The 175335-nt window shown below is 71.1% G+C and carries 164 protein-coding genes and 5 pseudogenes; 74 read left to right on the forward strand and 95 right to left on the reverse strand.

What is annotated here, in order from left to right:
* The first annotated feature begins 88 nt into the window (after window positions 1-88).
* A complete protein-coding gene (locus ACFYOB_RS23735) occupies window positions 89-844 on the forward strand; it encodes a CHRD domain-containing protein (RefSeq protein WP_388562477.1) in 756 nt (251 codons plus the stop codon).
* Window positions 845-924: 80 nt separating this feature from the next.
* Here the strand turns inward: ACFYOB_RS23735 and ACFYOB_RS23740 are convergent, their stop codons facing one another.
* Window positions 925-1926 (reverse strand): MASE1 domain-containing protein, encoded by a 1002-nt coding sequence (locus ACFYOB_RS23740; RefSeq protein ID WP_388562863.1) that lies wholly within the window; start codon window positions 1924-1926, stop codon window positions 925-927.
* A 62-nt stretch (window positions 1927-1988) separates the two neighbouring features.
* Window positions 1989-2822, reverse strand: a complete 834-nt coding sequence (locus ACFYOB_RS23745) for a PP2C family protein-serine/threonine phosphatase (protein WP_388562479.1) — start codon at window positions 2820-2822, stop codon at window positions 1989-1991.
* A gap of 264 nt (window positions 2823-3086) precedes the next feature.
* On the opposite strand from ACFYOB_RS23745, the gene ACFYOB_RS23750 reads away from it, so the two are divergent.
* Entirely contained in the window at window positions 3087-3614 is a 528-nt protein-coding gene (locus ACFYOB_RS23750) for an RICIN domain-containing protein (protein WP_388562481.1), read from the forward strand.
* Window positions 3615-3715: 101 nt separating this feature from the next.
* Complete coding sequence (locus tag ACFYOB_RS23755; protein ID WP_388562483.1) at window positions 3716-3874, forward strand: DUF6126 family protein; 159 nt, start codon at window positions 3716-3718, stop codon at window positions 3872-3874.
* A gap of 160 nt (window positions 3875-4034) precedes the next feature.
* Here the strand turns inward: ACFYOB_RS23755 and ACFYOB_RS23760 are convergent, their stop codons facing one another.
* Window positions 4035-4343, reverse strand: a complete 309-nt coding sequence (locus tag ACFYOB_RS23760) for a hypothetical protein (protein WP_388562485.1) — start codon at window positions 4341-4343, stop codon at window positions 4035-4037.
* A 234-nt stretch (window positions 4344-4577) separates the two neighbouring features.
* Between ACFYOB_RS23760 and ACFYOB_RS23765 the strand changes: the two genes are divergently transcribed.
* Window positions 4578-5531, forward strand: a complete 954-nt coding sequence (locus ACFYOB_RS23765) for a helix-turn-helix domain-containing protein (RefSeq protein WP_388562487.1) — start codon at window positions 4578-4580, stop codon at window positions 5529-5531.
* 3 nt (window positions 5532-5534) lie between these two features.
* Here the strand turns inward: ACFYOB_RS23765 and ACFYOB_RS23770 are convergent, their stop codons facing one another.
* Window positions 5535-6776 (reverse strand): MFS transporter, encoded by a 1242-nt coding sequence (locus tag ACFYOB_RS23770; RefSeq protein WP_388562489.1) that lies wholly within the window; start codon window positions 6774-6776, stop codon window positions 5535-5537.
* A gap of 100 nt (window positions 6777-6876) precedes the next feature.
* On the opposite strand from ACFYOB_RS23770, the gene ACFYOB_RS23775 reads away from it, so the two are divergent.
* Together ACFYOB_RS23775 and ACFYOB_RS23780 are read left to right on the forward strand one after the other, a co-directional pair.
* A complete protein-coding gene (locus tag ACFYOB_RS23775; protein ID WP_388562491.1) occupies window positions 6877-7074 on the forward strand; it encodes a hypothetical protein in 198 nt (65 codons plus the stop codon).
* 166 nt (window positions 7075-7240) lie between these two features.
* Window positions 7241-8470, forward strand: a complete 1230-nt coding sequence (locus ACFYOB_RS23780) for a monooxygenase (RefSeq protein ID WP_388562493.1) — start codon at window positions 7241-7243, stop codon at window positions 8468-8470.
* Between the two features lie 7 nt (window positions 8471-8477).
* Here the strand turns inward: ACFYOB_RS23780 and ACFYOB_RS23785 are convergent, their stop codons facing one another.
* Both ACFYOB_RS23785 and ACFYOB_RS23790 read right to left on the reverse strand, forming a co-directional pair.
* Window positions 8478-9728, reverse strand: coding sequence for a hypothetical protein (locus tag ACFYOB_RS23785; RefSeq protein WP_388562495.1), 1251 nt, complete (start codon window positions 9726-9728; stop codon window positions 8478-8480).
* Window positions 9729-9788: 60 nt separating this feature from the next.
* On the reverse strand, window positions 9789-10649 hold the full coding sequence (locus ACFYOB_RS23790; RefSeq protein WP_388562865.1) for a RimK family alpha-L-glutamate ligase: 861 nt from the start codon (window positions 10647-10649) through the stop codon (window positions 9789-9791).
* A 168-nt stretch (window positions 10650-10817) separates the two neighbouring features.
* On the opposite strand from ACFYOB_RS23790, the gene ACFYOB_RS23795 reads away from it, so the two are divergent.
* The gene (locus ACFYOB_RS23795; RefSeq protein WP_388562497.1) at window positions 10818-11441 is read left to right on the forward strand and encodes a class I SAM-dependent methyltransferase; all 624 of its coding nucleotides are present in this window, start codon (window positions 10818-10820) and stop codon (window positions 11439-11441) included.
* A 1-nt stretch (window position 11442) separates the two neighbouring features.
* Here ACFYOB_RS23795 and ACFYOB_RS23800 read toward each other — a convergent pair whose 3' ends face one another.
* Window positions 11443-12291 carry an SDR family NAD(P)-dependent oxidoreductase gene (locus ACFYOB_RS23800; RefSeq protein ID WP_388562499.1) on the reverse strand — a complete coding sequence of 283 codons (849 nt, stop codon included), beginning with the start codon at window positions 12289-12291 and terminating at the stop codon, window positions 11443-11445.
* 92 nt (window positions 12292-12383) lie between these two features.
* Here ACFYOB_RS23800 and ACFYOB_RS23805 point away from each other — a divergent pair, with 92 nt between their 5' ends.
* The 6 genes from ACFYOB_RS23805 to ACFYOB_RS23830 all read left to right on the forward strand — a co-directional run bounded on the left by ACFYOB_RS23805 (window position 12384) and on the right by ACFYOB_RS23830 (window position 15832).
* Window positions 12384-12860 (forward strand): MarR family winged helix-turn-helix transcriptional regulator, encoded by a 477-nt coding sequence (locus tag ACFYOB_RS23805; RefSeq protein WP_388562501.1) that lies wholly within the window; start codon window positions 12384-12386, stop codon window positions 12858-12860.
* A gap of 86 nt (window positions 12861-12946) precedes the next feature.
* Entirely contained in the window at window positions 12947-13459 is a 513-nt protein-coding gene (locus ACFYOB_RS23810; protein WP_388562503.1) for a pyridoxamine 5'-phosphate oxidase family protein, read from the forward strand.
* 236 nt (window positions 13460-13695) lie between these two features.
* Entirely contained in the window at window positions 13696-14127 is a 432-nt protein-coding gene (locus ACFYOB_RS23815; RefSeq protein WP_388562505.1) for a VOC family protein, read from the forward strand.
* A 162-nt stretch (window positions 14128-14289) separates the two neighbouring features.
* Window positions 14290-14520, forward strand: a complete 231-nt coding sequence (locus tag ACFYOB_RS23820) for a DUF6296 family protein (RefSeq protein ID WP_388562507.1) — start codon at window positions 14290-14292, stop codon at window positions 14518-14520.
* A gap of 94 nt (window positions 14521-14614) precedes the next feature.
* A complete protein-coding gene (locus ACFYOB_RS23825) occupies window positions 14615-15235 on the forward strand; it encodes an L-threonylcarbamoyladenylate synthase (RefSeq protein WP_328923969.1) in 621 nt (206 codons plus the stop codon).
* A 78-nt stretch (window positions 15236-15313) separates the two neighbouring features.
* Window positions 15314-15832 carry a MepB family protein gene (locus tag ACFYOB_RS23830; RefSeq protein ID WP_388562510.1) on the forward strand — a complete coding sequence of 173 codons (519 nt, stop codon included), beginning with the start codon at window positions 15314-15316 and terminating at the stop codon, window positions 15830-15832.
* 55 nt (window positions 15833-15887) lie between these two features.
* Here the strand turns inward: ACFYOB_RS23830 and ACFYOB_RS23835 are convergent, their stop codons facing one another.
* The 8 genes from ACFYOB_RS23835 to ACFYOB_RS23870 form a co-directional block, all read right to left on the reverse strand.
* Complete coding sequence (locus ACFYOB_RS23835; RefSeq protein ID WP_388562512.1) at window positions 15888-17057, reverse strand: hypothetical protein; 1170 nt, start codon at window positions 17055-17057, stop codon at window positions 15888-15890.
* Between the two features lie 134 nt (window positions 17058-17191).
* Complete coding sequence (locus ACFYOB_RS23840; protein ID WP_388562514.1) at window positions 17192-17476, reverse strand: hypothetical protein; 285 nt, start codon at window positions 17474-17476, stop codon at window positions 17192-17194.
* Window positions 17477-17591: 115 nt separating this feature from the next.
* Window positions 17592-19505 carry a helix-turn-helix domain-containing protein gene (locus ACFYOB_RS23845; RefSeq protein ID WP_388562516.1) on the reverse strand — a complete coding sequence of 638 codons (1914 nt, stop codon included), beginning with the start codon at window positions 19503-19505 and terminating at the stop codon, window positions 17592-17594.
* Between the two features lie 43 nt (window positions 19506-19548).
* On the reverse strand, window positions 19549-20943 hold the full coding sequence (locus ACFYOB_RS23850) for an MFS transporter (RefSeq protein ID WP_388562518.1): 1395 nt from the start codon (window positions 20941-20943) through the stop codon (window positions 19549-19551).
* A 413-nt stretch (window positions 20944-21356) separates the two neighbouring features.
* Window positions 21357-22109: a tyrosine-type recombinase/integrase gene (locus tag ACFYOB_RS23855; protein ID WP_388562520.1), complete on the reverse strand. Its 753-nt coding sequence runs from the start codon at window positions 22107-22109 to the stop codon at window positions 21357-21359.
* Window positions 22110-22413: 304 nt separating this feature from the next.
* Window positions 22414-23850 carry a restriction endonuclease gene (locus tag ACFYOB_RS23860; RefSeq protein WP_388562522.1) on the reverse strand — a complete coding sequence of 479 codons (1437 nt, stop codon included), beginning with the start codon at window positions 23848-23850 and terminating at the stop codon, window positions 22414-22416.
* 105 nt (window positions 23851-23955) lie between these two features.
* Window positions 23956-24222: a hypothetical protein gene (locus ACFYOB_RS23865; protein WP_388562524.1), complete on the reverse strand. Its 267-nt coding sequence runs from the start codon at window positions 24220-24222 to the stop codon at window positions 23956-23958.
* Entirely contained in the window at window positions 24223-24399 is a 177-nt protein-coding gene (locus ACFYOB_RS23870; protein WP_388562526.1) for a hypothetical protein, read from the reverse strand. It abuts the gene before it with no gap.
* 2 nt (window positions 24400-24401) lie between these two features.
* Here ACFYOB_RS23870 and ACFYOB_RS23875 point away from each other — a divergent pair.
* The 5 genes and pseudogenes from ACFYOB_RS23875 to ACFYOB_RS23895 all read left to right on the forward strand — a co-directional run.
* A pseudogene (locus ACFYOB_RS23875) lies at window positions 24402-24557 on the forward strand (SUMF1/EgtB/PvdO family nonheme iron enzyme); the annotation flags it as partial.
* 68 nt (window positions 24558-24625) lie between these two features.
* On the forward strand, window positions 24626-24952 hold the full coding sequence (locus ACFYOB_RS23880) for a hypothetical protein (RefSeq protein ID WP_388562528.1): 327 nt from the start codon (window positions 24626-24628) through the stop codon (window positions 24950-24952).
* Window positions 24949-26787, forward strand: a pseudogene (locus ACFYOB_RS23885) (uracil-xanthine permease family protein). The gene ACFYOB_RS23880 and the pseudogene ACFYOB_RS23885 overlap by 4 nt, the downstream one beginning before the upstream one ends.
* A gap of 342 nt (window positions 26788-27129) precedes the next feature.
* Window positions 27130-27756: a lasso peptide biosynthesis B2 protein gene (locus ACFYOB_RS23890; protein WP_388562530.1), complete on the forward strand. Its 627-nt coding sequence runs from the start codon at window positions 27130-27132 to the stop codon at window positions 27754-27756.
* A 79-nt stretch (window positions 27757-27835) separates the two neighbouring features.
* A complete protein-coding gene (locus ACFYOB_RS23895) occupies window positions 27836-29575 on the forward strand; it encodes an asparagine synthase-related protein (RefSeq protein WP_388562533.1) in 1740 nt (579 codons plus the stop codon).
* Here the strand turns inward: ACFYOB_RS23895 and ACFYOB_RS23900 are convergent.
* Both ACFYOB_RS23900 and ACFYOB_RS23905 read right to left on the reverse strand, forming a co-directional pair.
* On the reverse strand, window positions 29559-30767 hold the full coding sequence (locus ACFYOB_RS23900) for a hypothetical protein (protein ID WP_388562535.1): 1209 nt from the start codon (window positions 30765-30767) through the stop codon (window positions 29559-29561). The genes ACFYOB_RS23895 and ACFYOB_RS23900 overlap by 17 nt on opposite strands.
* A 971-nt stretch (window positions 30768-31738) precedes the next feature.
* Entirely contained in the window at window positions 31739-32050 is a 312-nt protein-coding gene (locus tag ACFYOB_RS23905; RefSeq protein WP_388562537.1) for a hypothetical protein, read from the reverse strand.
* Window positions 32051-32143: 93 nt separating this feature from the next.
* Here ACFYOB_RS23905 and ACFYOB_RS23910 point away from each other — a divergent pair, with 93 nt between their 5' ends.
* Window positions 32144-32350 carry a hypothetical protein gene (locus ACFYOB_RS23910; RefSeq protein ID WP_388562539.1) on the forward strand — a complete coding sequence of 69 codons (207 nt, stop codon included), beginning with the start codon at window positions 32144-32146 and terminating at the stop codon, window positions 32348-32350.
* A 335-nt stretch (window positions 32351-32685) separates the two neighbouring features.
* Window positions 32686-33051, forward strand: a complete 366-nt coding sequence (locus ACFYOB_RS23915) for a PRC-barrel domain containing protein (RefSeq protein WP_388562541.1) — start codon at window positions 32686-32688, stop codon at window positions 33049-33051.
* Window positions 33052-33162: 111 nt separating this feature from the next.
* Here ACFYOB_RS23915 and ACFYOB_RS23920 read toward each other — a convergent pair.
* The 5 genes and pseudogenes from ACFYOB_RS23920 to ACFYOB_RS23940 all read right to left on the reverse strand — a co-directional run.
* Window positions 33163-34293: pseudogene (locus ACFYOB_RS23920) on the reverse strand (phytoene desaturase family protein); the annotation flags it as partial.
* 251 nt (window positions 34294-34544) lie between these two features.
* The gene (locus ACFYOB_RS23925) at window positions 34545-34811 is read right to left on the reverse strand and encodes a DUF4235 domain-containing protein (RefSeq protein WP_388562543.1); all 267 of its coding nucleotides are present in this window, start codon (window positions 34809-34811) and stop codon (window positions 34545-34547) included.
* Window positions 34808-35182 carry a DUF3618 domain-containing protein gene (locus ACFYOB_RS23930; protein ID WP_388562545.1) on the reverse strand — a complete coding sequence of 125 codons (375 nt, stop codon included), beginning with the start codon at window positions 35180-35182 and terminating at the stop codon, window positions 34808-34810. Before ACFYOB_RS23930 ends, ACFYOB_RS23925 begins: the two co-directional genes overlap by 4 nt.
* Window positions 35179-35592: a phage holin family protein gene (locus tag ACFYOB_RS23935; RefSeq protein ID WP_388562547.1), complete on the reverse strand. Its 414-nt coding sequence runs from the start codon at window positions 35590-35592 to the stop codon at window positions 35179-35181. The genes ACFYOB_RS23930 and ACFYOB_RS23935 overlap by 4 nt, the downstream gene beginning before the upstream one ends.
* Before the next feature lie 141 nt (window positions 35593-35733).
* A complete protein-coding gene (locus ACFYOB_RS23940; protein WP_388562549.1) occupies window positions 35734-36729 on the reverse strand; it encodes a magnesium and cobalt transport protein CorA in 996 nt (331 codons plus the stop codon).
* Between the two features lie 478 nt (window positions 36730-37207).
* On the opposite strand from ACFYOB_RS23940, the gene ACFYOB_RS23945 reads away from it, so the two are divergent.
* Window positions 37208-37369 (forward strand): hydrophobic protein, encoded by a 162-nt coding sequence (locus ACFYOB_RS23945; protein WP_388562551.1) that lies wholly within the window; start codon window positions 37208-37210, stop codon window positions 37367-37369.
* A gap of 249 nt (window positions 37370-37618) precedes the next feature.
* Complete coding sequence (locus ACFYOB_RS23950; RefSeq protein ID WP_388562553.1) at window positions 37619-37963, forward strand: peptidase inhibitor family I36 protein; 345 nt, start codon at window positions 37619-37621, stop codon at window positions 37961-37963.
* 66 nt (window positions 37964-38029) lie between these two features.
* Here the strand turns inward: ACFYOB_RS23950 and ACFYOB_RS23955 are convergent, their stop codons facing one another.
* Together ACFYOB_RS23955 and ACFYOB_RS23960 are read right to left on the reverse strand one after the other, a co-directional pair.
* On the reverse strand, window positions 38030-38329 hold the full coding sequence (locus tag ACFYOB_RS23955; RefSeq protein WP_388562555.1) for a transglycosylase family protein: 300 nt from the start codon (window positions 38327-38329) through the stop codon (window positions 38030-38032).
* 800 nt (window positions 38330-39129) lie between these two features.
* A complete protein-coding gene (locus ACFYOB_RS23960) occupies window positions 39130-39582 on the reverse strand; it encodes a YbhB/YbcL family Raf kinase inhibitor-like protein (RefSeq protein ID WP_388562556.1) in 453 nt (150 codons plus the stop codon).
* 216 nt (window positions 39583-39798) lie between these two features.
* Between ACFYOB_RS23960 and ACFYOB_RS23965 the strand changes: the two genes are divergently transcribed.
* Window positions 39799-40530, forward strand: a complete 732-nt coding sequence (locus tag ACFYOB_RS23965; RefSeq protein ID WP_388562558.1) for a hypothetical protein — start codon at window positions 39799-39801, stop codon at window positions 40528-40530.
* Window positions 40531-40582: 52 nt separating this feature from the next.
* On the opposite strand, the gene ACFYOB_RS23970 is transcribed toward ACFYOB_RS23965, so the two are convergent.
* From ACFYOB_RS23970 to ACFYOB_RS23990, 5 genes are read right to left on the reverse strand one after another with little or no spacing between them, the layout of a single operon-like run.
* Complete coding sequence (locus ACFYOB_RS23970) at window positions 40583-41263, reverse strand: hypothetical protein (protein ID WP_388562560.1); 681 nt, start codon at window positions 41261-41263, stop codon at window positions 40583-40585.
* A 35-nt stretch (window positions 41264-41298) separates the two neighbouring features.
* Window positions 41299-41925 carry an ATP/GTP-binding protein gene (locus ACFYOB_RS23975; protein ID WP_388562561.1) on the reverse strand — a complete coding sequence of 209 codons (627 nt, stop codon included), beginning with the start codon at window positions 41923-41925 and terminating at the stop codon, window positions 41299-41301.
* Entirely contained in the window at window positions 41912-42283 is a 372-nt protein-coding gene (locus ACFYOB_RS23980) for a DUF742 domain-containing protein (RefSeq protein ID WP_388562563.1), read from the reverse strand. Before ACFYOB_RS23980 ends, ACFYOB_RS23975 begins: the two co-directional genes overlap by 14 nt.
* Window positions 42283-42687, reverse strand: a complete 405-nt coding sequence (locus tag ACFYOB_RS23985; protein ID WP_388562565.1) for a roadblock/LC7 domain-containing protein — start codon at window positions 42685-42687, stop codon at window positions 42283-42285. The genes ACFYOB_RS23980 and ACFYOB_RS23985 overlap by 1 nt, the downstream gene beginning before the upstream one ends.
* Window positions 42684-45035 (reverse strand): nitrate- and nitrite sensing domain-containing protein, encoded by a 2352-nt coding sequence (locus tag ACFYOB_RS23990; protein ID WP_388562567.1) that lies wholly within the window; start codon window positions 45033-45035, stop codon window positions 42684-42686. Before ACFYOB_RS23990 ends, ACFYOB_RS23985 begins: the two co-directional genes overlap by 4 nt.
* A gap of 255 nt (window positions 45036-45290) precedes the next feature.
* Here ACFYOB_RS23990 and ACFYOB_RS23995 point away from each other — a divergent pair, with 255 nt between their 5' ends.
* Window positions 45291-46340 (forward strand): sulfotransferase, encoded by a 1050-nt coding sequence (locus ACFYOB_RS23995; RefSeq protein WP_388562569.1) that lies wholly within the window; start codon window positions 45291-45293, stop codon window positions 46338-46340.
* A gap of 8 nt (window positions 46341-46348) precedes the next feature.
* Here the strand turns inward: ACFYOB_RS23995 and ACFYOB_RS24000 are convergent, their stop codons facing one another.
* Entirely contained in the window at window positions 46349-46858 is a 510-nt protein-coding gene (locus ACFYOB_RS24000) for a metallophosphoesterase family protein (RefSeq protein ID WP_388562571.1), read from the reverse strand.
* A 188-nt stretch (window positions 46859-47046) separates the two neighbouring features.
* Window positions 47047-47493 (reverse strand): hypothetical protein, encoded by a 447-nt coding sequence (locus tag ACFYOB_RS24005; RefSeq protein ID WP_388562573.1) that lies wholly within the window; start codon window positions 47491-47493, stop codon window positions 47047-47049.
* Window positions 47494-47923: 430 nt separating this feature from the next.
* On the opposite strand from ACFYOB_RS24005, the gene ACFYOB_RS24010 reads away from it, so the two are divergent.
* Window positions 47924-49243: a hypothetical protein gene (locus ACFYOB_RS24010; protein WP_388562575.1), complete on the forward strand. Its 1320-nt coding sequence runs from the start codon at window positions 47924-47926 to the stop codon at window positions 49241-49243.
* A 36-nt stretch (window positions 49244-49279) separates the two neighbouring features.
* Here the strand turns inward: ACFYOB_RS24010 and ACFYOB_RS24015 are convergent, their stop codons facing one another.
* Window positions 49280-51415, reverse strand: coding sequence for a transglycosylase domain-containing protein (locus ACFYOB_RS24015; RefSeq protein ID WP_388562867.1), 2136 nt, complete (start codon window positions 51413-51415; stop codon window positions 49280-49282).
* Between the two features lie 271 nt (window positions 51416-51686).
* On the opposite strand from ACFYOB_RS24015, the gene ACFYOB_RS24020 reads away from it, so the two are divergent.
* Window positions 51687-52826: an amidase domain-containing protein gene (locus ACFYOB_RS24020; protein WP_388562577.1), complete on the forward strand. Its 1140-nt coding sequence runs from the start codon at window positions 51687-51689 to the stop codon at window positions 52824-52826.
* Window positions 52827-52888: 62 nt separating this feature from the next.
* Here the strand turns inward: ACFYOB_RS24020 and ACFYOB_RS24025 are convergent, their stop codons facing one another.
* The 3 genes from ACFYOB_RS24025 to ACFYOB_RS24035 all read right to left on the reverse strand — a co-directional run bounded on the left by ACFYOB_RS24025 (window position 52889) and on the right by ACFYOB_RS24035 (window position 58672).
* Window positions 52889-55708 carry a hypothetical protein gene (locus ACFYOB_RS24025; protein ID WP_388562579.1) on the reverse strand — a complete coding sequence of 940 codons (2820 nt, stop codon included), beginning with the start codon at window positions 55706-55708 and terminating at the stop codon, window positions 52889-52891.
* A gap of 148 nt (window positions 55709-55856) precedes the next feature.
* The gene (locus ACFYOB_RS24030) at window positions 55857-56411 is read right to left on the reverse strand and encodes a hypothetical protein (protein ID WP_388562581.1); all 555 of its coding nucleotides are present in this window, start codon (window positions 56409-56411) and stop codon (window positions 55857-55859) included.
* A 50-nt stretch (window positions 56412-56461) separates the two neighbouring features.
* Entirely contained in the window at window positions 56462-58672 is a 2211-nt protein-coding gene (locus ACFYOB_RS24035; protein ID WP_388562583.1) for a hypothetical protein, read from the reverse strand.
* A gap of 472 nt (window positions 58673-59144) precedes the next feature.
* On the opposite strand from ACFYOB_RS24035, the gene ACFYOB_RS24040 reads away from it, so the two are divergent.
* A complete protein-coding gene (locus ACFYOB_RS24040; protein ID WP_388562585.1) occupies window positions 59145-59882 on the forward strand; it encodes a hypothetical protein in 738 nt (245 codons plus the stop codon).
* A 527-nt stretch (window positions 59883-60409) separates the two neighbouring features.
* On the opposite strand, the gene ACFYOB_RS24045 is transcribed toward ACFYOB_RS24040, so the two are convergent.
* The 4 genes from ACFYOB_RS24045 to ACFYOB_RS24060 all read right to left on the reverse strand — a co-directional run bounded on the left by ACFYOB_RS24045 (window position 60410) and on the right by ACFYOB_RS24060 (window position 64764).
* Window positions 60410-61231 carry an ABC transporter permease subunit gene (locus tag ACFYOB_RS24045; RefSeq protein ID WP_388562587.1) on the reverse strand — a complete coding sequence of 274 codons (822 nt, stop codon included), beginning with the start codon at window positions 61229-61231 and terminating at the stop codon, window positions 60410-60412.
* Window positions 61228-62145: an ABC transporter ATP-binding protein gene (locus ACFYOB_RS24050; protein ID WP_388562589.1), complete on the reverse strand. Its 918-nt coding sequence runs from the start codon at window positions 62143-62145 to the stop codon at window positions 61228-61230. Before ACFYOB_RS24050 ends, ACFYOB_RS24045 begins: the two co-directional genes overlap by 4 nt.
* Before the next feature lie 63 nt (window positions 62146-62208).
* Complete coding sequence (locus ACFYOB_RS24055) at window positions 62209-62496, reverse strand: hypothetical protein (protein ID WP_388562869.1); 288 nt, start codon at window positions 62494-62496, stop codon at window positions 62209-62211.
* Between the two features lie 330 nt (window positions 62497-62826).
* Window positions 62827-64764 carry an amino acid transporter gene (locus ACFYOB_RS24060; RefSeq protein ID WP_388562590.1) on the reverse strand — a complete coding sequence of 646 codons (1938 nt, stop codon included), beginning with the start codon at window positions 64762-64764 and terminating at the stop codon, window positions 62827-62829.
* Window positions 64765-65189: 425 nt separating this feature from the next.
* Between ACFYOB_RS24060 and ACFYOB_RS24065 the strand changes: the two genes are divergently transcribed.
* Window positions 65190-66179, forward strand: a complete 990-nt coding sequence (locus ACFYOB_RS24065) for a hypothetical protein (protein ID WP_388562592.1) — start codon at window positions 65190-65192, stop codon at window positions 66177-66179.
* Window positions 66176-67465: a hypothetical protein gene (locus ACFYOB_RS24070; RefSeq protein WP_388562594.1), complete on the forward strand. Its 1290-nt coding sequence runs from the start codon at window positions 66176-66178 to the stop codon at window positions 67463-67465. Before ACFYOB_RS24065 ends, ACFYOB_RS24070 begins: the two co-directional genes overlap by 4 nt.
* Window positions 67466-67471: 6 nt before the next feature.
* Here ACFYOB_RS24070 and ACFYOB_RS24075 read toward each other — a convergent pair whose 3' ends face one another.
* Together ACFYOB_RS24075 and ppk2 are read right to left on the reverse strand one after the other, a co-directional pair.
* Window positions 67472-69172 carry a SulP family inorganic anion transporter gene (locus ACFYOB_RS24075; RefSeq protein ID WP_388562596.1) on the reverse strand — a complete coding sequence of 567 codons (1701 nt, stop codon included), beginning with the start codon at window positions 69170-69172 and terminating at the stop codon, window positions 67472-67474.
* A 54-nt stretch (window positions 69173-69226) separates the two neighbouring features.
* Window positions 69227-70021 (reverse strand): polyphosphate kinase 2, encoded by a 795-nt coding sequence (ppk2, locus tag ACFYOB_RS24080; RefSeq protein ID WP_388562871.1) that lies wholly within the window; start codon window positions 70019-70021, stop codon window positions 69227-69229.
* A 145-nt stretch (window positions 70022-70166) separates the two neighbouring features.
* Here ppk2 and ACFYOB_RS24085 point away from each other — a divergent pair, with 145 nt between their 5' ends.
* Window positions 70167-71885, forward strand: a complete 1719-nt coding sequence (locus ACFYOB_RS24085) for a GAF domain-containing protein (RefSeq protein WP_388562598.1) — start codon at window positions 70167-70169, stop codon at window positions 71883-71885.
* 32 nt (window positions 71886-71917) lie between these two features.
* On the opposite strand, the gene ACFYOB_RS24090 is transcribed toward ACFYOB_RS24085, so the two are convergent.
* Together ACFYOB_RS24090 and ACFYOB_RS24095 are read right to left on the reverse strand one after the other, a co-directional pair.
* On the reverse strand, window positions 71918-72412 hold the full coding sequence (locus tag ACFYOB_RS24090; protein ID WP_388562600.1) for a pyridoxamine 5'-phosphate oxidase family protein: 495 nt from the start codon (window positions 72410-72412) through the stop codon (window positions 71918-71920).
* Window positions 72413-72539: 127 nt separating this feature from the next.
* Window positions 72540-72866 (reverse strand): STAS domain-containing protein, encoded by a 327-nt coding sequence (locus ACFYOB_RS24095; protein WP_388562602.1) that lies wholly within the window; start codon window positions 72864-72866, stop codon window positions 72540-72542.
* Window positions 72867-73132: 266 nt separating this feature from the next.
* Between ACFYOB_RS24095 and ACFYOB_RS24100 the strand changes: the two genes are divergently transcribed.
* Window positions 73133-73840 carry a response regulator gene (locus ACFYOB_RS24100; RefSeq protein ID WP_388562604.1) on the forward strand — a complete coding sequence of 236 codons (708 nt, stop codon included), beginning with the start codon at window positions 73133-73135 and terminating at the stop codon, window positions 73838-73840.
* A gap of 88 nt (window positions 73841-73928) precedes the next feature.
* Here ACFYOB_RS24100 and ACFYOB_RS24105 read toward each other — a convergent pair whose 3' ends face one another.
* A complete protein-coding gene (locus ACFYOB_RS24105) occupies window positions 73929-74804 on the reverse strand; it encodes a universal stress protein (RefSeq protein ID WP_388562606.1) in 876 nt (291 codons plus the stop codon).
* A gap of 238 nt (window positions 74805-75042) precedes the next feature.
* Here ACFYOB_RS24105 and ACFYOB_RS24110 point away from each other — a divergent pair, with 238 nt between their 5' ends.
* Entirely contained in the window at window positions 75043-77403 is a 2361-nt protein-coding gene (locus ACFYOB_RS24110) for a phosphoketolase (protein WP_388562607.1), read from the forward strand.
* Here ACFYOB_RS24110 and ACFYOB_RS24115 read toward each other — a convergent pair.
* The gene (locus ACFYOB_RS24115; protein ID WP_388562609.1) at window positions 77397-78293 is read right to left on the reverse strand and encodes a potassium channel family protein; all 897 of its coding nucleotides are present in this window, start codon (window positions 78291-78293) and stop codon (window positions 77397-77399) included. The genes ACFYOB_RS24110 and ACFYOB_RS24115 overlap by 7 nt on opposite strands.
* A 203-nt stretch (window positions 78294-78496) precedes the next feature.
* Here ACFYOB_RS24115 and ACFYOB_RS24120 point away from each other — a divergent pair, with 203 nt between their 5' ends.
* The 3 genes from ACFYOB_RS24120 (at window position 78497) to ACFYOB_RS24130 (ending at window position 80487) form a co-directional block, all read left to right on the forward strand.
* Entirely contained in the window at window positions 78497-78961 is a 465-nt protein-coding gene (locus ACFYOB_RS24120) for a Crp/Fnr family transcriptional regulator (RefSeq protein ID WP_388562611.1), read from the forward strand.
* A 58-nt stretch (window positions 78962-79019) separates the two neighbouring features.
* Window positions 79020-79664, forward strand: coding sequence for a CBS domain-containing protein (locus ACFYOB_RS24125; RefSeq protein ID WP_388562613.1), 645 nt, complete (start codon window positions 79020-79022; stop codon window positions 79662-79664).
* Window positions 79665-79776: 112 nt separating this feature from the next.
* On the forward strand, window positions 79777-80487 hold the full coding sequence (locus ACFYOB_RS24130) for a response regulator (RefSeq protein ID WP_388562615.1): 711 nt from the start codon (window positions 79777-79779) through the stop codon (window positions 80485-80487).
* On the opposite strand, the gene ACFYOB_RS24135 is transcribed toward ACFYOB_RS24130, so the two are convergent.
* The 3 genes from ACFYOB_RS24135 to ACFYOB_RS24145 form a co-directional block, all read right to left on the reverse strand.
* Entirely contained in the window at window positions 80478-82226 is a 1749-nt protein-coding gene (locus ACFYOB_RS24135; RefSeq protein ID WP_388562873.1) for a GAF domain-containing protein, read from the reverse strand. The two genes, ACFYOB_RS24130 and ACFYOB_RS24135, sit on opposite strands and share 10 nt — an antisense overlap.
* A 75-nt stretch (window positions 82227-82301) precedes the next feature.
* Window positions 82302-83186 carry a universal stress protein gene (locus tag ACFYOB_RS24140; protein ID WP_388562617.1) on the reverse strand — a complete coding sequence of 295 codons (885 nt, stop codon included), beginning with the start codon at window positions 83184-83186 and terminating at the stop codon, window positions 82302-82304.
* Window positions 83186-84088 carry a universal stress protein gene (locus ACFYOB_RS24145; RefSeq protein WP_388562619.1) on the reverse strand — a complete coding sequence of 301 codons (903 nt, stop codon included), beginning with the start codon at window positions 84086-84088 and terminating at the stop codon, window positions 83186-83188. Before ACFYOB_RS24145 ends, ACFYOB_RS24140 begins: the two co-directional genes overlap by 1 nt.
* A 269-nt stretch (window positions 84089-84357) precedes the next feature.
* Between ACFYOB_RS24145 and ACFYOB_RS24150 the strand changes: the two genes are divergently transcribed.
* From ACFYOB_RS24150 to ACFYOB_RS24165, 4 genes are all read left to right on the forward strand, one after another.
* On the forward strand, window positions 84358-85038 hold the full coding sequence (locus ACFYOB_RS24150) for a CBS domain-containing protein (RefSeq protein ID WP_388562621.1): 681 nt from the start codon (window positions 84358-84360) through the stop codon (window positions 85036-85038).
* A 76-nt stretch (window positions 85039-85114) separates the two neighbouring features.
* Window positions 85115-85981, forward strand: a complete 867-nt coding sequence (locus ACFYOB_RS24155; RefSeq protein ID WP_388562623.1) for a universal stress protein — start codon at window positions 85115-85117, stop codon at window positions 85979-85981.
* An 11-nt stretch (window positions 85982-85992) separates the two neighbouring features.
* Window positions 85993-86628, forward strand: coding sequence for a CBS domain-containing protein (locus ACFYOB_RS24160; RefSeq protein ID WP_388562625.1), 636 nt, complete (start codon window positions 85993-85995; stop codon window positions 86626-86628).
* Window positions 86600-87463 carry a universal stress protein gene (locus ACFYOB_RS24165; RefSeq protein WP_388562627.1) on the forward strand — a complete coding sequence of 288 codons (864 nt, stop codon included), beginning with the start codon at window positions 86600-86602 and terminating at the stop codon, window positions 87461-87463. The genes ACFYOB_RS24160 and ACFYOB_RS24165 overlap by 29 nt, the downstream gene beginning before the upstream one ends.
* On the opposite strand, the gene ACFYOB_RS24170 is transcribed toward ACFYOB_RS24165, so the two are convergent.
* The 4 genes from ACFYOB_RS24170 to ACFYOB_RS24185 are packed head-to-tail and all read right to left on the reverse strand — an operon-like array spanning window position 87405 to window position 92404.
* Window positions 87405-89873: a glycoside hydrolase family 65 protein gene (locus ACFYOB_RS24170; RefSeq protein ID WP_388562629.1), complete on the reverse strand. Its 2469-nt coding sequence runs from the start codon at window positions 89871-89873 to the stop codon at window positions 87405-87407. The genes ACFYOB_RS24165 and ACFYOB_RS24170 overlap by 59 nt on opposite strands.
* Window positions 89870-90628, reverse strand: a complete 759-nt coding sequence (locus ACFYOB_RS24175; protein ID WP_388562631.1) for an HAD family hydrolase — start codon at window positions 90626-90628, stop codon at window positions 89870-89872. Before ACFYOB_RS24175 ends, ACFYOB_RS24170 begins: the two co-directional genes overlap by 4 nt.
* Window positions 90625-91305, reverse strand: a complete 681-nt coding sequence (locus tag ACFYOB_RS24180; protein WP_388562633.1) for a helix-turn-helix domain-containing protein — start codon at window positions 91303-91305, stop codon at window positions 90625-90627. The genes ACFYOB_RS24175 and ACFYOB_RS24180 overlap by 4 nt, the downstream gene beginning before the upstream one ends.
* Before the next feature lie 22 nt (window positions 91306-91327).
* Window positions 91328-92404, reverse strand: coding sequence for a zinc-dependent alcohol dehydrogenase family protein (locus ACFYOB_RS24185; RefSeq protein ID WP_388562635.1), 1077 nt, complete (start codon window positions 92402-92404; stop codon window positions 91328-91330).
* Between the two features lie 346 nt (window positions 92405-92750).
* On the opposite strand from ACFYOB_RS24185, the gene ACFYOB_RS24190 reads away from it, so the two are divergent.
* The 3 genes from ACFYOB_RS24190 (at window position 92751) to ACFYOB_RS24200 (ending at window position 97087) form a co-directional block, all read left to right on the forward strand.
* Window positions 92751-93404, forward strand: coding sequence for a CBS domain-containing protein (locus ACFYOB_RS24190; protein ID WP_388562637.1), 654 nt, complete (start codon window positions 92751-92753; stop codon window positions 93402-93404).
* A 199-nt stretch (window positions 93405-93603) separates the two neighbouring features.
* Window positions 93604-95604 (forward strand): hypothetical protein, encoded by a 2001-nt coding sequence (locus ACFYOB_RS24195; protein ID WP_388562639.1) that lies wholly within the window; start codon window positions 93604-93606, stop codon window positions 95602-95604.
* A gap of 4 nt (window positions 95605-95608) precedes the next feature.
* The gene (locus ACFYOB_RS24200; protein WP_388562641.1) at window positions 95609-97087 is read left to right on the forward strand and encodes a branched-chain amino acid ABC transporter substrate-binding protein; all 1479 of its coding nucleotides are present in this window, start codon (window positions 95609-95611) and stop codon (window positions 97085-97087) included.
* A gap of 76 nt (window positions 97088-97163) precedes the next feature.
* Here ACFYOB_RS24200 and ACFYOB_RS24205 read toward each other — a convergent pair whose 3' ends face one another.
* The 3 genes from ACFYOB_RS24205 to ACFYOB_RS24215 all read right to left on the reverse strand — a co-directional run bounded on the left by ACFYOB_RS24205 (window position 97164) and on the right by ACFYOB_RS24215 (window position 100345).
* On the reverse strand, window positions 97164-98102 hold the full coding sequence (locus ACFYOB_RS24205) for a hypothetical protein (protein ID WP_388562643.1): 939 nt from the start codon (window positions 98100-98102) through the stop codon (window positions 97164-97166).
* A 14-nt stretch (window positions 98103-98116) separates the two neighbouring features.
* Complete coding sequence (locus ACFYOB_RS24210) at window positions 98117-98983, reverse strand: papain-like cysteine protease family protein (protein ID WP_388562645.1); 867 nt, start codon at window positions 98981-98983, stop codon at window positions 98117-98119.
* A gap of 531 nt (window positions 98984-99514) precedes the next feature.
* Complete coding sequence (locus ACFYOB_RS24215; RefSeq protein WP_388562647.1) at window positions 99515-100345, reverse strand: aldehyde dehydrogenase family protein; 831 nt, start codon at window positions 100343-100345, stop codon at window positions 99515-99517.
* Between the two features lie 176 nt (window positions 100346-100521).
* Between ACFYOB_RS24215 and ACFYOB_RS24220 the strand changes: the two genes are divergently transcribed.
* A complete protein-coding gene (locus ACFYOB_RS24220; protein ID WP_388562648.1) occupies window positions 100522-101133 on the forward strand; it encodes a TetR/AcrR family transcriptional regulator in 612 nt (203 codons plus the stop codon).
* A gap of 31 nt (window positions 101134-101164) precedes the next feature.
* Here ACFYOB_RS24220 and ACFYOB_RS24225 read toward each other — a convergent pair whose 3' ends face one another.
* From ACFYOB_RS24225 to ACFYOB_RS24260, 8 genes are all read right to left on the reverse strand, one after another.
* Window positions 101165-102568, reverse strand: a complete 1404-nt coding sequence (locus ACFYOB_RS24225) for an ATP-binding protein (protein WP_388562650.1) — start codon at window positions 102566-102568, stop codon at window positions 101165-101167.
* The gene (locus ACFYOB_RS24230) at window positions 102565-103296 is read right to left on the reverse strand and encodes a response regulator transcription factor (RefSeq protein ID WP_388562652.1); all 732 of its coding nucleotides are present in this window, start codon (window positions 103294-103296) and stop codon (window positions 102565-102567) included. The genes ACFYOB_RS24225 and ACFYOB_RS24230 overlap by 4 nt, the downstream gene beginning before the upstream one ends.
* A gap of 27 nt (window positions 103297-103323) precedes the next feature.
* Complete coding sequence (locus ACFYOB_RS24235) at window positions 103324-103887, reverse strand: hypothetical protein (protein ID WP_388562654.1); 564 nt, start codon at window positions 103885-103887, stop codon at window positions 103324-103326.
* A 36-nt stretch (window positions 103888-103923) separates the two neighbouring features.
* Complete coding sequence (locus ACFYOB_RS24240; protein WP_388562656.1) at window positions 103924-104706, reverse strand: cytochrome c biogenesis CcdA family protein; 783 nt, start codon at window positions 104704-104706, stop codon at window positions 103924-103926.
* Window positions 104703-105332 carry a TlpA family protein disulfide reductase gene (locus ACFYOB_RS24245; RefSeq protein ID WP_388562658.1) on the reverse strand — a complete coding sequence of 210 codons (630 nt, stop codon included), beginning with the start codon at window positions 105330-105332 and terminating at the stop codon, window positions 104703-104705. The genes ACFYOB_RS24240 and ACFYOB_RS24245 overlap by 4 nt, the downstream gene beginning before the upstream one ends.
* On the reverse strand, window positions 105329-106102 hold the full coding sequence (locus ACFYOB_RS24250; protein ID WP_388562660.1) for a thioredoxin family protein: 774 nt from the start codon (window positions 106100-106102) through the stop codon (window positions 105329-105331). The genes ACFYOB_RS24245 and ACFYOB_RS24250 overlap by 4 nt, the downstream gene beginning before the upstream one ends.
* A gap of 305 nt (window positions 106103-106407) precedes the next feature.
* On the reverse strand, window positions 106408-106971 hold the full coding sequence (locus tag ACFYOB_RS24255) for a hypothetical protein (RefSeq protein WP_388562662.1): 564 nt from the start codon (window positions 106969-106971) through the stop codon (window positions 106408-106410).
* A 164-nt stretch (window positions 106972-107135) separates the two neighbouring features.
* A complete protein-coding gene (locus ACFYOB_RS24260; RefSeq protein WP_388562664.1) occupies window positions 107136-107924 on the reverse strand; it encodes a CAP domain-containing protein in 789 nt (262 codons plus the stop codon).
* A gap of 438 nt (window positions 107925-108362) precedes the next feature.
* Here ACFYOB_RS24260 and ACFYOB_RS24265 point away from each other — a divergent pair, with 438 nt between their 5' ends.
* Together ACFYOB_RS24265 and ACFYOB_RS24270 are read left to right on the forward strand one after the other, a co-directional pair.
* Window positions 108363-109427, forward strand: a complete 1065-nt coding sequence (locus tag ACFYOB_RS24265) for a NucA/NucB deoxyribonuclease domain-containing protein (protein ID WP_388562666.1) — start codon at window positions 108363-108365, stop codon at window positions 109425-109427.
* A gap of 106 nt (window positions 109428-109533) precedes the next feature.
* The gene (locus ACFYOB_RS24270; protein WP_388562668.1) at window positions 109534-110040 is read left to right on the forward strand and encodes a hypothetical protein; all 507 of its coding nucleotides are present in this window, start codon (window positions 109534-109536) and stop codon (window positions 110038-110040) included.
* A gap of 24 nt (window positions 110041-110064) precedes the next feature.
* On the opposite strand, the gene ACFYOB_RS24275 is transcribed toward ACFYOB_RS24270, so the two are convergent.
* A complete protein-coding gene (locus ACFYOB_RS24275; RefSeq protein WP_388562670.1) occupies window positions 110065-110850 on the reverse strand; it encodes a 3-hydroxybutyrate dehydrogenase in 786 nt (261 codons plus the stop codon).
* 188 nt (window positions 110851-111038) lie between these two features.
* Between ACFYOB_RS24275 and ACFYOB_RS24280 the strand changes: the two genes are divergently transcribed.
* A complete protein-coding gene (locus ACFYOB_RS24280) occupies window positions 111039-111776 on the forward strand; it encodes a class I SAM-dependent methyltransferase (RefSeq protein WP_388562672.1) in 738 nt (245 codons plus the stop codon).
* Between the two features lie 180 nt (window positions 111777-111956).
* Here ACFYOB_RS24280 and ACFYOB_RS24285 read toward each other — a convergent pair whose 3' ends face one another.
* Window positions 111957-112370, reverse strand: a complete 414-nt coding sequence (locus tag ACFYOB_RS24285; protein ID WP_388562674.1) for a hypothetical protein — start codon at window positions 112368-112370, stop codon at window positions 111957-111959.
* 273 nt (window positions 112371-112643) lie between these two features.
* Between ACFYOB_RS24285 and ACFYOB_RS24290 the strand changes: the two genes are divergently transcribed.
* Window positions 112644-114200: an alpha/beta hydrolase gene (locus ACFYOB_RS24290; RefSeq protein ID WP_388562676.1), complete on the forward strand. Its 1557-nt coding sequence runs from the start codon at window positions 112644-112646 to the stop codon at window positions 114198-114200.
* 53 nt (window positions 114201-114253) lie between these two features.
* Here the strand turns inward: ACFYOB_RS24290 and ACFYOB_RS24295 are convergent, their stop codons facing one another.
* On the reverse strand, window positions 114254-118897 hold the full coding sequence (locus ACFYOB_RS24295; RefSeq protein WP_388562678.1) for a hypothetical protein: 4644 nt from the start codon (window positions 118895-118897) through the stop codon (window positions 114254-114256).
* A gap of 341 nt (window positions 118898-119238) precedes the next feature.
* Here ACFYOB_RS24295 and ACFYOB_RS24300 point away from each other — a divergent pair, with 341 nt between their 5' ends.
* Window positions 119239-119439 carry a hypothetical protein gene (locus tag ACFYOB_RS24300; RefSeq protein WP_388562680.1) on the forward strand — a complete coding sequence of 67 codons (201 nt, stop codon included), beginning with the start codon at window positions 119239-119241 and terminating at the stop codon, window positions 119437-119439.
* 160 nt (window positions 119440-119599) lie between these two features.
* Here the strand turns inward: ACFYOB_RS24300 and ACFYOB_RS24305 are convergent, their stop codons facing one another.
* Window positions 119600-120025: a nuclear transport factor 2 family protein gene (locus ACFYOB_RS24305; protein WP_388562682.1), complete on the reverse strand. Its 426-nt coding sequence runs from the start codon at window positions 120023-120025 to the stop codon at window positions 119600-119602.
* An 85-nt stretch (window positions 120026-120110) separates the two neighbouring features.
* On the opposite strand from ACFYOB_RS24305, the gene ACFYOB_RS24310 reads away from it, so the two are divergent.
* The 4 genes from ACFYOB_RS24310 (at window position 120111) to ACFYOB_RS24325 (ending at window position 123798) form a co-directional block, all read left to right on the forward strand.
* Complete coding sequence (locus ACFYOB_RS24310; RefSeq protein WP_388562684.1) at window positions 120111-120680, forward strand: PadR family transcriptional regulator; 570 nt, start codon at window positions 120111-120113, stop codon at window positions 120678-120680.
* Window positions 120667-121440: an SGNH/GDSL hydrolase family protein gene (locus ACFYOB_RS24315; protein WP_388562686.1), complete on the forward strand. Its 774-nt coding sequence runs from the start codon at window positions 120667-120669 to the stop codon at window positions 121438-121440. Before ACFYOB_RS24310 ends, ACFYOB_RS24315 begins: the two co-directional genes overlap by 14 nt.
* Window positions 121441-121521: 81 nt before the next feature.
* Window positions 121522-122415 carry a sigma-70 family RNA polymerase sigma factor gene (locus tag ACFYOB_RS24320; protein ID WP_388562688.1) on the forward strand — a complete coding sequence of 298 codons (894 nt, stop codon included), beginning with the start codon at window positions 121522-121524 and terminating at the stop codon, window positions 122413-122415.
* A gap of 105 nt (window positions 122416-122520) precedes the next feature.
* Window positions 122521-123798 (forward strand): SGNH/GDSL hydrolase family protein, encoded by a 1278-nt coding sequence (locus ACFYOB_RS24325; protein WP_388562690.1) that lies wholly within the window; start codon window positions 122521-122523, stop codon window positions 123796-123798.
* Between the two features lie 9 nt (window positions 123799-123807).
* On the opposite strand, the gene ACFYOB_RS24330 is transcribed toward ACFYOB_RS24325, so the two are convergent.
* The gene (locus ACFYOB_RS24330) at window positions 123808-124278 is read right to left on the reverse strand and encodes a MazG-like family protein (protein WP_388562692.1); all 471 of its coding nucleotides are present in this window, start codon (window positions 124276-124278) and stop codon (window positions 123808-123810) included.
* On the opposite strand from ACFYOB_RS24330, the gene ACFYOB_RS24335 reads away from it, so the two are divergent.
* The 4 genes from ACFYOB_RS24335 to ACFYOB_RS24350 all read left to right on the forward strand — a co-directional run bounded on the left by ACFYOB_RS24335 (window position 124277) and on the right by ACFYOB_RS24350 (window position 126309).
* Window positions 124277-124897, forward strand: a complete 621-nt coding sequence (locus ACFYOB_RS24335; protein ID WP_388562694.1) for an MBL fold metallo-hydrolase — start codon at window positions 124277-124279, stop codon at window positions 124895-124897. The genes ACFYOB_RS24330 and ACFYOB_RS24335 overlap by 2 nt on opposite strands.
* 112 nt (window positions 124898-125009) lie before the next feature.
* Window positions 125010-125510, forward strand: a complete 501-nt coding sequence (locus ACFYOB_RS24340) for a GNAT family N-acetyltransferase (RefSeq protein WP_388562696.1) — start codon at window positions 125010-125012, stop codon at window positions 125508-125510.
* A gap of 309 nt (window positions 125511-125819) precedes the next feature.
* The gene (locus ACFYOB_RS24345; protein WP_388562698.1) at window positions 125820-125990 is read left to right on the forward strand and encodes a hypothetical protein; all 171 of its coding nucleotides are present in this window, start codon (window positions 125820-125822) and stop codon (window positions 125988-125990) included.
* A 55-nt stretch (window positions 125991-126045) separates the two neighbouring features.
* Entirely contained in the window at window positions 126046-126309 is a 264-nt protein-coding gene (locus ACFYOB_RS24350) for a GlsB/YeaQ/YmgE family stress response membrane protein (protein WP_388562700.1), read from the forward strand.
* A gap of 163 nt (window positions 126310-126472) precedes the next feature.
* Here the strand turns inward: ACFYOB_RS24350 and ACFYOB_RS24355 are convergent, their stop codons facing one another.
* The 8 genes from ACFYOB_RS24355 to ACFYOB_RS24390 are packed head-to-tail and all read right to left on the reverse strand — an operon-like array spanning window position 126473 to window position 130274.
* Window positions 126473-126871, reverse strand: coding sequence for a gas vesicle protein K (locus ACFYOB_RS24355; RefSeq protein WP_388562702.1), 399 nt, complete (start codon window positions 126869-126871; stop codon window positions 126473-126475).
* Window positions 126868-127080 carry a gas vesicle protein gene (locus tag ACFYOB_RS24360; protein WP_388562704.1) on the reverse strand — a complete coding sequence of 71 codons (213 nt, stop codon included), beginning with the start codon at window positions 127078-127080 and terminating at the stop codon, window positions 126868-126870. Before ACFYOB_RS24360 ends, ACFYOB_RS24355 begins: the two co-directional genes overlap by 4 nt.
* Window positions 127077-127931, reverse strand: a complete 855-nt coding sequence (locus tag ACFYOB_RS24365) for a GvpL/GvpF family gas vesicle protein (RefSeq protein ID WP_388562706.1) — start codon at window positions 127929-127931, stop codon at window positions 127077-127079. The genes ACFYOB_RS24360 and ACFYOB_RS24365 overlap by 4 nt, the downstream gene beginning before the upstream one ends.
* Window positions 127928-128338, reverse strand: a complete 411-nt coding sequence (locus ACFYOB_RS24370; RefSeq protein ID WP_388562875.1) for a gas vesicle protein — start codon at window positions 128336-128338, stop codon at window positions 127928-127930. Before ACFYOB_RS24370 ends, ACFYOB_RS24365 begins: the two co-directional genes overlap by 4 nt.
* A 42-nt stretch (window positions 128339-128380) precedes the next feature.
* The gene (locus ACFYOB_RS24375; protein ID WP_388562708.1) at window positions 128381-128629 is read right to left on the reverse strand and encodes a gas vesicle protein GvpG; all 249 of its coding nucleotides are present in this window, start codon (window positions 128627-128629) and stop codon (window positions 128381-128383) included.
* A 58-nt stretch (window positions 128630-128687) separates the two neighbouring features.
* On the reverse strand, window positions 128688-129398 hold the full coding sequence (locus tag ACFYOB_RS24380; protein WP_388562710.1) for a GvpL/GvpF family gas vesicle protein: 711 nt from the start codon (window positions 129396-129398) through the stop codon (window positions 128688-128690).
* A 3-nt stretch (window positions 129399-129401) separates the two neighbouring features.
* Window positions 129402-129866 (reverse strand): gas vesicle protein GvpJ, encoded by a 465-nt coding sequence (gene gvpJ / locus ACFYOB_RS24385; protein WP_388562712.1) that lies wholly within the window; start codon window positions 129864-129866, stop codon window positions 129402-129404.
* 27 nt (window positions 129867-129893) lie between these two features.
* Complete coding sequence (locus ACFYOB_RS24390) at window positions 129894-130274, reverse strand: gas vesicle protein (RefSeq protein ID WP_388562714.1); 381 nt, start codon at window positions 130272-130274, stop codon at window positions 129894-129896.
* Between the two features lie 155 nt (window positions 130275-130429).
* On the opposite strand from ACFYOB_RS24390, the gene ACFYOB_RS24395 reads away from it, so the two are divergent.
* Window positions 130430-131689, forward strand: a complete 1260-nt coding sequence (locus tag ACFYOB_RS24395; RefSeq protein ID WP_388562718.1) for a histone protein — start codon at window positions 130430-130432, stop codon at window positions 131687-131689.
* A 3-nt stretch (window positions 131690-131692) separates the two neighbouring features.
* Window positions 131693-132760: an SRPBCC family protein gene (locus tag ACFYOB_RS24400; RefSeq protein WP_388562720.1), complete on the forward strand. Its 1068-nt coding sequence runs from the start codon at window positions 131693-131695 to the stop codon at window positions 132758-132760.
* A 178-nt stretch (window positions 132761-132938) separates the two neighbouring features.
* Here the strand turns inward: ACFYOB_RS24400 and ACFYOB_RS24405 are convergent, their stop codons facing one another.
* On the reverse strand, window positions 132939-133112 hold the full coding sequence (locus ACFYOB_RS24405; protein ID WP_388562722.1) for a CsbD family protein: 174 nt from the start codon (window positions 133110-133112) through the stop codon (window positions 132939-132941).
* A 331-nt stretch (window positions 133113-133443) separates the two neighbouring features.
* On the opposite strand from ACFYOB_RS24405, the gene ACFYOB_RS24410 reads away from it, so the two are divergent.
* Window positions 133444-133860 carry a hypothetical protein gene (locus ACFYOB_RS24410; protein ID WP_388562724.1) on the forward strand — a complete coding sequence of 139 codons (417 nt, stop codon included), beginning with the start codon at window positions 133444-133446 and terminating at the stop codon, window positions 133858-133860.
* Window positions 133861-134358: 498 nt separating this feature from the next.
* Here ACFYOB_RS24410 and ACFYOB_RS24415 read toward each other — a convergent pair whose 3' ends face one another.
* Window positions 134359-135639, reverse strand: coding sequence for a geranylgeranyl reductase family protein (locus tag ACFYOB_RS24415; protein ID WP_388562877.1), 1281 nt, complete (start codon window positions 135637-135639; stop codon window positions 134359-134361).
* 109 nt (window positions 135640-135748) lie between these two features.
* Window positions 135749-136600 carry a universal stress protein gene (locus ACFYOB_RS24420; RefSeq protein WP_388562726.1) on the reverse strand — a complete coding sequence of 284 codons (852 nt, stop codon included), beginning with the start codon at window positions 136598-136600 and terminating at the stop codon, window positions 135749-135751.
* A 564-nt stretch (window positions 136601-137164) separates the two neighbouring features.
* Here ACFYOB_RS24420 and ACFYOB_RS24425 point away from each other — a divergent pair.
* Window positions 137165-137467, forward strand: a complete 303-nt coding sequence (locus tag ACFYOB_RS24425; RefSeq protein ID WP_388562728.1) for a hypothetical protein — start codon at window positions 137165-137167, stop codon at window positions 137465-137467.
* A gap of 112 nt (window positions 137468-137579) precedes the next feature.
* Here ACFYOB_RS24425 and ACFYOB_RS24430 read toward each other — a convergent pair whose 3' ends face one another.
* Together ACFYOB_RS24430 and ACFYOB_RS24435 are read right to left on the reverse strand one after the other, a co-directional pair.
* Window positions 137580-137795 (reverse strand): hypothetical protein, encoded by a 216-nt coding sequence (locus tag ACFYOB_RS24430; protein WP_388562730.1) that lies wholly within the window; start codon window positions 137793-137795, stop codon window positions 137580-137582.
* A 65-nt stretch (window positions 137796-137860) separates the two neighbouring features.
* A pseudogene (locus ACFYOB_RS24435) lies at window positions 137861-137968 on the reverse strand (hypothetical protein); the annotation flags it as partial.
* Window positions 137969-138736: 768 nt separating this feature from the next.
* Between ACFYOB_RS24435 and ACFYOB_RS24440 the strand changes: the two are divergent.
* The 4 genes from ACFYOB_RS24440 to ACFYOB_RS24455 all read left to right on the forward strand — a co-directional run bounded on the left by ACFYOB_RS24440 (window position 138737) and on the right by ACFYOB_RS24455 (window position 143753).
* A complete protein-coding gene (locus ACFYOB_RS24440) occupies window positions 138737-140746 on the forward strand; it encodes an RICIN domain-containing protein (RefSeq protein WP_388562732.1) in 2010 nt (669 codons plus the stop codon).
* 120 nt (window positions 140747-140866) lie between these two features.
* On the forward strand, window positions 140867-141538 hold the full coding sequence (locus tag ACFYOB_RS24445; protein WP_388562734.1) for a hypothetical protein: 672 nt from the start codon (window positions 140867-140869) through the stop codon (window positions 141536-141538).
* Window positions 141539-141554: 16 nt separating this feature from the next.
* Complete coding sequence (locus ACFYOB_RS24450) at window positions 141555-142703, forward strand: winged helix DNA-binding domain-containing protein (protein WP_388562736.1); 1149 nt, start codon at window positions 141555-141557, stop codon at window positions 142701-142703.
* 63 nt (window positions 142704-142766) lie between these two features.
* The gene (locus ACFYOB_RS24455) at window positions 142767-143753 is read left to right on the forward strand and encodes an endonuclease/exonuclease/phosphatase family protein (protein WP_388562738.1); all 987 of its coding nucleotides are present in this window, start codon (window positions 142767-142769) and stop codon (window positions 143751-143753) included.
* Between the two features lie 66 nt (window positions 143754-143819).
* On the opposite strand, the gene ACFYOB_RS24460 is transcribed toward ACFYOB_RS24455, so the two are convergent.
* From ACFYOB_RS24460 to ACFYOB_RS24490, 7 genes are all read right to left on the reverse strand, one after another.
* A complete protein-coding gene (locus ACFYOB_RS24460) occupies window positions 143820-144725 on the reverse strand; it encodes a hypothetical protein (protein WP_388562740.1) in 906 nt (301 codons plus the stop codon).
* A 202-nt stretch (window positions 144726-144927) separates the two neighbouring features.
* Window positions 144928-145794, reverse strand: a complete 867-nt coding sequence (locus ACFYOB_RS24465; RefSeq protein WP_388562742.1) for an ABC transporter ATP-binding protein — start codon at window positions 145792-145794, stop codon at window positions 144928-144930.
* Entirely contained in the window at window positions 145791-146795 is a 1005-nt protein-coding gene (locus tag ACFYOB_RS24470; protein ID WP_388562744.1) for an ABC transporter ATP-binding protein, read from the reverse strand. The genes ACFYOB_RS24465 and ACFYOB_RS24470 overlap by 4 nt, the downstream gene beginning before the upstream one ends.
* On the reverse strand, window positions 146795-147712 hold the full coding sequence (locus ACFYOB_RS24475) for an ABC transporter permease (RefSeq protein WP_388562746.1): 918 nt from the start codon (window positions 147710-147712) through the stop codon (window positions 146795-146797). Before ACFYOB_RS24475 ends, ACFYOB_RS24470 begins: the two co-directional genes overlap by 1 nt.
* Window positions 147709-148677, reverse strand: a complete 969-nt coding sequence (locus tag ACFYOB_RS24480) for an ABC transporter permease (RefSeq protein ID WP_388562748.1) — start codon at window positions 148675-148677, stop codon at window positions 147709-147711. The genes ACFYOB_RS24475 and ACFYOB_RS24480 overlap by 4 nt, the downstream gene beginning before the upstream one ends.
* Window positions 148674-150362, reverse strand: coding sequence for an ABC transporter substrate-binding protein (locus tag ACFYOB_RS24485; protein WP_388562750.1), 1689 nt, complete (start codon window positions 150360-150362; stop codon window positions 148674-148676). The genes ACFYOB_RS24480 and ACFYOB_RS24485 overlap by 4 nt, the downstream gene beginning before the upstream one ends.
* A 67-nt stretch (window positions 150363-150429) precedes the next feature.
* Window positions 150430-152124: an amidohydrolase gene (locus tag ACFYOB_RS24490; protein WP_388562752.1), complete on the reverse strand. Its 1695-nt coding sequence runs from the start codon at window positions 152122-152124 to the stop codon at window positions 150430-150432.
* Between the two features lie 127 nt (window positions 152125-152251).
* On the opposite strand from ACFYOB_RS24490, the gene ACFYOB_RS24495 reads away from it, so the two are divergent.
* Complete coding sequence (locus ACFYOB_RS24495; protein WP_388562754.1) at window positions 152252-152947, forward strand: TetR/AcrR family transcriptional regulator; 696 nt, start codon at window positions 152252-152254, stop codon at window positions 152945-152947.
* 157 nt (window positions 152948-153104) lie between these two features.
* Here ACFYOB_RS24495 and ACFYOB_RS24500 read toward each other — a convergent pair whose 3' ends face one another.
* The gene (locus ACFYOB_RS24500; RefSeq protein WP_388562756.1) at window positions 153105-155135 is read right to left on the reverse strand and encodes a prolyl oligopeptidase family protein; all 2031 of its coding nucleotides are present in this window, start codon (window positions 155133-155135) and stop codon (window positions 153105-153107) included.
* 40 nt (window positions 155136-155175) lie between these two features.
* Complete coding sequence (locus tag ACFYOB_RS24505) at window positions 155176-156231, reverse strand: AI-2E family transporter (RefSeq protein ID WP_388562758.1); 1056 nt, start codon at window positions 156229-156231, stop codon at window positions 155176-155178.
* A 115-nt stretch (window positions 156232-156346) separates the two neighbouring features.
* Between ACFYOB_RS24505 and ACFYOB_RS24510 the strand changes: the two genes are divergently transcribed.
* Complete coding sequence (locus tag ACFYOB_RS24510; protein ID WP_388562760.1) at window positions 156347-157645, forward strand: MFS transporter; 1299 nt, start codon at window positions 156347-156349, stop codon at window positions 157643-157645.
* Window positions 157646-157663: 18 nt separating this feature from the next.
* Here ACFYOB_RS24510 and ACFYOB_RS24515 read toward each other — a convergent pair whose 3' ends face one another.
* Window positions 157664-158770, reverse strand: coding sequence for a glycoside hydrolase family 20 zincin-like fold domain-containing protein (locus ACFYOB_RS24515; RefSeq protein WP_388562762.1), 1107 nt, complete (start codon window positions 158768-158770; stop codon window positions 157664-157666).
* Window positions 158771-158937: 167 nt separating this feature from the next.
* Between ACFYOB_RS24515 and ACFYOB_RS24520 the strand changes: the two genes are divergently transcribed.
* Window positions 158938-159747, forward strand: coding sequence for an endonuclease/exonuclease/phosphatase family protein (locus tag ACFYOB_RS24520; protein ID WP_388562764.1), 810 nt, complete (start codon window positions 158938-158940; stop codon window positions 159745-159747).
* A gap of 28 nt (window positions 159748-159775) precedes the next feature.
* On the opposite strand, the gene ACFYOB_RS24525 is transcribed toward ACFYOB_RS24520, so the two are convergent.
* The gene (locus ACFYOB_RS24525; RefSeq protein WP_388562766.1) at window positions 159776-160738 is read right to left on the reverse strand and encodes an aldo/keto reductase family oxidoreductase; all 963 of its coding nucleotides are present in this window, start codon (window positions 160736-160738) and stop codon (window positions 159776-159778) included.
* Between the two features lie 100 nt (window positions 160739-160838).
* Between ACFYOB_RS24525 and ACFYOB_RS24530 the strand changes: the two genes are divergently transcribed.
* Window positions 160839-161777: an endonuclease/exonuclease/phosphatase family protein gene (locus ACFYOB_RS24530; protein ID WP_388562768.1), complete on the forward strand. Its 939-nt coding sequence runs from the start codon at window positions 160839-160841 to the stop codon at window positions 161775-161777.
* On the opposite strand, the gene ACFYOB_RS24535 is transcribed toward ACFYOB_RS24530, so the two are convergent.
* The 3 genes from ACFYOB_RS24535 to ACFYOB_RS24545 all read right to left on the reverse strand — a co-directional run bounded on the left by ACFYOB_RS24535 (window position 161761) and on the right by ACFYOB_RS24545 (window position 168550).
* Entirely contained in the window at window positions 161761-163299 is a 1539-nt protein-coding gene (locus ACFYOB_RS24535; protein ID WP_388562770.1) for a hypothetical protein, read from the reverse strand. The genes ACFYOB_RS24530 and ACFYOB_RS24535 overlap by 17 nt on opposite strands.
* Complete coding sequence (locus ACFYOB_RS24540; protein WP_388562879.1) at window positions 163292-167041, reverse strand: CDP-glycerol glycerophosphotransferase family protein; 3750 nt, start codon at window positions 167039-167041, stop codon at window positions 163292-163294. Before ACFYOB_RS24540 ends, ACFYOB_RS24535 begins: the two co-directional genes overlap by 8 nt.
* Before the next feature lie 357 nt (window positions 167042-167398).
* Window positions 167399-168550, reverse strand: coding sequence for a hypothetical protein (locus tag ACFYOB_RS24545; protein WP_388562772.1), 1152 nt, complete (start codon window positions 168548-168550; stop codon window positions 167399-167401).
* A 302-nt stretch (window positions 168551-168852) separates the two neighbouring features.
* On the opposite strand from ACFYOB_RS24545, the gene ACFYOB_RS24550 reads away from it, so the two are divergent.
* The 6 genes and pseudogenes from ACFYOB_RS24550 to ACFYOB_RS24575 form a co-directional block, all read left to right on the forward strand.
* Window positions 168853-170058 (forward strand): sensor histidine kinase, encoded by a 1206-nt coding sequence (locus ACFYOB_RS24550; protein WP_388562774.1) that lies wholly within the window; start codon window positions 168853-168855, stop codon window positions 170056-170058.
* Complete coding sequence (locus ACFYOB_RS24555) at window positions 170055-170720, forward strand: response regulator (protein ID WP_388562776.1); 666 nt, start codon at window positions 170055-170057, stop codon at window positions 170718-170720. Before ACFYOB_RS24550 ends, ACFYOB_RS24555 begins: the two co-directional genes overlap by 4 nt.
* Before the next feature lie 198 nt (window positions 170721-170918).
* The gene (locus tag ACFYOB_RS24560) at window positions 170919-171209 is read left to right on the forward strand and encodes an SHOCT domain-containing protein (protein ID WP_328924084.1); all 291 of its coding nucleotides are present in this window, start codon (window positions 170919-170921) and stop codon (window positions 171207-171209) included.
* Complete coding sequence (locus tag ACFYOB_RS24565) at window positions 171206-172012, forward strand: ABC transporter ATP-binding protein (protein WP_388562778.1); 807 nt, start codon at window positions 171206-171208, stop codon at window positions 172010-172012. The genes ACFYOB_RS24560 and ACFYOB_RS24565 overlap by 4 nt, the downstream gene beginning before the upstream one ends.
* A complete protein-coding gene (locus ACFYOB_RS24570; protein WP_388562780.1) occupies window positions 172009-174579 on the forward strand; it encodes an ABC transporter permease in 2571 nt (856 codons plus the stop codon). Before ACFYOB_RS24565 ends, ACFYOB_RS24570 begins: the two co-directional genes overlap by 4 nt.
* 511 nt (window positions 174580-175090) lie before the next feature.
* Window positions 175091-175335, forward strand: a pseudogene (locus ACFYOB_RS24575) (hypothetical protein); the annotation flags it as partial.

Consider the following 175335-nt stretch of genomic DNA (forward strand, 5'->3'; position numbering starts at 1 on the left):
CCGGTGGCGGGGGGGGCCGCCCCCCGCTCCCCCCCCCCGGTCGGCGGCCCCCGCCCTCCCCCACCGCCCGCGCCGCGGGGGCGGCCGGGTGGCCGGGGGGGGGGGGGGCCCCCCCCCCCACGACCCGGACGGCGAGTCGGTCGCGCTGGTGCAGGTCAAGGGCGACCGGGTGACGTTCTCGCTGACGTGGAAGGGACTCGTGCCCAGCCTCGGGCACATCCACGAGGGGGCCGCGGGGCAGAACGGCGCGGTGAAGGTGCCGCTGTTCGGCAGCGCCATGCCCTCCAGCGTCCACTCCGCCGCCGGCCAGGTGGCCGTCAGCGACGCGGCGCTCGCGGAGCGCCTGCGGACCGCCCCCGCCGGTTTCTACGTCAACCTGCACAGTGCCGAATTCCCCGGCGGTGCGGTGCGCGGCCAGCTGGAGCCGCTGGGCCGCCCCGTCAACCCGTTCTCGATACTCAAGGGCGGCAAGCTCCGCGCCCTGTCCAACGGCGCCCAGGAGATTCCGAAGACCGACACCTCCAAGGTGGGTGACCCCGACGGCTTCGCCGCCACCTTCCTCCAGCCGTCGGGTACGGACGTCGACTACTCGCTCGCGTGGGTCGACATCAAGAGCCCGACGCTGGGGCACATCCACCGCGGACCGTTCGGCAAGAACGGCGACGTCGTCTTCAACCTGCTCGACAGGCCGGTGCCCGACGGCATCTTCGCCGTTTCGGGCCGGCTGGCCGGGCAGAAGGCCGAGGACGTCCGCGGACTGCAGGAGAACCCCCGCGACTACTACTCCAACATCCACACCTCGGAGTTCCCCGACGGCGCGGTCCGCGGCCAGCTGTTCCGCTGACCCCGCACCACGTCGCACCGCGCCACGTCACACCGCACCACGTCACGACACCGCCGAGGGCGGCGGCGGGCCGGATGAAGCTATCCGCCGCCGCCCCCGCGCGGACCGTCCTCTTCCTCCGGCGGCCAGCGGGGGGTCGCCCTCCCCGGCGCCAGCCGTGCCACCACTTCCGTCAGCTCCTGGCACGCCCGTTCGATCCCGAGGCGGATGGCGTTCTGCTCGGTGACGAGCGCCGACAGCAGCAACGAGGTCAGTGCCGCGCTGCCGTTCAGTGCCTGGAGGTTGGCCATGGCTTCGACCAGCGTGTGGTGGGCGAAGGGACCGCGCTGGTCGATCGCCGCCGCGTTCGCCATCACGGACACGATCAGCATGCAGGGCGCGCTCCCCTCCAGCTGGAAGCGCAGGGCGGCCCAGATGAGGAGCGGGAAGACGAGGAAGAGCAGCGCCAGGTGGCTCCTGGTCGCCAGGTAGGTGACGGCGAGGGCCGAGACCAGCAGGGCGGCCGCTTCGGCCCACCGGTACGCGCCCATGGGCAGGCTCGCCTCGCGCAGGACCAGGAGCAGCGGCGTGATCACGAGCACGCCCATGGCGTCGCCCGCCCACCACGTCCACCACACGGTCCAGAATCCGCCCTGCGGCAGGCTGTCGGCGAGGACCAGCGCCCAGGCTCCGACGGTGGCGCTGATCAGCATCGGAATCAGGCCGCCCAGGAAGACCAGGGCCACACCGTCGCGGAACCGGTCGAGCGCGACGTGGAAGCCGACCCGTCGGAGCATCAGCCAGGCGCAAATGGGGGCGAGGGTGTTGCCCGCCGCGATCGCGAGGCCGACGAGGTCGATCGGGCTGATCGACTGGATGACGAGGCAGGCCCCGAGTGCGATGCCCGGCCAGACGCGGATTCCCATCCAGAGCAGGCAGGCGAGGGCGATTCCCGTGGGCGGCCACAGGGGCGTGACGGTCGCGCCCTCGACCACCACCTCCTGCAGCAGACCGACGCGTCCGCCCGCGAAGTAGGCGGCGGCGACGGCAAGGATCCGGAGCACCGCCAGGCACAGACGTCGGAAGGCCTCGGTGCGCATCACTTCATCAGACAACAGCACGGGCCCGTCGGCGGAGCGTGACACGCGCTACGGCGCCGCCCGCGTCATCCGGTCCGGGTCCGAACGGCCTCATGGCGCAGCACGAGCACCGCCGCGTCGTCCTGGTGGCCGGTGGAATCGGCGACCTTCATCACCTCGGTGGCGAGCTCGCCCGGATCCGCGCCGGCCCCCGCCCTGACCGCTTCTGCCACCCGCTCCAGACCCGCTTCGATCGGGAACGACGGCCCCTCGACCACTCCGTCGGTGACCAGGACGAACGAACCTTCCGTCTCCAGCCTGCGCCGGGTCACGGCGTACTCCGAGCCGGGCAGCATGCCCAGCGGCAGGCCGCCCTCGTCCTCCACGATGCCGTACTCGCCGTCGACCGTGGCCCAGATCCCGGGCACGTGGCCGGCGCGGGCACTCTGGATCTCCCGGGTGGCGGGGTCGAAGCGCAGGAATGTGCAGGTGGCGAAGAGATCGCGGTCCACGGAGAGGAGCAGATCATTGGCCCGGCTGAGCACCTCACCCGGGTCGGCGGCGGCAGCGGCCACCGCACGCACGGCGATGCGTACCTGCCCCATGAAGGCGGCCGCCTCGACGTCGTGGCCTTCCACGTCACCTATGGAGAACCCCAGAGCGCCGCCGGGCAGCTCGAAGCCGTCGTACCAGTCGCCGCCTATGCTCAGGCCGTGCCGGGCGGGCGCGTACCGGGCCGCCGTGCGCAGCCCCGGCGCGCCGGGGAGCGCCGCCGGAAGGATCTCCCGCTGCAGCGCTTCGGCCAGCTCCACCCGAGCCTGGTGGAACTCGGCCCCTGCCCGCGCCTGGGCCGTGAGCCGCCCGAGTCTGGTCAGCAAGTCGTCCGCGGTCACCGACCGCGTGGACTTATGGGAGGTCATGGACCGCTCCGGGGTACGCCCACATCAGGGCCTGGCACAAAAATCCACGTTCATCATATTTCGAAGAGCCGATGACCACATCACGAGCGCGCCCGCCGGGTCCTCACCGCCCCCGGTCGCCCCCGCCGGTCACGGGAGTCGTTTTCCAACACCGCCACGCCCACCGACTCTCCGGGCCCCACGAAGTCCGGCCCCTCCCCCGCGGGCCCGACCTCGCCGTCCCCCTCCCCGTCCCCCTCCCCGGCCCCCTCCGCGGACACCCGGGTGACGGGTTCCGGCGGCGGGCCGACGACGCCGTCCACCTCCGGCTCGGCACCCGCCCCCACGGCCACGGACCCTGCGGAAGCGCCGAACGGCCTGTTCCGGATGGCGAACGTCAGCACCAACGGGTGTCTGGCCATTCCGCTCGGAAGCACCACCGCCTCGGACGGCCTGGTCCAGGCCGGCTGCGACATGATCGCGGAGCAGCAGTGGTACCTCACCCGGGAGTCGAGCGGCCCGGACGGCCCGGTCTACTCGGTCCGCAACCGGTACAGCGGCCTGTGCCTGTCCGTCGACTCGGGCAAAACCGCCGACGACGCCCGCGTCACCCACTTCTTGTGCGGCGACCGAGCGGGGCTCTACCGCGACCAGTTCTGGAAGCTGTCCTACCGTGGCACCTCCCGGGCCTGGCAGCTGATCAACGTCAACAGCGGCAAGTGCATCGCGTCACGAGCGGGCGGCAAGGACGACGAACCGATGGTCCAGCAGGACTGCCGCGACGGCGCCTGGCTCATGTGGACGACCGTCTGATTCCGACGAGGAGCTGGACGAGGCTGCCGCCGAACCCGCACCCGCATCCCGCTAGACTTGCAGAATTCTGCAATTCATGAGTTATGGAGGGAGCAGCAGTCATGACGGACGGCCGGCCCGAGAAGGACGCGACGGCGGAGCACGAGAACTGGAAGGCGAAGGGCGTCGCACTGCGCGCCTTCTTCTACATCTGTGGAACCCACGTGTTCGCCGCGTTCATCTGGCTGCTCTTCTACCTGGGCGAGCACGCCCAGAAATGAGGAACGGCCGCCTCCCGGTGTCCGGCCGGCCCGCTCCGGCACCGGTCCCGCGCCCCCGTACGTGTAGGTGTACGTGCACATGTACGTGCGCGTGCGCGACACCGCCGGATCCGGAAGGGACGCCCCGTGCCGTCCCTTCCGGGTCACCGGGTGCCCGGGGTCAGCGGGTCTGGACGGACATGCTGGTCGCTCCGATGCCCCTGGGGCACTCGGCCTTGTTGTAGCCCCAACGCCAGGCCGCGCTGCCGTACGTACGGCCGTTCGCGCACTTCACGTAGACCTTGACGTCCACTCCGGAACAGCTGGCATGGGCTCGGCCGCGATCGGTGTAGTCGATCCACTTGGAGCAGGCGGCGGCCTGCGAGCCACTGCCGGCACCTGTGGGGGCCGCGGTGGCCACCACAGGGAGCACGAGCCCGGACAGGGCCAGTCCGGCTGTCGCCGCGGTCACGGCGAGGATCTTCTTCATCTGTGTCTCCGCTCTGCCGTCGAGGCCGGGTCGCCTCGGACGGCGGCAACTCTCGCCAGGCGCCGAGGCCGCGGCAAGGCCGTCCCGGCGTTCCCCCTGCGTCCCGGACGGCGGGACGCTGTCCGGCCTGGTCGGACGACCGTCCCGGACATCGGCGCGATCTGGTCTTGGAGGCCGTGGGGCGGTCCGGCAAGAGTTACCCACGACGTCGCCGGAGCCGGTCGGGAGGGACGCGTGGACATCATTACCCCGGAGCACCAACCACCACGGCCGCCGGCCGACCCGGTCACGGCGGCCGGGTACGTCGCCGCGCTGCGCGCGCTGAAGGAGCACAGCGGCCTGAGCCTGCGGCAGTTGGAGGCGGAGGCGGCACGGCTCGGGCTGCAGCTGTCACGGAGCACGGTGGCCGGTGTGCTGGCACGCGACACGGCGCCGCGGGAGGACGTGGTGGTCGCGTTGCTCCGGGTGTGTCTGGCCGACCGGGACGAGGCGGTCGGCGAATGGCTCGCCGCGTACCGCGCGTTGGAGGACACGCCCCCTGCGACCGACCGGCCGGGCCCCCTGCCGGGATGGTGGCGCCGCCACCTGCGCCTGGTCTGGGGCGCCGCGGTTCTGCTGCTCGTGGCGGCCGCCCTGCTGCTCACCGGCGCGCTGGTACGAGGGCAGGCCGGTGCGGATGCGGCCGGGACCCGGAGGGACGGCCCCGGGCGCGCCCCGGGAACCCCGGGTGTCACGGACGCGGCGGTCGCGGCAGGACCGGTACGGATCCGGGCGAGCCGCTCGGGGCTGTGCCTGTCCGAACTCGCCGACGGGGACGGCTCCCTGTACCTCGATATGTGCGCGGCGGCGTTCCCGCCGATGTCCCTGGTACCGGGAGCCTCCGGCACGTACCGCATCCAGACCGATCACCCGGTCGCGGGCATCGGCTGCATGGGAATCGTCAACGCGTCCAAGGAAGCCGGTGCGCGGGCCGGGGACGACTACTGCACCCCGCACGACTGGATCGAGTTCCGCATCGAGGCGGTGCCCGAGGCCGCGGGCCGGCAGTTCCGGATCCTGCCGACGCACACCGGCATGTGCCTGACCGTGGCACAGGACGCCGTGCGGCTGCGCACACCGGTCCAGCAGTCGCCGTGTACGGCGCGGGACGCGGAGGGGCAGCGCTTCCTCATCGAGCCGGTCACCTGAGGACTACCCGGCCCCGGCTCCGGCGGGTGCCGGCCGCCGGAGCAGGTAGACACCGGCGGTCGAGACCAGTACGGCCATGCAGGCGATGAACACCAGCCCCGCTCCCTCCAGGCCCATCGGACCCACCAGTACCCCCACGCCGATCACCGGCACCGAGATGCCCGCGTACGCCACCACGAACAGCGTCGAGATCACCGCGGCACGCTGGTCCGCCGGGGACGCCCCGGCCACCGCGGACAGCGCCCCGCGAAACGCCAACCCCTGCCCGGCCCCCCCGACGACCGCGCTCAGCACCACCAGGGCCAGCAGGTCCCACCGCAGCGCGCCCGCGAGCAGCGCCAGCCCGGCGAAGAGCCCGGCGCAGCCGAGCGGTAGCGACCGCCCCACGCCGACCCGGCCGACCATCAGCTGCCCGGCGGTCGACGCGAAGAAGGCCAGCGCGACGACCAGCCCGGTCACGGCGTGGTTGTCGACGCCCAGGGACTGCGAGAGGAACGCCGGGCTGACCGACGTGAACACCCCGAACAGCGCGAAGCCCACGAACGAGGCGATCGCCGCGGGTACGAACACCGCCCGCACCTGAGCGGGCAGCCCGGGCCGCTGGGGCCGTACGGTGCTCACCGGCCGCCGCTCCCGTACGGTCTCCGGAAGCCGCAGCAGAACGGCGGCCGACCCCGCCACCAGTGCGAGGTGCAGGGCGAAGGGCAGGTACAGCGGCCAGGGCGCGTACTGGGCGAGCACCCCGGCGATCAGCGGACCACAGCCCAGCCCGCCCATGTTGGCGGCGGTCGCCACGAACGTGGCCCGGGCGGCGCCGCCGGACGGCGCCAGCTCCATCACGTAAGCCGTGGCGGCCCCGGTGAACAGGCCGGCGGAGAGTCCCGACAGCAGCCGCCCCGCGTACAGCCAGCCCAGCCCGGTGGCACACAGGAAGCAGGCGGCGCTCGCCGCCGCGCATCCCAGCCCGGCCAGCAGCACCGGCCGCCTGCCCACGGCGTCCGAGGCGTTGCCCGCCAGCAGGAGTACGCCGATGACCCCGAAGGCGTACACGGCGTACACGACGGTCACCGTCAGCTCGGAGAACCCGAACTTCTCCTGGTAGAGCCCGTAGAGCGGGGTCGGCAGCGTGGTGCCGGCCATGCACACGGCGAACACCGCACCGGCGAGCACGCACCGGCTCCACCCGCGGCGAACCACTTCGGCCGGAGGGGGCGTCGACGACACCGGCCCAGGACCCTCGCTCATCAGCGCTCACTTCCTCACAGAACGCCGACCATAACCCCCGGCAGGTGACGAAACGGTCACGCACCGCCACACTCAGGGCAGCAGAATCGTTGAGCCACGTATGCACGAGTCGACGTTCGCCGCGAAGGACAGAGCCAGGATCCCCCGACCGCCCGGGCCGGCCCCGGCCGAGTCCGGATCACCGATCTACGACCGGCTGGTACGCGAATGGCGGCGCGCCGGCCGTACGGTACCCAGGCCGACGGGCCCGGCCGGGTGGAAATGGGCCGACGACCAGGACTGGTTCGGGCGGGCCTGACCACGAAGCCGACTCGGTCACGAGGACGGCTCCGGTGCCTGGCTTGAACTCCACCCCCAGGAATGAGACGCCCGCCACCCCGCGCCGGTTTGGGCTCCGGCGCCGCCCCGGATTCAGTAGCGTGTGGGGCCCCTGAGCAGCGGATCACGGGTAGCAGGAGGCGGTCATGCTGGGTGGAACGGTCGCCGTGGTCGGTGGAAGCATCGCGGGCTGCGCACTGGCCACGGCGGCGGCGCGGGCAGGCGCCGGTGAGGTCGTGGTCCTGGAGCGCACGCGCGGGCGGCTCGCGGACCGGGGCGTGGGGCTGTGCATCAACAACGAGCGGGCCGGTGAGCTCGGCGCGAGCGGGGCGCTGCCCGAGGGGATCGCGGCGCACCGGCTGGAGCGGCGGCGCTGGGTGGTCCGGGACCCCGCGCAGGCGGGTGGGCGGGTGATCTGGGAGCAGCCGTTCCCGTTCCACTCCTACCACTGGGGCCTGCTCTGGCGCGGGTTGCGGGACTCGGTGCCGGATGCGGTGGTCTACCGGCAGGGCGAGACGGTCACGGGCGTGACCGGGACCGGGACCGGTCATGCCGAGGTGCGGCTCGCGGGCGGCCGCGTCGAGTCGTACGACCTCGTCGTCGGCGCGGACGGGTACCGCTCCGTGGTCCGCGAGGCGGTCTGTCCCGAATCCCGGCCGCACTACGCCGGGTACGTGTGCTGGCGGGGGAACTTCGACGCCGCGCGGCTGGCGGAGACCGGCGGCGGTGCGGACTCGGCGCCGGACGCGGTCACCACCGTCTGCTTCCCCGGCGGTACGTGCGTCATCTACCGCATCCCCGGGCCGGACGGGCCACGCGTGAACTGGGTGCTCTACGCCCCGCCGCCGCCGGACGGACAGCTGCGCTTCGACGACCCCACGAGCTTCCCGCCGGGCGCCCTGACCCCCGGACTGGCCGGGCAGCTCCATGCGTTGCTCGACCGGGAGTTCCCGCCGTACTGGGGGCGCGCGCTCGCGCTGACGGACCCGGCGGACACCTTCGTCCAGCCCATCTACGACCTGGAGACCGCGCGTACCACCGCGGGCCGGCTGCTGCTCGTAGGGGACGCGGCCAGCGTCGTACGCCCGCACAACACGAGCGGCGCCGCCAAGGCCCTGCAGGACGCCACCGCCGTCGCCGGTATCTGGCGCCGCTGCGACTCCTTCGAGGAACTTCTGCGCGGCTATCAGGACGCCCGCGGTGCGGCCGGACGGGAACTGGTCGCGCTGGCCCGCCGGCTCGGCCGCGCCCAGGTCGAACGGACCCCGGCCTGGGCGGCCATGCATCCGCGCGACATGCAGACCTGGTGGCAGGGGCAGCTCGGCGGCGCCCCCGGCATCGGCGGCCAGGCCATGACCCCTCCCGGCAGCTCCTGACCCGCCGTCAGCGGTCGCTCGGTGCGCGGTGCAGGAGTTCCAGCCGCTGCTGCGCCATGTGCAGGTACTTGGGGTCGACCGACGGCAGCGAGCGCAGCAGGTCCATCAGTTCGGTGCCGGCTTCGCGGACCTCCGCCCCGTCCTTCAGCTGCGTCCAGCAGTACAGGGCGCCGGCGGCCGCCGCGTGGACTTCGGCCGCGTCCGGGGGCTGGTAGGCCAACCGGGTCCGGCCGACGCCGGTCCACAGCCGGGTCGCCAGCCGGAAGTCACCCGCCATACGGGCGAGATCGGCGCGGATCTCCACCCACTGGACCGACTCGGGCGAGGTGAACCCGTACGCCCGCGAGGCGTGCTGCTCCCACGCCTGCGCGAGTGTGGCGGCTTCCGCGTGGCGGCCCGATGTGGCCAGGGCGTGGATGTGCGGCCGCGGGTCCTGGACGGCCTCGGGCGGCGGCGCGGCCGACGGCGGACCGGGTACTGCTTCCTGCTGCCCGACCGGAACGGTGTGGTGGGGCGCACCGTCAGCGGTGCGGTCCGGGGCCGGACCCGGATGCCGCGCCGGAACCGGGTCCTGGGCCGGCACTCCGAGCTCGCGCGCGGTGGGCAGGACGAGGGCCCCCGGCGGCAGCGCGGCGGCGCCCACCGCGAGGACGTGCAACTGGAGGTTGGCCGGCCGGGAGGGGCTGCAGCGGAGCTGGTCGATCCAGTGCCGCGTATAGCTGCTGACGACGTTCCCGCCGCCGGCGAAGCCGGGCGGTGAGACCACTCCGTACACCTCGGTGGAGGGGGCGGCGGGCAGACTCCCGTACTCCTGCAACAGCGGCCACGCATCCTTGTCCGCCGCGAGGTCGAGCAGCACGGTGGTCAGCCCGGGAGGCCGGCCGCCCAGCTCCGCGCCCAGCCAGTCCCAGGGCAGCGCCGTGTAGCGGACCGAGGCGGCCGTCGTCCCCGCAAGGGCGAGGTGGAGCCGGCGGCTTCGGCGGTCGACCGTGAGCCGGCCCGACAGATAGACCAGCAGCGGTCCCTGTGTGGCGGCGGCCGTACGCAGTCTCGTCAGCGCTGTGTTCGGGTCCCGGACCCCGTCCAGATACGTCGTGTCGCTGGGGATCCCGCTGTTCAGGAGAGCGGAGACGGGCACCACCCCGAGCGCCGCCAAGTTCGCACTGGGCGCCACCTGAACACTGCGGCGACGCACGGCGACGTCCCCCGCGACGAGAAGTACATGCCCCCGCTGCTGCGTCGGCCCGATGATGTGCATGAACAGACCGTACTCACATCCTCCGGTTCCCGGAGCCGCACCCCGGACCGTCGCCCGCGTTCACAGCCGGGCGACGGCCTCCACGAAGCGCTCGACGCCGCCCTCGGCCTCCGTCAGGAAGAGATTGGGCTCGATCAGCTCCAGCTCCATCACCACCGGGGACCCGTCACCGGCCAGTGCGAGGTCGACCCGCGCGTACAACAGCGGGCCGCCCGCCGGGACGGCCACCGTGGCGAGCGCCGCGGCGGCGACTGCCAGTTCGGCCGTGTCGGGGGTGTGCCCGGCCACGCCGGGGTGGGGTACGCGCGCGTTGTCGACGCGGCCGGTGTCCGTGAGTACCGGTCCCTTGCGCATCGCGTGGCTGAACCGGCCTCCGAGGAAGACCAGCGCCCGTTCGCCGTCGACGATCCGCTCCATGTACGGCTGGACCATCGCCGTCTCCCCGCCCTCGTGCAGCAGCCGTACGTGTGCCTCGGCCGCGTCCCGCTGCGCGACCGTGTACCGGGCGCTGTTCCGGGCGCCGGCCGACACCGACGGCTTCACGACGATCTCGCCGTCCTCCGGCAGCCGGACGGCTTCGCCGGGTGCGATGAAACGGGTCGGCACCGTCGGGACCCCGGCGGCCGCGAGCTCCGCGAGGTACGTCTTGTCACTGTTCCAGCGCACCACCTCGGCGGGGCTGTGCAACGAGGTCACCGCGCCGACGCGGTCGGCCCACGCCAGGAACTGCGCCAGCCGGTCCGTGTACTCCCAGGTGGACCGGATGACCACGGCGTCCTGCGCGGCCCAGTCGAATCCGGGGTCGTCCCAGCCGACCGCCACCGCGTCGATCCCCCGCGCGCGCAGCGCCGCCACGAGCACCGGCAGCTCCGCGTCCATCTCCCTGCCGACCTCGTCGGTGGCCAGTGCCACCCTCTTCACGGCCGAGCGGCCCGCTGCCGGATCCGCAGCCGGACCTGTACCTGTACGCGTCACACGTCACCCCTCCCGAACGGTCTGAGCCGCCACCCTACGGAACCCCGCCCGGGGCGCCTGCAGGGCCGGTGCCCCGCTCCGGTGCCATGCTGGGATGGAGACACGGAGGCAGCCATGGGGTTCTACGCCGACCAGGTCCTGCCGCGGTTCATCGACGCCGTCTGCGGGCTCAAGATGGCCCGGCCGCTGAGGCGCCGGGTCTGCGTGGGCCTGACGGGTGACGTCGTGGAGATCGGCTTCGGTTCGGGCCACAACGTCCCCTTCTACCCGCAGGCCGTGACCCGCGTGTCCGCGGTCGAGCCGTCCGACGTCGGGTGGAAGCTCGCCGCCCGCCGCGTCGGGGCTGCGCGGGTACTGGTGCGGCGGGCCGGACTGGACGGCCAGTCCCTGCCCTTCGAGGACGACAGCTTCGACACCGCCCTGTCCACCTGGACGCTGTGCACCATCCCCGACGCCGACGCGGCCCTGCGTGAGCTGCGGCGCGTCCTCAAGCCGGGCGGAACCCTGCATTTCCTCGAACACGGGCTCGCCCCGGCACAGGACGAGAACGTACGCAGCTGGCAGCGACGGATCGAACCGGTGTACAAGCACGTCTTCGGGGGATGTCACCTCACCCGCCCGGTCGTCGACATGCTGACCGGCGCGGGGTTCCGGATCGAGGAACTCGACGTCTTCTACGAGGAAGGCGCTCCCAAGGTGCTGGCCGCGGACTCCCTGGGCGTCGCCCTGTCTCCCTGAGTCAGCTGACCCAGGCACCCGTCTGGGTCTGGACGGCCGAGCCGTCCAGGTCGGCGAGCTTGGCGGAGACGAACTCGCGGGCCCAGTCGGAGGTCTGCACGCGGAAGGCGGGCTTCTCGGCGGTCAGCGCTTCGATGATCGGGGCGGCCGCCTCGGCGGAAGTCTGGGCCTGGGTGAAGGTCTTCATGGTGCGGTCGATGTACGAGCCGAGGGCCGGGGCGTACGGGCCGGCGGCGGCGAGCATCGCCGGTACGTCCACACCCACGCTGGCGACGAACTCGCTGGCCACCGCGCCGGGTTCGATCACGGTGACGTCGACGCCGACGGTCGCGGCGACCGGGGCGAGCGACTCCATGAAGCCCTCGACCGCGAACTTGGCCGCGCAGTAGGCCTCGTTGAACGGCTGGCCGATCACACCGCCGACGCTGGTGACGGTGATCACGCGGCCCTTCGAGGCGCGCAGGTGCGGCATGGCGGCGCGGGTGACCTCCACGACGCCGAAGAAGTTCACCTCCATGGTCGCGCGGACGTCGTCCATCGTGCCCTGCTCGATCGTGCCGACCCGGCCGGCACCCGCGTTGTTGACCACCGCGTCGAGACGGCCGTACTCGGAGAGCACCTCCTCCAGGCAGTCGGTGACGGAGCCGGCGTCGACCACGTCCAGGCGCTTGACCGCGACGCGGTCGGCGACGCCCGCCTCGGCGGCCGCGCGGCGGAGCGGGTCGGCCTTGCCGGTGTCTCGCATGGTCGCGATGACCTGCCAGCCGGCCTGCGCGGCCGCGACCGCGGCGGCGAGGCCGATCCCGGAGGACGTGCCGGTGATCAGGACGGTCTTGGGGGTCGTGCTCATGAGGGTCTCCAGACAGCAGGGCGAGAATTTATGTGCGTGCACACACACCATAGAGATATGTGCGCGCACACGCAAACGGGTACCCTTCACCCATGGCCCGTACCGACCTCACCATGGGTGACCTCACCTCCCGCGATCATGCCTTCTACGGTCTGATCTGGGCGGGCACCACGCTCTCCGCCCGGATCGACCAGGCCCTGTCACGGGCCCACGGCCTGCCGCTGTCCTGGTTCGAGGTGATGCTCTGGCTGAACGGTCAGAGCGAGCCGGTCGCCGCCTCCGACCTGGGGGCCAAGACCCTGCTCAGCCGCAGCCAGGTCTCGCGCGTGATCGACCAGCTCCAGGCCCGCGGCCTGGTGGAGCGGCTCCCCTCCCCCACCGACGCCCGTTCCGTGTGCGTCGCGCTCACCGCCGACGGCCGCGAAACCTTCGCCCGGGCCGACGCCACCCGGCGCGAGGCCCTGCGGGAGGTCTTCGACGACCGGCTGGACGACGCGGACATCCAGGCGCTGGAAACCGTATGGGCCAAGCTCAAGGGCCGTGCGGTACCACCCGCCACGGGTCGGTGACGCACCGGGCCCGCGCCCGCTCCCGCGGTGGACGGCCGGGCCACCAGGGCACAGGCTGGAGGCCGACTGCGTCAGGAGGAGACCCCATGCCCGACGAAGAACCCCGCACCGAACTGGACGAGCGCTACAGCGACGAGCGGGCGAAGGCCGTGCCGTGGTCGCAGGCCGTCACCCGGCTGTCCGAGGCGGAGCTGTACTGGCTGACGACCGTACGCCCGGACGCGCGGCCGCACGTCACCCCGCTGATCGGCGTCTGGGCGGACGGCGCGCTGCACTTCTGCACGGGCCCGGAGGAACGCAAGGCCAAGAACCTCCGGGGCAACGCGCACGTCGTCCTGACCACCGGATGCAACGCCCTCCACGAGGGCTTCGACCTGGTCGTCGAAGGCGAGGCGGCCCGCGTGACCGACTCCGGCCGGCTGCGCGAGCTCGCCGCCGCCTGGGAGGCGAAGTACGGCGCCGAATGGCATTTCGAGGTGGGTGACGGCGTGTTCGTCATTCCCGAAGCGGGCGAGGCCCTGGTCTTCTCGGTTCCCCCGCGCACGGCTTTCGGCTTCGGCAAGGGCGGCTACAGCCAGACGCGCTGGCTCTTCTCCTGACCCACGGCCCCTGGGGCCGCGCCCGGAAAAGATCTTGCTCCGGCCCCGTGAGACGTATTACGGTCGCTCACGTGACTGCCGGGTCGGCCATGGGCCATACACGAGTGGGACTCCCGGCCTCCGCGTGAGCGCGAGGCGGGCACGAGCCCCGCCACTTCTCCACGTCTTCGCTTCCCGCGCCCCGCGTGGGGCGCCCCGTTCCAGACGGATTCCAAAGACCCGGAGAAACCTCACCGATGTCGTACGACCAGCAGTACTCGCACCAATTCGAGCCCACGGCGGTGACCGCCGTCCAGCTGAACCACGTCGCCGTGTACGCCGCCGACCGGCACCTGTCGGCCGAGTTCATCGCCGCGATCCTGGGGCTGGAGGTCGGCCGCCCCTTCGGGCCGTTCCTGCCCGTCGACCTCGGAAACGGCGTGACGATCGACTACTACGAGATGCGCGACGAGCCGATCCAGTCGCAGCACTACGCGTTCCTCGTGCCCGACGCGCAGTTCGACTCCATGATCGCCAGGCTGGAGGCGGTCGGCGTCACCTACTACGCCGATCCGAGCCACACCGAACCCGGACGGACCAACCACCTGTTCGGCGGTCGTGGCGCGTACTTCGCCGACCCGGACGGCCACAACATGGAGATCATGACGCGGCCGTACGTGCGCCCGTAGGGCCGCGGACACCCACGCGGGCTCCCCCGGCGGCCGGCCTGCTGGCGGGAGCTGCCGGCGGCCTGCCGGGGGCCTGCTCACTCCCTGTGATCGCACGGCGATGCGGTCTCGGCGTCCGGCCCTCATGATGAAGCTGTGGGGCGGCCTGCCGAAGGGAGCGAAATGCACGCGGAGAGGTACCAGCTGGTGATCCCCGATGGCGACGCGGACGGCCAGGACGTGGTGGTCGTGACCCGTACGGACCGCAGTGGCCCCGGCGGGCATCCCGTCTACTCCGACGAGACCGGCATCGTCCAGGCGGAGATCAGCGACCAGGGCGAAGTCCGCATGCTCCCGTCGAGCAGTCAGCAAGTACCCGCCCACGGGGTCCAGGCCCACCCGCTGCCGGACTGACGGCCAGGGCCGTCGGTCCGGGCCCGGCCCCCGGCGTTCTCGCAGGGCCGGGCCGCGGCTCGGGGCCGCCGTCGGCTCCCTGTACGCTCGGTGGATGGCGAAGTACTTCGACGTGCACCCCGAAAATCCCCAGCCGCGCACCATCGGCAATGTCGCGGACAGCATCCGCTCCGGCGCACTCGTCGCCTACCCCACGGACTCGTGCTTCGCGCTGGGCTGCCAGGTGGGCAACCGCGACGGCATGGCCCGGATCCGGTCGATCCGGAATCTCGACGACCGGCACCACTTCACCCTCGTGTGCCAGAACTTCGCGCAGCTGGGCCAGTTCGTGTACCTCGACAACGACGTGTTCCGCGCGATCAAGGCGGCGACACCGGGCCCGTACACCTTCATCCTCCGCGCGACTGGCGAGGTACCCCGCCAGCTGCTCCACCCGAAGAAGAAGACGGTCGGAGTCCGGATTCCCGACCACGTCGTCACTCAGGCCCTGCTCGCCGAACTCGGTGAGCCCCTGCTCTCCAGCACCCTGCTGCTGCCCGACGAGGACGAGCCCATGACGCAGGGCTGGGAGATCAAGGAACGGCTCGAGCACCTGGTGGACGCCGTGCTCGACTCGGGTGACTGCGGGACCAAGCCCACCACCGTCATCGACTTCTCCAGCGGCGAGGCCGAGATCGTGCGCCCGGGGGCGGGCGACACCTCGCGCTTCGAGTAGGCGACCCCGGCGTCCCGGCGGCCTCGTTCCTGGTCGGCGGGTCGGCCGGTCGATCGGGATCATGGCAGAGTGGGCCGGATGACGACGACGCACACTCCGGCCCACAGCGATTTCCTTGCGGCGAAGGCGCTCGTCTACGACCCGTGCGGGTTCAGCTGCTCGCCGCCGGTCCCCGAACCCGAGAGCGCCGCGTACGCCGCCTGCGAGTTCACCCTTGACGGCCGCTCCGTACGGTTCCGCGCGGCCAGGACGACACCGACCAAGGTCGGCCAGTTCGTCACCGTGTGGAAGAGGTCCCCGGGCGGCCCGATCCAGCCCTTCGACGCGGCGGATCCCATCGACCTCTTCGTCATCGCCACCCGCGACCAGGATCATTCCGGCCAGTTCGTCTTCCCGTCGGAGGTGCTCCGCCGACGGGGCGTCGTCTCCACGGACGGCTCCGGCGGTAAGCGGGCCTTCCGTGTCTACCCGCCCTGGGTGACCACTGCCAACCGCCAGGCCGACGCCGCGCAGGCATGGCAGGTGGAGCACTTCCTGAGCCTCGACGGGCCCGTGGACACGGCCCGCGCCCGGGAGCTCTACCGGGCCCGCGACTGACCTCCGGCCCTGCCGGCCCGGCGAACCGGCCCGGCGAACCGGTCCGGCCTCGCGGTCAGTGCTCGTAGTTCGTGAGGACGCAGCCCTCGACCTGGGACTTCTCCAGCCGGTAGCCGGCCGGGGCACTGAAGCCGGGCTCACAGTTCAAGTAGAGGAACTGCAACTGGTAGAGGCCGTGCCGGATTGCCCGGCTGTTGGTCTCCACGGCGATGTTCTCGCCGACCAGGAGCCTGCTGGCGGTCGCCTTGAGACGGCCGTCGTCCTTCAGATCGGCCTGCTGGGCGGCCTTCGCCTTGAGCTGCAGGGTCTTCATGTCACGGACGACATCAAGCCAGTTCAGGTTGTGGGCGCGCCGCTCCCCCGCCGCCTCACCGCACACGGCGCGTTCCTTGACGCCCCATCCGAGCGGGTCACCGTCCACGACCGGAAGGTAGTCGATCGACTTGACGGCGACGGCATCGGGAGCGGTGGACATGTTCGTGCAGTCGACGGTGTGCGGGTGGACCAGTTTCTTCAGCTCGTCGAGGCTGCCGGCCCGGGGCAGGCCGAGGCTGCCCTGCGCCGGCTGGCCCGGCTTCTCGGACCCCGCGGCCGCCGGGTCCTCCTGCGGGGTCTCGAAGTTCGGGCTGCCGCTGCCGTCCGCACTCCCGACGAAGTCGCTGAGCACGCAGCCGTCGACCAGTGCCTTCTCCTTCTTGTACCCCTTGGGCACGCCGAAGGTCGGGTTGCAGGTGAGGATGCGCAGGTCCGACCGGGCGAGGGCGAGGGCCGTCTTGGTCCCGGTCGGGGTGACGGCGTAGTTCTTGCCGACGAACACCCGGCTGTTCAGGCCGTACGTCGCCTTGCCGGCCGCGATCTGCTCCATGACGCGCTGCTTGTAGCCCGCCTGGAACTCCTTCATGTCCGAGGCCATGTAGAAGATGATCTCGCCGTGCTCGACGCGGTCGCTGCACACTCCCCGCTCGGTCACGGACCATTTCCCGACCGTCGTGAGGTCGGTCAGCGGCAGTCGGCTGTCGTCCGCCTGCGTGCCCATGTTCTCGCACGACGCGTACCGCTGGACGTACTTCTGCGCTTCGGCCAGGGACGTCGGCGCTGCTTCCGGGGCGCCGGCGATTGCTGTCGGTACCGCGTCCGCGGCGGCGGGCTTGGCATCCTCGCAGGCGGTGAGTGCGGGGAGGGAAGCGAAGAGGGCGGTCACGGCGAGGGTCCGCTTGATGCGCATGTGCTGCTTTCGTCGACGACGGGCACCAGAAAGGGCTCTGGCGTGCACATGCTAGGCCGCAGCGCTGAATTCGATCAAAGCCGGCGGACCCCTCGACGGCCTCATGTCCCCCGGAGACGAACGGTGTTCACCGCTCAGCGGCGGAACGCCGCCTCCGCTCCCGCGATGACGGTGCCGACCGAGCAGGTGAGCATGACGGCTCGCAACTTGCCGGCGTAGGCGCAGGTGAGAGCGGACTGGAGCCGCTCCAGCAGCCCCTCCCGCCCGTGCTCCGGCACGGTGTCGGGGGCGCCGGCGCCGAGTGGACGCGCGCAGCGGGCGCAGTGGGCGAGGTCACCGTCGGTGCCGGTGTCCGTGCCGGTGTCGTCGAGCCAGTAGGCGCCGTCGAGCACCGCATACGTCTCGTGGATGGCTTCCATGCCTCTGCAACTGCTGCGGGAACCAGTCGGGTACGAGCCGGCGGACGGTCGCAACCGAATCGGTATCAGCCACGTCTCAGGCGGCGGCTGTGGCGATCTTGCCCGAAGGCGGAGGCTAGCCGGTGCGGGCCGCCGACACCTGGTCGATGCGCAGGGCCAGTTGGAGTTCCAGGGCCCGCTCCGGGCGCTGCCAGTCCCGTCCGAGCAGGCGGCCTATGCGGTCAAGGCGCTGGACCACCGTGTTGATGTGGACGTGGAGTTCCACGCTGGTCTTGGCCTGGCTCATGCCGAGCGCGAAATAGGTGCGCAGGGTGCGGGTGAGGTCGGTGCCGCGCTTCGCGTCGTAGTCGAGCAGCGGGCCCAGGGTCTGGTGTACGTAGCCGCCCAGGTCCGTCCGGTCGCCGAGCAGCAGGCCGACGAAGCCCAGGTCGGCCAGGGCGGCCCCGGTCCCCCGGTGGCCGAGGGCGTGCAGGGCGGCCAGGCAGTGGCGCGCTTCCGCGTGCGCATCGGCGAAGTCGGGCGGGCCGGTCACCGGGCGGCCCGCCGCCCCCACGGTGACCGGGACGGCCACGGCCTGGCGCAGCTCGGCGGCGAGCGCGGCCGCGCTCGTACTGGGGTCCTCCGAGGGGCAGATGAGGACCACGTCGTCCTGGTGCTGGCCGGCCAGCCCCTTGCGCGCCTGCGCGGTACGGGCGGCAGCGGCCAGCAGCCGCGGGCGGGGGACGGCGTCCGCGTGGAGGACGAACACCGCGTGCGGTCGGCCGAGGTCCACGCCGAGCCGGCGGGCGCGGGCCGACAGCCCGGCGGGGTCGGCGGCGCGGCCCAGCAGGTCGCCCAGCAGTTCGCCGCGTACGCGGTCCTCGGTTTCGGCGACCGAACGGCGCAGGAGCAGGAGCAGGGCGGTGACGACGCTGGCCCGTTCGAAGAGCCGTCGGTCCGCGTCGCTGAGGTCGGGGCGGCCGGTGAGGGCGATGCTGCCGAGGAGTTCGGGTCCGGCGAGGACCGCGCACACCCAGGTGCCCTGGACGGGAACGGCGCGGCCACCCGCCCGGGAGGTCGCCACGGCCTGGGGCGGCGGGGGTTGCGGGTCCGCGCCCGCCCGGGCGAGTTCGGTTCCGTCCGCGTCGTGGATGAGCATGCCGCCCTGCAGGACGGTGCCGATGGCGGTGGCCACTTCGGTGATGCCCGCTCCGCGCAGTACCAGGTCGGTCAGCCGGTCGTGGGCGTCCTCGGCCCGCCTCATGGCCTGGTTGTGGGCCTCGATCGTCTGGGAGGCCGCGTTGAGGTCGACCAGCGCGGTACGCGTTTCCTCCAGGAGCCGGGCGCTGTCGATGGCGATGGCGGCGTGGTCGGCGAGGGAGGCGAGCAGGGCGACCTCGTCCGGAGTGAAGGCACGGGCCGTCCGGTCGGCCGCGTAGAGGACGCCGATCACCCGGGTGCCCAGGCGCAGCGGGACACCGAGGATGGCCCGTAGTCCCTCTTCGGCGACGGCGCTGTCGATGGTGGCGGTGTGCTTGAAGCGCGGGTCGTCGCGGTAGTCGCCGGTGGTGTACGGGCGGGCCGTCTCGGCGACCAGCCCGCCCAGGCCTTCCCCCATGCCCAGTCGTACCTGCTGGAAGGCGGCGGAGACCGAGCCGTCGGTCACCCGCATGTAGGTGTCGCCGGCCTCGTCGTCGTTGAGGGACAGGTAGGTGACGTCCGTGCCGAGGAGGAGTTTGGCCCGGTGGACGATGGCCCGCAGGACGGCGTCCAGGTCGCGCAGCGCCGCGAGGTCGCCGGCGGTGTCGAAGAGGGCCGCCAGTTCGGCTTCGCGCCGGCGGTGCTGGCTGAGGGTGCGGCGGATGGCGAGCGCCACCTGGGTGGCCTCCGTGATCGCCCGCGTCTGCGACGCGGAGAGGTCCGCCTGCCGGGCCGCTTCGGCGGGCTGCGCGAAGTCCTCGGCCGGCGCGCCCTGCGCCAGCAGGTCCAGCAGCTGCCGCAGGGCGCTCCATGCCGCGTCGTCGCCGGGGCTCTTCACGGTGGTCGGCATCTCGGGCTTCTCCGTGCTGCTGGACGCGGGGCGTACGACGGGCCTAAGTCCGCTCGGCGGACATCGATTCGGCCCCGGCCTGACGGCGGCCGGGTACCGGAACGGGGGTCGGACTGTACGACCGGGCCAGATTACGCCCGCGTGTCTCCTTGGCGGCAAGGACGGTCCCGCTCGTGATCACCGCCGCCGCGGCCAGGTAGACCGAGATCGGCAGGGAGGAGCCGTAGTCCTCCAGCAGGGCCACCGCGATGATCGGGGCGAGGGCGCCGCCGATGATCGAGGCGAGCTGGGAGCCCATCGAGGCGCCGGAGTAGCGGACCTTGGTGTCGAACATCTCGGAGATGAAGGCCGCCTGCGGTCCGTACATCGCGCCGTGGAAGAGCAACCCGACGGTGACGGCGGCGGCGATGACCGGGAACGACCTGGAGTCGAGCATCGCGAAGAACGCGAACGCCCAGCCGGTCATCCCGACGGAGCCGATGAGCGTGACCGGACGGCGGCCGATCCGGTCCGACAGCGCTCCCCACGCCGGGATGGTGACGAAGTGGACGGCGGAACCGATCAGCACGGCGTTCAGGCCGTTGCTCTTGGACAGCCCCAGGTGGGTGGTGACGTAGACGAGCAGGAACGCGGTGAGGACGTAGTAGGAGATGTTCTCGCCGAGACGGGTTCCGACCGCGGTGAGCACTCCTCGCCAGTTCGTACGGAACACCTCCACCACGGGCGCCTTCTCCCCGGCGCCTGCAGCGGCCTGTTCCGCGGCTTTGGCCTGCGCTTCGAGGAAGAGCGGGGATTCGGACACCGACACCCGGATCCACAGGCCGATCACCACGAGCACGCCGGAGAGCAGGAACGGGACCCGCCAGCCCCATGCGAGGAAGGCCTCGTCGGACTGGACGGCGGCCAGCAGGGCGAGGACGCCGGTGGCGAGCAGGTTGCCGCCGGGAGCGCCGGCCTGGGGCCAAGAGGCCCAGAAGCCGCGGTTCTTGTCGTCGCCGTGCTCGGAGACCAACAGCACCGCCCCGCCCCACTCGCCACCGAGGGCGAAGCCCTGGACCAGGCGCAGCAGGGTGAGCAGGACCGGCGCACCGACGCCGATGCTCGCGTGGGTGGGGAGCAGGCCCATGGCGAAGGTGGCGCCGCCCATCATGAGCAGGCTGAGCACGAGCAGTTTCTTGCGGCCGACCTTGTCTCCGTAGTGGCCGAAGACCACGCCGCCGAGCGGGCGGGCCGCGAAGCCGATCGCGTAGGTGAGGAAGGCCAGGAGCGTGCCCACCAGCGGCTCGCTGCTGGGGAAGAACAGCTTGTTGAAGACGAGCGCGGCGGCGGAGCCGTAGAGGAAGAAGTCGTACCACTCGATGGTGGTGCCGATCAGGCTGGCGGCGACGATGCGCGCGAGCGATCTGGGCGGCGTAGGAGCGTGTGTTGCGGCGGCCATGGTCACCACTTCCGAGTGGGTCAGGGGACGTCGTCGTGTCGCCACACCATAGGAACCCGCAGGTCACGAGCGTATGTGGCGGGCCACCATAATTGGCCCCTCATGTATCGGTACGACCACCACACCGACGCCCTGAGGTCCACGCAGGGCCGGCCGGCATCACTGACCGAGGGGTGTCAGTTATGCCCGATGCGCCACGCTTTAACGGCACGCTGCTGACTCCCGTGCTGGTTTGGTGCTGACCTGAAAGCACCTTGTTAGCACCCCTCTCGACCTCTCCCGTGCTGGTTCGGTGCTGACTACGGAGCGTTGAACTCGGTCATTCCTGGATGCATCGGAGCCCGGAGTGCCGCACGCAGTGATGCCGCCAGCCTCACTCCGGGCTGGCGGCATCACAGTCTCGCGTCTATTGGTCAGGCCGCCTCGATCAGCACATCGAACTCCAGGGGAAGCCTCAGTTCGGTCTCCCTGGTGAGGACGGAGTCCATGAGGGTCCTCAGCCGCTCCGGGGCGTCGGGCATGATGTGCGCGTACGTCTCGTGGGTAATCCGCGGGTCCCGGTGGCCCAGCCACTCGGCCATGTCGGTGACCGGCACTCCCTTCGACAGGCCGGCCGAGGCGAAGAAGTGCCGCAGCCAGTGCGGGGTGATCTTCCTCGCGATTCCGGCAGCCTGCTTGGCCGTGCGCCAAAGACGGTCGACGAGGGAGTACATCAGGATGTTCGTGCGCCCGATGTTGGAGAACAGGTAGTCGCCGTGCAGACGGTTAACGCCCTGCTCGACACGGAACGTCCCGTACGACTGAACGTGGTCCCGGACCTTGGCTGCGAGCGTGGGGGGCAGAGGGGCCACTCTGCCCTCGTCCAGGTCACGCCACTTGAGGTGCCGGATGCAATGGGCCCGCCCCCGTCCCTTCGTGATCGCCTTCTGAACGGCGGTTCTGGGCTCTTCGTTCTCTCCGTCCTGCGTGATCTGGCGGTCCACGAAGATGAGCCCCGCATCGAAGTCGAACTGCTGGAGCGTCACGGCGCAGGCCTCGCCGATACGCAGCCCACAGCCAGCCATGAGCCACACCAGGAGCTCGTACGGCCCTGGCAGGTGGCGCTCGATCGCCTCTATCTCCTCCAGCGTCGGTAGACGGATGGTCTTCTTCGTCCTTCGTTTCACGCGCCGCCGACTGGTCCGCACGTGCTGGCAGGGTTCGACGCGACCAGCCGGTTTCCGCGATCGCGGCGGCCAGCTTCACGTTCCGCTCGTGCGCCATCGTCTACCTCGTTCAACAAAACGATCTTTGACGGGTTTGACGGCCCCGGCGGCCGTTCGGAGATACCGCTGCGATCTGATTCGCGGTTCGCTCGTGGTCAACGAAACCACCAACTGCCCGGGCCTCGGGAGGAAACAGGTGAAGACCAGCCACACCACCGGCGCCGGTGCCCCCGCATGCTCGTTCCGCAGCCTGCCGCTTGATCCTCTACCAGTCCGCCACGGGGCGGAATACCTTGGCGTCCGAGGTCCTCGCCAGTTCCCAAGAGACCAGCGAGTAGCCCTCGGGCCTCTTTTCCAGTGGATGGTGGTTCCGCAAGGCGCAGATGATGAACTCGCTGGACTCGACTGCCATCGGCCAGCCCTCCGGCGTCGTTCCCCGCTCAGCCCTGTAGTAGGGGTTTCTGGCCACGATGCCGGTGACCCACTTATCCGGAATGCTCGCTTCCTCCGAGGGGCTCTCGGGGCGCTCGGCCCAGGAGATCGAGGGGACGTCCTCACAGGAGACGAGGTACCCGACGGCTTCCAGCGGCTCGTGCTCCTCCAGGTGTTCCCGGGTTACGGCGCGGCCTGTAAGTGGACGGAGGAAGCCCGAGGCCATCGCGTCGTATCGCTCGAAAAGGTGCCGGAGCGGAGCCATGTCGACCGGAATGCCCACCAGTTGGAAGGAGATATTGCAGCGCAGTACGACGCGGGAAGGGTCGCTGGAGACATCGGCTGTCAGCGTGTAGAAGCCTCCGCCGAGGCAGGTGTCGAAGTACGCGACCTGCTCGGTGTGGTGGATGTCCTCCAGTCCGCCGTAGCGCTTCTTCCTGCCAGTCAGCGCGTTGACGAACTCCCGAGCGCCGGTTCCGTGCCACGCCGTGGCTGCCTGCCGAATGCTCCAGGATGGTTCGGATGTCGTCCAACCCATGGAGTTCAGCGTGTGGACGAGATCAATGAGACCGCCTTCGTCTAGGCGGCGGACGGGGAGGTCCAGGGTGACCCCGTTGCCGCTGGCGATCACCCAGTCGACGTCGGGTAGTTCGTGTACGAAGATGAGTTCGGCGAAGCTGTCGTCGGCGGTAATGTACGGCAGCGGCTCCAGGGTGTCCCCGAGCAGGGAGACGCTGGCTGCCGGCAGATCATTGATCGGTCGGCGCTTGGTCTTCCTCATGGTGTCCAGACCAAGGTGGACACGACCGTGGGCGACAAGTTCGTCCTGTTTCGCCTTCAACAGGTTGGCAAGCGATTCTGGCGAGCGGAGGAGCTGCAGCAGTTCCTTCTCACCGATGAGCAGTACGGGCTGCCGCCCTCGAAACTCGACGACCTGCTGGATGACGGATTCCGTGAAGCCAGCAATGCTGATGATCACACCGATAGTGGCGGGCCCGGCACGCTCCACGCGGGCCCGCACGCTGTCGAAGGTGTTGACGTCAACGGGCGCCTGTTCCCATTTGGCCTCGATTACGTACCAGGCGTCGCCGTAGCCCGCGACAAGGTCGGTTTGCCTTGGTCGCGCAGCGCCGGCATTGCGCTGAACGCGGAAGTGCGCGTTCTGGAAGAGCCGCTCCAGCAACTCCTCGAGCTTCCGGCCACGTCGATGCGCGTCAGAAGTGGACTGGAGTCGCTTGAACTCCGATACCAGCAAGGACTCCCACCCCATTGGGGCACCTCCCCATCGCCTTGGCCAGCCCACCCCAAGGAACCGTGTGCCGGCCGCAACGACGCGGCATCAGTCTGGATGGTACGTCCAGGCACTGACACACGTTCAGGTCAGCGATTCCAGCAAGTCCGTGGCCGCCGTCCGGGCCAGAACAGTCAGCGGGGAGGTCTTCCCGGTACGGCGATGCACACGCTCGACGTTGGCACACAGCATCAGACGGGCGAGGCGACCGGCCTGGGTGCCGAGGACATCGGCGAACACTGCCAGCACCCGACTCGCCAAGGCCGGCACGGGCAGGGGTGCCGTCCACAGGCAGGCCGCGTCGTACCCGACCGGCGCCATGCCCCAGCTCTCCCAGTCCAGCACGGTCAACTACGGACCGGTCAGGTTGGCCCATCCAACGTCCCCGTGGGCGCATGCCCACTCAGTGACGGTCGTGTCGACCTGGTCGCCGTATACCTCGCGGATCCGGCCGGCCAGGTGGTCCTGGCGCAGACATACTCGCTGCGTGGAGTGCCCGACCAGCGCGACCAGGGCATCACGGAACACCGGACACCAGCCGCGTGATGAGCGGCGGCTCCTCCCTCTGCCACGCCTCGTACTGCAACCGCTACCGGGTCGCGGCCCGCAGCTCCAACACTCCCGACAGCTCCACGGGCAACATCGGCTTCCGCCTGGCCGCGGACAGTACCAAGCCCGGCCCGTAGGCCAACGGAGGGCATTTGAGCAGGACATCATCGCGGCGGCGCAGCGCGCTGGACAGTCCGGCACATACGTGGCGGCCCGAGAAACGGCACTCACCACCCTGCTGCGCGGACTGGGCGAACCGGAGCGGCGGCTCTCCTCCGCGCAGCACGTGCTTGGTTGTGGACTGGACGAGCCGCGTGCCGCGTTCCGTCGCCGTCGTGAAGGCGACCCGGAGCTGATGACGGGTCTGACGGCGGAGGGCTATCTGTGCTGGGAGTACGTGGTCCCGTACTTCGGCGCCTACCGTGAGTCCGAGGTACGGGAGCTCTTCCCGGCCGAGCCGAACGCCGTCTTCCGTTCGTATCGTTACGGCCCCGAGCAGCTGCCGTGGCTGGGTGCCGGGGTACGGCCATGAGAACGTCCGCCGGGACGCCCGTGGCTCCGGGAGCACGTGCCGCCGTCCCTCCCGTCGACGAGCGACTGCCCTTGCGGCGGCTCGCGCCGCGCTCCACCCAACACGTACTCGCCGTGATCTCGGCTCCGGTCTCCACCGCGTTCCTGACCGCCGACGCGCTGGGGCTCTCCGGCGAGCGCACCGCGTCGCTGCTCAGCGCCCCCCTGGTCCTGTGCGGCATCGGCGCACTGCTGCAGTCCTTCGGGACGTTCCGGGTCGGTGCCCGGCTGCCGTTCGTCATGCTGCCGGGCGGAGCCGCGACCGCGATCTTCCTGCAGGTCACGGCCGAGCACGGAGCGGCGACTGCGAGCAGGGCGGTGCTGCTCGCGGCGGCCCTGCTGCTGGCCGTCCTACCGCTCTACGCCGGGATCGTACGGCTCTTCCCGCCGCTGATCACGGGCGTCACCGTGCTGCTGATCGTGGTCGCCATGGTGCGCGTCGCCGCGTAGCTGATCGTCGGGCTGGGTGGCGGCCGGCCCGCCGCACCGTCGGCGGTCGCCCTCGCCGCGCTGACCGTCGGCTGCACGCTCGTCGCGTACGTGCTGTTGCGCGGCGTGTGGCGGCAGATGGCGGTGCTGATCGGGATGGCCGCAGGGACGGCGTTCGCGGCCGTCTCCGGGCTTGGTGCGTTCACCCTGGCTCAGGGGTCCGGGCTCGCGCTCCCGCACCTCTTTCCGTACGGGACCCCGCACTTCGACGTCCTCGCCGCACTGCCTCTGCTGATCTTCAGTCTGGCCTCATTCGCCGAGGCGACCGGCCAGACGGTCCTCAACCGCGAGACCGTGGGCCGTACTCCGGAACCCGGACGTGACGTGCCGCGGGTCGTCCACGCGGACGCGGTGGTCTCCCTGCTGGGCGGCATGTTCGGCGCGTCCCTCCTCGTGACCAGCTCGGAGAACATCGGCATCGGCAAGCTCACCGGGGTGCGCAGCCGGTTCGTCACGGCGGGCGCAGGCGCGCTGCTCCGCCGGGCTGCTGGCGCCGGTCTCCCGGCTGCTGGCGGGCATCCCCGCGCCCGTCGTCGCGGATTCCGCGCTGGTGGTGTACGCGATGATCGCGGTGATGGCGTGGAGATGCTGCGCCGGGTAGACCTCACAGACCGTACGAACTCCATGGTCGTGGCCATCGCGCTCGCCGCGGGGCTGCTGCCGGTCGTCTCGCCGGGGCTGTACGACGGCTTCCCCGGCTGGGTGCGTATGGTCCTGGGCAGTAATCGCGGGCACCCTCACCGCGGTGGTGCTGAACACGGCCTCGCACCCGGCGTATCGACCTGGCCGGAACGAGGGGCAGACCCCGAAGCCGTCGTGCTGACCTTGACCGGGAACCTCCCCGAGGCGATGCGCAGCCCGGCGTCCGTCCTCGCGTACCGGCTCGAGGCACTGCTCCCGCCGCGCCTGCCGGCGGCCCCGGCTGCGAGGCCGGTCAGACGGCCGGACCCGTTCCAGACCTGCGACAGCTGCGACCGCGCCTCCGCGCCCCGCACCCGGGCGGCCGCTGCCGCGACTGCCCGCCGCCGTCCGAAGCGCGCGCGGCCGCCTGAGCCGGGCCCTCTCGGGGTGGGCGTGCTGCGCCGTCCGGCCGCTCCGACGGGATGTCGTCGCGGCTGCGGCCTCGGGGCGTGGTCGGCTGGCCAGCGTCCCCACCCACCGACATCGAAAGGTGGTGCTCGGTGTACCGAGCCCGCTTCCTCACTGCGACGGCCTCGGGACCGTCGTCGAGGACAACTACTTCCCAGCGGTCAACTTCGCGTGCACGGGTGCGACGCCCTTCACGTCGTCCCCCGCCCTGCCCAGTGACCGGGTGATGTCCTGATCAACCTGTCTGCACCAAGGTGGGTCCTGCTGGTCAGACCGCCGCGGGAACTGCTTCGTGGTGTGCACAGTCCGGTTGCGGGGCATTCGACGCAGAGTAGCCTGGACTTGACCGACACTGCCTGATCCTGGAGGTAGGCGATGTTTGTCCGAAGGCTGCGGCGCCGTAAACCGCATCGGCTTGTTCTTCTCGGCAACGGCCGTTTGATTAGAGGGTTCAGCGGGGGGCTTTACGACGGCCACGGATATCAGTCCTGATACAGCTCACCGTGTCGAACTCGGCTTGCCGCAGAGTCCGTGCGGCAGACCGAGTTTGGAGTATGTGCGGTGGCGGAGGAGACCGACACCTTGGTGGCCATTACGCGGATTCTGTCACCGCATTGCTCTGTCACCAGGACATCCAGCGGTGCCCTGATCGCCGACTGGAGGCGGCGGACCCGTTTTCTCGGCATGACGATGACGGATGTTCAGAAATTCGCTGAGGGAAGCTCCGAGGAACGCGCTGAACTCGTCACCGATCTCATCCGCGCCGGGTGCGCGACGGATCGCCGGAAGACATACTCGGACGTTGAGGTCGGGCTCTGGCTACGCGGAGTGCACCTGTCGATCCGGACCATGGGATTCGGGCGCGTCCTTCGGCTCCTGTCCTTGGCGGCACCGGTGTACGCGCGTGCAGACGCCCCCTCAGTGGAGGAGGTGGCACGGCTGAAACGAGCAGTACGATCACACAGTCACAGAAGCTGGTTCGTGAACGACGATTGCAAGGCCGAGGCCGTGACGGCCTTCGTCCTTCTGCGGCGATGTGGCTTGAATGCCGTGCTTCACGTCGGTGTGCGCGAGCACCCGTTCGCCTTGCATGCCTGGAGCTCTTCGGCGGGCGTGTGCATCCCTGATGCCGATCCGCGGGGGCACGTGTACACGCCGGTTCTCTCGATCAGTTGCGGCGGGCAGTGACGTGCAAGCACTCCGCCTTGATTGGGCCGGGGGTGCACCGAGGCTCCGGGCGGCCGAGGCCATGGCTCGGCAGGGACTCGTGACGACGGTCTCCTCACGGGCCGGCACTGCCGTGGTCGTCGGCTGGGTCGGCTCGGTCCGTGACCGTGTGGCGGGCGCGCGCGGGCTCCTGGACGCCGTCGGCCGGACGGGAGCCACACCACGTCTGCCGATCGGCGACTATGCGGCTGTCCTGGTGTGCCGCGACCGCATTGTGCTGATGCGCGACGACCGTGCGCGCATCCCTCTGTTCTTCACGGAGTCCGGCGGGCGCGTGAGCGCGGTGAGTACGTCGGCGCGCTGTCTGGGCGACTTCGAAGCGCTGGAACGCAGCTACTTCTGCCGGTTTCTGACGGGGAACATGGCACAACCGCACTCAGAACTCACCCCGTTCTCCGGTGTGCACCGGGTCCTCGGCGGCGAGGTGGTGGAGCTTTCGATCACTGGGCAGATGCGCGGTCGGGTGCGCAGACACATCGGTGAGGCTGATGACCTGCGGGACTCGACAGCAGACGGGCGCCGTCTCAGCGGGGCCGCGAAAGACCTGCGCCTCGCGCTGGAGCATGCCGTCGCGCGCCGAGTGGGCCGGATGACGGCATGCCACGTCTCCGGCGGCACCGACTCCACCAGCATCGCGTTGCTCGCAGCCCGTCTGCTAGGCGCGGGACAGGGCCGCCGTGGGGACCTCGTCCTGCTCGCCGGGCGCTTCGACAGAGGAGAGCTGGCCGGGGAGCAGCCGTACCTGGAAGAGGCCATGAAAGAGGTCTGCCGTCATGCACCGGCAGCCCGCCCGGTGATTGCGGATGTCGGCGACGTGGCCGACTTCGACGACTTCGAACACCACGCGGGAGACGCGGATGAGCCCCATGCGCACGCCTTTCGCGCCCCGTTCTGGAGCAGGCTCCACGGCGAAGCTTCGGAACTCGGCTGTGACACTCTCATGACCGGTTGCGGGGCCGATCCGATCGCGGACGCCAACCCTCTTCACCTGCATAGACTGGCCCGCACAGGGCAGCTCCGGCAGATGACGAAGCAGGCACGTGCCTGGGCCGCAGGTACCGAGCGCGGCGTGCGTGACGTCGTCTACGACTACGTCATGCGGCCGACCCTTCCACTGGCAGCCGAACGGATCACTGCGCTCGACCGCCGCGGGACCGTGCTGGGCGGCCTTGGCCGCTTCGCCCGCCCCCGTTGGCTACGATACGGATTTGCGCGGGCCCACGGCTACCGTGAGGCGAGCATCACGGAGAGCCGCTTCGTGTTCGGACGTAGGCCGGAAGAGTCGTTCTTCGAAGCGGCCAATTACCTCGCCGCTCCCGACCCGCTGTCCTGGCAGCGGGCACGGCAGGACGGATTCTTCCTCTCGCACCCCTTTCTCGACCGCGAGGTCATCGCCACGATGCGCCGCCTCCCTGCTGAAGCCACGTTCCATCCGGGCCGTCCGAAGGCGGTTCTGCGCGAGGCCATGGCAGATCTGCTCCCCTCCCGGATCCGCGGCCGAGCAGTCAAGATCCCCTTCGACCAGCTCTACGCCCGCGGCTTGCGGGCACACGGCGACGAACTCATCAACCTCTGCCGCTCCGCGAGGCATCCGCTGGTCGCGGAGATGTTCGACATCGAGGTGCTGTGCCGGGCAGTGAGGGAGGCACAGCTCGGCGTTGGGAACGCAGAATCCTGGGATCGGATGAACAGCTCTCTTGCCCTCGTGGCGTGGCTGGAGCGACTGGACCCGCGATCCCGCGCGCTCGGTGCGGCAACGGCGGTCATCGACGGCTCTTGATGTCCCACAGCGATTTCTGGATCGGGCCCGTCACGACATCGACGAGGCCGTACCTGTTTTGCACCGCGCGGATTTCCGCGTCAGACGGGACGCGATCTTCCTCGCCTTTTCGCGTGATGGATGAATACACGACTGCACCCTGTGTGCCGAACTTCCAATAAACGGCGACGAAACGGGGGTCCATTGTATGTTCGTCGATCGAATTGTTTTCGCGAACCCTGCCGCTGTAGATGATGGAGTCGAATTTCTTATCTTTCTTCACCCACTGAGGCACTTTGCCGCCGCTCCAGGAATCCCTGGCAAATTTAACCGAATCCAGTCCGAGTCGGTCCTTGCGTGCGAGGCTCACGGTGGCATAGAAGGCCACTTGGTCGTACCGCGTGTCGATGGGTAGCTGCACGACCGTTCGCATGGCGAACGTGTCACTTGCCTCGATCCAGCCTCCGGGGACCATCCATGGCTGCGCCGCCAGCAGTTCGCCGTCCTGGTGGACCTCCCTGCGGGAGAGCGGGCTTTTCTCCTGGGTTTTTCTCCACTTTTCGGCGTCGTCACGCCATTCCTGCCGGAGCCGGTCGTGATCGATCACCGGCACCTTTTGCCCCATGGCATGGAACTCGGCACCCATGACGTAGAAACCCACTTCGCTGTCGTTGGCGAGCGTGATGTCGACCGGCACGGCGAACGATTTTCCGTCCATGCTCAATTCATGCTTCCCCACAGCCAGCTTGATGACCGGCCTGGCCCCGTGCTGGTATGGCTGATAGAGGTTTTGGTAGCCAAAATTGCCGATCGCGATTACAGAGGAGACGACGAACGCCGTGGCCAACTTCTTCGGGGCGGGGATCACGACCGATGTCCGCCACACCGCGAAAACGGCCCATGCGGAACCCGCCGTGAGTAGGCACGACAGCGCCGTGTAGGGCGGAGAGTCGCCCTTCAATACCTCGAGCAGGAGCATGGAATTGGTCAACAATGCTGTGACCGTGCCGACCAGTGCGACCGGCCCGGAATAGGGAAAGCTTCTCCAGAACCAGTGGTCCATGACAGCAGCGCCGCCCAACAGTGTGGTGGCCGAGGCCACGACGAGGCCGGCGCCGGTGACGCGTCCCATGAAGCTCAGGGCCTCGCTGAGGTCCTTGATGCCGAACCGGCCCAGGTAGCCCGCCGTCACGAGGAGGACCAGCAGGATCAATACCGGGGTCGTCCGTGACCGTTGGGTTTTCGTCGGTACCCGTAGCGCCCGCAGGGGGGAGCCGGATCCGGACGTGGGTGGAATCCACATGTGATCGCCTCCTGAGACTGCAAGCCGTGCGCTGTGTTCCGGATGCGCCGATGGCGGCCGCGACCGGCACGGTGTCGCCTTCCCGCACCGTTCCGGGCGGTTGCGCTGCGCCGAGGGCTCGAGCACCATCGTCCGTGCCGATCTGTGGGATCACCATCTGGATGCCTCTGGACGGCCTAACCGAACGGGTCCGGGCTGCCCGGCGCGGGCGACGGCGAGGGATTTCGCCGTCGCCTGCGCCGGCCTGCTGGCGCGTCGAAGCGCCCGCCAGCGCTGCACCCACGGTCAGCCGCACGGCACAAACCACGACTGCGCTCGGTGAGGGCGCGGCGGCCGGTCCAGCGCGTCCGGGGGCGCTCCTGAAGTGGTCCGCTTTCCTCTTGGCCAGCACCGCTCTGCGACGGTGCTGGTTTCGTGCTGACTTTTGCCGTCCGATTGCCGGGAAAGCGCAGGTCCTAGTGCCGGTCGGATGAGTTGTCGTACCACTCGATGGTGGTGCCGATCAGGCTCGCGGCGATGATTCTCTTGATGCTGCCGGCGGCTGGGGAGGGTGTGGCAGAGGCGGCCATGAGTACCACTTCCGAACGGTGGGCGGGGACGATTCCGTGTCGCCACACCGTAGGAATCCCCATCTCAGCCGCACATGGGTGGTGTCACCACAGTTGATGGCCGGAGTGTGTGTGCGTGCTCCATGGCACGGAGTTTGCGGTGTCCGCATCGCCGGACGGGGCGTTGCGCTGGCCCCCTTCCACCCGCGTTGTTGCGCTTGGACTTCCACGTGATACCCGGACCGTTGAAAGACCGCAAACCTCGCCAGACACACCGGCCGACGGCCGAGCGCCCACCGTGCGCCTTCCGGCCGACGACGGTTCGGACCGCGCCTATCCGCAGTCGCCCAGGACCGACCCCGACCCGTCGGGGGTGCGCACGGCCCACAGCATGAACAGTTCCACCAGGATCGCCGGGACATTGCCCCACACGCCGGCAAGGGCCACGAGCCCGGGCCGGGTGTCTCGGAGCCGGAGGCCCCAGCGCCGGCGCATCCGCAGGGCGAGCAGTACGCAGTTGCACAGCGAAGGTCTGCCCCGGCCCGAATTCGGCAGCCGCGGCGACTCCGGCCGTATCTGCATCGCGAGGAACGCCTCGAAGGACCGCGATGAGCACAGGGCATCCACCGCCGATCCGGAGCTCATCGGCGACCTGGTCCGTGAGTACGTCCGCGGTCAGCCTGCCCGGGACCTCCATCTCGTGGAGACGGCGTCCTGGAACAAGGCGCTGCAACGGGCATGTGCGGAGCTCCGGCTCGTCCCGGGGAGGAGGCGCTCGCGGTCTGGACGGTGAAGTCGTCCTGGTTCAAACCGCCGAACAGTCTGGCCATCACTACTGCCGGCCTGCGCATCACCGAGGCGGGCAGCCAGCTGTTCGTTCCCTACGAGGACTTCGGGCTGTACCGGTTCTCGCCCCTCACCGTTCGGGGCGACCGCCACTCCTGAGGCAACGGAGTCCGCCTCGTCCCATTGGCTTCACATCACGGGTCCTCAGTTCTGGGAGCGCCGGCCGCGTGATGGCGGGGGGATGCCACCACGCGGCTCGGGCCCGCTCGGAACCCGCGCCGCTCACCGCCGCGGACTCCCATGACCACGCTTATGGCCAGCCTCCGTCGGCCCAAACGGTGAAGCGCACTCTTTCTCAGAGCAAGCCGACGGTCCCGCACGCCGGGGAGTGCAGCCGCGGGTCCCTGGGCAGGCGCGCCGTCGACGGAGATTCCTCCGCAACCGGAGTCACGGCGGCGGAGGGGCCACAGTTCCGATCGAAGGAGTTGTTTCGCATGACGGAGAACGTGTGGGCCTACCGCGTCGGCGTCGACTACCTGGCGGCCGATCTCACCGGCTACGGGGTCGAGGCGCTCGACGGCAGCATCGGAAAGGTCGACAAGCACTCCGACGAAGTCACCGACGCCTATCTGGTCGTCGACACCGGCGTGTGGATTCTCGGCAAGGAGGTCCTGCTTCCGGCCGGCCTGGTGACCCGGATCGACCACGCGGCGGAGAAGGTCTACGTGGATCGGACGAAGGAACAGGTCAAGGCTGCTCCGGAGTTCCGTCGGGACGAACACCTCGGGAACGCGGACCATCACGAGGCCGTGGGCACGCACTACCTCTCCGGCATGCCGTTCGGCATTCCGCCCGCCTGACCGGATGCAAGGCGGCGTGTGCCTCGGTCCCGGATCCGACGGGAATTCGGGACCGAGGCAGGTCCGTACGCCCCACCGGCATCGACCGGCACCGGTGGGAGGTGGGGCGGTTCAGATGTGTTGGGCAGCGTTCGCGCCTGGGGCGCCGTGGACGCCCGCGCCGGGGTGGGTGGGCCGCGGAGGCGAGGTAGAGGCTCTTGACGGGCGTCTCGGGTCTTCCGGTGCCAGGGGTCGGGCGGAAGGCCGCCTGTTGATGCAGGGCGGCGGTGCCGTTGTTGATGGCGCCGTTGCGGAGGTTCTCGTTCATGGCCTGGAGGGTGGTGGGGGCCAGGATGCGGCGGACGCCGATCAGCGCGCGCAAGCCGGGTGCGAACCGTTCCACCTGGGCTTCGATGCGGTCGGCCATTGCTTCCTGTTCGCGGGCGTCCCAGCGGCCGGTGATGCGGTCGGGGCCGGCGTCGGAGGTGACGTGCTGCGGGAGGTGGGTGTAGGCCCACGCCGATTCCGTGCCGGCCGGTGAGCGCGTGGGGTCCGCCGTTGTCATCTGGCCGAACAGGGTGAAGGGCTGGTCGGGAACCTGTCCCATGGCGATCTGGAGGCGAAGCGGGTCAGGCCGTCGACGCCGTCCGCCACGTGGACCGTCCCCGCCCCAGCAGCCTGTGGCGCCGTCCAGGGCACCGGGCGGGTCAGAGCCCAGTCGACCTTGAAGGTCGCGAAGTCCTACTGGAAACGTTCCAGATCCCGCAGCAGTCGGGACGGAAGGTGTTCCTGGCCCACGAGGTCCCGGTACAGGGCCGGGGCCGACGTGCAGCCAGTACGGCCCGGCGCGCGTCGACCGTCTCCCCGCCCTCGGTCCTGACCCCGACCGCCGTGCCACCACGTACGACGACGGACATGACGCGCTCCCCGCAGCGCAGGGCCTCCGCGGCGCCGGAGGTGGCTCACGAGCGCCGCGGTCAGGGCACCGGCCCCGCCGACGGGGACCGGAAAGCCGTGGCTCTGTCCGAGCATCGACATCAGCCAGCCGAAGCCGCCGCTGCCGACGGCCTCGGGGGCCAGGTCGGCGTGCAGGGCGTTACCGGCCAGCAGGAGCCGGCCGCCTTCTCCGGCGAACTCCTCCTCGGCGAGGCGCCGCACCGGGTACATGTCCCGCCAGGCGTCCCCGTCGGGCGCCGCGAACCCTGCCAGGCCGGCCGAGGCCACTTCCACGCGACGCTCCAGTACGGCGCACCTGCCGTCCGACGGCCATGGGAGGAGTCCTTCTGCCGGAACGGACAGTGCGCCAGGAGGGCGCGCACCGAACGGTGCACCCGACCGCCAGCGCGCTTTTGCCCATGTGCCCATACCGGCGCTCGTGCTCAGAACCACCAGGCACCGGCATTCGCACTGTGGTGTCACGGTCGTGGTGCGCGGTACCGAATGACCTCCCATCTCACCCGCGCCGCGTGAAACCGGCGAACCGGGCCGCCCGGACCCGAAGGCTCGGTGGCGCGTCAGTCCGGCCAGGTGCCTGTCATGCGCCGGGTCGCCACGGCGCCCGAGCGATCAACAGCGGCCTTGACCACTGCAAAGATTGCGCCCTGGATGGCGGCGGCGATCAGAATCTGCCGCCAGGAGCGGTCTTCGTCCGTGGCGTCGGGGGCATCGTCTTCGCCTGCGACGATTTTCCAAGCCTGCTTGAACGCGGCACTCGCGATCATGCCGCTGGCGGCGCCCAGGGCCAGCCCGACCGGCTTGTAGGCGATCTTGGACGCTTTCATCGGCATCCGCGGCTGCGCCGCACCAGCAGGAAGACGAGCAGGGCGACGCCGGCCACGAGCAGCGGCTTGCGGTTGGCGCGTGCCACCCTCGCGGCCTGGCCGGCCTTGTCGAGAACCGGCTCGGGTGTCGTGTCCTTCACCAGCTGCGCGGCATGGTGGGTCTTCCCGCGGATCTGGTCGGCGACCAGGGCGGTCTTCTCGGCGGCCTGTTCCCTGACAGCGGCCGCCTTCTCCTTCGCCTGTGCCCTGACGTCGGCCTTGCCCGCCAGCGCCTCGACGGTCTGCCCGAGTTCGTCACGAGTGCGCTCGACCTGCTCGCGCAGCTCGTCGGGGGTGGGCGTGCCGATATTGTTTCCGGGTTCACTGGTCATCGCTGCGATTTCTCCTTTATCTCGGCCAGGTCGGCCTTGACGCTGTCGATGGTCCGCTCCGGAACCGGGGTCCCGGCACTTGCGATTTGTTTCTTCCCGGCCATGGCCATCACTGAGGCCACCACTGCCAGCGCCGCCGCCACAATCAGGGCCGACGCCCACACCGGGAGTATCAACGCGAGAGCCGCGATACAGGTTGCCGTCAACGCCTGAGCTGCCAGAATTCCCATGAGGCCCGCAGCGCCGAAGAGGCCGCCGCCTTTCCCGTAGCGTTTCCCTTTCTGAGTCATTTCTGCCCGCGCCAGCTGCATCTCCTCGCGGACCAACTCCGAAATCTGCTGGGAAGCGCGCGAGACCAGGACGCTCACGGATTCATCGGTGCCGTGGGTCTGCCGCTCTATCGTGACCATGCGGATTCTCCCTTCACGATGTGCACGCCGTTGTCTTGGCGCGCCTACCCAGTAAACGACCAAGCACCCACCCCGAGCAGATGCCGCGCAGGCAGCGGCGCAACAGCGCAGACGAGGAGCTGGCCGGACCAGCACGGCGATCTAGAGCCATCCGTTGCGACGAAAGGAGCGATAGAGGAATCCTGACGCCATCGCCATGAGGCCGACGGCGAGTGGGTAACCGTAGCTCCAGCCGAGCTCCGGCATGTGCTCGAAGTTCATTCCGTAGACACCGGCAACCATGGTGGGGACCGCGAATATCGCCGCCCAAGCCGAGATGCGCCGCATGTCGTCGTTCTGCCAGGTACCCACCCGGGCCTGCTGGGCATCGAGAACCGAATTCAGCAGCTCGTCGAGCGTCCGCACCTCGGTGTCGGTGCGATGCAGGTGGTCGGCCACGTCGCGGAAGTAGGGCACGACCTTTGCCGGACGCTCTTCCTCTGCCAGGCCGCTCAGAAGGCCGGGCAGGACCGGGACCAGCGGTTGCACGGCGTCCCGGAACTCGCGGACCTCGCGTTTCAGGGAGTAGATGTCCTCGGTGTGGTCGACGCGGGAGGACGAGAAGACGCGGTCCTCCAGCTGGTTGAGGGCGCCGCGAACGGTCCCGGCGGCCTCGCTGTAGGCGTCGACGACAACGTCCAGGACGGCGTGCAGAACCGACAGGGGGCCGAAGCGCAGCATGGACGGGTCGGCTTCCAGCCGGCGGCCTGCCTCGACTGCCGGATCCACTTCGCCATGACGGACGGTGAGTACGTAACGGGGCCCGACGAAGAGCATCAACTCGCCCGTCTCCACGGCAGCTTCCTCCTCCACGTACCAGAGGGTCTTCAGCGCGACGGCCAGTACGTCACCGAAGCGCTCTCTCTTCGGCCGCTGACGCGCCTGCACCGCGTCCTCGACTGCCAGGGGGTGCAGACCCAGTTCCGCAGCCAACTGCACGAGCTCCTCCTCGGCCGGGTCGACCAGTCGAACCCAGCCGAATTCGCCGTCGTCCAGCCCGCGCAACCGCTTCAGCACCAGTCGGCAGGCCTCGTCGTCAAGGCCGCACTCGACCGTCTCCGACCGGCCCGACCGCTCCTCGTACACCACGCATTCCATACGGCGCGCATGCTTCAGAACCCCGATTTCATGCGCGCCTGCGGGCCGGTCGCGGTCCCGCTGCCAGCCTCCGTTCCTCTCTCCGGGCCGGGATCGCCCGTGTAACGGCTGTGGTCGGGTATGCGGGCCGGATGGCACTGTCAGGGCTGTCCGAGTCTGCGGTGCGGGAGGCGCTCGGATGGCTCGTACACGCCATCGAGGCGGCCGGCGCGCGATCAGCAGGAGTCCGGCTCGCGCTCCCAGTGACCCCGCATCAGATAGCGGCCCGAAAGGCGCGTCGTCGCGCGGTCGATCCCGCCATGCGGAATAGCGTGATCTCACCGGACGCACCAGCCCCGCCAAGCGCCTGAGGCACCGTCACGGACTTCCCCGGAGAGAGGCGGCTTCTCTTGCCCAGCCGTCGAGATAAGAAACAAATAAAAAGTGAACGCATGCCCTCGGTACGGCAGGGCAGACGGCGCTTCGGAGGTTGATAACCATGATTCCCCTGCTTCTCGTTCTCCTGCTGGTCCTGGTCCTCTTCGGCGCGGGTTTCGCGGTGAAGATTCTCTGGTGGCTGGCTATCGCGGTCCTGATCCTGTGGCTAATCGGATTTGTTGCCCGCCCGAAGGGCGGTAGCGGCCGCTGGTACCGCTGGTAGCCGTCGACAAGAGCGCCGTTCGGACACTGCATGGCGGTGGGGGGGCCCCCCCCCCCGGGGGGGGGGGGGGGCGGCCCCCGCCCCCCCCCCCGGGGGGGGGGCGCCCCCCCCCCACCGCCATGCCTACGCGTGCGGGCCTGGCTTTCCCGTAACGATGGATGCCGAGGACGGTACGTGCGGACAGGCCGTCTTCCCATGTGCGGGCCTGTGCGTGGACGATGGGGGGACGACGCCGCGAAGGAGAGACACATGAGGGCACGTACCTCCCGCACTCTGCTCGTTGCCGGGACGGTCGTCCTGGCCACTCTCGGCTCTCCCACTGCGGCGCAGGCCCTGCCCGCGTGCCCGAGCAACGCCATCTGCCTGTGGCGCTTCCAGGACGGGACCGGGGACGTGTACGTGTGGCGCGGCGGCTACGTGGACCTGCCCAGCAAGTTCGTGGACCACGTCGGCTCGTTCCGGGCCAATAGGACCGGCGCCTTCATCGACTGGGCGACCGGCAAGGACTGCCGTCCGGTCCGGGTCGGCGACTACGCCTCCAACTACGCGGGGCGGTTCGGCGGGAAGATCGACGCGGTCGGCAACACCTGCTGACGGTCGACGCGTCGGGGTCGGGACCGGCTCGACAGGGCGGCCCCGCCGCCCTGTCAAAGTGTCCCCTCAGCGGCGTCGGGCGCAGGCCCAGGCCCCCATGCCCTGCATCTTGGCGAGCTTCCTCGCTGTCGCGATCTGCTCCGCCTTCGTGGCGAGGTCTGCGCGGGGTGCGTACGTGCGACCTCCTGCCGCGTTCCAGCTCGAACGGGTGAACTGCAATCCGCCGTAATGGCCGTTGCCCGTGTTCGCCTTCCAGTTCCCGCCGGATTCACACCGGGCGATGGCGTCCCAGTCGGGTTTGGGTCTGGAGTGGGCCACGGCGGCGTGTGCCTGGGAGACGTCCAGCAAGGCTGCGGTCAACAACACTGCGATGGACAGTAGTTGAGCTATCGTGCTCCGGCTTCGCGGGTCCTTCTGGTGGCGCGACATGAGTCCTCCTTCGCTGTTGGGGCGGGCTTGCCCCGAATAGCGGGCGGGCGCCCGCGTAAGGCCGTCATAAAAGCCGTGGCCACAGCACAGCACGGACCGACGTCCATCCAGCGGCACTCACCATCGATGAAGGGGCGACGCCACCCGAACGGACGCTCCGCGGCCCGCATAAGGCCGTCATCGCGTGGAAACGCCCCTGCTGCCAACGTGACAGAGGGCGACGTCCGCCACGGTCACCCCCGCCGCGCGGAGTTCGCCGGTGGGCGCTCGATCCACGGACGGGCGTCGAGCCGTTCGAAGACTTCCGGAGCGGTGACGAGCAGGGGTCGCGCCTTCGCGGCCCCGTAGGCGGCATCGCAGCCCCACGGCGAAGTCCAGCTTCGTCAGGGCGCGTTCGATGGGCCCGCGCGCGCCTGCGGGGTCGGTGAGCGCCGAACGGAATTGCGGCTCGGCCTCGTCGGGCCGACTCCGCAGGACGAAGGCGGGAGCCTGGGTGATCGTGCGGGGAGGGAGTTCGGTGGTTCGTTCGAGCGCAGGGCCCGCGGCCCCGGATCCGCCGCGGCGCCGGGAGCGCTCGGCGCTCTGCGCCAGGGCGGCGACATCGCGGCGTGCGCCGCCAGGGTCTCCAGCAGGCCGCGCACCGGTACGTCGCCCGCCCAGCCGTACCGCGACACGACGAAGTGACCACCCAGCCCTCGTCGTACGGCTGTACGGCTCTACGGCGCCCGCGGCTACGATCAGCGCTGGTACGTGCCCACCAGAGTGCCTACGGCCAGCTCCTTGCCCTCTACCGCGCGGTGCACGGTGTCGAGCGTCGGCCGGCCGTGCAGGGTGAGCGGCTCGGACAGGGCGTACAGGCGGAAGAAGTAGCGGTGCGGCCCGTGTCCCGGCGGAGGCATCGGCCCATCCCAGCCCACGCGCCCGAAGTCATTGGGCCACGGCAGCCCGCCCCGAGGTTTCTGACCTTCCTCGGTCCCCGCGGCCCCCGGATCGATGCCGGTGACCAGCCAGTGGAGGAAGGTCCCTCCCGGGGCGTCCGGGTCTTCACAGAGCAACACCAGCTCAACGGTCCCCTCGGGCGCCGCCGACCAGGCCAGGGGCGGCGAGATGTTCTCCCCCTCACCGCTGTACCGGCGGGGGATCACGGTGTGGTCGTCGAACGCGGCGCTGCTGAGTTCAATTCCGGTCATGCGCGGCGCACTACCCATGGGCGGCTGCGCGGACACCGGCCCGCGGGGCGGAACACCCGATCAGCGGCGTCCACGGACCCGCGAGTCCGTCGGCCTCACCGCGCAGGACGTGACAAGGAGTTCAGGGTGGAGTAGCAAGAGTGACCAGGCCCGTTGTCAGTGGCGGATACGAAGATGTGATTCACCACTGAACCGGCAACGTCCAAAGGAATCCTCATGTCCGCACCCGCACCCGCCCGCACGCCCTTCCGCTTCCCCTCTGGATGGTGCGCCACCGACCTGGGCTCCTACCGGCCGTGCGAGTACACGTACGAGGTCTACCCATGCGAGAGCCTGCCCTCCCTCGACGCCCGCGTCCTCGACGGCGGCTTCGGGTGGCTGGGCGGTCCGGATGGCCCGGGCGGGCCGCGGTCGGGTCACGGGGAGCACCTCGCGGCCGTGGAGGCAGACCTGGCGCCCCTCGGTCTGAGCCTTCCCGCCGACTTCCGCACCTTCTACAGCAGCGACAGCCTCTGCCGCGCGTTCGACGAGGTGTCGGTGACGGCCTGCTGGAGCGACCTGTCCGCACCGCTGGAGAGCCCGGCCGAGGACGGCGCCCGCCTCGTACGGTTCCTGCGGGATCAGCAGGACTGTGTCATCTGGTACCTGTACCTGCGCCCCTCGGGGGAAACGTTCGTGGTCTTCTCGCACCTGGACCTGGAGCTCGCCGGGCGGCAGGAGCTGGATGAGGCACAAGCGGACGAGTTCCGTGCCGCGGCGGCGCACTCACTGGTGCGGTGCGCCTCGACCTTCGAGGAGTTCGCATACCGCTTCGTGGTGGAGAACGAGCTGTGGACGCACCTGAACACCACCAACCCGGACACCACACTGGCCCCCCACTTCCAGGAGTACCTCGACCATTACGCGGCCGCGGCCCACGTCCTCGGCGCCACCGCCGGGGACGACTGACTCCACCGTGCTCGTCAGCCACCACGGCGGACGGCGGCGGGGCGGGGCAGCGTCAAGCGCGGGGGTGGCCGGGGTGGTAGCCGGGCTGGTGGGGCGGGTACCCCTGCCAGGGCTGGTACTGCGCCGGCTGGTGATGGGGCGCCTGGGCCGGCCCGGCGCTGCGCAGCAGGGCGTCGAAGCGGTCGTACAGGTCGCGGGCCCTGTCCGGCGGGGGGACGTAGGCGATGACGGATCCGTCGGTATGCTGGACCGTCACCACGCTGCCGGCGCGGGGATCGGGCTGGTGCCACACTCCGGCGAGGGCCGCGGCGGGTACCCAGCCCTGCTCGGTCTCCGGGCCGCCACCGCCCCACCGGCGCCGCACCGCCCGCCGGTATCCCGGGAACAACAGCGCCGGGAACATCACCACGACGAGCAGGAAGAGCACGATGTTCGCGATCACCCCGCTGGTCCAGTGCAACAGCGCGAGGAAAGCCCCGTAGCAGATCGCGACGATGCCCACCCACATGCAGGCATTGACCGCCCACTCCGGCGCTCCGGTCTTCCGGAGCAGGCTGAAGAGCCCGACCGATGCGAGGATCACCAGTGCGGTGACGCACCCGGCTCCCTCGCCGAGGAACCTGTCGGCGACGCGGCCGGCGCGTCCGTCCGGCTGGACCACGTAGCCGTGGTCATGGAACTGGACGGATATCCGCCCGCCTGGCGCGGCGTTCACGCCCTTGATCTCGTACATGACGATCACGCTAGCCGGTCGGGGGCCGTTCTCTGTCAGGGGGCGGCCTGGGCTCCCACCTGGGCCCCTGCCTGGGCCCCCACCTGGGCGATGACCACGTCGAGCAGGGCCAGCAGGGAATCACGTGCGTCCGTACGGGAGCGGGCGTCCAGGAGGAGGACGGGGGTGGCGGGGTTCCGTAGGTGCAGTGCGGCGGCGATCTCCTCGGCGGTGTAAGGCTGTTCGCCGTGGAAGCAGTTCGCGCCGACCACGAACGGCAGCCCCCGGCTCTCGAAGAAGTCGATCGCCGGGAAGCCGCGGTCCAGGCGCCGCGTGTCGACGAGTACGAGCGCCCCCAGGGCCCCGTTCAGCAGCTCGTCCCACATGAACCAGAACCGCTCCTGGCCGGGCGTGCCGAACAGGTAGAGGACGACTCCGGCGTCGGCGAGGGTGATCCGGCCGAAGTCCATCGCGACGGTGGTCAGTGTTTTGGACTCGATGCCCTCAAGGTCGTCGACGCCGACCCCCGCGCTCGTGAGGCGCTCCTCCGTACGCAGCGGCTCGATCTCGGAGACCGATTCGACCAGGGTCGTCTTGCCGACTCCGAAGCCACCGGCGATGAGGAGCTTGACGGGGGACGCTCCTTGGGCGGCGAAAGCATCGGGAGTGTCATATACGGGCAAGGTTGTCCCTGATTTTCATGAGCAGGTGGACATTGGTGGTCTCGGCGCCTTCCAGGGGCGGGCGATGTCGGACCAGCCCGCGGTCCGCGAGTTCGCCCAGGAGGAGCGTCATCGGAGTGAGGCGCATGTGCATGCGGGCGGCGATCTCGGCGACCGCCATTCCCGTCGGCGGCGCGCACATGGCGAGGACGGCCCGCCATTCGGTGGCCAGGCCGGTGTGGGCGTCGTCCGCGGCGACCACCGCCACGATGGTGGTGTCCATGGTGAGGGTGGTCTGCGGGGCGGCGGCCGTGCGGCCGTCGGTCAGTGCGTACAGCCGTGTCCGGCGAGGGCTTCGGCGCTGCGGCTCGTCGGGCATTACGAGGTCGGCGCGGAAGTGCGCTCAGGGGTTCCCAGCCACTCGCCGAGCGCCTGGGCGGTCCGTACGGCCTCGCCGCCAAGTTCTCCGAGCCGTGCCTTGCGGGAGGTCACCACGATGAGCGTGCTGCCTTCACCGCACCCGACGACGCAGAGGTACCGGTCGTCCATCTCAACCAGTTGGCGGATGACCCGGCCGCCGCCGATCTCCCTGGAAATCGCCTTCATGGTGGCGGCGATGCCGGAGGACGCGGCCGCGATGCGCTCCGCCTGGTCCCGCTCCAGCAGGTAGGCGCTGAGCTTGATCCCGTCGTTGGACAGGAGCACGGCTCCCTCGATGCCGGCGATCCTGCTCAGGTTGTTGTCCAGGATGCCGTAGATCATGTCGCTGGCTGTCGTCGTCATGGCTGATCCGCTCTGAGCTCTGCTTCCACTTTCTTGGTCCCCTCTTCGTAGTCCGCCCAGGCGTCGGCCACCTCTTCGGGTGTCGCCGCGTCCCGGCCGGTGTCCGGCTCCGGGGCGCGGGGCCCGCGGAGTTGCCGGGTGAGATGGGTCTGCGGGACGCGCTCGGGCAGGGCCGGCCGCGCGCCGGCTGCGGCCGCCGAGCGGGCGGGCAGCGACCGCTCGGGCCGCGGCGGTACGGGTACCGGGGCGGGGGCCTGCGGGGCGTCGGCGTCGGGTGCGGGAGCGTGAACGGGTTCGCGTACGGGTTCGCGTACGGGTTCGCGTACGGGGTTGAGCACGGCAGCCGGCCCCGGATCCCGCTCGGGTCGCGGCCCGGGCTCCGTCTTCCCTCCGGTGGGCGCCAGGAGCACGCTCGGCAGGAGCACCACGGCGGCCGTCCCCCCGTACACCGAGCGCCGCAGCGTGACCCGGGCCTGGAGCTGGTCGGCCAGGTGGCCGACGACGAAGAGGCCCAGCCGGTGCGCGTTTTCCGCGAGGACGGAGTACGGCGGCGCCGAGTGCAGGCGCTCGTTCATGGCCTCGTAACCGGCGGCCGAGACGCGTGGTCCGCGGTCCTCGATCTCGACCGACAGCCCGTCCGCCACGAGTTCGGCGCGGACGACCACCTTCGAGCTCGGCGGCGAGAACCGCGTCGCGTTGTCCAGCAGCTCCGCCAGCAGGTGGCTGATCTGGCTGATCGCGTGCGGCTGCACGCTCGCCTCGTCCAGCGCCTGCCGTTCGATGCGCCGGAAGTCCTCGACCTCCGCGGCTGCCTCGCGGAGCAGGTCGGCGACGCGCATGGGCTCGGTGTGCGGGTCCGGGATCTCGCCGTCGGCGAGGATCAGCAGGTTTTCGACCTGGCGCCGCATCCCCACCGTCAACTGGTCGGACCGCATCAGCTGGGCCAGGAGCGCCTCGTCGTGGCCGAAGGTGTCCTGGAGGTCCTCGGTCAGGCTCAGCTGGCGGCTGACCAGGTTTCCGGTGCGCGAGGCGATGCCCGAGGCGAACAGGCCGAAGCCGTGCCGCTCTGCGGCGAGTTGCCGGTGCCCGTCGACGGACACGGCGACCACCCGGGCGAAGGCGTCGGCGATCTGCCCGACCTCGTCCTGGCGCCCGCGCACGGCCGGCAACGCCTCCGTGTCGACGGCCTCCCCGCGCTGGAGCCGGGCCACCACCTCGGGCAGCGTCTCCTCGGCGATGGCGAGGGTACGGGTGTGCAGGCGGCTCAGCCGGCGCAGGACCGATCGCGTGGTGAGGACGACGACCGCGGTGACCAGCAGCAGGGCGCCGCTGCTGGCCCCGACCAGCCAGTAGACCTCGGTCTCCAGCTCGGAGGCCTTCGCGTCGGCGTGCGCGAGCACGCTCCGGGCCCGGTCCATGTTGAGTGCGGCCAGCCGCGGAGCGACCGTGCTGTACGCGTCGGGCCAGCCGTCGACGTCGGCCGGCAGCTTCACGCCGGTCGCGCTGTCCTTGTGGTTGGCGACGACCGCGTTCTCGATGCGGAGCTTGGTCTGCCAGGCGTCCGAGCCGGTGAGCTTGTCGTACGACGCCAGTTCGGCGGGCGGGAGGTACGGCACGATCCAGGTGTCGTACAGGTACCGGTGGGTGCCGACGGCGTCGAGGAACTGGGAGAAACCGGTGGCCGCCAGCTCGCGGGAGGGACCGGCCAGGGCGAGGGCGGTGTCCTCGCGCGCGACCATCTCGGAGGCCGAGAACAGCGCGACGGCGGGCCTGCTCTCCTGGGCGAGTTCGGCGTCGTCCGCGTGGCTGAATTCATCCTGGTAGGCGCGGATGATGTCGTCGATCACGCCGGTGTAGTAGCCGACCGCCTGCTCGGCGCTGCCGTTGTGGGCGTCCACGCGTTTGCGGTACGCGGCCAGCAGGTCGAGCCGCCCGCTCACGGCACCGAGGCGCCCGTCGCCCTGCCCGGCGTGCTGCGTCCCGTCGTGGCCGCCGGTGTCCGAGAGCCGCCGGAACTCCACTGCCGCCCGGTCCGTTTCGGCCCGCTTGTCGCGCAGGGCGTCGTCGGCCACGGGCGAGCCTGCCCACCGCGCCGCCGTCATCGCCCGCTCGGCCTGCAGCTCGTTCATCAGCTTGACCAGCGGCACGCCGACCCGCTCGCCGGTTTCCACGTCGGCGCGCAGGTGCTCCGACTGGGCCAGCAACCGCTGGATGGTCACGGTGACCTGGGCCCCCATCGCCACGGTGGGGACGACGGCCAGGCAGACCAGCATCGTACGCAGGCGCACGGTGCGGCGGCGCCGAACGGGCGGCGGGCTTTGCGGGCCTTCGGGTGCCATCGCAGACATCGGTCCTCGGGAGCGGCGGAGACGGGGGCGGGCCTGGACGAGGGCGTGAGGGGACTGCCGACACGGCCCTGTGGGGTAAGGATGCCGATCATATCCAGCCAGTCCGAATAAACGGAGACCTTACTTCCATACCTTTGCGTGGTAATGGCGCCGAGCCTCTGTCCACTGGCCGTTCACGGTCGTGGCATCGGGCGGCGACAGCCGGGGAAGGCTGGTCGCGATCGGTACGGGTCATCGTCGGAGGAGTTTGATGACGTGCGCACTCTGACCTTTGTCGTGGGTACGGGCCGCAGCGGGTCGACCGCCCTGTCGGGCATCGTCAATGCGCATCCGGACGTGCTCAGTCTGAACGAGCTGCTGTCGTCGGTGCAGAGCCGGGGCTTCCCTGAAGGCCTCATCAGCGGCATGGAGTTCTGGCGGCTGCTGGCCGACCCCAATCCGCTGTTCGAGCGGATGATCCGCAGCGGCGTACCGATGCCGGAGTTCGTCTACACGCGCCGGCCCGGACGCTTCGCGACCGGGACCACCGGCATCCCGGCCCTGTCCCTGATGGTTCTCCCGCACCTGACCGACGACCCGGACGACCTCTTCGACGAGCTGGAGAAGGAGGTGCGCGGCTGGCCGACCCGTACCGCCGCCGGCCAGTACGAGGCGCTCTTCGGCCTGCTGTGCGCCCGGTTCGGACGTACGGCGGTGGTGGAGCGGTCGGGCTATTCGTCGGACCGGGTCCCGCTGTTGCGCCGGGTCTTCCCCCGGGCTCGCTTCGTGCACCTGTTCAGGGACGGGCCGGACTGCGCGCTGTCCATGAGCAGGCACACCGGCTACCGGCTGATCTTCCTGCTGCGGGACATCCTCGCCCGGACCGGCGCGGCGCGCGTGGAGGACCTGACCGAGGAGCAGGTGCGGTCCTTGCCGCCCGAGCTGTCGCGGCTGCTGACCGAACGCTTCGATTCCGCGTTGGTGCTGGACCGCGAGCTGCCGGCGGCGGGCTTCGCGGCACTGTGGTCGGAGCTCGTCGTCCGGGGGGTGTCCCATCTCGACGCCGTGCCTGCACCGATGCGCACCACGCTCGCCTACGAGGACCTCCTCGACCGGCCCCGCGAAGAGCTGACGCGGCTGGCCGGCTTCATCGGCGTCGAACCCCTCCCCCAGTGGCTCGACACGGGCGTCGCACGTCTGGACGCCGGTCGGCGCGGTGCTTCGCTGCGACTGCCTCCGGCTGAACTCGCGGCACTGCGAGAGGTTTGCGCTCCGGGGACACGGGCCCTGGCAGGGGGCCGGGGATGGGTCGCAGGCACGCGGTGATGACACCCTCAAGGTGAAGACCGTGCGGGCAGACGGTGAAGTACGACCTCGCGCAGCGTTCCGTCGACGGCGGTCAGGGTCAGGAAGGTGTGGTGCGGTTGCCGCCGGCGGTCGGTCGGGGAGCCGGGATTGAGCAGGCGGAGCCCGCCCGGGGCCGTGGAGTCCCACGGAATGTGGCTGTGGCCGAACACCAGGACGTCGGCGTCGGGGAAGCGCTCGGCGCAGCGCCGCTCGCGCCCGACTGCCGGGCCCGTCTCGTGGACGACCACGAAGCGCAGGCCGCCCAGCTCGGCGCGGGCGATCTCGGGAAGTCTGCCGCGCAGGGCGGGGCCGTCGTTGTTGCCGTACACGGCGATCAGACGGCGCGACCTCGATTCCAGCACGTCGAGGGTGGCTTCGTCGGTCCAGTCCCCGGCATGGATCACCACGTCGGCGTCGTCGACGGCTGTGAGCAGGACTTCCGGCAGGCACTTGGCCCGCGCCGGTACGTGCGTGTCCGAGGTCAGCAGGAGCCTCACGCGCCCACCGTACGCGTCGCACCGCCTGGCGTCCTCGTCGGCGCGGGCGTGCGGGTGGTCGTGCCCGGCCGGCCAGCGCCGGAGCAGGGGCCGCGGTCCTCGCCGCAGCCCCTGCCGTCAGCGGTAACGCCCTTGGCGCCGGCTCGCCCTGCCTCGTGCGGCTGGCCGCGCCGGGGTTCGTGGGGCTCTCAGCAGGTGATGGTGACCTCGTGGACAACCGGCTTGGCCGCCCAGGGGAAGGAGGCAACGCCGAAGGTGGCGCGGACGGTCGAGCCACAGGGGGCTGCGCTGACCGGACCGCTGACCTCGAGGGTCGAAGAGGCGAAGATGACCGGCCTCTCCTGCGTGACGGGCGAGCTGCCGACGACCTCGGCGGACAGCGTCGTGAACAGCTGCCTCGGCGAGGGCGCCGGGCTGCCGGGGGACGGCGGGCCCGCGAGTCCGACCTTGCCGTAGAACTCGACGGTCGTACCGGTGACATCGGCGCACACCCTGGTCGTCAGACCCGCCTGAAGACCCGGGCTGCCGCAGGAGGTGACGGTCTCGGTGGCGGCCGGAGGGGCGGCGAAGGCGGGAACGCTCATGAGGACGGTCAGGGCTGCAGCGCCGGCTGCGGGAAGGGCTAAGCGGTTCATCGGGATTCTCCTCAACTCGTGGATCACCGCCCCAGGGCCCAAGGCCCCACGGGCGGGTTATATGTAATGTGATATTTCACATGACATATGAACATGGAATGATCGAGATCTGAACCGTTGCCGCCCGCGCCATGACCGTTCCGGACGGGCTGGGGCATGGGGTCGCCGACCTCCACCGACCGCCGCCGTGATCCTGCCGGCTGCGGCGGGTTTCGGCCGATCTCCGTGTCGAGTCGCATCCGCCCTGGACACGTTCAGCTCCGACCGGGCGAATACCGCTCAAGCGCCCTGCCGGCCGACGCGGACTGTGGGGTGGCTGTGAATCGACGAACATGAGGGACCGGGGTGCGGTAGGAGTGTCGACAAGTTCTATATTCGTACGAACCATCCACACGCGGCCCGTCTGCGGTGATCAGGGGGGACGACCGAGATGGCAGACACCGACACCGCTCCAAGCATCCGGACGGAGTCCCGGAAGACCCGCAAGGTGCGCAGGAAGGCGCAGAACCGCAAGCGCCTGGGCATAGGCATGGCCGTGATCGCCCTGGGCGGGGCCGCCGCAACGGCGTACGCCTTCACGCTGGGCGACTCCTCGGATGCCGCCCCGCGCGACGCGAAGTTCGCGGCGGGCGGTGCGGCCGAGGAGGCCGCCGCCGCGAAGGGCGCGGAGCAGCCCTGGGACGGCAAGACCAAGGTGCTGGGAGACGGCTCCACCTCCTACACCGGGCCACAGCCGGGACAGCTCAAGCCCGAGCGGCTGAAGCCCGGCGAGAAGCCGCCGCAGTTCGTGGTGTTCTCCTGGGACGGCGCGCTGGAAGGCGACGACCACCTCTTCTCGCACTTCCGCGAGGTGGCCAAGCAGAACAAGGCCCACATGACCTTCTTCCTCACGGGCATCTACCTGCTGCCGGAGGACAAGAAGTCGCTCTACCGCCCGCCGCAGCACAACCAGGGCGCGGCCGCGATCTCGTACCCGACCGTCCCGCACGTGAAGAGCACGCTGGGGCAGCTGCGCGGCGCCTGGACCGACGGCAACGAGATCGGCTCGCACTTCAACGGGCACTTCTGCGGGCCCAAGGGCGGCGGGGAGTGGAGCCCCGCCGAGTGGAAGAGCGAGATCGACCAGACGTACTCGTTCGTCAAGAACTGGAAGACCAACACCGGCTTCACCAAGGAAGCGCCGTTGCCCTTCGACCCGGACCGGGAAGTGGTCGGCGGGCGCGCGCCCTGCCTGGAGGGCCAGAAGAACCTCCTGGCCGCGATCAAGCCGTACGGCTGGCGCTACGACGCGAGCTCCTCGGGCGACTTCCAGCTGTGGCCGTCCAAGATGGACGGCATATGGAACTTCCCTCTCCAGCTCGTGCCGCTCCAGGGCAAGGAGGTGCAGGTCCTCTCCATGGACTTCAACTTCCTCTACAACCAGTCGGGCGACAGCACCCAGGGCGACCCGGCGAAGTTCGCGGGATGGCAGGCGCAGGTCCGGGGCTCGTACATGAACGGCTTCAACCGCGTCTACAACGGCAGCCGGGCGCCCATGTTCGTCGGCAACCACTTCGAGGACTGGAACGGCGGCATCTACATGAAGGCCGTCGAGGACGTCATGAAGGACGTCTGCCCGCGCGAGGACGTCCGCTGCGTGTCGTTCAAGGAGCTGTCGGACTGGCTCGACGCCCAGGACCCGAAGGTCCTGGCCAGACTGCGCACGCTCGACCCCGCGCAGGCACCGGACTGGACCGATCTGATCAAGTAGACGGGCCGGGCGGCGTGCGCCGCCCGGCAGCCCGGCCTACTTCACCGCCTTGATGTAGTCGCCCCACAGGCGTACCGCCCGCTCGCTGCCGAGCGTGCCCGGGGCGTCGCCCCCCAGCCCCGTCAGCGGCAGCGGAACCAGGTCGGTCAGCGACATCCGGTAGACCACGACGGCCGTGGACTCCTGTTCGGTGCTGGCGATGAACCAGCCGGCCGTGTTCGCGGCGGTCGTCCCCGTCTTGCCCGCCGCACCGGCGTGCGCCTTGCCCACCGACTTCGCCGAACCCTCGGTGACCGCGTCCTGCAGGGCGTCCGTCACCGCTCGGGCGGTCTTGGCCGTCACGGCCCGGGTCGGCTTCGGCGCGTCGAGCGGCACCGCGGCGCCGTTGCGGGTGACCGAGCGCACCGAGTACGGGTCGGTGTGCATGCCGTCTGCGGCGAAGGTCTGGTAGGCGCCGGCCATCCGGATCGCGCTGGGCGTCGAGTTCTCCCCGAGGGCGAATCCGGGGATCCGTGGGCCGAGGCTCGATTCGAGCAGCCCCGAACGCTGGGCGAAGGCCTCCACCCGGTCGAGGCCGACGTCGAGGCCGAGCTGGAGCATGGGCGTGTTGACGGAGTTGGCCACGGCCTGACGCAGGGTCACCTGACCCCAGTTGCGGCCGCCGTCGTTGCGTCCCTTCACCACCTTGCCGCTCCGGTCCCAGTACGGACCCTCGGGCGTCTGCACGGTCACCTGGTCATTGCCGTCGTAGGTGCTGGAGGGGGAGACCGGCGTACGGGCCTTGCCACGCGTGCGCAGCACCCCTTCGTCGAGCGCGGCGGCGTAGACGATCGGCGTGAACGCGGTACCGACCGGGATCGTCGTCGCGTTCGACTCGTTGAAGCCCTGCTTCAGGTAGTCGGGGCCTCCGTACACGGCGAGCAGCCGCCCGTCGGGGGCGATGCTCGCCGCGCCGATCTTGGCGTGCTTGTCGGTGTCGGGACGCCGCTCGGGGTCGAAGTCCTTCTGGGTCTCCTGGACGGCGGCGGTCAGCGCGGTCATCCGGGCCCGGTCGAAGGTCGTGTAGATCTGGTAGCCGCCGAGGTCGAAGTCGGACTCCTTGATGTGCCCGGCCTTGATCGTGTACGCCTTGGCCATCTCGACCAGGTAGCCGGTCTGCGCGCCGGGTATGCCGACGAGGGACGAGGCCGAGGGCTCGGGGAACTTCGTGTAGGTGGCGCGCTCGGCGCTCGAGAGCTGGCCGGTCTCGACCATGCGGTCCAGGATCCAGTTCCAGCGTTCGACGGCCCGCTCGTGGTTCTCCTTGCCGAGAGTCGGGTCGTAGAGGCCCGCGCCCTTGAGGAGGGAAGCCAGGAAGGCGCCCTCACTGGGATTGAGCTGCGAGACGTCCTTGCCGTAGTACGCCTGGGACGCGCGCTGGATGCCGTAGGTGCCGCGCCCGAACCAGCTGGTGTTCAGGTAGTCCTGGAAGATCTGGTCCTTGGTCTTGCGATTGTCCAGCTTCACGGCGAGCAGGAGCTCGGTGAACTTCCGGGAGAGGGTGCGGTCCTGGTTCAGATAGGCGTTCTTCACGTACTGCTGCGTGATGGTGGACCCGCCCTGGGTCTCGCCCCCCGTCAGTCCTGCGCGCACCGCCCGCAGGACACCGGACGGGGAGACTCCGGGATCCGAGTAGAAGCTCGCGTTCTCGGCCGCGAGCACGGCTCCCCGGACCTTGGGGGGCACCTTGTCCAGCGGCATCTCCTGGCGGCTGACCCAGCCCGTCCGGGCCATCGTGGAGCCGTCGGCCCAGTAGTAGACGTTGTCCTGTTGCTTGGCGAAAGAGTTGAGATCGTCGGGTATGTCCGTTACCGCGTACGCGATTGTGACGAATCCCACTACGCCCAGGAACGCGTACACGCAAGCGCCCAGCCACTGGCGCCACGAGGGCACCCACCGGCGCCAGCCGGTGCGGCCGGGTCGCGGGAAGTCGGGGCGCAGGCGCGGCAGCTGTGTGCGCGCCAGGGCGACGGCCGGGGCGACGGCCCGCGTGAGGGCCTCTGTGAGGGCATCGAGCCGGACGGAACGCGCCCGCGGCCGGCCGCGCGACCCCGACTTCCCCCGGCGGCCCGGGACGGCTCCGCCGCCTTCCGAAGCCGTCCGCCCGTCCCCAGATCGCCCCGTACCGGCCATATCCTTCCCGCCCACTCCGAATGCCCCCCTCTGCTGTGCTTCCCGCACACCCTAGATGCACTTGCTGTGGGGCCGGGCGTGGTGGTGGGCGGGATCACTCCGAGCGACTCGGGGGCGGCCCCCAGTGATCAAGCGGAGGCGGGCCGCCCGGCGTACGAGGCGACTACGGCCGGGCTGCCGTCGACGAAGCGGAACGCGACGAAACAGTCGCGTAGTTGTGCGAAAATGCCGTCCCCCGGTTCGTGCGGACCGGGTGACAAGGGGAAACAGAGTGATACCTAAGAGGTTCAGGCCCGCCGCCATCGCGGCCCTGACCGTAGCCGTGGCGTCCGGAAGCATGTTCGCGTACTCCGCGACCGCGGTTCCCGGACCCCGTGAGGCCGACCGTGCCACCGCCGACTCCTTCGCCCGCATGGCCGACGACGTGCTCTCCCAGCGCACGCAGGCCCTGGTCGAGGACCAGCCGGGGCGCCAGGGCGCCGGCCAGGCCGGCCCGAAGACCCGTATGTCGGCCCAGCTGAAGAAGGACGAGGACGCCGCGCTCCAGTCGCTGCGGTCCCGCAAGACGCGACTGGCGGAGCTCGGCGAGGCCTACACGGGCGCCGACACCCGCGTCGTCGTGGAGCGGGCCACGGTCACGGGCGGGAAGGCCGTCGTCCAGGTCACCGAGCAGACCACCCTCACCTACAAGAAACTCCGTGGGGACGAGCCGGACACGACCGACATCGGGACGCGCTACGAGCTGACGCTCACCAGCAAGCGGGGAGGTGGCTGGGAGCTGACGTCGATCAAGTCGCAGGACAAGGGCCCCGTCGCGGTCAACGAGCCCGTGGCGGCCGTGGCGGACGTCGTCAAGGACGACGGCAACCAGTACCCGGACGGCACGCCGGCGTCCACGAAGTACCCCGCGACGCCGAAGCCCAAGGCGAAGACGGGTGGCGCGTACGACTACGCCGCGATGGCGAAGTACGCGGAGAAGTACTGGAGCAACTACAACCCCGCGTACCGGAAGTACAACGGGGCGGGGGGTGACTGCACCAACTTCATCAGCCAGGCGTTGAAGGCGGGCGGCTGGAAGGCCGTTCCGGGCTCCACGTCGGACTACCGGAACTGGTGGTACGACGGCACCCGCCAGAGCGACTCCTGGGTCGGCGTCAACGAGTGGGCCTGGTTCACGCTGTCCAATCAGCGGGCCGCCAACCTGGCCAACGTCTACCAGGCGGACGTCGGAGACATCCTCCAGATGGACTTCAACCGGGACGGCGCCAAGGACCACTCCATGATGGTTACCTACCGCAGCAGCGCCGGGATGCCGTACCTCACGTACCACTCCACCAACACGTACCGTAAGTCGCTCGCGAGCATCATCGCGTCCTACCCGAACGCGACCTACTACGCGTACCGCACCTGACGGGTGCCCTTCCGGTTCTCCTGCCGCGCAGCCTCCGCGGCAGGAGAACCGGGCTGAACCCGTCAGGTGACGCGGGAAGAGCGGTGGGTAAGGGTGGGACGGGGATCAAGGAAGCGGCCGGAGGCGGAGAACGCGGCCGCGTTGAAGCCCTCCTCCCGCATGTCGACCGCGGGAAACTCCTTGCAGGCGGTCTGCGGCTGGGCCGTGGAGCCGCCGAACCGACAGGCGACTCCGATCAGCCTGATGGTGATGAAGTCCGCGATCTGGGCTCCGAAGTCGATCGGCTTCCCGCCGATGGTGATGTCCCCGACACTGAATCCCTTGTCCGGGGGAACCTCGTAGACGGCGCGGACACGGTGCTCCGAGTCGCCTCTCACATAGGTCCAGTAGCTCTTGGGGTCGGAGCCGTCCGGCGTCTCCCAGCCGTCCGTCGACAGGTCGTCGAAGTACAGGCCCACCGGGTCGGCGAGGCTGATGTCGGCTTTCTGGCGGGCCAGGGCGTTGACTCCTGCGCCGATATGAGGATCGCTGTTGCGCTCCGCGGCACCGTACTTGCTGCAGCCGATGAGCTCCTGCTCAGTGGTCAGCTCCTGGCCGTTGATGACGCGCCGGATGGTGGCTGCCGCAGCCAGTTCGATCTCTGCGCCCAGGGTGTTGTTCGGCTGGATCAAGTGCATCGCGCCGTGGCTCGTGGAGTTGTTCCACTTGTTGCGCGGCTGGTACCTGCCGCTGGGCGAGAACAGATCCTCCTTGCGTACGTCCGGGCTGATGAATCTCTGGTAGAGCTCGAACACCTTGTCCGGGTTCGTCTGCGCCAGGATCTCCCAGTACTCGGGGCCTTCACAGGTGAACGTGACCTGGGTGATCTTTCCTGAGCCGTCGCGGGTGACGCTCCACTCGCAGTACTCGTCCTGGACGTCACGGCTGGCATCGGCGCGCTGCCATCGCTGGAGGTCACCGACGGAGGTGATCTTGATGATGCGGGGGAACGCGGTCCATGTGATGGAGGCGTGCTGCGAGTCCGCAGCCGTGTCCGTGCTGGTCAGGTTGTAGAACTGCGGTCTCGGGCTGTCGTTCAGTACCTGTTGGGGATCGGGGCCCTGAATGGCCTCGTCGACCGTGTCTGAGATGAACGAATTCCAGGCCTTGCGGCCGAAGTCGTCCAGATCGTCGAGGTTGCCGGGAGGCCCGTAGGCATCCAGTGTGGCCATGGCGTTCTCCTTGCTCGTGTCTGCGACGGTGGCGTCCTCGCGCATCGCCAGCGGTGGGGCACCGGGAGGGATGTTGGTGACCGGCAGGGTGAGCTCGAACTCATTCAGCTTCATGAGGCGGAACTGCCGGCGGCGGGACTCTGCCAGCCGGACGTAGTCGTCGAATCCGGATGCGGTCTGGATCTGCTGGGTGACCTTGTGCAGATAGGCGTCCACCCGCTGTCCGAACACCGTCCGCCAGGCGTCGTCAGGTACCTGCCAGTGCGCGGCGAAGCGCCCTTCAGGGCTGTCGGCGGGCAGGTTTCGCGTGCGCGTGGCGTCCAAGATGGCCTGGGCGACTTTGTCGCACAGCTCCGCCGCCTTGGTCGGCGTGGTCGGGACGTACTGCATGAGGAGACTGCGGGCAGGGCTGAAGACCGGGTTGGGGAAGTCCACCATCAGCACGCAGGCGGCGAACTTCGCCGAGATGAGCCCCGTGCGGACCATCTGCCGGACCACCTCGTTGTCCTCGTGGGCGGCCTCGGGCACCACGAAGGCGAAGAACGTGTCGCCCGGCTGCGAGAAGGCGCTGAACCTCTCCTCCAGCCGGAAGCCGAACCGGGTCAGGCCGGCCAGATAGCGGGCGGCCGGTGCCCTGGGCGGGGCGGACTGCGTGGACAGGCGAAGGTCGTCGAACAGGACGTCCTGGTTCAGCCAGAAGCCCGTGGGCAGCGTCAGCTCGGGACTGTCCGCCGTGACGTTGCTGCTCTGCCTGTCGGTACTGGTGAGGTTGACCGTGGTGCTGGTGAACAGGTGGCGCAGCAGCCGGTCGGGATGGTCCACAACGCCGTTCGCGGTGACCGCGGCCAGGCGGGCCGCCGTCCACCGGGTGATGAGGGACCTGACCGTCAGTTCCAGCCGCTCGGCTCCGATGGTCTGCTGGAACAGCGGATCCTGGCGCAGCGGGTCGTCCTCGGCCAGCCGGATCGTGGCCCGCTCGGACTGCCAGTTGTTCCAGGGGATCCTCAGCTCTTTCATCACGACGCTGCCGTTGACGTGGCTGTCGAAACATCCCTTGCCCCGCGAGTCGGGCTCCAGCGCATGCCAGGAATTTCCCGCCCACACCCAGCTGGACCCGAACCGGGCATAGAAGTTGAAGACCCGCCTTCCGGGATCCCACGCCGCGACCTGAAGGAATCCCTCCTCGGGGTCGCCGCCGGCCTGGGTGCTGACCAGAAGGTCGACCTGGCTGCCTCCCACTGCGGTGGTGATCACGAACCGCATGTCGCGCTCGCCGATGGCATCCGGCGGAATTTGCCCGGCTTCGCTGACCAGATACACCTTGCGTGAGGCGGCTGCCGTCGCGGGAAGCCCGGACAGCAGTTCCTGCACGGTGGTCGGAAACACGCCCACGCGGAAGAACCCGACCGCCATCGGGTCGCCCAACGCCGCCAGTTCCTCCTCACTGACGGGCTGCGCCCGGTCGTCCTTGCCGCTGATCCTGCGGTACAGGGACCCCGGCTCCAGCGCGGTGGAGCCAGGTCCGCAGCCGTCGTCGGCGATGTCGGGCTCCGACGGGGAGTGGCCGGATGTGTCGTCCGGGGCGGCGGCGGAGAGGACGGTGCCGACGTCCGCGACGGCGGTTGTCCTCATCCAGGCGGTCGCCCGCCGCAGCTGCGTGTGGTCGGGCATGGCCACTCCGCTCCTACAAATCTCCCACAAACAGGAATTTCCCATTGGCGCCGAATATCAATGCCCGAATGCATACCCAGTCATGAATACCTATTGCGGCCGCGGCCGCAGATCCACTCCGATGGTCCACCTGCGCGGTGGGCAGCAGTCAACTGACCGTCACATCGGCCGTGGCAGTGAGGATCCCGCGCGGCACGCGGCCGATCAGTTCCAGCAGGAGGTCGTGTTCATCGTCGCGTTGCCCGAAGCGTCCGAACCATTGCTCAGGATGTGCGCTCTCGGTGGAGAAGGTCAGCCGGTACTGGTACCGGCCCTTTTCCGCGGGCCGGAACTGGGCGAAGGCGGACAAGGGCAGGTAGGCGGTCCCTGCGGCGTCCGTGGGGTCGAAGCCCTCGCCCGGGGGAAGCCGGCGGAAGTGTGACTCCAGCAACGGGCCGACGAGGGGGTCCTCCATCCATGGCTCGGCGATGACGTGTCCGCCGTACAGGACGGCAGTGCGGTAGTAAGGGAAACGTATCCCCGCCTCGGAACCGTCGAGTACACCGACGATCCACACGCCGGCATCGCTGACGTTGCGCAGTTCCACTTCGATGGGAACCGGGTCGCCGACGGAGTGTGGGCCCGCCGCCGCGCGAAGGACGAGCCCGAGGGCGGCGGCCGCCTGGCCGCCGCCCTCGCTGTCGGAGAGAGGGGGATTGCGCATGGGGACTTCCCCTTCGGAGCCGCACACGGCTCGTGCCGGTTCTCCAGGTCCTACGGACGGGTGACCGCTTCCTTGGTCCGTTCGGCCTGGGCCTGGATGTCCTGCATGACCTGGGGGTTGAGGTTCTTACGGCGGAAGACGTCCACCATCTCGTCCATGACACGTGTCGCCCGCTCCGGATTGCCCGTCTTGGCCTCGACCCGGGCCAGCCGCCGCATCACCTGTCCAAGAGTGATGTTGTCGACGCCCTGCTCACCGGCAGAGGCTTCCACCACCTTGTTGAGCTGCCTGATGCTCTCGTCCGTATTGGCACGGCGGGTCCGCAGCTTCTTGTCGGCGGTGAGATCCTTGAAGTCCCGTGCGGCATTGAAGCCCTTGACCAGGCGCGAGTACACGGCTAGCGGGTGGTCGGGGTAGTGGTCCAGGACCTCGTCAAGGGCCTCGTTCCCGGACTTGAGACTCTCGGCGTGGGAGCCCAGCAGGTAGAAGAGCGTGCCCTGCTCGTCACCGGACATCAACTCGGCTACGGCCTCGTCCGCATCGGTGCGGGGCGAGCGGACCGTGAGCTGGTGGACCTGGGAGAGCACCCGTGAGCCGTCCGCCGCGTAGTACTGGGCCCGCAGTTGGTACCGGCCGGGCTGCTGGAAGTAGAAGCCGTCCTTGCCGTAACCGATGTAGGCACTCTCGTAGATCGCTGACCGGTCGGCGTCCAGGACCGTCTGGAGCTCCTGGTCGACGCAGCGGATCAGCGTGGGCCTGTAGACCTTCGCCCCTCCTGAGGGGGTGCGGATGGCCACGGTGACGAACCCGTCCTTCGGGTGCAGTCGGCCATGTGTCACGCATCCGCGCAGGTCGGTGGTGGCCAGCTTGAGTTCGATCACGACCGGCTCGCCGAACAGGAAGGATCCGTTGGAGCGCAGTTCCAGGGTGAGGCCGGAGTTGTCGATGACCGGGTCGTCGAAGAGGTCCACGTCGATCTCGGCCGCTCCCACACCGAACGGGTTGCCGCCCATGATCACGTCACGGTAGAAGCCGTGCCGCAGATGAACGAGCTCACTGTCGGTGAACTGGAAGGGGAAGTCGGCCCAGTAGGCGGCCTCCCCGCCGGGTGCCGGCGGTGGCGGCTGGTAGTTCTGCACGTAGTTCATCCAGGACCGGTCTCCGAACCCGCCGTTCGGGCCGAGCGGTTGTGGCGGGTTGGCGAGATTCTTCTGCCAGGAGTGCAGCAGGTTGAAGGCGTGCCCCAGTTCGTGGACGTGGGTGCGCAACTGCGCCCGCCGGCTGGCCGGGTCTTCGCCCTTGATCGCGTCGTGGAACGCCGCGAAGCCCTGTCTTTGGAAGGCCCCGCCGGCATCGAACATGATGCCCCGGATACCGTCCTTGACGTACGAGGTGGCGAGCAGTTGCCACACCTGCCACCGGGGAGCGTCCCGCCAGAGGCTGAAGTGGTTGACCATGGCGTTGTGCAACTCCGCGTCGCTCCACCTCTGGTCCGGGCCGGCGGCATCGGTGGGAATGACATTGGGCGTCCCGGCGATCTGGATCTCGATCCCCGCCTCCGCGTACGCGGCAGGCACGGTCAGGACACGTGCCGGACTCGAAGGCGGTCGTGGCAGGGACCCGGTGTCGTACGAGACGAACGGGACCGTTCCCGCCACGGAGTCCTGTTCGAGCTGGACGCTGCGGAAGTGCGGTGAGACGAACGAACACAGGTAACTCGCGCTGGGACCCCCGCCATCGTTGGAGAACTTGACGGTGGCCGGGCCCGGCGTGACAGCTCCGGTCGTGCTCCGGACCACGGTCACTTCGACGTGCGGGGATATGACGGGAAAGCTGAACTTCCCCTGTCCGGAGAGTTTCACCGAGCCCTCGGAGGCGGTGGCGGTCGGCGCCTCCACCACGAACGAACCGACGTAGTTGGTGGTCGCTCCGCTGGTCTGGAAGAAGTCTCCGCTGATCCGTTTCAGGGGCCGCGGACCGTCCACATCCACGCGCAGTTCGAGCTGTGTCGCGACTCCGGCGCTGCGGTAGCGCCCACTGACGGTCGTCCCTACCGGCGAACCGTCCGCCTGCGACGCGGCTTGTGCCTCGAGTCTCGCCACACGGGCCCTGAGCTGGAGCATGTCCTCGGCCTCCGCATCCACGAGCACGGATTCCGCACCCCTGCCCTGCTCAACCCTCTGCGTCAGCTCTTCGAGAACGTTCCTCTCGGCCGGCTGGGCCGGTCCGTCCAGCGTCGTGGGGTCCGAGATGATGGACATGGCTGCTCACTCCTTGCCGGATTCGATCGAGCGGTCGTCCGTGCGAGCGGGGGTGCTCGACCCGCGCGGTGCTCGATTCAGCCCGCGAAGAGGGCGAGGTACGTGGCTACGTGACCACCCGCCGATGAGCGACCCGGGGAGGAGTACTGCGCCGGGCCGGTATCACCAGCGTCCGTCCGCTGCGAGAGGGCCGCAACCGGGCACGGCACGCCCCGGCGGGGTATGTCAGACGGTTCCGACGGCGCGGGGGCCGGGTCCGGTGCTGCACTGCGGCTCCCAGCCGTCCGGCGGCCCGGACGGGCCAAGGGGGAACTGGGGTCCTGCCCCGACGACTTCGGGAAGTGGGAGGCCGGCGCCTTCGTGAACGTCGTACGCGTTCTACCAGCGGCTCAAGGAAGGCCGGCCGGCGTACGAGGGCATCAGCGGGCTGCTGGATCTGCACCGGGAGGAACTGGTCAGGCTCGGCAAGCGGTTGGTGCAGTGGTTCGAGGCGCTGGTCGACCAGCCGTCGGAGGATCCGGAGCGGCGGCAGTCCAACACGGCCTGGGATGCCGGCCGCCTCGAACACCGCTTCTCCGTGCATCTGGACGGCACGGGCGGCGAGCCGGAGCGGGTACTGACCGCCCCCGAGTACCCCGGCGGGACACTGGACTGGCACGCCTTCTCGGTGGCCGCCGCGGCGGGGGACGGGGAGGCACCGGAGGTGGTCACCGAGGCCGCGCCCCGGCTCGTGAACCGTACGGTCTTCCCGGCCCCGGTCCGCTTCTCCGGGATGCCGCCGCCCCGCTGGTGGGCGGTGGAGGACGGCCGGATTAACTTCGCCGCGGTCCGCCCGGACAGTACCGACCTGGCCCGGCGGATCTTCCTGGAGTTCGCGCTCGTCTACAGCAACGACTGGTTCACGCTGCCCTGTGATCTGCCGGCGGGAACCCTGGGGTCACCGACGTGGTCGGGGAGCAGCTCTGGATCGAGCCGGCCGGCTCGGGCGGGGACGGCAGTACTTCGTCAACGGGGAGGAGGCCCCGCAGGCCGCACCAAGGTCGCCCTCACGTACAACCGGACCCGCCGGCACGACGGCCGTGTCGCGCTCTGGCTGAGCGTCCGCACCCACGCGGGCCGCGGCGAGGGCTCCAGCGGCCTGACCTTCGACTACCTCGCCGACACCCGGCCGCCCGGCGGGCCCGCGCCCGGCCTGCCCGGCGGGGCGTAGGGCGGCTGCCCGCACGCCTTCCGCGGCTCCGTGCTGCTCCCAGGCGGCCGCCGATCCGAACCGTGCCGCCCCTTGAGCCCTCACGGCAAAGGGGCGGAAAGAGCCCACCCGCTTCTCGCGGATCCCGATTGCGCGGTGCACGGCCGCCAGCCGCTTCTCCGCATCCTCTAAGGGACTCTTTCCGTCGATTTAATGAAAGCACGCCCGGCGCCTGGGGCATAGGGCCGACCGGCACCCCGTGGCCCCCTGGGGGCCTACCCACCAGCGGGTGGCGGCATCGACGCGCGGAGGTACACCGCCGGCCGGCTGATGACCGTACCGGCGGTCACCGTGACCAAGGACGCGGCATCGGTGACACCGAGGCTAAGGGCTGTCCCGTAATCCCCGGCGGGCGCACGACGCCGGCTACGGCACCTCGCCACGTTGTCGGAACGCCCGAATACGCCCAGTATGGGGGCGCCCCTCCGCCTTGCGATGCACCGCATCCGACGCCGTGCGCTGACCCACCGGGGATTACGGGACAGCCCTTAGGGGGCGAGGTCCCGCCTCATCAGCAAGGTGTGCGCCGCGACGAGGCCCAGGACCCCGACGCCGACGAGGACGCCCAACTGCGGCCACAGCACGTGCCCCTGGGCCAGCGCGTCACTCGGGGTGTAGTAGTGGAACGGGCTGATGTAGCGCAGCGGCGCCGCCCTCGACCAGGCCAGAGCGATGAAGTTCACCGCGAAGCCCACGGCCCCGAACGCAATGGTCGCGCCGATCACCTGGGCCCGTCTCCGGCCCCAGGCCGACACGGCCAGGGCCGGTCCCATGATGCACAGGGCGAAGCCGCAGCCCATGACCCCGGCGGCGAACACTCCCCCGAGCGGGACCTCTTGGCGGATGTCGGGCGACAGCGCCACGCCGGCCGCCACCGTCAGCGTCGCGGCCGTGTTCAGAGCGAGCGCCGCGAGCCCCACCGCGACCGTACGTTCGGCCAGCAGTCGATGCCGGGACACCGGGCGCACCATGATCAGCTCGATCGTCCCCGACTCCACGTCCGCGGCGACGGCCGCGGCGGCGAGCGAACCGATCGCGGTGAGCTGCATGGCGATCCAGAACGGGTGCACCAGTCCTGCTCCCAGCAGCCCGGGATAGCTCGCGAGCGACACGTCCCCGCTGGACCCGCTGAACGCCCGCAACGCCGAAGGCGGCCCTTTCCCGTTCCCGGAGAACAGCTGGCCCTCCGGGATCGTGTTGGCCACCACGACGATCAGCGCTTCGAAGACCACCATCCCGATCACCAGGGCGGACAGCATCCTCCGGCGCCGGTGCAGCGCCAGCCACAACAGCGGCCACCGGGACTTCACGGTGACTCCCCCGCGTCGCCCTCCCTGTACAGATCCAGGAACGCCTCGTCCAGCCCGGCCTCCTCCACGGTGACGTCGGCCACCGCCAGCTCCAGCAGCCCCTTCAGCGCGCCGACCACCTCGCTGGGAGGTACGAGCAGCTCCACCCGGTCGCCCGCCCACTGCGGCGACCATTGATCGGCACGGCCCAGCGGCCGGGGGCCCGTACCGTCACCGAAAGTGAGCCGGATCCTTCGGGCCCGCGCCTCACGCAACGCCGCCACGCTCTCCACGGTCACCAGCCGCCCGTCCCGTACGATCGCGACGCGCCCGCAGGCCCGCTGCACCTCGGGCAGTACGTGGCTGGACAGCAACACGGTCTGCCCGTCTGCCGCAGCCTCTGCCATCAGCTCGTAGAACGTTTCCTGCACCAGGGGATCAAGCCCCTCCGTCGGCTCGTCCAGCAGCACGAGCCGCGGATCGTGCTGCAATGCCTGCACGAGGCCGATCTTCTGCTTCATGCCCCGCGAGTACTCGCCCACCGTCCGGCGCAAGACCGCCGGGGTGAGCCCCAGCCGTTCGCACAGCTCTCCGCGGCGCCCCGAGGGCACACCTTGCAGTGCGGAGAGCAGGTCCAGGGTCTGCTCGCCCGTGAGCTCCGGATACAGCCTCAGCTCCCCCGGCAGGTACCCGACCTCGGGAGCAACCCGGCGGTGATCGGCGATGGGGTCCAGTCCCAGAACCCGCGCCCGGCCCGCCGTCGGCCGCAGCAGCCCGGTCAAACACCTCAGCGTGGTCGTCTTGCCGGCCCCGTTGGGCCCGAGGAAACCGAACACCTCCCCGGCCCGCACGTCGAGCGTCAGCCCGTCGATGCCGACCACGTCCCCGTACCGCTTGGTCAGCCGACTCAGCTCGATGGCGGACCCGGTGCCCATGGAACCAGTCTGTCTCCGTCCTCCAGCCCGCGCCCCCGGGAACCAGGCCGTTCGTCTCGGCGCTCAGCCGGATTCTGCGATGACTCCGCGGAGCGTGGCCGCGGCGCCCGACCGGACGGCTTCGACGGCACTCTGGTGCACGGCCCGGCTGGCTTGTTCGCTGGCGCAGGGCAAGGGGCTCCCGGTCATGGTGCACCAGTCTGCAGCGCCACTGTTCTGCACCGAAATGTGGGCCTGTCCGTTCTTCCAAGTGGTGCGTACGCTCACCTCGCCGGTGAGGATCCCGGCCTCGTCGGTGCGGACGCCACCCGCCCCGGTGAAGATTCCTGCCGTCGTCCACGTCGGAGTCATCACGTGGCCCCTTCCTCGGTGCTTCGCAAGGCCCCGCACGGCCATGCTCCACCGGGCGGGGGAAGCCGTGCCGAGCCGTGACCGAGCCCCGGAAAATGGTCATACACGACATACAGTATTGCTCCGGCAGAGCGGTTCGGCCGCTCGTCGGTACGGCGTCGTATGGCCCGGCACGTGCCGTCAACGGTGTCGGCGGCCCGCACGACGGCCTCGGCGGGGCTTTCGGGACCGACTCCATGCCCCCAGGGAGCGTGTCCATGGAGCGGCACGAGCACCTGAGACCTCAGGTGTGCCGGGGGGGAGCTGCCGGTCGTCCTCGGCATCCGTGCGTCAGCCGGCGTGGATGTGGGGGCGTCGGGCGCGGTCCGGTTCGGCTTCGCGGATGACCTCGCGGGTGACGGGGGCGACCTCGCCCTGACCGAAGAGGAAGAAGCGGAAGAAGTTGGCCATCGGGTTGCCCTCGGTCCACTCGAAGTAGATGTGGGGGCGCTGGCCCGTCTCGTCCCGTACGTACAGGAGCAGCGCGGCCAGGGCGTTGGGGATGCTGGAGCTCTCCAGGGTCAGGACGCGGTAGCGGTCGTGCAGCACCTCGCCCCGTACGCGCATGCTGGATTCGAACTCGGATGCGTCCAGGACGGTGACCTCGACGAACATGACGTCGTCCTCGGCCGGGATGTCGTTGTCCGCGCGGATCTGCTGCTTCTTCTGCCGGTACTCCTCGGCGTCCCGGCTGTCGGGCTCGTTGGCGATGAAGCGGATCGTGCGGTTGGCGGTGTCGCGGATGAAGCGTTGGGCCATGTCGTCCAGCTCGACGTCCGTGACGCGCAGTTCGAAGACGCGGGCGAGGCGGGAGAGCAGGGAGAGCGCCATGATGCCCGCGATGAAGCAGGCACCGATCTTCACGCCGTCGGGGCGTTCGACGACGTTGACGGCGGTCGTGTAGACGAACACCGCCGAGATCACGCCGAAGGCGATGGTCCAGCCCCGCTGACCGGCCTTCCGGGCGGCGATGGTCACGGCGACCGCCGCCGAGGTGATCAGGACCAGGACACCGGTCGCGTACGCACCGCCCTGCGCGTCCACGTCCGCGTCGAAGATCCAGGTCACCAGGAACGCGATCAGGGTGAAGACGATGACCATGGGGCGCAGGGCACGGGCCCAGTGCGGGGCCATGCCGTAGCGGGGCAGGTAGCGCGGCATCAGGTTGAGCAGGCCGGCCATCGCGGAGGAGCCGGCGAACCACAGGATCAGGATCGTGGAGACGTCGTAGACGGTGCCGAAGGTGGGGCCGATGTACTCGTGCGCGAGGTAGGCGAGCGCGCGGCCGTTGGCCTCGCCGCCCGGCTGGAACGCGGCGGGCGGGATCAGCAGCGTGGTGATGAAGCTACTCGTGATGAGGAAGACGCTCATGATGAGGGCCGCGGTCGTCAGCAGCTTCTTGGCGCCGCGGATCCGGCCGGCGGGCTTCTCCTCGGTGTCACCGGAGTCACCCTCGACATGCGGCATGACGGCCACACCGGTCTCGAACCCGGACAGGCCGAGCGCCAGCTTCGGGAACACGACGAGGGCGATGGCGATCATCATGAGCGGATTGCCGTGCTCGGCCGTCAGTGCGGCCGTCCAGTCGGTGATGACGTGCGGTTCGCTGAGCACCTCCCACAGGCCCACCACCACGACGACGACGTTCAGGGCGAGGTAGGTCGCCACCAGGAACACCGCCACGCCGATGGCCTCGCTGAACCCCTTGAGGAAGACGGCACCGAGCAACGCGATCATGATCAGGGTGATCAGGACCTCGTTGCCGTGCAGGGTGCTGGTGAGGTGCGGGTTCTCCACCAGGTGCGCGGTGGCGTCGGCAGCCGAAAGGGTGATGGTGATGAGGAAGTCGGTCGCCGCGAACCCGAGCAGGGTCAGGACGAACAGCTTGCCCTTCCAGAACGTGAGCAGCCGCTCCAGCATGGCGATCGAACCCTCGCCATGCGGGCTCTCCTCGGCGACCCGCCGGTAGACCGGCAGGGCGCCGAAGAGGGTGAGCACCACGAGCACGATGGTCGCGAGCGGCGACAGCAGGCCGGCGGCGAGCGCCGCGATGCCGGGCTGGTAGCCGAGCGTGGAGAAGTAGTCGAGACCCGTCAGGCACATGACCCGCCACCACGGCCGCCCGTGGGGCTGGGCCGCCGCCTCCTTGGCGGCGGGCGAACCGGTCTGCGCGGTCAAGCCTTCCAGCAGCCACGCGCGCAGGCGCGAAGTGCGGGCAGGGGTGGCCATCGTGGGGTGCTCCTGTCGTACGGCAAAGAATCAGCCATCGACGTCGACGGCTGAGCCAGCGTACGCAGTTCGATCACTAATGCACGCGATGAGAGCAATCCTGACGCGTCCTTAACGCCGGATGGAGACCCTTGCGGCGCAGTGCGCTGCCCGAGGCCGGGGATGGTGGATACCAGCAGGTCGGTGCGCTTGATGCCCACCAAGGCAGGACCAGGCCGCCGAGACCGTCCCGAGGGCGAGCGGGATGAGGACGCCGTAAATGAGTCGTGAACACCACCGGCACCGGCCGTAGCATCGGTGCGTTTGCTGTGATCTACGTGGTTCACGAGGGGGAAGTCATGGGCATCGGCGGCAGGCAACGGGGGAGGTTCTTGGCCCTTGTTGCGGGTGGGGCGGTTCTTGCCTCGGGTGCGGGGCTGTACGGATTGAGCGCGACGGGCAGCTGGCCGTTCAGCGCGAGCTATTGCTGGGGGGCGTGGCAGGAGGACAGCGGTCCGTCCTTCCTCGGTGACGAGGCGCTCGGCAAGTCCGGCTCCGCGCGGCGGGCCACCGAGTCGGCACCGCCCTCGCTCACGAGGCCGACCGCCACGTGCACGGTCACCGTCACCTCGTCGGTCGCCGATGACGACTCCACCGACCCGCTCACCTTCGATGAGCGCGTCACCCTCGCGTACGGCCCCGTCCCGGCCCCGGCCGAGGAACGCCGTGCGTGGATAGCCCACTTCTTCGACGGTTCGGCTTCTGCGTTGCCCGACGGACTGAACGGGCTGGTCGGCGGCGATCGGGCCATGCTGGTGCTGCCCGAGGCCTGTGATGTGGACGGCAGACCGTCCGCGGTCACGATCCGGAGCGAGAGCTGGGGCGACGGCCACCTGGGGAAGAAGGCCATGCCTTTCACCATCGGAAACCGGATGGACGTCGCCCGGATGCTGCTGGACGCGGCCGGCACCGCTGCGTCGAAGGCGGGCTGCAAGCCCGGAAAGCCGCTGCGTCTGTCCTCGCCGATGGTGGTCACCGCGGAGAAGGACGAGAGGGCCTCCACTCCCCTGTGCAGGATTCCGGGGGTGACTTTCGAGTTCGGGAAGGACTCCGCCTATCAGCAGCAGGTGGGCGTGGTCGGTGAGCGGCTCCAGACCTGTTCGGTGGTGTGGCGCTCACGGGGGGTGCCCGATGAGCCCGCGGCGCAGTTCGTGATGGCGTCCGAGCCCCGCATGGTCGCACTGTTCGACGGGCTTCCCGAAGGCAACGGCGCGGGACTTGTGCGGGCCACCTGCGACGGCCGGCGAACCGTGTTCTACGGGAACGTCGAGCCCGGCCTCAAGGGCCGAAGCCGCCCGGACGACCAGCAGGTGTTCGCGAACTTCACCGCGTCCGTGAGCAAGCGCATCGGGTGCCTGGCCGGGGAGAGCCGGTGACCGCGGACGGAAAGGGCGCCGGACCGGAAGAGAACACCGTGGCCGACAACGAGGAGAGCGTGGCACCCGCAGTGGACAGCGAAACGACCCCGGCCGGTCAGCCGGACCAAGGGCAGCAGGAGCAGGAGCAGAAGCAGGGCCAGGAGCAGGAGCAGGACCGGGAGCAGGAGCGGGTTCCCTCTCCCGCGCGGCCCTCTCTGGTGCGCCGGCTGCTACGGAACCGCACCGTCCGGGCCACCGTCGCGGGCGTCCTGGCCGGCGGCCTCCTCGGGGCAGGCGCCGTCGCCTGGCGTACGGACACCCTGCCGCTGCTCGGCCCCGCCCCCTGCTGGGACTCCCTCAGCGACGCGACCGTGTCCGCCCTCTTCGGCGACCGCAGGACAGAGGTCGAGGAGCAGACGCTGCAGACCGACCCCCGCGGTCCCGGGCTGTCCTACGGCCAGTGCCGCATCACGAGTTACAAGGACGACAGGGCCAGCAGGCAGCTGACCGTACGGGTGCACAAGCTGGACGGTCTCCACGGAAGCGACGGGCGGCAGTGGCCCGAGGAGTTCCTCGCCGCCGGCATGGTGGCGCTCGGGGAAGGCCTGCCGGGCATGGCCTCCTCCTCCCGCGCCTGGCTGGCGCTTCCCCAGTCCTGTACCGGCAGGCCCGGCCAGTTCGAGGGCCCGGTCGTGGTCGACGTCGGCATGGGGCCTGCGGGCCTTGACGTCTCGTCGGAGTACGAGAGCGAGGACCGCGCCGCTCTGGCGCACGCTGCGGTGGATACGGCCAACGGAGTCATACGCGACCTGGGCTGCTCCGGTGCCTACCGGTCTGCGGACCTGCCGAAGGACGTCGTCGCGTGGCGGGGCACACAGCCGGACGCCTTCTGCGGGATCAAGGGCCTCGCCCTCCCGGCCGCCTACCGCGAGAGCCTGTCACGTGCCCGGGTCAGCGGCGACGGCGGCCCTGCCCGGATCTGCGAGGCGGCCGGCAGCTACCCGCGGGCCGCGGTCCGGATGACGACGGTCGTGGACCCGGCGCTGGCCGAGGTCTTCTCCCAGGATCTGCTCAAGGGCGGCTCGACCTTCAAGGGCACCAACGGGTTCGGGTCGTTCAACGTGAGCCGGGCCGTGTACCGGGCGCGGTGCCAGAGCGGGGACGTGATCTTCATGCTGGAGCAGAAGGACCGGTTCGGGGAGCAGGACTTCACGTTGGTCCGCGACCTGCTGCCCGCCTATGTCGAGGCGGAGTCCAGCCGTATCGGCTGCGGCCAGGAGAATGTGACCCTGCCCCGCGGCTGATCCCGCTCAGTCCTGCTCGATCCCCGCCTCTCGGCTCCATGCGCGGTACGCCTCCAGAGCCGTGGGCAGGGTCGGGTAGATGCGGGCTGCGCCCACCGAGGCGGTCAGGCCGTAGGCGTCGAGGTCCTCGCGGAGATCCTGCTTGACCCGGGCCAGGGCGAAGACGATTCCGCGGTGCTCCAGTTCCTGACGGAGCGCGTCCACGGCGTCGAGGGCGGTGATGTCCACCTCGACGTTCGCCTCCGCGTTGAGGAGGAACCAGCGGGCCGGCGGGCTCTGTTCGTCGACCGCGGCCAGGGCGCGACGGTGGAAGTTCTCCGCGTTGGCGAAGAAGAGCGGCGAGTCGTAGCGGTAGACCACCAGCCCCGGGACGGTCCGCGCCGTCGGGTAGTCGTCCACGTCGTGCATGCCGGCGAGCCCGGCCACCAGGCCCTCCACCGCGTCGTGCGGACGGGCCACGCGGGCGAGCAGCTCGACGACCGACAGCGCCACCGCGACGAGGACGCCGTACAGGATGCCGAGGACGAGTACGCCCAGCAGGCATCCGACCGCCAAGAGGAGTTCGCGACGCCGGAAGGCCGCGAGGCGCCGGAACTCGCCGACGTCGATCAGGCGGACGGCCGCGTAGACGACGATGGCGCCGAGGGCGGCGCTCGGAGTGTGGGCCAGGAGGGAGCCCAGGAAGAGCAGGACCATGACTACCGCGAGCGCCGCGAACAGCGAGTACGCCTGGCTCCGCGCTTTCGACGACCGGGCCAGGGCGGTGCGGCTGGCGCTGCTGCTGACCGGGAACCCGTGCAGGACACCCGCTCCCAGGTTCGCCGCCCCCATGGCCAGGAGTTCACGATTGGGATCCAGCGCAGCCGGATCGCCGCGGTCCGCAAAGGCCCGTGCGGTCAGGATCACGTCGGAGTACCCGACGAGGAGGACGCCCAGCGCCGGGAGCAGCAGCTGCGGCAGGTCGCCGAGCGGCGGGAGCGCCGGCGCCGGCAGCCCGGAGGGCACGGGTCCGATCACGGCGATCCCGTACCGGTCGTCCAGCCCGAACGCCGCCACCACGGCCGTGGCGAGGACGAGGGCGAGCAGGGGGCGCGGCACCAGGCGCCAGTGCCCCGGCGCCGCGAAGAGCACGGCCAGGACGGCGGCGGCCAGGGCGACGGTCGGCCAGTGGACGTGTGTGAGGTTCTGGACGAAGGAGTACAGCTGCGGGAAGAAGTCCGAACCCGTCGTGCGCACTCCGGTGAGCCGGGGCAGCTGGTCGACGATCATGATCAGCGCGACACCGGCGAGGTAGCCGACGAGGACGGGCCGTGAGAGCAGGTCGGCCAGGAAGCCGAGTCGCACGGCCCAGGCCGCCAGGGACAAGAGGCCGACGGCCACGGCGAGGGCGGCCGCGAGGACCGCGTACCGGCCGGGGTCGCCGCCGGCCAGCGGCCCCACAGCGACAGCGGTCATCAGCGCTGTGGTCGACTCGGGTCCGACGGAGAGCAGTCGCGAGGAACCGATCAGCGTGTAGAGGACCATGGCGGGCAGGACGGCCCAGAGCCCGGCCACGGGTGGCAGCCCGGCCACACCCGCGTACGCCATGACCTGCGGCACCAGATAGGCGGCGACGGTGACCCCGGCCAACGCGTCCCGCCCGAGCCACGACCGGCGGTACCCCCGCAGACCGGGGGGCGACAGGGACGGCCTTCCGTTCGCGGACATCGCACTCCTCGCTGGTGGACCACTCGGCGTTCCGTGTCGGCGCCCGCCCCAATTTCAGCGGTTCCCGAGGGTGGCCGCATGGTCGGGTACCACGGTCTGCAGTTCCTTGGACGGGCGCTCGTAGCCCGTGGAACGGGGACGGGGCGGCAGGGTGAGTGACGGCAGAACCACGTCCGCGTACGGGACCGAGGACAGCAGGTGGGCGATCATGTTGAGTCTGGCGCTGCGCTTGTCGTCGCTCTCGACCACGTACCACGGGGCGTCCACCGTGTCCGTGTGGACGAACATCTCGTCCTTGGCCCTGGAGTAGGCCTCCCAGTGCGTCAGGGACTCCAGATCCATCGGAGAGAGCTTCCAGCGCCGCAGCGGGTCCTCCGCCCGGCGGCGGAAACGCTCCTCCTGAACCGCGTCGCTCACGGAGAACCAGTACTTGCGGAGCAGGATCCCGTCTTCCACCAGCATCCGCTCGAACGCCGGGCACTGGCGCAGGAAGCGCTGGTGCTCGGCGGCCGTGCAGAAACCCATGACGTGTTCCACTCCGGCGCGGTTGTACCAGCTGCGGTCGAAGAGGACGATCTCGCCGGCGGCGGGCAGGTGCTCGACGTAGCGCTGGAAGTACCACTGGGTGCGCTCCCGCTCCGTCGGCTTGGGCAGGGCCGCGATGCGCGCCACGCGGGGGTTGAGGTGTTCGGCGACGCGTTTGATCGTGCCCCCCTTGCCTGCCGCGTCGCGGCCCTCGAAGACGACGACGAGGCGGGCACCTTCCACTCGCGTCCATTCCTGGAGCTTGACCAGCTCCGTCTGGAGCCGCAGCAGTTCGTTCTCGTAGACCGCCTTCTTGAGACCCATGGCCGTCTCCTCCCGCTCGTCGTCCGGTGCTGCGATCAAGTCAGTCACGGCCGACGCCCGCGGGCAACGATGCCCTTCGCGCCCGGGCGTGTCGATACGCTGGTCCCGGACGGGGCGGACGGGCGGACAGGTGGAGGAGCAGCACGTGGGTGTGGCGGATCCGTTGACACAGGTGCCGCGGATGCGGCTGGACGAGCTGCTCGACGAACTCCAGGTGCGCATCGACGCCGTGCGCGGCACCCGGGACCGGGTACACAGCCTGCTGGAGGCCGTCGTATCGGTGGGTCGGGAGCTCGACCTGGCCCAGGTGCTGCGGCGGATCGTGGAGGCGGCCGCGCTGCTCGTGGACGCGGAATACGGCGCGCTGGGTGTCATCGGCCCGGACGGCCGGACGCTCGCCCAGTTCCTCACCGTGGGGCTCACCGAGGAACAGATCGCCAGGATCGGCCCGCTGCCGGCCGGTCACGGCCTGCTCGGGGAGGTCATCCGCCACCCGGAACCCTTGCGCCTCACCGATCTCGGCGCCCACTCCTCGTCCTACGGATTTCCGGCCCATCATCCGCCCATGCGCACGTTCCTCGGCGTGCCGATCCGCGTGCGCGACGAGGTGTTCGGGAACCTCTATCTGACCGACAAGCGGGGCGGCGTCGATTTCGACACCGAGGACGAAGCGGTGATCTCCACCCTCTCGGTCGCGGCGGGCGTGGCGATCGACAACGCCCGGCTGTACGAGGGGTCGCAGCGCCAGCAGCGGTGGCTGAAAGCCAATGCGGAGATCACCGAGAGCCTGCTCTCCGGCAGCTCCCGCGCGGCGGTGCTGGAGCTCATCGCCCTGCGGGCCCAGGAGATCACCGGTGCCCGGCTCGCGGACATCGCCATGCCGGTCGCCGGCGCCGAGGGCCTGGTCGTGGAGTTCGCGGCCGGTGCGGACAGCGAGGCGCGGCAGGGGCTCGTGGTCCCGTTCGCGGGAACGATCTCCGGAACGGCGCACCAGACCGCCCGGTTCGTCGCGTCCGCACATGCCTCGGACGATGAACGCTACGGCGCCGATGTCCAGGTACGGGACGGGCTGGGCCCTGCCGTCGCGGTCCCGCTCGGGACCACGGGCGGGGAGAGCAGGGGTGTCCTGCTGCTCGCGCGCCCGGCAGGGGAGCCAGCCTTCGGTGAGGGCGAGCTGGAGCCGCTCGTCGCCTTCGCCGGTCAGGCGGCGCTCGCGCTGGAGCTGGCCGAGCGGCGCCGGGACGCGGAGCAGATAGCGCTGCTGGAGGAGCGCGACCGGATCGCCCGGGACCTGCACGACCTGGCCATCCAGCGGCTCTTCGCCACCGGAATGACCCTCCAGAGCGCCGCACGGCTCGTACAGCACGACGGGGCCGCCGAGCGCGTCAGCCGTGCCGTCGATGACCTGGACGAAACCATCAAGATCATTCGCTCGACGATCTTCGGGCTGCGCACCAAGGACCGCGAGAGCGGCCCCGGCCTGCGGGCCCGCGCGGCCCGTGCCGTCGGCGATGCGGCCACCACCCTCGGTCACCCCCCGCGCCTGAGCATGGAGGGCCTGCTCGACACGGACGTGCCGCCGCAGATCGCCGACCATGTCATGGCCGTGCTGGGCGAGCTCCTCAGCAATGCCGCCCGCCACTCGCAGGCGACCCGGGTCGGGGTGAGCCTCAAAGCCGGGCAGGGCGAGATCGTGCTGACCGTTTCGGACAACGGGACGGGCATTCCGGCCCAGGGGCGCCGAAGCGGTCTGCGCAACCTGGACGAACGGGCTCAGGATCTGGGCGGGACCTTCAGCGTCGGCACACCCGACGGGGGAGGCAGCACGCTCGTGTGGCGGGCGCCGCTCCCCATCTCGCGCTGACGGCACGGCACGGTCATCCCCGGACAGCACGGTCATCCCCGGACAGTGGGCACGAGCCGCGCCTGCGCCGCCTCCAGCCGGAATCCGGTGACGAGGTCGGGGCGGATCCGCAGGGCGTGGGTCGTGGGGCGATCCACCCAGGGACGCAGGCGCGCCGCGTACCGGTCCACCTCGTCGGCATCGGCCACCCGGTACGCGTAGCCGGTGACGACCACGCTCCAGCCGAGATGCGTGTCGGGGTCGATGGCGTCCGCTTCGTACGCGACGACCACGCCGGGGACATCTGCGGGTGCCACGAGGGAGGCGAGCGCTCCGTCGTCGTGGATCCGTACGATGATGTCCTCGCCCTCGACGAGGTGGTTGACCGGGCGGACGGCCGGCAGTGCGTGCTGGGTGAAGACGATGCGCCCCAGGGACACCGTCGCCACCAGCCGGAGCGCCTCGGCCCTGTCCAGCTCCCGCATGCGCCGGGCAGGCGTCGTGTCACGCGCCCGGCCGCCGGCGCGCCGTGTGCCGTCCTGGTCCATGATGCGCACCTTCGTCCGGTCCCGATCGGTCCTCGCGGCTTCCGAGTCACCACCCTCCCTCGCGGTCACCGGGAGGACCAGGGCCGAACGGTCCCCATGCGGAGACGGATTCCGGGGACGTCCGCGATCATGTCACGACGAGCCGCAGTACACGGTCGGCGCCGAGTACCCGTATCGACTTGGCCACCAGCGGCGGCACGTCGCAGAGCTGGAGCCGCGTTCCGTTCGCGCGGCAGCGCAGGTGCACACGGAGGAAGAGCTCGATGCCCGCGCTGTCGCAGAAGGCGAGGCCGGACAGATCGAGGATCAGGTTCCGGTGGCCGGATCCGGCGAGTTCGGCGAGGCGCGGCTCCACCCGCCCGGCCGTGTGGAGGTCGAGCTCTCCGGCCAAGGAGACGCTCAGGTCGGCGCCGTTGCGTGCCACGGTCCTCAGGTCGATCAAGGTGGTCGTCATGGAGCCCTCCATGCTGCGTTTCGCTCTGCGTTCGAGCCGCGCCGTTCCCCGTGCGGCCCCATCTCACCGGACGACGGGCGCGCGCGGGAAGGACCACACGCCCCTCGCACAGGGCCGAAGGTCCCTCTCCGGCGCAGCTGCCGTGCACCCGGCGCGCGGAGCAGGCGGTCGATGAGGGCCGATCGGCCCTGTCCGTCCGGCCCTCCCGGGAGGCAGGATGCTGAGGTTCGTGCGTCCAGGACGAACCCCGGCGAAGGAGTTGCGTCATGACCGACAGCGGTGCCCCGTCCCCCGCGAAGACACCGATCACGGTCTTCCTGCTCGACGACCACGAAGTCGTGCGCCGCGGAGTGCACGACCTGTTGGATGCCGAGCCCGATCTGACCGTGGTCGGTGAGGCGGGGACGGCGGAGCAGGCGCTGATCCGGATTCCCGCCCTGCGCCCCCAGGTGGCGATCCTGGACGTACGGCTCCAGGACGGTGACGGCGTGAGCGTGTGCCGTGAGCTGCGTGCGCGGATGCCCGGGCTGGCCTGCCTGATGCTGACGTCGTTCGACGACGAGGAGGCGCTGCTGGACGCCGTGATGGCGGGGGCTTCCGGTTACGTGCTGAAGCAGATCACCGGAACCGACCTGGTCACCGCCGTCCGTACGGTCGCGGCCGGCCAGTCCATGCTCGACCCCGGCGCCACCACGCGCCTGATGGCCCGGATGCGCGGCGAGGTGTCGGAGGAGGAGCAGGTCCCCGGGCTTCCCGGCTTCACCGACCGGGAGAAGGAGATCCTCGTCATGGTCAGCGAGGGGCTCACCAACCGGGAGATCGGCAAGCGGCTGTACCTCGCGGAGAAGACCGTCAAGAACATCATCTCGCGGCTGCTCACCAAGCTCGGGGTGGAGCGTCGTGTCCAGGCCGCCGTCATCGCCAGTCACGCGCTGACCCCTCCGAGCCGGCATCCCGTCCCGGCCGCCGAATAGAGAGCGTCCAGAGGGCATCCCGGCGGGTGGGGCGGGCGGGGCGCACCGTGCAGTCGCGCGCCCCGCCCCCTGCCTGCCCCCGGAGCGGTCAGGGGTGCGGGACCACCGCGACCGGGCAGGCCGAATGGTGCAGGACTGCATGGGCCACGGATCCGATGCGCATCCCCATCGACGACTCGCGGGCCCGACGCCCGACGACGAGGAGCTGGGCGTCCGAGGCGGCCGACAGCAGTACGTGGCCCGCGCTGCCCTGCTCCACGTGCAGGGCGGTCTCCACCTCGGGGTACCTCAGCCGCCACGGCTCCAGCGCCTGCTCCAGCGCGGCCGTTTCGTACTGCTCCAGGCCGCCGAACTGGTCGGCGATCCACATCGATCCGGGGCTGTAGCCGTAGACCGGGGGCAGGCTCCAGGCGCGGACGGCGCGGAGCGGGGCCTTGCGGGCGGCCGCTGCCTCGAAGGCGATCCGGAGTACTTCGGCGGACTCCTCCACACCGCCCTGCTGGCCGACGACGACCTCCCCCTCCTCCGGCACGGCCACGGGCCTCCCGTGCGCGGAGCGGACGGAGACGACGGGGCACTCGGCGGCGGCGATCACCTGCCGGCCGTAGGAGCCCAGCAGGAAGCCGGCCAGGGCGCCGTGCCCGCGAGTACCGAGTACCAGCATCTCCGCGCCCTTGGCGGCGTGCAGCAGGGCCGGCACGGGCGCGTCGGAGAGCACTTCCGCGGTGAGGGTGAGGCCCGGGTACCGGTGGATGAGCTCGCCCTCGGCCTGCTTGAGGATGTCGTCGGCGCGCCGGGCTTCGGCGTCGCGGTTCTGGACCAGCGGGAGTTCGAGCGGTTGCCACAGCCAGGCGTGGACCACGTGCAGGGGCAGGTCACGCCGTACGGCTTCGCGGGCGGCCCAGTCGGCCGCGGCCCGGCTTTCCGGGGTTCCGTCCACTCCGGCAACGAGGGTGCGCTTCACAGGTCTGTCCTCCGTACGGATGCCAGGGCATCGGGTCGGCCAGCAGGGGGTGAGCGGCACCGGCCGGGGGAACCGGCGCCGCTGAACTCACCTTCGCCGTGAAGGGGCTTGTCTCACAGGGGCCGACAGTCCCTCTCCGAGGGCCGGTCCGCCCCTACCGGCACGAGCAGGGTGAGCGCAGAGTGTCGGCATCGGCTCAGTCGACGAACGTCCCGGACCGCCGCACGGAGGAGCGGACATGACCGCGTACCCCATCTCGGAGCTCGACGCCCACTGGCGCGCCGCCAACTACCTCGCGGTCGGCCAGATCTACCTCATGGACAACCCGCTCCTGACCGAACCCCTGCGGCCGGAGCACATCAAGCCGCGGCTGCTCGGCCACTGGGGCACCTCGCCGGGCCTCAACCTCGTCCACACCCATCTGAACCGCGTCGTCAAGGACCGGTCGCTGGACGCCCTCTGCGTCTGGGGCCCGGGCCACGGCGGGCCCGCCGTCCTCGCCAACTCCTGGCTGGAGGGCACGTACACCGAGACCTATCCGGGCGTGACCCGGGACGCGGCCGGCATGGGCACGCTGTTCCGGCAGTTCTCGTTCCCGGGTGGAGTGCCGAGCCATGTCGCTCCCGGGACACCCGGCTCCATCCACGAGGGCGGCGAGCTCGGATACGCGCTCGCGCACGCCTACGGAGCAGCCTTCGACCACCCCGGCCTGCTGGTCGCCTGCGTCATCGGCGACGGCGAGGCCGAAACGGGCCCACTGGCCGCGTCCTGGCACTCGAACAAGTTCCTCGACCCGGTCCACGACGGTGCCGTTCTGCCGGTCCTGCACCTCAACGGCTACAAGATCGCCAACCCGACGGTGCTGTCCCGGATCCCCGAAGCCGAGCTCGACGCCCTGCTGCGCGGCTACGGCCACGACCCGCTGTACGTCACCGGCAGCGACCCGGCCCGCGTCCACCAGGCCATGGCCCGCGCGATGGACCATGCCCTCGACCGCATCGCGCTCATCCAACGGGAAGCGCGGACCGCGGGCTCCGATCCGGGGCGGGAGTACGCGCGCTGGCCGGTGATCGTCCTGCGCACCCCCAAGGGCTGGACCGGCCCGGCGACCGTCGACGGAGAGCCGGTCGAGGGCACCTGGCGGGCCCACCAGGTCCCGCTCGCCGGGGTGCGGGAGAACCCGGAGCACCTGAGGCAGCTGGAGGACTGGCTGCGCTCGTACCGGCCGCAGGAGCTCTTCGACGCCGAGGGCCGGCCGACGGCGCAGGTCCTGGCCTGTGTCCCGGACGGCGAGCGCCGCCTGGGCGCCGTCCCGTACGCGAACGGAGGCCGGTTGCTCCGTCCGCTGCCGCTTCCCCCGCTCGACGCGTACGCCGTCCCCGTCGACAAGCCGGGCGGCACGCTCCACGAACCGACCCGCGTCCTGGGGCACTTCCTCAGCCGGATCATGCGCGATACGGCCGGGCGGCGGGACTTCAGGGTCGTCGGACCGGACGAGACCGCGTCCAACCGGCTGGACGACCTGTACGACGCCACCGGCAAAGCCTGGCAGGCCATGACGGAGGACACGGACCGGAACCTTTCCCGGGACGGCCGGGTCATGGAGATCCTGTCCGAACACGTCTGCCAGGGCTGGCTGGAGGGCTACCTCCTCACCGGCCGCCATGGATTCTTCTCCACCTACGAGGCCTTCGCCCATATCGTCGACTCCATGGTCGGCCAGCACATCAAGTGGCTGAAGACCTCCCGCGAACTGTCCTGGCGCGCGCCGATCGCCTCCCTCAACTACCTGCTCACCTCGCACGTCTGGCGCCAGGACAACAACGGCTTCTCCCACCAGGACCCCGGCTTCGTCGACCACGTCCTCAACAAGAGCCCCGAGGTCGTCCGGGTCTACCTCCCGCCGGACGCCAACACCCTCCTCGCCGTGGCCGACCACGCCCTGCGCAGCCGCGACCAGGTCAACGTGATCGTCGCCGGGAAGCAGCCCTGCTTCGACTGGCTGCCCGCCGAAGAGGCCCGCGTCCACGTCGCGCGGGGGGCCGGCGCCTGGGAATGGGCGGGAACGGACCACGGCGCCCGCGAGCCGGACGTGGTGCTCGCCTGCGCCGGTGACGTGCCCACCATGGAGATCCTCGCCGCCGCGGCCCTGCTCCGCGAGCACCTGCCCGCGCTTGCGGTCCGGGTCGTCAACGTCGTCGACATCGCACGGCTCATGCCCCGGGAAGAGCATCCGCACGCAATGACGGACGCCGAGTACGACGCCCTGTTCACGCCCGACAAGCCGGTGATCTTCGCGTACCACGGCTATCCCTGGCTGATCCACCGGCTCGCCTACCGTCGCACCGGCCACCCGCACCTGCACGTGCGCGGCTACAAGGAGTCGGGGACCACGACCACCCCCTTCGACATGGTCGTCCGCAACGACCTCGACCGGTACCGGCTCGTCATGGACGTCATCGACCGCGTCCCCGGGCTCGCGGGCCGCGCGGAGGGGCTGCGCCAGACCATGGCGGACCGGCGCATCCGCCACCACGACTGGATCCGGGCCCACGGCACCGACCTGCCGGAGATCACCGACTGGTCCTGGCCCTACTGATCGGCGCGGGATTCGTCCGCGCCCGCCCGGCGCCCGTGATCGCGCGCGAAGGCGTCGAGCGTCTGCCGAAGCGAGCCGTGGGTGTGCAGGAATCGCTGGTCCAGGATGTCGGCGAGGTCTTCGAGCGCGGTGTGCAGCACGGCGGCGGCGAGCCGGGCATCCGGGTGGTGGGCGCCCGCGGCCTGATCGGCGATGTCCAGGGCGTAGCCGATCTGGTGGGCGAGGGAGGTCCGGTCGTCGACGTCGTGGAAGTAGTAGGACTCCGCGTACTGGAGGAAGTCGACCGCGACGACGGAGAACTGCGCGGCGAGGCTGTCCAGCATGGTGGCCCCGGCCGGGGAGTCCACCTGCTCCCGCGACGGACGGGTGCGGCGGAGGTGGGAGAGCCGCAGCGCCAGGGCCCGCCGCCGTGCCAGCGCCGGATAGATCCCCAGGATCCAGGAAACCGTCGCGGTCAGCAGTACGAAGCCGACCAGGGCTTCCGCAGGGGCGAAGACGCGCAGCCATCCCTCGGCCGGTGCGATGTCCCCGAGGCCGAGTGTGGAAGCGGTGACCAGGGAGACGTACACGGCGTCCAGCAGGCTCCCGTACTCGGCGGGGCGGAGCCCGCCCGCGTAGACGAACCCGTCGGGTACGTGCGGCCAGTAGACCAGCGCCCAGCCCGTGACCACCGTCATGGCCCACAGCGCGACGACCGACACCATCGCGAGCGGGCCTGCGAGCCCGGAAGCCCCGCGCCGGGAGGTGAAGGCGGGGGCGAGCCGCCATAGCGTGGTCATGACCAAGCGGCTCAGCCCGCCGTGGCGCGTCGGATGCCACAGGGTGTGGAACACATCCCGCAGGATGAACAGAACCAGGGCCGCGCCCGCGACCGACACCAGCCACTCCATCCGGCACCCCTCGTCCCGTCGCACCCCCCTCAGGCTCCCGTACGGCCCCCTCCACTCGCCGCAGCCCGCGCCGTAGATCGCCATCGGCGAGGCGGGCGCGGGGCCGATGGACCCCCTTTGGGGCCCGTTGAGGGCCGGTCGGCCCATCCCGGGACGCGCTGCGGCCTCGGATACTGAAAACGGACTCGCACGAGGAGGCCCCCATGACCACACAATCCCCCACACGGATCGCCGCCGCGCTGTCGGCCGAGTACCGCACCAGGCTCATGAGCATGGGCAGGGAAGTCGACTTCCCCGATGGGACCCGGCTCTTCAGCGAAGGAGGCCGGGCGGATCGTTTCTGGATCGTGCGGACGGGCGTCGTCGCCCTCGACGTCCATGTGCCCGGCAAGAAGGCGGCCGTGATCGACAATCTCGGTCCCGGCGAGCTGGTGGGCTGTTCCTGGATGCTGGCGCCGCACCGGTGGCGGCTGGGCGCGGAGGCGACGACGCCCGTGCGCACGCACGAGTTCGACGCGGCGGCAGTGCTGGCGATGATGGAAGCGGATCCCGCCTTCGGCGCAGCGATCGGGCGCTGGGTCGCCCAGGTGCTCGCCCACAGGCTCCACGCGTCCCGTGTCCGGCTTCTCGATCTGTACGGCCCGTACGGCAGCGGCACCCACCTGTGAGTACCTCGGCACGCAGGTCCACGATCCACGACACCCCGAAGAGTGTGAGGAGCACGCGATGCCCGCCGCCCGGTACACCGTGAGCGACGTCATGAGCCACACGGCCGTGGCCATCGGCCGCGAGGCCTCGTACAAGGAGATCGTCGAGCTCATGCAGCAGTGGAAGGTCAGCGCCGTCCCCGTCCTGGAGGGCGAGGGCCGCGTCGTCGGGGTGGTCTCCGAGGCCGATCTACTGCCGAAGGAGGAGTTCCGGCAGGACGACCCCCGGCTTCCCGATCAGCTGGAGGAGGCGTCCAAGGCCGGCGGTGTGCTGGCCGAGGAGCTGATGTCGAGCCCGGCCGTGACCGTGCACCCCGACGCCACCATCGCCGAGGCGGCGCGGATCATGGCCCGCAAGCGCGTGAAGCGCCTTCCCGTCGTGAACGCCGAGGGAATGCTGGAGGGCATTGTGAGCAGGAGCGATCTGCTCAAGGTGTTCCTGCGTCCGGACGAGGAGATCGAAGAGGAGATCCGCGACGCGGTTCTCGCCGAGCTCGCTCCCCCGGCACACGTGGAGGCATCGGTACGGGAGGGCGTCGTCACCCTGCGCGGATCGCTCCGTGACCGCGCCCTGGTGCCGCTGATGGCCCGCGCCGTCCGCGCCGTCGAGGGTGTCGTGGACGTCCGTATGGAAGAGGAGGGACAGGCCGCCGAAGCGGTCTGAGGTCACCGTTCCACGGCGCCTCGCCCCCGGGTGCGCCACGAGGTACATGTGTCCGCTACCTGCGACAATTCGTACGAGACGTACGCAGAGCGGATCGACCACAGGGGCGTACATGTCCGACGCACCGGCGGCCTCGGCCGCGGGGCCCATCAAGGTCTTCCTCCTGGACGACCACGAGGTCGTACGCCGCGGACTGCACGACCTGCTGGACGCGGAGCCCGACATCGTGGTCGTCGGCGAGGCGTCCACCGCCGAGCAGGCGCTGGCCCGCGGGCCGGCGCTGCGCCCGGACGTCGCCGTGCTCGACGTCCGGCTGCCCGACGGCGACGGCATCACCGTGTGCCGTGAGCTGCGCTCACACATGCCGGATCTGGCGTGTCTGATGCTGACCTCGTTCGACGACGAGGATGCGCTACTGGACGCGATCATGGCCGGTGCGGCCGGCTACGTCCTCAAGCAGATCAAGGGGTCCGACCTGGTTTCCGCCGTACGGACGGTCGCGACGGGGCAGTCGATGCTGGACCCCGCGACGACCGCCCGCCTGATGCACTCCCTGAGGGACCCGGAGCCCGCGAGAGCGCCGGCGGACGCCCGTCTGGCCGGCCTCTCGGAGCGAGAACGTTCCGTGCTCGAACTGATCGGCGAGGGCCTCACGAACGCCCAGATCGCCAAGCGGCTGTACCTGTCCGAGAAGACGGTCAAGAACCACATCTCCCGGCTGCTCGGCAAGCTGGGTGTGGAGCGCCGGGTGCAAGCCGCCGTCATCGCCGCCCAGGTCCATGAGCACGAGCACGAGCACGACCACGGCAAGGGTCAGCGCTGACCGGCTGCCGGCAGCGGGACCCGCCACTCCAGCTCGGTCCCCCGGCCCGCCTGTCCGTGAGCCGGTACGGTCGATACGGTCAGCTCTCCCCCCAGTAGCTCGGCGCGCTCGGCGAGGTTGCGCAGTCCGCTGCGCCGGCCACCCTCCGGGATGCCGATCCCGTTGTCGCCGACCACGACCGTCAGGACGCCTTCGCCGGCCGTGATGGAGACCTCTGCCCGGGTGGCCCGGGCATGCCGGGCCACGTTGGCGAGTGCCTCCCTGATCACGGCGAGCACCTCGTCCGCGACCGGCGGCGGTACATCGGTGTCGATCAGGCCTTGCATCCGCAGGGCCGGCGCGAAACCCAGCGCCGTCGCGGCCTCGTCCAGGGTCTGGACGGCGCGGAGCCTGAGCTTCGGAGCCGCTGCGGACACCTCGCGCTCACGGAGTCCGAAGATCGTGGAGCGGATGATCTTGATGGTTGCGTCCAGGTCGTCGATCGCCCGGGCCAGCCGTTCGGAGGCCTCCGGATGCTCGACGAAGCGCTGGGCGCTCTGCAGGGTCATGCCGGTGGCGAAGAGCCGCTGGATGGCCAGGTCGTGCAGGTCGCGGGCGATGCGGTCGTGGTCCTCCAGCAGGCTCATCTGTTCCGCGTCCCGGCGCCGGTCGGCGAGTTCCATGGCCAGGGCGGCCTGGTCGGCGAAGCCGGGCAGGGTTGCGACCTCGATCCCCGCGAACGCCGACCGGCCGTGTCTGCGGGCCAGGACGAGGACGCCGCTCAGCTTCTCCTTGGTGCCGACGGTGACGGCCACGGCAGAGCCGAACCCCTTCCACTGCTCCGGCCGCACGGTGATCCGCTCGTCGGTCTGGGCGTCGGCAACGATGATCAGCCCGTCCTCCTCACCGAGGGCGGCAGCGGCCAGGGTGCCTTCGCTGCTCGGCAGCACGATGTCGCGATGCGTCCCGGCGCCCTCCCCCAGCGCCAGCGAGCCGCGCAGCTCCCCGCTCTGGCCCAGGAGGTAGAAGACGCCGATGTCGGCGGCGGTGATGTCCCTGGCCCGCTCCAGCATGCCTTCGAGCACCTGGCTCTCGGCCGACCCGGAGAGCAGCGCGCTGGTGAATTCGGAGCTGGCGGCCAGCCAGCGCTCCCGGAGACGGACCTCTTCGAAGAGGCGGGCGTTCTCGATGGCGATGCCGGCCGCCACCGCGAGCGTGGACAGGACCGCCTCGTCCTCCTCGTCGAAGTCGGCGCCGCCCCTCTTCTCGGTCATGTAGAGGTTGCCGAACACCTCCTCGCGGACCCGGATGGGGACGCCGAGGAAGGAGTGCATCGGGGGGTGGTGGGCCGGGAAGCCGTAGGAGGCGGGGTGCTCGGACAGTTCCGGGAGCCGCAGGGGTTCGGGGTGCCGGATGAGTTCGCCGAGGATGCCGTGGCCGGAGGGCAGGTCGCCGATCCGGGCACGGAGGTCGTCGCTGATGCCGACGGGGAGGAACTGGGCGAGCTTGCGGTCGTCGCCGATGACGCCGAGGGCCCCGTATTCCGCGTCGACCAGGACCACGGCCGCTTCGACGATGCCCCGCAGCACCTGGGGGAGGTCGAGCTCACGGCCGACGGACATGACGGCTTCGAGGAGCCCGTTGAGCCGGTCCCGGGTGCCGCGCACCTCGTCCATGCGGACCTGGAGCTCGTCGAGCAGTTCGTCCAGCCTCAGCCGTGGGGCCTTCGGACCCACGGCGGCCTGGTCTTCCCCGCCCATGCGTACCTCCAGCGGCGCCCAGGGGGAATGCACCATGCCTCGATTCCCACCGTAGCCCCGAGCCGTCGTACCCGCTCAGGATGACGGGAGGTCCGAGCGGCCCCGGACAGCGGGAACCGTGATCACGGGGCAGTGTGCCCGGTGCAGCAGCCCGTGGACGACGGATCCCAGGCGCATCCCGCAATAGCCGCCGCGGCCACGGCGGCCCACCACCACGGCGAGGGCGTGTTCGGCCGCCGTCGCGAGTTCCTCCACGGGGTGCCCGGTCAGCACCTCATGGGTGAGCGCGACGTCCGGGTACTTCTGCGACCAGCCGGCCGTGGTCTCGGACAGCATCCGTCGCTGTGCCTGCAGGGCGGCTTCCTCGTCGTGCAGGGGGAAGTGCGGCGGCTGCCACACGGCGATGGCGCGCAGCGCAGCCCCTCGCAGGTCCGCCTCCTCGAAGGCGAGGGCGAGGGCCGCCTTGGAGGATTCGCTGCCGTCGACGCCGACGACGAGGTAGGGCGGCTGCTGGGTGATGTGCTCGGCGTCCCCCACGACCACGACCGGGCAGTGCGCCTGCGCTGTGACCGGGACCACCGTGGAGCCGGCGCTGAGGTATTGCGCGGTCCGGCTCAGGCGGCGGGATCCGAGCACGATCATGTGCGCCTGCCCGGCCGTCCGGCCGATCGTCGAGGCGGGCAACCCGTCGGTCAGCTCGGCGGTCACGTCGACGTCCGGATGCCGCTGCCGAGCCCAGGCGGTGGCGGCCCCGAGATATTCGTCGGCGGCCTGGCGCAGGGCCGTGGTGCGGGGCTCGCCGTCGACGTGGTGCGTGTCGCGCGACGGGGGTGCGGCCATCACCAGGCGAAGCCCGAGCCCCCGGCGGTGGGCCTCGTCGGCGGCCCAGGCCAGTGGCAGGTGCCAGTCCCTGGAAGGGTCGATGCCGACGACGATCCCACGGGCTGCTGCGATGGCCATCAGGACTCGGTCCCGTGCTGTCCGGCCCGGCGCGGGATGAGCTGCACGGGGCAGTGGGCGTGGTGCAGGAGGCTGTGGGTGTGCCACCCGAGGGTGGGTCCCATCGTGCCGGGCGAGCGTCGGCCGCCCATGACCAGCAGGTCGGCGTGGTGCGATGCATCGACCAGGGCTCCGGACACGGAGACGCTCTTGTCGGCCTCCGCCTCCACGGTGAGGTCCGGGAACTCGTCGCGGATCTGCTGGGAAACGGCCGTCAGATGCCGGACGTGCTCCCCCGCGATCGCGTCGACGTCGTCGAGCATGGTCACGACGGTGCCGGCGGACTCCAGGACGTTCCACACGTGCAACAGGTGCAGCTGCGCCTTGCGGATCTCTGCTTCGCGCGCCGCGTACCGGACGCAGCTCAGGTCGTGCTCGTCGCGGACGGCGGCGAGCACCACACCGGTCTCGGCCTCGCTGCCGGTTCCTCTGACCACGATGACGGGGGTCTTCGCTCCCGCCGCGACCTTCAGGCCGACGGAGCCGAGCATGAGGGAGCTGAACCCGCCCAGACCTCGGTTGCCGACGACGATCGTGCCTTGCAGGGCGGCGGACCGGTGCAGGGCGGGAACGGGTGCGCCACGGCTGAGCTCCGTGGTGACGTGCAGGCCGGGGTGCAGCTGCGAGACTGCGGCGGAGATGTCGTCGAGCAGTTCGCGCCCGGCGCTGCGGACGCGCTCGATGGTCTCGGCTGATGCGTACAGGGCCCGGCCGTCGGTGTCGGCCGCGTGGACGATGTGAAGCGGGCGCTCGCGGCGCGCGGCCTCGGCCGCTGCCCACAGCGCTGCCCGGCGGGCGGGCTCCGAGCCGTCGACGCCGACGACGACGGTGCCGAGTTCGGGGCTGATGGCGGTGTCGTTCATGATTCCTCCTCGCCGAGGGCCACTCGGGTCAGCTCCCACGCTGACACCGGGGAGCCCGGCTCGCAGAGGGCCGCTCAGGACCGTCCGGGGGCCAAAGGTCCCTGTCGCGGGCACCGAACGGGAACTTTCACCCCGTGGAGGGTCCGACCGGCCCCCGCCGGGACCCCTTCGGCCCTGCTGGGCCCGCGCCGGCCGGCGGATCATGGATGACCTCGAACGGCTTTCAAGGTTCGTCCACGTGGCTCACGCAGGGTGGCAGGAGGTGCCCGATGAAGCACATCAAGGTGGGAGACCTGATGACCGACGAGGTCGTCTCCGTCGTCTCGGCCACGCCGTTCAAGGACGTCGCGAAGCTGCTCGCGCAGCACGACATCAGCGGACTGCCCGTGTTCGACGACGAGGACCGGGTGGTCGGCGTCATCTCCGAGAGCGACCTGCTGCGCAGACAGGCGGCGGTGCCGGCAGCGAGTGACGCCGAGGAGCGGGCTGCCGTGCCCGAAGCTGCGGCCGTCACCGCCGCCGGCATCATGTCGGCGCCGGCGGTGACGGCCCGTGCCGACGAGACCGCCGCGGAGGCGGCCAGGCTGATGACCCGACGCGGCGTGGAACGGCTCCCCGTCGTGGACGAGGAGGACCGGCTCGTCGGCATCGTGACACGCCGCGATCTGCTGAGGCTCTTCCTCCGGCCCGACGCCGAAATCCGCCGCCGCGTCGTCGACGACGTACTCGTGGGCACGATGGGGCTGAGCGCGGAAGCGGTCGAGCTGCATGTCGTGGACGGCATCGTCACGCTGGAAGGGAGGCTCGAACGACAGAGCCAGGTCCCGGTGCTGATCCGCCTCACCGAACAGCTCGACGGAGTCGTCGCGGTCGCGGCCCGTCTGACCGCCCGCTTCGACGACACCCTGCTGGCGCCACCCGAGCGCGCCGCGCACGGCATGCCCTGGTGACCGCTGCTGACGACGACCGGCGTACGGACCTTGTGCCCGGCAGAACGCGTTCCCGTGCCGCCGAGGAGGCACCGCGATGAAGCACCATGTGACCGTCGGTGTCGACGGCTCCACCGAGGGCCGGGCGGCCGCCCGCTGGGGCGCCCGGGAAGCGGCGTTGCGGCAGGTGCCGTTGCGGCTCGTCCATGCCGTCGACTGGCCCGTGAGCCCCGCCGTTCCACGGCCCGGCCGCGAGACCGCCGACCGGTGGGCCGACGAAGCGCTCACCGAGGCGCTGACGGACGTATGCCGTCGGTATCCGCAGGTCGAGGTCACCACCCGGTGCCTGTCCGGCAGGCCTGCCGCCGCCCTCGCCGTCGAGGCCGCCGACGCCGGGCTGCTCGTGCTGGGTTCCCGCGGCCTGGGCGCCCTGGCCGGCTTCGTGATCGGCTCGGTCGGTCTGTCGACGCTCGTCGCCACGGAGACACCGGTCGCGCTGGTCCGGGTGGCCGACGAACCGGAGGGGTCCGGGCCCGTGCCGTTCGGCGAGATCGTCGTGGGCGTCGACATCCACGACGCCGCCGACCGGGTCCTGTCGTTCGCCTTCGAGGAGGCCGACCGACGTGGTTGCGCACTGCGCGCCGTCCACGGCTGGAGGCTTCCCGCCGCTTACGCGTACGTGCCCTTCTTCGACCCGGACAACGAGCGCGAGATCGGCCGGAGCGTCACGCGGATGCTGGACGACATGCTGCTGCCGTGGCGGCGCAAGTTCCCGGAAGTGAGCGTCACCCACGCCGAGTTCATGGGATCCGCCGGTGGTCAGCTCGTCATGGCTGCCACCGGCGCGGACCTCGTCGTGGTCGGCCGGCACGTGCGCCGCTCACCCCTGGGTTCGCACCTGGGGCGGGTGGCACACGCGGTGATCCACCACGCCGTGGCCCCCGTGGCCGTCATCGCGCACTGAAGGCGCCGGTCATGAAGCACCGCACCGTCGCCGAGCTGATGACGCCGAACGCCGTCGGCATCCGGCGGGAGACGACCTTCAAGGAGATCGCCCGGCTCCTCAGGGAGTTCGACATCACGGCCGTACCCGTCGTGGACGAGGCCGGCCGGCCGGTGGGTGTCGTCTCCGAAGCCGACCTGCTCCACCGGCTCGGCTCCGGCACGGGCGCGACCACCGCCGCGGCTCTCATGACCAGCCCGGCCATCACCGCGGAGCCGGGGTGGAGTGCCGTCCGTGCGGCCGGTGCCATGAGGAAGCACGGGGTCAAGCGGCTCCCGGTCATCGACGCCGACGGCCGGCTGATCGGCATCCTGAGCCGCAGCGACCTCCTCCAGACCTTCCTGCGCAGAGATCACGCGATCCAGGAGGAAATCCTCGAAGACGTCGTGACCCAGACCCTGGGGATCCGCCCTTCCGCCCTGACCGTGGACGTCACCGAAGGGGTGGTGACGCTCAGTGGCGCCGTCGGCCGACGCGGCCTGGGCCCCGTCCTCGTGCGGCTGTGCCGGAGCGTCGAGGGAGTCGTGGACGTGATCGACCGGCTCGTCCATGAGCACGAGTCCGAAGGAGATGCACACGATGACCGACCAGGTGACCGTAGGCCTTGACGGGACACCGGAAAGCGCGGCAGCCGCCCGCTGGGCGGCCGGCGAGGCCGAGCTCCGAGGTGCCCGTCTGGATCTGGTCCACGTCGAGGAGTGGCTGGAACGTCCACCGCTGCCCGTCACCACCACGCAGGCCCAGCGCGCGTGGGCGGAGGGGTTGCTCCCGGACACCGCCGGCGAGCTGCGCCGCGTGCACCCCGCCCTGGGCGTTTCCACACGTCGCGTGGACGGATTGCCCCCGCTGGCCCTCGTCCACGCGGCCCAGGACTCCGGCCTGCTGGTCATCGGCTCACGGGGGCTCGGCGTCGTCGCGGGCTTCATCGTCGGATCCGTTGCCTCGGCGACCGTCGCCGCGTCCGAACGGCCGGTCGTCCTGGTCCGGTCCACGGCGGGAACGGGGCAACCACACGACGGCGGACCCGTCGTGGCAGGGGTGGACATCCGTCATTCCTGCGACGAGCTCCTGGCTTTCGCCTTCGAGGAGGCCTCCCTCCGCGACACGACGCTCGTCGTGGTCCACGGATGGACCCCACCGCCGGTCGTCGGCTACGCACCGGGGCTCGACCTCGAAGTCCCGAGCGACATGGCCCGCGCCCTCGACCCCGCCCTGGACCAATTGCTGAGCCCGTGGCGTGAGGGGTTCCCCGACGTGCGCGTCGAACCGCGTGCCCCGATCGGCCAGGCCGCGATCCGGATTCTCCGCGAGGCGACCGACGCAGCCCTCGTCGTGGTCGGCCGACGCGTCCGCCGGTCCGGCTTCGGTGGCCACATCGGCCCCGTCACGCACGCGGTGATGCACCACGCCGTCTCGCCGGTCGCCGTGGTCGCGCACGACTGAGGCCGACGGTGTCCAGGCGGAACCAGTACTGCCCGCCCGCGGGCACGGTCGTGAGCCGCCCCCCGGGCAGGTGCAGCGGCAGGGGTTGCGCGATCCGGGAGTCCGGCACGGCGATGCCGATCCTGCCGGGGAGGAGCCGGATGCGGATCCCCCGGTGGCCCAGGCAGTCTGCCGTGAAGGTGCAGCGCGGGACCTCGCGCAACGGGGCGGGATCGATGCGCAGTCCGTCCGGTCCGGCCTCCAGTCCGACCATGCCCCGTTCGATGAGGTCGAGGGTGCCGGCCATGGCTCCGAGGTGGACGCCTTCGCCGGTGGTACCGCCCTGGATGTCCATCACGTCGCCGAGCAGGGCTTCCTCGCAGTACCGCCAGGATTCGGGGCCCTTGTGACGGGCCAGGACCCAGCCGTGGACGAGGCTGCTGAGCGTCGACCCGTGACTCGTGCGCTGCAAGTAGTACGAGACGGTGGCCCGCCAGAGGTCGTCGTCGAGCTCGTAGCCGAGCCCCGCGAAGATCTCGTGGAGCTCGGCGGGACGGAACAGGTAGCCGAGCATCAGGGTGTCGGCCTGCTTCGACGCCTGGTAGCGGTTGACCGTGTCGCCTTCGGACTCCAGGATCCGGTCGAGCCGGCGGATGTCCGTGTAGCGGCTGCGGTACGCGTCCCAGTTCAGCTCGGCCAGATCGCCGTACCCCTCGAACTGGCTGATGACGCCGCCGTGGAAGGGGACGTACAGGCGACGCGAAACGTCTTCCCAGCGGCTCAGCACCTCAGCGGTGAGCCCGAGTTGCTGCTCCAGCTGCCGCCTGCGCGACGGCGGCAGCTCGGCGGCCAGTTCGAGTCCGCGGGCCAGCGCCCATGCGGCGGTCACGTTGGTGTAGGTGTTGTCGTCGATGCCCGCAGCCGCAGCCCCGGGGTAGGCGTCGTGGTACTCGTCCGGGCCCGCTATCCCGCGGATCCGGTAGCGCTCCCGGCCGGTGTCGTAGTCGGCGGCCGCTCCCCAGTAGCGGGCGATGCCCAGGAGCAGTTCGGCGCCGGGTCCGTACAGGAAGCCCGTGTCGCCGGTGGTCTGCGCGTACCGCCAGACGTTCCAGGCTATGGCGGAACCGACGTGGCGCTGGAGGCGGGAGCGGTCGGGCAGCCAGCGGCCGGAGCGCGGATTGAGGTGGAGCGCCTGCGTCTCCTCTCGCCCCGAACCGGCGCTCTGCCACGGGAACATCGCGCCCGGCCGACCGGTCCCCCGCGCCGCGGCACGGGCTGCGGGCAGGCGGCGGTGGCGGTACATGAGCAGGGCGCGTGCCACCTCGGGGAAGTGGAGGGTGAGATAGGGCAGGACGAACAGCTCGTCCCAGAAGACGTGGCCCCGGTACGCCTCTCCGTGCAGCCCTCTGGCGGGTACGCCGGCGTCGAGCTCCGCCGTATGCGGGGAGAGGGTCTGCAGGACGTGGAAGGCGTGGAGGCGCAGGATCCGGCCGGCCTCACCGGGCACCACTACTTCGCCTTGGCTCCACAGGTGTTCCCAAGCGGCCTTGTGAGTGGCCAGCGCGGCCGCGAAATCCGGTGTGGGCCAGAGGTGTTCGACAGCGGAGGCGAGCGGGTCGCCCACGGGGCGGTCCAAGGAGGTGTGGAGGGCCGCGGACTTGAGGATGACGGCAGGGTGACCACGGGAGACCGGCAGCCGGAAGGTCTGCTCCGTCGCCGTTCCCGTACAGTTCGCGGACACGGGGGCCGGGGGCCGGGAGGACGTGCGTACCGCGATGCCGATCCGGATGCGGGAGGAGGTGGTCTCGCAGGAGAGCCGGGCGATGCCATCCGCTCCTACGCCGGCGCGGTGGCCCGTGAGGTGACGCCCGTTCAGGTCCCGGTAGCGCTCGACACCGGCATTGGTGACGTCGCCGTCGAGGACGGACCGGATCTCTACGGTTCCGCGCCATCCGTACGCGCGGAAGGTGCTCTGCTGGGCGGCGAGGTACGGATCCGCCATGTCGACGAACCTGGTGTGGGTGACGCCGAGCCGGCGGCCGTCGGCGTCCTGGTAGAGCATGCGGCGCGTGAGGGTGCCCGCGCGCAGGTCCAGCCGGACGTGGTGGTGGCGCAGGCTCGGGTGGTCGGGGGTGAGCCAGTCCCCTGCTGGTCCGGCGTCGGGGAGGCATCGGTAGCGCAGGCGGGTCCAGTCGGGGAGGTTGACCATGTCCTCGTTGCCGACCTGCTTGCCCGCGATCCGTGAGGGGAGCCAGTTGTAGCAGCCTGCCGCATACGTGCCGGGGTAGTGGACGGCATCGGCGTGTGATTCGGGTGCGGCTCCGCGCGTGGCGAAGCGACCGTTGCCGAGGGTGCACAGGGCCTCGACCACTCGTTCGTTCTTCGGGTCGTAGCGGTCGAAGGTCCAGGTCCAGGTCCGCTCGGTGTTCACGACCGCGCTCCGGTGACGGCTCCGACGAGTGCGGTGAGGTCCGCCAGTACGACGTCCGCGCCATTGGCCCGCAGGGCCGCCGCGGCAGCGGCTACGCGTGTCCGGTCGAGGCCGATCACCAGGCCGAAACGGCCGCGTCGGCCTGCCTCCACTCCGGCCAGGGCGTCTTCGACCAGCGCCGTGTCCGCGGGGTCGGCGCGCAGCCGCCGTGCCGCTTCGAGGAACAGAGCGGGGTCCGGTTTGCCTGCCAGGGCCAGCCGTTCGGCGTCCGTGCCGTCCACCAGTACATCGACGAGCCCGGCCAGTCCGGTGGCTTCGAGCAAGGGGCGGGCGTGCCGGGACGCCGATGCGGCGGCACACCGCATCCCCTGTGCCCGCAGCACCTCCAGAACCGGTCGGACCTCGGGGAAAGCCCGTACGTCTCCCGCCCGGAGCGCTGCGGTGAACGCCTGCTCCTTGCGGGCGGCGACCGCCCGCACCGTGGCGCAGCCCGGTGGATCCGCTGCGGTGCCCGGCGGCAGCTCGATGCCGCGAGCGGTCAGGAGGGCGAGCGCCCCGTCGAGACGGGATTTCCCGTCCACGAGTTCACGGTATTCCCCTTCTGCGTCGAAGGGGAGCTGCCGGTCCGTCCGGGCGTCGGACGCCCATGCGTCGAGGCAGCCGTCGAAGGCGGCCTTCCACGCGGCGGCGTGCAGCACGGCGGAGTCGAGCAGGACCCCGTCGGTGTCCAGGACGACGGCTCGAAGCGGATTCACCGCCGCACCACCCGCCGCCCGGTGATCCGGATCGGGGTGACCTTCATCCAGTGCGTGCGCCGGCCGCCGGCCCACGGCAGGGAGTACGCGACGGCATCGAGCCGGACGAGCTCCTCGGCATCGGTGACGCCTTCCACCTCGCCCACGGCCAGGACGCTCCAGCCCAGCCTGGTGACATCGTCGATGTGGTCGACCTCGAAGGCCACTTCCGTGCCGGCGGCCCGCGCGAGCACCGCGTCACCGGAGGTCCGGAAGGCGATGTCCCGGCCCGCCACCACATAGTTGACCGGGAATATCCCCGGACCGTGCGGGGTGGAGACGGCGACCCTGCCGACGCCGTGCGTCGAGAGCAGCCGTCGGCACTCGCCGTCGGACAGCTCGACGAGCTCGGCGTCCAACACCGCCATGCCCCTGCCGGGCGGATGGTCGGTCGTGGCGCCCGTCAGTTCCGCGACGGTCGTGTCGAGGGCGTCGGCGATGCGTACGAGGGAGCCGATCGCCGGTGCCGCGGCGCGTTCCTCCAGGTAGGCGACGTAGCCGGCGTCGGCCCCGCAGCGCATCCCCGCTTCCTCCCGGCTGAGGCCGAGTTCCTCGCGGCGCTTGGCAAGCCGCCGGCCGAGGTCCGTGCGTCCGGCCGGCGCCTCGGCGGCGGCCGGTCCGGAGCTGGTCCTGTTCATGAGTCCTCATATCCTCTCGGCATTACGGCTGCGGGGCCGCGACCGTGATGGCGTCGTGCTGGGGCCCGCCGAGCGCCACCTTGAGGGCGCCGGTGTCGCCGGCGCGGGAGAAGACGTCGTAGGCCTCCTCCATCTGCCCCAGCTCGAAGCGGTGGGTGATCAGCGAGGACGACGGCAGGCGGCCGGCGGCCATCATGCGCAGCAGCATGGGCGTGGAGTAGGTGTCGACCAGTCCCGTGGTGATGGTGATGTCCTTGATCCACAGGTCTTCGAGGTGGAGGGTGGCGGGCTTTCCGTGGACGCCGATGTTGGCGACGCGGCCGCCGGGGCGGACCATCCGGGTGCACATCTCGAAGGCCTCGGGGACGCCCACCGCCTCGATCACGACGTCCGCGCCGAGACCGTCGGTCAGGTCGTCGACCAGCTGCTGAGGTTCCTCGGCGGCGTTCACCGTCGCGTCCGCGCCCAGCGAGCGGGCGGCCGCCAGCCGGGACTCGGCGAGGTCGACGGCGATGGTCCGGCCGGGGCTGTAGAGACCGGCGGTCGCGATGGCGGCCAGCCCGATCGGGCCCGCGCCGACCACGACGACCGTGTCTCCGGGCCGGACGTTGCCGTTCAGCACGCCGACCTCGTAGGAGGTCGGGAAGATGTCCGCGAGCAGCACTGCGTCGTAGCTGTCGACCGTGCTGGGCAGCGGGTGGACGGAGAGGTCGGCGAAGGGCACGCGCACGTACTCGGCCTGGGTGCCGTCGATGGTGTGGCCCAGCACCCAGCCGCCACCCCCGCGGCACTGCCCGTAGTGGCCCTCGCGGCAGAAGCGGCAGCGGCCGCAGGCGCAGATGCAGGAGATCAGCACCCGGTCGCCGGGACGGACCGTGCGGACGTCGCCGCCGGTCTCGACGACGGTGCCGACCGCCTCGTGGCCGAGGATCCTGCCGGGGGTCACCTCGGGCACGTCGCCCTTGATGATGTGCAGGTCGGTGCCGCAGATGGTGACGGCGTCGACACGGACGATCGCATCGGCGGCGTCCTTGATGCCCGGGTCCGGTACGTCCTGCCACGCGGTCTGTCCGGGGCCCTGGAAGACGAGTGCCTTCATGACGTCGGCCTTCTTCCTCGTGTCGTCCGGTGGGGTTCACCGCCAGGCTGGCCCGGCGGCGCCCTCCCGCGCATGGGCCGGTCGGGTCCCAGGCAGGGCCTGTCGGCCCCGTCCGGACTCTTCCAGGGTTTCGCGGAGCTGAGCCGCCGCAAGCGGGAGGAGCCGTCATACCCGAGCCGGGGGAGGCCGTCCTGGTCCGCTGACAGGGCCGGACGGTCCCGAGGTCTGTACCGCGAGGCCCTCCCGCAGCCCGTGGACCCGGCGCGAGCCTGAGGGGGAAGCGCCTGAGGGGTTCGCACCCCACCCCAGCGACAGGCCGCTCGCCCACCCCCGGTGAGGACCAGCCATGACCTCCAGCCCGTACACCGTCAACGACGTGATGACGAAGACCGTCATCACGGTCACCCCCGCCGCCGAGTTCAAGGAGATCGTCACCGCGATGGAACGCTGGAAGATCACCGCGGTCCCCGTCATCGAAGGGGAAGGCCGCGTCGTCGGCGTCGTCTCCGAGGCAGATCTCCTCACCAAGGAGGAGTTCCACGAGCACGGCCCGGGCCTCATCGAGCAGATGCGCCGCCTCGGCGACACCGCGAAGGCCGGATCGGTGCGCGCCGAGGAGCTGATGACGAGCCCCGCCGTCACCATCCGCCCCGACGCCACGCTCCCACAGGCCGCACGCCTGATGGCCGACCGCCGCATCAAGCGTCTCCCGGTCGTCGACGCCGACGGCACCCTGAAGGGCATCGTCAGCCGCGCCGACCTGCTCAAGGTCTTCCTCCGCGCCGACGACGATCTCGCCGCAGAAGTCCGGCGCGAGGTCGTCGAACACGTCTTCCCGGTCTCGCACGGCGACGTCACGGTCGACGTCACGCATGGAGTCGTCACCCTGACGGGAAGGACCCGCGACCCGCACCTCATCCCCCTGGCCGCCCGCCTCGCCCAGGCCGTCGAAGGCGTGGTCGGCGTGCGCTGCCGGCTCGAAGGGCCCGCGTCCGGCTGACCGCCGAATGAAGCGCTCCGCGAAGGCGGCCGCCCCGCAGCCCGGTGCGGCGGAGCCGCCCAGTCGGCCACGGACGGCGCAACCGGCTCCTCGCGGAGCAGACCGAAACGAATCAAGGAGCGGAAACCCCTGTCTGACTCGGGCTCCGGATGGCAGTCTCTACTCCTCGGAAACGTTGTCCTGGGGGGGATCACACGTGATGGAGCCGGGTACGGGCATGGGCCTGCGGGGCCGCAGCGGAATCCTGTCGCTGGTCGACGCGTGCCTGAAGGAGAGCCCGGCGGCGGAGCGGCCCCTGACCATGCTCCTCGGCCCGGCGGGCAGCGGAGCGAGCGAGGCGCACAGTGCGCTCATGGAGCACTTCGGGCCCGACTACCCCTTCGCCTTCGTCAACTTCGGCGGGGCCCAGTCCCTGCTCCCCCGCTACGCCCTCGGACTCCTGGCCCGCCAGCTCGAACGCAAACTGCCCCGCTACGGCCGCTCCCACTTCCCGCTGCTCAGCCTCGGCCTGCTCGCCTCCGACCAGGAGCTGCGCATGCGCAGCCTCGCCGAGGGCCGACGCGCGGTGCAGCGCCAGCTCGACCGGTTCCAGGAGGAGAACGAGGCCCGGCACGGCGACTACCTGGCCGCCTTCTTCGAAGTGGGCATGGGCGCGGTCGGCATGCCCGAAGGCGCGTCCACCGCCGCACTCGCGCTCTTCCAGGACGCCCTGCGGCGCGGCCGGCGCACCATGCCGGGCATGCTCGCCGGCAGACTGGGCGGTCGGCTCACCGCCGGGGCCCACTGGTACGGACGCCACCCCAGGACCCGCAGCGCGGACCCCATGGAGGCGCTCGTCGAGCTCAACCTCTGGCGCCACGAGGGCGACGAGAACGAACAGGAGCAGCTCGACCTCGTCCTCTTCTCGGCCTTCCTGGAGGACCTCAGACGCAACACCGCCCGGAACTTCATGCCCCGCTCCTACCTGCTGCTCCTCGACAACTCCCACACCGAGTACGGCCGCCGCTTCCTCGACCTGCTGCTGCGCTCCCGGCACGACGAGACGGTCGTGGCCGGCCACGCCAGCGACCCACTGACCGTGGTCGCCAGCTCCAACCGCTGGCTGCCCCGCTGGGGCCCGGCCACGGGTGACTCCTGGCCGTGGCAGCTGCGCGGCCCCGACCGGGCCTCCCTGGCCGACTGGAACGCCCACCGGCCGACCCGCGACAGCGAGGACACCTGGTGGTACCCGTTACGCCTGCGCGACCTCAACCTGGACGAGGTGCGGATCCGGATCGAGCTCCAGCTCGGCGGGAACAGCGACCTGGCCCCGCTGACCCGCCTCACCCCCTTCGTGCACCGGCTCACCGGAGGACTGCCGCGCGCCGTCCACCAGGTGCTCGACGTCTTACGGCAAGCCGGGCCGCCTCCGGACTCCGGCCCCCAGCAGGACCGCTGGCTGCGCACCCTGCCCGACCGGCCGCTGCGCACCGGGGAAAACTCCGCCACCCTCGCCGACACCGCCCTCGGCCACCTCCTGCGCGACTTCGACGAGACCCAGCGGGCCACCCTCGCCGAATGCGCCGCCGCTCGGGACTTCTCCGTCGCCACGCGGCTGCTCAGCACCAACGACTCCCTGTTCGGTGAGATCCGCTCCCGCTGGCTGCTGACCGGCCCCGTCGCCGTCGTCCCCGTACTCCATCCGTGGCTGCGCCGGCTGCTCCTGTGGCGACTGGCCGCACGCCCCGACGGCTGGGACGCCGTCCACGAACTCCTCGCGGAGTACTACCGCGGCGAGGGCAAGCCGGTTCAGGAGATGTACCACCAGCTCGCCCGCGGGCGGACCGAGGAGGTCACCGCCCACTTGGCGCGGCGCTTCACCGCCGTACCGGCCGCCCAGTGGATCTCCGAGCTCGGCGCGATCACCGCCGCGCCGAACCGCCTCGCCGGCGGCAGCGGACCGCTGGAACTCCTCGCCGGGCTCGTCCCGCGCCGGTCCGGGCACGTGATGGACACCGAGTCCGTGATCCACACCCTGGTGACCACCCGCTGGGTGTGGAGCGATCCGCTCGCCGACCCCGCCATGCGGCTCAACGACATGATCGCCGACGGCTACACCCAGCTGTCCCAACTGCGGAGGAACGACATCGTGGCCCTGTTCAACGAGGCGGAGCGGTACCGTCACTGGCGCGATCCCCAGACCGCCGGCTGGGAGGGCTGATCGCGTGCCCAGACTCGAATGGCCCCTGCACGTCGTACGCCGCGTCGCCCTCGCCACCGCCGCCGCCGTCGCCCTCGTCGCGGCCCTGTGGGTGGGGGTCGGCTGGTTACAGGAACGCCAGGCCAGATGCGCCGACGGGGTCGTCGAGCAGGGCCCGGACGACGAGTGCGTCGGAGTGACCGACGGCTCCTACGTCTTCGCACCGCACCTCGACGCCGTCAGCAGGAAGATCGAGGAGGAGAACCGTCGGGTCCTCGACAACGCGGACAAGGAACCGTACGTCAGCGTCGCCTACTTCACCTCCTTCACCTCCACCGCCGAGGACAGCAACTCCGCCGAGGGCGTCCGCCACGAACTCCAGGGCGCCTACCTCGCCCAGTACCGGCACAACCAGGGCGACCTCGCCGCCACCCCCAAGATCCGGCTGCTGATAGCCAATCCGGGCAGCAGGTCGACGCAGTGGAAGCACACCGTCGACGAGCTGATCGCCCGCAAGGACTCCCCGGACCGGCTCGTCGCGGTGACCGGCCTCGGCCCCAGCACCAACGAGAACCTCGCGGCGATAAAGCTCCTCTCCGAACACGGCATCGCCATGGTCGGCGCCACCATGACCGCCACCAACATCCAGGGCATCAACGGCTTCGTCCGGATCGCACCCACCAACGAGGACGAGGCGTACGCGGCCGTCGGCTACCTCAAACGGCGCGGCGTCGCCACCGGCGTCGTCATCCAGGACGTGGCGGAGGGGAACCTCTACGCCTCCACCCTCGGCACCGCCTTCACCAAGGCCTTCCAGGACGGCGACAAGCACCGGCTCGTCGCCGAGCGCATGACCTACGACTCCTCCGTCAGCAGCGCCTGGCAGAACGAACTGCGCTACATGCCCGGACAGTTGTGCCAGCAGCGCCCGCAGCTCGTGTACTTCGCGGGTCGCGGACGGCACCTCACCCACTTCCTCGACGCGCTCTCCAACCGCAGCTGCACCGACCAGCAGTTCACTGTGTTCGCCGGGGACGACACGACCAACCTGAGCGCCGAGCAGCTCGCCCACGCCGCCGAGACGGGCATCGAGGTGCTCTATACCGGCCTCTCCCACCCCGACATGTACCGCTCGGCGCCGCAGGCGGTGTCCGCACCCTCCGCGAAGAACTTCCAGCCGGGCGGGCTGCTGGACCGGTGGTTCCCGCACGACACCCGTGAGGACGGCGGGGCCCTGATGGGCCATGACGCGGTCCTCGCCGCGGCCCACGGCATCCAGATGGCCGCCCGCTGGCAGGGGCAGGTCGCCGGTGACGCGGTGGCCCGGATGTTCCACCAGATGGACGGCACCCAGCAGGTGGCCGGGGCCAGCGGGTTCATCTCCTTCCAGAACAACGGCAATCCGCGCAACAAGGCCGTGCCGATCCTGCGCCTCAACGGCAAGGGCCAGGTCGAGTTCGTCGAGGTGTCCGCGGCGGAGGGCAAGCCGCCGCAGGAACAGTGACGGAACCCCGCGGTCCGGCCCTTGGGCGTGGACCGGCAGAGGCCGGGCCGAAGGGGCCCGGCCTCACGGAATCAGGTCAGCGGCTGGCGGCGGTCCCCCGGCGGCGTGCGTACACCACCGCACCGCCGATCGCCGCCAGGGCTGCGGCCCCGGTGACGGAGACCGCCTGCCAGGACGCCTCGGCCGCCGGTATCGCGGAGGTGGCGGCGACCTGCTCCGGCTGGTCCTCCCCGAGCCCGGCGTAGCCGCCGGCCAGGCCCTTGCGGTCGTACTCCGAGCCGGGCATCTTGTCGCCGTAGCGGGCGGCGACGAGCTTCTGGTACGAGGCGAGGCTGATGCCGCGCTTACCGCCGAGGCCTGTGGTCGCCTCGTCGTTGAGCGGCTCGACCATGCCTTCGGCGGTGAGCCGGTACCAGGCGTGGATCTGCGGCTCGGTGAAGGTACGGGCCTGCGGCGTGCCACGCTCGGCGAAGCCGACCTCGGCGTCGCCGTCCCGGATGCCGGCCAGCTGCCAGCCCTCGGCGCCGACGTTCTGCGGGCCGCTTCCCGTCGCAGGGGCGTTGGCGTTCCCCTTGGGCGCGAGCAGTACGGCGGCGTTCTTGCCGTCGGAGGCGGTCACCCGGGAGGCCAGGTAGGAGAGCCGGATCGCGGTCTGCGGGGTCGCCTGGGTCTTGCCGGTCACGAACTCGGGGTTGATCTCGAACAACGGCACCGGGTCCTTGAGATCGAACCCGGGCGGCGCGGCGACCGCGGCGGGCGCGTTCCCCGGGGTGCCGACGGTGCCGCCGTCCGCGGCGGGGGCAGTGCCGTGCTGCCGGGCCGAAACCAGGAATCGGGAGACTGTGTCGCGGACTTGGTCGCTCCGGACGGCCTGCTGGGCGGACGGGTAGCCCGCGATGCCGTCGCCCTCCGCAGCCTGTGCGGGAACGATTCCGCTCAGGGCGGCGGCCAGCGCGGCCGTGGCGAGGACGGCGGCCCGGACCGCCGCGCGCTTGGTGTGTCGCATGGTCTGCATGGTCGGTCTTCTCCTCAGCCCTGGATCCCGATGCGGGAGTGGGTCCACTGGAACGAGTTGTTGTTCACGTATGTGGCGTGGTTCCACCAGGTGTAGGTCTGGGTGGTCTGCCACGGGTCGCCGACCGCGATCATGTTGGTGGTGCTGTCGTAGCCGTAGATGACGTTCATGTGACCGCCGCCGGTGCGCCATCCGATCCGGACGGCGAACGGCCGGCCTGCGGCGATCTCGGTGACGGACTCGTTGAACGAGGCGTTGCGGTACAGACTGCGGCCGCTGTCCCTCAGCCCCAGCTTGGCCAGGCCGTTGGCCATGTCCTCCAGCGTCGCGGGCTGGTTGTTGCAGTCCACCCAGGTGCCCTGGGCGGCGAGTTGGCAGAACTGCTCCTGGCTGACGGAGCGGCCCCAGTGTTTGGCGATGGTCACGCCTGAGGCGTCCCAGCACCACTGGGTCCTGACCTGCTTCTGCATGTCGATCTTGAGCGTCTTCGCGGTCGTGGGGGTGGGCGGCGTGGGTTTCGGGTTCGGGTTCGAACCGCAGACCGGAAGGGCGGTGGTGTTCTCGTTGATGAAGGCGTCGGCGATGTAGTACGAGCCGGTGAAGATCCACCGCGGATTGTTCTCCACGGTGTCCCCGGTGGTCCGGCAGGACATCTGGATCTTGTCGCCCACCTTCGAGGAGCCGTTCACCTGGGCCGAGAGGGACGGCTTGGCCCGGTGGTTGACGGTCCTGTAGTTGCCCTGCCCGCCGATGACCGTGCCGTTGACCGCACCGGCCTGGGCCAGGGCACCGAAGCCGAACAGCAGACCGCCGGAGAGTGCGGCGGTGATCGCGGCTATCAGCGCTTTCTTGCGGCGGGACGCGCGACGTTTGTGCATCATGCTCCTTGAACTGAGAATGCGGGCTGGCTGCCCGGCGGCGCTCCGATCAATGCGCCGCCGGCCGTCTTGCCGCCCCAGGCGGCTACAGCCCGGAAGTGCGGGCCGACCAAGCGTCATATCCGGACGGGTCGACGCCCCTGCACTACCGGTGAAGCCGAGGTGCAGGTCCTCCATATCCAGGCACAGCCACACCTCTTTCCTTGAGTGCATTGGGTGCCGGGAATCCTGCCAGAGAGATGGGGGGATCCGAACGCCCATGCTCTACGCGCGAAGATGTCGCCTATTCAATCACCGGATCCAAACAATATGATGGATCGTCAATTGACCGCCGACTGCTGCCAGTTACCGAGGGCGCAACCCTTGGTCCAGGCCATTTTCGGGCAGCCAAATAGGGTGCGACTTTACGTAAACTTGAAAGTCCGCAACCCTTTGTTGGACGCCATGTCAAATAGTGAAATCGCCCTGAGTGTATGCGGTGTGACTCTCCATCATTTCGAAAGGAAAACAACCGGACGCATTGTCAGCAGGCGCTCACAGCATGACGTGCTTGGCCTGGGTGTAGTCCAGGAGGCCGGACAGGGAGAGGTCACTGCCGTAGCCGGAGTGCTTGACTCCGCCGTGGGGCATCTCGGAGACGGTGGTGCCGTGGGTGTTCACCCAGACGATGCCGGTGTGGAGGGCGCGGGTGGCGCGCATCGCACGGTCGCGGTCGGTGGTCCACACGCTCGCGGCCAGGCCGAAGCGCACGCCGTTGGCCAGGTGCAGGGCTTCTGCCTCATCGGCGAAGGCCTGGACGGTCACGACCGGGCCGAAGATCTCCTCCTGCACGATCTCGTCGTCCTGGCGGACGCCGGCGACCACGGTGGGCTCGTGGAAGAAGCCGGGGCGCGGGAGCCGACTCCCGCCGGTGACGATCTCGGCGTGGGCCGGCAGGCGGTGCAGCAATGCCCGCACCGAGGCGAGTTGGGCCGCGTTGTTGAGGGGACCGAAGTCGGTGCCAATGCGGAGCCTGCCCGCCGCGGCCGCGAAGGCCGCGAGGAACACGTCGTGGATCCGGCGGTGGACCAGGAGGCGGGTGGGCGCGGTGCAGTCCTGGCCCGCGTTGTAGTAGGCGACCTCGGCGAGGGCGGTGGCGGTGGGCTCGACATCGGCGTCCTCGTGGACGATGACGGGGGCGTTGCCGCCGAGTTCCAGGTGGACCCGTTTGAGGCCGCCCGCGGCGGCCGCCGCGATCTCCCGGCCGGCGCGGACGCTGCCGGTGACGGCGATCAGGGCGACCGCCGGGTGGGCGGTGAGGGCCCGGCCGGTGTCGCGGTCGCCGCAGACGGCCCGGATGGTGGACGCCGGCCTGCTCGGCCGCAAGACCGGCCGGGGTTTCCACCCCTATCCCTGACCGCGGTGCCCCGACGGCCGGTACCCGGGGGCCCCATGCGCGAGGACGGTGGTCCGGCGGGCCCGGGCCGCCGGGGCCCATCCATCCGCCCACTCCCCCATCCACTCACCCGACCCGACGGGCGCCGACACGGGGAGCAGCCAACGTGACCAAGGCCGAGCGCGCACTCGAAACGCGTGAGCGAATCCTCACGGTCGCGTGCGAGGTGATCGCGGACATCGGTTTCGAGCACGTCAGCATGCGCAAGGTCGCGGAGCACGCCGGTGTCTCGAAGGCCCTGCTGCACTACCACTTCGACACCCGCGAGAAGCTCTTCGCCGAAGCGATGACGCATTCCTTCGCGAAGACCGGTACGGACACCGGCAGCGAGGACGATTCGCTCCCCGCCGCCGTCGTCCTGGCCCGGATCGTGCGGAGCATGCTGCCCACGAACGCGGAGCTGCGCCAGAACTGGAAGCTCTGGCAGGAGCTGTGGGTGCGCGGCCTGCGCGACGGCACGGCCCGGCACCTCGCCGTCGACCTGTACGACCAACTGCACACGTGGGTCGGCGGAGTCGTGGAACGGGGCATCGCTTCCGGCGAGTTCACCGACTGCGACGTCTGCGCGCTCAGCAACCTGGTACTGGCCCTGTGCGACGGCCTCGGCATCCGTCTGATGCTGGAGGACCCCCGGGTCGACCTCGCCACGGCCCAGTCGACGGTCTGGCGGGCGATCGCGCCGGCCCTCGGGATCGCGCCGGAGTTCCCGACGGTCTGACGGCGTTGGGCCGTCAGGCCGACAGAAGGGTTCACCGGCCGCGCGGCCATCCCGTACGCCGCCGGGAGATGCGCTGCCTGCGCCCGGAGAGCAGGGACGGGGCGAGTGCGAAGACCACGGTGATGTGCGCGCCTCCGCGAGGGCCGCGCGCGATGTGCATCGAGCCGCCGGTGACGGACGCGGCCCTGCGGGCGATGTCGAGGCCCAGTCCCGACGAGCCGGTGCTGCTGCCGCGGGAGAGGGCCCGGTCCGGCTCCGGGATGCCCGGACCGGAGTCCTCCACGACCAGTTCCACGGCCTGGGCGGTGCGGACCACGCGGACGCCGAACGCAGTGCCGGGTGGGGTGTGCCGGAAGACGTTGCCGATGAGCGCGTCCACCACGGCGGCGATGTCGTCGTCGGAAAGGCTGACGGGCGCGGGTTCCGAGGTGATTTCGAGGGTGCAGGACCGGTCCTGCTGCTCCGCCAGGACCGCCCAGAAGGCGGTCCGGCGGCGGACGACGTCCGCTGCCTCGCAGCGCGGTCCCGACGGTCCCGCGGTCGTGGCCTGGTGGCCCGTGCCCGCTTCCGTGCCGAGCATGCCCTGGCCCATCGGGCCCACGGCGAGCGGGGTGCGCGCCGCGGTGATGATGGCTTGGAGTTCGGCCTCCAGTGCGCACACTGCCGCCTCGACCCTGGCCGACTCCGGTGAGCCCGCCATGCGTTCCGACGCCAGGTGCAGGGCGGTCAGCGGGGTGCGCAGCCGGTGGGACAGGTCGGCGACCAGTTCTCGTTCGACGGCGAGCAGCTCGGTCATCCGGTGCGCCATCGCGTTGAAGGCCAGCCCCGCGTCGCGCAGTTCCTTGGGTCCCATGGGATCCACACGGGCGTCCAGATTGCCTTCGCCCAGCGCGTGGGAAGCGCGGGCGAGTCTCTTGGAGGACCTGACGACCTTCGCGCCGAGGCGGTCGGCGACCAGCACGGAACCGCCGATGAGCCCCACGGCGAGGAGGAGCATGACCGCCCAGGAAGCCTTGACCCCGCGGGTCAGCTCCTGCTCGGGGACGAAGTTCTCGATGACGGCGACCCGGTCGCCGGGCAGCACCACCGGCTGCAGGCATATCCAGCCAGTGGGAATCTGCTGGGAGATGGACTCGCGCCCCTTCTGGGCCCGTTCGAGCAGTGCCGCGGGGGCCCGGGAGCTGCCGAGGACAGGGGCGTCCGGCAGGTGGACGGCCAAATACTCGGCCGCGTCCAGGCTGGCGGCCGATTCCCGCAGGGCCGACGGATCCGTGGTCAAGGTCAGTACGGGGGCCAGGGCCGCGGCACGCTGCTCGGCCGCGGTGACGCTCTGCTCCTTGACCAGCGACATCACCAGGGCGGCCAGCGGTATGAGGAAGGACAGCGCGACCATGGACGTCACGGCGAGCGCCACTCCGGCCAGTGAACGTCTCACCGCGGCGCCACCAGTTTGATGCCGACGCCGCGGACGGTCAGCAGGTAGCGCGGCGCCGCCGCGCGTTCGCCGAGCTTGCGGCGCAGGGACGACAGGTGCACGTCGACGGTCTGGTCGTCCACGTACGGCTCGCGCCAGACCTCGGTCAGCAGCCGCCGTTTGGAGACGACCTGTCCGGTGTGGTGGGCGAGGAAGGCCAGGAGGTCGAACTCCCGGCGGGTGAGGTGGAGCTCCCGGCCGGCCAGGGTCGCGGTGCGCGCGCCGGGGTCCACCGCCAGCTCGCCCACCGTGGCGGCGCGCAGCGGTTCGGCAGTCGGCGACGGCCCCTGGCCCTGAGCGGCATGCGCGCCGTGGGCGGGGGGAAGGTGGCTGGTGCGCCTGAGGACGGCGGAGAGGCGTGCGATGAGCTGTCCTCCGGAGAAGGGCTTGACCAGGTAGTCGTCGGCGCCGGCGTTGAGGAGCTTGATGATTTCGGTCTCGTCGTCGCGGGCCGTGGCCACCAGTACGGGAACGGAGGAAATGCCCCGGATCATGCGCAGTGCGTCTCCTCCGTCCAGATCGGGCAGCCCCAGGTCGAGCACCACCGCGTCGACGGGCATCTGGGTGACCTCGCGCAGGGCGCCGAACCCGTCACCCACGCTGCGTACGGCATACCCGTGCTCCGCCAGGACCTCGATCAGTGACTGGCGGATGCTGGGGTCGTCTTCCACGACCAGGACGCTGGGCATGGGCACACCTTAGGTGAACGCTCGTTCCTAGTGGACACCGAAGGCCGGGCCGTCGTCGGTGATGCGCAGGTGCACCGGGCGGTCGGAGACCGGGATGGTGCAGCCCTCCTGCGAGCTGCAGCTCGCGTACCCGAGCAGTACCGTCGCGTCACCGTTGCCGTCCGCGCGGACGGGCAGCGTGGTGGTGACGGGGCCGTCGGGGTAGACGGGGACCGGGGCGTCGACGCCGGGCACGCTGATAGTCCGTACGCTCGCTGCGGCCGTCAGTTTCCCACCCGCGCGCAGGACTCCGGTGACGTCCACCGCGGTCGGTCTGCCCACGCCCTCGATTCCGCTGGGTGGCAGGTCGGTGCTGTAGAGGTGGAACCCCTTCTCCTCGGGGGTGAAGACCGCGGTCAAGGTGCCTTCCCTGGCATGCCAGTCGGACACCGAGAGCGTGACGGTGACCCCGTTCTCGGTGAAGCGCATCGTGGGCGCGGCGCCGCCGCCCTCGACAGGCTGCCCGCCGCATGCCGCGAGCGCGGCGAAGGAGAGGAGGGCGGCCGCGATGCTGGCCTTCCGGGAATGCCTGGCATACGCGGAAACGTTCATCTGTGCCTCTGTTTCAAGGAAGGGAAGGGGTGGGGACTAGACGGTCGCGGTGAAGTCCGCACTCCACAACTGCAGCCGGTACACCAGGTCGTTCCACACGCCGGTGGCCAGCAGCACGCCGACGAGCACGAGCATCCCGCCGCCGATCCGCAGGACCCACTGGTAGTGGCGTTTGACCAGGCCGAAGGCGCCCAGGGCCCGGCGGAAGGCCACCGCGGCCAGGATGAACGGCAGGCCCAGCCCGAGGCAGTACGCCGCCATCAGCAGGGCCCCGCGGGCCGCGCTCGCCTCGCTCCAGGCAAGCGCCTGTACGGCGGCCAGCGTCGGGCCGATGCACGGGGTCCACCCGACCGCGAACACCGCCCCCAGCGCGGGTGCGCCCGCCAGTCCGAGCACGGGCCGCCGGTGGCTGCGCACCTCCCGCTGTGTGAAGCCCGGCAGCAGGCCCATGAAGGACAGCCCCATCAGCACGGTGAAGACGCCGAGCACCTGGGTGACCACCTCCTGGTGGGCCAGCAGGGTACGGCCGAAGTACCCGAACAGGGCGCCTCCGGAGACGAGGACGGCCGTGAACCCCAGGACGAACAGCACCGCGCCGGCGGCCATGCGGCTGCGCTGCCCGCCGCGGGCGTCCGCCAGGTCGGAGACCGACAGGCTGGTCACGTAGCTGAGGTAGCCCGGCACGAGCGGCAGTACGCACGGCGAGAGGAAGGACACGAGTCCCGCGAAGAACGCCACGGGGGCGGCGACGGCCAGCGTCCCGTGGAGGAGGGAGGGGGCGTCCGCGGCGGCGAGGGTCACGCCCGTGAACGTCGTCATGGACCTTCCTCCGCCACGCGCGCGAGCAGGGGCCTCAGCTGCTCGTCGGTGACCGCGCCCCCGATGCTGACGGCGATGCGTCCTCGGCGGTCGATCACGAGGGTCGAAGGAATCGCCTGCGGGTTGAGGAGCTCGGGAGGAAAGCGGAGCAGGAGCTCTCCGGCGGGATCGTGGAGGCTGGAAAATCCGAGGCCGTGCGCCCGTACGAAGCCCTGCGCCGCCGCGCGGTCTCGGTCGCGGGTGTTGATCCCGAGGAACCGGACCCCCTCGGCACGGGTCTGCGCGCTGAGCCTTTCGAGGTCGTCGGCCTCCGCCCGGCAGGGTCCGCACCACGAACCCCAGACGTTGAGCACGACGACCTGGCCACGGAAGTCGGCGAGGCTGACCGGCTTTCCGTCCAGGTCGTCGCCCGCCAGCACGGGCGCGGCCGGCCGGGCGCCGGACTCAACGACCGTGGCGGCTGCCGCGGCCCTGACCGCGGCGCTCGCCGGTCCGGCCGACGCCCCGGCTCCGTCGGCGTCGGCTGCGGCCCCGGCCCCGCCGGAGGCGGCGAAGACGCAGCCGGCGGCCGCCACCACGAGGCCGATTCCGGCCAGGGCGGCGGGCCGCAGAACCGGTCGTCTCATGACGCCCACTGACGCAGGAAGGAGTTGAGCCCCTCCGAGGTCAGCGCGGGATTGCCCGTGGCGTGGGTGTCGGTGCGCACCGTGCCGGACGGCGAGACGACGACCAGGACGGGCATCTTGTACGTACCGCCCGAGGGGCTGTACTTGCGCAGGAGCGCGGAGTTGGCGGAGCTGTTGCCGCCGATGTCGACCTTGACCAGGTGGTACGAGGCCCCGAGGATCGCTGCGGTCTGCGGCTGGGCGAACACCTTGTCGGCCGCCTTGCAGTTGCCGCACCAGTTGGCGCCGAAGTCGAGCAGCACCGTCCTCCCGTCGGCCTTGGCCGCGCTCAGAGCCGCGTCGATCAGCTTCTGCGCATCGGCCGAACTGTCGTAGCCGGGCCCGGGTATCCGTGCCGGCGCGGGAGCGGCGGACGTACGGGGCGGTTTGGGGGCGGCCGAGGTCTGGGCGCGGGAGGGGGTCGGCGAGGAGCCGGACGGGGTACTGGCGGACGCCGACGGCGAGGCCGAGGCGGTCGGGGAGGCGTCGGCGGAGGCGGAGGCCGAGGCGGAAGCGGACTCCGTCCCGGTGGGGAGGGCCTGCGACGACTGACCGGCCACGGTCGGCGAGGAGGCGCCGGCGGGCTGGGAGGACGGCCCGCACGCGGTGGTCAGCCCCGCGGCGACCACGGCCGCGGCCATCAGCGGCAGCCGCACCCCCAGGAGCGTGGCGGAGCCGGGGCGGGTCGTGCTGCGGCCGGCACGGACGGGTCGGAGTATGCGAGAACTCATGGCGAAGACACCCCAAGGCACGGTTCGGACTACGGGAGGGGCGAAACGCCTCCCGGATCGGTGAAGCCGACGGCCGGACCGGTCGCCGGGGCATCACGCCCGGGCGCCGAAGGCCGCTCGGCTGACGCGAGCATAGGACCGCTCCGGGCCGCCGGAACCGTGTGAGCGTGATCTTGAGGTTCCCCTAAGGAACAGCTCACCTTCCGCTTCACCGGAACTCGGGCGATGGGCGCACACAAGCAGGTGAAACCCGCAAAAGGGACCAGGGGGTTGAGCGGGGCGGATCGGCCGGAGCGGCCGGGCCCTCAGAACGACGTCTCGCGGACGCTGGCCTTCGCCACTGGTTCGATCGTCGCCGTGATGTCCGAGCGGTGGTCCGCGCTGGTGAACGTGACCGTCAGGGTGTCGTCCGCGGTCTGTGACGTGGTCGTCTTGAATCCGCGGCCGGGTATCGCGGAGATGAGGCACACGCCGCGGCTCCCGTACCGCACCGTGACCTTGCCGCCCTGCGAGGGGACGGTGTGCAGGCCCGGTCCCCCCTCCTCGCAGTCGACGGCGGGCTTCGGCGCTGTCGTCCTGGGGGTTCCCGTAGAGGCCTTCGCGGGCACGGGTGTCGAGGCCGAGGGGGACGGCCGCTCGGTCGCGGTGGGCGAGGCGCTGGCGGACGCGCTCGGGGACTGCGGGCTCGGTGACTGGCCCTGCCCCGCCAGCCACGCCGGCGGCGAATCGAAGACCATCGGGGCGGACCGGGCAACCGGAGGCGTATGCCGGGTCGAGCCGACCACGAACTGGACCGTGGCGAGCACGGCGGTCACGCTGGCGGCCGTGCACGACAGCCATATGAGCAGGTAGCGCGGAATTCGAGGCACGGCCCCATAGTGGCCGACGCGCGGGGCCGGCCGTCACCGCCTCCCCCGAACAGCCCGCGGCCGGCCCCGGAGCGGCGGGCGAACGCCGACGTCCTCCTGACCCGTGCAAGGGTCGGAGGACGTGTGCGGCTCGGCGGCCGACGTGGAGGGCCGGCGGGCTGTTCCTACTTCGGCGCCCCGAAGTCCTGCGTCCACCAGGGGCCGCCGTCGCCCTTGTGGACGCCTATGCCGATCTCCTTGAAGGAGCAGTTGAGGATGTTGGCCTTGTGGCCGGGGCTGTTCATCCACGCGTTCATGACCGCGTCGGCGTCCGACTGGCCGCGGGCTATGTTCTCGCCGAGGCGGGACCAGCCGTATCCGGCGGCCTCCACGCGGCTGGTCATGGTGGACCCGTCGGGGCCGGTGTGGGACATGACCCCGCTGCGGGCCATGGTGTCGCTGTACGACCGTGCCGCGGCGCTCAGCTTGGCGTTCGTGGTCAGGGGACCGCATCCCGCCGCGGCCCGCTCCTTGTTGACCAGGGCGAGGACCGCGGACTCGGAGTCGCTGGAGCCACCGCCGGAGGAGCCGCCCGACCCCCCGGAACCGCCGCCGGTGGTGGTCGAGGCGGACGTACGCGCGGGCTTGCTGGTCTTGGGCGGCGCCGAGGTGGCCGGGCTGCTCTCCTGCTCCTCGGACTTCGCGGGACCGGCGGATCCCGTGGCGTCGGCGCCGGGCGTCGACGACGGCATCGCGCCCGTCGCGGACGCGGCGTCGGCGGTGAGCGTCGGGAGCGGAGCAGAGGGGGTTGCCGTCGCCTCCGCGCTCGCGGAGGCGGCCGTCCCTGACTTCGGCCCGGTGGCGCCGTCGGCCCGCCGGTCCACGCGCGCTCCGCCGTCGGAATCGGCCACCGCGACCCCGACCGCCACCGTCGCGGCCGCCGCGGTGAGGGACAGCACGATGCGCGTGCGCACCGTCTTCTTCCGTCGCGCTTCGACTCGGGACGGCGTTGCGGGAGTTCGGCTGCGGCTCATGCGCTGTAGCACCTCACGGGGAGAAGGGGTGGGTCCGACCGAGCCTAGGGCCGTGACCAGCGAAAAGAGCTCTCTGGAGGCGTTCTTCAAGTTCTCTTAAGGAAACCCGCAGGATCGGCACAGGAACGAGCCGGTTCCGGCGACCTTATGGAGGCAAGTGTTCCCGCGGTGCGGGATATGCGTGCGCTTCGAGGGGTTTGTGTGAGGACCGTCCGGTAGATCTCAACACGCCGTTGACCGACCGTCGGTGACCGTTTCAGCATGCACGGGTCAATCCGTTCGACTTACGAAGGACTCACCCGCATGGGTAAAGGATCGTTAAGTAGGACACGCGCGGCAGTCGCTGCGATCGGCACGGCCTTGCTGATTTCGCTGGCAATGGCCGCACCCGCAGCCGCCGCGCCCGAACCGAACGACTCCGGATCGGGTCAGCTCGCCATCAAGCTGGGCGCGCCGGAGAAAACGACCACCCTCACGGACACCGACGGCGACGGCGACGTGAGCACCCAGGCACTCGACTGTGCCGAAGGGTTCATCCGGCTCACGCGTACCGAGTCGTGCTCGAACACGAAGATACCGGTGGTCTATACCGTCAACGGGACACCCGCCGGGACGGCGACCCTGCATTCCAAGGTCACGTCCACACTCGACCCGCGCAACCGGTACGCGTCGAAGTACAAGGTGGAACTGCGGCTGACGGACCCGTCCTCCTGGGCGGGTTGGCTGACCAACGGCCGGGTCGGCTTCGAGTGCAACCACTGCGACGTGAACGAGTCGGGTGAGCAGTTCCTGTTCCCGAACCAGACGCGGACGTACGAGTTCACCGTCTCGTCGCCGGGCCGGGACCTGGTCAAGGACAGCGTCCGCCCGTACGCCACCCTGGACGCGCCCCGTCACGACGAGGGCAGCGCGCTCATCGGGGAGACGTTCCGGCCGCGCTGCGACAGCACCCCCCGCATCACGCCCGTCCAAACCGGCGGCTGCGTGTACCCCGACGTCGCGGCCGTGTGGCTGCTGGACACGGCCAACCCGAGGGTCGACGCCGTGGCCTGGCACGTCGACTGGGCGCAGCGCAACCTCGACCAGCCGTGGGGGAAGCCGGGTACCCGGTACCCGCTCCACCGCACGTTCGACGACACCGTCATCGGCGCGAACCGCGAGGTGGCCTGCGGCCGCGACGTGCCGCGGCCTCCGCCGGGCAGCGGGCTGTCCTGTGACGAGTACCCCTTCGCCCAGTCGCTGGAGGGCGCGAGCCGGAACCCGGACTACTCCTGTCACTTCCTCGACGAGCGGGACAACTCCCGTGAGGGCAGCCTGCGCAAGGCATCGCTGAACGGTCAGCGGGTCCTGGAGGGCGACGCGTTCTACGTCCGTGTCCTGAAGTCCGCGGGCGCGGTGGCGCCGCCCGAGGCTATGGGCCCGGTGGGCTGCGGCAGGGACTGACCGGGCCGACCGCCGGCACTTCCGCCGAACCGGTACCCGCAGAGCAGGGGCCGCACCCACCATGGGTGCGGCCCCGTTCCGATTCGACACCGAGGGGAAGACCCGCATGCCCGCTCCGCACCACACCACCAGCAGCACCGTCCATGTCGACGCAGGCACGATAGACCTCACCGGGGAGGATCTGGTGGCCGAGTTCGAACCCGAGTGGACGCTGAACGGCCTGGTCGAGGCCGACCCGGACGGCGGCAGCGCCCGCGTCCTGTGCGGGCAGGAGACCGGCCGCATCGCGGTCACCGCCCAACTCTGGGACGGGGCCCCGCCCCTGGACACGGACGGGTGGCAGGACGTCTCCGAGGTACCCGTCTCGTGGGACTCCGCGTTCATCGACTTCGCCACGACCGGCACGCAAGCGGACCCGGCCGGCCGGCTGGACCTCCCCGGCCCCGGCGAGTACCTGATCCGCGTACACGGCAGGAACCGCGACGACGGCGACCCGCGTACCGCGGGCGACCCCGTCGAGGAGTACCTCATCCAGGTGTGGCCCGCCCCGGCCGGCGGTCCCGAGCTGTGGAAGGCGACCAGCCGGACCGCCGCACTGTGGCGCGCCCCCTGAGCGGTACGCGCCGCGGAGCGGTGGTCAGGCGGCCGTCCAGCCGCCGTCCAGGGGGATCGAGGCGCCGGTGAGGTAGCCGGTGTGCGGTCCGCAGAGCCATACGGCGACGGCGGCGACCTCCTCGGGTTCGATCAGCCGCTTGATCGCGGAGCGGCTGAGCATCACCTCGCCGACCACCTGCTCGGGGTCGATGCCGTGAGCGGCGGCCTGTGCCGCGATCTGCTGCTCCACCAGGGGGGTGCGTACGTAGCCCGGGTTCACGCAGTTGCTGGTGATGCCGTGGGGAGCGCCTTCGAGGGCCGCGACCTTGCTCAGCCCTTCGAGGGCGTGCTTGGCGGTCACGTATCCGGCCTTGAACGCGCTGGCCCGCAGACCGTGGACGCTGGAGATGTTGACGATCCGCCCCCAGCCTCGTGCGCGCATGTGCGGCAGGGTCCGGCGGAGCAGCAGGAAGGGGGCGTGGACCATCACCTTCTGGAGGTGTTCGAACCGGTCCGGCGGGAAGTCGGTCAGGGGGGCCACGTGCTGGAGGCCGGCGTTGTTGACCAGGATGTCGATGTCGACGGGCAGTTCCTCGACGAGGTCCCGGCGGGCCAGGTCCACGACGTGGGGGTGACCACCGATCTCCTCGGCGACGGACGCGGCCGCCCCGGCGTCGATGTCCACGACGTGCACGCGGGCCCCGGCCGAGGCGAGAGCCGTGGCGCAGGCGCGCCCGATGCCGCTGCCGGCGCCGGTCACCATGGCGGTGCGGCCCGCCAGGTCGACACCTGCCGTCCGGGCGGACGCGGGAGTCGTTGAGCTTGTCATGGCCGGAATCATCGCGACATCCACGTGCCGCTCCCATGGGTGTGACCCCCATAGTCGGTCCGGGCCGTGTGTCGGACATCGCCAGTGCGGCACCACGAGGACCGTCCGGCCCCGACTGGCCCTGGTGGCCGGATCGTGCGCTCGTGGGCAGGGCCTCGTCCGGCGATGATGGCCCGATGGACATAGGGGTGGACACACGACCGGCCGAGGCGTATGCCGTGTCGGCCGAGTTCTACGACCTGCTGCACGCCCGCTCGTACCACCGGCACGCGCAGGCGCTCGCCGGTCCGGCGGCGGCGGCCCGCATCGGCATCGTCGAGATCGGCGCGGGGACCGGCCTGGTCACCGAGGTGCTGATCGACGCGTCGATCGTGCCGGTCCACGCGGTCGAACCCGCCGCCACGATGCGGTCGTTGCTGCTCTCCCGCCTGCACCCTCCGGTCGGCCGGTCGGCCGCCGACCGGGTCACCGTGCACGCCTGTTCCGCGCTCGACCTGTCGCTGACGGGGCAGGCCGATCTGGCGGTGTGCCTGCGGCTGGTCCCGTGCCTGCCGCCCGAGGAACGGCGCGCGCTGTGGCGCGCGGTGGCCGATCTGCTGGTGCCGGGCGGCCTGCTCTTCCTGGACCGCCCTCCGGCCCGGCTCCCGGTCCGCCCCACCCGGCGCTCGCTGGGCGAGGTCCGCCTGGGCACCGACACCTACCGCGGGCAGGTCACCGCGCGCGCCGAGGACGGCCTGATCCGCTGCGACTACGCCTACCTGGTGTGCCGTCAGGGCCGGATCCTGCGGCGGGCGCAGGAGTCGTTCCTGCTCCGGCCGATGACCGTACGGGCGCTGCGCGAGGAGCTCGCGCAGGCCGGCCTCGTCCTGGAGGACGAGCTGACGGCGGACGTGCTGCGCGTACGCCGAGGGGTCCGCCGGGCCTAAGGGCTGTCCCGTAATCCCCGGCGGGCGCACGACGCCGGCTACGGCACCTCGCCGCGTTGTCGGAACGCCCGAATACGCCCAGTATGGGGCACCCCTCAGCCTTGCGATGCACCGCATCCGACGCCGTGCGCTGACCCACCGGGGATTACGGGACAGCCCTTTTAGGGTGACGTGCGATGGTCAGGTCGCATAGATCACGGTGGTCACGACGACGATCACGGTGAGCACCGCGCTGACTCCGTGGGTGACGACCGCGGCGACGGGGAAGTTGCGCTCGGCCGCCGCGTCCTCGTCACGGGAGTGGCGGCCGCGGCTCGGCAGCCAGCGGAAGAGCAGGACCGCTCCGAGGGACGCGGCGATCAGGACGAGCGCGGAGGCCGCCCGCCCCGCGGAGGCCACCCGGGAGAAGGTGAACAGCGCCCAGCAGCACAGCCCGGCGACGGCGAGCAGGACGTGCGCGAGGATGACGGGCACCGGCAGGCGTGTGATCGCCGAGGCGCGCTGCCGCAGGCCGCCCTCGCGCAGCCAGACCGTCAGCAGGTAGGCGCCGATGACGGCGGTGAGGATCCAGAAGCCGAGCCCCGGGTACCCCATGCCTCACTCCTCCACTCCCCCTGTGCCCCTGTGTCCCCGCCGTAATTGCCCATGACAGCACCCTCCGGTGGCGCGGACGACGACGGGCGAGCCGCCCACCCCCCGAAGGGGTGAACTCCGGTAGGCCGCCGCACGGTTGCGTACTGCTTCTGCTACAGGCGCCGTGGGGTGGCACCAGCACCACCACCGGTACGGGTCGTAGCGATATCGCGCCAGGACCTGCCGTTCGACGACGCTGGGGACGACCGATCAACCCAACGGGGAGAACAGCACATGCACTTGCTCAGGAAGCCGGCACGCTGGGCCGTGGCCGCCGCTTGCGGGATCCTCGCCGCGACCGCCCTGCCCATCGCCGCCGCGCACGGCGCGACCCCGGCCGGCGCACCTCCCGTACCGGAGCGGTACGCGCATCAGCGGCTCGACTGGCAGTCGTGCAAGGACGGTTCGCTGGAGTGCGCGGCCATGTCGGTACCACGCGACTGGTACCACCCCGACGCGGGACCGAGCCTCACGGTGGCGGTGTCCCGGCACCGGGCCCCGGATCCCGCCGCGCGCCGGGGCGTCCTGATGATGGCGGCCGGCGGGCCGGGCGCCTCGGGCCTGGGCCGGCCCGCCGGACTGGCCTCGTACGCGCCGAAGCTGGCGGCCGCCTACGACATCGTCGGCTTCGACCAGCGCGGCGTCGGGGCCAGCACCAACGTCGTCTGTTCGGACCAGGACACCGTCGACGCCCTGTTCACCAGCGGCGACCTGCGCGACCGGAGCGAGCAGGCCGTCCGCCGCACGCTGGAGCGCACCCGGGACTTCGTACGGGACTGCCGGCGCAACTCCGGGGACCTGTTGCCGTACATCACCACCGACCAGGCCGTGCACGACATGGACCTCTACCGCGCCCTCCTCGGCGCCGAGAAGGTCTCCTACTACGGCCCGTCCTACGCCACGCTCCTCGGCGCCTACTACGCGACCGAGTTCCCGCGCCGCGTCGACCGGGTGGTACTCGACAGCAACATCGGCTTCACCGGCAGCTGGCAGACCTTCATGACCGGCCAACCACGCAGCTTCCAGCGCCGGTTCGAGGAGGACTTCCTGCCCTGGCTGGCGAAGAACGACGCCACCTACCACCTGGGCCGGACCCCCCAGGAAGCGAAGGCGCGCTACGAGGGGCTCCGGACGGCGCTGCGCGGGCACCCGTTGGACCTCGACGGGACCGTCATCACGCCCAACCACCTCGATGCGGCGGCGACCAGCGCCATATACAGCGGCGACACCTTCCCCGACCTCGCGGCCGCCCTCGGTCTCCTGGAACACCCGGACAGCGCCCCGCCGGCCGCCCGGCAGGCCCTCGCCCGGAAACTCCAGCACCCGCTGGCGGCCGGGTTCGCCGCCGACTTCTTCTCCGTCACCTGTTCGGACACTCCGTGGACCCGCAGCACCGGCTACTGGGTGAGGAAGAGCGAAGCGGACACCCTCAGCCATCCCATGGTCGGAGCCCGGGAGTTGACGTTCGCCTCGGTCTGCGCGGCTTGGCCGCGCTCCACGGCGCCGCACGTCGAGGTGACGGGTGAGGGGCTGCCGCCCGTCCTGATGCTCAATTCGGTCAACGACCCGGCGACCCACTACGAGGGCGCCCTGCGGGCCCACCGAGGACTCGCGGGATCACGCCTGATCACCGTGGGCGGCGGCGACCACGGCGTGTACCAGGCACACAACGCCTGCGTGGACACCTACGTCGAGGACTTCCTCCTCGAAGGCCGCCTGCCGGCCCAGGACTCCACCTGTGCGGGCAAGCCGCTGCCGGATCCCGCGGCGGGGCCCCGTCCCCGGTCCTGAGGAGTGTCGGACGACCGCCGTGCCCCGTGATCGACAGCCACGAGCCCTGGCGGCTACCCCTCCGCTCCCGTGCGCGTCCGCCTCCAGGCACGGGCGAACAGTTCGTGCGGCGGGACCGGGGACAGGAAGCGGGTGAACGGGCCCTGGGGCTCCGACGCCCCGGCGGACACCAGGTGGGCCGGGAGTTTGGCGGTCTCCACGGGCAGGTGGGGTGCCTTGAACTCCGTCCACGCGCCCGGCACGAAGGCCGTCCGGCCGGCCCGGGCCCGCCTGCCGGTCTGGACGGCGCCCACCGCCACCAGTTCCGCCTGGGCCGCCTTGTGGCGGGCGGGAGTCCAGCCGTTCCAGCGGCGGACGTTCTGATCCGTGGGCCGGGTCAGGGCCAGGAGCTGGAGGTGCAGGGCGGCCGCGTCCGCCCCGACCCCGAGGACGGCCGTGACCTCGGCGACGAGACCGGGGGTGCTCAGGGCCGGGTTCAGCTCGTAGCCGCCCGGCGGCACCGGGGTCGAGGCCACGCGGTCGACCATCCGGGCGAGCCCCTCGCCGCACACCGCCTGGATGCGCCGGACGGCCTCCAGCAGGCCGGGCAGGCCGAGTTCGCCGCACAGCCGCACGGCCCGCTCCACCCGCTCCGGATCGGCCAGTGCGGCCGGCCGCAGGAACACGTCACGACCGGGTACGGAGACCACGAACAGGCCGTCGTCGTAGGCCGTGGACGGCTCTGTGTCCTCCCGGTACAAGGGCTCCGGGCAGGGCAGCACGGTTCCCGCGTACGGGATGAAGGCCGGGTCATCGGGCACCGCGCGGCCCAACGCGAAGTACCAGCCCAGCGGGATCAGCGTCCCCGGGTCGTCCAGCAGGGCCCGCAGCGCGCCGTACAGACGCACGGCGCCCGCGGCGGCCGGATCACCGACCGGACGCTCCGTCAGCGCCCAGGCCACGACGGACGCGGGCTCGCAGTGGAAGGACCGGCCGGTGGTCACCCAGCGGCCGGCGCCGCCGTCCGCCTCGGCGTGGTGCAGGCTGAACCCACCGCTGCGGTCACCGACGAGGACGACCCCGGCGCCCGGGAAGGCGGCCTCCGCGGGCACCCGTCCGGCCGCGAGGGCGCGGGCCCAGCCGTCGCCCAGCCCAAGGTCGGCTTCGAGCGCCCCGGCCAGCCCCTCGTCCACATACGGGGTGGTGCCGAGCAGCTCCGCCCAGACGGCGGCCATCCGCTCTGCCGCCGCGGTCATCCCGCCCGGCGCCCACAGCTCGGCCGGGTCCTCGGGGACGCCCGCCGCGAGCACCGCCCGCCGCCCGGCGTCGCCGAGCCTGTGGCAGAGGTCGCCGTACTCCCTGGCCATGGCCCTGTTCGCCTTGTAGGGGGCCGCCCGCAGCCTCTTCAGGTGCTCGTCGTGGTCCTGCCGGTCGGGCAGCCCGCCGAGTACCAGGGCGGCGATCGACCGCCGGGCGCCCGTACGCCACGAGAAGACGTCCAGCGCTTCGGGCGACAGCGCGAGCGGTCCCCGCTCCGCCACCAGGTGCAACAGCCTGGGCAGCCGCGCCGCGTCGTCCCGGGCGATGGTGAAGGTCGCGCAGTCCACGGCGCCGGAGCCGGGCGCCGGGTCGCCCGCGGGCTGCACGAAGGGCGCCACGCCGCCACGTTCGGGGCCGGAGGCCACGAACTGCCCTGCCGCCCGGCACTGTTCCAGTTCCCCCTCGGGTGCCCGGCCGGTGCGCCACCGGCCTCCGCGCTCCGCGAACGGCTGTCCGCTCCAGGTCTCCAGCAGCGCGGCCAGGGCAGCGCGCTCCTCCTCGTCGGTGGTCTCCACGGCGGCCCGCCACGCCACCGCGTCGATCCTGCCCAGCAGCGCGGACCACGCGTCCGCCACCGCGGGCAGGGCCAGGCGGCGTGTCTCGTCGTCGATCTCGCCACGCAGGTACCGGCCGTCGGCCGCGACCGCCGTCAGTGTCGCGGGCTGTGGCCCGGGTACGTAGGCCTGGTAGGGGCGGACCAGGGGCAGCAGGCCGCCGAGCGCGGGCGCCAGGACGGTGTCCGGGACGGCCGAGCCGAGCTCCACCACCGGCCCCGACCGCATGATGCCCACGCGCCGGGACAACTCCTCGCGCCGCCGCCGGACATCGGCGGCCAGCAGCGCGGCACGCACCACACCGTCGACGACGCGCGGCTCGGTCACCTCGGGCAGCACCCGGGCGATCTCCGCGCGTACGGCGGCTTCGGGGTCGGGGGCCGATCCCTGCGCACCGGCCGCGTCGAGGAGCGCCCGTACGGCGTCGTCGCCGATCGCGCGAAGTGCCTTGGAGGCGTGCTCGTCGCGGGGGGTGAGGAAGTGCCAGTACGCGGGCGGCGGCACGGGGCCCACGCTGTGGGCGGCGGCCCGGTGCCGGCGGTCGGAGCCGGGGAAGCCGTGGACCTCCCACAGGAGCGAGCCGTCCTCGGCGGCGTGGCAGCGGATCCTCGACTCGCCCGCGAGTACGGCGTCCTCGCCGCCCTGGGGCATGCGAACGATGCCCCAGGGGCGGCGGCCCGGGCGCCTGCTGCGGTAGCGGGCGCGGCGGCCGTCGATGCCCTCCAGCAGGAAGTCGGTCGGTGAGGGCCCCGCGTACGGCGTGCGGTACAGGACCCGGCACCCCGTCAGGGCTCCGTCCTGGCCCAGGGGTGAGGCGGGCGCGCCGTGCGGCAGGGCCGCGAGGGTCAACTGGTCGCGGAAGACGGCCATGCCCGGCGGTGTCTCGGCAGTGCCGTGGATGCCGGGCAGTGTGCCGTCGGTGCCGCGAACGCCCGTCAGCGGGTCGACGCGGGCCCAGCCGCCGCCCGACTGGAAGACCTCCGAGCTCCAGAAGCGGGTGCCGTCGCTCATCTGGAAGTCATGGTGCCGGACGCCTTCGCGGCCTCCGGGCCGCAGGACTCCGGCGCCGTCGTGCCTGCCGCCGCCGTCCGCCGTCTCGAACTGGTATCCGAGCCCGCCCTGGATGCTGTCGGCGTACGGCCGCAGCCCGTACCTCTGCTCCGGCTGGAAGATCTCGCCGGGGCTGGCGGACCAGAAGGCGTACGCGCCGAAGGAATCCTCGGGATCCGTCGTCCAGCTCACCAGGAACTGTCCGCCCGCGAAGTGGACGACATTGCGCGCGGTGTCCTCCGGCAGCCGGTAGGCACAGGACGCGCGCACGCCCGCGTGGTCGACGGCGACGGCCCTGTGCCGCCCGTACACCGTCAGGACGGGCCAGGTGCACGTCACGCCCGCGATCTCGCCGGGAGCGAAGTCCGCGAGGGCCGCTTCCAGGGCCGGCCAGCCCAGTTCCTCCGGCAGCCCCGCCCGCAGGGTCCGCGCGAGCGAACCCGTCAGGTCGAGGGAGGCCAGGACCTCCTCGATGCCGTCCAGGGCGGTGGCCGTCGGCCGGTCCAGCAGGTCGCGCAGCTCGTCCACGGCCTCGTCCGCCGCGGCCAGTCCGCCACCCGCCAGGGCGCCGATCAGGCTCTCGACGCGGCCGTGCACCTCGGCGGCGATGCCCGCGTTCTCGGGGAGCCGGGTGATCGCCGTGCCCGTGCCCCGCAGTGCGGCATGCACGGTGCCTTCCAGCCGCGGTCCGAACACCGGGTCCGCCGCGAGGGCCTTGAGGTCGCGCCGCGACCGCTCACCCCAGAAGCTGAGCCTGATCGCCTCGCCCGGGTCCTCCACCGCGAGGCCCTCGGCGAGGCAGAGGTCGAGCAGGTCGGCATCGAGCCCGGGCCAGCGCCAGCGGTCCTCGTGCAGTCTGAGCGGCTGCCCGGCCGCCCGCAGCCGGGGTGCGAACCGGCTCACCAGGTCGAGCAGTTCGGGCGGCATCGGCTGCCGCGCCACGCCTCCGTACGGCACCTTGTGGTGGGAGTACGCGCGGGTGTACCGCCCCAGCCAGGCGGCGGTCCCGCCCTCCGGCGTGATGCGCCCGGCGACCACCGCGTCGGCGGCGCCCGAGGCCAGCAGGAGCCGCAGCCAGGCGGCCGCGTCGTTCTTCGACTCCGGGAACACCTCCAGCAGTGCGGCGTTCACCTCGTCGTCCTGCGGGTGGTCGGCCAGCAGCGCGGCGACCGCGTCGAGCAGGCGGTCCGGTACGGACTTCCCGCGCGCGGCACCGATCAGCGGGGCGAGCACCCGGGCCTCCTCGGCCGGGTCGAGGCCGGCGGCGCGCACCGAGGCGCGGACCCTGCGGGCCAGATCGGCGGGGAGCTCACCGGGCGAGGCCGCCCACGCGGTGAGGACCCGTATGTACTCCGTGTGCGCGTCGACCGGGTCCAGTACGCCGGCCAGCCATCCCTGGTGGCCGCTCAGTTCCTTGACCGGGAGGGCTCCGGCGCCCGCGAGCAGCAGCACGTTCGCCCGGCGCCAGCCGGGGTCCACGGGCAGCGCGTGCTCGCGCTCGGCGGTACGGGCCATCGTGTACGCCCGCCCGGCGGCCCTCAGGTCCCAGGAGATCAGCCGGTGGGCCATCGTGTCCCAGAACCAGGGCAGGTGGCGCGGCGGCAGCGCGCGGGCGAGGAACTCCATCCCGTCCAGGGCCCGGCCCGCCTTCGGGTAGGCCCGGGAGATGCGGTCGCGCACGTCGGTGAGCAGCTCGACCGCGGCGGCTTCCGCCCCGGGGTCGTGGGCGCGCACCCAGTCGGCGTACGCCTCCGACCTGTGGGGTTCCGACGGAAGCGGGACAGGAAGGTTCATGTGTCCGATCCTGCCACGCACCGCTGACAACGCCGTTCCGAGCAGCGCCCGTTCGCCCGCCCGTCGTCCCAAGTCGGGCTCACCTGGAACGCGGAACGGATCGGCGCCGGGCAGACGTGCACCTTCCGCGTCACCGTACGGCCCCCGAGCACCGGACACGACGCGAGCGCGGCCGGGACCGGGTCGTCCGGCGCAACCTGTAGACACGCCGCAGACGCATCGAAGACTCGCCGAACGAGAACGGTTTGTACGTACTCGCGGGTACCGCGACCTGATAGCGCCCGGATTTGATACTTCTGGACAGCTCCGGTGTGCGCGCTGTCCGCGGGAAGGACGTGACCGTGCTCGATTTCCTGCGCCCCAAGAACGTCATCTGCACGTATTGCCAGGCCACCGACAAGGAGGGCGTCGCACGGACCTTGTCCGCCGTGGCCGGCTCGCTGACGGTGACCTGGCACACCGCGGCCTGCCCGCACTACGCCGCCGACCTGATCCTCGCCGCCGGCGCCGCCGCCGGCCCCGGCGAGAACAGGCAGCCCTAAGGGCTGTCCCGTAATCCCCGGTGGGTCAGCGCACGGCGTCGGATGCGGTGCATCGCAAGACGGAGGGGCGCCCCCATACTGGGCGTGTTCGGGCGTTCCGACAACGCGGCGAGGTGCCGTAGCCGGCGTCGTGCGCCCGCCGGGGATTACGGGACAGCCCTTAGGCGGGGTCGGGGACGAGGCCGTCGGCCACCAGGCCGGCCAGTACCGCCTCGCCCAGGGCGTGCACGGCGGACTGGGGGCGGACCATCACGGTGAACTCCCCGACCCGGCCCGCCCCGTCGAGCTGGAGCAGGTCGATTCCATGGATCTGCTTGCCGTTCACGACGGCCCGGAAGGGCAGGATCACCGACGGTGCCTCCGCGCCGTCGGCGCTGGTCTCGGCCACGCCCTCGAGGTGTCCGACGTAGCGGAGGTCCTCGAACACGCGGAACAGGACTCCGAAGAGTCCCAGCACCATCGGCTTGCCCTCGAACGGGGTGAACTTCACCGGACTGTAGAGCCGGATGTCCTCGGCGAACAGGTCGTCCAGCGCGGCGAGATCGCGCTTCTCCACGGCGGCGCGGAAGCGTTCGGCAGTCTCCATGACCCCTCCTGATACTCAAGGATATGACTAGTCGCTTTCTTGAGTATCATGCACGGGACGGACGAGACGGGGAAGGGCTGCGGCGATGGCCTTGAGACATGCCGTGCTGGCGGCGCTGCTGGACGGCGAGTACAGCGGGTATCAGCTGGCGAAGGTGTTCGACGTCAGCGTCGCGAACTTCTGGCACGCGCTCCCCCAGCAGCTGTACACCGAGCTGGCCAAGCTGGAACAGGAAGGCCTGGTCGCAGGCCGGCAGGTGGTCCAGGAGACGCGGCCCAACAAGCGACTGTTCCAGGTCACCGCCGCCGGTCGCGCCGCGCTGGAGGAGTTCGCCGCGGCGGCGTCGAAGCCGTCCGTCATCCGCGACGACCTGCTCGTCAAGGTGCAGACCGCGGACCGCATCGGCACCGCGCCGGTGATCGGACAGCTCGAAGAGCGGGCGTCCGCCGCCGAGGCCAAGATCGAGCTGCTCGGGAAACTGCTGCGGCAGATGCGGGGCGACATGGACGAGGCGGAGTTCCTGCTGCGCGGCGAGCGGATCGGCGGGTACCTGACGTGCCTGCGCGGCGTGGCCTTCGAGCAGGGCCACCGGGAGTGGTGCCTGCGGACCGCCGCCGTCCTGCGGGAAAGGCAGGCCACCCGTGCCGAACGGTGAATACCTGCGCTACGTGGCCCTGGGCGACAGCCAGACCGAAGGGATGGGCGACGGGGACGACACGGCCGGCCTGCGGGGCTTCGCCGACCGGCTCGCCGAGCACCTCGCGGCCGTCAACCCCGAGGTCCGCTATGCCAATCTGGCCGTACGGGGACGCAAGGCCGGCCAGGTACGCGCCGAGCAGCTGGGGCCCGCCCTGGCACTTCGTCCCGACCTGGCCACGGTCGTCGCCGGGGTCAACGACATGCTGCGGCCCCGGTTCGACGCCGCGGAGGTGGCCGGGCACCTGGAGGAGATGTTCGCGGCGCTGACGGCCGCCGGAACCCACGTGGTGACCGTGACGTTCCCCGACGTGGGAGAGATCGTGCCGCTGGCCCGGCCGCTCGGGTCCCGCGTGTCCGACCTCAACACCCGCATCCGCGCGGCCGCCGCACGCCACGGGGTCACGGTCGCCGAGGTCGGCCGGCATGCGGTCGCCGCCGATCCCCGGCTGTGGACCGCGGACCGCCTCCACGCGAGCCCCCTCGGCCACGCGCGGATCGCCGCGGCCCTCGCCCAGGCCATCCGGCTGCCCGGAAGCGACGACAGCTGGACCCTTCCTCTGCCGCCCCGGCCGGTACCCGGACGTCGGCAGGCAGCGGAAGCCGAGCTGCGCTGGGTGGCCGGGTTCCTCGGCCCCTGGATCGGGCGCCGCCTGCGCGGCCGCTCCTCCGGCGACGGCCGGACCGCGAAACGCCCCGAACTCCGGCCCCTGGGTTAGCGCGACGCGCCGCCGCGCTGTCGGTCCGGTCGACTATCGTCCGTCACTGCACCGCAGGGACGAACACGGGGGATGTGACGGGTGACCGGGAAAGACGTTCTGGCGCAGCGCTTCGAGGAGCACCGCGGCCATCTGCGGGCCGTGGCCTACCGCATGCTGGGATCGCTCACCGAAGCGGAGGACGCCGTCCAGGAGGCCTGGCTCAAGCTGAGCCGCTCCGACGCCGACGCCGTGGACAACCTGGGCGGCTGGCTGACGACCGTGGTCGGCCGGGTGAGCCTGGACATGCTGCGCTCGCGCACCACACGGCGCGAGGATCCGCTGCACGACCAGGACGGGCAGGTCCGGCTCCCGGACCCGGTCGTCAGCGGACCGGACGGCCTCGACCCCGAGCAGGAGGTACTCCTGGCGGACTCGGTCGGCATCGCGCTGATGGTCGTCCTGGAGACCCTCTCCCCCGCCGAGCGCCTCTCCTTCGTCCTGCACGACATGTTCGCCGTACCGTTCGACGAGATCGCTCCCGTCCTCGGGCGCACCCCGGCCACGACCCGGCAGCTCGCCAGCCGCGCCCGCCGCCGCGTCCAGAACGGGGCTCCCGCTCCCGACACCGATCCGACCCGGCTGCGCGCGGTCGTCAACGCGTTCCTGGCCGCATCGCGCGGCGGTGACTTCGAGGCCCTCGTCACGATCCTCGACCCCGAGGTCGTGGCGCGCTCCGACGGCGGCACCCTGCGCCCCGGCATCCTGCGCCGCGGCGCGACCGATGTCGCCTCCCAGGCCATCACCTTCGCCCGCTTCGCCGAGGCCGCCCACCCGGCGCTGGTCAACGGCACCCCCGGCGTGGTCGCCGTATCGCAGGGCCGGCCGCTCTCGGTCATGGCGTTCACCATCGTCGACGGGAAGATCACCGCCCTCGACATCCTCACCGACCCCGAGCGCCTCGCGCGGATCGACCTGAGCTTCATCGACGGCTGAGCCGTCGGCAGACGTTCCCGTGGGTGCGGCGGCCCAATCGGCCCGCCGCACCCGCACATTCCCTCAGGTCCGTCACATTCGCCCGACGGGGCGGGTCAAGGGGGTATGACCACGAAGACGTTCGCCCTCGCCCTTCCGCTGGCCGCCCTCGTCGCCGCGACGGCCGCCTCGCCCGCCCCCGCCGCCCACCCGGCTCCCTGGCACAGCGCCTGGAACGCCTCCCAGCAGGCCCCGGCCCACACCACCTGGTACCCAAACTGGTCGGAGGGCGGCTTCGACAACCATTCCGTACGCCAGACCATCCGCGTCGGCGCCGAGGGCTCCGAGCTGCGCGTCCGCCTCTCCAACGCCTTCGGCACCACACCGCTCCGGCTGACCGGCGCGACGGTCGCCAGGAGCGCCGGAGGCGCCGCCGTACAACCGGACACGGTGCGGCCGCTGCGGTTCAAGGGATCGGGAGCCGCTACGGTCCCCACCGGCGGGGAGTTGTCGAGCGACCCGGTAGCCCTGCCCGTCCGGGCCTTCGAACAGCTCACCGTGACCTTCTACTTCCAGGGCGCCACCGGTCCGGCCACCTTCCACAACGTCGCGATGACCACGTCCTACCGCGCCACCGGAGACCACCTCGGCGATCCGGCGGCGGACGCGTTCTCCGAGGCCGGCTTCTCCTGGTACTACCTGGCCGGCGTCGACGTGAAGAACCTCCGCCCCGGCGGCCCGGGCGGGGGCCGGGGCGCGGTCGTCGCCTTCGGGGACTCCCTCACCGACGGGTACGGAGCCACCCCCGGCGCCGACCGCCGCTACCCCGACGAACTCGCCGAGCGCCTTGCCTCGCAGGGCCGTCCGCGGACCGTGCTCAACGCGGGCATCGGCGGGAACAAGGTCCTGGGCGACTCGGAGTGCTTCGGGGAGAGCGCCCTCGCCCGGTTCCGGCGCGACGCCCTCGGCCGTCCCGACGTCGCCACCGTCGTCGTCCTCGAAGGCACCAACGACATCGTGATGCCCGACGGGCCCGCCGACCACTGCACGACGCCCAGCCCCGAGGTGACCGCCGCGGAGATCATCGCCGGGCACCGGCAGCTGATCCGCGAAGCCCGCACCCGTGGCGTCAGGGTCATCGGTGCCACCATTCCGCCGTACCACGGGTTCGAACACTGGACGGAGCGCGGGGAGAAGGTGCGCAAGGCGGTCAACGAGTGGATCCGTACCAGCGGCGCGTACGACGGGGTCGCGGACTTCGACCGGGTGCTGGCCGCCCCGGTCGACCCGGCCCACCCCGAGGCCGTCGCGATCAAGCAGGAGTACGCCTTCGGCGACCGGATCCACCTCAACGACGCCGGGTACAGGGCGATGGCCGAAGCCGTCGACCTGAACTCGCTGTAGACCGGTCGGTCACGTGGCGCTCTCCTCGGAAGCGGGCAGGAACTTGCCCGCCTTCAGGGCGAGCTGCCGGGCGAAGTAGGCAGCCGCGTCGGGTCGCATCCGGGCCAGGGCGACCATGCCCGTGATGACGACGTCGCAGACCTCGTCGTGGACGTCCTCCCAGCTGTGGGAGTGCCCCTTGCGGGGGTTGGTGCCCTTGGCGCCGATCACGGCCTGGGCGGCCTCGCCGAACTCCTCGCCGATCTTGAGAACTTGGAGCAGGTGGCTCTCCTCCGGCTTCAGTCCCATCTCGGCGTCGGAGGCGTCGAAGCGGTCGGCGAGGGCGGTGATGGTGTCCCATGTGGCGGTCACGGCGTGCGGTGCCTCCCTGTTCCCGTGCCCGTACGCGGCGGCGCCGGGCAGGAGCAGCACCCTACCGGCGGCGCGGCCGTCCCGATCTCGCTGGAGAACTCCCCACAGCTGCCGGTAGGTTGATCGCATGCGTCTGACGAAGTACGGCCACGCCTGCGTCCGCCTCGAAGCCGGGGACCGCGTCCTCGTGATCGACCCGGGAACGCTGTCCGAAGCGGAATCCCTCCTCGGAGCGACCGCCGTACTCATCACCCATGAGCACGAGGACCACATCGACGTCGCCGCGCTCAAGGCGGCGCGCGAGCTCAACCCCGAGCTGACCGTCCACACGCACGCCGCCCTGGCCGCGGAGCTCGGCGACGGCGTGACCGCCGTCGCGGCGGGCGAGGCCTTCACCGCGGCCGGCTTCTCCGTGCGCGCCGTCGGCGGCGAGCACGCCGAGATCGTCGACGGCCTGCCCGGGTGCCCGAACCTCGGTTTCGTCGTCGACGGCGTCTACCACCCGGGCGACTCGCTGTTCGTGCCCTCCGAGACGGTCGAGACCCTGCTGGTGCCGGCGTCCGGACCGTGGCTGAAGACGGGCGAGGCCGTCGAGTTCGTACGTGCGGTGGGACCGGCGCGTGCCTTCCCCATCCACGACGCCCTCGTGAACGAACTCGGCCAGGGCAACTTCGACCGGTGGCTGGACTGGAAGGGCGAGACCGACTATGCCCGCATCCCGCTGGGCGGTTCGGTCGATCTGCCGTAGAGAAGCCGGCGTCGCGGAGGCCGGCCCGGCCCCGGCCGGAAGGCAGCCCGTACTCGAAAGTGGATCAGGATGCGCTCTCAGGTCCTGACGTGCGTCATGTGATGCTGACGCCATGACTGATCCACACGAGGTCTCCGTCGTCCGCTGGCCGGATCAGACCCCTTCCGCCCAGGATGGGCCGGCCGAGCTGCTGGCGGCCTACCATCTGCAGACGCAGGCCGAGAAGGGTGAGGCCGTCGCCGGTGTGGAGGGGTTGCCGAACCGCTACCGGGTAGAGATCGCGGATCCACAGGCCGTGTTCGTTGACGATGTCGTGCTGCTGGCATTGAGCGGGGAGATTGCCGTGGGCTGCCTGGTGGTGACCATTCCGGTCGACGGAAGGTCCGAGGTCAAGCGCCTCTGGACGGATCCGGCGGTCCGGGGGCGGGGCATCGCGTCCAGCCTGCTCAACTCCGCGCTCGAGCATGCTACAGAAAGCGGCGTCAGTACGGTGCGGCTGTCGGTGTGGAAATGGCGGACGGGCGCGATCGCCTTGTACGAGCGGCTCGGATTCACCGTCACCGAGCCGTGGGACCAACGGGACCAGCTGGTCTGCATGGAACGCGCCGTGTGAGTGGCCACAGCTGCTCGTTGCCGACCACGACGAGCACGGCCGCGTCGTAGCGAACCGCAAGCTCGTCATGGCGCGTCGCGAGTCGCTGCCCGTGCCTCACGCGCGCGCACGGCTTTCAGGCGAGGCGGGAGCCGATCCCGGACCGCGGCCGCCGCGATTGCCGGGACTCGCGCGATACTGGCGATATGGACGCACCGGTGCCTGCGTTTTTCGGCGAGGCTTCCCCGGATCCGGTCGCCCTGGGCCGTGCGGGACGGGCGGTTCTGGACGGCCGTGGCAGGGCCGTGGGCTGGAGTGAAAGGAGCCGACATGGGTGTCGGCGAGAAGGCCAAGGCCGAGATCGAACAAGTTGCGGGTAGGGCTGTGAGGAAAGCAGCCCATGCGATGGGCAAGGAGACCCTGGCGGCCAAGGGCGCAGCTCTGGAAGCCCGGGGTAAGGCGCGGCGCGTCAAGGAGAAGGGAAAGGACCAGTTCCGTTGATCACGCTGCGGCTTTCTTGCGACACCGGCTTTTGCGCACGATATGAGAAGGAATCATGGGCATACTTGCTTGGATTCTGATCGGGCTGCTCGCGGGCATCATCGCCAAAATGCTGATGCCCGGGAAGGACCCGGGTGGAATCATCGTCACGACGCTGATCGGCATCGCCGGCGGTCTGCTCGGCGGATGGCTCGGCAAGATAATCTTCGGCGTCGAGTCCGTCGACGGCTTCTTCGAGCTCTCGACCTGGATCGCTGCCATTGTCGGCTCTCTCATTCTCCTGGTCATCTTCCGCTTGTTCCGCCGCTCAGCGCGATGACCGGCGAGGGGCGAGGGGCGACGTCTTGCCGCCAGGCACACGCGCACCAGCACCTCCGACTCGGCCGATGAGGTCCGGCACAGGAAACGGCTTCCCCTCCACGCGAGGCCGAAGCCGTTTCTCGTTGCCCCCGCACCCCGGGCCAAGCCGCGCGGTCCGCGGTTCAGGGCGGCAGGAGCGGGCCCAGTGGACCGAGGTCGAGGTTGAGGTCCTCCAGCCTGTAGCCGTGTTCCGCGCACAGCTCGGTCATGCGGTCGTGGAGGGCGAGGAGCGTGGCTCCCAGTTCCTCCTCCTGCTCGTCGGTGAGGTCACCCGCGTCGACGCGGCGTAGTGCCTGGCGTTCGATGAGTTGACGCACGAGCTCGACGAGGGTGAGGACGAGCTTGAGGAGGTCTTCGCCGACGGTGTCGGGGTCGGTGTGGATGCGGCGGGCCGGGGGTTGGGTGTCACCGGGGGCGGCGGGGGGTGCTTGGAGGAGCCGGAAGGCGTTCGCCATGGTGTCGCCGACGGCGCTGAGGCGGCCCGGGTCGGGGGGCGGCTGCGCTGAGGGATCGGCGTTCATCGCCGCTCGCCGCCATCGAGGGAAGGGGAGTCGGGGCTGGTGACAGAGGTGATGAGCGCGCGCAGGGAGATGCGTACGAGATCGATGTCCGCGATGGACAGGACGAGGTCGCCGGTGATCACGACGCCGCCGGCCAGTAGCCGGTCGAGGAGGTCCACGAGAGCGACTTGCCGGCCCGGTAGCGATTCGTCGCGTTCGGTGACGGTCATGTTCGTCCACCGGGGGCTTCGTGGGCCGTGCCGGTGGCTCGGGGTGGCGGCATGGCGAAGGAGTAGGGCGCCCAGGGGCCGGTGAGGTCGATGCGTACGCCCGGCAGGTCCTGGCTCGCATGTCGGACGGCGGTGCGGAAGGCCTCGACTTGGTCGTCGGGAACGAGGTACGAGTCATTGAGGACGTTCTCGCCGTCCTCGCCGTCCTCGCCGCGGGCCAGTGGCCCTGTTTGGGTGGGGTGCCGCACGACGTGGGTCGCGTGCCGGGCCGCGGTGGCGGCGATGCGTTCCGCGGCTAGCGTGGCTTGCTGGTAGCGGTCCTCACGGGCATGGTGCTGCGCCTTGCGGGCATGGAGGTAGGCCTTGCCAGGACTGGTGGATGCGGGCGCGGCGGCCTCCTGCGCGTCAGGGGCGCCGGCGCCGGGGCGGACGTAGACCTTGATGCCGTACTCGGCGTGGTGGGCGAGGAGGGCGAGGCGGTCGGCGAAAGCGGGCTGCTGCTCGCGCAGTGCCGCCAGGGCCCGGTCGTCGTCCTGGTAGAGGGTGGCCATCCGCAAGGGCAGGACGGTGGCGTGGTCGGTGAGCGTCTGGATGACGTGGTGGTGAGCTCGGGCGGTGCTCTCCAGCCAGGCGAGGTCTTCGAAGCGGGTTCGGAGTACTTCCTCGCGCCAGTCCCCGTGGAGAACCTGGCTGGTGACGAACGCGGGGGCCGTCGGACCGCCGTCCTCAGGGGGCGTCAGGAGGGTGACCGGGGCATCGTCCACACCGCGCAGGGACGCCACGATCCGGCCGAGCTGCGGCGTGGGTACGGCGACGGCGTACACGTAGGTCAGGGTCGGCTCTGAGGTCATGGGGCGGGCCTGTTCCTCTTGGCGGCGCCGCGAGCCGGGCGGTCCTCTTCCCACACCGGGCTGTCATCGGCGCCTTGGGACGGCGTGGCTTCCAGGCGTTCGCGCCGCAGTGCCTCCACCTCGGCGCGCAGACGGCGGTTCTCTTCCGCGAGCGGGTCGCCGCTGTGGCGGGAGGAGAGGGCGGGATCGTACTCCCACCAGTCGATGCCCATCTCCTTGGCCTTGTCCACCGAGGCGATCAGGATCCGCAGCTTGATGGTCAGCAACTCGATGTCGAGGAGGTTGATGCGGATGTCGCCGGCGATGACGATGCCCTTGTCCAGGACGCGTTCGAGGATGTCGGCCAGACTGGCGGAGGAGCTCGGCGGATAGGACAGCGGCGTTGCCCGGGACGGCAAAGGGCCCATCCGGTTGGCGAGTGGGTCAGTCACGGTCCCCGACCTCCCAGGTCACTGCGGGCGCTGCCGGAATTGCATGATCTCGTCGAGCCGGTCGAGAAGTTCGTCCTCCGCGCGGTCGAAGGTGGCCTGGTCGATCTCTCCCCGTAGCAGCTGGCCTTCGAGGTCGGCGAGCGCCGCCCGGACGGGGGCGGGGTCGTAGTACTCCTCGTTCGCCTTGTCGACGACGCGCTCCGCCACCCACACCACGGCGCGCACCGGCGCCAGTGGTGCCGTCAGCAGTTGTGTCAGCAGCCCCATGGCTCCTCCTCCCAACGCTCCCGGCCGTTGCCACGTGCGGGTGGCCGGGCCCTGGCCCCTACACGAAGCTGTACGGCGGCAGCGGCCCTGCGAAGCGGAAATCGATGCCGTCGACCTGCCGGGCGAGGCTGGCCTCGGCGGCGAGGAAGTCTTCCTTCTGGTCTGCGTGGACCAGGAGGGAGACGTTGAGTATGTCCCCGTCGACCGGAGCGCGGACGGCGTGCTCGCGGGCGAAGGGAACCAGGGCTTGGATCAGGCCCGCGGCCAGGGCCTCCTGCCGGCCGCGTACCTCCGTGGCGACGATTTCTCCGAGCTGGAGCGGCAGCCGGGGGTCGCTGTCGCCGGCCCGGATCTCGTCGTTGAGTTTCCGCGCTTGGGGAAGGTCGTCCAGGATCTCGCGAAGGAGCGCCTCTTCGTCCTGGGACGCCTTGATGTGGTACTCGGCGCAACCTCCGAGCCGCTCCAAGGCATCCAGGTAGGCGTCCGCGCGCTGCTGGAGAGCGTCCACGACCGCCTGGTCGTCCGGGGCGATGTACCCGAACTGCAGGGGCAGGACCGTGCCGTCCGCCATCAGGCGCTCTTGTACCTCCTGGTGGGCGGCCAGGTCGCGGCGCTTGGGGCGGATCTCCTCGTCCACGTCACTGACGACCGCGCACAACTGTTCGGCAGTGATGGTGCGAAGCGGCCCGGGCTCCGCTCCGACGCCGGTCAGCCCGTCCAGGCGGCAAGGGTGCGAGGCCCCGATGATCGAGTACACGTACAGCGCCATCGCCTACTCCTTCTCGCGGCGTACCGGGCGGCGTGCGGGCCGACGGCGCCGCGGGACCTCTTCTTCTTCGGGCTCTTCCTCGGGCTCTTCTTCCTTGTCGGACCTGCTCGTCAGGGACTGGGTCACCGCGTCGACCGCTCCGCTGATCGCGCCCTTGGACTTGCCGTGTGCCCCGCTCTCGACCGCGTTGCCGACCACGTCCGTCAGCTGTGCGGGCGCCTTGCGGCCCGCTTCCAGGTCGAGGCGGTTGCAGGCTTCGGCGAAACGCAGGTAGGTGTCGACGCTGGCCACAACGATCCGAGCGTCGATCTTCAGCAGTTCGATCCCGACCAGGGAAACGCGGACGAACACGTCGATGACCAGTCCTCGATCGAGGATCAGTTCCAGGACGTCGTAGAGGCTGCTCGTACCCCCGCCCCCGCCCGCGCTTCTGCTGATACTGCTTCCGCCCTGCGGCATCACAGTCATGACCGCTTCCCTTCACCGATGGCGCCTTCAGGCTGGTCGGTCGATCATTCCCCGGCTGTATCGCCGGGTCCGCTCGTAGGAGATCAGCTCCCCTTCCTCGTCCATCGTGACCTTGTAGCTGGCCAGGACACTGGTGGTGTCGGGGATTCGTTCCAGCTCCAGGACCTCGACCTGGGCCTCCCAGCCGTCCTCGGTCGGCCGCAGGGCCGACACCGACTCGGGAGGGCGCCCGAGCAGCTCCGAGAGCTGCCCGGCCGCCAGGCGCATGGCGGCGGCCGCGCCCGTCACACCACGGCGCGCAGCCGCTTTGCGAGCCGGGGCCTTGCGGCCGGGCCTGCTGGCCTGTACGTGGTCACCGCCGTCGTCCGAGGGGGAGCGCCGACGGCGCGCCGGCTCTGCTGCCTCCATGGACCACTCCCCTCGCAAACTGACCTTTTCATCGTATACGAGGCATATCTGGCATCAGACGGAGCAGCCCCTTAGTAACCGTGCGAGCGGGCGTCCCCGGCATTGGGGGTGCAAGGGCCATGGCGACCGGGCGCACCTGCTGAAGGGAAAGGCTCATGGACGACACGACCAAGATCGCCCTTGCGGTCGCCATCGTCGGGGGTTACGTACTGGGACGGGCGAAAAAGGGGCGCCTGGCCTTGAGTCTGGCGACGTACGCCGCCGGCCGCCGCCTCGGCTTGGAGCCGAGGGAGCTTGCGACGCAGGGCCTGAAGAAGCTGAGCGAGATGCCGCAGGTCGCCGAGCTCGGCGAGCAGATCAGGGGCGAGGCGCTGGACGCCGGCCGCAGGGCGCTGACGGCCGCCGCCAACCGCCAGCTGGCCCAGCTCGCCGACTCGCTCCACCAGCGCACCCTCACACTCGGCCGCGGTGACGAGGAGGAGGACGAGGAGGAGTACGAGGACGCCTACGAAGACGAAGGCGAGGGTGGGGGCGAAGAGGAGGCCTACGAAGAGGAGCCCTATCAGGGAGCCGAGGGCGACGAGGAGGAAGAAGGGGAGGAAGAGGAAGGGGAGGAAGGGGAGGAACAAGAGTTCGAGGACCAAGAGGCGCCAGAGGAAGAAGAGGGCGAAGGGGAGCCCGAGGAGGAAGAGGAGCCCGAGGAAGAGCCCCCGCCTCGTCGACGGCCGACCCGCCGCTCCGCTCCCGCCGGGGAGCCCGAGGAGGAAGAAGGCGAAGAGGAGCCCGAGGAGGAAGAGGAGCCCGAGGAAGAGCCCCCGCCTCGTCGACGGCCGACCCGCCGCTCCGCTCCCGCCCGGGAGCCCGAGGAGGAAGAAGGCGAAGAAGAGCCCGAGGAGGAAGAGGAGCCCGAGGAAGAGCCCCCGCCTCGTCGACGGCCGACCCGCCGCTCCGCTCCCGCCCGCACGGCCAAGGCGGAACAGCGCACCACACCCGCCCGTAAGACGGCACCCAAGAAGACCGCTCCGGCGAAGAAGGCCACTCCCGCGAAGAAGGCAGCTCCGGCGAAGAAGGCAGCTCCGGCGAAGAAGACCGCTCCCGCGAAGAAGGCGGCTTCGGCGAAGAAGACCGCTCCCGCGAAGAAGGCGGCTCCCGCGAAGAGGGCAGCTCCCGCGAAGAAGACCGCGACCGGACGCTCCGCGCCGCCGACGAAGAAGGCCGAGGCGGGAACGGCGAAGGGCAAGGCAGCCTCCTCGTCCACGCGCCGGGCCCCGGCCAAGAAGGCCGCGAGCAGGCCCGCCGCGAAGAAGACCGCGGCTAAGAAGAGCCCCGGGCGCCAGGCTGCGTCCAAGAGCACGGGCAAGAAGACCACCGCGGCGAAGAAGGCGGCCCGCCGCAAGCCGACGGCGCGGAGGTGAACCATGGCCACCACACAGCGCGGCGCCAAGGGCGCACAGTCCGGTTTCGACAAGCTGCTCGAGGAGGTCGGCGCCTACCTCTCCGCCCAAGCCGAAGGCCTGGCGGACAAGGCCGTGGACAAGGTGGACGACCTCACCGACCGTCTCTCCGACGTCGCGGAGAACGGTGGAGTCCTCACGGGCATCGGAGGTCAGCTCCTCAAGGGTGACTCACCCCTCAAAGCCGTCCTGCAGCAAACGGTCGGCGGCCTCAAGGACAAGGTCGGCGATGCGGCCTCCAACCTGTTCGGCGGCGGCAAGGGCAAGGGACGCAAGGCCGGCACGAAGGTCATCAACATCATCGAGACCATCGACGTCGGGGTACCGCTGCGCACTGCCTACGACCACTGGACGCAGTACGAGGACTTCAGCAGCTTTGCCAAGGGTGTACGCAGCGTCTCACAGAACGACGACACGACCACCGACTGGAAGGTCAAGGTCGGACCGTCCACGCGCAACTGGAAGGCCACCATCGAGGAGCAGGTTCCCGATGACAGGATCGTCTGGAGCTCGGAGGGGCCCAAGGGGACCACGCGTGGCTGCGTGAGCTTCCACGAGCTCGCCCCCTCACTCACCAGGATCGTCCTGGTCGTCGAGTATTACCCCGCCGGGTTCTTCGAGAAGACGGGAAACCTCTGGCGGGCGCAGGGTCGGCGCATGCGGCTCGATCTGAAGAACTTCAGCCGCTTCGTCACCCTCTCCAACGAAGAGCCGGAGGGCTGGCGCGGAGAGATCCAAGACGGCGAAGTCGTCGTCACCCAAGAAGAGGCTCTTGAGGAGGAAGAGGCCGCGGCGGAGGAACCGGAGGAGGAGGACGAAGACGCGGACACCGACGAGGAGTACGCCTACCCCGAGGGCGAGGAGGGGGACGAACAGGCTGAACAGGACGAATACGAAGATGAGGATGAACCGGAGGAAGACCAGGACGAGGAAGGCTATGAATACGAGGACGAGAACGAGGGAGGGGAGGAGGGCGAACAGGAGGACGAAGAGGAGGACGAAGAGCCCCACCGGCGGACACGCCGCCGCTGAGGCTCACGGGACCGCCTCCGCGCCCCTCACCGTCCCTGTGGCCGTGTCTCCCGCACGGTCACAGCCCTGTTCAGCCCTGTTCGCCGGTTCAGCCCTGTTCGCATGCGCGTTCGCGGAGCAACCCGCCGACATGTCGAGGCCGGCGGCAGAGCCGCCGGCCTCCCCGTTCGGCACGAGGTCAGTGCTTGAGGGCGTCCTTCACCTTTTGAGCGGCCTGCTTCGCGTCACCTGCAGCCTGCTCGGCGCGGCCCTTCATCTCCAGGCTCTCGTTGCCGACCGCCTTGCCGGTGACTTCCTTCGTCTTGCCCTTTACGTTCTTGCCGATGTTCTTGGCCTTTTTCCCTGCGGCCATCCCATCCACCTCCAAAAGCTGCCTGACCGGCAAGTGCCCGTTCCAGCAGCGGGTACACCTTGCAGGCTCGGTTTCGGCCGGTGTATGCGGGCGATGGGAGTTTGGCGCGACCCCCGGCTGAGCGTCTGGCCCGATCTGTCCCCGACGTCGGTGCGGTTCCCGTCGATCAGCCGGGCGCTGCGTCCGACTGGCGGACACCACCAGCTCGGCGCCGGGCATCCAGCCGCTCACCGCGTAATCATCACACCGGGGCCTCTTCGAGGCGTGCTCGCCGCGAGGCCCCGGGCCAGCTAGCGGCGTGCCCAGGTACGTCGAAGAGAAAGGCATACAGATGACCAGCCAGCCTGACGGCGACGAGTCCTCCTCCCCGCCTGAAGAGCCGCAGGAAGTCGAGCCCACGCACGGCAAGGCCAGGGCCAAGGAGAAGACTGCCGAGATCAAGGAACACACCATCGCCAGGGCCAAACAGGCAACGGCCCAGGTTCGCGAGAAGGCAGAGCAGGCGACTCAGCTGGCCAAGGACAAGGCACCCGAGCCACTCCTGCACACGGCCACCCATACTGCTGAGCACGTCCACGACGCCGCGGTACGGGCCAGACACCTCGCAGCAGACAAGACCCCTGAGGCCGTCCGTGAACGGGCCGCTCAGGCTGCCCACAGGGCACGGTCCAAGTGGACTCCGTTGCTTGCCGCGGGCGCCGCCTTCCTCGTCTTTCTCTTCCTGCGCCGCTGCCGACAGAACCGGTGATCGTCGACGACGGCCCGAAAGGGGAGAAGAGAGCCGTGCTGCCCGCGCACCAAGGTATCCATAGCGCCCCGGCCGACGTTCTCGCCGCGGTCACTTCGGTGGCTCGATGGTGGAGGGGTCCAGGCAGGCGCGAAGACAGTCATCGGGCGAGTGCGGCAATGGCCCGCCGACGCCGGTGTCGGACAGTTCCTGGGCTTGCTGACGCGGATGCCGCCCACGCCTGGGTGGCGGAGCTCCACAGCTCCTTCCTGGACCCGGCCAGCCGGCCCTGCACGGCACGAAGCTGATGGATGGGGCGCCACATGACGGCGAGTTGCGGGCGGGGGAAACGGCTTCTCCCGCTACGCGGCTGACCAGGCGGTAGCCGACGACGACGGCTGGGCCGCGCTTGAGGGGCAGGCGGCAGGCGGCAGGCGGCAGGCGGCAGGCGGCAGGCGGCAGGCGGCAGGCGGCAGGCGGCAGGCGGCAGGCGGCAGGCGGCAGATCGTTTCGGCGGTCTTACCGTCGTGGAGCTGGCACGAGGCGCAGAAGTGCGTGCAGGACCGCGTCGATGCTGTCGTGGGCCGGTTCCGCGGTCACGTGGGTGAGCAGGCGGGCCAGGGTACGGACGAGCACGGGCGAGGCCATGACGCGAGGGTGGAGGAGCACCCGGAAGCCGTACCGGGAGAAGACGAGATCACTGGCGAGGTTGCCCAGACGGTAGTAGCGCCCCCAGCGGCGGCGGATCTCCGCGGGGTACTGCTGCAGCGCGTGTTCCCTACGCGGCCCGGCCGGCCGGGCCAAGGCCAAGGCGATGGTCTCCGCCGCCACTTCCGCGGCTTCCATCGCCTGGGCGATACCCTCGCCGCTCCACGGACTGACCATGCCGGCACTGTCGCCGACCAGCAGCAGACCCCGCCGGTACTGCGGCCGCCGATTCAGTCCCATCGGCAGGGGGGCGCTGCGCAGGGGCCCTGCGGCGTTCTCCTCCCGCACCCCCCAGTCCACCGGCAGGCGGGGCAGCCAGTGGTCCAGCGCCGCCCGCAGATCCACCGGTCGGCTCTGCCGCTGCGGCAGGGCACCGAGGCCGACGTTGACGCGCCCGTCACCGAGAGGGAACACCCAGCCGTACCCGGGCAGATCCAGCCCCGTGTGCGGAAAGTGCAGATCGGCCCAGAGCTCAAGGTAGGGGTCGTTGGTGCGGGCCTCGCTGCGGTAGTAGCGGCGGGCCGCCGCCGCGACCGGACGGCCCGCATCGCGTGCGAGTCCCAGAGCCACCGCGATCCGCGCGGAGGCGCCGTCGGCAGCGACGACGAGCGGCGCCCGATAGCGAACCGGCTGCTGGTCCGGACCGCGAAGAGCAGCCACCCCGGTGATACGTCCGGCTCGGTCGGTCAGTGGGGCCGTCACCTTCACGTGGGTGCGCAGGCGGGCTCCGGCGGCGCTTGCATGAGCGGCGAGCAGGTCGTCGAAGTCGTGTCGGCTGCGGGTGAGCCCGAAGTCGGGAAGACTGCCCAGCCGTGGCCAGTCCAGCTCCACCTGGTTGCCCTCACACACCCACCGCATGCCCTTGTTGCGCATCCAGCCCGGCGCGCTGATGTCGACGCCGAGCCGCACCAACTGGTAGACGCCCCGCGGCGTCAGTCCGTCGCCGCACACCTTCTCCCGGGGGAAGCCACTCTTCTCCAGCAGCAGCACGTCCACGCCCGCTCGCGCCAGGTCCGTTGCGGCGGCCGAACCGGCCGGCCCCGCCCCCACCACGATGACCTGCGCCTCTTCATCCCCACCCGCCGGTTCCAGAGGTCTGCTGTCGGGGGCGCCGACGCCGCCGGCGTCATCGCGTTCGGTGGTCACCCCACCACTATGCCGCGTCCCTCACTACCCGGCCCTGCAGCAGGGCCGTTGCCGGTCAGTCCAGTGGAACCACGGCGACCGGGGCGGTGCTGTGGTTGATCACCGCATGCGCGACATGGCCGAGGTGTGGGCCGAGCGGTAGCTTCCTCCGCCTTCGACCGACCGCCAGCAGTCCCGCTCCCCTCGCCGCCTCCGAGAGCCGGGACACGGGAGAGCCGAAGACGGCCTCCGGGGTGACCCGCACATCCGGGTACGTCCGCCGCCACGGCCGCAGCAGCTCGGCCAGGCGCTCCGCCGTGCGCTGCCCGAGCCCCTCGTCGGGGTCCATCGCACCCGAGGACACGTAGCTGGGGGCCGGGCCCCAGCAGTGCAGGACGCGTAGCTCACTGCCCCTGCGGTCGGCCTCGGCGAAGGCGAAACCGAGGAGTGGGTCACTGCGATCCCAGAGCCCGATGCCCGCGACGATCCCTCCTCGGGCGGAGGCGTCCGTGAGGTCCGCCCGTACCAGCACGACCGGTTGCCCGGCCTTCCCGGCGACGGCCTGCGACACCGAGCCGAGCAGGAAGCCGGCGACCTCGCCGAGCGTGCGCGAGCCGAGCACCATCAGGTCCGCCTCATCCGCGGCCCGGCGCAGCGTCTTGGCGGCGGGGCCCAGGTCACAACGGGTAGTCACGGTCAGGAGTGGCCGGCCCTGGCACGCCCGTTCCAAGGCGTCGCGCAGCAGGGCTTCGGACCGCGAGGCCACGGCGAAGGCGAGCTCCCCGGGAGTCTCCCGCGACGCCGTCCAATCCTCTACGTGCAGCAGGCACAGCGGAACATGGCGCAGCGCCGCCTCGTGCGCGGCCCACGCCACTGCCGCGAGGCTTTCGGGTGAGCCGTTCACACCCACCATGACCTGTGCTGTCATGTCACGCCTCGTCGTGGTGCCCGCCGAATCAGGCGTGGTGAGGGCATCGGCGATATCGCCGATGCGCTGCGCTCGTTGATCGTGTCGTTCGGATGCGCCGTCGGCGGCGCCGCGCGGCAACTGGTGCAGCAGCCCGCTTCCTCTGCGCCGACGCCACAACGCAATGCGTTTGCCTCAGGTGACCGTGGCGAACCTGGGTCCGTACTCCAAAATGCCGGGAAGCGCGGCACGCAGCGCACGCCGAAGCGCCTGTCGCACGCCCCATACCGTCAGTCGCAACCCCCACACGGCCAGTCGCCTGCTGATCCGCCAGGTGACAGCGCGACGTCCCCAGCGAGCGAGCCTCCGATGCCTGCTCCTCTTATGTCCGTGCCGCCCCGGGGTGAGCTTCACGACTGTCTCCTGCCCGTTCCGAGGCGATAGACACGCCAAAGCGTCTGCCTGCACATGGGCAGGAGGCGTGCCGCGCTGTGGCGCGAGGCCGACGGTGCCTCGTCGGCGACCAGGAACTGCTCGGCAGCGTCTCCGGCGGCATGACACGGGACACCCGGTAGCCCCGACGTCGTGACGCGGGTGACGGTCGGCCGTCGCCAGGCGCCGGCCCTGCACGCGGACCACGCCACCGGCCTCACCCGCCTCCTGCTGGGGGACGCCGACACGGTCGGCGTCCCTGGCGTCGCGCGCTCGGGATTCGTCGTGGCGACCTCGCCACTGCTCGCCGTCCTCGTGCTCGGCCACCTCGGGTTCCCACCCTGGCAGTACGGCCTCGCGTTCGGGGTGTGCCCTGCGTCGGCGGCTCATCGGATCAGGAGCAGCCTCCTACCTCGTCGCGCCGCCTCGGGCGGCCGCATCGGCCGCCGGGTGTAGCGGTGCCGGACGTGCTGCGGCAGGGGACGCGGGAGCGTCGGGACCGGCGATGCGCGATGCCTGCGGGCAGGCGCAGCCGCGCGTCACGCGCAGACCACCCCGGTGGACGACGTCAGGGAACTGTTGGGCGTGCTGTTGGCCAGTCGGCGGCCGTCCCCACGGTGGGTTCGGCAGCCTCACCGTGGGCGGCCACCTCGACTCTGGCATGCAGGACGTAGGCCAGGCCCGGGTCTTCCAGGCCGTGGTGGAAGTCCGCGTTCGCGCCGTAGCCGGTGTTCGCGACCAGCACGGCCGGCCGGAGGCCGGTCCCGCCGGGTTCGTCGGGCATCTCCGGAGCAGCTGCTGCCACTTGGGCCGGTGACGGTCGATATCGGGGAGGATGCGGCAGCGTTCCCGGCGGCCGACTGCCTCCGGTCCGTCCCAGCCTGCGGGCAGGAACAGCCGCCAGGACAGCGGGCGGGAGGCCGTGTCGGAGGCGACGGCGTGGACACTGACACCGATCGGGGCGGACTAAGGGCTGTCCCGTAATCCCCGGTGGGTCAGCGCACGGCGTCGGATGCGGTGCATCGCAAGACGGAGGGGCGCCCCCATACTGGGCGCATTCGGGCGTTCTTGCGAGGTGCCGTAGCCGGCGTCGTGCGCCCGCCGGGGATCACGGGACAGCCCTTAGCGGCCCGCCCAGCCCAGGCGCGGGACCTGACGTGCCCCAGGACGACCTCGAACTGCAGGGAGTCGGCGGGCTGTCCGGCCGTGATCGCCATCCGCACGTACTTCTGGCGCTGCTCGATCACCCGTACTCCTCGGGCACGTCCGGGTGCGGGAGATCCGGGCGAGACCGCCGAGAGCCTCTCCACCGCACGCCGCGACGGCGGTGATTGTCCCGTTGTCGACGGCTACCTGCGGGATGCGGACGGTTCCTCACGGGTCGTGACGAAGTCAATTCGACACGTAGTAATTAGATGAATCCCTGACTGAATTCCCGTCAACAAGCCAATCCCGTATATCTCGATTTGATAACGACTCCCTCGGGAAGGCCTGGACCAATCGCCTGCGACGCGCGTAACTGGCCTTGTTTTATTGGGTATTGACGGTTCGTCAAATTTGATCGACAGGTAACGGAACGATTTCTCGAAGCCCCCTCCCCTTTGTCCGAATTCTCCGGCGCATTCGTCTGGCAGGCTTCCGCGCACCCAGTAATCCCGATCTCGATTTGAGGTGCCCATGACGGGACGACGCAGACGGCGCGAACACCGCCGGAAACCCCGGCGGTTGATACTCCTCACCGCCGCCACGGCCGCGGCGGCGGTGATAGCCGCCGGCATCGCCTACTCCGGACTCGGCGACGGGGCCCAGGCGGCCGCTCCGGCGGAGGCTGCCGCGGAGTCGTTCTCGCCGGCGGCCGCACCCGCCCGCGACCAGGACCCCGACCCGATCGCCGGCGCGCCCGCCAACGAGAACGACCGCGGCATGGTTTACGACGGCCTCGAGGCCGCGCCGAAGGGCGACCGGTGCGTCGGCGTGTACCGCACGGGCGCCGGACAGTGCAGCCACGGCCCCGACGCCCCGCCCAAGGGCGTGGACATCAAGAAGGACATCGCTCCGGCGGTCCAGGCGAAGGCCCCCGCGGCCGATCCGGCCCGCCCCGCGAGCGACGATCCGTCGACCACGGAAGGCGGCGGGCGTCCTCAGGACGCGCCCGCCGCGGCCGACGCCGGGACCGCCAAGGCCAAGGCCGACGCACCCGCGCCGGCCGCCCCGACGGGCGGTCAGACCGTCGCCGCCGGGCCCGCGGGTCAGACCGTCCAGTGCGACGGCGACGGCAGCACCGGCAACCGCGTCCAGGTCGTGTACGTCCACGGTCCCGGCCGTGACCGCTATTCCGAGTACGTCGCCTCGTTCCGCAAGTGGGCGGCCGACGCCGACCTCATCTACTCGACGAGCGCCCAGGAGACCGGCGGCATCCGCCACATCCGGTACGTCACGGCCGCCGACTGCACCCCGACCGTGCTCAACATCGAGCTCCCGGACTCGGCGCTGTCCGAGTTCAGCGCGACCAACACCGCGCTCGCCGGCAAGGGCCTCGACCGGCGCGACCGCAAGTACATGATCTTCGCGGACACCCAGGTCTACTGCGGCATCGGCACCTTCAACGGCGACGAGCGGCCCGGTCAGGCCAACCTGAGCAACTTCGGCCCCTCCTACGGGCGTACGGACTCCGGCTGCTGGGGCGGTCACACCGCCGCGCACGAACTCGGCCACAACCTGGGCGCGGTCAACAACAGCGCCCCGAACACCAGCCGAGGCGCGCACTGCACGGACGAGTGGGACGTCATGTGCTACTCGGACACCCCGTACTACCCGCAGATGCGCAACGTGTGCACCAACCAGGCGTCCGAGAACATCCTGGACTGCAACCACGACGACTACTTCCACACCAGTCCGAAGGCCGGCAGCTACCTGGCCACGCACTGGAACATCGCCGACAACCAGTTCCTGATGAAGACCAAGGGCGGCAACACCGACCCCGGTCCGAACCCGAACCCGACGCCGACCAATAAGCCGACGCCGACGCCGACGAAGAAGCCCACCGGCGGACCGGCCGTAACCGCGGCCCAGATCCAGTCCGACTCCGTCGTGGTGAGCTGGCCCAAGGTCGAGGGCGCCGCCTGGTACCAGGTCCTGCTGAACGGCAAGCACCTGACCTGGGTCCAGTCCCAGGCCCTGCGCATCTACAACCTCCAGCCCGGTACGGCGTACACGGTCGCCGTCTCGGTCCGCGACGGCTCCGGCCGCGACACCGGACCCGGCAAGGCCGCGTCCTTCCGTACGACGGGCGCGGGCGGCGGTACGACCACGCCCGGTACCCGCTACCTGCTCGGCAACGGCAGCACCGGCATGAACGCAGAGGTGTGGGGCGGCCGCGGCGCCGACGGCACCGTGCTCGTCGGTGCGCGTGCCAACGGATACGCCCAGCAGCAGTGGTACTTCGACGACGCGGGCAACGGTCAGGTCCGCATCCGGTCCGCGGTCTCCGGCAAGTGCCTGCAGCCGGGCGGTACCCCGGCCGCCGGCATGTGGGTCGCGCAGCAGCCCTGCGGCTCGGGCGGTGCGCAGGCCTGGAAGCTGACGACCCGCGGTGGCTCGGTGAGCGTCACGGACCCGAGCGGCGGCTTCGCCCTGACCGTGAGCAACCGCCCGTACTACGGGAACTGGCTGCTCGACCTGCAGCGGGCTGACGGCCGCGCGGCGCAGGCCTGGACGGTACAGAAGTCCGGCTGACCGACCGGTCGACCGACGGACGGGCATGCAGCCCCGACGTCCTGAGCCCACCCCGGCGGACGGTCGCACCACGCGGCCGTCCGCCGGCCCCTCACCCCAGTCACCCGGAGCACCGCCACCATGCGCAAGAGAATCGCCTTCCCCGCCCTGCCGGCCGCACTCGGCCTCATGTTCCTGTCCCCCGTCGCGGCCCACGCCCACGGTGACACCGTGAAGGTGGTGGTGACCGGACAGCGGGGCGGCCATGTCACCGCGGACATCACGTGGGAGAACGACAAGGACGCCGTCGACGAGGCGGTCGCCGCCACGGTGAACGCCGTCAGTGCCGACGGCTCCCGCTCGCTCGGGGCCTGGCGCCTCGTCCGCGACCCCGCCGCGTCACCCGCCGGCTGGACCACGGCCGAGGTACTGCCTCCGGGGGCCTGGAAGGTCACCGTCGACGTAGGCTTCCCCGCCCTTGGACACGGTGAACTCGACCTCGCCGTCCCCGTGGTGGACCCGGCGCCCACGGCCGGCACGCCCACGGCCGGCACGCCGACGCCCAGCGCCCCCGCACCCGGCTCCTCGGCGTCCGGCGACCCGTCTCCCGCGGCGACTCCGACGGCCGCTGCCGCGCAGCCCGCCTCCGCCTCCCCCTCTCCGGCGCAGGCGCCGCCCGCCAAGGCCTCGGACGACGCCGTCTGGTGGACGACGGCGGGCGTGGCGGCTACGGCCCTGGCCGGCGCGGCCGGGGGCCTCCTGATACGCCGCCGACGGGTGCAGCGGGCCCGTTCCGGCGGCCGGACGACCTGACGGCACAATTCCCCGTATGGACATCACTGCGCAGGGGCTCAACCGGGCCACGCTCGCCCGGCAACTGCTGCTGGAGCGCGAGTCGCTCGGCGTCGAGGATGCGGTGCGGCGGGTGGTCGCCCTCCAGGCCCAGCAGCCCGCCTCGCCGTACATCGCGCTGTGGAACCGGCTGAGCGGCTTCGACCCGGCCGGCCTCGACGCGGCCGTGACCGGTCACCGGACGGTCAAGGCGACGCTGATGCGGCTCACCCTGCACACGGTCCACGCCGAGGACTACCGGACCTTCCGCGAGGCGATGGAGCCGACGCTGCGCGGCTCCAGGCTCGGCGACTCGCGCTTCACGGCATCCGGGCTCACCGCCGACGACGCCGGCGTACTGGTCGGGGATCTGCTGCGGTACGCCGACCTGCCGCGGACCGCCGCCGAGATCGGGGGCTGGCTCGCCCAGCGGCTGGGCGCACCGATGGAGCCGGGCGCCCAACGGATGCTGCGGCAGTACGCGCCGCTGTGGCACGCCCGCACGGGAGGGCCCTGGTCCTTCGAGACCCGGCCCTCGTACGTCGCGGCGGGCACGCTGCCCGTGCTCGCCGACCCCGATGTCGCCGCCGGCGGTCTGCAGTGCCTGATCCGCCGCTACCTGGAGGGCTTCGGGCCGGCGTCGGTGGCGGACATGGCGCAGTTCGCGCTGGTCCAGCGGGCCCGGGTCAAAGCGGCGGTGGGCGCGGTGGCCGAGGAGCTCGAACAACTGGAAGGCCCCGACGGCACGGTGCTGTACGACGTCCCGGGCGCGCCACGGCCGGCCGGGGACACTCCCGCCCCGCCCCGGCTGATGGCGATGTGGGACAGCATCCTGCTGGCCTACGCCGACCGCGGCCGCGTCATACCTCCCGCCTACCGCAAGCACGTGACCCGCGTGAACGGCGACGTGCTGCCCACGCTGCTGGTCGACGGCTACGTCGCCGGCGTCTGGCGTCCCGTCGACGGCGGAATCGAGGCCACCGCCTTCCACCCCCTCTCCGGCCGCGCCTGGGCGGGTCTGGCCGCGGAGGCCAGGTCCCTCGTCGCGTTCCTCGCCGCCCGGGACCCCAAGGTCTACGGGCGCTACGGCCATTGGTGGGCCAAGGGGCTGCCGGGCGCCGAAACCCGGCTGCTCCCGGGTGACTGAGCACGGATCGTACGGCGTGGCGGTGAGGAGAACCCCGACGGCCTCGCGAGCGTCACCAAGGTCATGAAGGTCAAGACCGCCCCCGCACCGACGGCCCCCCGCGAGCGCCGGGTCCTGCCCCGCGCCCGCCGCTCCGGCCGCCGTGGCCGGATCGTCGCCGCCCTGGCCGTACTGACGTCCCTGTCGATGCTGCTCCACGGCTGGATCCCGAATCGGATCGCGAACTTCGGCAGCTTCGTCCAGACCTTCCTGCCTTGGACCGGCGCAGCCGTCGTCCTGCTCCTGGCCGCCGCTCTCCTGCGCCGCTCCCGCGTCGCGCTGATCGCCGTCCTGCTGCCCGCGCTCACCTGGGCGGCGCTCCACGGCAGCACCTTCCTCGACCGGGGCGACGCACGGGCGGCGGACCTCACCGTCGTCACCCACAACGTGGACGACGTGAACCCCGACCCTGCCGGTACCGCCCGCGCCCTGGCCGCCTCCGGCGCCCAGCTGATCGCCCTGGAAGAGCTGACCGAGCCCGCCGTCCACCAGTACGAACAGATACTGGCCGAGACCCACCCGTACCACGTGGTGGAGGGCACGGTCGGGCTGTGGAGCACCTACCCCCTGCGCGACACCGCCCCGGTGGCGATCATGCCGTGGACCCGCGCCCTGCGAGCCACCGCCGACACCCCCGCCGGCCCGCTCACCGTGTACGTTGCCCATCTCCCTTCCGTACGCGTACGCCTGGGTTCGGGTTTCACCACCGAGCGCCGCAACGCGGCCGCGGGACGGCTCGCCGCTGAGCTGGCCGCCGCCCCGGCCGGCCGCACGCTCCTGGTCGGGGACTTCAACGGCACCACCGACGACCGGGCCCTCGCTCCGGTGATGGGCCGCTTCCGCTCCGCCCATGACGCGGCGGGCGCGGGCTTCGGCTTCACCTGGCCCAAGACGTTTCCCGTCGCCCGCATCGACCAGATCCTGGTCCGGGACCTCACCCCGGTGTCGGCGTGGACCCTGCCGGCCACCCCCAGCGACCACCTGCCCGTGGCGGCCTCGTTGCGGTTCTGACGAGCGGGGGCGACACGGTCGGCCCGCTCACCCGCAGGGGCACTCCGCAGGGGCACTCCGCAGGGCTTACCCTCCGAACCGCGTGAGGCGCGGTGCGTCCCCGTACGCACGGGTCCGGACGAGCACCCTCAGCATCCCGGCTCCCGCGACCACCGCGGCCAGCTGCAGGACCATCGCGACGGCGACCTCCTCCGGCGGGACGACACCGTCGGGGTGGGTCAGCCCCACGATCAGCGTGAGCGGCAGTTTCCAGCCGCTCCACGCGAACAGCGAGCCGGAGCCGATCCAGCCGAGTGCCATCGGGATCACGCGGGGCAGCCGCGCGGGCCGGGCCCGGGCCAGCGCCCAGACCGCTGCGGCACCGACGAGCGCCCAGAGCGCGCCCAACCCGGTCAGCATGTACCAGCGGGTGTCCCGGTTGCCTGGCTGCGCGATCCCCAGGGTGCCGCCGGCCGTCCAGTACAGCCAGGCGAGCCCGACCACGGCCGCGACGACGGCCGCCCACGGCCGCGTGGCGGGCGGCCGGTCGCCGACGCGCCCGGTGAACACGTCCGGCCAGCGGCGCCGCATGTGGGCGGGGAACGCGAGGGCGAGACCCAGCCCCGTTCCTATGAAGCCGAACTGGGCCAGCGCGCCCTCCCAGTCGGGCATCTCATCGGCGCCCCCCGCGCCGCCCCCGGCCCCGCCGGCTCCGTCAGCCCCACTGTCCAACAGCGGGGACAGCGCGGCGTACGGCAGGATGGACACGAGGAACCCGGCCCCCGCCCAGGCGACGAACGCCACCAGCCATCCCGGTATGCGCATCCCCCAGGGCCGCACCAGCGCGAGCGCGAGGGTGATCCCGATGACCGCCATGCCTATGGTCACGGTGTTCAGGAGTACCCATCCGGCCGGAGTGAAGCCGACTCCGACCGATATCACCCCGGCCAGGGAGCCGATCACCCACCACACCTTGATCAGCAGATAGGGCATCAGTGCGACCGCAGCCCCGTACCCCCCTGCCCGCCCCCATCGCTCCCAGCGGTCCATCCGCTTCCCCCTTCCACGAGAGTTCCAGTCTCCGGGGGCACGGCGCCCACCGGCCTCCCCCGCTGGAGCGATCCGCCTCCCCCACGCGGGGGAGCCCGGACCGGCCTCACCGGGGACCGGCGTCCGACCGGCGTCCGACCTGCGGCTACCCCGCCGAGCCGTCTCCCGCCGTCCTGAACGGATCGAGGCGCCGGCGCCGCCGGCTGATCGAGCCGGGGTCCCAGCCCGGACGCGGGACGGACGCCAACAGCAGCCGGGTGTACGGGTGTTCGGGCCTGGCCAGCAGTTCGGCGACGGGCCCGTGTTCCATGGTCCGCCCCCGGTACATGACGAGCGCCTCGTCGCAGACGTAGCGGACCACGGCCAGGTCGTGGCTGACGAAGACCAGCCCGATGCCCGTGTCGCGCCGGATGTCCGCCAGCAGGTTGAGCACCTGCGCCTGCACGGACACGTCCAGGGCGGACACCGCCTCGTCGAGCACGAGGACGGCGGGTTCGACCGCCAGCGCCCGGGCGATCGCGGCACGTTGGCGCTGCCCGCCGGAGAGCCGCCGGGGCAGGGCGTCCGCCTCCCGGTCGCCGAGGCCGACCTGGGCCAGCAGCTCCCGGACCCGGGCCGCCCGCACCGCGGGGTCGCGCCAGCCGTGCAGCCGGAGCACGCCGTCGACGGTCGCGCCGATACCGATCCGGGCGTCCAAGGAGAGGTAGGGGTCCTGGAAGACGATCTGCACGGCCTTGGCCCGGGCCAGTCGGGCCGCCCTCCCCCGTACCGACGCGGCGAGCGGCCCGCCCTGTACGAGGATCTCTCCCGCGTCGGGCCGTTCGAGGCCGATCAGCATCCGCGCCGTGGTGGTCTTCCCGGAACCGGACTCGCCGACGATGCCGAGCGCTCCGCCCGCAGGCAGGGAGAACGACAGGTCGTCGACCGCGACGACCTCCGTCCCGCCCGTGCGATAGGTCTTGCGCAGGCCGGTCACCCGGAGAAGCTCCCCGGTGGTGGGCTCGGTGGTCAACTTTCCTCCCTGCTGGGCTGGATGGAGCCGACGAGCTCGGCGGCGCGGTGGCAGGCGACCTCGGCCGGCCCCATCGGTCGCAGCGCCGGCGGAGACTGGTCGCAGCGACCCGGCTCGGCGAACCGGCAGCGCGGTGCGAAGGCGCAGCCCGGCGCGGACTCCAGCAGTCCCATCGGGGCGCCGGGGATCGGGGTCAGCCGCCCGGTAGGGCCGTCGAGGGGCGGCGAGGAGCCGAGCAGCCCCGCGGTGTAGGGGTGCCGGGGGGAGGCGAAGAGTTCCGCGACGGGCGCCGTCTCCACGATCCGGCCGGCGTACATCACGTAGATCCGGTCGCTGACCGCGGCCGCGAGTTCGATGTCGTGGGTGATGAGGAGCAGCCCGAGTCCGCGTTCGCGCTGCAGTCGCCCCAGGATGGCGAGGATCTCCGCCTGGGTGCTGACGTCGAGGGCGGTGGTGGGTTCGTCGCACAGCAGCAGCCGGGGTTCGGCGGTGAGGGCCGCGGCGATCACGACGCGCTGGAGCATGCCGCCGGAGAGCTCGTGCGGGTACTGCTCCAGGTGCCGGAGGGGGTCGGGCAGGCCCACCGCGCCGAGCAGTTCGACGGCCCTGGCGTCGGCCCGGGCCTTGGACCAGCCGTGGACCAGGCGCAGCGGCTCGGTGAGGAAGTCCCCTATGCGGCGTACCGGGTTGATGGCCGCCCGGGGGTCCTGGTAGATCATCGCCGCCTTGTTCGTCCGTACCTCGCGCAGTCTCGCGGGGTCGGCCCCGACCAGGTCGATGCCGTCGACGCGGACCCGGCCGCCGGCTTCGGCGCCCGCGGGGAAGAGACCGAGCGCGGCGCGGGCAGTGACGGACTTCCCCGAGCCGGATTCCCCGACGAGGGCGACGATCTCCCCGGCGGAGACCCGCAGTTCGATGCAGTCGAGGATCGGGCGGGCCATCGAAGGGAGGCTGACGGTGAGTCCGTCGTACGCGAGCAGTGGCGTTTCGTGCACGGTCATCAGGAGTCCCTCCCCGCGAGCCGGTCGCCGAGGTCTTCCCCGACGACGTTGAAGGCGACGACCACGAGGACGACGGCCACGGCCGGCACCACCGCGGACAGCGGCCGGCCCTGGAGTACGGCGGCCTGCCCCTGGTTGATCATGGCGCCCCAGTCGGGGGTCGGCGGCTGTACGCCCAGCCCCAGGAAGGAGAGGGCAGCGAGGTCGAGCAGGGCGTAACCGAAGTTCACCGTCGACTGGGCGAGCAGGGTCGGGGCGATGTTGGGCAGCATCCTGCGCACGGTGACGTACAGGGCGGAGTGGCCCTGTACCTGGTAGGCGGCGACGTAGGGCCGGGCCTTCTCCTGTACGGCGAGGCCGCGCACCAGGCGTGCGGTGTACGGCATGTAGGCGATCGCCATGGCGAGCACGGGCGCCGTCATCCCCTTGCCGAACAGGGCCACCGCGAGGATCGCCAGCAGCAGGGCGGGGAAGGCGAAGACCACGTCGAGCACCCGGCCGGCCAGGGTGTCGACCCAGCCGCCCCGCCATCCTGTGAACAGGCCGACGGCGATGCCGACGACGGTGGAGAACACCACGACCGCGAGGGGGCCGGCGAGGCTGGTGCGCGCACCGGCGATCAGCGCCGAGAAGGTGTCGTGGCCGCCCTGGTCGGTGCCCAGCCAATGGCCGGCGCTCGGGCCCAGGAGGCTGTCGCCGAGCTGCCCGAAGGTGGGGTCCTGGGGAGCGAGCCAGGGTGCGAGCAGCGCGACGAGGGCGAACAGGACGAGGAGCATCAGGCAGGCCCGCTGGAGCCGGCTGCCGCCGAGGGTCCGCAGCCGGGCGAGGCTCCCGAGCCGAGTGCGGGTGCGAGTGCGGGTGCGGGGCCCGGGGCGGGGACCGCCGGGCGCGGCGGGTGTCAGGATCGGCGCGCTCATCGTGCGCTCCCCGCCGCCGCCATGCGCGGGTCGATCAGCGGATGCACCAGGTCGACGAGGGCGTTGACCACGACGAACGCGGCCACCACGAGCAGCACGATGGCCTGGACGACTTGGAAGTCCAGCTGGTCCACGGACTGGACCAGCAGGGAGCCCACTCCGGACATGCCGAAGGCGGTTTCCACGATGGCGGTGCTCACCAGCATCCCCGAGACCAGGAGCGCGGAGACCGTCACGATCGGCCCCAGCGCGTTGCGCAGCACGTGGCGCCGGATCACCGTCCGCCGCGGTGTTCCGCGGCTGAGGGCGACCTCGACGTGCTCGCGGCCCAGTTCGTCGATCATCGCCGAGCGGGTCACGCGGGTGACCAGCGCCATGAACGTCACGGACAGGGCCGCTGCCGGAAGGATCACGTGGTGCAGCCGGTCCAGTACGCCGGTGCCGTTCCCGATCGTGGGGAACCAGCCGAGCTGCACGCCCAGTACGGAGCGCAGCAGCAGCGCGGCGACGAAGGCGGGCGCGGCGGCGCCCACCGTCACCAGGAGCATCAGGGAGCGGTCGGTGCGGGTCCCCCTGCGCAGCGCGCCGACCACGCCGGCGGCGACGCCGACCACGGCGATCATCAGGGCGGACGTCCCGATGAGCAGCAGGGACGGGGGAAGCCGGGACCAGATGACCGAGCCGACGTCCTGGTGGAAGAGGTAGGACCGGCCGAAGTCGCCCCGCAGCACCCCTTCGAGCCAGTGACCGTAGCGGACGAGGAAGGGGTCGTCGAAGCCGTACTGCCTGCGGATCTCGGCGAGTTCCTGCGGGCTGGGGCTGCGCCCCTTCACCAGGAAGCTCGCCGGGTCCCCGGGCGCCAGGAACAGTGAGGAGAACACGAGGAAGGAGGTGACCAGCAGGGTCGCCGCCATTGCGGCGAGCTTGCGCAGGACCCGGACGGCGCGCGCCGCCGCGGCCGTCATCCCTTGGCTCCGATCTCGGCCGCCCACGGGTAGTAGAGGTAGGCGATGGACGGCTGGACGCCGGTGATGCGCTTGCCGAGGAAGACGCTCACGGGCTGGGTGTACAGGGGCAGCCACGGCAGGTCCCGCATGGCGACGGCCTGGGCCTCGGCGTTGGCCTTGGCGTGCTCGGCCGGGTCGTACGCCGCGATGGCACGGTCCAGGGCGGCGTCGAACTGCGGGTCGGACCAGTTGCCGTAGTTGCTGAACGCGCCGGTCTGCAGCGATCCGTACATGTCGAGCGGGTCGGTGATGGACGTGTACCAGAAGGTGAGGAACAGGTCGATGCCCTCGCGTGCGGCCGGGTCGGTGAAGAGGGTCGAGTACTTCTCCGCGGAGACGGAGTCGATCTGCGGCTTCAGTCCGATGGCCGTGGCGGCCTGGGCGACGGCCTGGGTGATGATCGTCGTCTGGGAGTCCAGCGGGCTGGTCGCGATCACGATCTTCTGGCCGGAGACTCCGGCCTCGGCGGCGAGTGCCTTCGCCTTGGCCGGGTCGTAGGGGTACTTGGGCAGGTCCTTGCGCAGCCCGTCGCGCATCTCGGCCGGCGCATCGCCCCAGAGGTTGTCGGTGACGAGGGAGTCGGCGACCTCGCCGACCCCGCCGGCTCCGGCCTTGACGATGCCCTTGCGGTCGATGGCCATGAGCAGGGCGCGGCGCACCCGGGGGTCGCCGAGGGGGCCCTTGAGGTTGCCGACGACCTCGTCGGCGACCGTGGTGTTGCGGCCGAAGTAGAGCGTGCCGGCCTGGCTCGCGCGCAGTCCCGCGTACGCGTTGGGCGGGACCATCCAGCCGCCGTCGACCTCGCCGCTCTGGAAGGCGTTGACGCGGGTGGTCGGGTCGGCGAGGAAGACGAACTTCACCTGGCCGGACTTGGCCTTGAGCTCCGCGTTCCAGTAGTCGTCGAACCGCTTGAGCGTCAGCGACTGGCCGGAGGTCCAGGAGGCGAAGGAGAAGGGGCCGGTGCAGTTCACGCCGGTCTGCGGATTGCCGTAGTCCTGGCCGGCCTTGGCGAGGGTGGCGGCGGACTCGATCGTGCCGGGGCTCGCGGCGAGGTACTTGTTGAAGGTGGAGTCGGGCTTCGCCAGGGTGACGGTGACTTCCATGGCTCCGGTCCGGTCGACCGAGGTGACGTTCCGGAAGGGGTAGGCCCAGACGCTGGCCGTCTGCGGGTCGAGGTTGCGGCGCAGTGAGGCCACGACGTCGTCGGCGGTGAGCTCGGTCCCGTCGTGGAAGCGCACGCCGGGGCGGATCTGGTAGACCCAGGTGGTGGGGGTGGGGTTGGTGTACGAGGCCGCGAGGTTCGGCGAGGTCGTCAGGTCGGGGTTCCAGCGGAGCAGGCTCTCGCAGACGTTGGCGAGGATCTGGTTCGGCGGGTAGTCGAACGCCTGGGCGTAGTCGATGGTGGTCGGCTCGGCGAAGATCGACCAGGTGAACGAGTCCACATTGCCGGCGGGGGCGGCCGTGCGGTCCGTGAGCCGGTAGCCGGTGGCACCGTCCGCCCCCTTGTTCGCGGTACCGCTGCACGCGCTCGTGATGAGCACCGCGCTCGCCGCGAGCACGGCGGCCGCGGCCGAGCGGAGCCGGCGGATCCGGTGGCGTCGGGGCGATCCTGTTCGCGGCGATCCCGTTCGGGGTGATGACATCGTCTGGCTCCCTGAGGGGTGAGCTGGGTGAGGTAGGTGGTGCCCGGCCGGCTGCGGTTCCGGCGGTTCAGCTGGTGGCGGCGAAGACGAGCTCGCCGTCGATGTAGGTGCGGCTCACCCTGGCCTCGGCGATCTCCTCGGAGGGGTGGGCGAAGGGATCCCGGTCGAGGACGACGAGGTCCGCGTACTTGCCCGCCTCGACGGTGCCGGTGACGTCGTCCAGGTGGTTGGCCCAGGCACTGCCGGCGGTGTAGGCGGTGAGGGCCTGGGAGAGGGTCAGCGCCTGCTCGGGGAAGAACGGCGGGCAGGGCTGGTGGCTCCCGGCGGCGTTGGGCGCCTCGTCCGGTACGGCCCGGTTGACGGCGACGTGGATGCCCCACAGCGGGTTGGGGCTGCTCACCGACCAGTCGCTGCCGGCGACCAGGCGGGCTCCGGCCCGCTGGAGGTCACCGAACGGATACTGCAGGGCGGCGCGCTCGGGGCCCAGGAAGGGGATCGTCAGCTCGTCCATCTGCGGTTCGTGCGCGGCCCACAGGGCCTGGATGTTGGCGGCCGCGCCCAGGCTCGCGAAGCGGCCTATGTCGTCGGGGTGGACGATCTGCAGGTGGGCGAGGTGGTGCCGGTTGTCGTTGGCGCCGTTGGCGTCACGGGCCGCGGTGAGGGCGTCGAGCACCTCGCGGACGGCTCGGTCGCCGAGCGCGTGGAAGTGGAGCTGGAAGCCCGAGCGGTCGAGCCGGGACACCGCCTCGGTGAGCAACTGCGGATCGATGAAGCTGAGTCCGGAGTTCCCGGTGGCGCAGCCGCAGCCGTCGAGGTAGGGCTCCAGCATGCCCGCCGTGAAGTTCTCGGCGATCCCGTCCTGCATGATCTTCACGCTGGTTGCGTTGAAGCGGCCCACCCGGCCGGTGCGGCGGCGCTCCTCCAGGTCGGGGATCTGCTCCAGGCCGCGTTCGCGGTCCCACCACAGGGCGCCGACGACGCGTGCGCGCAGAGCTCCCTCGCGTGCGGCGCGCAGGTAGACGCCGAAGTTGTCGGGGTTGCCGGGGAAGGCGCCGATCATGGCGTCCTGCCAGCTGGTCACGCCGAGGGAGAAGAGGTGCTCCTGCGCGGCGAGCAGGCCGGCGTGCGACTCGTCGGCCGTCGCGATGGGCGCGTGGCGGGTGACCAGGTCGACGGCGCCTTCCTGGAGGGTGCCGGCCGGGGTTCCGTCGGCCTCCCGCTCGATCCTGCCGTCCGGCGGGTCGGGGGTGGTGCGGTCGACGCCCGCGAGGTGGAAGGCACGGGTGTTGGCCCAGGCGCCGTGGCCGTCGCGGTTGGTGAGTACGACGGGCCGGTCCGGTACGACCGCGTCGAGCATGGCGCGGGTGGGCGTGCCCCCGGGGAAGACGTCCATCGACCAGCCGCCGCCGCGGATCCAGGACGCGTCCGGATGGTCCTTGGCGTACGCGGCCACCACGGCCAGGTAGCCGTCGATGGTCCGCTCCTCGGCCAGGTCGCAGCCGAGCATCTGGACACCGGCCACGACGGGGTGGACGTGGGCGTCCTGGAACCCGGGGAGGAGGAGGCCGCCGGCCAGGTCGACGACCTCGGTGGAACTGTCCGCGAGCGAGCGCACGGTGCTCGCGTCGGCGACGGCGAGGATCCGGCCTTTCGCCACGGCGACGGCGGCGTCGACCGGGGCGGACGAGGTCCCGGTGAAGACCCGCCCTCCGATGAAGACGGTGTCGGCCCGCTGCTTGACCGGCTGCCCTGTGTTGCCCATCGACGCATCCTCCGGCTCTGCGGGACGGACCCGCACGGCTTGTGTTGAGGAGGAGTGAACGGGAGCGCAACATTGTTGTCAACGGTGTTGCGCTCCCTCTGTTCCAAATCGATACACTGGCCGCACCATGCCGAAGTCATCCGACACACCCGCCCGGTCCAAGCGCGCGGGCAGCCAGCTCACACCCGACGCGATCATCGAAGCCAGCCTGCGGATCGCCGCTCGCGGCAGCGAGGACGCCTTCACCGTCCGCCGACTCGGCGAGGAACTCGGCGCCGACCCCACAGCGATCTACCGGCACTTCCGCGACAAGGACGAACTGCTGCTCTCCGTCGCCGACCGCACGCTCGGCGAGGTCCTCGACAGCATCCCCGAGGGCCTCGACTGGAAGGACCGGCTGCGCGCCCTCGCGGACGGCTCCCTGGAGGTCGCGCTCAAGTACCCGGTGGTCGGCTCGACCATGGCCAGCCGGACGACCCGCAGACCCAACGAGTTCCGGGTCGTCGAGCTCATCATCGGAGCCGTCATGGAGGCCGGCCTCGACGGGGCGGAAGCAGCCGTCCACTACCGGATGGTCGGCGACTCGCTCCTCGCGTACGTCGGCCAGCGCGCCGCCTACCTGCTGTTCGACGCGGAGGTCCGGGAAGCCGACGAGTCCTCCTGGAGCCGCGAGTACCGCCTGGTCGACCCGCAGGGATTCCCCCACATCACCCGACTGAGCAGCCAGCTGGCCGAGGTGACGGACGAGCAGATCTTCCGGGTCCGGGTCGAGGCCCTGATCACCGCGATCGAGACACGGGTCGAGACTCTGCGCGGCGCGTAGCCCCCGGTGTGGCCGGGTTGATCCCGAATCCCGTCAGGGATGCGGCCGGCTGTTCACCTGCACCCGCTGCGGGCACGAGGACCACGCCGACCACAATGCCTCGGTCGAGATCGAGGCCCGAGCCCGCCGGACGGGCCCGCCGGTCACCTCGGCCGGCTCAGCCCGACGGGGTGAGCCGGTCCCACAGGAAGGTGTGCACCAGGGCCTCGTTGAAGGCGGTCTGCGCGTGGTCGGTGGCGCCTGCGTGGCCGCCGCCGAGGTGCTCGTGGAACAGGACGGGATGCCCGTACTCGCGCAGCCGGGCGGCCATCTTGCGGGCGTGACCGGGGTGGACGCGGTCGTCGCGGGTCGAGGTGAGCAGCAGCAGCGGCGGGTACGGGGCCCCCTCGGCCCGGACCTGGTGGTACGGGGAGATCCGCTCCAGGTGGGGCCGGTCGGCCGGGCTGTCCGGGTCCCCGTACTCGGCGATCCAGCTGGCGCCGGCCAGCAGCTTGTGGAAGCGGAGCATGTCCAGCAGCGGCACGTGGGCGACGACCGCGCCGAACAGCTCGGGGTCGCGGGTGAGCATGGCCCCCATGAGGAGGCCGCCGTTGCTGCCGCCCTCGATGCCCAGCTGGGCGGGGGTGGTGATGTCCCGGGCGACGAGGTCCCGGGCGACGGCGGCGAAGTCCTCGTACGCGCGGACCCGGTTCGCGCCCAAAGCCGCCTTGTGCCAGCTCGGCCCGTACTCGTGCCCGCCGCGGATGCCCGCGACGACGTAGGTGCCGCCGCGCGCGAGCCAGGCCCGGCCGGTGACCGCGCTGTACTGAGGGACCATGGAGATCTCGAAGCCGCCGTACCCGTACAGCAGGGTGGGACCGGGGCCCGGGCGGTCCTCGGGACCGACGACGAAGTAGGGCACCCGCGTGCCGTCCGCGGAGGCCGCGAAGTACTGGCGTACGGCCAGACCTGCGGTGTCGAACAGCGCAGGGCCCTGCTTGACGCTCTCGCTGTCGCGGCCGGCGGTGCCCCGGTAGAGGGTGGAAGGCTGGAGGAAGCCGGTGACGTTCAGGAAGTACTCGTCGCTCACGTCCGGATCGGTGCAGGTGACGGAGGCCGTGGACAGCGGCGGTACGCCCGGCAGCGGTGCGCGGCTCCAGCCGTCGGGGCCGGGGGTGAGCAGCTCCATCCGGGAGGAGACGTCGGCGCGGGTGGTGAGGACGAGGTGGTGGCGGGTCCAGCTGTAGCCGCCGAGCGCGGTGTGCTCGTCCGGGGCGAACAGCACCTCGGCCTCCCGCTCCCCCGCCAAGAAGGCGTCGAAGCCGAAGGCGAGCAGGGCGCCCGCGGGGTGGCCGAGCCACGGGGACTTCGTGGTCACGGTCAGCCAGTTCCGGTACACGGAGGCGCTCGCGTCGTCCGGCACGTCGATCTTCAGCAGCGGGCCGTCCGTGCCGTCGGTCCGCGCCGGGAGGAGGAACAGCTCCTGGTTCCAGAAGTCGATCTGGCGGTGCACGAAGTCCCGCTCGAAGCCGGGCGTGTCGTCACGCCAGGCGGTGGCGGACAGGTCCGAGGGGCGGCCCTCGTAGACCAGTTCCGCCTCGGCGAGCGGCGTGCCGCGCCGCCAGCGGCGCACCTGGAGCGGGTAGCCGGACCCGGACATCGTGCCGGGACCGAAGTCCGTCCCGATCCAGACCCGGTCGCGGTCGATCCACCCGACCCGGGTCTTGGCCTCCGCGACCTCGAACCCGCCCTCGACGAACTGCAGGGTTTCAAGGTCGAACTCGCGCACCACGCAGGCGTCCGCGCCGTCCCGCGACAGCATGACCAGGGCGTGGCGGTGCTCGGGGGCCAGGACGCTGCTCCCCGCCCAGGCCCACTTCTCCCCCTCGGCCTCGGCCAGGGCGTCCAGGTCCAGGACCGGCTCCCAGGCGGGCCGGTCCTTGCGGTACTCCTCCAGCGTGGTGCGCCGCCAGAGTCCGCGGACGTGATCGGCGTCCTGCCAGAAGTTGTAGAGGTGGCCGCCCCGGCGGGTGACGTAGGGGATCCGGCCGTCGTCGTCGAGGACCTCGCGGATCCCGCGCTCCAGCTCCTTGAACCCGGGCACCTCGGCCAGCGCGGCCACGGTTTCGTCGTTGCGCTCGCGCACCCAGTCGAGGGCCGCCTCGCCCGAGATGTCTTCCAGCCAGAGATACGGGTCTTCATCGCTCATCCGCCGATTGTGCAGGACGCGGACCCCTGGTCAGGAAACGTCAGGAACCGTCGGCCACCCCGGGGCGGGCACGTCGCAGCGCGGTGTGCACCGACCAGATCACCGAGACCAGAGGTACGGCGACGACCGCGCCCACCACTCCGGCCGCGATGGCGCCCGCGGCCACCGAGATCGCCACCACCAGGGGGTGCAGCCGGACCGCCCAGCTCATCACCAGCGGATGCAGCACGTGCCCCTCGATCTGGCCGATGACCACGATCAGCGCGATCACCACACCCGCGATGAGCGGCCCCTTCGCGGCCAGGGCGATCACCGCGGCTACCGCGAGCGCGACCGGCGAGCCGACGAGGGGGACGAAGGCCGCGAGGAACTCCAGCAGCGCCAGCGGTACGGCCAGCGGGACCCCGAGGAGGAACAGGGCCACGCCGACGAGGATGGCGTTCGTCGCCGCGATCAGCACGATCCCGTGGGTGTAGCCGGTGAACGTGACCCATGCCGCGCGGCCGCCGACCCTCATGGGCTCGCGCGCCGCGGCGGGCAGCTGCGCGCAGAACCACGACCACTGGCGCTCTCCGCCGTGCAGGAAGAGGACGGCGGAGAAGACGGCCAGTGCCAGGACGGCGACGACCCGCACCAGCTGTCCGGCTCCGCTGAGCGCCGTATTGAGCAGGGTCGAACGGTGGCTCGACAGGAACGCGCCGATGCGGGACTGGATGTCCTCCAGCGCTCCGGGATTCAGCCGGAAGGGGGGCCTCTCCAGCCACTTCTCGATGCTGCCGAGGCCCTCGCGGAACTCCCGGACCAAGGTCGTGCTCTCCCCCGCCACCGCCTCGCCCACCAGCGCCAGCACGCCCATCAGCAGCACCACGCTGCCGAGCAGGCAGACGGCGACCGCCAGCGACCGGGGCAGTGAGCGTGCCAGCCAACGGGTGGGGCTCGCGAGCAGCGCCGTGATGACGAGGCCGAGGAAGAGCGCCACGGTGATCTCGTGGAACCGCCCCAGTACGGCGAAGATCGCGTAGACGGCGGCGCCGACGACCAGCAGGCGCCAGGCGTACGACGCGGCCGTACGCAAGGAGGACGACACCGGCGGCATGACCCCATGGGTGCCACGGCGGAGCCCCGATGGCACGCGCGCTGCCCCGGATTCGCCCGTCCGGGGCGGATTAATCCGTTGCCGGGGCCTTCGCGACCGCCGACGATGGCACGTCGTGAGTACTTCCCGATGGGCCTCGGTCCTGCCCGATCTCGCTCCCTGGCGGACCAGCCGGGACTTCCGGCTGCTGTTCGTCCAGGGGACGGTCACGTTCTTCGGCTCGTTCATGGCGATGATCGCGCTGCCGCTGCAGATCAAGCACCTGACGGACTCGCCGCTGGCGGTGGGCGCGATGGGCGCGGTGGAACTGGTTCCGCTGGTGGTCTGCGGGCTGTACGGGGGCGCCCTCGCCGACGCCGTCGACCGGCGCCGGCTGATCCTGCTGACCGAGGCCGGTCTCGGGGTGCTCGCACTGGTCCTGCTGGTGAACGCGGTGCTGCCGAGCCCGATGCTGTGGCCGCTGTACGTGGTGGCGGCCGGTGTGTCGGCGCTGACCGGGCTGCAGCGGCCCGCCCTGGACTCGCTGATGGCCCGGATCGTGCCGCACGACCAGCTGACCGCCGCTGCCGCGCTGGGCGGGCTGCGCTACCAGTTCGGCGCGATCGCCGGTCCGGCGCTGGCGGGTCTGGTCGTCGCGTACGCCGGCTACGCCCCGGCCTACTGCGTCACCGTCGCGGGCTTCCTCGTCTCCGTACTGCTGTGCGTCCGGCTCGCACCGGCTCCGCCCGTGCGGGGCGCCGAGCGTCCCTCGCTGCGCGCGATCGCCGAGGGCGCGCGGTACGCGTGGAGCCGTCCGGTGCTGCTCGGCACCTACGCCGTCGACCTCGCGGCGATGCTCTTCGCGTTCCCGAACGCGATCTTCCCGTTCCTCGCGGACGAGCTCGACGCCGTGTGGGCGCTGGGGTTCATGTACGCGGCGGGCGCGGTCGGCTCGCTGGTGCTGGGGCTGACCAGCGGCTGGGTGTCGCGGGTACGCCGGCACGGGCTGCTGGTGGTGTGCGGCGCCGCGGTCTGGGGCCTGGCGATCGCGGCCGCGGGCTGGTCCACCGGCATCTGGCCGGTGCTGCTGTGCCTCGCGGTGGCGGGCGCGGGCGACATGCTGAGCGGACTGGGCCGGGCCACGATCTGGAACCAGACGATCCCCGAGGAGCTGCGGGGCCGTCTCGCCGGCATCGAGGTGCTCTCGTACAGCGTCGGCCCGCAACTCGGTCAGGTCCGGGCCGGCACGATGGCCGGGTGGACCGGCACCCGGGCGGCCTTCTGGAGCGGCGGTCTGGCCTGCGTGGCGTCGGTGGCCGCACTGGCGGCGCTGCTGCCGAAGCTGATCTCCTACGACGCGGACACCGACGAGGACGCACTGCGCCGCCGGGCGGCCCAGGAGGAACGGTCCCGGGCGGCCGCGGCCGCGGGGTGAGGTCCTGATCCGGCGGCGCTACGGCCAGGGCACCTCCGGCGTGCGGGAGTACCGCACGCCCATGGCGTCCAGCCGCGGGCCCTGCGCCGCCAGCCGCTCCCGGTACGCGTCCCAGTCCAGGGCGGCGGCCGGTGACCAGCCGAGTTCGGCGACGCCGAGGACCCGCTGGAACTGCTCGTACTCCGGCGGCGCCGCCACGCCCAGGACCGCCTGGCGCGGCACGCCGGGCAGGCAGTCGCCCGGGTCCCACTCGTACGCGCGCCGCACGGACACCGCCCGGTCGGCGGGCGACAGGATCACCCGGGCTCCCGCACGCACCGCCTGTGCGAGCTTCGCACGCTCCGCCGGGCTCGCCCCCTCGCGCCTCGCGTACATCACCACGGCGCTCCCCGCGGCCTGGCGCGGCTCCGGGACGACCTCCATGTAGCGGCCGCGCGCGAGGCTGACCAGTTCCCGGTACTCGTCCCCGGTCCAGACGCCTCGCGTACGCAGCACGTTGATCTTGTAGAGGGCGAGCTGGTCCACGTACCGCTCCAGCCGCGCGACACCGCCGCCCCCGGGACGCACGGCCTCGACCGTCGCGGCCCGGTGGGCGAAGCGCGGCGTGTCGGTGACCGAGCCGCCCGCCACCGTCCACGGCGCGCCGCCCACGGGCAGGAGCTGACGGAGGGTCTGGGTGCCGCGGAACAGTCCTGCCGGCCGGAAGGCGGTGACGACGACCCCGTCGTCGTCGGACTGGAGCCGGTAGCCCTCCTCGCCGAAGCTTCCCGCGTACGGGTCCAGGCGCAGGCGGATGCCGTCCGTGCCCGCTCCGGCGTCGGTCTCCTGGACCGGCAGCGGCAGGCGGGCGGTGCGGCGCCAGGCGGCGGCGAGCTGTTCGCCGATGGCGCGGACCTCGCCGGAGCCGGCGGTCGTGCGGATCACCGTGCGCGGTCCGAGCGTGTAGCCGGGGCCGCCGGGTGCGATGGCGGCCGGCGCCGGGACGATCCGCCGGTACGGAGCCGGTTCGGTCCGTCGGACGGGGCCGGCGGAGTCCAAGTGGTGGGCGGCGGGGGCGGAAGAGGCCGCGACGGCCGCGCAGAGCAGCAGGCCACCGAGAGCGCCGAAGGCGACGGGGAGCTTCATCCGACCAGGAATAGGCGAGTTCGACCGGTTTCGCCGGAATGAGCGTCCGGGACGGGCGGAGCCCATCCGAAAGGACGCCGCCGAGGCCGGGCGCAGGAGGCCGGGCGCAGGAGTGCGCGCGGCCGGGCGCCGGGCGCTGACCCCTCCGCGGCCGCTACCTTCGCCTGATGATGCCGACCCGTCGTGGCGCCCTGGCGCTGCTGGCCGCCGGACTGCCCGCGCCGGCGCCCGCTCCCCCGGTCCCGCTGCGCGTCGTCTCGTACAACATCCACCCGGGCGCCGGCGCCGACGGGGTCTTCGACCTGGACCGGCAGGCAGCAGCTCTGCGCTCCCTGCGCGCCGATGTCATCGGGCTGCAGGAGGTCGACGTCCGCTGGGGTGCCCGCAGCCGGTGGCTCGACGTGGCCCACGAACTCGGCGGGCGACTGGGCATGGGTGCCTCCTTCGCCCCGATCTACCGCATCGGCGACCGGGAGTTCGGGGTGGCCGTGCTGTCCGGGTTCCGCGTTCTGGCCGCCGCGAACCACCGCATCACCAGGCTGTCCACGCAGGCCCCCGGGCCGGGGCGGCCCGCCCCGGCGCCCGCGTCGGGCTTCGGGGAGGTCCTCCTGCGGGTACGGGACGTACCGCTGCGCGTGTTCGTCACCCACCTCGACCACCGCGCCGATCCCTCCGTACGGGCGGCGCAGGTGGCCGAGATGCGGCAGATCATGCGGCGCGGGCCGGAGCCGAAGATCCTCCTGGGAGACTTCAACGCGCCGCCGTCAGCGCCCGAACTGGCCCCGCTGTGGCGCGAGCTGACGGACGCGGACCCGGGCGGGTTCACATATCCCGCCCGCGAACCGGTCGAACGGATCGACTACGTGGCCGTGTCGGCGGGCGTGCGGGTGCGCGCCGCGACGGTCGCCGAAACCCTCGCCTCCGACCACCGCCCGGTCGTCGCCGACCTGCGACTGGGGGGCCGGCCCCGGCGGTGATGACCGCGCCGAGGAACGTGCTGACGCCTCAGGGGAGCGGGACGCCCCTGGCGGTGATCCAGAGTTCGTACCACTCCTCGTGCGTGAGGTCGGGCTCGCGCACCGCCGCGTCCCGGCAGGCGCGGATCCGGTCGGGCCTGGCGGTGCCTATGACCGGCGCGATGCCGGCGGGGTGCCGGCCCAGCCACCACAGCAGGACCGACTCGGGCGTCGTGTCCTTGCGCCGGGCCAGCTCGTCCAGCAGCCGCGCGGTGGCCCGTTCGGCCGGCGTCTGCTGGCGGCCGGTGAACCGTCCCTGCGCCAGCGCTCCCCAGGCCTGGAGGCGGATGCCGTGGTCACGGCAGTGTTCCAGCGTCCCGAACGGGAACCCGTTGGCCGCGTACTCGGGAGTATTGAGCACGACCCCGGCTTCGACCCAGTCCCGGCTGTGCAGGCTCATCTCCATCTGGTTCGCCACCAGCGGTACGTCGAGCCGGGCCTGGAGGTGGGCGATCTGCGCGGCTCCCATGTTGGACACGCCGAAGTGCCGCACGAGGCCCTGCCGGTGCAGGGACATCAGCGCCGACGCGACCGAGTCGACGTCGGCCAGGGGGTCGGGCCGGTGCAGGAGGAGAACGTCGATCACATCGGTCCGCAGCCGGATCAGGCTCTCCTCCACGCGCCGCGTGATGCTCTGCCCGCGCAGGTCGTACATGCCCGGACGGTCCTCGCCTTCCAGGCGGATCCCGCATTTGGTCTGGATCGTGACGCGTTCGCGCAGCCCCGGCGTCCGTGCGAGCACCTCGCCGAAGACGGCTTCGGCCTTCCCGTGCCGGTAGATGTCGGCATGGTCGAAGGCGGTGATCCCGCTGTCGAGGGCCGCCTCGATCGCCGCCTCGGCGGCATCGATGTCCCTGGGCCCGTACGGACCGGGCTCCCAGCTCCCGCCCAGCCCCATGCACCCGTACAGCACCCGGTCACCGCTCACGGCCGCAGCCTCCTTCGTCACCACGCCCCCACCCTATGCACTCGCCGTCGGCGGCGAGCCGTCCAGGGGCCCTGCCGGCACACCCGATGCACCATCTGACCGGCGCATACTCGATGATGTCCGGATGCACAGACACACGGAGGCCGGGACGCGGCCGAGGCTCCGCCGGGCCGGCCGCACGGCGGCGGTCCTGAGTTTGCTGGCCTCCGTGGCGTGTTCGTCCGCGCAGCACTCGCCGGCTTCGGTCACCGCCGCCGGGAAGTCGGCCGAGATCGCCGTCGCGACCTGGAACATGTGCGGTGTGCAGCAGTGGAACTGCGAGGACACCGGAAGCCCGAAGAACAAGTTCCAGCAGATCCGTGACCTGGTCGGGGACTCGGACGTGCGCGTCCTGCTCCTGCAGGAGGTCTGCTCGGAGGAGCTGGTCTCCGCCGCCCTGCGGCTCGGACCGGAGTGGCACAGCGTCTTCCAGCCGTACGCCGAGGTGGACGCGGCGGGCACCAGCACGCGCGTCGAATGCACCGGGCAGAGCCACGGTCAGGCCGGATACGGGCTGCTGGCCGCGTCCCCGATCACCGATGTGGAGGCGGTCCCGACCGAACAGCCGAGGGTGGGTCTGCATCGCGGGATCGTGTGCGCCCGGGTCCCGGCATTGCGCCTGCGGGCGTGCAACGCGCACATCGCGCTGCGCGAGAGCGACGAGGCGCACCTCGACTGGGACTTCCGCGACGACCAGCTCCGCTCGCTGTTCAAGGCCGCGGCGACCGACCCCCGTACGGTCCTCGGAGGCGACTTCAACTCCCCGCCGCCGGTGGGAGACCGGAACACGTCCGCGTGGATCTGGCCGACCGAGGCCTACACCACGTTCCGGGAGTGCGATCAGAAGGGCGGTGCCCGGACGGGTCGCCCCACCCACACGGACGGAACGAAGCTCGACTACCTCTTCACGACGCTGCCCCGTACGGCGTGCAAGGTGGTGGACGCCAAGTCCTCCGACCACCGGGCCCTGGTGATGCGCGTGAGCCGTCCCACCGACACCGACGGGGTCAGAACCTCGGACTGAAGTTGCCCCCCTGCACCGGCACGGTGTAAGCGTTCACCGTCGTGAAGGGGACGGCCGTCCACGCCGAGGCGTTGCCGACTCCGTCCAGCGCGATGGCCTCGACGAAGTGTCCGCCCTCGTTCCAGGCCCAGCCCGTGTCCCACACCCAACTGCCGTCGGCGCCCACGGTGCAGGTCCCGAGGCTGGCTCCGCCCTCGTGGAAGTCCACGCGCACGGCGCCCGGGGCGAAGCCCATGAAGGTCACGGCGGAGGCCGGCAACTGCTGGTGCGGGACCGGCGCCGTCACCGTCAGCACGAGGGGCCGAGCCTGCACGGGAGCCTGTACAGGGGCCTGCACAAAGCCCTGTACCGGTGCCTGTGCCGGCGCCGCTGCAGGTTCGGGCACCGAGACGTGCTCCACGGCCGTGAAGACCACTTCACTGCGTTCCGACTGGTAGTTGTTCGCGTCCGCCGCGAAGACCTTGACGGCATGCCGTCCCTTGGCCCAGGGCTTCTCCCGCTGCCAGTTCCAACTGCCGTCCGCCGCAACGGGTGCGGCGCCCTGGTACTTGCCGTCCTCCCAGATGCTGACCCGCACCGCGCTCAAGGGGGCGGTACCCGCGAAGGAAACGGCGTTCCCGGGTACCCGCCCGCCCTCCGCCGGCATCAGGACCGTCGGCCGGGGAAACGAGTCGCCCCGCACCTGGGAGGTCTCCTTGAGGTACGCGTCGATCCCGGACGTGTCGCGGTCCGGCAGTTCGTACCCGTAGCGAACCGCACCGATGCGGGGGGCGATCCCCTCGACCAGGATGTTGAGCAGTCCCATGACCGTGGGGAGGTTCCGCGGGACCACCTGGTTGTGCGCGGCAACGAGAGAGGAGTCGTTGAAGAGGAAGTTGAAGTTCTCGTATCCCTGGAAGAGTCCGAGGAACGGTTCGACCTGGCGCGTGTACTGCTCGTCCTGAGGCGATGAGATCAGATAGATGTTGGCCTGGCGATTCGCGCCGCTGCGCACCAGATCCGGGAGGACCGAGTCGAGGATACGGACGTTCTGCTCCGTCACCTCGCCCATCATCAGCCGGGCTGCCCCCGGGATGCCCTCCCTCACGTAGGAACCGATCAGGAACTGGGGCACGCTCGTCACGATGTTCCTGCATCCGTACTTCAGGCCGAAGTACAGAGCCGCGCTTCCACCCTTGGAACTTCCGATCACGGTGCAGTCGTCGGGCGTCAGGGAAAGCGCGTGCATGACGCGCGAGATGAGCCCGGCGACGGACCTTTCGACCGAGAAATCCATCCCCTTGCACAGGTAGTAACTGTTCGCGCCGTCGAACAGGTCGCGGATCCACAGGATGTTCGCCCGGACCTTGTCAAGAACTCCGTTCGACATCCCGTACTCGCCGGGCGCGGTGAAGTTTGCGAAGACCACGACCAGATGGCGGTTCCCGTTCCTCGCGTGAGAGAACCGGTACTCGACGGGCACCTCACCGGAGGAGTCCACGCCATTGAAGATGCGACGCCCGCCCTGGCCTGCCTTAGACATGTTCGGAATCCATTCTTCTCACCGGTTGCCGCGGCATCTGGTCAAGGGTGTGTCCGTCCCAGGAGCCCTCCCGCCCGGTGGGGCGGCCGCCGGCCGCGCCTACGGCCGGCGCCTGCGCCTGCGCGGGGTCGAGGTCTCCCCCGGCGATCAGGATGCGGTCGGTCAGCCTGGCCGAGGCGTAGCCGTCGTCCAGATCGCAGAACTCCTGCTGGAACCATCGGTAGCGGGCCGCGTAACCCTGCTGGATCCGGTCGATGTTGCGGATCGCCCCGACCAGTTCCGGCGAGCTGAACAGCAGCGGGCCGGGTGCGGACTGCTCGAAGTCGAAGTAGAACCCGCGCAGGGTGTCCCGGTAGTGGTCGAGGTCGTACGTGAAGAAGAGGATGGGCCGCCCGGTGTTGACGAAGTCGAACATCAGGGAGGAGTAGTCCGTGATCATCACGTCGGCGATGAGGGAGAGGTCCGCCATGTCCGGGTAGTCGGACACGTCGAAGACGAACCCGTCACCGGCGCCGGGCACCGGGTCCACCACGTTGGGGTGGCGGCGCACCAGCAGTACGTGGTCGTGGCCCAGCTGCGCGCGGGCGTCCTCCAGGTCGATGCGGAAGTCGAGCTTGTACTTGCCCGGAGCGTAGAACTGGTCGTCGCGCCAGGTCGGTGCGTACATGACGACCCGCTTGCCCGGCGGGAGACCGATGCGGCGGCGCACCTCCGCCGCCCGCCGTCCGGAGTCGTCGCGGCGCAGGACGTCGTTGCGCGGGTAGCCGCTCTCGACCATCTCGCCGGGGAACTGGAAGGCCCGCTGGAGGATCGGGGTGCTGAAGCTGTTCGGGGACACCAGCATGTCCCAGTTCTGCACCTCCTTCTCCACCCGCTCCAGGTACCGCTTGTCCGCGAAGTGCACGGCTTCGATGTCGTGCCCGATCTTCTTGAGCGGCGTGCCGTGCCAGGTCTGCACGACGACCTGCCCGTCGCGCTTCTGGAACCAGTCGGGCAGGTGGTTGTTGGCGACGATGTACCGGGCCCTGGCCATGGCCTCGTACCAGTCGGGGGACCACATGCGGACCGGGCGGGCGGTCGGGGGAACCGCGACCTGGTCGTCGCGCACGACCCACAGGTGTTCGAGGGCGACGCCCCGGCGGACCATCTCCTCGTGCAGCGCGCGCGGGCTGTCGGAGTACTGGGTGCCCTTGAACGCGTCGAACAGCACCGCCTGCTTCAGCGACTTGCGGCGGGCGTCGGGGTACGTCTTGGTGCGCATCAGCTTCTGCCGGTACGGGCCGCGCGCCTCGTCCGGCATCGCCGAGTGGACCAGCAGCGAGAGCCGGTCGTACGCCTCCGCCTGCAGTTCGTAGCGCCGCTCGTCGGCGGTCATCTCGCTGGGGAACGTGGGGATCAGTTCCTGGGTCATCTTGACCATGAGGTCGTTGGACCGGTTCTCCGGGGTGACCGCGGAGGGGTCCTGACGGCGCAGGAAGAAGTCCCAGCGGCCGGAGGCCAGCGGGATCTCCCCGGCCAGGGTGCGCATCGCGGCGGGAGCGACGACGAAGGTGAAGTCCTGCCCGTACCAGGTGATGGGGACCACGCGCTCGGCACCGTGGGCACGGGAGCGGACGACGATGTGCGCCGTGGCGTACTCGGCCGTGCTGAGCATGTCCTCCGCCGCGTAGCCGACGACGACTTCGAGGGACCCGTCCTGGTGCCAGGTGACGGACTTTGCGAGCGGGAGGGTGTCACGCTCGAACAGCACCACGTAGCCGGAGCCGTTGCGGTGCACGAAGACCTCGCGGTCCGCGGTCTCGGTCTGCAGGTCCGCGGGCAGGCGGTAGTGGCCGTCGGTGGCGTCCTCCGCCATGACCGGGTAGATGGCCGCCTTGCGGCCCTCGACGTGGAGGGTGGTCTTCCAGCCGTTGCTGCCGGTGTTCCAGCTCTGCGGAACGCCGTCGGTGGAGTTCGTGCGGTGGCCGGGGACGAGCGCCTTGACCGGGATGCGCGTGACGAAGGTGTACCAGCCCTCGCCCCCGGGCTTGAAGTGGACCCAGGAGTCGTTGCGGCCGGCGCCGCCCATGCTCGTCACCCGGAACTTGCCCCACTCGGGGAGCCGCGGGCCCAGGTAGACACCACCGAGCTCGAGCTGGTCACCGATGAGCCGGTGCCGGGTGATACGGCAACGGACCGTCTCCACACGGAGCTTGAGCTTCCCCTGCACGAAGAGCGGCACGACGCGGGTGTTCTTGTCCACGTACCTGTAGGGCGGGTTGGCGGCGCTGCCCGCGCCGCCACGGGCGATGCCCTTGTAGCGGAACAGCCCGCGACTCAGGACGCCGGCCGCGACGTCCCATGTCCCCTCGGTCCACTGGCCCTTGCGCCTCAGCCGGGAGACGTCGAAGCGGACCTGGAATCCGGACCAGTCGTAGCAGTAGCGGTTCTGCTGGGAGTGTTCGGTGGCCTGCGGGTAGTAGGTGGTCTTCGCCTTCGCGACGACGACCCGGCCCTGCTTCTTGTTCCGCAGCGCGATGGCCTTCATCGACATGTGCCGCTTGTGCACGTTGATGAAGCGGACGTACGCGGAGCCCTCCAGGGTCAGGTGTCCGGAGTCGTCCCAGCGCGCGCCGGTCAGCGAACCGTGCAGGGACAGTTCCTTGTCCAGCCGGTAGGCGCTCTTGTCGAGACCGATCGACCGGTCGCCGAGGTAGGGGTAGTTGAGGTACCGGTGCAGGCGCCGCTGGACGGGCAGTGGCCCGCCCTTGCGCTCGAACTCGACGACGTCGAGGAGCTCCTTGAGCCGGCCCTCGCGCACCAGCAGCCACTTGACGCGGGCATCGGCGGGAAGCTCGTCGATGATGTCCTCGTCGGCCTCGTCCAGGAATTCGTTCGCCCACCGCATGAAGGCGTCCTGGTATTGCGCGTCGGCGTCCGGCAGCACCTTCAGATGCAGCATCAGGTCCGACTTCAGGCAGGCGAGGTCGTACTTCCGCTTGTGGTCGCTGTAGGACCTGGCGCGGTGTCCGGCGAGGAACCGGCTGACCGACTGCACGGCGGCGACCCGGTCCTGGAGGTTGCTGAACTCGGTGTGCCGCTGCGTGATGGAGGGTGCGGCGCCGCCCTCGCGCCGGCGCCAGAAGTAGACGATGTCGGTGAGGATGTCCACCTTGGTCGCGCGGAAGTGCGCGAACATGTTGACCCAGGAGTCCTCGTACATGACCCCTTCGGGGAACGCGATGTAGTGGTAGTCCCAGAAGGATCGCCGGAACACCTTGTTCCACACGGTCCGGTCGTAGATGAGTTCCGGCAGCTTGGTGATGTGCGTGCCGCGCTTGCTGCGCTGCATGGGCGCCTTGTGCAGCGGGGACTGCCACCTCTTGGTGGAGTTCATCATCTGCACGTTGCCCGAGACGAAGTCGGAACCGGAGGCTTCGAGGGTCTGCACGAGCAACTCGTAGGCGTATTCGGGTATGACGTCGTCGCCGTCGACGAACGCCAGGAATTCCGCCTGGGGATGGGCCGCGCGGATGCCGACGTTACGAGCGTGACCCGGGCCCATCGACTCCTGGCGCAGGAGCCTGAACCGGGGGTCGCGGCGGGCGAATTCGGCGGCGATCGCGGTCGAGGAGTCGGTCGAGCCGTCGTCGACCATGATGACCTCAAGGTCTCGGAACGTCTGCCTGGCTATCGACTCCAGGCATTCCTCGAGATAGATCTCGACATCCTGAAAGGGAACGACGACACTCAGGCGGGGCATACCTGCCACTCAGAAGACTCCTCGATCGTCACACTCGTTCCGATGCGCGCCGAGCCTCCGCAAGACGTCACCGGACCCGCCCCTGCCGCCGGCCACACTCCGCTCCCCCGTGCACTCAACCCACCCTGCCTCCGCGTTCCGCACACTTATGCGACCCTCCAGAGCCTGCGCAGCGTAAGCCAATTGATGAAGAGCGAGCAAGTGTGCAGCAAAGCCCCACAGCCCTGAAGCTTCGCTATCGCGAATGGGTGATGGCATTCCGAGTGCGGAGGACTCGTGAACTCCCGCCGGTTCGGGGTGAGGTGGGCGGAATCTGACGTTCCTCCCACGGCAGGCCAGCACATCCGGTGAGGAAGGTCACCCCACGCTGCGCCAGGCCCCGAACGCGAGACCCGGGTCCCCGAGATCCCGCCGGGCGACACACAGGCCCCCGTCAGCGTCGATCATCGCGATCGCTACTGCACCGTGGGCGTCGAGGGCCAACGCCGGGAGCCCCGCGCACCGGTCCCCCACGGGCGCCCACCAGGCTCCGTACTGCTCACCCTCCGTGGGGTAGGCCGCGATCTCCGGGTACCCCTCGGCGCCACGCTGCAACAGGACGGTGCAGTCATATCCGTTGACCTGGGTACGGACCACACCCACCGGTCCGACACCGCCGGCGCCACCCAGGGGCATGAGCCTGCTCGGCACCCCGGCGGGGGTCTGCGGGCGGTAGGCGATGACGCCGCCGTCAGCCGGGTGACGCCAGAAGTAGGTACCGGAACCGGGGCCCGTCTCGTGGCAGCTGTAGGTCCCTTCGACGGCGTCGGCCTCCATGCGGCCCAGCCACCTGAAGGCGCTTCCCGGCGCGTCCTGGCGCCAGTACGTGGCCCCGCCGCGGAAGGGGGCGAGGAACTCGGCCCGCCCGTACGAGGTAACCAGCGGGACTACGGGACCGCGCACCCATCTGCCCTGATAGTCCACCCAGTCGCCCCATACGCCGTCGGCACGCCGGGTCCGCCCGTGGACACCCGCTCCGAAGCTGGTGGCGACGACGTGGAGCGAACCCGTCCCGTCGGGCAGGACCATCGGGTCCCCGGGAGGCGGGGCTTCACCCTCCTGCCGCGGGAACGGGCTGCCTATCGCACGCCATTCACTGAGCGGCCGACCGGTCTGGTACTGGGCGGCTATGACGAACTCGCGGCCGTCCGGGGCGGATTCGGCTTGGCGGCTGCCGGCGAACCAGACGAAGCCGTTGGAGTCCTGGGCCAGCGTGAACCGGCCGGTCCAGCCCTCCACGGGGAACAGGTCGGGGCCCCGCCAGACGTCCGAGCCGGGCGCCGACTCGGTCCAGCGCACCAAGCCCTCGGCGCAGCTCGCGTAGGCGGTCAGCCGGCCGTCCCGCCCCAGGCGCAGCCAGCCCGAGGCCGCGTGGCCGCCGTCGGCCGCCGCGGCGATCTCGGAGCCCAGGACCGCGGGCGCGCCGGAGGTCGCGCCTCGGCCCGTCTCCGCACGTCCGCGTCGCACCATTTCCTGCCCACTCCTGTCCGCGCCTGTCGCTTTTGTCCGGTCTGGCCCGGCGGGCCGTGGGCCAATTTACGGCAGCGCGGTGACCGGTCGATGCCTGGGTCAGGTGTCCGTGACCGCCTCGGCATCCGTGCAACCTAGCCTGATCGGCCGCCCTCCACCACCGGCGGGCCGGGGGTCTCGGAGTACGGTCCATGGGGCCCGGGGCCGGTCCGAAGCCGAGTACCCGTACTACCTGGGGAGTACGCCGCGAACGCTACGCCGGGGTGACGCGGGTGACGGCCGGTGCGCACTAGCGTGGCCGTATGGAAGAGCAGCGTGAGCGCCCGGGACCTCCGTGGCGGCGGTGGGTGGAGCGGACCGGCCGGGGGCCGGGCTGGCGCTCCGCGCTGCTCGTCGCCGTCTTCGCGCAGGCCGGCTCCAGCTGGGCCGCTCAGGCGCAGACCGGGCGGGTGCCGCTGGACGCGTTCGCGCGGTTCCTGCTGCTGCTCGGGCCCGCGCTGCTGCTGGTGCGCCACCGCTATCCGGTGGCCGTCGTGTACGGGGTCAGCGTCGTCACCCTGGTGTACATCGGCGCCGGGTATCCGTACGGTCCGGTCTTCGTCAGCCTCGCGCTGGCCTGCTTCACCGCGGTCTGCGCCGGTCACCGAAGAACCGCCTGGGGGGCCGTCGGGCTGCTCTGGGCCGGGCACCTGCTCATCGGCCACTGGCTGTACCGGTGGCTCCCGCCCGCCGGGGACGGGCCGGCGCCCTGGGGGCAGGAACTGGGCATCACCGCGTGGGTGCTGGCGATGCTCGCGGTCTCCGAGCTGGTCCGCGTACGCCGGGAGCAGTGGGCCCGTGACCGGGCCGAGCGGGCGGCCGCCGAGCGCCGCCGGGTGGACGAGGAGCGGCTGCGCATCGCCCGCGAGCTCCACGACGTCCTCGCCCACAGCATCTCGGTGATCAACGTCCAGGCGGGCGTCGGGCTGGCCCTGCTGGACACCGACCCCGAGCAGGCCCGTACGGCTCTGACCACCATCAAGGGCGCCAGCAAGGAGGCGCTGGGCGAGGTCCGGCAGGTCCTCGACACGCTGCGTACCCCCGGTGACGCGCCGCGCGCCCCCGCGCCGGGTCTCGACCGGCTCCCCGAACTCGTCGAGCAGGCCTCGGCGGCCGGGCTCGCCGTGGCCGTGGCATCGGAAGGGAAGGCGCGGGCACTGCCCCCGGGTGCCGACCTCGCCGCTTTCCGCATCCTGCAGGAGGCGCTGACCAACGTGGTGCGGCACTCCGGTTCACGCACCGCCCGTGTCCGCCTCGTCTGGCGGCCGGACGCCCTGGAACTGCGCGTGGACGACGACGGCCCGGCCACGGCAGGCGGCGCCGGCGGCAGTGGAAACGGTCTCGTCGGGATGCGCGAGCGGGCCGCGGCCCTGGGTGGCACGATCGAGGCCGGCTCGCGCGCCGACGGGGGCTTCCGGGTGGTCGCGAGGCTGCCGCTGGGACCTGTCACGTCCAAGGAGGATCCGTGATCCGCGTACTGCTCGCCGACGACCAGCTTCTCGTCCGGGCCGGGTTCCGGGCGCTGCTCGACGCGCAGTCCGACATCGAGGTGGTGGGTGAGGCGGCCGACGGCGACGAGGCGGTGCGGCTGGTGCGGGAGCTGCGCCCCGACGTCGTGCTCATGGACATCCGGATGCCCGTGCTCGACGGCCTGGCCGCCACCCGCCGGATCACCGGGGACGGGGAGCTCGCCGCGGTCAGGGTCGTCATGCTCACCACCTTCGAGCTCGACGAGTACGTCTTCGAGGCGATCCGGTCCGGTGCCTCGGGTTTCCTGGTCAAGGACACCGAGCCGGAGGAACTGCTGCGCGCGGTCCGGGCGGTGGTGGAGGGCGACGCTCTGCTGTCCCCGGGGGTGACCCGCCGTCTGATCGCGGAGTTCGCGGCCCGTTCGAAGCAGCCCGCCACCGCCGCGGAGCTGGGGCGGCTCACGGACCGGGAGCGGGAGGTGATGGCGCTGGTCGGCATGGGCCTGTCCAACGAGGAGATCGCCCGCCGCCTGGTCGTCAGCCCGCTCACCGCGAAGACGCACGTCAGCCGGGCGATGGTCAAGCTCGGCGCCCGGGACCGGGCCCAACTGGTGGTCTTGGCCTATGAGTCCGGGCTGGTCAGACCCGGCTGGCTCGGCTGACCCGGCCCTCCCGCACGCCGCCCTCCCGCACACCGCCCTTCCCCCACAGCTCGCGCCGTCCCCGCGCCCGCGCGCCCGGCCCCGTACTCCCCGTGAAGTACGGACGGTGCAGCCGGCCGTACGACGACCCGCACCCCCTCCCGGAGCCAGTCTCGTCAGTGAGACGAAACGTCCACGCTTCCGAGGAGCTGAACCGAGATGAACACCCTCACCACCCTCGCGTACGACGGGCCCGGCCCGTGGATCCTGTTCTTCCCGCTGATCTGGGCGGCGGTCGTGTTCGGCGCCGTGACCGTACTGCGCCGCACCGTGTGGCGCGGCCGCCGCGGACCGTGGCAGGCCCGCGGGGCGGCGTACGGCGAGCAGTCGCCGATCGCGGTCCTGGGCAGGCGCTTCGCGTCCGGGGAGATCGACGAGGACGAGTACTGGCGGCGGCTTTCCGTGCTGGACGAGCAGTTCGGCCCCGCCTCCAAGGGCGGTGCGGCATGAGCACCGTCAGCGCCCTGCCGGGCGGCGGCGCCGGCGTCGCCGCCCGGGTCGTCGACGCCCGGAAGGTCTACGGCCGGGGCGACACCGAGGTCCGCGCCCTGGACGGGGTGAGCGTCGACTTCCCCGTCGGCCGCTTCACCGCGATCATGGGGCCGTCCGGTTCCGGCAAGTCCACCCTGATGCACTGCGCCGCCGGCCTCGACACCCTCACCTCCGGATCCGCATTCATCGGCGGTACGGAGCTGGGAGCACTCGACGACCGCGGGCTCACCCTGCTGCGCCGTGAGCGCGTCGGCTTCGTCTTCCAGGCCTTCAACCTGGTCCCCACCCTCACGGTCGCCGAGAACATCACCCTCCCGCAGGACCTGGCGGGCACCCGCGCCGACGGCGCGTGGCTCGACAGCCTCATCGACATCGTCGGCCTGCGCGACCGGTTGCACCACCGGCCGTCCGAACTGTCCGGCGGCCAGCAGCAGCGGGTCGCCGTCGCGCGCGCCCTCGCCGGCAGCCCCGACGTAGTCTTCGCCGACGAGCCGACCGGGAACCTCGACTCCCGCTCGGGCGAAGAGGTGCTGGGGCTGCTCGGCCGGGCGGTGCGCGAGATGGGTCGCACGGTCGTGATGGTCACCCACGACCCGGTGGCCGCCGCCCACGCCGACGAGGTCGTCTTCCTCGCCGACGGGCGGCTGGTCGACCGGATGGCGGCCCCGACCGCCGAGCGCGTCCTGGACCGGCTCAAGGCGTTCGACACCCGTTCCCCGAAGGCCACTTCGGCCCTCGCAACGTCGGGGGTGGAGTCATGAGCGCCGCCCGTACCACCCTGCGACTCAGCACCGCTTCGCTGCGCGCCCACAAACGGCGCTTCGCCGGGACGTTCATGGCCGTGCTGCTCGGAGTCGCCTTCTTCGCCGGGACCCTAGTCATGGGCGACACCCTCCGTGCGAGCTTCGACAGCATGTTCGCGGGCGCGGCGAGCGGGACCGACGCGGTCGTCCGCAGCTCCCGCGTCGTCACCGTCCCGGGCCAGGCCCAGGGCAGCCGGCAGCCCGTGCCCGCGGACCTCGCCGAGCGGATCCGGCGTACGCCGGGGGTGGCCGCGGCGGAGCCGGAGATCAAGGGCGCGGGACAGCTCGTCGGCGCGAACGGCGAACCGATCGGCGGCCAGGGACCGCCCACGCTCGCGGGCAACTGGATCACGGACCAGCGACTCAACCCGTACCGGCTCGCGGAAGGCCGCGCTCCTCAGGCCTCCGGCGAGGTCGTCGTGAACCGGGGCACCGCCGCCAAGGGCGGGCTGAAGATCGGCGACACGACGGTGCTGCGCACGCCCGACCCGGTCCGGGTGACCCTCGTCGGGCTGGCCACCTTCGGCGGCGCGGACGGCATGGGTCAGGTGACGTACGCGGGGATGACCCGGGCGGACGCGGAGAAGTACCTGACCTCCGGGGCGGGTCAGGCGGCCGCCATCCAGGTGCGGGCCGGCCCGGGCACCAGTCAGCGGGAGCTCGTGGCCGCGCTGGCCCCGGTGCTGCCGCAGGGCGTCGAGGCCATCACCGGTCAGGAGTCTGCCCAGGAGAACACCGACATGATCTCGGGCCAGTTCCTGTCCCTGTTCACCACCCTCCTCCTCGTCTTCTCGGGCATCGCCCTGCTCGTCGCGACCTTCAGCATCCACAACACCTTCGCGATCGTGGTCGCCCAACGCACCCGCGAGAACGCCCTGTTGCGTGCGCTGGGCGCCTCCCGCCGACAGGTCGTCGGCGGGACTCTGGCTGAGGCCGCGGTCGTCGCCGTCCTCGCCTCGGCGGCCGGGCTGCTCGGCGGCATCGGGGTCGCCGCCGGGCTCCAGGCCCTGTTCCCGGCCATCGGATTCCCGTTCCCCGAAGGGGACTTGGTGATCAGCGGCCTGTCGATGCTGCTGCCCCTCGCGGTGGGTGTCGCCGTGTGTCTCGGCTCCGCGCTGCTGCCGGCCGTACGGGCGGGGCGCACCGCTCCGCTGGCGGCGCTGCGCGAGAACTCCGTGGACGACTCCGGGGCCTCGCGGGCCAGGACGGCCGTCGGCGCCGGGCTGGGCGCGGCCGGCCTCGGGACGATCCTGACCGGGGCGCTGGCCGTACCGTCGCTGTGGCTGTCCGGGGCGGGTGCGGTGCTGCTGACGGCCTCGTTCGTCGTCCTGGGTCCGGTCGCGTCCTCGTCCGCCGTACGGATCCTCGCGCGCCCGCTGGCCCGGCTGCGCGGGGTGACGGGCGCCTTGGCCGGGCGCAACGCGCGGCGCAGTCCCAAGCGGACGGCGTCGACCGCGACCGCGCTGATGATCGGCGTCGCCGTCGTCTCGCTGTTCACCGTCTTCGGGGCGTCCCTGAAGGAGACGATGGACCGGACCGTGTCGCGGTCCTTCGCCGGTGACGTGGCCATCAGCGCACCCGCCTTCGGGGCCGGCGGCAGCGGCCTCAGCCCGGCGCTGGCACCGGCGGTCGCCGCGCTGCCCGAGGTGGCGAGCGCGGTCGGCCTCGGCAAGGGGGTCGCGGAGGTCGACGGTTCCGGCCGCGCGCTGACGGTCACCGATCCGGCCGCCCTCGCGGTGGGCCTCGACCTCGGGGCCGTCCAGGGCCGGCTCGACTCGCTCGGCGCGGACGGGATCGCCGTGGCCGGCAAGGAGGCCGACCGGCACGGCTGGCGGCCGGGCAGCTCGGTGGAACTCACCTTCACCGACGGACAGAAGCAGCGCTTCACGGTCCGCGCGGTGTACGGGCGCTCGGAGCTCGCGGGCGACTACGTCATCACGCGGGCGGCCTGGGCCCCGCACCGGGCGCAGGACACGGACACGCTGGTGGCCGTCACCTTCAAGGACGGGGTGCCGGTGGCGGACGGGACGGCGGCGGTCGAGCGGACCGCGGAGCGGTTCGGCGGCCCCGAGGTGCAGACGCGCGAGGCGTACGCGCAGTCCTCGGCGGGCGGCATCGACATGATGCTCACCCTCGTCTACGCGCTGCTCGCCCTCGCCGTGCTGATCGCACTGCTGGGCATCGCCAACACGCTCACCCTCGCGGTGTACGAGCGCACCCGCGAGCTGGGCCTGCTGCGGGCGGTCGGTCAGAGCGGGGCGCAGCTGCGGGCCATGGTCCGCTGGGAGTCGGTCCTGGTCGCGGCGTTCGGCACGGCCGGGGGCCTGGCGCTGGGCGGTGTCCTCGGATGGGTCCTGGTGAAGGCTTCGGACGGGACGAGCGACAGCGCGTTCGCCTTCGCCGTCCCGCCGCTGCAGCTCGGCGTCGTCGCGCTGGTCGGTGTCGCGGCGGGCGTCCTGGCCGGCTGGCGCCCGGCCCGGCGGGCGGCGCGCCTGGACATCCTGCGCGCCATCGCCGCCGAGTAGCCGGGCCTGGTTCCGCCCGCCGACCGCCCCTTTCCTCGTCCGGCCCGGTGAACTGCGACCGGCGGAGGGTGGCGGCGAGCGCGCCGTCGGCCTAGACCGGTCCGGTCCGCGCGGCGCCGGAGCCGCTGTAGTGCGCGGTGACGGTGTGGGAGCCGGGCTGGAGCCATGCGGTGCTGATAGCGGGCGAGGCCGTCGCCGACCGGCACGGTGGCGGGAGTCTTCGTACCGTCCGAGAGGCGGACCGATCCGCCCGGGCGACGGCGGCGGTCAAGTTGACGGCGTACCCGAACAGCGGGGTGCCCGGGTCCGGGGTGAGGGTGAGCATCGTCCCGCTGCGAACGGGACGACCGCCTTGCCACTGCCGTGCCGGACGCCGGGGATGAGCGATACCTCGGTCGCCGTCGGGGACGCGAAACCGCGCCGCAGCCTCCGTCTGCTGCGGGGAGGTTCTCGGGGTTGCCGCCGCCGGGGCCGCCGCTGCCCGGGTAGGGAGGCCGGTGGCGGGGTCGGTGTGGTCGCCGAACGTGCCGGGGCCGCCGAGCCGGGAGTTGGGGCTGCCGACTCCGTGGGCGGTCTGTGTTCCGCCGCCGCCCACGACGCCGGAACCCTCCGGGCGGGGGCCCGGCCACCGTGCAGCAGCGAGCCGCCGCTGCCCGCGAGAGTCGCCGCTGCGCACGTCGGACCCGCCGCCGGAACCGTGTCCGTAGCCGCCGGGCCGGGCGTACTCGCCGGGGTCACGGCCGCGTCGCCCGCGTC

Origin of the sequence: Streptomyces sp. NPDC006463, from assembly GCF_042870715.1 — a bacterium.
GTDB lineage: Bacteria > Actinomycetota > Actinomycetes > Streptomycetales > Streptomycetaceae > Streptomyces.

What these genes read in the sequence shown, in the direction of transcription:
- ACFYOB_RS23745 (WP_388562479.1), bottom strand. Translation starts at nt 2,822, where the DNA reads ATGACCTCCCATAAGTCCACGCGGTCGGTGACCGCGGACGACTTGCTG.
- ACFYOB_RS23755 (WP_388562483.1), top strand. Translation starts at nt 3,716, where the DNA reads ATGACGGACGGCCGGCCCGAGAAGGACGCGACGGCGGAGCACGAGAAC.
- ACFYOB_RS23760 (WP_388562485.1), bottom strand. Translation starts at nt 4,343, where the DNA reads ATGAAGAAGATCCTCGCCGTGACCGCGGCGACAGCCGGACTGGCCCTG.
- ACFYOB_RS23770 (WP_388562489.1), bottom strand. Translation starts at nt 6,776, where the DNA reads ATGAGCGAGGGTCCTGGGCCGGTGTCGTCGACGCCCCCTCCGGCCGAA.
- ACFYOB_RS23775 (WP_388562491.1), top strand. Translation starts at nt 6,877, where the DNA reads ATGCACGAGTCGACGTTCGCCGCGAAGGACAGAGCCAGGATCCCCCGA.
- ACFYOB_RS23780 (WP_388562493.1), top strand. Translation starts at nt 7,241, where the DNA reads ATGCTGGGTGGAACGGTCGCCGTGGTCGGTGGAAGCATCGCGGGCTGC.
- ACFYOB_RS23785 (WP_388562495.1), bottom strand. Translation starts at nt 9,728, where the DNA reads ATGCACATCATCGGGCCGACGCAGCAGCGGGGGCATGTACTTCTCGTC.
- ACFYOB_RS23795 (WP_388562497.1), top strand. Translation starts at nt 10,818, where the DNA reads ATGGGGTTCTACGCCGACCAGGTCCTGCCGCGGTTCATCGACGCCGTC.
- ACFYOB_RS23800 (WP_388562499.1), bottom strand. Translation starts at nt 12,291, where the DNA reads ATGAGCACGACCCCCAAGACCGTCCTGATCACCGGCACGTCCTCCGGG.
- ACFYOB_RS23805 (WP_388562501.1), top strand. Translation starts at nt 12,384, where the DNA reads ATGGCCCGTACCGACCTCACCATGGGTGACCTCACCTCCCGCGATCAT.
- ACFYOB_RS23810 (WP_388562503.1), top strand. Translation starts at nt 12,947, where the DNA reads ATGCCCGACGAAGAACCCCGCACCGAACTGGACGAGCGCTACAGCGAC.
- ACFYOB_RS23815 (WP_388562505.1), top strand. Translation starts at nt 13,696, where the DNA reads ATGTCGTACGACCAGCAGTACTCGCACCAATTCGAGCCCACGGCGGTG.
- ACFYOB_RS23820 (WP_388562507.1), top strand. Translation starts at nt 14,290, where the DNA reads ATGCACGCGGAGAGGTACCAGCTGGTGATCCCCGATGGCGACGCGGAC.
- ACFYOB_RS23825 (WP_328923969.1), top strand. Translation starts at nt 14,615, where the DNA reads ATGGCGAAGTACTTCGACGTGCACCCCGAAAATCCCCAGCCGCGCACC.
- ACFYOB_RS23830 (WP_388562510.1), top strand. Translation starts at nt 15,314, where the DNA reads ATGACGACGACGCACACTCCGGCCCACAGCGATTTCCTTGCGGCGAAG.
- ACFYOB_RS23835 (WP_388562512.1), bottom strand. Translation starts at nt 17,057, where the DNA reads ATGCGCATCAAGCGGACCCTCGCCGTGACCGCCCTCTTCGCTTCCCTC.
- ACFYOB_RS23840 (WP_388562514.1), bottom strand. Translation starts at nt 17,476, where the DNA reads ATGGAAGCCATCCACGAGACGTATGCGGTGCTCGACGGCGCCTACTGG.
- ACFYOB_RS23845 (WP_388562516.1), bottom strand. Translation starts at nt 19,505, where the DNA reads ATGCCGACCACCGTGAAGAGCCCCGGCGACGACGCGGCATGGAGCGCC.
- ACFYOB_RS23850 (WP_388562518.1), bottom strand. Translation starts at nt 20,943, where the DNA reads ATGGCCGCCGCAACACACGCTCCTACGCCGCCCAGATCGCTCGCGCGC.
- ACFYOB_RS23860 (WP_388562522.1), bottom strand. Translation starts at nt 23,850, where the DNA reads ATGGGGTGGGAGTCCTTGCTGGTATCGGAGTTCAAGCGACTCCAGTCC.
- ACFYOB_RS23905 (WP_388562537.1), bottom strand. Translation starts at nt 32,050, where the DNA reads ATGAGCTCCGGATCGGCGGTGGATGCCCTGTGCTCATCGCGGTCCTTC.
- ACFYOB_RS23910 (WP_388562539.1), top strand. Translation starts at nt 32,144, where the DNA reads ATGTGCGGAGCTCCGGCTCGTCCCGGGGAGGAGGCGCTCGCGGTCTGG.
- ACFYOB_RS23915 (WP_388562541.1), top strand. Translation starts at nt 32,686, where the DNA reads ATGACGGAGAACGTGTGGGCCTACCGCGTCGGCGTCGACTACCTGGCG.
- ACFYOB_RS23925 (WP_388562543.1), bottom strand. Translation starts at nt 34,811, where the DNA reads ATGAAAGCGTCCAAGATCGCCTACAAGCCGGTCGGGCTGGCCCTGGGC.
- ACFYOB_RS23930 (WP_388562545.1), bottom strand. Translation starts at nt 35,182, where the DNA reads ATGACCAGTGAACCCGGAAACAATATCGGCACGCCCACCCCCGACGAG.
- ACFYOB_RS23935 (WP_388562547.1), bottom strand. Translation starts at nt 35,592, where the DNA reads ATGGTCACGATAGAGCGGCAGACCCACGGCACCGATGAATCCGTGAGC.
- ACFYOB_RS23940 (WP_388562549.1), bottom strand. Translation starts at nt 36,729, where the DNA reads ATGGAATGCGTGGTGTACGAGGAGCGGTCGGGCCGGTCGGAGACGGTC.
- ACFYOB_RS23945 (WP_388562551.1), top strand. Translation starts at nt 37,208, where the DNA reads ATGATTCCCCTGCTTCTCGTTCTCCTGCTGGTCCTGGTCCTCTTCGGC.
- ACFYOB_RS23950 (WP_388562553.1), top strand. Translation starts at nt 37,619, where the DNA reads ATGAGGGCACGTACCTCCCGCACTCTGCTCGTTGCCGGGACGGTCGTC.
- ACFYOB_RS23960 (WP_388562556.1), bottom strand. Translation starts at nt 39,582, where the DNA reads ATGACCGGAATTGAACTCAGCAGCGCCGCGTTCGACGACCACACCGTG.
- ACFYOB_RS23965 (WP_388562558.1), top strand. Translation starts at nt 39,799, where the DNA reads ATGTCCGCACCCGCACCCGCCCGCACGCCCTTCCGCTTCCCCTCTGGA.
- ACFYOB_RS23970 (WP_388562560.1), bottom strand. Translation starts at nt 41,263, where the DNA reads ATGTACGAGATCAAGGGCGTGAACGCCGCGCCAGGCGGGCGGATATCC.
- ACFYOB_RS23980 (WP_388562563.1), bottom strand. Translation starts at nt 42,283, where the DNA reads ATGCCCGACGAGCCGCAGCGCCGAAGCCCTCGCCGGACACGGCTGTAC.
- ACFYOB_RS23985 (WP_388562565.1), bottom strand. Translation starts at nt 42,687, where the DNA reads ATGACGACGACAGCCAGCGACATGATCTACGGCATCCTGGACAACAAC.
- ACFYOB_RS23990 (WP_388562567.1), bottom strand. Translation starts at nt 45,035, where the DNA reads ATGTCTGCGATGGCACCCGAAGGCCCGCAAAGCCCGCCGCCCGTTCGG.
- ACFYOB_RS24005 (WP_388562573.1), bottom strand. Translation starts at nt 47,493, where the DNA reads ATGAACCGCTTAGCCCTTCCCGCAGCCGGCGCTGCAGCCCTGACCGTC.
- ACFYOB_RS24010 (WP_388562575.1), top strand. Translation starts at nt 47,924, where the DNA reads ATGGCAGACACCGACACCGCTCCAAGCATCCGGACGGAGTCCCGGAAG.
- ACFYOB_RS24015 (WP_388562867.1), bottom strand. Translation starts at nt 51,415, where the DNA reads ATGGCCGGTACGGGGCGATCTGGGGACGGGCGGACGGCTTCGGAAGGC.
- ACFYOB_RS24025 (WP_388562579.1), bottom strand. Translation starts at nt 55,708, where the DNA reads ATGCCCGACCACACGCAGCTGCGGCGGGCGACCGCCTGGATGAGGACA.
- ACFYOB_RS24030 (WP_388562581.1), bottom strand. Translation starts at nt 56,411, where the DNA reads ATGCGCAATCCCCCTCTCTCCGACAGCGAGGGCGGCGGCCAGGCGGCC.
- ACFYOB_RS24035 (WP_388562583.1), bottom strand. Translation starts at nt 58,672, where the DNA reads ATGTCCATCATCTCGGACCCCACGACGCTGGACGGACCGGCCCAGCCG.
- ACFYOB_RS24050 (WP_388562589.1), bottom strand. Translation starts at nt 62,145, where the DNA reads ATGGGCACCGGGTCCGCCATCGAGCTGAGTCGGCTGACCAAGCGGTAC.
- ACFYOB_RS24055 (WP_388562869.1), bottom strand. Translation starts at nt 62,496, where the DNA reads ATGACTCCGACGTGGACGACGGCAGGAATCTTCACCGGGGCGGGTGGC.
- ACFYOB_RS24060 (WP_388562590.1), bottom strand. Translation starts at nt 64,764, where the DNA reads ATGGCCACCCCTGCCCGCACTTCGCGCCTGCGCGCGTGGCTGCTGGAA.
- ACFYOB_RS24075 (WP_388562596.1), bottom strand. Translation starts at nt 69,172, where the DNA reads ATGTCCGCGAACGGAAGGCCGTCCCTGTCGCCCCCCGGTCTGCGGGGG.
- ppk2 (WP_388562871.1), bottom strand. Translation starts at nt 70,021, where the DNA reads ATGGGTCTCAAGAAGGCGGTCTACGAGAACGAACTGCTGCGGCTCCAG.
- ACFYOB_RS24090 (WP_388562600.1), bottom strand. Translation starts at nt 72,412, where the DNA reads ATGGACCAGGACGGCACACGGCGCGCCGGCGGCCGGGCGCGTGACACG.
- ACFYOB_RS24095 (WP_388562602.1), bottom strand. Translation starts at nt 72,866, where the DNA reads ATGACGACCACCTTGATCGACCTGAGGACCGTGGCACGCAACGGCGCC.
- ACFYOB_RS24100 (WP_388562604.1), top strand. Translation starts at nt 73,133, where the DNA reads ATGACCGACAGCGGTGCCCCGTCCCCCGCGAAGACACCGATCACGGTC.
- ACFYOB_RS24110 (WP_388562607.1), top strand. Translation starts at nt 75,043, where the DNA reads ATGACCGCGTACCCCATCTCGGAGCTCGACGCCCACTGGCGCGCCGCC.
- ACFYOB_RS24115 (WP_388562609.1), bottom strand. Translation starts at nt 78,293, where the DNA reads ATGGAGTGGCTGGTGTCGGTCGCGGGCGCGGCCCTGGTTCTGTTCATC.
- ACFYOB_RS24120 (WP_388562611.1), top strand. Translation starts at nt 78,497, where the DNA reads ATGACCACACAATCCCCCACACGGATCGCCGCCGCGCTGTCGGCCGAG.
- ACFYOB_RS24125 (WP_388562613.1), top strand. Translation starts at nt 79,020, where the DNA reads ATGCCCGCCGCCCGGTACACCGTGAGCGACGTCATGAGCCACACGGCC.
- ACFYOB_RS24130 (WP_388562615.1), top strand. Translation starts at nt 79,777, where the DNA reads ATGTCCGACGCACCGGCGGCCTCGGCCGCGGGGCCCATCAAGGTCTTC.
- ACFYOB_RS24135 (WP_388562873.1), bottom strand. Translation starts at nt 82,226, where the DNA reads ATGGGCGGGGAAGACCAGGCCGCCGTGGGTCCGAAGGCCCCACGGCTG.
- ACFYOB_RS24140 (WP_388562617.1), bottom strand. Translation starts at nt 83,186, where the DNA reads ATGGCCATCGCAGCAGCCCGTGGGATCGTCGTCGGCATCGACCCTTCC.
- ACFYOB_RS24145 (WP_388562619.1), bottom strand. Translation starts at nt 84,088, where the DNA reads ATGAACGACACCGCCATCAGCCCCGAACTCGGCACCGTCGTCGTCGGC.
- ACFYOB_RS24150 (WP_388562621.1), top strand. Translation starts at nt 84,358, where the DNA reads ATGAAGCACATCAAGGTGGGAGACCTGATGACCGACGAGGTCGTCTCC.
- ACFYOB_RS24155 (WP_388562623.1), top strand. Translation starts at nt 85,115, where the DNA reads ATGAAGCACCATGTGACCGTCGGTGTCGACGGCTCCACCGAGGGCCGG.
- ACFYOB_RS24160 (WP_388562625.1), top strand. Translation starts at nt 85,993, where the DNA reads ATGAAGCACCGCACCGTCGCCGAGCTGATGACGCCGAACGCCGTCGGC.
- ACFYOB_RS24165 (WP_388562627.1), top strand. Translation starts at nt 86,600, where the DNA reads ATGACCGACCAGGTGACCGTAGGCCTTGACGGGACACCGGAAAGCGCG.
- ACFYOB_RS24180 (WP_388562633.1), bottom strand. Translation starts at nt 91,305, where the DNA reads ATGAACAGGACCAGCTCCGGACCGGCCGCCGCCGAGGCGCCGGCCGGA.
- ACFYOB_RS24185 (WP_388562635.1), bottom strand. Translation starts at nt 92,404, where the DNA reads ATGAAGGCACTCGTCTTCCAGGGCCCCGGACAGACCGCGTGGCAGGAC.
- ACFYOB_RS24190 (WP_388562637.1), top strand. Translation starts at nt 92,751, where the DNA reads ATGACCTCCAGCCCGTACACCGTCAACGACGTGATGACGAAGACCGTC.
- ACFYOB_RS24195 (WP_388562639.1), top strand. Translation starts at nt 93,604, where the DNA reads ATGGAGCCGGGTACGGGCATGGGCCTGCGGGGCCGCAGCGGAATCCTG.
- ACFYOB_RS24205 (WP_388562643.1), bottom strand. Translation starts at nt 98,102, where the DNA reads ATGCAGACCATGCGACACACCAAGCGCGCGGCGGTCCGGGCCGCCGTC.
- ACFYOB_RS24210 (WP_388562645.1), bottom strand. Translation starts at nt 98,983, where the DNA reads ATGATGCACAAACGTCGCGCGTCCCGCCGCAAGAAAGCGCTGATAGCC.
- ACFYOB_RS24230 (WP_388562652.1), bottom strand. Translation starts at nt 103,296, where the DNA reads ATGCCCAGCGTCCTGGTCGTGGAAGACGACCCCAGCATCCGCCAGTCA.
- ACFYOB_RS24235 (WP_388562654.1), bottom strand. Translation starts at nt 103,887, where the DNA reads ATGAACGTTTCCGCGTATGCCAGGCATTCCCGGAAGGCCAGCATCGCG.
- ACFYOB_RS24240 (WP_388562656.1), bottom strand. Translation starts at nt 104,706, where the DNA reads ATGACGACGTTCACGGGCGTGACCCTCGCCGCCGCGGACGCCCCCTCC.
- ACFYOB_RS24245 (WP_388562658.1), bottom strand. Translation starts at nt 105,332, where the DNA reads ATGAGACGACCGGTTCTGCGGCCCGCCGCCCTGGCCGGAATCGGCCTC.
- ACFYOB_RS24250 (WP_388562660.1), bottom strand. Translation starts at nt 106,102, where the DNA reads ATGAGTTCTCGCATACTCCGACCCGTCCGTGCCGGCCGCAGCACGACC.
- ACFYOB_RS24265 (WP_388562666.1), top strand. Translation starts at nt 108,363, where the DNA reads ATGGCCGCACCCGCAGCCGCCGCGCCCGAACCGAACGACTCCGGATCG.
- ACFYOB_RS24270 (WP_388562668.1), top strand. Translation starts at nt 109,534, where the DNA reads ATGCCCGCTCCGCACCACACCACCAGCAGCACCGTCCATGTCGACGCA.
- ACFYOB_RS24275 (WP_388562670.1), bottom strand. Translation starts at nt 110,850, where the DNA reads ATGACAAGCTCAACGACTCCCGCGTCCGCCCGGACGGCAGGTGTCGAC.
- ACFYOB_RS24285 (WP_388562674.1), bottom strand. Translation starts at nt 112,370, where the DNA reads ATGGGGTACCCGGGGCTCGGCTTCTGGATCCTCACCGCCGTCATCGGC.
- ACFYOB_RS24290 (WP_388562676.1), top strand. Translation starts at nt 112,644, where the DNA reads ATGCACTTGCTCAGGAAGCCGGCACGCTGGGCCGTGGCCGCCGCTTGC.
- ACFYOB_RS24295 (WP_388562678.1), bottom strand. Translation starts at nt 118,897, where the DNA reads ATGAACCTTCCTGTCCCGCTTCCGTCGGAACCCCACAGGTCGGAGGCG.
- ACFYOB_RS24305 (WP_388562682.1), bottom strand. Translation starts at nt 120,025, where the DNA reads ATGGAGACTGCCGAACGCTTCCGCGCCGCCGTGGAGAAGCGCGATCTC.
- ACFYOB_RS24310 (WP_388562684.1), top strand. Translation starts at nt 120,111, where the DNA reads ATGGCCTTGAGACATGCCGTGCTGGCGGCGCTGCTGGACGGCGAGTAC.
- ACFYOB_RS24325 (WP_388562690.1), top strand. Translation starts at nt 122,521, where the DNA reads ATGACCACGAAGACGTTCGCCCTCGCCCTTCCGCTGGCCGCCCTCGTC.
- ACFYOB_RS24335 (WP_388562694.1), top strand. Translation starts at nt 124,277, where the DNA reads ATGCGTCTGACGAAGTACGGCCACGCCTGCGTCCGCCTCGAAGCCGGG.
- ACFYOB_RS24330 (WP_388562692.1), bottom strand. Translation starts at nt 124,278, where the DNA reads ATGCGATCAACCTACCGGCAGCTGTGGGGAGTTCTCCAGCGAGATCGG.
- ACFYOB_RS24340 (WP_388562696.1), top strand. Translation starts at nt 125,010, where the DNA reads ATGACTGATCCACACGAGGTCTCCGTCGTCCGCTGGCCGGATCAGACC.
- ACFYOB_RS24345 (WP_388562698.1), top strand. Translation starts at nt 125,820, where the DNA reads ATGGGTGTCGGCGAGAAGGCCAAGGCCGAGATCGAACAAGTTGCGGGT.
- ACFYOB_RS24350 (WP_388562700.1), top strand. Translation starts at nt 126,046, where the DNA reads ATGGGCATACTTGCTTGGATTCTGATCGGGCTGCTCGCGGGCATCATC.
- ACFYOB_RS24355 (WP_388562702.1), bottom strand. Translation starts at nt 126,871, where the DNA reads ATGAACGCCGATCCCTCAGCGCAGCCGCCCCCCGACCCGGGCCGCCTC.
- ACFYOB_RS24360 (WP_388562704.1), bottom strand. Translation starts at nt 127,080, where the DNA reads ATGACCGTCACCGAACGCGACGAATCGCTACCGGGCCGGCAAGTCGCT.
- ACFYOB_RS24365 (WP_388562706.1), bottom strand. Translation starts at nt 127,931, where the DNA reads ATGACCTCAGAGCCGACCCTGACCTACGTGTACGCCGTCGCCGTACCC.
- ACFYOB_RS24370 (WP_388562875.1), bottom strand. Translation starts at nt 128,338, where the DNA reads ATGGGCCCTTTGCCGTCCCGGGCAACGCCGCTGTCCTATCCGCCGAGC.
- ACFYOB_RS24375 (WP_388562708.1), bottom strand. Translation starts at nt 128,629, where the DNA reads ATGGGGCTGCTGACACAACTGCTGACGGCACCACTGGCGCCGGTGCGC.
- ACFYOB_RS24380 (WP_388562710.1), bottom strand. Translation starts at nt 129,398, where the DNA reads ATGGCGCTGTACGTGTACTCGATCATCGGGGCCTCGCACCCTTGCCGC.
- gvpJ (WP_388562712.1), bottom strand. Translation starts at nt 129,866, where the DNA reads ATGACTGTGATGCCGCAGGGCGGAAGCAGTATCAGCAGAAGCGCGGGC.
- ACFYOB_RS24390 (WP_388562714.1), bottom strand. Translation starts at nt 130,274, where the DNA reads ATGGAGGCAGCAGAGCCGGCGCGCCGTCGGCGCTCCCCCTCGGACGAC.
- ACFYOB_RS24395 (WP_388562718.1), top strand. Translation starts at nt 130,430, where the DNA reads ATGGACGACACGACCAAGATCGCCCTTGCGGTCGCCATCGTCGGGGGT.
- ACFYOB_RS24400 (WP_388562720.1), top strand. Translation starts at nt 131,693, where the DNA reads ATGGCCACCACACAGCGCGGCGCCAAGGGCGCACAGTCCGGTTTCGAC.
- ACFYOB_RS24405 (WP_388562722.1), bottom strand. Translation starts at nt 133,112, where the DNA reads ATGGCCGCAGGGAAAAAGGCCAAGAACATCGGCAAGAACGTAAAGGGC.
- ACFYOB_RS24410 (WP_388562724.1), top strand. Translation starts at nt 133,444, where the DNA reads ATGACCAGCCAGCCTGACGGCGACGAGTCCTCCTCCCCGCCTGAAGAG.
- ACFYOB_RS24420 (WP_388562726.1), bottom strand. Translation starts at nt 136,600, where the DNA reads ATGACAGCACAGGTCATGGTGGGTGTGAACGGCTCACCCGAAAGCCTC.
- ACFYOB_RS24430 (WP_388562730.1), bottom strand. Translation starts at nt 137,795, where the DNA reads ATGCCCGACGAACCCGGCGGGACCGGCCTCCGGCCGGCCGTGCTGGTC.
- ACFYOB_RS24445 (WP_388562734.1), top strand. Translation starts at nt 140,867, where the DNA reads ATGCGCAAGAGAATCGCCTTCCCCGCCCTGCCGGCCGCACTCGGCCTC.
- ACFYOB_RS24450 (WP_388562736.1), top strand. Translation starts at nt 141,555, where the DNA reads ATGGACATCACTGCGCAGGGGCTCAACCGGGCCACGCTCGCCCGGCAA.
- ACFYOB_RS24455 (WP_388562738.1), top strand. Translation starts at nt 142,767, where the DNA reads ATGAAGGTCAAGACCGCCCCCGCACCGACGGCCCCCCGCGAGCGCCGG.
- ACFYOB_RS24460 (WP_388562740.1), bottom strand. Translation starts at nt 144,725, where the DNA reads ATGCCCTATCTGCTGATCAAGGTGTGGTGGGTGATCGGCTCCCTGGCC.
- ACFYOB_RS24470 (WP_388562744.1), bottom strand. Translation starts at nt 146,795, where the DNA reads ATGACCGTGCACGAAACGCCACTGCTCGCGTACGACGGACTCACCGTC.
- ACFYOB_RS24475 (WP_388562746.1), bottom strand. Translation starts at nt 147,712, where the DNA reads ATGAGCGCGCCGATCCTGACACCCGCCGCGCCCGGCGGTCCCCGCCCC.
- ACFYOB_RS24480 (WP_388562748.1), bottom strand. Translation starts at nt 148,677, where the DNA reads ATGACGGCCGCGGCGGCGCGCGCCGTCCGGGTCCTGCGCAAGCTCGCC.
- ACFYOB_RS24485 (WP_388562750.1), bottom strand. Translation starts at nt 150,362, where the DNA reads ATGTCATCACCCCGAACGGGATCGCCGCGAACAGGATCGCCCCGACGC.
- ACFYOB_RS24490 (WP_388562752.1), bottom strand. Translation starts at nt 152,124, where the DNA reads ATGGGCAACACAGGGCAGCCGGTCAAGCAGCGGGCCGACACCGTCTTC.
- ACFYOB_RS24495 (WP_388562754.1), top strand. Translation starts at nt 152,252, where the DNA reads ATGCCGAAGTCATCCGACACACCCGCCCGGTCCAAGCGCGCGGGCAGC.
- ACFYOB_RS24500 (WP_388562756.1), bottom strand. Translation starts at nt 155,135, where the DNA reads ATGAGCGATGAAGACCCGTATCTCTGGCTGGAAGACATCTCGGGCGAG.
- ACFYOB_RS24505 (WP_388562758.1), bottom strand. Translation starts at nt 156,231, where the DNA reads ATGCCGCCGGTGTCGTCCTCCTTGCGTACGGCCGCGTCGTACGCCTGG.
- ACFYOB_RS24515 (WP_388562762.1), bottom strand. Translation starts at nt 158,770, where the DNA reads ATGAAGCTCCCCGTCGCCTTCGGCGCTCTCGGTGGCCTGCTGCTCTGC.
- ACFYOB_RS24520 (WP_388562764.1), top strand. Translation starts at nt 158,938, where the DNA reads ATGATGCCGACCCGTCGTGGCGCCCTGGCGCTGCTGGCCGCCGGACTG.
- ACFYOB_RS24530 (WP_388562768.1), top strand. Translation starts at nt 160,839, where the DNA reads ATGCACAGACACACGGAGGCCGGGACGCGGCCGAGGCTCCGCCGGGCC.
- ACFYOB_RS24535 (WP_388562770.1), bottom strand. Translation starts at nt 163,299, where the DNA reads ATGTCTAAGGCAGGCCAGGGCGGGCGTCGCATCTTCAATGGCGTGGAC.
- ACFYOB_RS24540 (WP_388562879.1), bottom strand. Translation starts at nt 167,041, where the DNA reads ATGCCCCGCCTGAGTGTCGTCGTTCCCTTTCAGGATGTCGAGATCTAT.
- ACFYOB_RS24545 (WP_388562772.1), bottom strand. Translation starts at nt 168,550, where the DNA reads ATGGTGCGACGCGGACGTGCGGAGACGGGCCGAGGCGCGACCTCCGGC.
- ACFYOB_RS24550 (WP_388562774.1), top strand. Translation starts at nt 168,853, where the DNA reads ATGGAAGAGCAGCGTGAGCGCCCGGGACCTCCGTGGCGGCGGTGGGTG.
- ACFYOB_RS24560 (WP_328924084.1), top strand. Translation starts at nt 170,919, where the DNA reads ATGAACACCCTCACCACCCTCGCGTACGACGGGCCCGGCCCGTGGATC.
- ACFYOB_RS24565 (WP_388562778.1), top strand. Translation starts at nt 171,206, where the DNA reads ATGAGCACCGTCAGCGCCCTGCCGGGCGGCGGCGCCGGCGTCGCCGCC.
- ACFYOB_RS24570 (WP_388562780.1), top strand. Translation starts at nt 172,009, where the DNA reads ATGAGCGCCGCCCGTACCACCCTGCGACTCAGCACCGCTTCGCTGCGC.